Below are 230,686 nucleotides of genomic sequence, written 5' to 3' on the forward strand. Positions count from 1 at the left end.
CGCAGCAAAAGCAGGAACTTTGATTAAAAAAAGAACTTTTGTTTGGCTTCTCTAAATTTTGAGACAAATATAAAAAATAAAAAAGCTACTTCCGAATGAAAGTAGCTTTTCTATATATTGTAATTGTTAATTATTTCTTTTTCAAGAAAGTATCAACTTCTTCAGGAGCCATAATAGATTCTACGAATGTATATGCACCAGTTTTAGGAGATTTCACCATTTTGATGGCTTTTGATAATCTCTTAGAAGATGTTTGTAACGATGCTACGGTTTTCTTTGCCATGATTCAAATGTTATTTGAAGTTTTTATAAAGCTCTAATGGAAAACCATTGAGGTTTATAAAATCTCTAATTATTACTTAATTTCTTTGTGAACTGTTACACGTTTCAAGATTGGATTAAATTTCTTAATCTCTAATCTGTCTGGAGTATTTTTTTTGTTCTTTGTTGTAATGTATCTTGAAGTTCCTGCTACACCAGAAGTCTTGTGTTCAGTACATTCTAAAATTACTTGGATTCTATTACCTTTCTTTGCCATCTTGCTATATATTTATTTTGGAAAAGATTATTTGATAAATCCTTCTGACTGCGCTTTTTTCAAAACCGCAGAAATTCCATTTTTATTAATTGTTTTTATCGTAGATGCTGCTACTCTAAGAGTAATCCATCTATCTTCTTCTGGAAGATAAAAACGCTTTTTAACTAAGTTCACAGAAAATTTTCTCTTAGTTTTGTTCATAGCGTGAGAAACGTTATTTCCTACCATCGCTCTTTTACCTGTAAGGTCACAAACTCTTGACATTATACTTATGTTTTATCGTTATTCAAAATCAGGGTGCAAAGAAAAGAAAAATAAACGATTGAAACAAAAAATTAGTGTACATTTTTTAAAATTTCTTTCTGTAACATTTCTAAACTTTTAATTACAGCCCTATCTATCACTTTTTCACGTGGTTGACCAAAGTTAAATTCTTCGACTATTACATCGTCTGGTGTGGCAATTGCAATAAAAATAGTACCAATTTCCGCATTTGAGTCTCCTTTTGTCGGTCCGGCGTTCCCAGTTGTCGCGATTGCGTAATCAGTTTTCATTATGCGTTTTACGTTTGAAGCCATCGATGAAGCAACCGCAGCACTTACCACAGTATTTTCTTCTATTAAATCGGCTGAAACACCCAAAACAGTAGTCTTTACCTCGGTTGCATAGGACACAACACTGCCTCTAAAGTAGCTTGAAGCACCAGAAACTGCCGCTAAAAGTGATGCGATTTTTCCTCCAGTACAACTTTCGGCAGTCGCAACTGTCTTTCCTTTTTTTGTTAGTAATTCTCCTACTACCACTTCAAGGGTTTCATTATCATCGAAGCCTACAATAATATCATGAATGATTGCATCTAGCGATTGCACATTGGCCTCGATAGCTGCTTCAAGCATTTCTTTATCTGTACCTCGAGCAGAAAGTCGCAAACGCACTCTTCCCGGATTTGGCAAATAAGCTAGTTTTATAAAATCAGGTAAATTATTCTCCCAGTCTTCGATACGCTCAGCTACTAAACTTTCGCCCTGACCGTATGTAAGTATCGTTTTATGAATAATATACGGTCGCTCGTATTCTTTTACAACTTTTGGGATTATTACGCTTTCTACCAAATATTTCATTTCATAAGGTACTCCCGGAAGCGAAATAAAAACGGTATTTTCTTTCTTCATCCACATTCCTGGTGCCGTCCCCATCTGGTTATGAAGCACCGTACATTTAGAAGGAACTAACGCCTGATCTTTGTTCATTTGGGTAATCGGTCGCTTATAAAAACCTTCGATTAGTTCTGTGACATGCGCCAGAACTTCGGGATTAACAACCAATTCATCTTCAAAATAATCACAAAATGTTTTTTTAGTCACATCGTCTTTTGTAGGCCCTAAACCTCCTGTAACGATTACCAAATCGACTTTGTTTTGTAATTGAGAAAATGTGTCTAAAATATGCTGCTTATCATCACTTATCGAAATCATTTCGTGAATTTCGACTCCGATTTTATCTAAAGATTTAGCTATAAAACCAGAATTTGTATCTACAATTTGTCCTATTAAGATTTCGTCACCAATTGTAATTATTGTTGCTTTCATGTATCTAAAATTCAAATTACTACTAGATTATTTATCGCAAGGAATTGCGTGGGGAATAGCAATGAAAATCCTTTTTATCGCGAAGTAAACGGAAGAAAGAAAAAATCAATTTACTTGTATTATAATTAATTTACAAAGCAAATTGTATTTGGAGAAGATAGCCTAGCCTGAAAATTCAGGCTGGCAATCTATGAAGTTTTACAAATCAAAGTCTTTCTTAATTTCTTTGATTGCTTCTTTAACTTGATTTTTTATGCTTTTAAATGTTTCTTCTATGGCTTTCTTTTTACCCTCAGCCTTTGTCCAGGCTTCGACTTGAAGAATCTCCTCAAAAGCAACATTAAGCCCTAATAAATCAAGCGTTGGCTTTATTTTGTGCGCATACGCATAAGCATGCTTATGATCTTTCTTTTTTATCCCTTCTTTAATTTGTTTTAAATCCTCAGGAACTTCGGTTACAAACAAATTAAGAATTTCGTTTACAAATTCGGGATCGTTGTCTGAAAGTGCGTACACTTTTGAAAGGTTATATTTTAAAGCCATTATTTTACTTGTATTCTGAATAATTTTTTTCCTTCTAAAAACCCTTCTAAAACATCATCTGGCTTTACAGCCGCAACTCCTTCTGGAGTTCCTGTAAAAATAATATCTCCAATTTTTAGCGTGAAGTATTGAGAAACATAAGAAATAAGCTCATCAATTTTCCACAACATCATATTAGAGTTTCCTTTTTGAACGGTCTTAGAATTATTTGTTAATTCAAATGTAATATTTTCCAATGAACTAAATTGCGTCTTAGGCAAAAAATCACCTATTACAGCCGAACCATCAAAAGCTTTTGCTTTCTCCCAAGGTAATCCTTTTTGCTTTAGTTTTTCTTGTAAATCTCTAGCCGTAAAGTCGATACCTACACTTATCTCGTCGTAATATTTGTGCGCAAACTTTGGCTCTATATATTTCCCGACCTTATTAATTTTAACAATAAGCTCAATTTCGTGATGAATATCTTCAGAAAATTCGGGGATTACAAATGGATGTTGCTTTAACAAAACTGCCGAATCAGGCTTCATAAATACAACTGGCTCTGTTGGGCGTTCGTTTTGTAACTCTTCGATATGATTGGTATAATTTCTACCGATACAGATTATCTTCATTCTTTTTAAGTTGCTAAGTCACTAAGCTACTAAGTCACTAAGAAACTAAGCACAAAAAACTCAGAACCTTAGAACCTTAGTTTCTCTGAACCTTATTTAGTATTTAATTTTCTTAATTTAATTGCCGTCAATACTTTTTTGGTATATAAAGGAAAATCCGCATTTTGTATCCAGCTAAAATATCCTGGTTCTGTTTCCAGAACCTTCTCTACTTTTACTCCTTTATGTTTTCCGAAAGTAAAAACTTCTTCGTCATCTTTATCAAAAGCAATCATTCCTGCAAAATCGGCTATTTTTTTTCTGGTTGTAAATTCAGATAACGCTTTCATATCATTTTCCAATTCTGGATAACGATCTAATTGTGCTTTAAGAATCTCATATGTCGCCATTGTATCAGCTTCGGCTGAGTGCGCGTTTTCAAGGCTTTTTCCGCAATAAAACTTCAAAGCAGCACTTAATGTTCTTTCTTCCATTTTATGAAAGATAGTCTGCACATCGACTGAGCACTTATTTTTCATATCAAAATCAACTCCTGCACGAAGCAATTCTTCTGCTAACAACGGAATATCGAAACGATCGGAGTTAAACCCTGCCAAATCACTATCTTTTATCATATTGTAAACCTGTGGCGCCAGAGTTGCAAATGTAGGTTCATTTGCTACTTTTTCATCAGTAATACCGTGAACAGCCGTAGTTTGTGGAGGAATTGGAATCGTAGGATTCACCAACCAAGTTTTACTTTCTTTATTTCCGTTTGGAAAAACTTTAAATATTGAAATTTCTACTATTCGATCTTTTCCGATGTCTATTCCGGTAGTTTCTAGATCGAAAAAGCAAATTGGTTTGTTGAGTTTCAGTTCCATTTTTTAATTTTATAAGTTTACAAATATAATTTTTAAACACGAATTTCACCTGTTTTTTTCAGAAAGTTGCCGATTACTACCTGTAATGCAATAATGCTGCAAAAAGAAAACCCTTTCAACATTTAAAACGTTAAAAGGGTCAATTATTTATAAGAAAGATTTTTTCTAGAAATCTCTATCTATATCAAAAGCTTCTAAGTACTCAGCAACTCTTTTTACAAAACTTCCTCCTAAAGCTCCATCTACAACACGGTGGTCATAACTGTGCGAAAGGAACATTTTTTGACGGATTCCGATAAAATCTCCTTCTGGAGTTTCGATAACCGCTGGCACTTTACGAATCGCTCCAAGAGCTAAAATCCCTACTTGTGGCTGATTGATAATTGGCGTTCCAAAAACACTTCCAAAAGTCCCCACATTCGTTACAGTATAAGTTCCGCCTTGTGTATCATCTGGTTTTAGTTTTCCTGTTTTTGCACGATTACCTAAATCGTTTACCGCTTTTGCCATTCCTACAAGGTTTAACTGATCTGCATTTTTAATTACCGGAACAATTAAGTTTCCGTTTGGTAATGCAGCTGCCATTCCTAAATTTATATTTTTCTTTTTGATGATATAATCACCATCAACAGAAATATTCATTCCTGGGAAGTCTTTTAATGCTTTTGCAACTGCTTCCATCATAATTGGGGTAAAAGTTAATTTCTCGCCTTCTCTTTTCTCAAAAGCAGCTTTAACTTTATCTCTCCATTTTACAATATTAGTTACATCTACCTCAATAAACGATTGTACGTGTGCTGATGTTTGAACCGAAGCTACCATATATCCAGAAATAAGCTTACGCATTCTGTCCATTTCTATGATTTCATCACCTCCATTTACAGAAACTGGTGCCGCTTTTAAAACTACTGGCTCTTGTACCTTAACCACCACTGGTGCTGGTGCTGGAACTTCAACAGCTACTTTCACTTCTACTTTTGGAACTTCTACTTTGTTTGTTCTATTAACAACGTATGCCAATATATCTTCTTTGGTCACTCGACCATCTTTTCCTGAACCATTTATACTTTCTAGCTCTGCAATAGAAACATTTTCTTCTTTAGCAATATTTTTTACTAATGGTGAAAAGAATTTATCCGAAGTAGTGTAATCTGCAGGTGTTGCAACCATTTCTTTAGCAGCTTCGATTGTTTTTTCAACAAAAACAACTTCTGTAGGAACGACTGTCTCTTCAGTTACTTTATCAACTAAAAATGACGAACCTTCTTCTGTTTCAATGATGGCAATAGTTTGCCCTACTTGTACCAAATCGTCTTTGCCAAACAATTGCTCAATCAAAATTCCAGAAACTTCACTTGGCACTTCGCTATCGACTTTATCTGTAGCGATTTCCAGTACTGCTTCATCCATTTCAATTTTGTCTCCAACTTGTTTCAACCAGTTTGTGATTGTTGCTTCAGCGACACTTTCTCCCATTTTAGGAAGTTTTAATTCAAATCTTGCCATATTGTTAACCTAAAAGGTGATTTTGATTTTCAGATTGCGAAATTACTGAAATTTTTAAATATAAATTACATTAAATATAATTTTTATGTGATTTTAACGATTTTACCTCTATCATTACTTGAATCACTTCCGATTAAGAAAGTGGTGTTTTTGGGTAAAATTTTAAAAGTAATCTTCTTATGCCTTTCAGATTTTATCATATCGATACATTTCTTGAATGATATGTATTGATTATCTAAAATTACCTCTGCTCCTTTTCCTATGTAAATCAGGGACGAATTTACCATTTTTTCTTTTTTTAAATTGCAAAATGTAACTTTATTTTGCAAAATTGAACTCAATTTTTCACTTAAATTATCATTCATGGAGTATAAAAAATATTCTTTTGGAATTGTTTTTATCGTCGTTTTTCCCTGAATCATTTTAACTATAGAAAAAAATACAATTCCAGTTTTCATGAAAAGTGAAAACAAAAAAGATACTTTAAAATGTTTTTTATAAAAGAAATTCATCGCTTCCTGAAAGCGTTTCATATATTTCTCGTCCTTTATAGTGCTTTCTCCTTTATAGTGAATTACCGTAGTTTCAGCCAAATAGTAATTAGCCTTGCCTTTTTTAAGAACCATGTACGATAAATCGATATCATCGGAATACATGAAACAATCTTCATCAAAACCGCCGACTTCATTATACAAATCTCGTTTCATTACCATAAAAGCACCTACCAGTATTTCGACTTTGCCTGTTTGGTTTTCGCTTAAATGTTCCGCATAATATCTATTGAAATACTTAGACTTTGGGAAAACCTTATATAAACTAGTTATTTTAGTAAAAGCAACCCAAGGTGTCGGAATTCCGCGCTTGCTTTCGGGAAGAAAATTCCCTGCTCCATCAATAAGATTTACTCCTACTATTCCTAAATCCTGTTGTACTTTGGCGAAAGCCAATACTTTTGTAAATGTATCTTCGGCTACAACTGTATCAGGATTTAAAATGCATATATAATTTCCTTGAGCTTGTGAAACGCCTATATTATTTCCTTTAGGGAAACCTAAATTCTCGGTGTTCACGATTAATTTTACATCAGGAAAACGACTACGAATCATGTCGCAACTATCATCTGGAGAATTATTATCTATTACAATAATCTCGCTATCAACATCTTTAAGTGCCTGCTGCACACTTAAAACACATAGTTCTAAAAAATAACGTACATTATAATTGAGGATAATAACCGATAATTGCATGTAAAATAGTCTTGAAAGTTCGAAAGTTAGAAATTTTCTACTAAACCGAACCGTAATGACCAATCATTTTTACTAACTCCAAAATCCATTACAAGATTACTATTGTTACGTTTGTTCCATTTTATGCGCAATCCTGTGCCAATTGCAGGATTCCATTTGGTAAATTGATAAGTCTGAAATTTAGATACCGATGAGATATTGGTAAAAAATACTGCTCCCCAAAAACCATCGGCAGAAATATCTGTTCTATATTCGGTCTCAAAATACAATAATGCATTACTTCGGAAACGATTTCTTGTAAAACCTCGTCCTGTTTTTTGCTGTCGGTCCCAGCCAATACTCGGTAAGTCGAGATAATGTGGATCCCCACCTCCTATTGTTGACCAATAAAAAGCTCTATATGCCAAAACTTTATGTTTTACATCGCTAAACGAATGGTATTTTCGAGCATCTATATATAAGGATTGCCACCCTTTATTATCAAGACCTCCATTGGTATTGATTCGGAAATTGGCTTCTAGATATGTTCCTTGTTCTGGATTAATATTATTAATTCTGGAATCATAAAGTGCTTGTATTGCAACTCCAAATGAAACATCATCGGAATAATCTCCGCTCATGTATTTAAAATAATCGGTTTCTCCATCTATCTTAGAATCTTCGGAAATATTTTGATAACTATCAAACAGAACTCCTAATCCGAGTCCGAAATTGCCTTTAACTTTTCTTGTTACATATTCATAAAAACGCCATTGTTTATAATTCAAGATAGACATTTCGTCGTCGAGATGATGATCTCCCAAACCATATGTAGGTTGCGGATAAATCATAAACCGATAATCTCCTGTAAAGTTATACTTGTCATCCTTAGTATATATATACGACTGAATTGGGAATACATATTGGTTAGAAAAACTAAAATAAGGCGAAAAAACAACTTGTGACATTGTAGTTTTCTCATGATCGTCGCCTAGGTAAAAAGTACTCAGGAACGAAATAATTATTCTGGCATTTCCATTACCCTCTACCGGAATTGGAGATAATGAGAAAGCTATCTTCTTTTTGGCATCATGCCTTACGGTATCATTTTTAGAAAATATGCTTTTATACACATCGATAATATCTCTACTATTATGTTTGAGAGAATCTTTTTTGTGCGTGATGGAGTCATTTTGCGAATAGCAAAAACAGCTAAAAAAAAGAAAAGACAAAATACTTTTTATTTGTAAACTACTCATTTTTAATTGTTTTAAAACATACTCTCTTAACAAAAATAAAACTAAAATTTCATTTACTCTCGAATTTATCAATAAAGATTCTTACAAAAAGATGTGGGATATGAAGATGAAAAATACAAGATGTGAGATGAAAGATGGGAGATAGAAACTGTAACCTAGTACTGTTACTAAAAACTGTGACTACAACTGAATACTAAACCTTTAATTATTTATTTTAGCAAAAAATAGCTTTCTCTTTATGGAATATAAAACAATCACTAATAAAATTTTACCACTTGGTTTTATTATAATCTCATTTTTAAGCTGCAAAACAACTTCTAGACAACATACAAATGCCAATTCTGATTTGGTTGTCTCAAACACTTGGTACATTGCCGGGCCAACCAAAGAAAATCAGGAAACAATAAACAATACTCGAATAAAAGAACATCATATTCTTGTTACAGCAAGCGACTCGCCTGCTGGGGAAATCGAACTGAATGTAATGATTACTCAATCTGAATCTAACGACGGAAAACCAACCAATTTACCTAGCAATTCTAGCTTTGTTAGTATTACTTATAAATCATCACAATCTATAAAAATCCAAGCTCGCGAAGGGAATGATTCTGGAACTGGATGCATACATGGAGGAACTCATGCAATGGCTGATTTACCTGCTTCTCCCGATAAATTTTCTACAATAAAAATTCCTTGGTCGGATTTTATACTAAACGGTAAATCTGTAAACATCCATAATCTTTGCAAATTCAATTTTGTGAATTATCATCCTGTTTCTGGCGCTATATTAGAAATAACTGAAGTACAGATTCAAAACTTAAAACCATAAAACTAACTAACCTAAACATTATGAAAATCAAAATTCTAAAATTCTTATTTCTAATACTGTTCTTTTCTAATCTTATTTATAGTCAAAATAAAAAGGTTGACATTAATGGCGTTTGGACCGATATTAATTCGGGGGTAGAAAATGCAGTTGTGATTATCTCTGAACAAAACGGAAAGGTGATTTTTTCTCATTATCTGGAATGGAAAGGACAAAAATTTGTAGAAAGTGGCATCGGAAAAAGAACTGAAAACACGATAGAATATACCGTTGATGTAACTTTACCTATTGAGGGTTGGGCAACTCAAGGTACACATACTTTAACTTTATCTGAAGATGGGAATACACTCGAAGGCACTTACAAAGACAATAAAAAAAGAGAAGGTCCAATTGCTTTTAAACGTGTCAGATGATATTTCTTGTGAAAGGTGAAATGTTTTTTTTGTAAAATGCAAAAGGGAGTTAATGCGATTATTAACTCCCTTTTTATACTATTTATGTACCCATTTCTACATTGTCCCAATCATCAGCTCGGTTGTAAATCCATTCTAACGATTTGCGTCTTTCATATACTAATCCTCCATTTAGCTTTGCTTCTCGACCGTTTAGTCTTTCATCTACACAATACCAATGAAGTCGGTAGTAATAATCAAGCATGGTATAAATCTCAACTTCTGATTTTAAATTCTGCAAGCTTTCCATTTTTTCATTGCCATCTCCTTGCTCTAGATTTGGCAATAGCGAAGCCATATTATCTCCTATATACTCTTCTGCTTCTAGCCCTGGAATCATTTCTGTTACCCACATAAAAGCCCACAAAGACTCTAGATACCATCTTAAAGAATTAATTTCAAATTCGGTTAAATCATCATTTTCTTTTTCTAGTATTTCTTTTTCTGAATCTGATAGATATTTAGCTAAATCATGATTCTCTATCCATTCTTTAATAATGTAAGTCGGAGCCTCAAACGCGATGTTTATCAAAGCATTCATAACCGACATCCTCCCTTTAACCTCTTCTAGGGTTCTTAATTTTGGTGTATCTAAAATTGGTAACCAATCATTTACACGATATTCTTTTTGTTTAATAATTGTATCATTATCAATTTTAATTTGTCGGCGTTGTTCTTCAGTCATAATGTAATTTTCAAAATATAACCGAAAATATAAATAATTTCTTTCAACACAAACTGATTCAATTGAAACTTTACAAATGCAACTGAATTTTATATTTATTAAAAATTCGCATGGCAAATAACATAATCGTCGAGAATACTAAAGACCAGATAATTCCGGGTGTTCCCTCGCGGAAATAATCTGGAATTATATGTATTTTGAATGCTAAATTGAAGTAATATATTATCCCTGGAAGTATGTAAATAAGAAGCGGATTTGCAGCTGCTGGCATAAAAAAGCTGCTCCATTTGGTTTGTTTTTTAATTTCCATTAGCCAATACAAGAAATAAAAGATTACGGTACAAATCCCAGCAGAATATAATACCCAAGAAGGTGTTCCTCTTACCTTAGAAACTTCATAATAAGGTCGCAATAAATACCCCAGTACAAAAAACAGCACTCCAAAACCTATTACTTTCCAATTGATTTTTTCGGATATTTTTCCTTCAAAAAACAAAAGTGATATTATTACTCCTGCCGAAACAAGTGTAGCGTGCGTCATATGTCCAGCAATAAAGCCTATCCATTTTATTTCATGAACAAAAGAGCCTTCAATTTGATTTAAAATATTTGCCGCAAGACAAACAAAAAGAAACGCAATCATAGCTATCAATTTTCCACTAACAAACCAATAATAGACTACCGTAATTAAATACGCCCAACCTATAAGTCCTAGAATCCCCCACCATTTTGGCGTGATTCCTATTTCTCCATTTTCCTGAACATATAAAAAGTATAAGGCTACCAGAACCAACATTCCGCCATATTGCAAAATGTTTTTAGTGATTTTAGGAAATGATTTATCGTATTTATTCCAAATAGGAATTGGCATTGAATACGCCAAAAGTCCCCAAAAGGCTGCAGAAATCACCATCTTGGAGGCATCATAACCATATTCGGCATTTACCATATAAACACCAATAATAATAAGTGCCAATGCTCTTTTTAAGGTATGTGTCCAGATTGTTTTAGGTGTATCTCCTTTAATTAATCGGGCATTAAATGCAAATGGAATAGACATCCCGACAATAAATAAAAATGCAGGAAATACCAAATCGACAAATGTCATGGCATCGGCATCGGCTGGCATATGTTTCATCCATTGTGGTACATTTTTTATGCTTGCCAACTCATTGACAAAAATCATGATAAAAATGGTAATTCCACGAAAAGCATCTATGGAAATAATTCTTTTATTGAATAAATCTTCTTTTATTTTCATACAGAGATAATATTTGTTTTTTAAAGGAATATGGTATCGCCATTCTTTTTTATGAATTATGATTTCGAATCATGCCGATTTCATAATTCATTACAGTATTAACATTAACAAATATAAAATATTCAAGGAGAAATCAAAGGAGTATTTAAAAGACTGACAAACTTGTTGATTTATGTTAAATATCAGTAGAAACGGGGATTTTTGTTTGGGTCAAAAAGTTATCTTTGCCGAATTACTCTAAAAATTTTATGCATATAAATATTAAACACATATGGGTGTTTTTAGTAGTATTCATGTTATCATGCAATACCAATAAATCAACACAAAATGATATTAGAAATGAAATTAAAAAAAATAGTGGAATAATTATTTCAAAATTTAAATTAGTCAAATCTTCTTCAGAATCTGCCTTTGGAGATTATTCAGAGTCTTACACAATAAAACTGGATTCCGCAGATTTTCAAAATATTATTATCCAAATAAAGAAATCTAAATATTATGATTCTAATTTTGATTACAATTCTTCTAGCGTGATATCAATAGATAAAAACATCAATAAAAGATGGGTTAAAATGCCTTTTGGATATAAGTTTGAATACCATATCGACAAAACAGATGAGATGTTACAATATGAAGTTGATTTGTCAGATTACACAATAGATTATACTTATATAAAAGAGTAAATAAAGTTCCCAATGTACAAGAGGATATTATAAGAATATAATGAAGAAGGCGTTCAACCCAAGCAGATGAATATAATAAACGCAACGATAAGCCGAAACCAATATACCACTTTAACAGAATAATCATCAATATTGTTTTTCAAAGAACTGAACATTAGTGTAATATTATTGCGCCTCAAATACAAGAATGCTTTAAGTAGCAGAAATTTTATAAGACAACAATTAACAAAATGACATTAAAAATAAATTTTTTGAATCAATTAAAAATACTTTTAGATTTGATTTTCATAACATTCATCTATTTTCTGATGATATATTATTTCTATACATCTTTTGATATTAAACTGATTGTTTATCTACTTATTCCTTATTTTTTGATGTTTTTCCTTCCTGTATCATGGTTACACTTTAATTATTTAAATGAGACTAAAGATGTCGTTTATGAAATAAGCAAAAATGTTATATTAAAAAAAAGAGGGATAGAGATTTTAAAGTACAACAATTCAGATATCAGCGAAATAACATTTCGTCTCAATGGTTCAAAAGATACTTCTAATGGAACTTTAGCATATAGTAAGTATTATTATGCAAAAGTAAAACTACTAGATGGGTCTTTTTTTATCATTACCTCTTTGTATTCAAGTAAAATTGATACAATATTAGAAGAAAACTTCAAAGATATTAAGATAACAAAAGAAAAAGTTTTTTATCCAATTATTTAGTTGGACAACTCCAACATTCTATTTAAACACCAGATAAAACTTAAGTTTACTAATTATAATAAATATGACAAATTTTTTTGATTTCCAGGATGGTCCAAAAATAAAAATATTAATACTTTTTTTAGTGTTAATATGTAGTATATACTACTTTTTTAAAAATTATAAAACACTAGAATTTCAACCAAAATTGCTTTTATGCATTGCAATTCTAGGTTCAATTTGGCTTTTTTTTCAGGAAAAAGAAGAAAATAAAGATTATAATAATTTAAAAAATAATTTTGCTTTAACAACAGGTAAAATAGAAGAATATATAGTAGTAAATTTGAAAGGTTATAAAGGAAATCCTGGTAATTCAATAAAGTTTAAATATGTCTGCAATAATGAAACCATAGAAAATTCTTATTATGAAAGTTATATTGTTTCAATACCTGATGCTAAACCAGATTTAAACATCTCCTATTTGGTCATTTATGAAAAATCGAATCCGAAAAATAGTTATATCCTTTTAAATTATCCTATAAAAAATAGTGATGATTTTGAAAACTATAAAAACACGTTCCGAGATAAAATCCCGGAAGATGTATTTAAGAATAGTTCGGGTAAATAAGATTAATTGTCATTTTTTTAGATATAATGGAGTGAAATATCAAAATTTCAGTGTTCGTTGGAATAGGATCTACGAAAAGCTAAAAAGAGCTTATTAAGATTTAGAAAAGTAATTGATGGTAGTTTCTGTTTAATAAGTCTCATCCCAAAGTTTTTGAGTGGGAAGACATTTAGTAACTACTAATTAAAATTTTAGTTTTTTGTAACCGATAATTATCAGGATGTTTTATTCTTACTGCTCAAAAACAAAAAACTCGCTGCTTGCGAGTTTTTTGTTTTTATAATTCAGAACACCCACAATCAAAAAATATTCCCCTACTTTTGATAATCACAATTCATCCCAATGAAAAAAGCCCTTTTGCTTTTCTTTTTATGCATTACTTCAACTTATGGTCAAATCTTAGGTTGTACAGACCCGTTGTCTAAAAACTACAATCCAAAAGCAACTGAAAACGACGGAAGTTGTTTTTACAAATCTGTAAAAGTAAAACATGAGTATTCTAATAAACTAAGTGATTCTATTAAAGAAACATCGGGATTAATCGCTTTTAATTCGTTATTATGGACACACAATGACGACCATGACAAAACCGTTTATGGGCTAAATCATCAAGGAGAGCTTAAAAAGAAAATTGCACTAGAAAAAGTAATCAATAATGACTGGGAGGAAATTTCGCAAGACAGCACCCATATTTACATAGGCGATTTTGGAAATAATTATAAGGGAAACAGAACCAATTTACACATTCTGAAAATCGAAAAAGAATCGTTTCTGGCAGGAAAACCTGTCATCGATACCATTTCGTTTTCTTATTCTAACCAAACCAATTTTACCAAAGAAAGTCCAAACAAAACCAATTTTGATTGTGAGGCTTTTATCGTTACAAACGACAGTATTTATTTGTTTACCAAACAATGGAGGAGCTCTAAAACCAGTATTTATGCTTTACCAAATACACCCGGAAGTCATATTGCGCAACTAAAAGAAACTATAGACGTAAAAGGGTTAGTTACTGGTGCTACTTATTTGCCATCCAAAAAACTGGTTGTCCTTTGTGGGTATTCTAAAATCGGAAAACCATTTTTATATCTTTTATACGATTATAAAAACAATGATTTTCTATCGGGTAATAAACGAAGAATCAATATTGCATTGCCATTCCATCAAATTGAAGGTATTGCAACCGAAGATGGTTTGCATTATTATTTAACCAATGAAGCTTTAGTTAGAAAACCTGTACTCAATGTACCTCAACAAATTCATCGAGTTGATTTGAGTGCATATTTAGGTCGATAATCTCAAAAAAACTTTAAAATAAAAAATTGAACCATAAAGATATTAAGTTTCATTAAGCTAAACCTAAATTTTCTTTACTCCTTTATGGAGAAAAAACTGACATATAGAGTATATACTCAATGTTCTCACAAACTTGTCCCACATTATAGAGCCACTCGCGGAGACCCTTCGTTCCTCAGGGTGACAAGGCTGTGGAGAAACTTTGCGAACTCTTCACTATCAATTTTTCTTGCCACAGATTAAAAGGATTAAACAGATTTATAAACTTTGCGACCTTTGCGTATCCCGTCCCGACGCTTCGGGATCGGGATTGCGCCCCTTGCGGTTAATTTTTTAAATCAGCGTTCCATCAACCGTTCCCATCTTAAAACTTAATTTTCCTTAATCTCTTAATGGTAAAAAAACTCAACAGTAAAATGAAATTTTGTAAATCTTGTAAATAACTACCAAAATTATGCAACAACCATTTCCAATAAGATAGCAACCTTTGCTTTCTGATATGAAAAAAGCATTAATCCTATTCCTCTCCTTTTTCTACTTGGTATTGTCATCTGGCTTTACCCAGAATACCCATATCTGTAAAGGAATCAAACAGGAAACTTACTTTTTTGCAAACAATAAAGAAGGGCAACCTTGCACCAAATGCGACCGTAAAGACGGGAAAATACTTAAGGATTGCTGCAAACATGAGACTAAATTATTAAAAATAACAGAAAAGGCTCAAAAAGCTTCCCCTGACAATCCTCCATTAAAATACTTAGGAGTCGCCTTGCCTTTTCACTTCTTTAAAGTTGTATTTGGCTATGAACTTCCGCAGGTAAAAACTACTGGATTCTCATACGTATTTACTACGATTCCTATAAGGAATACAATACTCTACATCTATTATTGCGTTTACCGAATTTGATTTTATTCAATTGATAAACTCTGCTGTTTCCAAAGAATAGCACGGGATTTCTATTGTTTAATTTTAAATATTTAATGTATGAAAATGCAATTCTTTGCATTGGTATTCTTCGGTTTTGCTACAGGAAATCTTTTGGCGCAGACCGTAACTTTACCAAATGCTCTTGAACGTTCTGTTCAGAATTTTGAAAAAATAAAAGCCAAAGAAGCAATGGTACTTGCTTCGAGAGAAAATGTAATATACCAAAAAAGTCAGTATTTGCCTGATTTCACATTGATGGCACAACAAAGTTATGGAACTATCAATGCTCAAAACGGACCTTTATACGGTTATGGTGGTTTGGGCGTTGCATCGACTTCTATGCCTTTACAGGAGCAAAACTGGAATGCCGCTTTTGGCTCTCTTTACTTAGCAAACATCAATTGGAATCTATTTACGTTTGGCAAAATAAAAAGCCAGGTTTCCATAGCCAAAGCAGATGAAGCTGTCGCTCAGAAAGATTTAGAACAACTAAAATTCCAACATCAGGTAAAAGTTGGAGCTGCATATTTAAACCTTCTTGCTGCACAACGTGTAAAATTTGTGCAGGATAAAAATCTGGAACGCGCTCAAGTTGTTGCCACAACAACCAAGAGTCGTTCTAATAGCGGTTTGATTCCAGAAGTCGATTTTTCTTTGGCGAAAGCCGAAGTTGCCAATGCTAAATCGGCAGTAATAAAAGCCTATGATTTAGAACTCGATTACTCCAAAGCACTGGCAGTAATGATGGGAGAAGAATATAGAAAGTATGAACTAGACAGCCTTTTTACCAACAAGACTCCTACTCTACTCTTTGAATCTTCAGTTGAAACGAGCAATCATCCTATTCTGGAATGGCAAAATAGTACAGTTCAAAAAAGTAAACAACAGGAAAAATTACAATCGGCACTTGGACTTCCTACTATTTCGTCATTTGGCGTAATACAAGGGCGTGGTTCAGGGTTCGATTGGAATTATGTGCAGGACAATTCAGCTTTCTCTAAATCGTATTCAGATGGTGTTGGCATAGACCGCAGCAATTATATTGTTGGCGTTGGTATCAGTTGGAATTTGATGAATTTATACCGTCAATCTTCTAAAAAGAAAGAACAAAAATTCATTACGCAATCCTTGCAAAAAGAATATGACTATATGAATCAGGAACTTGTGGCGCAACAAAAATTGGCAGATGACAAATTAAAAAATGCATTTGAAAATTTTGAAGAAACCAAAACGCAGGTAAAAGCCGCCACAGATGCATATCAACAACATACTGCATTATACAACAACGGACTAACAACAATTGTAGACCTGACACAATCTTTCTACACGCTCAACAGAGCCGAAATAGACTATGAAATAGCACAAAACAACATCTGGCAAGCCTTATGGATTAAAGCTGCTGCCAAGGGTGACCTGACTATTTTACTAAACGCGATATACTAAAGCCTAAATTATGAATTTAATACGTTTTGCCTTGCGCAAGCCCATCTCGATTATGGTGATGGTGCTAGGGCTTTTATTCTTCGGAATTAAAGCTACCAAAGATATAAAGGTAGATATTCTGCCAGATATGAATCTTCCTGTCGTGTACATTGCCCATTCATTTAATGGATATACACCTCAACAAATGGAAGGTTATTTTACAAAGATGTATGTAAATATGATGCTGTTTACAAGCGGAATCGAAAGCATCGAAACCAAGAATACACAAGGATTAACCTTAATGAAAATAAACTTTTACGAAGGTACAGATATGGGTCAGGCTATTGCCGAAATCAATGCACTGTCCAATCGTTCTCAAGTATTCTTACCACCGGGAGCTCCGCCTCCGTTCATCATTCGATTTGATGCATCGTCGCAACCTGTTGGACAATTGGTTTTCAAGAGTAATTCGAAAACCAATAATGAATTGCAGGATATTGCCAACTTTACGGCTCGACCATTTTTGATTAAAATTCCGGGATTAACCACCGCACCACCTTTTGGCGGAAGTCCGAGAACAATCGAAATAAACATCGACCCAAATAAATTACGTACCCATCAATTAACTCCTGAGCAAATTGTAGAAGCCATAAGCCGAAATAATATTACCTCGCCATCGGGGAATATTTACATCGACGATATTAATTATTTAACACCTACAAACAATACAATTAAAGAAGTTTCCGATTTTGGAAATATTCCAATTTTTAAAGGCGCAGTCGATAATGTTTATATCCGTGATGTGGCAACTGTAAAAGATGGCGCCGATATTACAACTGGTTACGCCCTCATAAACGGAGCACGTTCGGTATATATCAATATTGCAAAATCGGGTAATGCTTCGACTTGGGATGTGGTGAAAAATTTAAAGAAAGCCATCCCGATGATTCAGAATAATTTACCGGATGATGTTACAATCTCTTATGAGTTTGACCAATCGGTATATGTTATTAATGCTGTAAAAAGTTTAATTCTCGAAGGTGTATTGGGAGCTTTACTTACCGGATTGATGGTATTGTTATTCTTGCGTGATAACAGAGCAGCTTTAATTGTAGTATTAACGATTCCTATTTCGATTATTTCGGGCGTATTATTCCTGAAATTATTCGGACAAAGTATCAATATAATGTCCTTATCAGGATTGGCTCTGGCTATAGGAATTCTGGTTGACGAAAGTACGGTTACTATCGAGAACATTCACCAACATCTTGCAATGGGCAAAACAAAAGCCAAAGCAATCCTGGATGCTTGTCGCGAAATTGCCTTCCCTAAATTATTGATTCTGCTTTGTATTCTGGCAGTATTTGCACCCGCATTTATGATGACAGGAATCCCTGGTTCTCTATTTATGCCGTTGGCACTTGCCATAGGATTTTCGATGATATTGTCATTTATCCTATCACAAACCTTTGTTCCGGTAATGGCAAACTGGTTAATGAAAACCAAAGACGAAAACCACGTACATGAAGAAGACAAATTTGATAGATTTAAAAATCGTTTTGTAACGTTCTTACAATCCATAATGGAAAAACGTAAAACTATATTAATTGCGAGTTTTGTCTTGGTAGCATTAGGAGTTTTCATAATGTACAGCAATACAGGAAAAGATGTATTGCCAACCGTTAATTCGAGTCAGTTTCAGGTACGTATAAAAGCGCCCGAAGGAACTCGTATCGAAAAAACTGAGCTGAAAATCAAGCAGGTTTTACGCGAAATGGAAGCCGTAATTGGTAAAGACCATATTGCAATTTCATCCGTATTTATTGGTCAGCATCCATCCTCATTTGCGGTAAGCCCTATTTACTTATACAATGCAGGACCACACGAAGCTTTGATGCAAATCGCATTAAAAGATTTCGACGGAAACACAAATGATTTAAAAGAAAAAATCCGTCACCACATGAAAGCTAAAATGCCCGAATTGCACTTTTCTTTTGAACCAATCGAGCTGACAGAAAAAATTCTTAGCCAAGGAACTAATACGCCTATCGAAGTTCGTTTCTCTGGTATGATGAAAAAAATGAACATCATGTATGCCAATAAATTACTGGCAAAACTAAAAGAAATCGACTATTTAAGAGACCAGCAAATTCCGCAATCGTTAAACTATCCGGCTTTCGAAATTAATATCGACAGATTAAGAGCTGCACAATTAGGAATCGACGCTCAGGATATTGCTCGTTCATTAGTACCAATTACAGCATCTTCTCGTTATACAAGCAAAAACATGTGGGTAGGCGGAATGATGGGAATTGCCTACGATGTACAAGTGCAAACGCCACAAAACATATTAAACAGCAAGGACGAATTGCTTAATGTTCCGCTAGGAAAAAACTCCGACCGACCAGTTCTTGGCGATGTAGCCACAATTACACCAACAAAAGTTTTGGGCGAAAGTTACAATTTAGGAACAATGGGCTATACTCCTGTTACGGCCAATATTCATAATGCCGATTTAGGCCGTGCACAAAAAGATGTACAAGCTGCGATTGCTTCCTTGGGAGAATTACCAAAAGGGGTAAATATCCAAATCTCTGGGATGGTTCCTGTTCTGGATGAAACCATGAGCAGCCTGGCAATGGGATTATTAATTGCCATTATGGTTATCTTTTTAATGCTAGCAGCCAACTTCCAATCGTTCAAAGTTTCGTTTGTAATCCTAACAACCGTTCCGTTTGTAATCTTAGGGTCGTTGCTATTAATGAAAATTACAGGCTCAACCTTAAACCTACAATCATATATGGGAATCATTATGTCCGTAGGAGTTTCTATTGCCAATGCCGTATTATTAATAAGTAATGCCGAAACATTGCGCATGCAAAACGGCAATGCGTTAAGCTCGGCAATTCAGGCAGCATCACTTCGTATTCGCCCTATTATCATGACTTCGCTGGCAATGATTGCAGGAATGTTACCAATGGCTATTGGTCATGGCGAAGGTGGCGACCAAGTTGCACCGCTAGGGAGAGCCGTAATTGGCGGATTAATTGCGTCCTCATTTAGTGTATTACTACTATTGCCATTAGTATTTGTATGGATACAAGGCAAAGCATCGACACAATCTCCATCATTAGATCCTGAAGACGAAAACAGTACACATTATATAACAACAAACCCTTCGATGTAATTTATAAAATATTGTTTAACACATAGAAACATAGATTTTTATGCATTAAAAGAATACAAAAAGAAACACATTTCTTTAACATAGCTATGTGTCTTTTAACTAAGTGAAACGACTTTTTTGAGAGTATAAAATCTATGTTTCTATGTGTTAAAATTAATTACACTCAACGGTTAACATTAAAAAAATAAAATACAGATGAAACTAATCTATTATATCCTTATCGGAATTGTATTTGCATCCTGCAATTCAGAAACTAAAAAGGTCGAAAAAACAGACGCGATGCCAATGATGATGATGCCGAATTTTGAAACTATATCCATCAAGAAAAGTAATCCACTGGTTCAGTTAAAACTAGCCGGAGAATTAGTTTCAGATCAGGAAACAGCTATTTATGCCAAAGTAAATAGTTATGTCAAGAAACTTCCAGTTGATATTGGCTCGGTAGTTACCAAAGGACAAGTTATTCTTGTCCTCGAAGCACCAGAAATTCAAGCACAATTAGCATCGGCAAAATCAAAATGGAAAGCACAAGAAGCAATATACATTGCGACAAAATCCAATTACGACCGAATGTTCAAAGCCAATGAAACAAAAGGGGCAATTGCCAAAGATGCTTTAGACCAGATTACGGCAAGAAAACTAGCCGACCAAGCGCAACTAGAAGCAGCTAAATCAGCTTATCAGGAAATCCAAATCATGAATGATTATCTAGTAATTCGAGCACCTTTTAGCGGAATCGTTGCCGAAAGAAACATCCATTTAGGTTCGTATGTTGGACCAATGGGGAAAGGTTCCGACAAACCCTTATTGATACTTCAGGATAACAAGAAATTGAGAGTTTCCCTATCAGTTCCCGAAGCAAATACTGCCTTTTTAAACTTAGGAGATTCTATACATTTTAAGGTAAGTTCGATTCCTCAGAAAAAATATATGGCTAAAATATCCCGAAAATCAGGAGTGCTCGATTTCAAACTCCGCTCCGAGCGTATCGAAGCCGATTTAATGAAAACATATCCAGAGCTAAAACCCTTAATGGTAGTCGAAGCAATGATTCCGTTGCAAGCAAAAGAAGCTACATTTTTTATACCAAAAACAGCCTTGGTCGAAAGTAATATCGGTATGTACGTAATCCGAATCGAAAACGGAATGACCAAAAATATCCCCGTTTCAAAAGGGCGTCCATTAATGGATAAAATCGAAGTATTTGGCGAGTTGAACGAAGGCGATAACATACTCCTAAAAGCAACCGAAGAAATTGTAGAAGGAACAAAAATTAAAAAATAAAATCATGAAAACATATAGTAAATACCTAATTATAGTCGCAATTGCAGCCGTATTAATTTCTTGCAAAGACAAAGAAGCCAAAGAACAAATCACGGCACAAACTCCGCAAGAAATACCAGTGCAACAAAATATTCCTAACATAGCAAAACACGTTCCCAACGATGAGGTATGTATGGTTAATGACAAACACATGGAGAAAAAGCAAATGGAAGTTCCCTATGATGGAAAAATGTACTACGGATGTTGCGCCATGTGCGTAGAACGTATTCCGAGCGACGAAAGCGTTCGCAAAGCAACAGACCCATTTACAGGAGAAAAAATCGATAAAGCCTCGGCATATATTGTGTCATTAAACGAAGAAGGAAATGTCGCTTATTTTGCATCCGAAGAGAATTTCCAGAAGTTTATGAAAGATAACGAACAAGCAAAAAATTAATTAAAACCCATTTATCAAAAATCCACTTTACTAACCCTAAAGTGGATTTTTTTTGCTTTATAAAGTATCATTTTAAGGAGCTATTTCCAGCTATCCACTCTATCTTTTCTTTGTTAAAGAAACAAAGAAAAGGATGCCGTTACTATCTGGGCTAATACATTTGGCATTAAAGGTTTCATACTTCTGAAATCAAAAATTGTTAATCAAAAATCTTACTCATTTTTCATTAATCACAAGCTAGCGCGAGCGTCCCGCTCGTGAACATGAAGCTAAACAACAATATTAAAATCTACAAAGCATAGATAAATACAAACCTAATTTTGATTGTGTTCACGAGCGGGACGCTCGCGCCAGCAAAAGGAATCAAAAATCGTTAACCAAAAATCATTTTTATTAATTAACTACAGGTTTATTCTTTGCTCCCATTATCAATAGCCACAAACAAGTTCCTATTTCGCCAATACTTGCCGGCAATCTTACGATAGAAGAAATTCCAAACTCAGCGTAATTAGACAATAAAGAGAAACCTAAAAAGTTTATGAGATAACTAAAGCAACCCAACATCAAAAAAATGCCTAAAATTCTAGGCAAAAATCCTGATTTATAAACCAAATAACCAAAAGGAAACAACCACAAACCCCAGAAAATCTGAACGATTAAATTCCCATAATCATATTGATTAAGATAAAACAAGACCTGATTTTGTAATTGCTCATTTGTATACACTTTCTGAAGACTTGCATCACTAACCAGCGAGAGTACAGCAAACTTATTAAGCATATTTACAAAAGATATTGGTACACTTACAACCGCTAAAACAACCATCGCTTGAGCATAAATTTTATTAACCGGTTTGAGTAATCTGTATAAAGCAAGAGGAAGAAATATAAAGAAAGTATAACATATTAAACCACTCACAATCCCAAGTTTAAAAAGAAATTGAGAATTTACAATGTTATTAAAAGTTGTCGCAGCATTATCCCAAACAATCAATTTTGACGGAATATAAGCCAAGCTAATAATCCCAGTTAAGACAACAACGAGATATAACAAACCTGCAATTCTTGCCATCTTCTTATTCGAAACTTCTATCTGATTTTCCATTATTTCTTTATTTATCTTAATTAATCTTCATCCTGCAAGGTCTTTTTTTTGACCTTATAGGTATTTAATTTAAGAAGACCTAACAGTCCCGAAGCTTCGGGATAAAAACCTGTTAGGTCTAATCTGCAAATTATATCAATCTAGGCCACTTATACGCCTGCCAAACAATTAATACCGTAATCACACTTTCTACCAGTGCCAAAAAAACATAAAAAGCCCACCACGGAGCAAGTGTAGTTGCTGCAATTAATAACATAATTCCTGTATAAATAATTCCGAAGATTATATTTAGTAATCTGGCTAGTTTAGGTTTTAATAGTATTGACAAAAAAATCATCAAAGATGGAATTACCATAAGTATCGTTGCGGCAAACAATTTTATCGGATTATCAAGCATATTATCGCCACTTACAAAACCCTGAATTTTGTTAGGAACATAAAGAGAAAAATAATCTCCATAGATATAACAAAACATAACCGAAGCCCATAAAGCCGAAAGTTTGATTCTCACATTTATCTTAAAATCTTCAAATCCGCTAGTATTAATCTCTTTTGCACTCATAATAAATACTTTATCTATTTAGTATGACGAGGCTAAGCTCATTATGTTACATTGATATTTTTATTTTTTTAAGAAAATTTTAAGTTCTTAAAATAAGACAAATACAAAAAGAGCTGCTCCAATTATTCAGAGACAGCTCATTTTATACTTACATGTTATATACAACACGCTTATTAAGCGTTCTTCCACCAATTGTAATAGTTATGGTCTTGGTCTAATTCGAAACCACATTTAGGATACAGGATATTACCAATTTCATTTGTCTTTTCGGTTTCCAATAATAAACCACAAGCATCAGTTTCATCACAAAATTGCTTACATCTATCGATTAAATCTTTAGAAAAACCTCTACCTCGAAAATCGGGTGCAACAAATAAATCACTTAACAACCATTGTCGTTGTAATGCCTTATAATGATATAAAGAGTACAATTGTGCAAAACCTACAAACTTACCATCGGCTTTGATTAAAAATGTAGTCGTTTCATTATTACTGATTCGTTCTTTAAGAAAAGCTTTCCCTATTTCGACATTCGATTCTTGTCTATAAAAAACACGGTAACTATCAAACAATTCTGCAAATTCATCCAAATGGTCTAACGTAGCAATTTCAATGTGTTTCATAATTTAAAATTTTATTAATGATTTATAAAAGAGCAAATATCATTTATTACAGGAGTATTTAATTAATCCAGTTTTTACAAATAAATAGGTCCAGATATAAATACGTAATAACCATAAAAAGGCTAATTTTGAACCAAAAGGCCATTCCTTTTTTTAATAAATAAAAGAACAGATGCTAAGAACCTGGAAGACTATTTTTAATATTTCGTTTAATTCCGACCAAACTTTGGTGGAGCAAATAAGCGAAGTAATCCGAAAAGAAATTATTAAAGGAAGACTAGAAAGAGGAACACCTTTACCAGGCAGCAGAGTTCTGGCCGAAGATATTGGAGTAAACCGAAAAACGGTTGTTTTTGCTTACGAAGCACTTATTGAAGAAGGATGGCTAGAGAGCAAACACAAATCTGGAACATATATATCCCAGAACTTGCCTTTGATAAAGAAACACCAAACCAACTCATCAAAAAAGACAAGTACTTTTGAACATATTCATTACAATCCTTTTTATCTTACAGACCATGCTCTTGAAGGAAGCCGAATTGTTTTTAATGAAGGAGGTCCAGATACACGACTTGTCCCGCTCAACGAGTTATCCAGAGCATACAAACGTATCTTTCAACGCAAAGGAAAATGGGGATTACTAGGTTATAGCAGTGAAAAAGGAGATTACAAACTCCGGGAAATGCTCTCCTTAATGCTTTCTCGTGATAGAGGACTTAATGTAAATCCTGATAACATTTGTGTAACCCGTGGAAGCCAGATGGCAATATATCTTGTTGCCAAAGTTCTTATTAAACCTGGCGATACAGTAGTTGTCGAAAATCCCGGATATTATGCCGTACAAAAGATATTCCGTGAAACAGGAGCTATCGTAAAAACAGTCGAAATAGACAAAGACGGAATCAATGTTGATGCACTTGAAGAGTTATGTCGCAAAACAAAAATCAAGGCAGTATACGTTACGCCACATCATCAATTTCCCACCACGATTACTATGAAAGCGGGACGAAGAATACAATTACTCGAACTTTCCTTAAAATATAATTTTGCCATAATCGAAGATGATTATGACCACGAATACCATTTTGGAATAGGAAATAATCTAGCATTGGCAAGTAATGAAAAATCAGATAATGTTATTTATATTAGTTCGTTAAGTAAACTCTTAGCACCAGCTATACGTGTAGGTTACGTAACAGGACCAGCAGCTTTTATGGATTCTTTGGTAAACCTCCGTGTACAAATAGACCGCCAAGGAGATACTATCTTGGAACACGCCATAGCCGAATTAATGGAAGATGGAACTATCAAAAGGCATTCTCGTAAAGTAGTGGCTATTTACAAAGAAAGACGTGACATAATGGAATCCTGCTTACATGAAAATTTTGGAGATGCAATTAGCTTTCATAAACCTGCAGGAGGATTGGCTTTTTGGATAAAATTTAATGAGCCAATAAACCTCATCCAATATATTGCACTATTGAAGCAAAAAGGAGTTCAAATTGTACCTCCTAATAGTTTTTATTTAGATAATCAACCTTCTAATTGCATCAGACTTGGTTATGGTTCTTTAAATAAAGAAGAACTTACCGAAGGATTAAAAATCATGGGGAATGTTTTTAAGGAATTAAAATAAACCAACAATTCTTTTCAAACAAATCATAATTCTTTTAAGACAAATGATTTAGTTATAATACAAACACCTTTGTATCAGTATTCACTTAAAAAATATTGATATGAACACAAAGAAAATTTTAATACTTGGTGCAACAGGAAAAACAGGTCGCAGAGTAGTCGAAAGATTAAAAAAGATAACTAACGTAAAAACTCGCTTGGGTTCACGAAATGAAAAAATTCCCTTCGATTGGGAAAATCCTGAATCATGGGCGGCAGTTATTAAAGACATCGATTCAGTTTATATTACTTTTCAACCAGATTTAGCCATTCCCTCAGCTGAAGATACAATCAGGAGATTTACCAAATTTGCAGTACAAAATGGCGTACAAAAAATGGTTTTATTATCTGGCAGAGGCGAAAAAGAAGCTCAAATTTGTGAAGAAATTGTAAAAGCGACTGCCAAACATTGGACAATTGTAAGAGCAAGTTGGTTTAATCAAAACTTTAGCGAGAGTTTCTTTCTAGAACCTATTCTTTCAGGAGTTGTAGCCTTACCCAGAGCCGAAGCACTAGAACCATTTACAGATGCAGATGACATTGCCGATGTAGTGGTCGAATCACTTTTGTATGATATTCACAACGGACAAACCTATGAGCTTACAGGTCCGCAACTACTAACATTTAAGCAGGCTGTCGCTGAAATTGCCAAAGCAACAAATAGAGACATTACTTTTGAAGCTTTGACTTTAGAACAATACAACCAAATGTTACAAGAATATCAATTACCCGAAGATTATATTTGGTTAGTAAACTATCTCTTTGAGCAAGTACTCGACGGAAGAAATTCAAGTGTCACCAATGATATTGAAAAAATCCTTGGCAGAAAACCAAAAGATTTTACTACATACGCACAGTTAACATCCAAAACTGGTGTTTGGAATACATAAGAATTTAATAAATACATCTATTTCCAGAAGAATAAACAGATGAAAACCCAATCTAAAAGATAATCCAAAGTGATACCGTCTGGACATAACTACAAGAAGTAAACACGAATTGACACGAATTAGTTTGTGGAATTAATTTCACAAACTAAATTATTCATTAAAATTTGTGCAAATTCGTGCAATTCGTGTTCAAAATTTATTTATAATATTTCCGTCCACACAATAGTCTAAAACTATCTTTTTTTTATTTAATTCAAAAAAATCATGATCTAATTACAAAAAGAGCAGCGTCTTTTTCAATCATTATTTTTATTAAATTTACGTATCTTTTATAATCAACTTACATGGAAATGAATAATTTGGAATTAGTTTCCGTTAAGGAGATACTAATTAGAAAGGTCAATGGTTTTAAAAGTTCATCAGTATCAGACATTCTTTCTGTAGAAGAACCTTTGGAAATAAGAATACTATACGGAGCAGAAAATCAAAGAATACAAAAAAACATTTCTGTGACCATGCGAACTCCTGGTAACGATCCGGAACTTGCTCTAGGTTTTCTATTCACCGAAGGAATTATTTCATCCTTCGAGGTTGTAAAAGACGTTAGCCATTTACAAACAGAATGCAAATTGCAAAAGAAAAATAGTATTCAGGTAGAATTTAAAGAAGATTTCATCCCAAATCTAATGCAATCAGATCGGAATTTTTATACAACATCTAGTTGTGGAGTTTGCGGAAAAAGCTCTATTGAATCTATAAAAACAGTTAGTTCTTTTAGCGCTATAGACAAACCAAAGCTAAATCTTTCTGTAGATGTATTATATCAATTACCTCAAAAATTAAAAACAGCCCAAAGTGATTTTGCTGCAACTGGAGGTATTCATGCATCAGGTCTTTTTTCTATTGATGGAGACCTCATCTGTTTACAAGAAGATGTAGGAAGGCATAATGCTTTAGATAAATTAATCGGTAGTGCATTAGTTGCAAACTTATTGCCATTAAACAACCATATTTTACTTCTTAGCGGAAGAGCCAGTTTTGAATTAATTCAAAAAGCAGCTATGGCAGGTATATCCATTGTTATTGCAATTGGCGCTCCATCAAGTCTTGCAGTAGAATTAGCCAAAGAATTCAATATTACGCTTCTGGGATTTCTTAAAGAAGATAGATTTAATATATACAATACTTGTGACAAGGTATCAATACAAGGTTCTCATAATAATTAAATGCAGCAGCCATGAAAGAAGATCAAGACGATAAAAATAAAAAAGTACCAGACGCTGAAAATCCGTATAGACTTTTAGACCTAAAACTAACAAAAGTAGAAGATTGGGCGGCAGGTGTTCCTGCTGTTATAGCAGCTTTTAGCGATCTTATCGAAGAAAAAACTCTCGTAAGAGGAACAAAAGCACTATTTAAGATGAATCAGGTTGGAGGTTTTGACTGTCCTAGTTGTGCATGGCCTGATCCTGACGATGAGCGATCTCCATTAGGCGAATACTGCGAAAATGGAGCTAAAGCATTAGCCGAAGAAGCTACAACCAAAAAAGTTGCAGCTGACTTTTTTAAGGAAAATTCAGTTTATGATCTTGCTAAATTAGACGATTATCAAATTGGTAAAATGGGACGATTGACTGATCCTATGTATCTACCTAAAAATGGCACACATTACCAGCCTATAAGTTGGGATAATGCCTTCCTAAAAATAGCCGAACATCTTAACGCATTAGAATCTCCAGATCAGGCAGCTTTTTATACCTCAGGGAGAACAAGTAATGAAACCTCTTTTCTTTACCAACTTTTTGCAAAAGAATACGGTACCAATAATATGCCGGATTGTTCGAATATGTGCCACGAAACATCTGGATCTGCATTAAGACCAACCATAGGAATTGGAAAAGGGACAGTTACTTTAGATGATTTTTATGATACTGATGTCATTGTAATTATCGGACAAAATCCGGGAACCAATGCGCCAAGGATGATGAGTGCCTTATCAAAAGGTAAAAAGAACGGAGCAAAAATTATTGCAATCAATCCTTTGCCAGAAGCTGGATTAATGGGATTTAGAAATCCGCAGGAAATTAGCGGAATTCTTAGCAATGGCGTCAAACTAGCTGATCTTTTTTTGCCAGTAAAAATAAATGGAGATATGGCTTTGCTAAAAGCTATTGAAATTATATTAATTGAATTTGAAAAGAAAAACCCTAGGAAAGTTTTTGATTATGATTTCATCAAAGAAAAAACGACAGGATATGATGCGTTCCTTAAACAATTTGATGATTACAATCTAGATGATCTTGCTATACTTTCTGGTGTTTCTAAAGAAGTAATTTATGAAGCTGCTGAAATTTTAGCATTCAAAAAACGAATTATTGTTTGTTGGGGAATGGGGCTTACACAACAACCCAACGGCGTAGATATGATTAGAGAAATCCTCAACATCCTGTTACTTAAAGGAAGTATTGGTAAACCCAGTGCTGGTGTTTGTCCTGTACGTGGACATAGTAATGTTCAAGGGAATAGAACCATGATGATTGATGAAAAGCCTACTGATGAACAACTAGATCGCTTACAGGCATTTTACGGATTCAATCCTCCTCGTAAACACGGATATGATGTTGTTAGAGCTATCAAAGCAATGCATGAAGAAAAAGTAAAATTACTTTTTTGTATGGGCGGTAATTTTTTATCGGCAACACCAGATACAACTTACACTGCCAATGCTATAAGAAAACTTAATTTAACAGTTTGTGTATCTACAAAACTTAATCGTACTCATCTTATTCATGGGCAAGAAGCCATCATATTACCTACCCTGTCCCGAAGTGATATTGATATGGTTAATGGTGAAATACAATTTATAACTACCGAAAACTCTATGGGTGTAGTACAATCCTCAAAAGGAATGCTTAAACCAGTATCTGATAATCTAATTAACGAAACCCAAATTGTCTGCAAAATGGCCATGGCAACATTAGGAAACAAATCGGTTATTAACTGGCAGCAATATCATGATAGTTATGATGCTGTGAGAGATGATATCGAAAAATGCATTCCGGGTTTTGAAGATTATAATGTAAGAGTTCGAGAAAAAGGAGGTTTTTATTTGCCTAATGCTGCACGTGATGGACAATTTATTACTAAAGAATTTGGAGATCGCGCACCATTTACATTAACTGCTGTACCAAAGAATGTACTTGCTTCCGATGAATATATGATGGCAACAACCCGCACGCACGACCAGTTTAACACAACAATCTACGGTCTTGACGATCGTTATCGCGGTATAAAAAACGAACGTCGGGTAATATTCATGAATCAAATTGATATTGAACAAGCTGGACTAAAAGCGGGTGATAAAGTCGATTTGTTTAACTATGATGATAATATCGAGAGAATTGCACCTTTATTTATCATTGTTTCTTATCAAATACCTCAAAAAAATACGGTTACCTATTTCCCTGAAACCAACGTTTTAGTTTCCGTTAATAATGTTGTAAAAGACAGTAATATGCCAGCATCAAAATATGTAAAAATTAAAATAAAAAAACATGACCCAAAAATTTACGAGAGAATAAATCAATTGTAATTGATGAGGTTTAATGATAAAACTTAAGAATCCGCAGAATATTGGTCTAATAAATCTAAGGTTGGTACAAAAAATAATGTTCCCGTTTCTGCTGTACTAAAATCCAATATTCTATCATAATTTCCTGGCGGATTACCGATGAACATATTTTCCAGCATTTTTCTGGTAGTGCTAAATTTACTAGCATAAGAAATAAAATATGTCCCAACTTCTCCTTTAGAAGGATTTCCAAAAGGCATATTATCTCGTACAATTTTAAGTTCATTACCCTCTTCATCTGTAATAGCAGTAAGAGCGCTATGAGAGTTTGTAGGTTTTACATCGTCTGCCATTTCAATATCATTCATTTTAGATCTGCCGATTACTTTCTCCTGATCTTCTGTTGATAAATTTTCCCAATTTTTCATGTTATGGAAATATTTCTGAACAAATAAATAACTCCCTCCTTTATAAGCAGAATCCTCATCGCCTACTACTGCAAAAAATTGCCTTTCGTCTCCTATCGGATTTTCTGTACCATCAACAAAACCAATAATAGAACGACCATCCCAATACCTGAATCCATGAACTTCTTCCTGACACTCTGCCACAGATTCTAAAACATTTGTAATAGCTATAGCCATATCAAAACAAATAGCCACATTTTGAGCCCTTAAATGAAAATGGAAATCTCCTCCAGTAGCTTTTGCTGTATGCTTATCTCCTATGATAGGCTCAAAATTAACCAATTCCTTTGGCAAAGGTGTTGGTAAACCAAGCCTTATCCATGCATCATGCCCCACACCCATTACGCAACTACTTCGTCCATTTGGAATTCTTATCGTATAAGAATTATTTAAATTACTAACCAATGAACAAAGTTTCTCAAATGCAGGCTTAATATCTGCCTGATCTTTAAAACTCCAAACCATGAAAATAGTGTTATTGTTTGGGTAATCAGTAACATTTTGCGATTGATCCATATTAATATTTATACGTTATATACTATTTAGCTTTTTTCAAACAAGTGATACAAATTAATAATTCGACTGTATCAACAAGATATAAAGTTATGAAATTAATAAACAAAAAATTCCACTAGTAATTTTATAGATGACTAAACTAAAAAGTTGACTCAACATATAATCAGATGGAAATAAAACACCAAAATCATCTAAAAACAGAAAAGATATTAAGTCAGGGAATTACTAAAATTTTAACAAAAAAGATAGTGCAAAAGCCCCTTTTTTTGTTTGCTTCAAAAAGCTATCTTTGCACCGTCGTTTTTGACTCCTATTTAAAATTAGAGACTCAATTAGAGACCTCATAATTTTAGCAAACATAAAAGCTTGACATAAAGCACTAGAACACCATGAATTACTTATCTGTAGAAAATATATCCAAGTCATTTGGCGAAAGAACCTTATTTGACAACATTTCTTTTGGAATCAATAAGGATCAAAAAATTGCTTTCATTGCCAAAAACGGCTCTGGAAAAACAACTATCATGAGTATTATCAATGGTTTAGAAGAACCAGATACAGGTCAGGTAGTTTTAAGGAAAGGAATCAGAATGGCTTTTCTTTCGCAAAACAATAATTTGCAAGAAGAGCTTACTATCGAAGAAAGCATATTTGCTTCGGATAATGAAACCCTAAAAGTTATTGAAGCTTACGAAAAAGCATTAGAAAATCCAGAGGATGAAGAAGCATATCAAAAAGCTTTTGACGGAATGGATCAACATAATGCTTGGGATTTCGAAACGCAATACAAACAAATTCTCTTTAAACTAAAACTAGAGAACTTTAAACTTAAAGTAAAAAGTCTTTCTGGAGGTCAGAAAAAACGTTTATCATTAGCCATTATTCTTATCAATCGTCCTGATTTATTAATTCTGGATGAGCCTACCAATCACTTAGATCTAGAAATGATCGAATGGTTAGAGAGTTATTTTGCCAAAGAAAACATTACCTTATTTATGGTAACGCACGACCGTTTCTTCCTAGAGCGTGTTTGTAATGAAATCATAGAACTAGACAACGGAAAATTATACCAATACAAAGGAAATTATTCTTATTACTTAGAGAAAAAAGAAGAGCGAATTGCTTCTGAAAACTCAAGTGTAGATAAAGCCCAAAACTTATTTGTAAAAGAATTAGAATGGATGCGTCGCCAGCCAAAAGCGAGAACGACAAAATCTAAATCTCGTCAGGATGACTTTTATGTAATTAAAGAAAAAGCACAAAGCCGTCGTCGCGAAAATAAAGTCGAGCTTGAAATTAATATGGAACGTATGGGAAGCAAGATCATCGAGCTTCACAAAATTTCTAAAAAATTCAAGGATCACGTTATTTTAGATAATTTCAGTTTCGATTTCCAACGTGGAGAACGTATCGGAATTATTGGTAAAAACGGAACTGGAAAATCGACTTTCCTTAATTTATTGACAGGAACACTTCCGTTAGATTCTGGAAAAGTTGTTGTTGGAGAAACAATTAAGATTGGATATTATACGCAAAGCGGAATCAACCCAAAACCAGGACAACGTGTTATCGATGTTATTAAGGAATACGGAGAATACATTCCGTTGATGAAAGGTAAGATTATTTCGGCATCACAATTATTAGAGCGTTTCCTTTTTGATGCAAAAAAACAATATGATTTTGTAGACAGATTAAGTGGTGGAGAATTAAAACGTTTGTATTTATGTACCGTTTTAATTCAGAATCCTAACTTCCTTATTCTGGATGAGCCTACAAACGATTTGGATATCGTAACATTAAACGTTCTTGAAAGTTTCCTTTTGGATTATCCTGGATGTTTATTAGTAGTTTCTCACGATAGATACTTTATGGATAAAATTGTGGATCACTTATTCATTTTTAGAGGACAAGGTGTTGTTGAGGATTTCCCAGGAAACTACTCCGATTTTAGAGCGTATGAAGATAGTGCCGATGTAGCTCAAAAAGAAGAAAACAAAGCCGATAAGAAAGATTGGAAACAAAACAATCCTACTGGAAACCTAACTTTTAATGAGCAAAAGGAATATCAAAAACTAGAAAGAGAAATTAAAGACTTAGAGATAGATAAAACTAAAATTGAGCAATTATTCTCTGACGGAAAAGTAGCTGACGCTGATATTGAGAAAAAAGCTAATGAGTTGCAAAACATCATTAATAAAATAGATCAAAAAGAAGAACGCTGGTTTGAACTTTCTGCTAAGATTGAAGGGTAATTCCCTTAACCCCGAAGGGGAATAAAGCAAGATTTTATATTATACAACCTCAATATTTTTTAGTAAAAAAAACTAAAAATGTTGAGGTTCTTTTTTTGGCTCAAAGCCAATAGAAATTAACAAGAAATAATGCTAAAAAACAAAAGTCGTTTTTAATTATTTACAATAGTAAATTCCTATTTTAGCAAAAGTAAAAACAAAATACCAATGCCTTAAACAAGGATTAACAACACTTTATAATATAAAATGGAATCAAAAAATAAGATTTTAAAATTAACCATAATTATAGGTTTTGCGTTAGCAGTGATTGTTCTTTTATTTTTTTTAATCAAAAGTGATTCGCCTAAAAAAACTATCTCAAATACAACACAACCAAATACTCCCAAAGAAATAAGTACAACTCCTGAAGAAATACCAGAAACAGAATTAAATATCTTTTTTCAAGACTTCATAAAAGCATTTAATAGCAATAAAGAAAAAGAGATAAATAAGTTCATTGATAAAAAAGATGGTCTAGTCGAATTTCTTTATGACGGACCATATCCTATAATAATTTTTACCACTAAAATGGATTACATAGAATGGTTTGAATCTAAAATCCATACAAACATTTCTTCTGAAAAATTCCCAACATATTTAGGAGACACCCAATTTGAAAAAACAGGCTTTTTTTATGAAAAATATGTAAACAAGTTCAAGCTTTCCGATTTTGACAATGGTTATGTAAACCTTTCGGATAGCGTTTTTAAGTCTCATCATGCTTTGGAAGATAAATGCAATTACAGAGCATTAGCTATGGATGTAGAGGGAAAACGAATTTATAATTTTTATTTTGCAATTACAAAAGAGAAGAAAAAGCTAGTAGGATTGTCTTATGATTACACAGATGACGTTGCCTATAGTGACCCTAAAACAGCTTTCATCCCTTTTGATTCCAAAAAAGATATCGAAAACTACATTGCAGAACATCAGAAATTCTGTGATTCCCAAAATGAGTCCTATTTGGATTTTAGTAAAAAAGAATTTACCTACTGGGACTTTAAAGATAAACCCTTCGTATTTAAAAATTATGAAATTGGAGACATAGAAATACAATCTAAAAAATTAAAAACACGAAAAATCATATTCCTTAATGCAGTTGCAAATGAAGAATATGATAATGATTTTACGATGACATTGTCTAACAAAGGTACATTCATAGTTCTGCCTATGGGAGCTAGACCATATTATGAATACATTATTTGTAAATAAGTCAAAAAAAATAAAACATCTAAATTTTGTTATCTTTACACCTTAAAAAAACACTATACATGAAACACCTTATACCTGCATTATTAGCCTTAACACTTTTTATCTCTTGTGCTAAAAACAAAAAAACAGAAAATACTGATGTTGTAGTTGACAATGTTGCCAAAAATGAGCAGCAAATCAAAGATTATGTAGCTAAAAATAAATTGGATGCACATAGAACTGAATCTGGTTTGTATTATATAATTAACGAACCTGGAACTGGAGCACAGCCAACCCCAACCTCTAATGTAACTGTAGCATATAAAGGCTCATTTATCGATGGAAAAGTATTTGACGAAAGTAGCGCTGGAATTTCTTTTGGCTTAGATCAAGTTATAAAAGGATGGACAGAAGGTATTCCTTATTTTAAAACTGGAGGCAGCGGTACACTTATTGTTCCTGCTCATTTAGGATACGGAGACAATGATTATAGTTCTATCCCAGGTGGTTCTGTACTTATTTTTGACATTAAATTAATTTCAATAAACTAAGTTACTGCTTCACTGTTTATTTATTAAACTCTGAAAAAAAATACTAAAAGCCTAGCTTTAATTAAATAACAAAACCACAACAAAGATCTAATTCTGTTGTGGTTTTATTTTATAAAACAACTATTCTAAAAACATAAAATGAAGACTGAAATACAACCTTACAATGATAAATTTAAAGAACAGATGATTCTTGTTTGGGAAAATTCCGTTCGTGCCACACATGATTTCCTAGTTCCATCTGATATTGATTATTACAAAAAAATCGTATCATCTATCGATTTTAACTCTTTCCCCGTATTTTGTCTAACAGAAGCTGATACAGTTCTTGGCTTTATTGGTATTGCAGAGAATAAAATCGAGATGTTATTTTTAGCTCCAGAACATATAGGAAAAGGTTTTGGCAAAACATTGATGAATTTTGCTATCAATGAACTTGATGTTAACAAAGTGGATGTTAACGAGCAAAATCATAATGCGATTAATTTTTATTCCAAATTTGGTTTTCTACCATACGACAGAACCGACAAAGATGATGAAGGAAAAGATTATCCTATTTTAAAAATGAAACTGGAAATCAAGAAATAACAAATTGTAATTTAGAGAGCATCATCTATTCAAACAAAAAAGCCATAACAAAATTTAATTCTGTTGTGGCTTTTTTCATTATGAAGTAAAAAACTGAGACTGTGACCGAGACTGAAAACTAATTCTACCAAGGAATAGGATTATAATCTTTTAAAAATTTTCCGCACCAGTGTTTTCCTGTATTGATTCCGTCGAATAAAGGATCCATTACACGTGCAGCACCATCTACAATATCAAGCGGTGGCTGAAAATCTTCTAGTTCTTGTTTCTTTTTGGCTAATTCGGCAGGATCTTCGTCGGTTACCCAACCTGTATCTACAGCATTCATAAAAATACCATGTTTTGCCAATGTTCCCGATGAGGTATGTGTTAACATATTCAAAGCAGCTTTTGCCATATTGGTATGTGGGTGACGGTCTTCTTTAAAAAAGCGATGAAACTTTCCTTCCATAGCCGAAACATTTATAATGTGTTTTTTACCCGTATTATCTTTCTTCATTACTTCCGAAAGGCGATTGCATAAAACAAAAGGCGCAACAGAATTCACCAATTGAACCTCGATCATCTCGGTTGTTTCTATTTGTCCTAATCTTAAACGCCAGCTATTTGTTTTTCGTAAATCTACTTGTTGTAAATCCGCATCGAGTTCCCCTTCCGGAAAAACTTCATTTGTTACAAGCGCATTATCAAAAGAATAAGGAATCTGAGATAATTTAGCCGAAGCACGTAAACCAATACCTGGTTCAGGTCCGTGCCAGGTTACAGGCATATTCTGGTTAGAAGAAGCTCCAGAAGTCAATACCTTCAATTCATCCAAACAATTAGTATGATCTAGCAATAATTCTTGTGCTTGTTTAGGCAAAGAACTTATTGCACGCTCTTCATTTTCCATTAAATGTGTATAAAATCCAGCCGGACGTCTCACTGTTTGCGCAGCATTATTGATAAGAATATCCAATCGTTCGTACTTTTGCTCAATAAAATTACAGAAAATCTCCACACTAGGAATATGTCGTAAATCTAATCCGTGAATTTTTAAGCGATGTCCCCATTCCATGAAATCTTCTTCTTTAGAAAATCGCAAGGCAGAATCTACAGGAAAACGAGTTGTTGCAATAACGGTTGCTCCGCCACGCAAAAGCATCAAAGTAATATGATACCCAATTTTTAAACGAGAGCCCGTTATAACAGCTACTTGCCCTTTTACATCTGCGGTCTGGAAACGTTTAGCATAATTAAAATCACCACAATCGGTACACATTGTATCGTAAAAGTGGTGCATCTTTGTAAACCCCGTTTTACATACATAACAATTTCTAGGCGTTTCTAATTCCAATTGTTCCTTATGAGCAAGATCATTATAAGCCAATAATTTTGGCGCAACAAATATACTTGCTTCACGAGCATGACGAATTCCGGTTTCTTTACGAGCCGTTTTATCTTTCTTTTCCTTTTTACGCTTTGCAGCTTCTTTCCCATCCTTAACTCGTCTGGAAAACTCACCTCTGTCTGGTCTGGAAAACATACCTGCTTCTTTAATCAATGCTATTCTTTGCTCTTTAGGAATATCAAATATTTGATCTGTATCAGTATTTAATTGTGCCAAAACAGCAATACATCGGTCTATTTCTTCCGAAGTTATTGTATTCTTAATTTCTATTTCTTCCTTCGTCATCATAAAAAATGCATATTACTATTAGCTCAATTTTAAAAGTGCGCAAATATAGGCTTTTTATAGTCTGAAAGTCGAAAGTTTGAAAGTCATAAAGTCTCCTCTTTTTATTTCCAACTTCTCCCCTTTCACTTCTAACTTTATGACCTTTGACTTTTAGACTTTCGACTTTTTTGTATCTTCGCACCTACTTTGCAAAACCCCTTATGTTATTTCAAATAAAATCATACCTTAAATTCCTTTGGAACTCCAAAAATGAACATGCTGTGCATTCGCCTTTTGTGTTTAATTTATTGACTAAATGTTTTTATGACAGAAAAACAAAACCCGAATATGCCATTTTGAGAGCTTATCGAAAATCCTTTTTACAAAATAAAAATACGATCGAAGTGACTGACTTTGGCGCTGGTTCCAGAGTTTTTAAAAGTAATACCAGACAAATCTCTAAGATTGCCAAAACAGCTGGAATTTCGCCTAAAAGAGCCGAATTACTATTCCGAATTACAGCCTATTTTAAACCTGACACTATTCTGGAAATAGGAACTTCTTTAGGATTAGCAACCTCTGCCCTAGCCTTAGGCGCTCCAAAAGCAAAAGTTACAACACTCGAAGGTTGCTTTGCAACAGCATTGGCAGCCAGAAACGGGTTGCAACAATTTAATTATAATAATGTAGAATCAATTGTAACCGAATTTGAAAGTTATCTGAACAATTATCAATTATCAGCTACTAATTATCAATTAGTTTATTTTGATGGCAATCATTCTAAAAAAGCAACTTTAGATTATTTTGATTTTTTACTTCCAACAATTACTAATGATACCGTTTGGATTTTCGACGACATTCATTGGTCTCCAGAAATGGAAGAAGCCTGGGGAATCATAAAAAATCATCCAAGAGTAAAAGTTACCATCGATACGTTTCAATGGGGATTCGTGTTTTTTAGACGCGAACAAGAAAAAGAACATTTTATTATCAGGGCATAAAAAAATGGCAATCATTCCTGACTGCCATTTCATTCAAAATTCAAAATTCAACCTAATTCTAATATAAAATACTCAATTAACTTACTTTTTCGCTTCAGCGGTTTCTTCAGATTTTGCTCCCATTCTATTTAATGTATACATTGGTGCAAACTTCAATTTCAACCCAGCAATTTTTCTATTATCTTCCGCCGTAAGCCCTTCTTTTTCAACAGTATTTTTACGACTATCTAGTGCTTCGTACATCATTTTAACTTCATCCCAGTCTTCTCGGGAATAACTGTCTTTATTCTTTTGGGCAGTATCTACAAATTGTTGATAAACACTAAGAATGTTTTTGGCATTTACCCAATCAAAATTCATGTCATTTCCAATTTTTCCTTCTCCAAATAAAGCATCACGCATTTTTTGTTTTGGATTTGGGGCAGTAAGGGCGGTAAGTTCTGCTTTAAAAGCCTCATATTTAGCTTTACTAGCTTCAATTCTTTCCTGAGCTTTTGCATTTTCTTTGATGTCAGCCAAAGCCAATTCTGCTTTCTCAGATTCTATTTTATACTTGTCTTCAATTGTGTTCCAATTGGTTTTAGCATTTTCTACAGTTACATTTTTTATTGAATCTACATACGCTACATAGGTATCAATAGTTTTTTCTGCTTGTGCTGCTTTTTCATCTTTACATGAAACAAATCCCATCGCAACAAATGCTATTCCGAATAATAATTGTGTATTTTTCATAATCTCAATTGTTAATGTTATCTGCCAAATGTAACACATTTTTTAAATAAAATTAAATATTTATCAAAATATTATGAATTTTATTAAATTAAAATTACAAAAACTAAACAAATATGATAATTATGTAAATTTAAAAAGTAATTATATAAAACACTTTATCAGCTTTGTAGTTTATACCAAAAAAAACAATCCTCCTACCTTGCAAACAATAAACAAGTGTAACAAAAATGTATTTTAAACTACTTATGATTAATTCAAAAGCGTTTTGTACTTTTAAAATCTAAAATTTATCCCGAAACTTCGGGACAACAATCATAAACTCCAATGGCAAATCCATTAATTAAAATCACTAATATTAAACGAAATTTTGTACTTGGAAACGAAATTGTTTATGTCTTAAAAGGAATTGATTTAGAAATAAATAAAGGGGAATATGTTGCTTTAATGGGACCGTCGGGTTCAGGAAAATCAACATTAATGAACTTATTGGGATGTTTAGACACTCCAACTTCTGGAACTTATATCCTTAACGGAAAAGATGTAAGCCAGATGAAAGATGATGAATTGGCAGAAATTAGAAATAAGGAAATTGGATTTGTTTTCCAAACTTTCAACCTTTTACCAAGAACTACTGCACTAGACAATGTTGCCTTACCTATGATTTATGCTGGTTACTCTAAATCCGAACGAGTTGTTCGTGCTACCCAAGTATTAAAACAAGTAAATCTTGCCGATAGAATGGACCATCAGCCGAATCAGCTTTCGGGAGGACAACGACAACGTGTAGCAATTGCAAGAGCATTAGTAAATAAACCATCTATTATTCTTGCCGATGAACCAACCGGAAATTTAGATAGTAAAACCTCTGTAGAAATCATGAAACTTTTTGATGATATTCATGCACAGGGAAATACTGTAATTCTGGTTACCCACGAAGAGGATATCGCTGCCTATGCACACCGCATCATTCGTTTGCGCGACGGTGTTGTTGAAAGCGACGCAACTATTAAAAAATAGTTTAACTGTTTATTTGGTTAATTGATTAATCGAATAAAAAGTAAAAACTTAGTATCTCAGAATCTTAGAAACTCAGTACCTAAAAATAATGAAAGTATATACAAAAACAGGAGACAAAGGAACTACCGCACTTTTTGGCGGAACCCGCGTTCCTAAAGACCATATCCGTATTGACAGTTACGGAACCGTTGATGAACTTAACTCTTATATAGGTCTCATACGTGATCAGGAAATGAATGCGCATTATAAGAACATTTTAATCGAAATTCAAGACCGCTTATTTACCGTTGGAGCAATTCTAGCCACTCCGGTAGAAAAAGAAGTACTAAAAAACGGAGAATTACGCCTTAAAAATCTTGGCATTGTACCTTCGGATATCGAATTACTTGAAAATGAAATCGATACCATGGAAGAATCGCTTCCGCAAATGACTCACTTTGTTTTACCAGGCGGACATCAAACCGTGTCATATTGTCACATCGCGCGTTGCGTTTGTCGTCGTGCCGAACGATTGGCAGTACATTTAAGTCATAATGAGACTGTTCCGGAAATAGCAATACAGTACTTAAACCGACTTTCTGACTACCTTTTTGTCTTGGCACGAAAGTTGTCTTCTGACTTAAAAGCGGATGAAGTGAAATGGATTCCGAGAAAGTAAACTTTCTTAAATTCCAATTTTTTAAAATCCCAAATTCCAAAGAAATAATTTAAAAATTATGCGAATTTAAATCATATACAAAGTTCCAAAATATTGGAAATTTTAGATTCCTTTTGGAATTTTTAATTTAATTTTTGGGGTTTAAAAATTCAAAATATTGCGATTTTACCTTCCCTTTTTGGGATTTGGAATTTAAATATTGGATTTTAACAAGAGACGTTCTTAAATTTTACTAAAATAAATCGTTTTTTACTTGTCTTTCTCAGTAAAAAAATTATTTTTGCACAAACTAAATTGACAAAACATGTATTGGACATTAGAATTAGCATCATATTTAAGTGATGCACCGTGGCCTGCTAACAAAGACGAACTTATAGACTACGCTATTAGAGCAGGAGCTCCATTAGAAGTAGTAGAAAACCTGCAGTCAATTGAAGACGAGGGTGAGATATATGAATCAATGGAAGAAATATGGCCGGATTATCCAACAGACGAAGATTATCTTTGGAACGAGGATGAATATTAAAAAGTAACCCCAAAGAAAAAGTCTCAAAAAAGAGGCTTTTTTTTTGTTTAAATTTACACATTTAGATAAATTATAGAAATACCAACAGATCATGAGTTTCATTAACAGTATTATTAAAGTCTTTGTAGGTGATAAATCACAAAAAGATGTCAAAGCTTTACAACCTTATTTAAACAAAATTAAAACTTTCGAAACTAGCCTTATCGCTTTGTCTCATGACGAGCTAAGAGCCAGGACCGTATTTTTTAAGCAAAAGATAAAGGACGCAAGAGCCGAAAAAGATGCTAAAATCGCTTCTCTTAAAACAGAAGTAGAAAGCATTGAAGATATCGACAAGAGAGAAGACATTTACGAAGCTATAGATACTTTAGAAAAAGAAGCTTACGAAATCTCAGAGAAAACATTATTGGAAATTCTTCCAGAAGCGTTTTCTGTAGTAAAAGAAACAGCACGTCGTTTTAAAGACAATTCTTTTATCGAGGTTACTGCAACTCCAAAAGACCGCGAATTTTCAGGTTCAAAAACTTATGTTACTATTGAAGGTGATAAAGCTACTTGGGCTAACAAATGGAATGCTGCTGGTAAAGAAATTACATGGGACATGATTCATTATGATGTTCAGTTAATTGGTGGTATGGTATTGCACGAAGGTAAAGTTGCCGAAATGCAAACAGGTGAAGGTAAAACATTAGTTGCTACACTTCCTCTTTACTTAAATGCTTTGACAGGAAACGGAGTTCACTTAGTAACGGTGAATGATTACCTTGCAAAACGTGATAGTACATGGAAAGCGCCTTTATTCGAATTTCACGGCTTAACTGTTGATTGTATCGATAACCACCAACCAAGTACAGAACAAAGAAAGAAAGCATATGATGCAGACATTACTTACGGAACAAATAACGAATTCGGATTTGACTACCTAAGAGATAATATGGCGCATTCGCCAAATGACTTGGTACAAAGAAAACACAATTATGCAATTGTCGATGAGGTCGATTCTGTATTAATTGATGATGCAAGAACACCACTTATCATTTCTGGTCCAGTTCCTCAAGGAGACCGTCATGAATTTAATGAATTGAAGCCAAAAATTGAAAACTTAGTAAGTTTACAACGTCAATTGGCAAATGGATTCTTAGCTGAAGCTAAAAAATTAATAAAAGAAGGAAACACTAAAGATGGTGGTTTCTTATTATTAAGAGCTTACAGAAGTTTACCTAGAAATAAAGCTTTAATTAAATTTTTGAGTGAAGAAGGAATTAAACAATTACTTCAGAAAACCGAAAATCAATACATGCAGGACAACAACCGTGAAATGCATAAAGTTGATGAGGCTTTATACTTCGTAATTGAAGAAAAAAACAATCAAGTTGAATTAACTGATAATGGAATCAAATTCCTTTCAGGAGATACAGATGCAGACTTTTTCGTATTACCAGATATCGGAACTGAAATCGCTGCAATTGAAAAACAAAAATTAGATAAAGACGCTGAAGCTGAAGCCAAAGAAAGATTATTTCAGGATTTTGGTGTAAAAAGCGAGCGTATCCACACTTTAACTCAACTGTTAAAAGCGTATGCACTTTTTGAAAAAGATGTAGAATACGTTATCATGGACAACAAAATTATGATTGTTGATGAGCAAACAGGTCGTATCATGGATGGTCGTCGTTATTCTGACGGATTACACCAGGCGATTGAGGCTAAAGAAAATGTAAAAATCGAAGCTGCAACTCAAACTTTTGCAACTGTTACTTTACAGAACTACTTTAGAATGTACAGCAAATTAGGCGGTATGACGGGTACTGCAGTAACAGAAGCTGGTGAGTTATGGCAAATATATAAATTAGATGTAGTTGAGATTCCTACGAATCGTCCAATGTCAAGAATAGACAAAGAAGATTACATTTATAAAACTACACGTGAAAAATTCAATGCAGTAATCGAAGATGTAACTGAATTATCTAAAGCTGGAAGACCAGTTTTAATTGGAACAACATCTGTAGAAATCTCTGAGTTATTAAGCCGTATGCTTAAAATGAGAGGTGTTACACACAATGTATTGAATGCTAAAATGCACAAGCAAGAGGCACAAATCGTAGAAGAAGCAGGAAAACCTGGAGTCGTAACCATTGCGACCAATATGGCTGGTCGTGGTACCGATATTAAATTATCTCCAGAGGTTAAAGCTGCCGGAGGTTTAGCAATCGTTGGTACAGAACGCCATGATTCTCGTCGTGTAGACAGACAGTTACGTGGTCGTGCTGGTCGTCAAGGTGACCCAGGAAGTTCTCAATTCTATGTTTCTCTAGAAGATAACTTAATGCGTTTATTTGGTTCTGAAAGAGTTGCCAAAGTAATGGATAGAATGGGATTACAAGAAGGTGAAGTTATTCAGCATTCTATGATGACTAAATCTATCGAGCGTGCTCAGAAAAAAGTAGAAGAAAACAACTTTGGTGTTCGTAAGCGTTTATTAGAATATGATGACGTTATGAACTCACAACGTGAAGTAGTTTACAAACGTCGTCGTCACGCCTTGTTTGGAGAGCGTTTAAAACTAGATATCGCAAACATGCTTTACGATACTTGCGAATTAATCGTAAGCAACAATAAAGTAACAAATGATTTCAAAACTTTTGAGTTTGATTTGATTCGTTATTTCGGAATCACTTCTCCAATTTCTGATGCAGATTTCAACAAATTGTCAGATATTGAAATCACAGGAAAAGTATACAAAGAAGCTTTGTCATTCTATACTGAAAAAACAGAACGTAGTGCTAGAGAAGCTTTCCCTATCATTAAAGGAGTTTACGAAGAGAAAAACAATCAATTTGAGCGTATCGTAGTTCCGTTTACAGATGGTATCAAAACATTAAATGTTGTTACTGATCTTAAAAAAGCATACGAAACTGAAGGTGCACAACTAATTGCTGATTTCGAGAAGAACATCACTTTATCTATCGTTGACGAAGCTTGGAAAAAACACTTACGTAAAATGGACGAATTGAAACAATCTGTTCAATTAGCCGTTCACGAGCAAAAAGATCCATTGCTTATCTATAAATTAGAAGCTTTTAATTTATTCCGTGCAATGCTGGATAACGTAAACAGAGAAGTAATTTCATTCTTATTTAAAGGTGATTTACCAGCTCAAAACGTTCCGGAAATTCATGAAGCAAGAGAAGTTCGTCAGAAAGAAAATTATAAATTAAGTAAAGACGAAATCGAAAATAGTGAAGATATCAACCGCGAAGCTGGAGAAACTCAGCAACGTCAAGTTACAGAAACTATTACTAGAGATATGCCTAAAATAAATCGTAATGATAACGTTACAGTACAACAAGTTGCAACTGGAACAGTTGAAACGATGAAATTTAAAAAAGCGGAAAGCTTAATCGCTTCTGGCGAATGGGTTATCGTTAAATAATCTAGAGTCTCAGTATATTCAGTCTCAATTAACATTTTGAGACTGAAAACTGAAACTGAAAACTCAAAAAAAATCCCCCAATTATACTAATTAATTGGGGGATTTTTTATTCAGGATTCTCTTCAAAATATCGGGCTTCGATGCGCTTGATATCTTTAATTGAGTTTTTGGCCCAAGCCAAACGTTTCTCCAGGATTTCATCATCCGATAAATGCCAATCGATATCTGTATTTCGCAATCTGTTTGTTAGATTCTGAATAATTATCGCAGCCGAAACAGAGATATTCAAGCTTTCTGTAAAACCTACCATCGGAATTTTAAGAAATCCATCTGCTTTTCGCAAAATCTCCTCAGATAAGCCATCTCTTTCTGTACCAAAAAATAAAGCACTAGGTTTTGTAACATCAAAATCTTCCAGCAAACAATCATTTTCATGAGGTGTGGTAGCAATAATTTGATATCCTTTACTTTTTAATGTATCTACACAATTGGTAATACTATCAAATGTATTAATATCAACCCATTTTTGAGCTCCCATCGCTATTTCCTTATCGATTCTTTTACCATAACGTTGCTCGATAACATTAAGCTCCTGGATTCCAAAAACTTCACAACTACGCATTACAGCACTTGTATTATGCATCTGGAAAATGTCTTCGACAACAACAGTAAAATGCTTAGTACGGTTTTCGAGAACTTTTAAAAATTTATTTTTTCGATTTTCGGTTAAGATATTTTCAAGAAAATTGAGGTAATCTATATTAATCATTTCAGTAGTATTTGTGGCAAAAATACTAAAAAAGAGTACAATTAAGACTATGAAAAACAGTTAGCTTTAAAATCTTATCTATCGAAAGATTTAAAAAATAATCTAATTTTTATGAACTAGTTCTGCTAAACTCTCATCTAATTTTTCATACAAGACATTAGCCTTGGTGAAATCGATTGCCAAAGTATCATTTACATAAGAATCACCTTTAAAATCAATATTTCCATTTTTAGAATGCCTATTTAAACGTTCACACATTAAATCAATCTCTTCAATAAAATAATCTGCATCAATAAAAGACAGGAATCTTTCCAGAATAGATTTCATTCCTTCTTTATAATTATACATGGAAACATTTTTGTCTGTTGCATAAAAATCAAGGTACGCCTGAAAATATTTCTCCAGAACAACTGCTCCATACTGATGAAAAGAAATTTCCTCAATCTCTTGAGCGCTAATTCCAAAAATAGACGATGGCAACAAATTAGGTACCATATGCATTCCCTTTAATTGTGCATGAGATTTTAATACTTCTATTGGATTTCTGTAAAGCAATACAAAAGGTAATTCTGGAAAAATTAATCGTAACTGATTAACTTCGAATATGTGCCAGGAATCTAATTTTACAATTAAATTCTTTTCTTCAGGAAAACGTTTTTGTCCTAATAAAGAAATTACCGCTTTAATAAGATCTCTTTTTTTATCAAAATCAAAAAGATTGCTTCTTAGGATTTGATCAATAATTGGTGCTTCAGAAATTACAATATTTTGTGGAGAAACGGATAAAGACTGACTCATCATTGTAGAGCCGCAGCGGGAAACATGAAACAATAATGATTTTAACTCTGTTGTAGCTAATCCTGCAGACCATTCAATAAGATTTTCGGCACTACTTACCACTTTATACCTTGTTGAATTGTTGTAATGAACTTTGCATTTTATAATGGTTTCTTCAAAAAAAGGATCTACATACCTTTTATCTCCCAGATAAATCCATTCAAAATATACATCATTATCTGTTTCAACTAATTTATAGGGAATCCAATTTAAAAGGGGATGATCTGCGTTTTCCATTTTTATAAAATCTATTATTAAGTTTCCAAAGTATTGTAACGTAAATATATACATTTTACAAAAAACAATCTACATAACAACCTGATAGAAAATGAGTAATACTTAAATAGCAGTATTAGGTATATTTTCTATTATAAAATAATAAAGCTTATCGGTAGAAACTGATACCGATTCTGAGTCCGTTTTAAGCGTCAAATCTGCTTTCAAAGGAGTTTCAAAAACATCGCTTATTCCTGTAAAATTGCTGATTTTATTACTATCATTATCTGGCAATAATGCTTTTTTATACAATCCTTTTGGATCTCGTTTAATCAGATTATCAATTGAACAATTTAGGAATACTGTTTTTACAAACTCATACTGACCAATTTCATTTCTTAAATCTTCGTAAGGGTTTATTACCGACATTAAAACGATAATTTCTGATTTAACAAAATCCTGCCCTACGCTAAACAACCGACGAACATTTTCGCATCTGTCGTCTTTAGAAAATCCTAAGTCTTTGCAAAGGCTTTTTCGATAAACATCACCGTCAATTATTTCGACTTTGTAGCCCTTTTTCAATAATAATTGTCCAACGTTTTCTGCCAATGTGGTTTTGCCTGAACCCGACAAACCTGTAAATTGTATTAATATCATTTAAAAATTTTCATTATTTAAACTTTCATCCACAAAACAGCAGTAACCTAAATCCTTATCTTGGTTATTGTTACTTGTAAAAATACTAAAAAAGACTCACTTTAATAAAATCATTTTAACAAGTATTCAAAGCTAGTTTTTAAGCTAAAATTGACTATTTTTATTTTTTTAGAAATAATCCAAAATGAAAAAGAAACTGGTAGTTTTAACTGGTGCAGGAATTAGTGCCGAAAGCGGAATAAAAACTTTTCGCGACAGCGATGGTCTTTGGGAAGGACATGATGTAATGGAAGTAGCTACACCCGAAGGCTGGTACAAAAACCCCGAATTGGTTCTTGATTTTTATAACCAAAGGCGTAAACAACTCAAAGAAGTGACTCCTAATTTAGGACACCAGATTTTAGCCGAATTAGAGAAAGATTTTGATGTACATATTATAACTCAAAATGTTGATGATTTGCACGAACGTGCCGGAAGCACAAAGGTTTTACATTTGCATGGTGAATTACTAAAAGTGCGTAGTTCTCAAAACCCAAACTACATTTTAGACTGGAATGATGATTTATTCATGACGCATCTGGACGACAAAGGAAACCAACTACGCCCGCATATTGTTTGGTTTGGCGAAGAAGTACCTGCACTAGAAGAAGCGATAGACATTGCTGAACAAGCTGATTATTTTGCCGTAATAGGAACTTCATTGCAAGTATATCCTGCAGCGGGATTAATTTCTTATACGCCTGCTAACGCTCCGCTTTTTTATATTGATCCGAAACCTATTAAAATTCCGAATCTGAGGAATAAAATTGAAGTTATTCCCGAAGTGGCTTCTAAAGGAATGGAAATATTAAAAACAAAACTAGCCGAAATAACTACAAAATAATAAACAGAAAACTATAAAATGATTGTACAGAAATGGCTTGAGTTACTGTCTTATTATAATCTATTTACGGTAACAATATTTTTTCTTATCGAAAATTTATTACTTATGCTTCTGGCTATTCTTATTGGGAAATTAATTGACAGAGAAGCCACAAAAATTAAAAAATCAGATATAAAATGGGTTATTAGCACCTTATTATGTAATACGTTAGTAACTTTAATAGGTTATAAATTATATCAATATCAAATTATTAGAATAGATTTTTCTGCTTCGTTTTTCACAATTGTAGTAGATACTCTTTTATTGATTTTCCTGATGGATTTCTTTATGTTTTGCTTTCATTTTTTGGCACACAAATTAACTTGGTTCCACCCTATCCATAAGCTACATCACACTCATATTGATACAAATGTGTACAGTTTATTTGTTCTTAACCCTATCGAAACTTTAGGTTTTGGTGCTATATGGCTTATTATAATTTCGATATTAGAGTTTAATTACATTAGTATTATAGTGTATTTAATCCTGAATTTATCTTATGGAATATTAGGTCATTTAAATAACGATATTTTTCCGAATTTCTGGAATAAGAATGTTTTCACAAAATGGATTTCGACCACACAATTCCATTCGAACCATCATAAAAACGAATCCCATAATTTTGGCTTTTATTTTACTATTTGGGACAAAATTTTTAAAACAATCATTTAAAATTGTAATGTTTAACTATAATAACTTGCAACTAACTTTCAGAAGTTTTAACAATAACTTACATTTGCATCTTTCAAAATTAACAACACAACAATGACTACTTTAAACGAATTGAATGCCATATCGCCAATTGACGGAAGATATAGAAACAAAACCCTTTCATTAGCTCCATTTTTTTCTGAAGAAGCGCTAATTAAATACCGGGTATTGATTGAAGTTGAATACTTTATTGCTTTATGCGAAGTGCCATTGCCACAGCTTGCAACCGTAAATTCAGACCTTTTTGAGAGTTTACGTAACATTTATAAAAATTTCTCTACCGAAGATGCTCTTTGGATTAAAGAAACTGAAAAAGTAACCAACCACGATGTAAAAGCGGTTGAGTATTTTATCAAAGATGCTTTCGAGAAACTAGGATTATCAGAGTATAAAGAATTCATTCACTTTGGATTGACTTCTCAAGATATTAACAATACAGCTATTCCACTTTCTACAAAAGAAGCTTTTGAGAGAGTATATATGCCATCATTAATTACACTTACATCTAAACTAAAAGATTTAAGCGTAGAATGGAAAGACATCCCGATGCTTGCACGTACTCACGGACAACCAGCCTCTCCTACTCGTTTAGGTAAAGAAATTGGTGTTTTTGTAGAACGTATCGAGGAACAAATGCGTTTGTTATTTAATATCCCGTTTGCTGCAAAATTTGGTGGAGCAACAGGAAATTACAATGCTCACCATGTTGCTTACCCACAAATTGACTGGAAAAAATTCGGTGGTAATTTTGTAGAAAACATTCTTGGATTACACCACTCTTTTCCAACTACACAAATAGAACATTACGATCATTTTGCAGCATTTTTTGATGCTTTAAAAAGAATCAACAATATAATCATTGATTTAGACAGAGATATTTGGACGTACGTTTCAATGGAATATTTCAAACAAAAAATCAAAGCTGGAGAAATTGGTTCATCAGCTATGCCACATAAAGTTAACCCAATTGATTTTGAAAATTCTGAAGGAAATTTAGGAATTGCAAATGCAATATTCGAACATCTTTCGGCTAAATTACCAATTTCGAGATTACAACGTGATTTAACAGATAGTACTGTTTTAAGAAACGTTGGAGTTCCTATAGGACACACTATTATTGCTTTTGAAGCGACATTAAAAGGATTGAATAAATTACTTTTAAACGAATCTAAGTTTCATGAAGATTTAGAGAAAAACTGGGCGGTTGTTGCTGAAGCAATCCAAACAATTTTACGTCGTGAGGCATATCCAAATCCTTACGAAGCTTTAAAAGGTTTAACAAGAACGAACGAAGCAATTGATAAAAATGCTATTCATAGTTTTATTGCAACGTTAGATGTTTCTGAAGAAATCAAGGCTGAGCTAATGAAGATTACTCCAAGCAACTTTTTAGGTATCTAAAAAGTTGGTTTTCAGATAAAAATCCCGTTATTTATAAGTACATTTACTATAAATAACGGGATTTTATTATTATAATATTATCTTAAATTTCACATTAAGGAATCGCATTACTTTCATTTTTTTTTATTTTTTTATATCTTACAACAATTCAAAAATAAATACAAAAAAGTATACGCCTATGAGTCCAAATGAGACTGTAACACATGCCGCTCAACATTTAGAACCATTAATTAGCGACTTAGGATTAATCCTAATGACAGCTGGAATAGCTGTGCTAATCTTTAAAAAATTAAAACAGCCTTTGGTTTTGGGCTACTTAATCGCAGGATTTTTAGCAGGAAATCATATTGAATTTTTTCCTTCTGTAACCGATAATAAAAGCGTAGAAGTTTGGGCCGAAATTGGTGTGATTATTTTACTTTTTAGCTTAGGTCTCGAATTTAGCTTTAAAAAATTAATGAAAGTCGGCGGAACCGCCTCCATAACTGCAATTACACAAATTATAACAATGGTCGCCGTAGGTTATCTGGTCGGCCGATGGATGGATTGGTCCCAAATGGATAGTATCTTTCTGGGTGTAATTTTATCAATTTCCTCTACCACCATTATCCTCAAAACGTTTGATGAATTGGGCGTTAAGGCGCAAAAGTTTGCCGGCATAGTAATTGGCTCTCTAATTGTACAAGATATTATTGCGATTTTAATGATGGTTTTACTATCGACTATTGCAGTAAGTCAGCAATTTTCTGGAAGTGCATTATTACTTTCGGTATTAAAATTAGTATTTTTCCTTACCGCATGGTTCGTTGGAGGAATCTTCTTTATCCCTACTTTATTAAAAAAGGCCAAGCATTTATTAACCGACGAAATGTTACTTATCATTTCACTTGCTTTATGTTTAATGATGGTAATCTTAGCTTCAAATGTTGGTTTTTCTCCTGCTTTGGGTGCCTTTATCATGGGATCTATTATTGCAGAAACTACACAAGCGGAACATATTGAACATTTAGTAAAACCAGTTAAAGATTTATTTGGTGCTATTTTCTTTGTATCGGTGGGAATGTTGATTAATCCTGAGATGCTTATCACACATGCTATTCCTGTAGCAATTTTAACTCTTGTTACCATTTTTGGTCAATCGATAAGTTCTACAATTGGAGCTTTACTCTCTGGGCAACCCTTAAAACAATCGGTGCAAACTGGGATGAGTTTATCTCAAATCGGGGAATTCTCCTTTATTATAGCTACGCTGGGAATGTCACTTAATGTAACGAGTGCTTTTTTATATCCTATAGTTGTTGCAGTATCGGCTGTAACCACCTTTACAACCCCATTTATGGTGAAATTTGCAGGGCCATTCTCTGAGTACTTAGAACAGAAATTACCTCGCAAATGGATTAAAAACATTAATCGTTACAGTCTTAATACTCAAGCCATAAAATCTGTAAGCACATGGCAAATTGTGTTACGCTCTTATATAACTCAGATTGTAATACACACTATTATTATAACTGCGGTTATATTATTATCTTCTAAATTTGTTGCTCCATTAGTAGAGGACACTAGATTTGGAAATACAATCGCTGCGCTTATTACGCTTATCGTGATTGCTCCGTTTTTATGGGCACTTTCATTAAGACGAGTTGCTGTAAAAGAGGTTGAGCTTTTATGGGAAGAAAGAAAATATCGTGGTCCGATTATGATGATGATATTAATACGCATCGGGTTAGGATTGTTTTATGTAGGATTCCTATTAAACATCTTCTTCTCTCCTTTGGTTGCTTTTGTTGCCTTAGTTATCGCCGTTGCCGCTTATCAATTTTTCCCTAAAAAACTAAACGAGCAATACCACAGAATAGAGAACCACTTCCTTAAAAACCTTAATGATCGTGAAACAACTAAAATAGATAGGAAGTATGCCAACTTAACTCCTTGGGATGGGCATATGTCTATATTTGAGATTGCCAAAGAATCTAATCTTGCAGGTAAAACACTGGAAGAATTAAAAATTAGAGAAGAAATGGGAATCAATATCGCTTTTATAAGACGTGGTGATATTACAATACAAATTCCAACCAAAAACGAACGTTTGTTTCCTGGTGATGAAATATGCGTTATTGGTACCGATGCACAGGTTAGTGAGTTTACCAATTATCTGAATAAAAACGAAATTGAAGCTCCTAAAACTACCGAAGAATCAGAGATTGTTTTAAACCAACTAGAACTTTCTGATAACGAGTTTATCAAGAAAAGCATTAGTGAATTTAGACATAAAACAAATGCCTTGGTAGTAGGAATTGAAAGAAACGGAAAACGAATCCTAAATCCTGAATCCCAATTGATTTTAGAAAAGGACGATATTATTTGGGTCGTTGGAGACAAAAAACGAATGAAGCAATTCGTAAAAAAAGTATAACACACAAAAAAAGGTATAATTTTCATTATACCTTTTTTTATTTAATAGCTAAACCTATTTATTAGGCTGAGGAGTCATTCTTAAATATGGTTTTATAGGATTATATCCTTTAGGAAACTTAGCTGCGATATCGCTATCAGGAATCGATGGAGATATTACAACATCGTCACCATCTTTCCAGTTTGCTGGGGTTGCCACACTATAATTTGCTGTTAATTGCAAACTATCAATAACACGAAGCAATTCATCAAAATTTCTTCCTGTAGATGCTGGATAAGTTAATGTTAGTTTTATTTTTTTATCATTTCCGATAACAAAAACTGAACGTACCGTAAATTTATCACTTGCATTTGGGTGTAACATATCATATAAATTTGCCACTTTTTTATCTTCGTCGGCAATAATAGGATAATTTACAGTTGTATTTTGAGTCTCGTTAATATCTTTAATCCATTCTAGATGCGAGGCTAAACCATCTACACTTAGAGCGATAACTTTAGTATTTCTTTTTACAAATTCTGGGTAATAGTTAGCCACAGTTCCTAACTCTGTTGTACAAACAGGTGTAAAATCTGAGGGGTGAGAAAATAACACTCCCCAAGAATCTCCCAACCATTCATGAAATTTTATTGGGCCTTGAGTTGTATCTGCTTCAAAATCTGGAGCTATATCTCCTAATCGTAGTGTTGCCATGAGTATTTATTTAAAATTTTATTTAAAAATAAGTAAAAAAAGTACAAGGAAAACATCGACCCTTATAAAAAAATCATAAAGTTGATAGACTTGATAGGATTACGCTTTCTTTTTGATATTTGGTAAGAAATAAGTAAGAACTCCGATTAAAGGTAAATATGAACTTATTTTAAAAACATATTCAATCGTTGTTTGATCTGCAACATATCCTAAAATTGCCGAACCTAATCCTCCCATTCCAAAAGCAAACCCAAAGAACAATCCAGATATCATCCCTACTTTACCTGGTTTTAATTCTTGCGCAAAAACTAAAATAGCCGAAAATGCAGAAGCAATTACAACTCCAATTATTACAGCCAGCACTCCTGTCCAAAACAAGTTAGCATAAGGCAACAACAAAGTAAATGGTGCTGCTCCTAGTATTGAGATCCAGATAATATATTTTCGCCCAAAACGGTCTCCTAATGGCCCTCCAATTAATGTTCCTGCTGCTACTGAAGCTAAGAAAACGAATAAATAAAATTGAGAATCCTGAATACTCATTCCGAATTTGTCTATTAAATAGAAAGTAAAATAACTAGACATACTTGCCATATAGAAAAACTTCGAAAAAATAAGGAACAGCAAGACGATAATCGAAATAGTGATTTTCTTATTAGATAAAGGAATCGTAGTCTCTTCTGCACCTATTTTTTTGGCAGCTCGCAAGCTCATATGATTTTCATACCAAACAGCAATTCTTGATAAAATGATAATACCTAATATCCCTGCAATAACAAACCAAACTACGTGTGATTGCCCATAAGGAGCAACTACCAAAGCTACTAATAATGGTCCTATCGCACTACCAGCATTTCCTCCTAATTGAAAAATAGACTGCGCCAAACCTCGTTTTCCTCCTGAACCTAAAAAAGCAACTCTCGAAGCTTCTGGATGAAATATAGACGAGCCAACACCTACTAAACCAACTGCCACCAACAACATCCAGAATGCATTGGATACAGATAACAGGCATAATCCTGAAATAGTAAATATCATACCAAATACTAATGAATATGGCATAGGTTTTTTATCTGTATAAAAACCAATAAAAGGTTGCAGTAAAGATGCTGTAAGCTGAAAAACAAATGTAATTAATCCGACCTGGGTAAAATTTAAATTGAAGTTATCCTTTAAAATAGGATATGTAGCAGGGATTACTGCTTGCATTAAATCATTAAGTAAATGAGCAAATGCTATTGAAAATAATACGGAATAAACTGTTTTTTGAACCAAAACCGAACCATCGATTGTAGCTGAATTACTAGAGGAACTCATAATAAATTTGAACTAAAAATTAATATATAAACTAAATAAAACTCATAATAAAATACCAAACAATAAGCGTGATGAACGAAATTGGGATTCCAAAACCAATCATCATACTACTTAACCGGGGTTTTAAACCGTAGGTTGAAGCCAAAATACTTCCTGTAATCATAGGTGCCATAGCCATTTCCATAATTGTGACTTTAATTACTGAGGAATTTTGCTTTAGGATAAAAACATACAATACCAAAAATAATAGTGGTGTGATAATGAGCTTAAAAACTAATCCTAAGGTTAAAAACTTCCAATGTTTACTATTCTTTTCAAAACGAAGTTGCAACCCAACAGAAAGTAATGCAAGCGGCGTAACCAAACTACCTAACTTTTGAAATCCAATCTGGAGGTTTTCATCAAAATCATAATTAAAAACGTTCATAAGACAGGCTATAACAAAGGTGATGAAAGGCGGAAAAGTCAATATCTTCTTTGCAATTGCGAGTGAATTAGGACTTCCTTTAGAATAAAATGCCGCAACAAAAACACCCAATGTCGAAATTACCACAAATGATCCTGGCTGATCTACCAAAATTGCAGTTTCCAACCCTGATTTCCCATATAAAGCCTCTATTATAGGAAAACCAAGAAATGAGGTATTACTTAATCCTGCGGTGAGAATTAAGCATCCTATTAACTTATTTGACCAACCATACTTTTTACCTAATATAGAAAAAAGAAGAAATGCAACTATAAAAGCAATCCATGCCGCACCGATTGGAAATAACAATTCGGTACTCCATTTTATTTTTGGAATAAAATACAACGCCAAAGCTGGAAGACATAAATAAACTACAAGTTTGTTTAACGTTTTGTAGATATGTACTGGGAAACCCTTGATATTTTGCAATATAAGCCCCGCACTAATAAAAACGAAAATTAAAATAAAGTTGCTCATCTTTGAAAAAAAACAAAAATAGCACTTAAAATCTTCTTAAATAGCTTAATTTTAAAGTAAATTATTTTGTCAGTTCAATATAAACCTATAAATTTGTAACATATTTTATTACAGTATGATTTCAGGTAAGTTTGCCATAACAACACATATTCTTACGTTACTCTCTAAATCCCCGAATGATTATTTATCATCGGAATACATTGCGGGTAGTATAAATTTGAATCCTGTTTTGGTACGAAAAGAAATTTCGAACCTGAAAAAAAATCATATTGTAGAAAGCAAGGAAGGCAAAAACGGAGGCACACGATTATTAAAACCTGCATCAGAAATCAGTTTACTTGATATTTTTAAAATGACTTTTGATACCGTAAATCTTGGCTATGCCAAGAATCAGCCTAATCCGGATTGTCCTGTTGGGAAAAAAATAAACGAAAATCTAGACTTATTATATGCTGATATCAACGAGAAAATAAATGCGCAATTAAGCACAATCACGTTAGAAAATTTTTCAAATCAGTTCTAATCTATTTTTTTACACTAAACTGTAACATTTTTTATTACTAATTAAATTATATATTATGAAAATCGCAATTATCGGAGCTACAGGTTTTGTAGGCTCAACTATCTTAAACGAATTAGCAAATCGCAATCATGAAATTACTGCAATAGCAAGAAATCCAAAAGATTCTACTAATGTAAATTGGGTAAAAGCGGACATTTTAAACACACCCGAATTAGCAACTATCCTAAAAGGAAACGATGTTGTAATTAGCGCTTATAATGCTGGCTGGACAAATCCAAATCTTTATGATGATTTTATAGCTGGTTCAAAATCTATTCAGGAAGCAGTAAAACAATCGGGAGTAAAACGTTTTATTACGATTGGTGGTGCTGGTAGCTTATTTGTAGCTCCAAATTTACAAGCTGTAGATACGCCAGATTTTCCAAAAGAATACCACGCAGGTGCATCGGCTGCAAGAGATTATTTAAACATCCTTAAAGAAGAAAAAGATTTGGATTGGGCATTTTTTAGTCCAGCTTTTGAAATGCATCCCGGAATTACAACAGGAAGAACTGCTAAATATCGTTTAGGATTAGACAATCCTGTTTTTGATGAAAACCAAAGAAGTATTTTATCTGTAGAAGATTTGGCAGTAGTAATTGCCGATGAAGCAGAAACTCCAAAACATCATCAGGTCCGTTTTACTGCAGCGTATTAATTTGCAACTACAAAACAAATTCACAAAAAACAGTTTCGAAAGCACTTTTCTACTTTTGAAACTGTTTTTGTTTTGATTACTTTTACCTTTTAAAAAGCAAAGAGTTTGTCAGCACATAAAAAACAAAAAAGCAGTTTAAATGAAAAGCCTGGAATTTCGCAACCTGAAATTACCAGCGGAACTTCAATTGAGCAAATTCAGCGTTTTAGACGAATTCAACCTTCTGCACAAGAATTAGTTTCTGGTATTTTATCTGGAAACATTACTGCACTAAGCAGAGCAATTACTCTTATAGAAAGCACTAATCCGAATCATTTGGCCAAAGCAAATGAAATAATTAATGCCTGTTTGCCTCATGCCAATCAATCGGTTCGAATAGGAATTACTGGTGTTCCCGGAGTTGGAAAAAGTACTTTTATTGAAGCCTTTGGCAAACAACTCACCGGATTAGGAAAAAAACTAGCCGTCTTGGCAGTTGATCCAAGTAGTTCTTTCTCTCACGGAAGTATCTTAGGTGATAAAACCCGAATGGAAGAATTGGTAAAAGACGAAAATGCCTTTATAAGACCTAGTGCATCGGGAGAAACTCTTGGTGGTGTTGCCCGCAAAACAAGGGAGGCAATTATACTTTGTGAAGCGGCTGGATTTGACACCATATTAATAGAAACCGTGGGCGTTGGACAAAGCGAAACCGCCGTTCATAGTATGGTCGATTTTTTCTTATTGCTAAAAATTGCTGGTGCCGGCGATGAACTACAAGGTATAAAAAGAGGTATTATGGAAATGGCTGATGCAATTATCATAAACAAATCCGATGGTGATAACATAAAAAAAGCAAGATTAGCCAAAACTGAATTTAATAGGGCTTTGCATTTATTTCCTCTCAAAAAATCGGGATGGCAACCTACTGTAAATACGTGTAGTGCCATAACTCATGAAGGAATTCCTGAAGTATGGCAAACTATTCTTGATTATTTTGAAATGGCAAAAGCTAGTCTTTATTTTCAAGAAAAAAGAAAAGAACAGAATCAGTTCTGGATGATGGAAACCATCAACGAACAATTAAAAACAAACTTCTACAATCACCCAGAAATCATAGCCGAACTTGATAAAAACAAAAAAGCAGTGCAAAATGATGAAATTTCACCTTTTGCAGCTGCTACTATTTTGTTGGAATTATACAAGGAAGGTACAAAGATTCAAAGCAACAAAGGGACTAAGTAGGAAAACCTATGAACCTTTGCTACTTTGTGGCTTTGAACCTATTTCTTCTTAATATCTCTTAGTTTATACTTATTCTCTTTATATAAATTCCCTGCTGTTACGACATGTGCCAAAGCATCTTTTGCAAGTTCTTCGTCTAGTTTAACAGGAACTAAAGTAGTGTCGTTTTTAATTTCAAACTGCAATGGTTTTAAATTTGGTTGCATGATTACAACCTTATTATCTACTCTAAATGCGTTGATATCGTTAAATTGCATAATCGACCTTCCTTTTACATCTGGTCCTATTTTAGTTAGATTTCTTCCTATCATCGGTGTTTCAAACTGTGAACCTATATAACTTAATAATGTAGGAGGAATATCAATCTGGCTAGCCAATTTATCATATGCTTTACCTTTAGGAACTCCTGGCCCCATGATTAAAGCTGGAATATGAAACTTGTTTATTGGTACTAAATTTTTTCCGTATGTTCTTGTGTTGTGATCTGCAATTACGATAAAGATGGTATTCTTAAAATACGCTTCTTTTTTAGCCATTTCAAAGAACTTCCCAATCGAAAAATCGGCATATTTCATTGCGTTATTAACCGTTGCAGCTTTCTTATCGTATGGTTTAATTCTTCCTTCCGGATACTCGAATGGTTCGTGATTAGAAGTAGAAAACATTAATGAGAAGAACGGTTTATCTCCTTTGGCTTTAAAGTAATTGTTTGCTTTTACAACCAAATCTTCATCCGAATATCCCCAAGTTCCTTTAAATGCATATTTATGTCCATCGGAATCAAAATCTTCCTGATCTACAATATCCTGAAATCCATTTCCGTTAAAAAAGGAAGCCATATTATCAAAATTGGCCATTCCTCCATAAATAAAACTCGTCTCGTATCCTTTTCTTTTTAAAACATCTGCCAAAGTAAAAAATCCTTGTTGTGAGTTTCCTAATTTCACTACACTTTCTGAAGGCGAAGGCAGGAATCCTGTAACAACAGCTTCGATTCCGCGTACGCTACGTGTTCCTGTACAATATAAGTTGGTAAAAAGTAATCCCTCTTTAGAAAGTTTATCAAACTCTGGAGTTAATGGTTTGCCACCTAAAATCCCAACGTACTCTGCTCCTAGACTTTCTTGTAAAAATATAACCAAATTATAAGGTCTTTTTAAAAGTGTATCTGGGTTTTGAATATGAAGAAACGGAATTTCCGGATCGGTAAAATCAGCAGGATTCACTGTCATGTATTTTTTTACACGAGCAATTGCTTCTGCTTCTTCCATTTTACCATACATCTTAGTATTTCCTTCATTCTTGATAGAATAAGCTGCAAAAGCAACTGTGTAAAATGAATTTAATCCTAAACAGTTTGTTAACTGATCTGTAGAAAAAACGGCATTACTTGCATTTATTGGTCGCTTTGAAGTAAGACTTGAACGTGCTCCAAAAAACAACAGAAAGGCTACAAATGGAAACGCAATTAATTTGATTTTATAATTGGCTGGATGTGTATGAAAATATTTCTTCCCTTTTTTGAAAGCAAAATATATTACAACTCCTAAAATTAAAAAGGTAACAATTATAGAAACCAAATAACTTTTAAGAAGCATTCCTACTACTTCTCTTGGGTATATTAAATAATCTAAAAAGATTTTGTTCGGACGTGTATCGTATTGTTTTACAAAATCTGGCGTTGCTAATTCTACAAAAAGAATCAGAAACAGGAATAGGAAACTATAAAATACCAGAAATTTGTTTGTGAATTTGATGCAGTTATTAGGCAAAAAAGTCACTAATAATGCAGGTAGAAATGACATATAGCAAAGTAATATCAAATCCATTCGCAAACCTATCGGGAATATGTACCAATAATCCTGAGTCTCAACTACTCGCTCCTTAAATAAAAAAAATAAAAATATTCGACTTAATGTAGTTATCAGTAATCCAATTGCTATAAAATTAAATATAGGTTTTAAAAAAGCGAATTTTTTCATTTAATAAGGAATTTCTAAAGTGTTGAAAAAAATATTTTAAATTAAATTGTGAGCGTTTATTCTTCGTAACGTTTTATTTCACGATCATAAAACTCATTGGCAAGAACAATTAATCCTTCCATTTCGGCATTCAATTCGCCTTCGTCAAGATCTTCAGCTTCTTCCATAAATTCAACCTCATCATCTTTTAAATTGATGATAAACCTTGGGTAATCAAGATGTATAATGAAGATATCTTCTGGGAAATCAGTATTGTCGCCGAGTAAAAATTTAGGTAATTCCATTTTTATTTTAGATTTTATGTGTCAAATTTAAGAATTTGAAACTGAATTATTGATTAATTTTTTTGTGAGGTAATGAAAACGAATATACAAAAATATAGCTGCTGCTGTTAGTCCGGCCAAAAGACCTATCCAAACACCTTCTGCTTTTAACTCTGTGTATTCGGCTAAATAGTATGAAATAGGAAATCCTATAATCCAATAAGCTACAAATGTAATATACATAGGTACTTTTACATCTTGCAATCCGCGTAAAGCACCTAAAACAACAACCTGAATTCCGTCAGAAATTTGGAAAACTGCTGCTATTAAAAGTAATTTTGATGCAATACTTATTACTTCGTTATTGTCTAAAAGTTGTCCTCCGTTTTCCATATTCAAAAAGATATGCGGTAAGAAATCGTGGAAAGCTATAAATAGAATCGCAAAAACAGTTTCGATTATAATTGCAAGTAAAAAGATGGAACGTGCAACTACAACTAGGTTTTTAAAATCATTTAATCCTCGCTGATTACTAACTCTAATCATCGAAGTAACGCTTAATCCCATGGCAAACATAAAAGTCATTGAGGCCAAACTTAAGGCAATTTGGTTTGCTGCCTGGCTGGTTTTACCAATATTACCACAAAGCCAGATTGATGCTGTAAACAACACTACTTCAAAAAGCATTTGCATCGCTGAAGGAAATCCTATGCTTATAATTTTTTTAATAGTTTCTTTTTTGATTTCTGAAAAACTAAAATTCTGAAAATGATGCTTTAATTCTTCTCTCCTAGATATCATAATATGCATGAACATTACTAAGAATATCCTTGAAATTACTGTTCCAAGTGCTGCTCCAACAATTCCCATTTTAGGAAAAATCCAGATACCATATATCAATAGATAATTTATACCAACGTGTAATACATTTGCCATAACCATAGCATACATAGAATATTTTGTAAGCGAAAGTCCATCGGCAAATTGCTTATATCCCTGATACATGATTAGGGGAATCAATGAAAAAGCTACCCAATCAAGATACGGTTTTGCAAGTGCAATTACATCGGCTGGTTGCTCTAGTAATTCCATTATTGGCTTTGCCAAAACAATTACTCCAAAAAGCATTAATCCTAAAATAGTACACAAGAATAATCCGTGATGAAATGCGTTGCGAATTTTTTTGTCATTCTTCTCAGCATCGCCTTCGGCAACTATAGGAGTAATTGCTGTCGAAAACCCGATTCCTAATGACATTGCAATAAAAATCATACTGTTTCCTAATGAAACGGCTGCCAGTTCTGTGCTTCCTAGTTTTCCAACCATAATATTATCGACAATACCTATAAGGGTATGCCCTACCATTCCTAGTATTATGGGGTATGCCAATTTTAAATTATAAGAAAATTCTTTTGTATATTGAGAAAAGTTCACTCTATATTTTTTTAAGTCTGCAAAGATAATTAGAACCTTTCAATTCTTTCCCTATTATTCAATTTATAACCCTATTTATTATTCATTTTATCAGGAACCTCAATATTATATAATAAAAGCTAATAATTATATAACATGCTCCTTGTACCCAAAATATACTTTTACATCATTAATAAACTAAAACATCTGATACTATGAAAAAGGGATTCAACTTAAAAATGCTATTAATTGCAGTTTTTGCAATTATATACACATCTGCAACGGCACAAAGCACCGAAATAAAAAACTATGACCAAGGTTTCCGTTTAGGTTTTGGTTTAAATGGTGGTATTCCAACAAATAAAGTATATAGCTGGTCGTTGGGTGGAGATGTTAGGTTACAGTATGATTTGTCTATGAAAACATCATTAACCTTAACAACAGGTTTTACTAATTTGTTTGTTAACAAACAGGATCTAAAAGACATCGGATTCATTCCTGCAAAAGCTGGTTTTAAAGCCTTTGTTTGGGAAGATCAATTTTATGTGTTAGGAGAAGTTGGTGCTGGTTTTGCAGTGACAAACGGATACAATGACACCACTTTTTTATGGGCTCCAGGAATTGGGTATGCTAATAAATATGTTGACATAAGTGTGCGATATGAAGATTACACAAAATTTAATACCAATCAGGTTGCATTGCGATTGGCATACGGGTTTAGATTGTAAACCAAAATATAAAACATTCATAAGAAGCCTTTCGAAAGAGAGGCTTTTTTAGTTATATACAATTTGACATACATCATATTTTACCATTGGTCAACAGATAATAACCATTAGTCAAACGTTTTTTTAGGATTGGAGAGGAACATGGTACTTCGTGGAAAATTTAATTTAAATCATGAAAAAATCTGTTTTTTACCTATCACTACTGTTCTTATTTCTATTGATTTCCGTTTCGGTAAGAGCACAATCTGGCATATCTGGAGAAGCCAAAATTGATTATGTTCCTTTTTCTAATTACGTTCGACCAATAGACAGTTCTAAAACTGACGCACAGAGCAATTTTAAAAGAGCTCAACTTACTCTGGAGGTTCCCATTTCTTTTAAAATGGACAAATATAATAACCCAAGATTATGGTCGATTGGAGTTCAGGGAGCTTATGCTAAAATGGAAAATAAAAATTATGACATCCCTTCTCTCCCAGAAGCATTACCAAATGGATTTCCTACAGAGATTTTAAATGCACAAATCGGAGTCAAGCACTTACGATCAATTTCTCAATCATGGTCTTTATTAGCAATGGCTTCGGTAGGTATTTATACCGATATGGAAGAAATTAATAAAGATGATGTGTTGATTCAAGGAGGTGTTCTTTTCATTAAACAATTCAATCCAAATTTAGCACTTGGTTTAGGGCCTGTCCTTACTAATAGTTTTGGTGTTCCGATGGTACTTCCTGGAATTTATTTTAATTGGGAATCACGAGGTGCTTTTCACTTTAAAGTTAATTTCCCAGAAGGACTGGAATTAGGCTACCGAATGTCTGACAATTTTGACCTAAAAGCTGTTTTGGAGTTAGGCGGAATGACAGCAGAAACCAACGTAGGCGGCAAATCGATATTATTGGGATATCAACAAATTATTGCTGGTATAAAACCTCAAATAAAACTGGGCAAGCACTGGATATTTGAACCTACTGTGGGATCAACTCTCGTTCGTTCGTTCTCGACTAATAACCGAAAAATAAAAGATATATTTAAAGAAAAAGATTTAGCCGACCCAAGATTTACAACTACTTTTTACGGAGCTCTAGCTCTTAAATGGAAGTTTTAAAATTATCGGCTTAACAAATTCTTATATACTACCTCTTTCAATAATGCTTCGCGGCGTGTTCTTGAAATAGGTAGTTCTTGTCCTTTTATAAACAAACGACCTCCAGAAACAGAATCGATGTGGGTAATGTTTACCAAAAAAGATTTATGAATCCTAAAGAAAATTTCAGCTGGAAGCGTTTCTTCTAATGAAATCATGGTTTGATGAATTACAAGAACCTTATCTTTAAAGTGAAGCTTGGCATAATTTTGCATTCCTTCTATATATAAAATATCTACCCAGGAAATCTTTTGGAATCCTTCTTCCTGGCGTACATAAAGATATGGACCTAGTTGTGATTGTTTAGGAGAACCAATCATTTGATGCCATTGTTTTGCTTTTAGAGAAGCTTGATAAAACCGCTGGAATGCTATAGGTTTTAGCAAATAATCGACCACTTGTAAACGGTATCCATCCAGAGCATGCTCCGAATAAGCTGTGGTAAAAATTACCAACGGCGGATTGTCCAAAGACTCCAAGAATTCTAATCCTGAGAGATAAGGCATATTAATATCCAAAAACAACAAGTCTACCTGTTTTTCCTGAATGTACGAAGTGGCTTCTAGTGCCGAAGCACAAGTACCTATTACTTCCAGAAAATCTATCTTAGAAATAAAATCTACAATTCCATTTCTAGCTATAGGCTCATCATCGATTACAAGGCATTTCATAGTCATATCTTATATTTTTTTAATGGTCATTTTATTTAACTCTCTAGAATTTGCACGTAGACTAAACGGTTATATTCTTTACTCAATATTTATTACAATCTATGGCAGAAAATTAACCGCAGAGAACGCAAGGGTTTTCGCAAAGTTCGCAAAGCTGGTTCAACACAAAGCTTTGCGAACTTTGCGTTTTTATAAAACCATCAGTATGTAAAAACTTTGCGCCCTTTGCGGTAAAAAATCTACTTGATGTTGAAATGAGATTTAACCTCTAAGCTCTCAAAGCTGGATTAAACACAAAGCTTTGCGCCCTTTGCGGTAAAAAATCTGCTTGATGTTTATTACTTTAAATCCAAAACAACCTCAACTGTAAAATCCGAATCGGTTTTATTTATTTTTAATTCATGTCGATTTGGGTATTGTATTGCCAGTCTTTTACGCACGTTTTCAAGTCCCAATCCCTGACTTTTAGATGGAATTTTATATTGCTCAGTATAGGAGTTTTCTATTTTAAAAACCAATTGCTTATTCACTTGTTCGCAAGATAAGTGCACATATCCTTTTTGGCTTGGCAATCTCGAAACGTGTTTAAAAGCATTTTCTATTAAAGGAACCAAAAGCAATGGTACAATTTGTAGCTGTCCGTCTTCGATATTCCAATTAGTCTTTACATCTAGCTCATCTCCCCATCGGGTTTTTTCGACCGAAACCAAATCTTTTAGATACTTGATTTCGAGATATAACGCAACATATTCTTTATTACATTCATACAATTGATATCGTAAAATATCCGAAAACTGAATCAATAAGTCTGAAGCTAATTTTACATTGCTTTGCATTAAAATATGTATATGATTAAGCACATTAAACATTAAATGCGGATTAATTTGATCCTGTAAAATCTTTATCTGTGCCTCCAAATGCACTTGCTGCAATTGCGCATGATTTTTTTCGATAACATTATGTTCCTGATAAAATCGAATACCACAAGCTGTACCATTAATTAAAATCGCTGCTGGAATGCTGCCACAAAACCTTGCCCATAAAAAATGAAGCGTAGTCATATTAACCTCATCAGGATATAATCTTGCTCTAAAAGACACATCCGAAAAAGCTGTATATATTAATGCCAAACACAAAGACAAAAGCAAAACTATAAACAAGCCTTGCATTGCAAATAAGCGCATTTTATTTTTACGCAACGCATTAGGAAGTAAAACATCACTGAGGAAATGTGCCAAAAGAATGGAACATAACAAAACCAAAACAACTTGATAAGTAGCATCCAGGAAATCATAATCTTCAATCATTTGCGCCCAAATAGTAGTACCTAGTATACACCAAAAAAAGACTATAAAAATCCAATGGTATTTATCTTTGTTTTTTATTTTCATCTAAAAAAGAATAAGTAATATGAGAAAATTAGTATTCAAAAGTAACTCGATATTTCTAAAAAGAGCAGCAAAGTACCAAAAAGATTCTTTGCTGCTGCTTCTGGGTTAACTATAAAAAGAGGTTATAAAATAAAATATCCGATACTTACATTAAAGGAACTTACTTTGGAGTCAAAGTCTTTGCTTATATTATTTAAGCCGCCTTGATAAGTAAAATCAAGCGTAAACTTCCACATCTCTACTCCTGCTCCAACCTGATATCCGATATTCGACTTATCAAATTTCTTGTATGAATCTTTCAGTTGGTTTAATGATGTAATATTATCATCGATAACATAAGAGTAAACTCCTCCTCCAAAAACTCTCACATTAAGAGCGTCAAGATTTACTACTTTATAACCAATAACCAAGGGAACCTCAATACTTTTCCATTTTACATTTCGTGACCCCATTAAAGAAGTCTTTTCAATTTTAGAAGATTTCTCACTATATAAGATTTCATTTTGAATATAAAACCTTCCTATATCAAATCTTGCCATTGCACCACCAAAATAACCTGATGCATATTTAGAACTAAAGCCATCCGAAACTGGCAATTCTGAATAATTTGCTCCACCTTTTATCCCAATATGAATCGGTAACGGAGATTGAGCATTTGCTTTGCTAGAAATTAAACCTAATAAGAAAAGAGTTGTCAACAATACTAATTTGTAAATTTTCATGATAATAGTTTTTATTAATTTGATGCAAAGGAGCATAAACTATAATCCCTATTAAAATTAGTTTGATGAACAGCATTACTCTTTTGACCAACGGACAGAAATCCTTTTTTTAGCCACAAATTAACACAAATTGTTTTTCTCTAGCTCCATCATCTATCCACCTAGCGTCTTACTTCTTGCTTCTCTCATCTTGCTTCTTGCTTCTTCCAATCTATCATCTTACTTCTTACTCACCAAATACCTCTCATCCGTTAGTGTCTTCATAAAGGCAATTAATTGTTTCTTTTCTTTTTCGGTTAAATTTAGTTTGTCTTCGGGTAACGTTTGGTTAGGAAGGTCAAATCCTAAACCTATACCACCACCATCATTATAAAAATCGACAACCTCTTCGAGTGTATTATAAACCCCATTATGCATATAAGGAGCTGTAAGTTCTATGTTTCTTATTGTAGGTGTCTTAAACGAAAACTTATGAATGGCTGCTTGCGTTAATACAAACTTCCCTAAATCACCATCAAGCGTTTTATTTTTATTTGGTACCCCCAATACTTCACTTTCTGACTTGTCAAAATTTGGAGGAACTGTTCCATTTGTAAGCGGGATAAAATGACACGTAGCGCATTTGGCTTTGCCAGCAAATAAATTAAAACCTGCTTTTTCATCTGCTGTAAATGTTGCTTTATTTTGCATATACCTGTCAAACTTAGAATCGTAATGACTCAAAGAACGAATGTAAGATCCTAAAGCATTTTTTATTTCGAATTCATTTATTTCACCTTTCGGAAATGCCTTTTTAAACTCCTTTACATAGTTTGGATTTTTCTTAATCGCCAATGTAGATTTCTCTAAAGAACCATGCATTTCGTTTTCATTTTTTATAACAGCAACTGCCTGATCTTCTAGATACCCCACTCGGGAATCAGAGAAAAACACCCGCTGAAAAGCAATATTAGCCAGTGTAGGTGTATTACGCTGAATCATCGATTTTCCGTCTAGCGAAACTGCTCGTTCCAAACCATCTGTAAATGCTTTCTCTTCATGATGACACGAAGCACAAGAACGGGTATTGTTTCCAGATAAAATTGGGTCGTTAAATAACTTTTTCCCTAGTGCGATTTTTTCTGGCGTTGTTTTATAATCTGGAAAACCCGAAAATGCTTCCGCATCAAATGCGTCCTTATCAAATATAGTTTGTGCCGTTGGTTTTAAACCTCTAGATTCAGTCATAAACGGAATCCCTAGTTCTGTTTGAGTTTTATAAAGTCCTCTGCTCAACGGATTCGCAATTTCTCTGATAAAAAAAGCACGATCAAAAGCATTGAAATTAGTATTTGCTTTTAAGTATTTCTTTCCTTTTTCAAAAATATCAAGCACTTCTTTGGCATTCGAAACCTTCTTATCCTCTATAAAAACGCGATAATATTTTTCGATAGTTTCTAAAGACACCAATGCTTCGGGAATTGAGTTGAAAACAACAGGCGAGTCAAATCCTGTAATTCCCAAAGTAATAATGCGATACACTTGCAATCGCATGGCGTCAAAAACATGTGCATCGGTTAATTCGTTTGTGCTCGAAACTTTTTCTAAACGAGTTAAATTAGCCGCAAGAACTCCCAGCTCCTGAACCAACTCTTTTTTGCTTTCTGCATTATATTTAGGAAAAACTAACTCTTCGATAACCTGAAATCCTTCGGGTGGAACTGTAATTTTATCATTTTCTTCAAACTCACTTATGGCAGGACCGTTAATCGCTTTAGAAACCGTTGGCGAATAATATTCGCTTATCATTTCAACTTTCTTATAGCTTTGGTGTGCTTCTAGAAACTGCCTCTGGATTTGTGCTTCGGTCGAATCCGATTGAACCGAATATTTAAGCTTGGCAACTTTTTGAATCAATAAAGTAATATCTGCTTTAAACAATTCATTTACTTCCTGATGTTTGTTTTTTTTCTGACAAGCAACAAATGCTATTACAAACAACAAACAATATATTTTTTTCATGATTTAATACCGATTAAAAGAGGAATATTCAGAAAAACAGAAACCACTACCTCAATATGAAGTAGTGGATAGCTGTTTTATAATTACTTAAAAAATTTATCTCGCTAAACCTTTAAGTACTAAGATTTGACTTGCTTGTTTTTCGTTAGGACGATTTGTTCCACCATCAACACCTTTGTATTTATCACCAGTCCAAGTATGTGGCTGTACACTCAACATAAAAGTATCTTCGATACCAACTTGCTCCGAAATATCGATTAAAGCACCATACTCCCAATCTCCAAATTGAGACATTCCACCTACGTTATATTTAGCAGCATCAGCTTGCGTACGACGGTGATCTAACTCCACCACAACTTTTAAATCTTTAGTTGCAATGTTGTATTGATAAATGTAAGCATCATGAGTTTCGTCTCCGTAACCATTAGCATCTTCCTGAACGTAAACAAAGTTTTTAGTTACACAAATGTTATCAGGGTTTTGAAATTTACCAGCAATTCCAGTACGGTTATCACCATCAAGAACAACCTCTAGAGTTCCTTTTAATGGATCTGCAGCATCAAGATTCAATCTATAAACTCTACCGTATTTAGTTCTGGAAGCATCAGCATTAGTTCCAGTAGTATTTTGTCCAGTTACGTTAAAATACAATTCACGATCAGCAGTACCACCACCTTTGCGGTAATCTAAATCCTCAACACGACCAAATTTAATCGCTTTCAATGTATTAACCGATGCATTAATTTGAGCACCAGTAAGTGTAGTATGATTATCGATTTTTACAAAAGAAACAGGATATGATTTACTAACCTCCATATCTTTCTCTCTTTGGTTATCATCATTTCTTTTTAGCATGTATAAAGAACCACTAGATAATTCACCCACAGTATTAGATACATACATAAAAACCTGACCTCCGTAAGTTCCAGAGTCATCATCACCAATTACAACAACTGTTTTACCTTTATAAGCAGATGAACGTAAAGGCAAAGCATTTTCGGCACTTAAACGACCAAAACCTGCCAATTCCTTAGATACTGAAGCTGAACCTGCACTTCCGTTAGGATCTAATGCATGCGTACGAGATTCCTCTCCAGATTCTCCACAAGTTAAATAAACAGGACCAAAACCATGTTCAGCTGGCGTAGCCATTGTGGCGCCACATAATCTCCAAGTTCCTCCGCTAGAGTTTAACAAATATTCTCCTTTAGTAGGCTTAAATGTTTTGTCAAGAGTAATTCTAGAAACTGCAAAATTGTCTTCGTTGTTTACTAAAAAAGTAAAAGTTCCATCGGTATTTTTTAACAAACCAGAACCATCAGCAGAACCTCCAAAAACAAATTTCGGACTATCTGGAAAAACATCATCAGAACCAAAAAGAGAATAGATTTTTAAGTTTTCAAAACCTGCCTTAGCTTTTAACAAACTTGGCGTAACCGATTGGTCTTTTAACACAACACTATTTGTTGCTACTTCCTCTTGATCTTTAGAATCGTTGTTACATGATGTAATCAGTGATCCCAGAATAATTAGGGGTAAAATAATTCTTTTCATTTTAGTTTTAAGTTGGTTTATATTTTTTTGGCAAAGTAAGTCCCCGCTCTTTAACTTAAAATGATTTAGATATTATCAAAAAAACAATAGTTCTACTAAAACACCGCAATAAACTTAAAATTAATTAACATTAAATTAGTAATACAAAACATTCATAAACTTACAGTAACATCAAACCAAAAAAAAGAGCCTTATTTCTAAGACTCGTTTTCTAATTGTTGTTTATAAATTCTGCTATTTTCCTTCATACCCTCAGAGCGATTATGTTCCTTTTGTTTTTTATCTTAATTTAAGCATTAAATCAACTCAAAAATCCATAAAATCTTAAGATTTTCATTTAGAAAAAGTAGTTCTTTTGATGGAGTCTTTTTTAATTTCATTTAGATAAGCATCTATTATCTTTTTCTGCGAATCTACATACTCAGTTTTGTAAACAAGATTAATACTGTCCATTTCTCTTTCTTGTTTAAAAAACTTTGAAGAAATAGCTCTCGTAGTGTAATTCCACATAAGATTCATGTCATAAAAGCATTTATTTCGGACATATATGATTCCGTTTTCTTCAATATAATCCACACGAGAACGGTCCAAAACCCATCTTATGTGCTTATAGTAATTTGGAGAAACTTCATTTGGTTAAGTAAATTTGTAAAGATTATTGTCAAAAAATATTAATTGGCGGATATAGTTTTCTTCTGCCAAAATTACAAGACGAAGTTTTACATATCTATTATCCAAATAATGAGTTGCAGCGATTAAGAATAGCATGATACCTAATATTATAAAATATTTCTTTTCATTTTTCATAATGCGAATCTTCATACTGCTTTCTATAAATTCGATAAAGACTATCTTCTTTTCTTTTAATCTTAAGCCAATCGGCGTCGTTCGTTTTAAGTGTATGATTCCAAATCATTTCTAAATCATTCATGTATTTATACTTAATATAAATCACTCCATTTTTCACAATATAGTCCTGGTGTTCTCGTTCTAAAACAAATTTTATATTCTTATAAAAATTCGGTGGAGTTTCATTTCGCTCTGCAATCCTATAAAAATCATTTTGAAAAATTATTATAGGATGTGGTTCATCTTTTGAAAGTACAGGACGAAGTTCGACATATCTATTATTCCAATAATAATAAGTCCCAAATAAAACAATCAGAACAGCTAATGTTACGTATATCTTCTTTTTCATTTTTTTCTATTTCAATTTAATACTTAAACCTCCTAAAAATCCTGATTGAAAGGTTCTATTAAAACTTTGTTGCCATTGGCTTCTCATATCAAATGGTTTTGCGCCACAATATTTCTCTACCAATAAAGCTTCTGAATCTCCAACGTTTCCAAAACCATAAATGAAAGCATTCGCTCCTTTATGCCAATCGTATCTATCCCACCAAGAATGGACTATCGTACCCGATAACACAAAATTATCTTTCATCTTTGTAATCTTAAAATTACATTCAGAAATTATTGTACTAGTCCCGCATGTATAATACAACTCACCAAAAATCCCTCCCGTGAACATATAATGTAATTTATTATTATAATCTATAAAATCTCCTACCTTAATTAGTGTTTTATCGAAATTTTCATTTTTAAGTCTATCCTCAAAACGTTCAATATTTTCTTCTTCCGCAGCAATAACCTCTCTCTGTTTTCTAAGCCAATTAAAATTGATGTTTTTTGTAAATCCTGAACCGTCTAACCACCATTGCAAACAATCGGCTGCCATATTAAAATTTCTTGCTCTAGATTTTTCAATCATTTTAATATAATTTGCTTTAAGCATCAAGGCTTTCTCTCTTTCGTTCAGTTGCAAATATATGTTTCTTGCCTTTAAACTCCCTGCTTCGCCCCAAAAAGGATCTCCAAAGAGGTTCGTATATTCATAAGGTTTTAAATCGCTTTTTATTCCAAATCCAAAAGTGCTTGTATCCATGATGCTTAATTATTGTAGCTTTTTCACTATTTTAATCAAACATAAGAAAAATTACACAAAACAAGAACTAATAAGAATCTGTTTTCGGTTTTTACAGCAAACCAAATCAGTCAACTTTAACCATCAAACCAAAAAAAAGAGCCTTATTTCTAAGACTCGTTTTCTAATTGTTGTTTATACATTTTAATGTTATCCTTAATACTATCAGGCAGTTCTGGTTCCTTAATGTCAGCATGTTTTTGCATCACTTCCCAAATAATTCTGGCTACAATATAACGTGCCATTTCTTTATCATCTGCAGGAACAACATACCACGGAGCATCTTTGGTCGAAGTTTTATTTATTGCTTCTTCATAATATTGCTGATATTCATCCCAATGACTACGTTCCTTTAAATCCGATACCGAGAATTTCCAATTGTGTTTTTCTTCCTCCAATCTGCGCAATAACCTTTGGCGTTGTTCCTCTTTACTTAAGTGCAAATAAAACTTCAGAACAATAGTTCCGTTTTGGGTAATATGCTTCTCAAAATTATTAATTTGTTCAATTCTGTCCTTCCAGAAATCTTCCGGAATATCCTCTACCTTCTCAATTCCGGGCAAATTCTCATTTAATAAAAATTCAGGATGTACGCGTGTTACCAAAATATTCTCGTAATGCGTACGGTTAAAAATCGCATACTTCCCTTTTTCAGGCAAAGCAAGATAATGTCTCCATAAATAGTCATGCTCCAACTCAGCCGAAGTAGGCGTTTTAAAACTATGAACCACAACACCACGCGGATTAAATTCCTTAAAAACCTCACGAATCAAACTATCCTTCCCCGAAGTATCCATTCCTTGTAAACAAATCAAAACGCCGTACCTATTATGTGCATACATCACATCTTGTAGTTTACTCAATTTGGCCTGAACCTTATCCAGCTTCACTTCCTTCTCTTTCTCATCGGCATCTATATCCAACAAAGTCGGGATTTTTGATAATTTTATTTTATCAACAACTTTAAAATTTTTCGGGTCAATTGATTTCATAATTCCTCGTTTTAATTAAAGTAAATATACTATTTTTGGTCAGCTTTTTCCCGCTTTGCATTACAATACTTTTCAGTAAATTGCTTTTTTCTAAAAAGTAACAGGAGCTTCCGCTGGTCGCTCTGTTCCTTCAAGAAAAAACAACAATTTCCTCTCAAAGTATTTTCATTATAATCGGGGCTAAAACAACTACGTTTAAAACAACAATCATGGAAAAATTCACACTCGAAATCCTATTCCAAATCATCGGGATCGGTTCAGCATCAGGACTTATATATCAAGACAATTCATTATATATCATTGGCGATAATAGTGGTTATTTATACGAATACAACATCGATAATTCCGATTTAAAAAAACATGAGATAATTGCAAATCCAACCGAAAATATTGCAAAAAATATAAAACCCGATTTTGAGTCCATCACACATCATAACGATACCTTATATATTTTTGGTTCAGGCTCAACCGACCAAAGAAATAAAATGGTCGAATTTGATGTAAAATCAAAAACCAAAATCACTACAAACAACTTAACCGATTTTTATGCCGTAATGCAAAACTTCTCAGGAATAAAACCCGAAAATTTTAATCTGGAAGGCTCTATTTTTGATGGAGAAAACTGGTACTTATTCAATCGTGGAAACGGAAAAACCAATAAAAACTCCATATTTACCATACACGCCAAAAGTCTGGGAGATGAATTCAGTCTTATATCTGTAGATTATAAACTACCTAAAATAAAAGGAGTTCGCAGCAGTTTTACCGATGCCATACTTGTAGATAATAAAATTTACTTTTTGGCTACAGCCGAAGATACAGAATCAACTTATGCCGATGGAGAGATATTAGGTAGTTTTATTGGTAGAATCGATTTAAAAACCATGAAAATCGACTACACCAAAAAAATTAGTGCAACCAATAAATTTGAAGGACTTACACTTTATAAAAAATCTAACAATCAAATTGAGTTTTTACTTTGCGAAGACAATGATACTGAGCTTTTAGAAACTAAAATTTACAAATTAACCCTAAACAATTAAAATGAACCCTCTTTTAAATCAAAATCTTTTTCTAGTAAAAGAACACGTCGGAATGTTCAAAGCTGCTAATAACTATGACATTTACAATCCCGAAAACAATGAACTAATAATGAATTGCCGAGAAAAAAATCTAGGCTTTTTCACCAAAGTATTACGTTTTACCGATTTTAAAAGAGCAACTCCTTTCGACATCGAAATTGCAACTCCAACTGGAGAAAAAATAATCAATGTAAAACGCGGTGTAGCAATTTTTCGTTCTACTGTAGAAATTTTTGACGAAAAAGAACGCCTAATCGGAACATTCAAGCAAAAATTACTTTCTATTGGAGGAAAATTTGAAATTTTAGACAAAAACGAAAGACCTGTTTGTACACTACAAGGAAAATGGACAGGTTGGGATTTTAAATTTACCAAAGACACAAAAATGCTTGGGCAAGTAAATAAAAAATGGGCTGGAATTGGGAAAGAATTCTTCACTAGTGCCGATAATTATGTACTACAAATAGAAGATTCAGTAGCACAAGACGATAGCGTAAGACAACTTATTCTTGCTGCAGTAATGTGTATCGATATGGTATTAAAAGAATAAAAATCAAAGCCAAATATAGTAAGTCACGAATCTCCATTAAAAAGAAATTCGTGACTTTTTTTTATTATTTGTTATTTTGATATCCTTCCCTATTCTTCTGTTCAGTCAAAATCTTTTCCAGAAAAGGCGTTGTTTGTTTTTCTATCTCTTCTTTCGAAATCTCCAAAGCCAGCGGATCTTTAACTAATTGTAACCAAGGTTTCTTTCCGTCAAAATCATAAGACCCAAAAACAATTACAGGAGTTCCCTTAACCTTTACATTCTCTTCATCAGCCAATACCCATTGATCAGCCCAATCATAAAGATAACGAGCATCTTTTTCCTGAAGTCTCAAGCAAGAATGTGATGCCGGATATCCTGGCAAAGCATATTGATGAAAACCAACACCTTTTTTGTTTTCTATATTAAAATTCCAGCGCAACTCCCACTCATCGTTAAAAGTACTAGTCGTTTTTTCGGCTTTCCAATTGGTATAAAAAAGTCCCGTTGGAGTTGGATCTTTTTTTCTTCCCATATTAGTTTGTCCAGTATAAACTAATTGTCCTTTCTCATAAGCAGCAAATGTTTGCGATGGATACGAAAAGAATATTATCTTATCAATATCTCTCAAATAAGGAACAGTCAGTGGAAACGGAAGATAATTCTCGATTTTTTCATTTAAATCTGATGGAACAATAATAGAATCCATTTTAGCAAAATTTGCTTTGTCAGTACGATTAATAGCTGCAAGATTACCTAATTGTGCATCACTTGCTGTATTAGCCTTCAACCAATCTTTTCTATTCTCGATATGATAAGAAATTGCTGTTGGCTTTTTTCGTATTTCTATTTCTTTAATCTCTGGACTCTCCTTTTTTTTACATGAGAAGGACAGAATTGCTATAGTTAAAATAAGAAGTATCTTTTTCATAATAAATGTGTTTACTACAAATTTGACTTATTAAATAGAGAAAAGCATTACATAATTTTCCCCATATGTTTCTTTATTTAAAGATACCAATAAAAGAAAAAACGAAAACGTAATAGTATTTTAAAAAACAAAAATGCAGTTAATTTTATATTAAGAATCCCTATTAAAAGCCACTTCCAAAGTTGAAAATAAGTATTTTTGTATGACAAACGATTCAAACAAATTGTACTTTATCGTACATTAAAATAACTAATATGAGTAATCTAAAAAATAAAAATGCCCTAATTACAGGTGCAGGAAAAGGAATAGGAAAAGCTGTTGCTATTGCATTAGCAAAAGAAGGAGTAAATGTGATTTTATTGGCTAGAACTCAAGCTGATATTGATCTGGTTGCTACCGAAATAAATGCTCTTGGAGTAAAATCATTAGCAATAACAGCAGATGTATCCGACATTAACTCTGTAAATAAAGCGGTAGAAAAAGCAATAGCCGAGTTTAAAAACATCGATATTTTAATTAATAATGCAGGAATTGCTGCTTTTGGTAATTTCTTAGAATTAGAGCCAGCAGCTTGGGAAAGAATCATCCAGGTAAACTTAATGGGTACCTATTATGTTACTCGTGCCGTTTTACCAAATATGATTGAAAACCAAACAGGAGACATCATCAATATCTCGTCGACTGCAGGATTAAACGGAAATGCATTAACAAGTGCTTATAGCGCGTCTAAATTTGCAGTTCTTGGACTAACAGATTCTTTAATGCAAGAAATGAGAAAACATAATATCCGAGTTACTGCTTTAACCCCAAGTACTGTAGCTACCGATATGGCAAAAGACTTAAAGCTAACAGATGGTAATCCTGAAAAAGTAATGCAATCTGAAGATATCGCAGAACTAATCATTGCTCAACTTAAATTAAACCGTAGAGTTTTTATAAAAAACAGCAGTATTTGGTCTACAAATCCTTAATCAGACCTAACTATTATATACAATAAAACCCCTTGCAAAAGGGGTTTTGTTATTTTATAAAATTTCTATTTTCGTTTATATAAATTTCGACTCTGCTCAATTAGACAAATAAGTTACAATTCATACTTCTAGAATCTCGTAAGTCTTGTCTCTTGCTTCTCCTCAGTCTTTTCTCTCTTTTAAGCTTCTGCTAATTTATTTACAAACTCTAATCGTACACTACCATCTTCATCAATCGTAGTCAGATTTATTTCATGTAACGTATTTACTAATTCAGGATTCCAAGGCGTTTTTACTTTTACGTAATTCTCGGTAAATCCATGAATGTATCCTTCTTTGTTTTCACTTTCAAAAAGCACTGTTTTATTAGCTCCTAATTGACTTTCGTAAAAAGCACGACGCTTTTTAACCGATAATCCGCGTAACATTTTACTACGTTTTGAGCGCACATTTGCAGGAACAACTCCAGCCATATTTACAGCTTCGGTATTATCACGTTCAGAATAAGTAAAAACGTGTAAATAAGATATATCCATTTCGTTTAAGAAATGATAAGTTTCAAGGAAATGTTCATCAGTCTCTCCAGGAAACCCTACAATTACATCTACACCAATACAAGCATGCGGCATAACTTCACGAATTTTGTTCACTCGTTCCGTATATACTTCACGAAGGTAACGACGCTTCATTAACTTCAGGATATCATTACTTCCCGATTGCAACGGAATATGAAAATGAGGAACAAAAGTTCTGCTTTTAGATACAAATTCAATTGTTTCATTCTTAAGTAAGTTTGGTTCAATCGAAGAGATTCTCAAACGCTCAATTCCTTCTACTTTATCCAAAGCCTGAACTAAATCCAGAAAAGTATGTTCGTGTTTTTTATTTCCGAATTCTCCTTTTCCATAATCACCAATATTAACTCCAGTCAGAACAATTTCTTTGATGTTTTGAGATGATATTTCTTTGGCATTTTGCAATACGTTTTCCAAAGCATCACTACGAGAAATTCCTCTTGCAAGTGGGATTGTGCAATAAGTACATTTGTAATCGCAACCATCTTGTACTTTTAAGAAAGCACGGGTTCTATCACCAATTGAGTAACTTCCTACATAAAAATCAGCTTCAGATATTTCGCAAGAATGAACTTCGCCCATATCGTTTTTGCTCAAATCATTGATATAATCTGTGATTTTAAACTTCTCGGTTGCTCCCAGAACCAAATCAACACCATCTACCGATGCTAATTCTTCTGGTTTAAGCTGCGCATAACAACCTACAGCAGCAACAAACGCTTTATCATTAAGTTTCATCGCCTTTTTTACAACCTGCTTAAACTGCTTATCGGCATTATCAGTAACCGAACAGGTGTTGATTACATATATATCAGCAACATCTTCAAAATCGACACGATCGAAACCTTCATCTTGAAAATTTCTAGCAATTGTAGATGTTTCTGAAAAATTCAGTTTACATCCAAGCGTATAAAAAGCAACTTTTTTTCTATTTTCCATGGCAATAAACTACGTTTTAAGTAGTATTTATTATAATTTATCTCTTTTCAAAAGAGTTTGCAAATTTACGTACAATATTCTTCAAAACGAAATCAATAATCAGCTATATATCAATATTTTGCCATGTACCAACATTTACTTCCTTCAAAAAATACTTAAAAACCAATACCGATTTTACTTTTAACCAAAAACAGAACCTAATTTTAAAAAAAATAGAATAAAAGTGTCATTTTGACTCAATGAAACCTCAATTAAGAAAAAAAACTGCAAAATGAAGTTCCAAAAAGAACATAAAAAGTTTTTAAACTACAGACAAATCTTATTTTTACCCATCTTAAATACTTTTTTTAGCATTATTATCTATAAATAAAATTCTCTCAATTAAATGGATATTAACAAGATGCGGGCATTTTTAAAAAATGAATTAAAAAACTAAAGTTTTCCTATTATACGCTTTGTTCGCGTAAATATTCGCCTTAAATTCACACCACGAAAAATGTGGTAAAAACAATACTATTTAACAACAATTGGCGTTAACTATTTTTCATAAAGTTGTTGCAATTCTTTATTGAACACAAAAACATAAATGGGCAAGCCGAAAACCATATAGAGTAGGTATTTAAATTAATTTAAAAAATAAAATGAAAGCATTTTTCCCCACAATCTTATTAATGCTATTAACTATTTTTGGAGCACAGGCACAAACTGCTAGTACAACTACAAATCCGTTTCCTACTATTGCTACACTTACTTCTTGGGCGAGTTATAATTCTCAATCAAAATTTGATATCGAAATCCGTAGTATCGGATTTAAATTTGAAGTAAAATCTGTTGAAGAAGGTTCTACTGCTTTTACCTACATCAGAAAAGTAACTGTAAACGACATTTCTTATACAGACAGAATCGTTTATAGAATTGCAAATGGTAATACAGCAAGTATCATATCATTAGTAACTGCTTCGACTGATTTAGTGTCGTTATACACACCACAATTGTCTACATACAAAAGCAACAACTGTAAAACCGAAATGTCTAAAGATAAAAATACAACTTGTACTTGTTACGAGAATGCTAATTACTCTATTGATGTTTGCGACGAACGTGTAAAACTTACAATGGGAGATGGAAATAAATATTTTATTTCTGTAGCAAAAAAATAAGTTCTATAAAAAATATCGTTAGCACATAACGAACTCAATCACCCAAATCTTTACATACCAAAATTCGGTAACAACTTTACCTACATTTTGTTACTGCGTTAAAAACAATAGTTTGTAAAAATTTGGGTGTATTTTAAACTAAAGATTAGGATTTTTTAGTTCATACCAAACTTCCTCATCGCCATCAAGCATAAAGGAATTTGTATACTGCAGTCCAAGCTTTTCAAGAATACTTCTCGAACCACTATTTCCTGCATCTGCGTAAGCATAAATTGCGTCAACTTTCATTTCATTAAAAGCATAATCTATAAAAGCTTTTCCAGCTTCGGTAGCATATCCTTTACCCCAATATTCTTCAATAAAACGATATCCTATTTCGTAGAAATTCTGGTGATTATTGATCATATCAGTAATAAACTTTATTCCAGACCAACCAATAAAAGTGTTGGTTTCCTTAAGAACTACTGCCCAACGCCCTGTCCCATTATCCTTATATTGTTGCAAAACATTTTTAATATAAGCACGACTTTCGTCAATATGGGTAACGGGTTTATTACCTACATATCTATGCACATTTGGGTTAGAATCTAGCTCAAACATCCCCTCATCATCTGTAGTGAGGAATTCTCTTAGTAATAATCGTTCTGTTTCAATTGAAGTTTTCATTAATTTAAGATATATCGTTGCACCACCTCGGCAACACCGTGATTATTATTTGATGCCACAATAACATCTGCTCTATCTCGTAATTCAGGCGTAACATTATCCACCCAAACTCCTAAACCTGCATATTCTATCATCGACAAATCATTACCTGCATTTCCTACAGCAATGATTTCGCTTTGATGAATATCTAATTTTGCTGCCAAAAGCTTTAAACTTGCTGCTTTATCGATTCCGTTTTGAGCTACTTCCAGGAAAAAAGGTTTAGACATTGCTATACTTAAGTGAGGCATTGCCGCTTTTAAATCAGCCTCAAGTCCTTTTAAATAACTTGGTTCTTCGAGCAAAATACATTTTACAGCAGAGGTATTAACAGCTTCCTTAAAACTTGCTACTTTATGGTGTTTTAAACCAGTAATAGTCTTTTCTATTTCAATAAATTCAGAATCAGTTTCACTGATAATCTCATTATTTAAATAGGTAATAATATGTGTTTTGTTCTTTAAACTGTAATCGTACAATTCGTGAATTTGTTCTTTTGACAAAGTTTGTTCAAAAAGAATTTCATCATCTTTTACATTACTAATAACAGCTCCGTTAAACGAAATCATATAGGAATTATTTAAATCTAATTCCAGTTCTTTTGCAAAAGAAGTCATCGCCGAAGTTGGTCTGCCAGAAGCCAAAACTACATAAACTCCCATCGCCTGAGCTTTAAGAAGCATTTCTTTATTTATATCCGAAATTTTATGGTCATCGGTCAACAAGGTATCATCCATGTCTAAAACCAGCATTTTATATTGCATTTTTTTTTAGTTTTCAGTACTAGATTCAGTCTTCAGTTTTCAGTTACAGTTTTCAGTACTTACTGAAACTGAAAACTGTGACTTTAAGTTCACTGTGATTACTGAGACTGTAAACTGAGCCTAATTACTTAAATTAAAGACTCATTCTAAAGTCTTCGATGATAGGATTTGCTTTTGCAAAGTCTGTCTCTTGAATAAATACCTCAACAGCCAAATCTGTATTACCAAAACCACCTAAACGAGCCGATTGGATATTGTTTTTAATTACTGTATCTACTTGCGCCTCTTCTAATTTTTGTTGTAAAGCTTGCGCTAAAATCTCACTTCCCGAAAACACTTTCATTAGTCCCATATCCTATTTATTTTAATACTATTGTTTTTAATTGATTTTGAAAATCTTCATTTTCATTTATTCCAGTATGATTCTGTCCTTTTAAAACATAAAGATACCCATTCGATTTTAATAATTTACTTAATCTAACCGAATTAGAAAAAGGAATTAATTGATCTTGATCTCCATGAAAAATATAAATTGGCACCTTTATCTTTTTAAAATAATCATGCGTTTCAAAATTAAATTTTTTCATGAAATCAGGAAAAAAAGGAACTTTACTACCTGTTAATTCTGTAAAACTATAATATGGAGCCTGAAGAATTAATGCTTTAGGCTTATTATTTGATGCCAAAATCGTCGCAAGACCACTTCCTATTGAATAGCCAGCGATGATGATTTTGTTTTCACTATATCTCTCACATAGTTTTTTATAAACTACCGAAATATCTTTGTTTAATTGATCTTCATCATCAATCTTTCCTCCGCTTTTTCCAAAACTTCTATAATCTAAGATAAAGATATCATATCCCAAACTCGTATAAACATTTGCTATACTTCCCCACGTATCCAGAGTACCTGCGTTTCCGTGAAGATAAAAAATCAATCCTTTTGGACTTTCAGTTTTAAATAACAAACCATTCAAATTTACACCGTCAAAAGAACGAATATTGAGTTCTTCAAAATTTTGTTGGTATTCAAATTTAAAATTATCAGGGAGTTTGGAATTTTGAAAAACCATACCTGCCTGATTAAAATAGATATATGAAACAACAGACAAATAAACAATAAACAGCGATCCTAAAACTATTACAATCAAAAATCTAAGTGTTTTAAAAATTTCCATTTATTATTATACATCATCTTATTTTTAATCTAGTCTATTCTTCAATATCCTCTTCTTCGTCCTCATCCTCATCGTCCTCATCGATTTCGAATAAATAAGGCTCAAGTAACATTTTATCTGCCAAAATATCAATACTTTCTGTCAGTTGTTCTGCAAAAATAATACGCTGTGTTTTAGTAATACTATTAGAAATACGCATGATTTTAGTTTCATGACGTAATTTCAAAATTGGGTTTGCATCATCCAGGATAAACATCTTCAAACGGTTTACATTATATCCCGCAGTAGTAAACATATCGCTTAGTTTATTTGGTGTTCCGATTAAAACATCAACTCCTGTTGAGATATAGTTTTTATCATAATCCATGTCGCCTTTGTCATGCACACCATAAACCTCAAGGTCACTATACTTACCGTATTTCTCAAAAAGCTCTTCCATTTCCAACACCTTTGCTTTATCTTCTACGATAATCAAAGCACGAGGAGATTCTTCATTTTTACCTGTCAATTGCTGAATAACATTTAGAACAATTGTTGTAGATTTTCCACTTCCTTTTGGAGCAACAATAATACAATCAGCACCACTTTTTAGCGTAGAAAAAGTTTCTTGTTGTAATGTATTAGCTTCGGTTAAACCGTTTGCGATTAACGCCTCCTGTAACTTTTCGTTTATTTTTTTTAGTTTCATCTTCAAAGATTGAAAGATTGAAAAATTAAAAAATTAAAAGATTAAAACTGAGGTCAAATCTTTAAATCATTAAATTTTAAAATCATTAAATTAATTTTATTTACTTGCGAACATCTTTACATCTGTTTCCGAAATTTCGCTTCCCCCTAATATAATAAGGCGTTCTACAACATTTCGTAACTCCCTGATGTTTCCTGTCCAATCATATTCTTGCAAAAGTTTTATCGCTTGAGGCGAAAATATCTTCACCGTATTTCCTTGTTCTGAAGCTATTTTTTCGGCAAAATGCGAAATCAAAGCCGGAATATCTTCTCTCCTGTCATTTAATGGCGGAACTTTAATCAAGATCACTGCCAGACGGTGGTATAAATCTTCACGGAAACGACCTTCGGCAATTTCTGTTTTTAAATCTTTATTGGTCGCGGCAACTACCCTAACATCTACTTTGATATCCTTCTCTGCACCTACTCTTGTAATCATGCTTTCTTGTAAAGCACGTAACACTTTGGCTTGAGCCGAAAGACTCATATCTCCAATTTCATCTAGAAATATGGTTCCTTTATCTGCCGCTTCAAATTTTCCTGCTCTATCTTTAACTGCCGATGTAAAAGCTCCTTTTACGTGACCAAACAATTCACTTTCGATTAGCTCACTCGGAATTGCAGCACAGTTTACTTCGATTAAAGGAAAATTAGAACGTGCGCTTTTTTCATGTAATTGGTGTGCTACCAGTTCTTTTCCTGTTCCGTTAGGTCCAGTAATCAAAACTCTGGCTTCAGTTTCGGCTACCTTTTCAATCATAATTTTAATATGACTTATAGCTTCACTGTCACCAATCATTTCGTAATTCTTACTTACTTTTTTCTTTAAAATCTTATTTTCTACAACAAGTTTTTTTCTGTCCAAAGCATTACGAACTGTATTTAACAAACGGTTTAAATCTGGTGGTTTAGATATATAATCAAAAGCACCAAGACGCATTGTATGAATCGCTGTTTCCATATCGCCATGACCAGATATCATAACCATCGGAATCTCCGGTTTGATTTTCTTTACTTCTTCTAATACCTCAACACCATCCATCTTTGGCATTTTGATATCACACAAAACCAAATCATAGTCGTTATTTTTTATCTTTTCAAGTCCCGAAACACCATCTTCTGCTTCCTCAACCTGATAGCTATCATTTTCTTCTGATAATATCTTGGTAAGTACTCTACGAATAGCCGCTTCGTCTTCTATAATTAGTATTTTACTCATTTCTTTTGAGGTTCTAAGTTGCAAAGGCCCAAAGGTACAAAGTTTAAAATCTTTGTCGCTTTATAACCCTACAGCTTTATTATTATTTTAATATTAACCGCAAAGGTTAAAAAAGAACAAAGGCACAAAGTCTAAAAACCTTTGTCCCTTTGTTGCTCTGTATCTTTTTTTGAGGTTCTAAGTTGCAAAGGTTCAAAGGTACAAAGTTTAAAATCTTTGTCGCTTCTTACCTTTGAACCTTTGTTATTATATTTTTTTTATGCCTTTTTTGTAATTCTTATAGATAGTTTAACTTCAAACGTTCAAAAACCTTTGCACCTCTGAACCTTTGCAACTAATACTTCAGCCATTTATATAATTCCTTCCATGTTGGTTTCTTACCGTACATTAATATACCTACACGATATATTTTGGCAGCAAACCAAACTACTGCAAAAAATGAAGCAAACAATAAAGTTACGGAAATAAGTATTTGCCACCAAGGCACTCCAAACGGAAGACGCATTAACATTACAATTGGTGAAGTAAGCGGAATCATAGAAAACACTACTGCAACTGTCCCGTGTGGATCATTTACAACAGTAAAGAAACCTATGTAAACACTCAAAATCAATGGCATAATAATAGGCAAAAGAAATTGTTGTGAATCAGTTTGATTATCAACCGCTGCTCCAATAGCTGCATAAAATGAGCTATATAAGAAATATCCACCTATAAAATAAATCACAAACCCAATCAGAATACTTGCAATTGGCAAACTCCATAATTCATTAATATACATTTGAGCTGTTCCTACAAATTGCTTTTGTGCTGTATCCATTAACTCTGGCGGAATCTTAGCAGTTGGCCCAACATTTACACCAAAAAATGCTGATGCTGCAAACATTAGAGCAAATCCTATTACTGCCCAAATTAAGAACTGTAACAATCCTGCCAATGAAGTTCCGATTATCTTACCCATCATCAACTGAAAAGGTTTTACCGATGAGATAATAATTTCGATGATTCTATTCGTTTTTTCCTCGATTACACTTCGCATAACCATATTACCATAAATAACAATAAACATCATTATTAAGTAACCAAAAGAGCCTCCAATTGCGATTTTTATCTCGTTAAGTCCTTTCAAACTCTCTTCTCCCGTTGCTTTTGCAAGATGGATATTTACTTTTGCCTGAGCATTTTTTATCGCTAATGTATCTAAATTTGCTTCTTGAAAATTAATTCTCGTAATCTCGTCGGCAATTGTATTTTGTGTGTTTTCAATAAAAGAAATACTCGGACTATTATTAGATATAAATTCAATTTTACCTTCTAGATCCTTTATTTTATCCGTTTTAGGAATCAAAAGCAATCCATCTAAACTTTCTTTAGCAATACTATCTTTTAGTGATTGCAAAGGCATTTTGGATAAATCAAGATACCTAAACTCGACATTTTTCGCATTTTGCTTGGTAAACTCCGAAGCAAACAAACCTGTTTCATCATAAATTGCAATACGTTTTGTATCGGCTTTCATAGAACTTAAATATCCGATAAAAGCAGCTATTGCAACAAACAATAACGGACTTAAAAAAGTCATTACGATGAAAGACTTATTACGGACTTTAGAAATAAATTCTCTTTTTATAATTAATGATATAATACTCATTTATATAGATTACTAGATTATTAGACTGCTTAGACTTGCTTAGATTTTAGACTTTCTTAGACTTCTTAGATTACATTTTTGACTCTTAAATTCAGTCTAAAATCTAAGTAGTCTAATGATCTAAAGATCTAAGAAGTTACTGTTTGAATAAAAATATCGTTTACACTTGGAATTTTCTCAACAAAATGAGTCACCTGTCCGCGTTGTGTTAATACATTCAACAAATCATTTGGAGTTGCATTTCCTATCTGAATTTCCAGTTTTAATTCGTCACCCAATGATTTAAAATGTGCTGGTAAAACGGTAAACTTTTGCGAAATATCATACATCAATCCTTCGATATTGTTTGTTAATATCCCAACTTCAAAACTATTTGTTTTAAACTGTCTTTTTACATCAATCAGCTTACCTTCTATCAGTTTATTCGATTTATGAATCAAAGCAATATGATCACAAAGTTCTTCAACACTTTCCATACGATGTGTCGAAAAAATAATAGTCGAACCTTGCTCTTTTAATGCCAAAATTTCATCTTTTATGACATTGGCATTAACTGGATCAAAACCAGAAAATGGCTCATCAAAAATCAACAATTTTGGTTTATGCAATACACAAACCACAAACTGAATTTTCTGTGCCATTCCTTTAGATAATTCCTGAACTTTCTTGTTCCACCAACCTTGAATTTCTAATCTGTCAAACCAATAATCTAATTGTTTCTTAGCTTCAGCTTTAGATAATCCTTTCATCTGAGCTAGATACAAACATTGCTCTCCTACTTTCATAGAACTATACAATCCCCTTTCTTCAGGAAGATATCCGATATGTTGTACGTGTTTAGGCTGTAATTTCTCACCATCAAGAATCACTTCTCCACTATCTGGATAAGTAATTTGATTTATAATTCGTATAAGTGATGTTTTTCCCGCTCCATTAGGACCTAATAATCCGTAAATACTACCTTTTGGGACATTTAATGAAACTTCGTTAAGCGCAACATAATCACCGTATTGTTTTACGACATTATGTACTTCGAGTAAGTTGCTCATGCTTTTTTTTTGGATTTACTACGTCTACTTGACTACTTAACCTTTTTGGTTTAGCGTGTGTAAAAGTAAATAATTAGTAGCGAAAACTTCATATTGTTACAAAAAAAACCCATCCTAAAATAAATTTAAGATGGGTTTGTAAATTAATTGTAACGTTTTATAAAAGATTAAGATGTGTTTATGAAAACATATCTTTTACTTTTTCAAAAAATGATTTATCCGTTTTCTCAGGACTTGGAATAAAATGGTCGTCTGTTAAAGCATTTTCAAAAAATTGTTTTTGATCTTTGCTCAATGTTTTTGGTGTCCAAACATTCACATGAACCAATAAATCTCCATTTCCGTATCCATTGATACTTGGAATTCCTTTTCCTTTTAATCTTAAGATTTTTCCAGATTGAATTCCTTCTTCTAATTTAATTCTCACTTTTCCGTTAATTGCTTCAATATCTTTAGAGATACCTAAAACAGCTTCTGGAAAGCTTATGTATAAATCGTAATGTAAATTTTCGCCTTCACGTTTCAAGAATTCATGCTCAAGTTCTTCAATTGCAACAATTAAATCACCTGGAACACTGTTTCCTGGAGCATCGTTTCCTTTACCAGAAACTTTAAGCTGCATTCCATCAACAACTCCTGCAGGAATTTTGATTGATACAGTTTCATCTTCCTGAACCATACCTTGCGAATCTGCATTGCTAGGTTTTTTATCTAAAATCTGACCAGAACCTCCACAAGTTGGACAAGTCGAAGCTGATTGCATTCTACCTAAAATAGTATTAGTCACACGCATTACCTGCCCTTGACCGTTACATGTAGAACATGTTTTATAAGTAACCCCTTTGGCTTGAACCTTACGTTTTACTTTTACTTTTTTCTCAACACCATTTGCAACCTCTTCTAAAGTTAATTTAACTTTAATTCTAAGATTACTTCCTTTAGTACGACGAGGACCTCCGCCTCCACCGCCTCCGAAACCACCAAATCCGCCTCCGAAGATGTCGCCAAACTGACTGAATATGTCATCCATATTCATGCCACCATGACCACCACCTCCAAAACCACCTGAACCATCAAAGGCTTGGTGACCGTATTGATCGTATTTGGCTTTTTTATTAGGGTCGCTTAAAACTTCATACGCTTCTGCAGCCAATTTGAAGTTCTCTTCTGCCTGTTTGTCGTCTGGATTTTTATCCGGATGATATTTCAACGCACATTTACGGTACGCTTTTTTGATCTCGGCAGCATCCGCATTTTTTGAAATGCCTAATATTTCGTAAAAATCTTTTTTCATAATTGTTTAAATTCCAAAAAACAAAACCCAATAAATAACTCAATTCTGAAGACTCAAAACTATTTATTTGGGATTTGGGAGTTATAATTTGACATTTTAGTTTCCTACAACAACTTTAGGGAAACGAATAATTTTGTCTCCTAATTTGTATCCTTTTTCTATAACATCAACGATTTTACCTTTCAATTTATCAGAAGGTGCTGGAATTTGAGTAATAGCTTCAGCATAATCAGCATTAAATGCATCTCCTGCTCTCACTTCAATTTGCTCTAAACCTTTAGCAACCAATGTTCCTTTAAGTTTTTCGTGAATTAACTCAACTCCTTTAGTCAATGTTTCATTTTCAGATTTGTTGATCTCAACCATTGCTCTGTCAAAATCATCTAATACTGGAAGCATTGCCAATAATACCTCTTGATTAGCCGTTTTAAACAAATCTATTCTTTCTTTTGAAGTTCTTTTTTTGTAATTTTCAAACTCAGCAAACAAACGTAAAAATTTATCTTTTTCTTTTGCTAAGTCTTGAGCTAGTTGTTCTTCTACACTTAATTCCTCAATAATAATCTGTTCGCCATTGGCATTATTCTCTAACGTTACGTCATCTATTTCTTGATCGATTTCTGTATTTTCCGTAGTCATATTACTTTTATTTTTAAAAATATTCTTAAACTTCATTTTTTATTCTTTTCTATGGATTGCAAAAGTACTGCCAAACCTTATAAAATGTCAAATTGTCATCTTTTGACAAATTCCTACTCTATCAAGTCTTTAGGCAATGTATCTAAAACTATCATATTCTCAAAAAAATTAGTATAATTTTAAGATAATTGCGATTTAGAATAAATACATTTGAAGTAATTACAATTAATTATTACCTATCAAAAATTGAATTTAAGGTTAGCTTCGGCTTTATAATAAATTATTAATTCAACTTTACCTTATATTAAAAAAAGCTTCGCCTGATAGACGAAGCTTTTTTTTATGCTTTTTACCTTTAACTCCAAGAAAGCTTCTGAAAAATATTTTATAACTTATTTGTTATTTAATATATTTTTATTGCACGGGCGGAGGGATTCGAACCCCCATCAACGGTTTTGGAGACCGCTATTCTACCCTTGAACTACGCCCGTAACACAAGGCCGCAAATTAAAGGCTTTTTTTTCTTTCTCACCAATTATTTTACGCAAATTTAAAAAGATTTAAGCCGATCAGCGCTAATAATTCACTAGCACAATCACTACCAAAGCTTTATGAAATTTACATTCTTCTTTCAAAACAAAAATTCTGCGAAACAACCGCAAAAATCACTAAAATTTTTCAAAAGTATGGTTTTATAAAACACAAAGTTCGCTAAGCTTGTATTCATCTGGCTTTGTGAACTTTGTGTTTTCTATGCGTGAGTAAAATTAAATCTTAGCGCACTTTGCGGTTAAACCCTTATACTAATAAAGCAGCTTTCAAACCTTCTAAATCAACCGAAACTTGTTCGCCCGTTAGTAAGTTTTTAAGCGAGTACATATTCGACTCTATTTCTTGTTCACCAGCAATAACAGCAAAAGGAATCATACGTTTATCAGCATGCTGAAACTGCTTTCCTACCTTTACATTATCTGGATACAACTCTACTTTTATATTTTCTTTTCTTAATTCCTGAATCGCTTTAAGTGCATAAAAAGCCTCTTTATCACCGTAGTTTATAAACAAAGCTTTAGAGGTTGCCGTAACCGTATCAGGAAATAATTGCAATTCCTCAAGCACTAAATAAATACGATCTAACCCGAAAGAGATTCCAACACCACTCATGTTTTTCAATCCAAAAACACCAGTTAAATCATCGTATCTTCCGCCACCGCCAATAGAACCCATGGCAACAGTTTTAGGTGGAGCTATTTCAAAAATCGCTCCTGTATAATAGTTCAGTCCACGAGCAAGCGTAACATCCAAATCTAAAATTGCTGTAGACAATCCTAAGTTAGACACATTGTCACAAATAAAACGCAACTCCTCTACCCCTTTCATTCCTTCTTCAGAAGAAGCTAATAAAACTGAAAGCTGATTAATTTTATCTGAGATCGTTCCTGTAAAACTAAATAATGGCTGCACTTTTACAAGCGCTTCTTCCGAAATTCCTTTCTCCATCATTTCTTTCTTCACACCATCTTCGCCTATTTTATCAAGCTTATCCAACGCAACCGTAAAATCAATTAATTTATCCGAAGCACCAATAACCTCAGCAATTCCAGATAATATTTTTCGGTTGTTTATTTTTATAGTTACACCACTTAAACCTAAAGAGGTAAAAACAGTATCATATAATTGTACCAACTCTACTTCTTGCCATAATGATTTAGAACCAACCACATCGGCATCACATTGAAAAAACTCTCTAAAACGTCCTTTTTGAGGATTATCTGCCCTCCAAACTGGCTGAATCTGATACCTTTTAAAAGGAAATTCAATCTCGTTTTGGTGCTGTACCACATATCTTGCAAACGGAACAGTTAAATCATATCGCAACGCTTTTTCAGAGATTTTCTTAGTAAAAGAATTTAATTCAATTCTTTCTTCAGTTGATAATTTATCAGCTGCCAAATCTTGCAATTGCGCAATAGTTCCTGGTAATTCTATTTTATTTTTTTTGTCAAAGAAAAAATTCCCAGAATTCAATATTTTAAAAATCAAGCGATCACCTTCTTCACCATATTTTCCCATTAAGGTTTCCGAATTCTCAAACGAAGGCGTTTCGATTGGTTGAAAACCGAACTTCTCGAAATTATTTTTTATAATCTGAATAATATATTGACGTTTTGCCACCTCTGTTGGTGAAAAATCTCTGGTCCCTTTAGGAATACTAGCTTTTGATGCCATTTCTCTTTGATATTTTAGATTGCTGATTTTAGTCTTTAGATTTACTTTCGAAATCTTAAATTCTAATCGAGTGCAAATATCTCACTTTTTAAAATAAATAATGACTCTTCTAAAACAAACTTGTAACAAAAATTGTATTTTCGTGACAAACTAGTATGATGCTAAAATTATTCAAAGAAAATATCCGGATTGCATTTGGTTCCATTCGAACACAATTATTACGTACCATCCTTACCGTTTTAATTATTGCAATAGGCATCACTGCTTTAGTTGGGATTTTAACTGTAGTTTCGGCATTAGAGAACACTATTTCTACCGATTTTGCTTCTATGGGAGCAAATACCTTTAATATAAACCAATACGAAAACGAAGTTCGAAACCGTGGCGGTAACGAAAGAGAAATCATAAATCCTATTATTTCTTATCCCGAAGCCGTTGCATTCAAAAATAAATATAGATATCCATTTACCGAAACATCGCTTTCATTTACAGCAACCTCTACAGCCGAAGTAAAATATCTTGGCACCAAAACCGATCCTGAAATTAAAGTACTTGGAGTCGACGAACATTTTATTGGTAATTCTGGTCTTGAAACCAGCATTGGCAGAACATTTAATCAGTTTGATATCGAGAATAATACTTACGTATGTGTACTAGGTTCCGATTTTATGAAAGGATTATTAAAAGATGTAAACCCAATCGATAAAATCATTTCTATTCGTGGCGCACGATTTAAAGTTATTGGCGTACTAAAAGAAAAAGGATCCACATTTGGAAACAGTCAGGATTTACGAGTATTAATCCCTATACAGGTAGCACGCTCCTTATTTACAGCTCCGAATATAAATTACACGATAAGCGTAATGGTTTCCAAAAAAGAATTACTGGATCAAGCCATCGATAACGCAACAAGCACTATGCGTCGAGTTCGAAAATTAAGTCCTATACGCGATAATAATTTTGGCGTAGTACGAAGCGATGATCTTATCAATCGCATCCTCAGCATCACACAATACCTTGGCTGGGCAGCATGGATTATAAGCGTCATTACTATCTTAGGCTCCTCTATAGCCTTAATGAATATCATGATAGTATCGGTAACAGAGCGTACCCGCGAAATCGGTGTTCGTAAAGCTCTCGGAGCAAAAAAAACAACTATTGCTGTACAATTCTTTATCGAAACCTTACTTATAGGACAATTAGGAGGTTTAATCGGAATTATTCTTGGAATCTTAGTTGGCTTAGCCTTTGCAACAGCAATGAAATTTGTATTCGTAATTCCATGGATGGCAATTTTCGCTGCTTTCGGCACCAGTTTTGTAGTTGCCATTGTGTCAGGATTATACCCTGCAATAAAAGCATCTCAACTCGACCCTATCGAAGCTTTACGCTATGAATAGTATTCAGTCGCAGTTTTCAGCTTCAGTATAACATCTACATTTTACATATTTCATTTTACCAAAAGAAAGTTTGCAGGAGCACAACTTAATCGTTACATAACACGAACTGTCCCGCTTTACGTTCCAATCTTATATCTTGAGAAAAATCAAGATAAAAGGATTTCCACTGCAATCGGGGCTATTTTACAACTTACGTTTTCAAGTCATGTCCTCATCTCCTACAAGTTTTTGAAAACCTTGCAGGAAACCCTCATTTCACTTTTTACAAAATACATCTTACCCTAAAAAAAACTTATTTCACACAAAAAATCATCCTGTCATTATCGTAAATATCCTTTCGTAATTCGATGTTTTTAAAACCTAAATCCTCAAGCAATTCAACGGTTTCTTTCCCTAAATACTGATTGATTTCAAAATAAAGACTTCCGTTTTTTTTCAGATTCTTTTGCGCTAGTTCAGCTATTTTTCTATAAAAAATAAGTGCATCATTATCAGCAACAAAAAGTGCCAAATGCGGTTCATAATCTAATACATTCTTCTTAATTTCCTCTTTTTCAAGATTCCTTACATAAGGCGGATTCGAAACAATGACATCAAACTCCTGCATTAAATCTTCTGTTTCCAGAATATTCTGAAGCAAAAAAGTAACCGAAACCCCATTGGTCTCAGCATTTCTTTTGGCAGTAGCTAAAGCATTCTCCGAGACATCAATTGCAAAAACCTGAGCATGAGAAATATTTTTTGCCAACGAAATAGCAATACAACCACTTCCTGTACCTATATCCAGAATTCTTAAGTTTTTGGATTTCCCAACCTTTAAATCCTCTTTAATAATCCACTCAACCAATTCTTCCGTTTCTGGTCGCGGAATCAGAACGTTTGAGTTTACCTCAAAATCTAATCCGTAAAAATTCGTTTTTCCTAACAAATATTGTATCGGGATTTCCTTTTTTAATTCAGTCACCAGAATACTCCAATCAGCAATTTCTTCGTCCGAAAAAAACAAATCTGGGTTTAAAGCCAAATCTATTTGTTTGAGATTTCGTTTCTCTTCCAGAATTAAATAGAAGAAACTCTCCACTTCCAGAACATCATAAATTCCCGAAAGCTCTTGAATAAATTGCGTTCTGTATTGTTTTATTTTCATTTTATACTTGTTGTTAAAAGCAGGTTTAATTAGCAATCAAATCCTACTGCAATTTCAGAAACCCTCTTCATCGCCTCACCACTTTTAGCTTTACTCGAAAGAAACAGAATCACCCGCTCCTCTTCATAATGTCTATTTGCGCTAAAAACAAAATCTAATTTCCCATCGTTATCAATATCTCCTGCAAAAATCAACTTAACAAAAGTATCATTAAACGATTCTTCCGATAAAAGCAATTTTTCAGTAGTATTTCCTGTAGACAGATAAAGCTTATAATTTTCGACCTTCTTAAAAACTTCCTCTGTATTATCATCTGTAGAAACCATTTCCGAAGAAAGAACTTTACCTTCCCCACGCAAAGTATAATTAACATTATTAAAGGCAAAAGTTAGTTTTTCGTCTGGCCAAATTTTATCTTCTTCAATCTTTAAAGACTTTATTTTTCCCAATTTCAAATCAGGCAAATCCATAAAAATGATTGATTTATTTTTAGCAAGAACAGACACTAAGGAATCTCCCGAACATTCATCAAATCCTTTTTCTATTTTAAAATCTGCTTTTCCTAAATAATATTCCCCATTCTGCTCATACAAATCAATCCACTTTTTAGTTAAAGCAACAGCAGGATTTTCTTCTCCATAACTTCTATAACTTCGCGCAAGCAAAATATCAAAGTCATTTTTAAACTCCTCCTCCGAAACTACTTCTTTTTCCTGAACAGAATCTTTTACAATAGTTTTTTTACTAACTCCAATAATTTTTTCTGTTTTCGTTTCTTTAGCATCTTTACACGAAAACAGAATTGAAACCAAAACAATTCCAACAATAATTTTTTTCATAAACTTATAACTTTTTCAACATCCAAACTGGGCATGAAGTATGACCCGTGCATCCCATTGGCGCATCAAGATATTCAAAACCTGATTTTTTATATAATTTTTGAGCAGCATGCATAAAAGGCATCGTTTCGATATAACAATTCTCAAAACCAAAATCCTTAGCACTCTCCAAACATTTTTCCATCATTTTACTTCCTATTCCCAAACCACGAGTTGCTGGTAAAAAGTACATTTTTTGCAATTCACAAATTGTTGGCGCTTCGTTCTCCAGCGGGGCAATTCCGGCACAACCCACAATTTTATCATTATTTTCGACCACATAATAAACTGCTTTAGGCTTATTATATTCTTCAAACATAAAATCCAAATACGGATCTTCGTATGCAGTTCCTACTTTCGGGATATTCAACTCATCAAAAACGGCTCTTATCAATTGTGCCACAGCCTGATTGTCTTCTTTAGTTATTTTTCTGATAATCCAATTTTCCATTTCTTCTTATTCTGTCTTATACAATGTACAAAAGTAAATATACTTTATTGTTATTTTAGATAGATTCAAAACTAAATCATAAACTCAAAAATAACTACTTTTGCATTGTGAATATACATGAAAAATACATAAAACGCTGCATACAACTTGCCAAAAATGGCTTAGGAACTACATACCCAAACCCAATGGTTGGTAGCGTAATCGTTTATAATGATACTATTATAGGAGAAGGCTGGCATAAAAAAGCAGGCGAACCTCATGCCGAAGTAAATGCTGTAAACTCAGTAAAAGATAAATCATTGCTCAAAAAATCAACTATTTATGTAAGCTTAGAACCATGTAGTCATTTTGGAAAAACACCACCTTGTTGCGACTTAATTATTGCAAACGAAATTCCGAATGTAGTTGTTGGGACTGTAGATCCAAACGAAAAAGTTGCCGGCAAAGGAATTAAAAAACTCCTTGAAGCAGGAACGAAAGTTACCATTGGAGTCCTCGAAGATGAATGCAATGAACTAAACAAACGCTTTTTTACATTTCATCAACAAAAAAGACCTTATATAATCTTAAAATGGGCAGAATCTAAAGATGGATTTCTCGCTCCAGAAAAAGATAACGATACAATTATAAAAAGAGAACCAATCTGGATTACCAATGCCTATTCACGACAATTGGTACATAAATGGCGAAGCGAAGAACAAGCTATTCTGGTAGGAACACAAACTGTTATTGACGACAATCCTAAATTAAATACTCGTGATTGGGCTGGTAACAATCCTGTGCGCGTTGTTCTGGATCAAAACAATCGCATTCCTCAAGACAGTCATATTTTTAGCAATGATGTTAAAACTATTGTATTTACAAAATCCAAAATTGCCATTGAAAAAGAAAACCTTATCTTTGAAGTAATTGATTTTAAAGAAAATATAATCCCGCAAATACTTGCAGTTTTATACCAACATCAAATTCAATCAATTATTATCGAAGGCGGATTACAAACTTTACAATCCTTTATCGATACTAACCTATGGGATGAAGGACGTTTTTTTATTGGAAACACCTACTTTACAAAAGGTACTAAAGCCCCTATAATTGCTGGCATAAAAAATAAAAAAACCTACATTGGTAAAGACGAATTAATACAAGTTAGAAACCATGATTGATACTATTATTTTTGATTTTGGAGATATATTCATCAACTTAGACAAACAAGCTACAGTTGATGGACTAAAAAAACTTGGACTGACTGAATGGAATAATAATCTAGATCAATTAAATATTAAATTCGAAACTGGTAACATTACTCCCGAAGAATTTATATCAGGGTTTCAAAAAGAGATTCCTAATGCATCTGCAAAAGAAATCCTGAATGCCTGGAATGCTGTTCTGCTAGATTTTCCATTATACCGATTAGAGTTTCTTCAGATGCTTTCTGAGAAATACAGATTGTTCTTATTAAGCAACACCGACTCTATTCATATTAAAACATTCGAACATAAAACAGGGGTATCATTTTATAGTGATTTCTACCAATGCTTTGAAAAAGTTTACTTTTCATTCGAAATAGGAATGAGAAAACCGAATCACGAAGCTTATACCTATATAATAAACAAACACGAGTTATCCCCAAAACGAACTTTGTTTGTAGACGACAAAATCGAAAATACCAATGCTGCTGCCGAACTTGGTCTTCAGGTATGGAACTTACAAGTAGGAAAAGAAGATGTCGTAGATTTATTTGATAAAAAAATAATTTAGAAAACAATCTTGGAAATTAAAGATACCTATCAAACGATAGCATTCCCATCGGAAGAAGTACTGTATAAAGAAAAAAGTAGCAAATTTTTTGGCTATGCTTATCCTATTACATCCGAAGAAGAAGTAAAACCTATAATCGAAGCCCTAAAAAAGCAACACCCAAGTGCTGTACATTATTGCTATGCTTATCAATTAGGCATCGAACCTACCGTAAGCTACAGAGCCAACGATGATGGAGAACCGAGCAATACAGCAGGAATGCCTATTTACGGGCAAATACAATCTTTTAGCGTGACAAACGTTCTTATTGTTGTTGTACGTATATATGGAGGAATTAAATTAGGCGTAGGAGGATTAATAGCCGCTTACAGAACAACTGCACAAATGGCATTAGAAGTTTGCGAAATTGTCGAAAAAACCATTGATGTACAGTTTTTAATCTCTTTTGATTACAAAAACATGAATAAAGTAATGCGAGTTATCAAAGAAAAAAGATTGGAGATTGTCTCACAAGAAATGGAAATCGACGAAGATTCTGGACTCCCAATTGGCAAAATAACGATCCAAATTCGCAAAAAAAATGCCGAAATGATATTCGACATTTTTGATTCAATGTTTGAAATAGGAATAAAATTATGCTAAAATCATTTTCATTTATGGTAAATTTTAGCAATTATTCAATCTTTTTAAGAAGCTCCAAAATATAGCTTGGAGGAGCTGTTGGACGACCCGTTTTTAAGGACACAAAAACCAAAATAAAGACAGCAGTTGTTAATAACTCATTTGACTCGTTATAAATCTCGCAATCAAATTCTATCTTGACAGAAGACTGACTTTTAAATGTTGTATGCACCGTTAACAACTCATCATATCGTGCCGATTTTTTATAATTAATATTCATTGAAACAATTGGCAAAGCGATCCCGCTTTCTTCCATGCTTTTATACGAAACCCCTTTGTTTCTAAGCCATTCCACTCGTCCAATTTCAAAATAAGGAATATAATTTCCATGATAAACGACTCCCATTTGATCCGTTTCTGAGTAACGAACACGCACTTGAGTTTGATGATTTTTCATTATTTATTTATTAAAAAAAATTATTTTTTAAACCTCGCCTTACAACAATATTTTAGATAATTACCACCCGAAATATTTTTTTTTAACGAAATTTGTTCACATATTTGTTATCTTGAAAAATGACAATTATTCAACCTCGTTTTTATAAGAGTAATATTATCAATACACATAATTTATTTGAATCTATGACTAAAACTGCACAATCGGTATGGGAAAACTGTTTGTCTTTTATAAAAGACAACATTCAAGATCAAGCGTACAAAACTTGGTTTGAGCCAATCAAATCAGTTGAGCTAACCGACAACGCATTATACATTCAAGTTCCAAGTAAATTTTTCTACGAATGGTTAGAAGAGCACTATGTAAAATTACTAAAAGTTGCTCTTACCAAGGAACTCGGAAAAAATGCAAAGTTACTCTATAAAATCAAAATGGAAAACACTTATGGCAACAAACAACCGTTTACGGAACAATTGCCAAGTGCCAATAGAGGACCTATGAAACCTCAAGATGTTGACGCTCCGTTTAAAAACTTAAATCCTGAATTAAAAAACCCATTTGTAATTCCAGGAATACGTAATTTAAAAATCGAGTCTCAATTAAACCCGAACTATAGTTTTGACAATTTCCTTGAAGGAGACTCAAATCGTTTAGCTCGTTCTGCAGGTATGGCTGTTGCCAATAAACCTGGAGGAACATCATTTAATCCGTTATTGATTTTTGGTGGAGTTGGTTTAGGAAAAACACACTTAGCTCACGCAATTGGAGTTGAAGTAAAAGACAAATACCCAGAAAAAACGGTTTTATATATTTCTGCCGAAATTTTCACACAACAATATATCGACTCGGTAAAAAAGAATAATCGTAATGATTTCATTCACTTTTACCAGTTAATCGATGTTTTAATTATTGATGACGTTCAGTTCCTATCTGGAAAATCAGGTACGCAAGACGTTTTCTTCCATATTTTTAATTATTTACATCAAAACGGAAAACAGGTAATTTTGACTTCTGACAAAGCTCCTGTTGACATGCAAGACATTGAACAACGTTTATTATCACGTTTTAAATGGGGATTATCTGCCGAGTTACATCAGCCAGATTACGAAACAAGAATTTCTATCTTAAAAAATATTTTATATCGTGACGGAGTTGAAATTCCAGAAGATATTATCGAATATGTAGCACGCAACATTAAATCGAATGTACGTGAACTAGAAGGAGCAATTATTTCGTTGATTGCACAATCTTCTTTCAACAAAAAAGAAGTAACGATTGAATTGGCTAAAAGCGTAGTCGAAAAATTCGTTAAAAATGTAAAAAGAGAAATTTCTATCGATTACATCCAAAAAATTGTATCCGATTATTTCCAACTGGATATCGAAACACTTCAATCTAAAACTAGAAAGAGGCACGTTGTTCAGGCAAGACAATTGGCGATGTTTTTTGCAAAGAAATTCACTAAAGCATCTTTAGCAAATATTGGCTCACAAATTGGTGATCGTGATCACGCAACCGTATTACACGCTTGTAAAACAGTTGACAATTTAGTCTCTACAGACAAACAATTCAAGAAATTTGTCGAAGACATCAACAAAAAATTAACGCTATAAACGCGAACCATGCCCGTAAAAATTTTAATGGTCTGCTTGGGTAACATTTGCAGATCACCATTAGCCGAAGGCATTTTAGCTTCAAAATTACCTAAAGACACTTTTTTAGTTGATTCGGCAGGAACGGGCGGTTGGTATGTTGGTCGAAACCCTGACCAACGCTCAATCGCAGTAGCACAAAAAAACGGCTTAAACATTTCAAATCAAAAAGGAAGACAATTCAAAACTTCCGATTTTGATACCTTCGATTATATCTACGTCATGGACAATTCCAACTATAATGACGTTATTGCATTGACAAAAAACCAACAGCAAAAAGATAAAGTACAACTTATTCTAAACGAATTATTTCCCGCAGAAAATGTTGATGTTCCCGATCCCTATTACGGCTTACCAAACGGCTTTAACTCAGTTTATCAAATGCTGGACGAAGCTGCCGAAGTGATCGCTAAAAAACTAATAGCCAAACATCAATAACCGAAATCTGTCTTAATAAATTAAAAAATCAAACACATGAAATCAACTTCTTTATTAGGAAAACTTTATTTGATTCCGACAACCTTAGGCGAAAGTGACCCAATGGATGTTTTACCACAAACAATAAAGAGAAGCATTGATTTTATAGACCATTATATAGTCGAAAACGAGAAAACAGCAAGAAAATCTATCAAAGCCGTTTCTCCCGAAAAAAAACAATCTGAACTTATTCTTTTCACACTAAATAAGCGTACTGAAAATAGCGAGCATTTAGAATTCATAAAACCTTTATTAGAAGGGAAAAATGTGGGTTTAATGAGCGAAGCAGGTTGTCCTGGTGTTGCTGATCCTGGCGCTGCAATTGTAAAATTAGCACACGAAAAAGGAATTCAGGTAGTACCACTTGTTGGACCTTCTTCTATTTTACTAGCCATGATGGCTTCTGGAATGAACGGTCAAAGTTTTACTTTTAATGGGTATTTACCAATAGACAAAGACGAAAAAAAATCGGCATTGAAACATTTTGAGAAATTATCTCAGGATAAAAATCAATCTCAAATTTTTATCGAAACTCCGTACAGAAATAATAAACTAGTCGAAGATATTTTACAAATCTTAAATCCCGCAACACATCTTTGTATTGCTACAGATATTACTTTACCAACTGAGTTTATAAAAACAATGCGCATTTCTGATTGGAAAAAAATTAAAGTAGATTTACACAATCGACCTACCATTTTCATTATCCATAAAATGTAATCAAACCTTAAAACCATCATCTATGAAGAAGTTTCTATTACTGATTTTGATTTGCTTTGTGCAAAATACATTTTCTCAAACAATAAAAGAAGGTGATAAACTTACCGTAGACGCATCACTTACTATAAGTATCGATGATACAATTCCCCCACAAGGAACTATTCCTAACGATGATTATCTAATTTATAACACCGCTGGCATAGAAGTAAAACCTGAATTTCCCGGAGGCTTAATTGGTTTTGACAGTTTTATAAAACAAAATTACAAAAACCCAACAGATAATCTGAAGGGCAAAATATACGTGACGTTTATAATAGAAAAAGATGGTTCATTGAGTGATATCAAAATTTTAAGAGATATTGGTTATGGAACCGGTGCTGAAGCTATTCGCGTTTTAAAAACATCTCCTAAATGGACTCCAGGAATACAAAACAACAAGCAAGTTAGAGTTCTTTATTCTCTTCCTATAATTGTTAACTAATAAGCTATAGATTCTCTTTTTAGAAAATTATTCGTTTCAGAAAAAGAATTTAAAATTATCATAAAAAAACTATCTTTATAAAAGTAATTATAGATTTTTATGAGCAAACTCCCCCACATTGGCACGAGTATTTTTACGGTTATGTCTAAAATGGCAAACGAATACAATGCCATTAACCTATCGCAAGGATTCCCTAACTTTCCTGTTGACGAACGTTTAACTAGTATTGTAGCACGACTTGCAACCGAGAATGTACACCAATACACTCCAATGGCAGGTTATCCGCCGTTATTAACCAAAATCGCAAAACTAGTTCTGGACTCCTATAAACGAGTAGTTGTACCAGAAACCGAAATTCTTGTAACTGCCGGAGCAACTCAAGGTATTTTTACCACCATACAAGCGTTAATTAAAGCAAACGACGAAGTAATTATTCTCGACCCAAGTTATGATTGCTACGAAGCACCAGTTTTATTATGCAATGCACATTCAGTTCGAGTTCCCTTAAACGATGATTACACGCCAAATTGGGAAATCATAGAAAAAGCTTGTTCTGCCAAAACAAGAATGATAATCATTAACAATCCGCATAACCCAACAGGGAAAATTTTAGCGGAAGCAGATTTTGTGCGATTAGAGAAGATTCTTGATAAATACCCAGACCTATTAGTATTATCTGACGAAGTTTATGAATACATCACTTTTGAAGAAAAACATATCTCAGCACATACCCGCGAGCAACTTTTAGACCGTTGCATTATGATTTCATCTTTCGGGAAATCATTTCATATTACAGGATGGAAAATTGGCTACGTCGTAGCCCCAGAACATTTAATGATAGAAATCAAGAAAGTACATCAGTTTTTGGTTTTTAGTGTAAACAGTATTTCTCAAGTTGCAATAAGCGAATATCTAGATATTGTTGACGTTACCAAACTTGGCAAATTCTATCAGGAAAAAAGAGATTACTTTAAAAAATTACTAGAAAAAAGTCGATTCGAATTAAAACCATGTGAAGGAACTTATTTTCAGGTTGCATCCTATAAATCAATCTCCGACGAAGATGATGTGACTTTCTGCAAAAGACTAATAACCGAATACGGAGTTGCTGCAATACCTATTTCGACTTTCTATGCCAACGGAAAAGATTTAAAACTAATCCGTTTTTGTTTTGCAAAAGATAATGCTACACTCGAGGCAGCTGCCGAAAGATTATGCAGCATTTAGCATAAACTAAAATTAACACATTTATTATGCATGCATACTATTTAATTCTTATATTTACCTTTTAAATTTAAAAAAACATGAGTTATACAGATAAAATGTTAAGAGACGATGCTTTAAAAGGCAAAGTAATAGTGGTAACCGGCGGAGGAAGCGGACTAGGAAAAGCCATGACTAAATACTTTTTAGAGTTAGGTGCTAAAGTTGCAATAACGTCGAGAGATTTAGAAAAACTAAAAAACACAGCTACAGAACTTGAGGGCCTAACAGGAGGAACATGTTTACCACTGCAATGTGATGTTCGTCATTACGAAGAAGTAGAAAACATGCTACAAGAAGTTTTAAAAGCTTTTGGTAAAGTAGATGTATTACTAAACAATGCAGCTGGGAATTTTATTTCGCCAACCGAAAGATTATCGGCTAATGCTTTTGACACTGTTATCGATATTGTATTAAAAGGTTCTAAAAACTGTACACTTGCTTTCGGAAAGCACTGGATTGATACCAAACAAACATCGGCTACGGTATTAAATATTGTAACTACTTATGCTTGGACAGGATCTGCTTATGTTGTACCAAGTGCTACTGCAAAAGCTGGAGTTCTAGCGATGACAAGAAGTCTTGCTGTAGAATGGGCAAAATACGGAATCCGTACTAATGCTATCGCTCCAGGTCCATTCCCTACAAAAGGTGCTTGGGACAGATTACTTCCGGGAGATCTTGCAGAGAAATTTGACATGGCTAAAAAAGTACCATTAAAACGTGTAGGTGATCACCAGGAATTAGCCAATTTAGCTGCTTATTTAGTTTCTGATTTCTCAGCCTATGTTAATGGTGAAGTAATTGTTATCGATGGTGGCGAATGGTTAAAAGGAGCTGGACAATTTAATTTATTAGAAGCAATTCCAGAAGAACTTTGGGATCAGCTTGAAATGATGATAAAAGCAAAGAAAAACAAATAATAAGTGCTTACTAAAGTCAGATATTCAAAAAAATCACTGATTGCACCAAAGACCTCGATTACTAAGTAATCGAGGTCTTTTCTTTTATATAGGTTCCACCTTATATACAAATACATTTTTTTATCAATATTTTGCAAACTAGTTTAACGTACTGATTAGAGTAAATTTGCGAAATCAGCATTAAACCTTTCCTCTAGTAAGGATTAATTATTGAATTAAAAACCGAATCAATAAAAAAATTAAAACAAGATAAAAGCTACAAGGAATTTTAGGAATTTTATCTAATGACAAATCCGTATTAATTGTTATTTTTGCGGCTTCAAATTATAACAATATTTTTATGCTCATCATTGGAATTGCAGGCGGAACAGGAAGCGGGAAAACAACCGTAGTACATCAAATCATGAATGAATTACCCCATGCCGAAGTGGGCGTGATTTCTCAGGATTCATACTACAGAGAAAATAAAAATCTATCTTTTGATGAAAGAGCCTTAATAAATTTTGACCATCCACGTGCGATTGATTTTGATTTATTAGTTACCCACTTAAAAGAACTTAAAGAAGGAAAAACTATCGATCAACCTGTTTATTCTTTTATCACACATAACAGAACCGACGATACAATTAGTACACATCCTAGAAAAGTAATGATTGTAGAAGGGATTTTAATCCTGACAAATCCAGAACTAAGAGATCTTTTTGACATTAAAGTATACGTTCACGCTGATTCTGATGAAAGACTTATCAGACGTTTAAAGCGTGATATCGCCGAACGTGGTCGTGACTTAGACGAGGTTTTAACACGGTACCAAAACACTTTAAAACCTATGCATGAGCAGTTTATCGAACCAACAAAGGCTTTTGCTGATATTATCATACCAAACGACAAATACAATACCGTAGCAATAGATGTAGTTCGTGCAGTAATTAATCAACGTATTCTATAATTTTATTGTAAATTTATTGCATTAAAAATTAGGAGCTATTCCCGCTTTCGCCTTTATCTTTGTTCGTTCCTCTCAAAGGATATCGGCTTTATCGGGGCTAAAAAATAAAAAATGACAAATCCATATAAAGATAAATCCTGGTTTAAATTCCTGAGCAACAAATATGTTTGGGTATTGTTATTTTTTATAATCTGGATGGTTTTTCTGGATAATTACTCCTATTTTGACCATCGCTTTCTAGATAACCAAATAAATGAGTTAAAAGACAACAAAACCTATTATCAAGAAGAGATAAAAAAAGACCAGGAACAAATAAAAGAACTTAAAAACCCAGAGCAAATTGAGAAATATGCACGGGAAAAGTATTTTATGAAAAAAGATAGTGAAGATATTTACATCATCGAGTTTGAAGGTGACACTATCGAAAAAAAATAAATTCAGAATTATAAAAAGATAAAAATGGCTACTCCCCTTTTCGATAATTTTAGTCCAGTATCATCCAAACAATGGAAACAAAAAATTCATTTTGAATTGGATGGTGCCGATTATAACGAAACCCTGATTTGGAATTCGCCAGAAGACATTCAGGTAAAACCATTTTATCATAGTGATGAAAACATCAAGCCCGTTGAAGTAACAACCAAAGCAACTGATTTTAAAATATGTCAGAACATTTTTGTTCATGACGTTTCAAAATCAGTTGAAAGGGCTTTAGATTCCCTAAAAAGAGGTGCTGAAAGTTTGTATTTTACAATCGAAAATGACACCGTTGCCGTTGATAAATTATTCGAAAAATTACCTTTAGAAAACAGAAATGTTTACTTTAATTTGAATTTTATTTCAATCGATTTCGTAAAAAAACTAAACGCAATTTCAATACCGAAAAAAGCGAATTTTTACTATAATATTGATCCCCTTGGGCAATTGGCAAAAGAAGGCAATTGGTTTTCCTTTACAACCAAAGAAAAAAACAATTTCGAAACGCTTGAAATCCTTTCAAAGGAAATTCCAAATGCATCCTTAATAAGTATTAATGCAAGTTTATATCAAAATGCTGGTGCTAATATGGTACAGCAAATTGCATATACAGTAGCACATGCAAACGAATATTTTAATCGAATTCCCTCAATAAACGGAACCATCGTATTACAAGTATCAGTAGGAACCAATTACTTTTTTGAAATTGCTAAACTTCGTGCCTTACGATTGCTTTTTAATTTAATAGCAACCGAATACAATCCAAACCTAAAATGTCATATACTTGCTTCGCCCACAAAGCGAAATAAAACCTTGTACGATTACAATGTAAACATGTTACGTACCACAACCGAATGTATGTCGGCAATAATTGGTGGTGCAGATGCCATTGCTAATTTACCATACGATGCTTTATACCATAAAGACAATGAATTTGGAGATCGAATTGCACGCAATCAATTATTGATTCTTAAAAACGAAAGTTATTTTGACAAAGTCAATAATCCAGCTGACGGAAGTTATTATATCGAAAGTCTGACCAACCAACTTGCCGAGAAATCATTGACCTTGTTTAAAGATATCGAAGCCAATGGAGGTTTCTTAAAATTATTAAACGAAGGAATTATCAAAAGAAAAATTCAGGAAAGCGCCGATAAGGAACAAGAATTATTTGATACAAAGAAAGAAGTTTTACTCGGAACAAATAAGTACCCGAACAAAGACGACAAAATGAAGCATGATTTAGAACTCTTTCCTTTTGTAAAAATAAAACCAAGAAAGACATTAATTACACCAATAATAGAAAAACGGTTGGCCGAAAAACTGGAGCAAGAACGATTAGAACTTGAATAAAACTGATTTAAAATAGCTATATTTGAATCTAACACAACTAATTATGGAAGCAATTCGACAAATAATATCGGTTAAAAATCATTCTATAACAGTTATTTTACCCGATGATTTTATAGCAGATGAAGTAGAAGTAATTATTTTACCTGTACAAAATGACAATTATAAAATCCCCCAATGGCAAATTGATCAAGTTAGAGAAAGAACAGAAAATTATTTAAAAAATCCAACGAATGTTACTGACATAGATGATTTTTTAAAAGAAATTGAAGATGATCTATAAAATAGTAATTATCGAAGAAGCAAAAAAGGATTATAAAGAATCTTTGCTTTGGTATAAAAACATACATCCAAAATTAGCTATTAGATTTAATGATTCCTTTAAAAAAAGTATAGCAATTATTAAAAGAGACCCATTACTATTCCAAATTAGATATGACAATATCAGAATATTATTTTTAAAAACTTTTCCATATGCCATACATTATTCAATTTACGAAAATTGTATCGTTATAAAATCCATTTTTCACACATCCAGAGATAGTGAATTAAACTTCTTTTAAATACCTTTTTTACAATTGAGAAAAGACCTTAAACATATTAAATTAAAAATTGAAAGCGAACAGGTAGATATTGTTAATCCTCAAGATAAACAACTAACAACTGATTACTTTGAAACTGCCGAAGGAATTGACCTAAAAGCAACCTATACAAAACAAGATATTGAGAATATAGAGCATCTTGATTTTGGAGCTGGATTTGCCCCAAATTTAAGAGGTCCTTATGCAACTATGCATGTAAGACGCCCTTGGACAATCAGGCAATATGCAGGATTTTCGACTGCAGAAGAAAGCAATGCATTTTACAGACGTAATCTTGCTGCAGGTCAAAAGGGTTTATCAATTGCATTTGATTTACCTACGCATCGCGGATACGACTCTGATCACGAGCGTGTTGTTGGTGATGTCGGGAAAGCTGGAGTTGCTATTGACACTGTCGAAGACATGAAGGTTTTATTTGATCAAATTCCGCTTGAAGAGATGTCGGTTTCTATGACAATGAATGGTGCGGTTTTACCAATTATGGCTTTTTATATCGTTGCTGCCGAAGAACAAGGTGTTCCTCCTGTAAAACTTTCCGGAACTATACAAAATGATATCCTGAAAGAGTTCATGGTGCGTAACACTTATATTTATCCGCCAACTCCTTCGATGAAGATTATTGCTGATATTTTTGAATTTACAAGCAAAAAAATGCCGAAATTCAATTCTATCTCCATTTCTGGATATCATATGCAAGAAGCAGGTGCCACTGCCGATATAGAATTGGCTTATACTCTAGCCGATGGATTAGAATATATACGAACAGGATTGGCAACAGGAATGCCTATAGATGAGTTTGCTCCACGATTGTCTTTTTTCTGGGCAATAGGAATGAATCACTTTATGGAAATTGCCAAAATGCGTGCAGGAAGAATGATTTGGGCAAAACTGGTTCAACAATTTAATCCTAAAAGCGATAAATCTCTGGCTTTGAGAACGCATTGTCAGACAAGTGGCTGGAGTTTAACCGAGCAAGATCCATTTAATAATGTGGCTCGTACTTGTATTGAGGCTACAGCAGCTGCTTTTGGCGGAACACAATCGTTACATACAAATGCTCTGGATGAAGCCATTGCATTGCCAACAGATTTTTCGGCAAGAATTGCTCGTAATACTCAAATCTTCTTGCAGGAAGAAACCAAAATAACCAAAACCGTTGACCCTTGGGCTGGTAGTTATTATGTAGAGAGCTTAACAAATGAAATTGTTGCCAATGCTTGGAAACTTATTGAAGAAGTTGAAGAACTAGGCGGAATGACTAAAGCTATTGAAGCTGGAATTCCTAAATTACGAATAGAAGAAGCTGCGGCAAGAAAACAAGCCCGAATAGACAGCGGACAAGATATTATTGTGGGTGTTAATAAATACCGACTAGAAAAAGAAGATCCTTTACAGATTCTCGATGTTGATAACCAAATGGTGCGTAAACAACAAGTTGCTCAACTAGAACATATAAAAGCAACCAGAGATTCTGAAAAAGTAAAAGCAATACTCGAAAAATTAATTCATTGTGCTAAAACCGGCGACGGTAATTTACTGGAAATAGCTATTGATGCAGCTAGAAATCGTGCTACTCTAGGCGAAATAAGCGATGCTTTAGAAACTGTTTTCGGAAGATACAAAGCACAAATTAAATCCTTTAGTGGCGTGTACAGTGCAGCGATAAAAGACGACAAGAGCTTTGAGAAAGCAAAACAATTGGCCGATACCTTTGCCAAACAAGAAGGTCGTCGTCCAAGAATTATGATTGCCAAAATGGGGCAAGACGGTCATGACAGAGGCGCAAAAGTAGTTGCCACTGGTTATGCCGATGTAGGTTTTGATGTAGATATAGGTCCACTTTTCCAGACTCCGGCAGAAGCTGCCAAACAAGCTGTAGAAAATGACGTTCATATTCTAGGTGTTTCCTCACTTGCTGCGGGACATAAAACACTTGTACCTCAAGTTATCGAAGAACTAAAAAAACATGGTCGTGAAGATATCATGGTTATTGTGGGTGGTGTAATACCAGCACAAGATTATCAGTATTTATTTGATGCTGGTGCTGTAGCCGTTTTTGGACCTGGAACAAAAATTAGTGAAGCCGCAATTACAATTCTGGAAATCCTAATTGACTAAAAAGTAAAAAACCTGCAATCTCTTGCAGGTTTTTTTATATTCTTAATTCGTAATGAATTATATCGAGTGAACTGTGGCATCATTATCTGCTTCGATTGAAGAGACATTGTAACCTCCAAAAGCCTTCATGTAACTTCTAATAGACGTTCCATAAGCATCTCTGAAATATTTTTGTCCATTATTCTTAAAAAAGTTTTTAACAGACCCAGCACCTCCTAAATGAGCTGCTGCTAATATTCCTGATTCGGTAATATAAATTCCGCTGATAAGCTTTCCTTCATACTTCTCGATTTCCTTCCTTAAAATCCATTTATTTTTAGACAACAAAGCAATAAATGCTTTTTCTTGTAACGCAGGGTTTCTTAGGAACGCTTCATCATTTCGTACTCCAATTGCTCTTAAAGCCTGGGTTCCGAATTGATATTTTCCCATGTAACCAAGTGTATTTACTTTTCTGTATTTGCCTTGAGATTCTCTTAAAGCGATTGCTTCTTTGAAACCGATTAGGTGGTTTCCGGTGAAAGGGATACTGTCTGCGACAGGATAATCTTTCTTTTCTTTAGATGGGAATAAGTAGTCTGTTCCATCTGTTTTTTCTGTAAGAAACCAAGGAGTGGTGTCTAAATTAAAGGACTTAAAACCTGAGCTTAAAAACCCAATAATAACGGTTAATGTTGTGTAAAAATACCATTTCTTTATCATAGATTGTTTTTCTTTTGAACGCTGTCCCATTCAAAAATTTCTGCCCACAAAGATACAACAAAATTTACAAAGCTATAAATCAACCAGTTAAACTTTTCAAAAAACCCAAAATACGCCCCGTAACCGCCTAGTTAGGAGTGCGTTCCAAAAATCAATTTTATCTCTCAATAACGTGGAATCCCAATGAAAACGTTTTCAAAAAAACTGCTTTTTCGTCAATTTTTGTAAGAAAAACGTCGAGACGGGATAAGACTACCAATCTATTTTAAAATTCTAAATCGTCAAATTAGGGTCGTTTTTTTTGATATTTTCAATAAAAACAATTCTCTCTTTTGTCGAAAAATAAATTCAATTATTTGAACAATTTCAACTATCAATAATTAAACAAATCATACTTCTCAAAAATCTATTTATAAAATCAATATTTATAAAAAAAAAGATGCCGAAGTCAATAATTAACTTCGGCATCTTTTTATAGATTATATTTTACTTTCGGGACTATCTTACCACTCCTTGACTATTAATCCAGTCTGAGTATTTTTTTGCATTTACATTATGCTGTGCTAATGTCGATGCAAACTCATGATATCCAAAACGATCTATACTTGCACAGAAATAGATGTAATCATTTTTCTCAGGCTTTAAAACCGCTTCTAATGCTGTAATATCTGGCATTGCAATTGGTCCTGGAGGAAGTCCCGTATTCATATAGGTATTATATGGAGACGACATTGTTAAGTCTTTATAGAAAACTCTTTTTATTACTTGCTCAAAGTCATTTGATTTCTTTTTGATTGCGTAAATAACCGTTGGATCAGCTTGTAATGGCATTTCCAGACGCAATCTGTTTAAATAAACTCCTGCAATTCTAGGTCGCTCATCTTTTTTTACAGATTCTTTATGTACGATTGAAGCCAAAATTGTAGCTTCTACTGGAGTTAATCCTTGTGCAGCAGCTTGATCTATTCTCTCTTTAGTCCAGAAATTATGATATTCTTTAATCATTTTATCACGAAACTTAAGAGCCGAAGTATTCCAATACACTTCATACGTATTCGGGATAAACATTGCAAACACATTATCTTCGTTAAAACCATTTTCTTTCATGAAAATAGAATCTTTAAATACTTTTAGCAATGATGTGCTATCAGCTTCTATTTGAGAAGCAACACGTCCTGCAAAATCCTCTAGACGTTCTTGATTGTTAAAAGCTAATTTTACCGGAACATTAGATCGCATTGCTCTAACCAAATCCATATTATTCATATCCTTGGTTAATAAAAAGCGTCCTGGTTTTACATTATCAGGATAACCTCTTTTACTAGCAACCATCTCAAAGTTCTTTAAATCTTTTACAAAGGGTTCTAATATCTTTTTTACATCTTCATAATTAGATCCCGTAGGTACATAAACGTAAACTTCTTTCTCAGAAAATTTAGTATTAGCACTAAAAATTTGGCTTATCAAAATAAACCCATAAACCATCAAAACCGAAATTACTATTACGGCACTTATTGTTATAATTTTCTTTATATTCATATGTGGTTGCATTACTTGCTAGTATTTTTTTTTAATTATAACAATTTAAAAACTAAACTTTTAAAACTCCTTATTAATTAATTGAAAAAGGGCTTCGTCCTGATAAACTCCATTAACTAAAAGCCAATCTTTTTTTGTTCCAATTTTTTCAAAGCCAAATTTAGTAAAAAGTGCATTACTTGCTTCGTTTTTAACACCAATATTTGCATATAATTGATGTAAATTAAGATGATAAAAAGAATATTTAATTAATAATGTTAAAGCTTCAGAACCAATATTTTGATTCCTTCTTTCATTATCCTGAATTACAATCCCAATACCTGCCCTATTATTTTTAGGGTCAAAATCGAATAAATCAACTAGGCCAATGGCAGGAAAATCCTGATCTTGACAAATAGCAAGTCGTAATTGTTTGGCTTCATAAATGTCCTGATGGGCATTTTCCAGATATTGTTTTATTAAGAATCGGCTGTAAGGTGTTTGAGTATTGCTTACTTCCCAAATACTAAGGTCATTTTCGACTGCATAAATAAACTCCAGATCATTGGGTTCTAATGCTCGTATATATATAGTATCGCCTTTTAATGTGATCATTTTTAATTTTAGAATTTAGCCCCGATCCCAAAACGTCGGGATAGGATAGATTTCAGACCGAAAACATTAAATCTCGATTGTTCCTTTAAATACAAATTCTGCTGGTCCTTTTAAGAACACATTTGTAAAGTGCTCCCCTACTTTATCAAAAGAAACAACTAGTTTACCTCCTTCAACATTTAAGTTGATATCTGTTTCATTAGTTTCTCCTATTGCATTCATAGCTATTGCAACCGCTGTAGCGCCTGTTCCGCAAGCAAGAGTTTCATCTTCTACACCTCTTTCATAAGTGCGTAGTGAAAATGTTTTATCATCTACTTTTTTTACAAAGTTGATATTACTCCCTGGTTTTCCATACAATTCTCCGTAACGTATAGCTGCTCCGTTTTCTTTTACATTATAATGTTCTAAATCATCTACTATTTGTACATGATGTGGAGATCCTGTATTTAAGAACGTATAATTATCATATTTATTTATAGCATCAACATCTATCATTTGCAAAGAAACAATAGAGTCTGGCGCGATTGTAGCATGATGCAAACCATCTGTAGCTATAAAGGTTGTTTCATTTTCTATTACATCTAGTTTTTTAGCAAATGCCACCAAACATCTACCACCGTTTCCACACATCGAACTTTGGTTTCCGTCGGCATTATAGTAAACCATTCTAAAATCGGTTTCAGAATCATTTTCTAACAAAATCAGTCCATCAGCACCAATTCCGAATCGTCTGTCGCACAAACGTTCAATTAATTTTGTATCTTTCTTTGGAAAAAAATCAGAACGATTATCAATCATTACAAAATCATTTCCTGTACCCTGATATTTATAAAATTCTACTTGCATTGTTATTGAATTGAGAAATACAAAAGTACAAACTATTAATGAAATGTTAATCATTGTTAAAGAGCGTTAAACCACTTTACTTCAGTTTTTTTTTGATATAATTTTATACATAGATAACTTAAACACTAATCAAAACTATGAAACGATTTTCAACCTTATTTTTAGTATCCTTATTAAGCGGTGCTACTACGCTTGGTGCATACAAGTTATTATTTGATAATAACGGTTCTCTTTTTGGCGAAAAGAAATCGATAGTAACTCTTGCTCCAAATTCATACTCTAAAACAGTAGGATTAGGTCCCGAAACTGTTGATTTTACAGCTGCAGCAGATAAAACCATTCATACAGTAGTGCACGTAAAAAATGTATCTCGCAGAACTGTTACTAACCCAATGTTAGAATATTTTTACGGTTATGGAGGTCAGCAAACACAAGAACAAGTTGGTACTGGTTCTGGTGTAATTATTTCTGCTGATGGATATATCGTAACTAATAATCACGTGATAAAAAACGCCACTGAAATTGAAATTACTTTAAATAATAAAAAATCTTATACGGCAAAACTCATTGGAACAGATTCTAAAATGGATATTGCTTTATTAAAAATCGATGCCGACGAAAAATTACCTTATACTCCTTTTGCAGATTCTGATGCTGTAAAAGTGGGTGAATGGGTTCTGGCAGTTGGAAATCCGTATAATCTAACTTCTACAGTAACTGCGGGGATTGTTTCGGCGAAAGCCAGAAACTTAGATACAAACGGAATTCAATCGTTTATCCAGACAGATGCTGCGGTAAACCCTGGTAATAGTGGTGGTGCATTGGTAAACACCAGAGGGGATTTAATTGGTATTAATACTATGATATCCTCTACAACCGGTTCTTATGTTGGATACTCATTTGCAGTTCCGTCTAATATTGCCAGAAAAATAATAGAAGATATTATGGAGTTTGGTAATGTACAAAGAGCTATTTTAGGTGTAGAAGGCGGAGAACTTAACAATGCCGCTTCTAAAGAGCTGGGTATCTCTCAAACTCAAGGTTTTTACATCAATAAAGTAACTCAAAAATCAGGTGCTGAAAAATCAGGTCTTCAAAAAGGTGATATCATTGTAAAATTGGATAATCGAGATATAGCTACTTATGCTGATTTTTCTGGATATATTAATACAAAAAGACCTAATGATGTAGTTCAGGTAACTTATATACGTGACGGAAAAAATAAAGTAGTTCCTGTTACTTTAAGTAAAAATGAATTTTTTAGTACTGAATATAAAGGAATCGAATTAGAAAATATCGATGCAACCGATAAAAAGAGATTCGGTATAAACTATGGTGTAAAAATTAAAGCTCTTACAAACGAAAATCTTAAACAGTATAATAATGAATTACAAGGCAACATTATTTTAAGTATTGACAATATAAAAGCAACAGACATTGAAACGGTTTCGAAACTTTTAAATCAAAAAGACGAAAACCAAAGTATACGAATTGAAATGATTAATAGAAACGGAGAAGTTATTCGAGTTATCATCTAAATCATTTTATTTCCCAAATTCAAAGCCATCCTGCAAAATCAGGATGGCTTTTTTATTTCCTTCTGATATAGAATTTATTTTTTTGTTTTAGGAGAAGCCAATTTTCATTTTATTGGAAGAAAATTTATTTTCACCCGTTTCCAAAATAAATCATAAAATAGTTTACGAAATCGATTGAAATGGGTACTTTTGCGCCAAATTTAAAAAAACAAGCAGTTTTATTTTTACAAATTTTCAACTATGAGCAAAAAATCTTTGTACCAAAAAGAAGTATCATTTCAAGTCGACAGACGAAAAGCCGGAGTAGAATTGATTAAAATCATAAGCGATTTATGGTATGATAAATCTATCGAAATGGTTTTATTCAAAAATCAATTACTAGATAAGAATGTAAGCGACATTATTAATTTACATCAATACGCTGGAGAATTTGTAGGTAAACCAATTACTATTTTTGACTCTGTTGAAATTGCGAGAGTTGTTTTATCTTTAAAATTACCTCCTTCCAAAATTGATATTGGAAAACTAACTTATGAATATCGTTTGGAGGATGAAAAATATCCAGATGCTCGCCATTTTGTAATCGAAAAACTAAAAGAAGCTAAATCATCTGAAGAAATTCAACCTAAAGATGTTGTTCTTTATGGCTTTGGCCGAATTGGTCGCTTATTGGCCAGAGAATTAATGTCTAAAACAGGAAAAGGAAATCAGTTGAGATTAAGAGCAATTGTTATTCGTGATAAAAGCGAACTAGCAAATCTTGAAAAAAGAGCATCTTTATTAAGATATGACTCTATTCATGGAGATTTTCAAGGTTCTGTGGTTGCTGACCCAAAGAATAATGCTCTTTTGATAAATGGAACTACGGTACATATTATTTCGGCAAATTCTCCCGAAGAAATAGATTATACGCTATATGGCATTAATGATGCTCTAGTTATAGATAACACTGGTGCTTTTACAACTCAGGAAGCATTAAGCAGGCACTTAGCTTCTAAAGGGGTTAGCAAAGTTTTACTTACTGCACCTGGAAAAGGAGTTCCTAATATTGTACACGGAGTAAATCATAACGAATACAATCCCGATGAAAATGATATTTTCTCGGCAGCTTCTTGTACTACAAATGCTATAACGCCTGTTTTAAAAGCAATTGAAGATACACTAGGTGTTGTAAAAGGACACTTAGAAACTATACATGCATATACTAATGATCAGAATCTGGTTGATAATATGCACAAAAAATACCGTCGTGGCAGAGCTGCTGCATTAAATATGGTAATTACTGAAACTGGTGCAGGAAGTGCTGTTGCAAAAGCATTACCATCGCTTGAAGGGAAATTAACATCAAATGCAATACGTGTTCCTGTTCCTAACGGTTCTCTTGTTGTATTAAATCTTGATGTTAAAAAAGCAACTTCGATTGCTGGAATTAACAAAATAATGAAAAAATATGCCCTTGAAGGCGAATTAGTAGAACAGATAAAATATTCTTTGAATACAGAATTGGTTTCTTCTGACATAATCGGTACTTCGGCACCATCAATTTATGATAGTAATGCTACAATAGTTTCCAAAGACGGAAAAAGCATTGTATTATATATCTGGTACGATAATGAATATGGCTATAGTCACCAGGTTATTCGATTAGCAAAATATATTGCGAAAGTAAGACGTTTTACTTACTACTAGCATATACACCAACCAAACCAACTTTTTCTCAAAACCATCAAGTTCTCTTGGTGGTTTTTACTTTTAAATCAACCAGTTGAGTTTTTTTTTACCATATAAGTGATTTAAGTTCATTTAAGCTTTATACAGATAGTCACACTTATATTTACTTAAATCACTTACATGGTGAACTTTTTATTACACTAATAATTTTATGTAATTGAACTTATAACTCGATCAATTTCAATTCACAACAGTTGTACTTCACATTATATTATTGGTAAAACTGTCGTACTCTTTACTTCGGACATTACAAAGACAGTATTGATTAAAGAAACTTCGGGCAAAATTGATAATTTTTTTTGATGAAAATGATGATACGTTTCCATATCTGGAATGATAATTTTAAGCATGTAATCAAAATTTCCTGATACATAATTACATTCTACAACTTCGGGTAAATTCAAAATAGATTGATTAAACCCTTCCGACGTATCATATGTCTGTTTTGTGAGCGTTACCTGGCAATAAACCGTAAGATTATTCCCTAATTTTTTCTTGTTCAAAATAGACACATATTTCTCAATAACTCCCTCTCTCTCAAGTCGTTTGACTCTATCATGAACAGGCGTAAGAGACAAATTTATTTTGTTTGCAATGTCTTTTAAGGTATAATGCGCATCTTCTTGTAAAAGGCGTAGGATTTTTTTGTCAGTTTCGTCTAAAATCATGGTAAAAAGTGGTTTAAAAATTATTACAAATCAGTCATTTTTTCTTTTTATAGACGATAAAAGCTTATTAAAAAGAATATTTTTTGGTAAAAATATTAAATAAAAACAATATTTTCTTTATTATACTCATAATATCGATAATATATTCTCTATATGTAGCTTTGTAAAACAAAATTAACAAAAACAAAAAAAATATAAAAAATGATAATAGGTGTTCCAAAAGAAATCAAGAATAACGAAAACCGTGTAGCTGTTACACCAGCTGGAGTTTCGGAAATGAAAAAACACGGACATGTTGTTTACGTTCAAGCAACTGCCGGTTTAGGAAGTGGATTTAGCGATGAGGAGTATACTAATGCTGGTGCTCAGGTATTAGCAACTATTGAAGAGGTATATGCTATAGCTGAAATGATTATTAAAGTTAAAGAACCTATTGCATCTGAATATGATTTAATCAAAAAAGATCAATTATTATTTACATACTTTCACTTTGCTTCATCAGAGCCGTTAACACACGCAATGATCGAAAAAGGAGCTGTATGTTTAGCTTACGAAACTGTTGAAAAAGCTGACCGTAGTTTACCATTATTAGTTCCAATGTCAGAAGTTGCTGGACGTATGTCTATTCAACAAGGAGCTAAATATCTTGAGAAACCATTAAAAGGAAGAGGAATTCTTTTAGGTGGTGTTCCAGGTGTTCCTCCTGCTAAAGTATTAGTACTTGGTGGTGGAATCGTTGGTACTCAAGCTGCAAAAATGGCTGCTGGTTTAGGAGCTCAAGTTACTATTATGGATGTAAGCTTAGCACGTCTTCGTCATTTAGATGATATTATGCCTGCAAACGTAAACACTCAAATGTCAAACCACTATAACATTACAAAAGCAATCGCTGATGCAGATTTAGTAGTTGGAGCAGTATTAATTCCGGGAGCAAAAGCACCTCACTTAGTTACTCGTGATATGCTTAAACTAATGCGTCCAGGAACTGTTGTTGTAGACGTTGCTGTTGATCAAGGTGGATGTATCGAAACATGTACACCAACAACTCACGAAAACCCAACTTTCATTATCGATGATATTGTACACTACTGTGTGGCTAATATGCCTGGAGCTGTACCTTACACATCTACACTTGCTTTAACAAACGCTACTTTACCTTACGCTTTACAATTAGCAAACAAAGGATGGGAAAAAGCTTGTGCTGAAAACGAAGAATTGAAAAAAGGATTGAATATTGCTAATGGAAAAATCCTTTACAAAGGAGTTGCAGAAGCTTGGAATCTTCCTTTCAACGAAGAATTAGTGTTAGCAAAATAATTGCTAGCATTATATAAGTGCTTACTACACTAGAAAAACCCGTCTTTAGGACGGGTTTTCTGTTTTTATATATTCATTATTCTTGCCACTGATTAACAGCTTTCTTAATCTTCTATTCTATCTAACTCTTTGCGAAAGGAACGCGGATGATACAGATTTACAAAAGTAAAAAACGCGGATAAAAACGGATTTTTTAAAATAATAGATAAAAAATCCGTTTAATCCGCGTTCCTCTATAGACAATCTAAGTTAGCAACTATTCTCTTTTAGCCACTAATTAATGGCTTTCTTTAAATTATGCCGCTTATTCTTTCGGTTTAGTCAAATAGTAAACAGGAATTCCTGTTAGCATAATTAAAACGCCCCAACCACAAGTAGAAAATTTAGTAAGCAATAAACAAATACAAATTGCCGATGCTACTACAATATATAGGAATGGCAGAAATGGATATCCGAAAGCTTTATAAGGTCTCTCGGCATCTGGCATTTTCTTACGCAGAATAAAAATACCATAAATAGTCAAAATGTAAAAAATCAGAACAATGATAATAACAAAGTCTAATAAATCCCCATATTTCCCTGTCAAACATAAAGCCGAAGCCCAAACACATTGTGCCCATAATGCCCAAGCCGGAACACTAGACTCATTTAATATCGCTGCTTTCTTAAAAAACAAACCATCTTTTGCCATTGTATAATATACCCTTGCTCCAGCCATTATTAGCCCATTATTACAAGCAAAAGTCGAAATCATAATCATAATTGCAATGATTAACGTTCCGATATTACCAAAAATATATTGTGATGCTACTACCGCTACCCTATCAGATTTTGCTGTAGCAATTTCATCAAAGGGTACTACTGCCAAGTACATCAGGTTTGTTAAAACATAAATAATCGTAACTATAAAAGTTCCCAAGAATAGACTAAACCCTACATTACGTTTCGGATTTTTAATTTCGCCCGCAATAAAAGTTACTCCATTCCAAGCATCACTAGAAAATAAAGAACCAACCATAGCTGCCGAAATACCTGTAAGCAATGCTGTACCTCCTATTGGAAACCAAGATTTAGTATCTGCATCAAAAGCACGCGTAGACCAACCATCTACCCAATTAGCATCCCAAATAGAAGCTTTTGCTCCAAGTGTTAACCCGAAAACGATTAATCCTAAAAGTGATAAAATTTTGATAATAGTTAAAACCGTTTGTAGAATTTTACTGTTTTTAACCCCACGGCTATTTATATACGTTAATAAAATAATCGTAACAATAGAAACCAATTGAGCTGCATTTAAGTCGAAAGAACCTATCTCAAAAAGAATATTTTCATCACTTAAAGGTTCATAGAGATAAGCCGCAAATTTGGCAAAAGCGACACCTACAGCAGCAATTGTACCCGTTTGGATTACTGCAAAAAAGCTCCATCCATACAAAAACGCTATCAACTTATTGTAAGCTTCTTTTAAGTAAACATACTGCCCACCAGCTTTTGGAAACATGGCACTTAATTCTCCATAACTTACTGCTGCAATAACTGTAATTAATCCTGAGATTAGCCATATTAAGATTAGCCAACCCGCAGAACCTACTTGTCGGGCAATATCGGCACTTACAATAAATATTCCTGAACCAATCATAGACCCTACCACAAGCATGGTTCCGTCTAGCAATCCGAGTTCTCTTTTAAAATCTTCTGGTTTGTTTTCTTGCATTTTTTTTGGTTTTTGGTTGGTTAAAGATATACTTTTTTTATAAATTTTGGTTTTTAGATGGCTGATTTTAGATTATATAGCAGTTGTCATTTTTACTTTCAGTCGTGTTATCAAACGAAACGGAGTCACAACTCTTCTCACTATGTCATAAGACCTAAAAACCTAATTATAAGTTAACTAAGACTTAACCATCAATCCTTTTAAAAAAACCAATTTTGATTCATCATATAAAAAAAACAGAAAATTATGTAATCAGCTTATAAATGATTTTGCTAACTTTACTTAAAGCAGCAAACATAATAACCTCATTTAGTTATTATTACAACAAGACTCATAATAAGTTTTAACAATTTGCTTTTAATTCTTTCTGTTTTTTTGAGTTGCCATTTATTCTTTTTTAACTGAAGTAAGCTTAATAAATAATATTTACACTATGAAAATCTTAAAAAACATAAACGTAGTAAGACGAAAGTTAATGCATAGCTTAACTAAAAACATTGGCCACTCTACAAATGCGAATAAAAAACATTTAACCATTAAACCTGAGATTAAAAGAGTTTTAATTTCACGTCCAAATGCCCGATTAGGGAACTTATTATTAATTACACCTTTATTAGAAGAAGTCATTACTACATTTCCGGGATGCAAAATAGACTTATTTGTAAAAGGCAATCTAGCGCCTATATTATTCGAAAACTACGACAATGTCGATAAGATAATTGAGCTACCTAAAAAGCCTTTTAAGAACTTACTTCAATATATTAAGGTATGGATATCGCTTAGAAAACAACAATATGATATTGCAATTAATGTTGATAAAAATTCTTCATCTGGAAGACTTTCGGTTAAATTTTCAAATTCAAAATTCAAATTCTTCGGAGATTCTACAGTCGAAGATATTCAATCAAAATATCTTGATTATGAACATATTGCAAAATATCCTGTATACAATTTCAGAAGTTATTTAAGCGAACTAGGCTTTAACCCAAATAACAAGTCAATCGCTGCATTAAATCTTAAATTGAGTAATTCTGAAATCATTGAAGGAAAAAAAATACTAGACAAATTAGTCAATAACGATAAAAAAACGATTTGCATTTATACTTATGCAACTGGCGACAAATGTTATTCTGAATCATGGTGGGGGAAGTTTTATAAAAGGCTAAAAACTCAATATCCTAATCATAATATTATTGAAATTTTACCTATTGAAAATGTCTCGCAAATTGGCTTTAAAGCCACACATTTTTACAGTAAAGACATACGTGAAATTGGCGCATTAATCGCAAATACTGAAGCTTTTATTGGTGCTGATTCTGGAATCATGCATTTAGCAAGCTCTGTACAAACTCCTACAGTTGGTTTATTCTCGATTACTGAGCAAAAAAAATATGAGCCATATTATAATCATAGCATAGCTATAGATACTAATAAAACTTCTATTCTTAAATCTACAAAAATCATAGCATACATGATTAGTCATAACTTATCACTTCGAGTTACAACTACTTCAACAATTATAGCATTATACTAAACAAAGTGATGATTTTTAGTAACTTTATTAAATTTTAGTCGTCTATTATTAATGAACGCTTAAAATATAATAACCAAAAATCATCAACCATCATGGAAAAAAAATCAAATAGCTCTTTATTAAAAGTGCTCATTTTTAGTCTTGCTTTTCAATTAATTTTAGTTAATGTATGTATTGGCCAAACTTCCAAGGCCGATAAAATTAATGAATTGCTAAGCTTATATTCTAAATACAACCAGTTTAACGGAACTGCTCTTGTAACTGAAAACGGAAAGGTTATCTATAAAAAAGGTTTTGGATTAGCCAATATGGAATGGAAAATCCCTAATGAACCCAACACAAAGTTTAGATTAGGCTCTATTACCAAACAATTCACAGCATTATTAATTCTTCAATTGGTGGAGCAAGGAAAGCTTAAATTAGATGTTCCAATTTCTACCTATCTTCCTGATTATTCCAAAACCAATGGTGATAAAATTACCATTCATCAATTACTCACTCATACATCTGGAATACCTAATTATACTTCATTCCCTAATTTTTTCTCTGATATTAGTCGTAATCCCTATACACCAGAAGCTTTTGTAAAAACATTTGCCGATTTACCTCTTCAATTCAAGCCTGGAGAAAAATTTGCCTATAGCAACTCTGGCTATTTTCTATTGGGTTATATCATAGAGAAAATTACAGGAAAAACGTATGAGCAGTGTTTACAAGAAAAGATTTTTACCCCACTTAACATGAATAATTCTGGCTATGACCATCACGATGTGATTTTAGCTAATAGAGCCACTGGATACGAAAGAAAAGAGAAAGGCAGTTCTGACTATGTAAATTCAAGTTACATTGATATGTCTCTTCCTTATGCTGCAGGATCTCTATATTCTACCGTAGAGGATTTATACTTATGGGATCAGGCTCTTTATACTGAAAAATTATTATCGGCTAAATACAAAGAATTATTATTTAACAAATACATAAATACAAGGTTCTCTGCAACATCCTATTATGGATACGGGTGGTTTATTGAAGAAGCCAACATTGACAAAACAGATAAGAAAGTACAAATTATTGAACATGGTGGTGGAATAAATGGTTTCAACACTCTAATCTCCCGTATTCCATCATCCAACGATTTAATTGTATTACTAAACAATACCGGAGGAACTGGTCTTAATCAAATATCTGAAGCGATACGAGCAATTTTATACGATATGCCATATGATGTTGCCAAAAGGTCTACCGCTTATACTCTATTTGGTATTATTAAATCTCAAGGATTAGAAACTGGATTGAAGAAATTTGAAGAGTTCAAAAAATCTGATGAATACGCTATTAAGGAAAGTGAAATAAACGATGTTGGTTATCAATTACTACAATCAGGAAAAACAAAAGAATCCATAGCCGTTTTTAAAATAAATGTTGATACCTTTCCTAAATCAGGAAATGCATATGATAGTTTAGGCGAGGCTTATTTAAAAGATGGAGATAAAAAACTTGCCATTGTAAACTATAAAAAATCATTACAGTTTGACACAAAAAATGAAAATGCAAAGAAAGTATTAGACGAAATCTCTAAATAACAACTTTGATAAACTCAATCAAAACTGCCGCAATTTGACAAAATTGCGGTTTTGGTTTTATAAAATTAAAAGCTATGATAACTTCAAAACCTAAAACTATTGATGAATATATTGCTGGTTTTCCTGAAACTATTCAGGCAGTATTAGAACAAGTGCGCCAAACAATTAAAAAGGCTGCTCCAAATGCCGAAGAGAAAATAAGTTACGCTATCCCTACTTTTACGCTTAATGGTAACTTAGTGCATTTTGCAGCTTTCAAAAACCATATTGGCTTTTATGCGTTGCCTTCGGGAAACGAAGCTTTTCAAGAAGAACTTTCTGCTTATAAATCAGGAAAGGGCTCTATTCAGTTTCCATTAGACAAACCTATGCCTTTGGATTTAATAACGAAGATTGTAAATTTTCGAGTAAAAGAAAATTTAGAAAAAATAAAGAAGTAAAAATTATTTAACTGAGTAAGTCTAAAAGCTTAAACTTATATTACGTTTTTAGAATTAAAGAAATTTATTCTAAAACACGATTAACTTGAGTGAAGTTTCTTCCGTAGTATGCTTCTTTTGTTGAAGAAACAATTACACCACCATGTACAGATGAGTGAACAAATTTAATTTCCCCATCTAATACCTCAACCACCATTCCTACATGGTTTATCTGACGTCTTCCGTTGGTTTTAAAGAAAATCAAATCTCCTTTTTGCGCATCTTCCGAAGCAATTTTAACTCCAATACGAGATTGCTCAATAGAACTTCTAGGTAACTTAATATCAAAACTTCCAAATGTAGTTACCATTAATCCTGAACAATCAAAACCTGCTCTCGAAGTTCCTCCTGAACGATACCGAACTCCTATGTTCTCTGTAGCGTTTAATACCAATTGATTTAACAAATCTGAGTCATGGGTAAACTTTACATTATTTGTCGTTGCAGTATCTTTAATTGCTGTTGTCGCTACTGCTGTTGCAGTATCTGCTCCCTCTTGTACTCCTTCTTTCTTTACATATGTTTTTGAAGGATTTATTTTAAGAACATAACCTACTGGTAATTTTCCTTTTATAAATGGATTTTGCCTTTCTAGTTCTTTAACTGTAAGTCCGTATTCTTTAGCAATTGCATATTTAGTTTCTTTAGGCAAAACTTCACGAACAATTTCGGTTTCTACAGGTTTTTCGATTATCTCTAGCTCAGGTGTAGTAACAATCGTAGTAGCAGCTATTGCAGTTTCTTTTATAATTGGTTTAGCGTTACCCGGAATTATAATTTGTTGTCCTATTTTAAGCCCTTCACTTTCTAATTTTGGATTGGCTTTTTTTAATTCCTCGACTGTAAGTTGGTATTGTTTTGAAATTCCGTACAATGTTTCTTTTGCTAGAATTTCATGAGTAGTAGTTTCCTGATTACTCGTTGTAGTATTCGAATTGTCTGAATTGCTTTTATTACTTGCAATTACTTCTTTTTCTTTTGTCTTCGCTTTTGTTGCTTTATCTTTATTGGCAACATTTTTCTCTGAACTTGGAATTAGTAAAATTGAATTTAGTTTTAATAATTTACCCGCATTAGGATTTAAATCAAGAATCTCCTTTACTTTTACATGATATTTTTTGGCTATAACACTAACATTCTCCCCTTTAGAAATTTTATGCTTAATATATTTTTCCTGTGAAAAAACATTAAAACTAAAAAAAAATAACGCTAATATCAGTCCAAAACTTTTCATTCTTATTCAAATTACATTCGCAGATTACATTTAATTCATTTAAAAAAAATCAAAAAACAACAATCCAATTACTTAAAAAGCTAATTTAACTTATTAAACTAAAAATTGCTATTTTTTAACAACTCTTTATATTCAAATTAACAAATTCCGCATAAAAAATAATCATTCTATATTAATTCAATTATTTTTCTTGAAAAAATAATACTACTTTTAAACAAAGAATAACTGACAAAAATAATATCCTTGAAAAAACTAATTCTGATTTTTGTATTTTTTCCTACATTATTGATTGCTCAAAATATAAAAGGTAATGTAATTTCCCAGAAAGACAATCTTCCGGTTGAAAACACCAATGTATTTGCATTGTCTAGTAAAGTTGGAACTATAACTGATGAAAATGGTGAATTTTATTTAAAAGTTTTTCCTGAATTTAAAGAGGATGAGACATTACAATTTTCTCACATTGGTTACATCACTAAAAATGTTTCCTTAAGCTATCTGGCAAAAAATAACTACAAAGTTTTTCTTGAAGAAGAGGCACAAAATTTATCAGGTGTTACAATTGTTGCCAATACTAAACTGAAAACAAAACTTGCTTTTACAGAAATAACTAATTTAAAACATCCTGTTTTTTCATTTGGATCTTTTTTAAAAGACGATAAAATTTATATTAGTGGCGGTGACGCTTATCCCGAAATCGATCATATGGCCAAAGTGCGGGCAAAAATAGCCGATCCTACCTTTCAGGATTTTTTTAATGAAGGAATAACAACAACAAAACGACATTATAAAAAGTATCTTTCTATTTACAATATCAAAACCAACTCTTGGGAATTTCCAGATTTAAAACTACAGGTTAGAGCGTATCATAACATTCATTTCTATAACAATTTGATTTATATTTTGGGCGGAAAAAAAATGTTCGTAAATAAAATAAGTAGTTGGGAATATTTACAAGATCAAATTGAAGTTTTAGATTTTGAAAAACTCACCATTAAAGTCGACAAAACAAATCCACATCAGGCTGCTGACTTTGCTTCTTTTACTTATAAAGATAATATTATTGTAATGGGAGGTTCTATAAAAGCAACTGAAAGTGGTGTGAAAGATTTTTCAAACAAAGTACATTTGTATAATATTACTTCCGGATATTGGTATGAACTTACGAGTATGCCAACGGCAGAAGAAACTACCGGAATACTGATAGACGATAAAATTTATCTTATTGGCGGAAACAACGGAAAACCAATATCTAAAATAGAAACCTTTGATTTAGTAACAGAAAAATGGCTAACTGAAGGTGAACTATTTTCGGGATTAGAAAGACCTGCTATTACTTACAATGACGATATTATTTATTTTTTTGAGGATGAAAAAATGTACACTTACAATTTTAAATTAAAAGTATTAAAAGAATACGAAATCAACCTCCCTCTGAAGTATTCAGCTATGTATTATAACAATAATAAATTATACATTTTGGGCGGACGTATTGACAATAGTTATTCTAAAATCCCTTCTGCAAAAATTTTTAGCATAGATTTAGATGAATTTAAATTAACAAATCCGAATAAGATTAAAAACTTATCTCAAGAAACAACTCTAGCAAAAATACAGGGTTAGTTTTAATATCAGAGTTATTATCTGCGAAATTATAATACTTAACAGGTAAAAATCTTTATACTAAATTTCTTTTTTAAATAGATTTCCTAGCCCAGATAAAAGCGGCATCCTTTTCTTTTTTCCTTTAAAAAAGAAAAGATATAGCGGATAGCTGGAAATAGCTTCAAATAAAAAAACTCCCAAGTTGCCTTGAGAGTTTTTAATATGATTTAAAACTTTAATTATGCTTTTCCAGCAGCAATTAAGTTTAATGCTGAACCGGCTACAAACCAGCCAATTTGCCCTGCATTATAAGTATGATTTGCTAAGATTATGTCTTTAGTTCCATCTGCGTGAACGAATTCTAGCGTTAATGGTTTTCCTGGAGCAAATTCTACTAAATCAAGGAAATTGATTGTATCATCTTCTTGGATTTTATCATAATCTGCTTCGTTAGCAAATGTTAATCCTAAAAGCCCTTGTTTTTTAAGGTTTGTTTCGTGGATACGAGCAAAAGATTTCACCAATACCGCTTTAACTCCTAAGAAACGTGGCTCCATTGCTGCGTGCTCACGAGAAGATCCTTCGCCATAGTTATGATCACCCACAACAATAGATGGAACTCCAGCTGCTTTGTACGCACGTGCAACTGCAGGAACTGCATCATACGTTCCTGTTAATTGATTTTTAACTGAATTTGTTTTTTGGTTATATGCATTTACTGCACCAATCAACATATTATTAGAAATATTATCTAAATGTCCACGGAAACGTAACCATGGTCCTGCCATAGAGATGTGATCTGTAGTACATTTTCCGAATGCTTTGATTAATAATTTTGCACCTGTAATGTTCTTACCATCCCAAGCATCAAACGGAGCTAATAATTGTAAACGCTCTGATGTTGGGCTTACAGCTACCTGAACTCCTGAACCGTCTTCTGCCGGAACTTGGAATCCTGGATCTTTAACATCAAATCCTTTTGGAGGCAATTCATCTCCTGTAGGTTCATCTAGCATTACCTCTTCTCCATCTTCATTGATTAAAGTATCTGTTAATGGATTGAAACTTAAATCTCCTGCGATAGCCATAGCTGTTACTAATTCTGGCGAACCTACGAAAGCTAGTGTATTTGGGTTACCATCGGCACGTTTAGAAAAGTTACGGTTAAAAGAGTGAACGATTGTATTTCTTTCTTCTTTCTCTGCTCCTTCTCTATCCCACATACCAATACATGGCCCGCAAGCGTTAGCAAAAACTGTTGCTCCAATTTTATGGAATGTATCGATAAAACCATCACGCTCGATTGTATAACGAACTACCTCTGAACCTGGAGTAATTGTAAACTGTGATTTTGTTTTTAATTTTTTGGCAGAAACTTGTCTTGCCAAAGATGCTGCACGCGCAATATCTTCGTAAGATGAGTTGGTACATGAACCAATTAAACCAACCTGAATTTGTAATGGCCAGTTATTTTTGATTGCTGCTTCTTTCATTTTAGAAATTGGAGTAGCTAAATCTGGCGTAAAAGGTCCGTTTAAGTGTGGCTCTAATTCCGTTAAGTTAATTTCGATAACCTGGTCAAAATATTGTTCTGGGTTAGCGTAAACTTCTGGATCTCCAGTTAAGTAAGGAGCTATTTTATCTGCAGCATCGGCAACATCGGCTCTATTTGTAGAACGCAGGTAACGACTCATAGAATCATCATATCCAAAAGTTGAAGTTGTCGCTCCAATCTCTGCACCCATATTACAAATAGTACCTTTACCTGTACATGACATAGAAGTTGCACCTTCTCCAAAATATTCTACAATTGCTCCTGTTCCACCTTTTACAGTAAGAATACCAGCAACTTTAAGGATAACATCTTTAGGAGCTGTCCATCCTGATAATTTACCAGTTAATTTTACTCCAATTAATTTAGGAAATTTTAATTCCCATGCCATTCCTGACATAACATCTACAGCATCGGCTCCACCAACACCAATAGCTACCATTCCTAAACCTCCTGCATTTACGGTATGTGAATCTGTACCAATCATCATTCCTCCTGGGAAAGCATAATTTTCTAGTACTACCTGGTGAATAATACCTGCTCCTGGCTTCCAGAAACCAATTCCGTATTTATTAGAAACTGACGACAAAAAGTCGAAAACTTCATTACTTTGAGTTTTTGCTCTAGCCAAATCGGTTACAGCATCTACTTTAGCTTGAATTAAGTGATCGCAATGAACTGTTGTAGGCACAGCCACTTTAGCCTTACCTGCGTGCATAAATTGCAATAATGCCATTTGTGCAGTTGCATCCTGACATGCTACACGATCGGGTGCAAAATCAACATAATCGACTCCTCTGCCAAACGCCTTAGTTGGATTTCCATCCCAAAGGTGATTGTACAAAATTTTCTCCGTTAAAGTAAGTGGACGACCAACAATCTCGCGTGCTTTATCAACACGACCTGGCATGTTCTCATACACTTTTTTAATCATTTCAATATCAAAAGCCATAAGTATAATTGTTTTTGTTTGTTTTTGTTTTTTGAACATCACAAGTTACAAAAAATAGAAGAGCCAGAAAAGAAAAAGCCTGAGTTTATCAACTCAGGCTTTTTATATATAATGATTATAACTAATCGTACGATTACATTACTAACAGTTTATGAGAAGGTGCAAACCTAGTTAGGCTAATACCATCTACTGCTGCTATATATTCATCTAATGTAGGTGTTCTACCAAGAATTGTAGATAAGACTACAACTGGCGTAGAAGAAAGTAATGACTCTCCTTTTTTACCTTCTGTATCTTCTACAACTCTTCCTTGGAAAAGACGCGTAGAAGTAGCCATTACAGTATCTCCTTTTGCTGCTTTTTCCTGGTTACCCATACAAAGGTTACATCCTGGACGCTCTAAATACAACATGTTCTCGTATTCTGTACGTGCAGCACCTTTAGGAGCGCTATCGTTAAATTCGAAACCAGAGTATTTTTGTAAAACTTCCCAATCTCCTTCAGCCTTAAGTTCATCTACGATATTATAAGTAGGTGGCGCTACTACTAGCGGAGCCTTAAACTCAACCTTACCGTATTGTTGTTCTATATTTTTAAGCATTTGAGCTAGAATCTTCATATCTCCTTTGTGAACCATACAAGAACCGATAAATCCTAAATCTACTTTTTTATCTCCTCCGTAAAAAGATAATGGTCGGATTGTATCGTGAGTATATCTCTTAGAAACATCCGCGTTATTTACGTCTGGATCCGCAATCATTGGCTCGATAATCTGATCAAGATCTACAACAACTTCTGCATAATACTTAGCATTTGCATCTGGAGTTAAAGCAGGTTTCTCTGCTGATTTAATCTCTGCAATTCTCTTATCTGCTTTGTTAATCAATCCCTGAAGAACTTGTTTTTCATTATCCATTCCTTTGTCGATCATGATCTGGATTCTGCTTTTTGCAATCTCCAATGATTCGATTAAGGTATCATCTTCAGAAATACAGATAGAAGCTTTTGCTTTCATCTCTGCAGTCCAGTCTGTAAATGTAAATGCCTGGTCAGCAGTAAGAGTCCCAAGATGAACCTCGATAATTCTCCCTTGGAAAACATTTTCACCACCAAATTTCTTAAGCATTTGAGCTTGTGTTGAATGAACTACATCACGGAAGTCCATATAGTCTTTCATCTCACCTTTAAATGTTACCTTAACAGATTCAGGAATTGGCATTGAAGCCTCACCTGTAGCAAGTGCAAGAGCAACTGTTCCTGAGTCAGCACCAAATGCTACACCTTTAGACATTCTTGTATGAGAGTCACCACCAATAATGATAGCCCACTCATCTATTGTAATATCATTAAGAACTTTATGAATTACATCTGTCATTGCATGATAAACTCCTTTCGGGTCACGAGCTGTGATTAAACCGAAATCGTTCATGAATTTCATCAATTTTGGAATATTTGCCTGAGCTTTTTTATCCCATACTGAAGCTGTGTGACAACCAGATTGGTATGCACCATCAACGATTGGCGAAATTACTGTAGCAGCCATAGACTCTAATTCCTGAGCAGTCATAAGACCTGTCGTATCTTGAGAACCTACGATATTAACTTCTACACGAACATCTGAACCAGCATGTAGTACTTTACCTGGAGCTATACCAACAGCGTTTTTGTTGAAAATTTTCTCTACCGCTGTAAGTCCTTGTCCTTCAAGAGAAATCTCTTTTGATGGAGCAAATACAAGAGGAGCTTCAATTTCTAGAATTTTCGCTGCCAATGTCTGAAGCTTTTTACCAAATACAATTGCATATGATCCTCCAGCTTTGATAAATTCCATTTTTTGAGGAGTAAAAGCCTTAGAAATATCAATTAGCTCTTTGTCTCCATTATATAATTTTTTCGTCTTTGTGTTTATTGTAAGTACAGTTCCTGTAGCAACAGAGTATGCTTCTTCCAGAATTGGCTCATTATTCTCATTACGAATAATATTACCATCTGCATCAAGCTTTTTAACCCAGTTTTTAAGATCTAAACCAATACCACCAGTAACATCAACTGTTGTTAGGAAAATTGGAGAAATACCATTTGTTCCTCCTACAATTGGAGCGATATTAACGAATGGAATATATGGACTTGCTTGTTTTCCTGTCCAAAGTGCCACGTTGTTTACACCTGACATTCTTGATGAACCAACTCCCATTGTACCTTTCTCTGCAATCAACATCACACTTTTGTCTGGATGTTGTGCTTGTAACGCCTTAATTTCTTCTTGTGCTTTAGGCGTAATCATACATTGACCATGAAGTTCACGGTCTGAACGTGAGTGAGCCTGATTACCTGGAGATAACAAATCTGTAGAAATATCACCCTCACCAGCAATAAAAGTAACTACTTTAATTTCTTCAACTACTTCTGGTAATTTTGTAAAAAACTCTGCCTGCGCATAGCTTTTAATAATATCTATAGCAATTGGGTTACCTTTTTTAAACGCTTCTTTTAAACGATCTGTGTCTGCCTCATAAAGGTAAACTTGTGTCTTAAGTACATTTCCTGCTTCTTTTGCAATAGCAGCATCATCACCCAAAGCTAAATCTAACAATACCTCAATAGAAGGTCCACCCTTCATATGTGATAATAACTCAAATGCAAAAGCTGGTGTTATTTCTTTTACAACAGATTCTCCAAGAATAATCTCTTTTAAAAACTTAGCTTTTACACCCGCAGCACTTGTAGTTCCTGGTATAGTGTTATAAATAAAGTGTTTAATCGATTCTTCTCGATACTCGTTATCCAGATCTTTAATCTGTGCAATAATCACGCTTAACAACTCAGCACCATCAATTGGCTTCGGATGAAGTCCTTGGTCTTTTCGTTCTGCAATCTCTTTAATGTAATCGTTATAAATATTCATAATTGAAGTCTTTTCTAGGTATCTTATTTTTTTTGTACGCAAATTTAAAAATTAAAGCCGAGAATTAAAAAAAATATAACAGAAGTCGCCTTTTCAAAAGTTATTATTAAAAAATAACGATTTACATTGCGTAAAATTAGCAAAATTGCATTTTAACGTCAAAATATTAAATTATTAATAATATAAAATCCTTTCTTTGACAAAGTCGAAATTCTTTGTTATAAAGAAAAAGGTTCTTTGCTATGTTTTAAGCAAAGAACCTTTCTAAATAAGCTTTTTTATATCGTTATAGTAGCTTCTGAATTATAATTTCTTCTGTAATTCCTTCGGCATCGGCTTTATAATTTTTAATGATTCGATGTCTTAAAATACCAGTTGCTACAGCTTTTACATCTTCAATATCTGGCGAAAATTTACCATTGAATGCTGCATGAGCTTTAGCAGCTAAAATTAAATTTTGTGAAGCTCTTGGCCCAGCTCCCCAATCTAAATAATTTTTAACAAAATCATTCGTCAGGCTATTATCTGGTCGTGTTTTACTAACTAAAGTTACCGCATACTCTATTACATTATCAGCAACAGGAATTCGGCGAATTAAATGCTGAAAATCTATAATTTCCTGAGCCGTAAACAAAGGGTTGATTGTACTTGTATTGTCAGAAGTTGTACGTTTAACAACTTGTACTTCTTCTTCAAAACTTGGATACTCTAATTTTATAGCAAACATAAAACGATCCAATTGTGCTTCTGGCAAAGGATAAGTTCCTTCTTGCTCAATAGGGTTTTGTGTAGCTAACACGAAGTAAGGCAAGTCTAATTTATGGTTTTCACCAGCAATCGTCACCGAACGTTCCTGCATTGCCTCTAGCAAAGCTGCTTGTGTTTTTGGTGGCGTTCTATTAATCTCATCTGCCAAAATGATATTAGAAAAAACTGGTCCTTTTATAAACTTAAACCGTCTGTTTTCATCTAAGATTTCGCTTCCCAAAATATCAGATGGCATTAAATCCGGAGTAAATTGAATTCTCTTAAAATCAAGCCCTAAAGCCTGTGAAAGTGTATTTATCAATAATGTTTTTGCCAATCCTGGCACACCTATTAAAAGAGCGTGTCCGCCAGAAAAAATGCAAATCAAAATTTGATCTACAACTGCATCCTGACCTACAATAATTTTTGCGATTTCGGCTTTTAATTCATTACGTTTTTGAACTAAGTTATGAATTGCGATTACATCAGACATCTGTGAATGTATTTAAAATTAAAAAGAGTTAGTTCTATGAATTCATAAAACTAACTCTTTTTATTTATTTTATAAAAATTATTTTTTCAACCAATTATTTGTAAAAGTACAATCTCTGTACTCTCCAAGAATCTTGATATAAGTTTCTTTTATTTTTTCATCAAACCATTTTGCAATAGCTTTAATTTGTTTTTCTTTTAAAGCTAAATCTTTAATCTTGATATAATCTTTAGCGTAATCAGCAGTATGCGATTCAATTCTTTTAGTTACAGTAATTAGTTTGTAACTTTTTTTCCCTTGTGGATCTGTATCTAAAACTGGTTGCGAAACTTCGTTATCTTTTAAATTAGAAACCTGAGCATATAACGTAGGATCCATTTTTGTTAATTCAAAACGTGTGTCTTGTGTATTTGGATTAATCAAGGCTCCACCGTTTGCACGTGTCTCTTTTTCATCAGAATCTGCTCTGGCTGCTTCTGCAAAAGTTACTTTCTTATCTATTATTTTCTCTCTAATTCCAGTAATTCTTTCTTTTGCTTCTTTCAAAGCATCTTCAGAAACTACAGGAGCAATCAAGATATGACGCAACTCAACTTCTTGCCCTTTAATTTTATCTACTTTTATGATATGAAATCCAAAGGTAGTTTCAAAAGGAGCTGAAATCTCTCCTTCCTGAAGACTAAAAGCGATATCCTTAAATTCTTTTACAAAAGGTGTTTTTCTCGTCATCTTATAATATCCTCCATTCGAACTCGAACCTGGATCCTGAGAGTATAAAACTGCCTTAGTTGCAAAACTAGCACCGTCTTCTACATCTTTTTTAATACCATTTAAACGGTCGATTACCTTTTTCTTTTCTACATCCGAAATTTTAGGATTCACCACAATTTGTGCTACTTCCATCTCTGCTCCAAATGTTGGCAATTCACTTTCTGGTATTTTTTTGAAGAAATTACGAACTTCCTCAGGAGTAATTTCTACTCCATCGATGATCTTCTTTTGCATCTCAGATGCTAACTTTTGCTCTTTTAAGATATCAGCAAAATAAGTTTTGAATTCTTCAACTGAATTCTTTTTGTAATACTGAACAACTTTGTTTATATCTCCAATTTGCTGAACCATATAATTTAATCGTTCATCCATCATGCCTTTTACTTCAGCATCACTTACAATGATACTATCCTGAATAGCCTGATGTGCATATAATTTATCTTCTAGAAGTTTTCCTAGCATCTGACATCTTGAAACATCTTTTATAGATCCTCCTTGACTACTAATTTCTAAGTATCCTTTATCGATATCTGAATCTAAAATAATGTAATCACCTACAGTAGCGATAATACCATCAATTTTTTGTTTCTGATTACTTTTAACTACAACTGGCTTTGCAATAACCGTATCCTTAATAATTTCTTGCGCTCTGGTTAGCGAATTGAAAAGAAGCAAAAAACTTATTGTAAATATAAATTGACAATTGATAGTTTTTATTCGTAATTTTTTTAATAGCATTAGTTAAAAATTTAATTTGATGTAAAGAAGCTTTATTATTTAGCATTAATGGCTTACAAATATAGTAAACCGTATATTTCAATATATATTTTAAATGTTCAGAAAATAAAAATCTTTACAAATCTAACAAACATTGCTTAATTATCTTATAACGAACAAAAATAACAATTCAATCACATAATACAAGTTTACTTATTACTATTAACAAAAAATTATATGCAACTAAAAAAAATCTCTTATTCAAGAATTAATCACATCTTATTTTTGAAACTATTTAGAAAACCCAACTAACCTATATTTGATTAAATCCCATTCTAAAAAACTAAAAAAACACAAGCACAAGCAGTTCATTTCTAACTAAATAAACAAAAGTTTTCAACACTACAACGTTTTCGCTTATTAAATAAAATCTCAAAGTAATTAGCTACATAAGTTTTACATACATTCGATATGTGATTATTAAAATTTAGCATTTAAAAACAGTAATTAAACAATTAATTGGCTAATTATTTAATTAATCACAATTTGATTACCCAAATCCTTAATTAACCTAAAAATCATTTAATTATGAAAAAACAAATTGTAAAACTTTATTTAATTACTGCTTTAACAGCATTTTTTTACTCCTGTAGCTCTAATGAAAATACAGAATCTGAAATTGCAGCAGCAAATTCTCAGTTCAAAGTAATAAATGTGACAAAGCATGATGGGCGTCCATTTAGCACAGGAACTCCTACTACAGGAAAATATGTTGCCAATCCTGGCGGAGGCGTAATGATGCAAGCATTTTATTGGGATGTTCCTGCTGGCGGTAACTGGTGGAATACATTAAATACCAAAATTACCGATTGGTCTAATGCCGGAATTGGCTCTATTTGGTTACCTCCTGCATCAAAAGCGCAAAATGGTGCTTTTTCTATGGGTTATGATCCTACAGATTATTTTGATTTTGGAGATTATAATCAAAATGGCTCTACAGAAACCAGATTTGGATCAAAAACAGAACTTGTGAGCTTAATCAGCAAAGTACATGCTGAAAATATGCAAGTATATGCCGATATTGTAATTAATCATAATAGTGGCGGGCAATCAGAAGCGAATCCGTTTACAGGAACTAATACCTGGACCAACTTTAGCGGTGTTGCTTCAGGAAAATTCACTCGTAATTATAATGATTTTTATAAAAACAGTTACGGTAATAATGACGAAGGTGCTTTTGGCGGTTTCCCTGATTTATGCCACGCAAATCCTCATGTACAGGATTGGTTATGGCTAAGAGCTGATGGAGTTGGTAAGTATTATAAAAACACCATGAAATTTGATGGATGGAGATTTGATTACGTAAAAGGATTTGGTGCTTGGGTTGTAAATTCCTGGAATGCTAATGTAGGCGGCTTTTCGGTTGGGGAATTATGGGATTCAAACGTGAACGTATTAAATGATTGGGCAAATAATGCCAATAGCTCTGTATTCGATTTTGCGTGTTATTATAAAATGAATGATGCTTTTGACGGAAATAATCTTGCGTTATTAAACGACGACATGATGTGGAAAAGAAACCCATACAAAGCCGTTACATTTGTGTCTAATCATGATACTGATGAAATTTCTAATAAATTACTAGCCTATTCTTATATTTTGACTCACGAAGGATATCCAACTATTTTTTATAGAGATTATGAAGAATGGCTTGATAAAAACAAATTAAATAACCTTATCTGGATTCACAACAATAAAGCGACTGGAACAACTTCTATTTTATATGCAGACAATGATGAATATATTGCCCGCAGAAACGGATATAACGGAAACCCTGGATTAGTGGTATACATCAATAATTCGTCATCATGGCAAGAAAGATGGATTCAAACAAACTGGGCAAACACTCAGATAAATGACTTTACAGGAAGTTCTAGTTGGCTTCCTACAACTCAAGCTGATCAATGGGTAAAAATTCAATGTCCTCCAAAAGGATACACTGTTTGGTCGATTAATAATTAATTATTACCTAAAAAACATATTTAATTTTGAGGCTGATTTAAATAATCAGCCTCTTTTTTATTCAAACAATCAAATAATAGCATCAAATTTTATAAACTAAACGGACTTAAATAAGAAGCTAATATTTTTATTAAGCCGTAATTAATAGTACTTTTGCAAACTATTGATATTAAATATGAGCTTTTTAAAAGAAATACAACGTAGAAGAACATTTGGAATTATTTCGCATCCCGATGCTGGAAAAACAACATTAACCGAAAAACTATTGTTATTTGGGGGTGCTATCCAAGAAGCAGGTGCTGTAAAAAACAATAAAATAAAAAAAGGAGCTACGAGTGATTTCATGGAAATCGAGCGTCAGAGAGGAATTTCGGTTTCTACATCTGTATTAGCCTTTAATTATAAAGATAAAAAAATCAACATCCTTGATACACCTGGACACAAGGATTTTGCAGAAGATACTTTTAGAACTTTAACCGCTGTAGATAGTGTAATCGTTGTAATAGACGTTGCAAAAGGGGTTGAGGAACAAACCGAAAAATTAGTTGCAGTATGTAGAATGCGTAAAATTCCGATAATTGTTTTTATAAACAAATTAGATCGTGAAGGTAAAGATGCATTTGATTTGATGGATGAAGTTGAACAAAAATTAGGCTTAACTGTAACTCCATTAAGTTTCCCTATTGGTATGGGATATGATTTTCAGGGAATCTATAACTTATGGGAGCAAAATATCAACTTATTCAGTGGAGATAGCCGTAAAAACATTGAAGAAACTATAGCTTTCTCTGATGTTCAAAACCCTGAACTAGAAAAAATTATTGGTCAAAAACCTGCTGATAAACTACGTGAAGAATTAGAATTAATTGATGAAGTTTATCCTAAATTTGATCGTCAGGATTATTTAGACGGAAAATTACAACCAGTATTTTTTGGTTCCGCTTTAAATAACTTTGGAGTACGTGAATTGCTAGATTGTTTTGTTACTATCGCTCCTTCTCCAAGACCAAAAGATTCTGAAACTCGTTTAGTTGATCCAACTGAAGAAAAAATGACTGGTTTTGTATTTAAAATACATGCCAATATGGATCCTAAACACAGAGACCGTTTAGCATTTATAAAAATTGTTTCGGGTACTTTCGAAAGAAACAAACCGTATTACCATGTTCGCCAGAAAAAGAACTTAAAATTTTCTAGTCCGAATGCATTCTTTGCAGAGAAGAAAGAAATTGTAGACATTTCGTACCCTGGTGATATTGTTGGTTTACATGATACAGGAAATTTTAAAATTGGTGATACCTTAACTGAGGGTGAAATAATGAGTTTCAAAGGAATTCCAAGTTTCTCTCCAGAACATTTTAGATACATTAATAATGCCGACCCAATGAAAGCTAAGCAATTAGATAAAGGTGTTGACCAATTAATGGATGAAGGTGTTGCACAGTTATTTACTCTTGAAATGAACAACCGTAAAGTAATCGGAACTGTTGGAGCACTACAATATGAAGTAATCCAATACCGTTTGGAACATGAATATGGTGCAAAATGTACGTATGAAAACTTCCCTGTTCACAAAGCTTGTTGGGTAAAACCTGATGATGCTAAAAATGATGAATTCAAAGAGTTCAAACGTATCAAGCAAAAATTCTTAGCAAAAGACAAATACGGTCAATTAGTATTTTTAGCAGATTCTGACTTTACAATACAAATGACTCAAAATAAATATCCAAGTGTAAAATTATTTTTCACTTCTGAATTTGAATAATTATCTGATTCAACGTTATATAAAAAAAGCGCTACTTTTAAAAGTAGCGCTTTTTTTGAATCTGAATTAATAAAATAACCTCGAGTATTCAATTTTAGGAACTTGCAAGTTAAAAAAATGTGCGCTCAAGGCGAAATTTAATCGATAAAGCGAATTAAAATCGGATAAAGTACTTATTAGAATAAATTCAAGAAACCTTTTTTGATTAAAACATAAATTTCAAATTCTCTTATATAAAAAAAGCTCCATTTCTGGAGCTTTTTTATTTAAATTATGCTTGTCCTGCTGGACCGAAGTTAAGCGGTATTGGTGCTTGTTCAGTTTCTTTGATTTCGCCATGAGCGGCTTCAAAGCGATGAATATTTTCACCAATTGCTCTTAACAATCGTTTAGCATGTTGTGGTGTCAAGACAATTCTTGACTTTACCTTGGCTTTAGGAATACCTGGCATAATGCTTACAAAATCTAAAACAAATTCTGAAGAAGAATGATTGATAATTGCTAAATTAGAATAAATTCCTTCAGCGATTTTTTCATCTAACTCAATATTAATTTGCTCTTGTTGTTGATTCGGATTACTCATAGTTTCCTAAATTAATAAATATATTCTTCTTTATTAGCCATCATTTCATTGTAATCATCTTTAGAACCTACAATTGTATGATCGTATTCTCTCATACCTGTTCCTGCAGGAATTCTATGTCCAACAATTACATTTTCTTTCAATCCTTCTAAGTAATCTACCTTACCTGCTACTGCAGCTTCGTTAAGTACTTTAGTTGTTTCTTGGAAAGAAGCAGCAGAAATAAATGATTTAGTTTGTAGCGAAGCTCTTGTAATACCTTGTAAAACTGGCGTTGCAGTTGCAGTAATTACATCTCTAGCTACAACTAGATTTTTATCTGTACGTTTTAATAATGAATTTTCATCACGTAAATCACGAGGAGAAATAATCTGACCCGCTTTTAATACGCTAGAATCTCCAGCATCTTCAACAACTTTCATTCCGTATAATTTATCGTTTTGAACGATGAAATCTTTAGTATGAATTAGTTGATCTTCTAAGAATAAAGTATCACCTGGATCTTGTACTCTTACTTTACGCATCATCTGACGAATAACAACCTCGAAGTGTTTGTCATTGATTTTTACCCCTTGTAAACGGTATACCTCTTGAATTTCATTTACCAAGTACTGTTGAACAGCAGCTGGACCTTGAATTCTTAAAATATCGTCTGGAGTAATAGCACCGTCTGACAATGGTACACCTGCTCTAACGAAGTCATTCTCCTGAACTAGAATTTGGCTTGATAATTTAACCAAGTATTTTCTAATGTCACCAAATTTAGATTCGATAACAATCTCACGGTTACCTCTTTTGATTTTTCCAAAAGAAACAACTCCATCAATTTCAGAAACTACAGCTGGGTTTGAAGGATTACGAGCCTCTAACAACTCTGTAATTCTTGGTAAACCTCCGGTAATATCTCCTGATTTAGAAGAACGACGTGGAATTTTTACCAATACTTTACCAGCTTTAATTTTCTCACCATTTTCAACCATCAAGTGGGCTCCAACAGGTAAGTTATAAGAACGAATCAATTCACCTTCTTTACCGTAAACCAATAAAGTTGGGATTAATTTTTTAGCTCTAGATTCAGAAATTACTTTTTCCTGGAATCCTGTTTGCTCATCAATTTCAACCATGAACGATTGTCCTTGCTCTAAATCTTCGTAAGCAATTTTACCAGTAAACTCAGAAACGATAACTCCATTATATGGATCCCATTTACAAATTACATCACCTTTAACAACCGATTGACCATCTTTAACAAAGATACTTGAACCGTAAGGAATGTTGTTTGTACTTAATAAGATACCTGTTCTTTCATCAATTAATTTTAATTCGGTAGAACGAGAAACTACAATATCAACTGAGTTACCTTCGTTATCCTCACCTTTAACAGTTTTTAAATCTTCGATTTCTAGTTTACCGTTAAATCTTGTAACGATGCTAGACTCCTCAGAAATACCACCCGCAACCCCTCCAACGTGGAAAGTACGTAATGTTAACTGTGTTCCTGGCTCTCCAATAGATTGAGCTGCAATTACTCCAACTGCTTCTCCTCTTTGAGTCATTTTACCAGTAGCTAAGTTTCTACCGTAACATTTAGCACAAATACCTTTAAGCGCTTCACAAGTTAATGGAGAACGAACTTCAACTTTCTCTACTGGAGAAGCTTCAATCGCTTTCATTATAGCTTCTGTGATTTGCTCACCAGATCTAACTAAATAGTCACTAGTTAAAGGATTAATTACATCTTGTAATGCAACACGTCCTAAAATTCTTTCTCCTAATGATTCTACGATCTCCTCGTTCTTTTTCAATGCAGAAACTTCAACACCTCTAAGAGTACCACAATCCTCAATGTTAACAATAACATCTTGAGAAACGTCATGTAATCTTCTAGTTAAGTAACCAGCATCGGCAGTTTTAAGAGCCGTATCCGCAAGACCTTTACGAGCACCGTGAGTAGAAATAAAGTACTCAAGGATAGAAAGACCTTCCTTAAAGTTAGAAAGAATCGGGTTTTCAATAATCTCACCACCACCAGCAGTAGATTTTTTAGGCTTAGCCATCAAACCACGCATACCAGTTAACTGACGAATCTGTTCCTTAGAACCCCTCGCCCCAGAGTCAAGCATCATATATACCGAGTTGAAACCTTGTTGGTCTTCTCTAATATTCTTCATTGCTAACTCAGTTAATTGAGCATTTGCAGAAGTCCATACGTCAATAACTTGGTTGTAACGTTCGTTATTAGTAATAAGACCCATGTTATAATTCACAGAAATACCTTCAACTTGCTCTCTGGCATCTGCAATTAATTTTGTTTTTTGTTCTGGAATTCTAATATCACCAAGAGAGAATGATAAACCTCCTCTAAATGCGAATTTATACCCCATATCTTTCATATTGTCCAAGAAGGCAGCCGTCATAGGTACATTGGTAGCGCTTAAAACGTGTCCAATAATATCTCTAAGGTTTTTCTTAGTCAATACATCATTTATGTATCCTGCAGCTTCTGGTACCACTTCATTAAACAATACACGACCAGCGGTAGTTTTAATAATCTGATACACTAATTCTCCAGCTTCATTAAAATCTTTTGCTCTAATTCTCACTGAAGCATTCAATTCTAATCTTCCTTCATTTAATGCAATATTTACTTCTTCTGCAGAGTAAAAAGTTAAGCCTTCACCTAAAATTTTATGATCTGGAGTAGAAAGACGCTCTTTGGTCATATAGTATAGACCCAAGACCATATCCTGAGAAGGTACAGTAATTGGCGCACCGTTAGCAGGGTTCAAGATATTGTGAGAAGCCAACATTAACAATTGAGCTTCCAAAATAGCCTCTGGTCCTAATGGTAAGTGTACCGCCATTTGATCCCCATCAAAATCGGCATTAAATGCCGTACAAACTAACGGGTGCAATTGGATTGCTTTTCCTTCAATTAATTTTGGTTGGAATGCCTGGATACCTAATCTATGTAACGTAGGAGCACGATTCAGTAAAATTGGGTGACCTTTAATTACATTTTCAAGGATATCCCAAACTACAGGCTCTTTTTTGTCTATAATTTTCTTAGCAGATTTTACTGTTTTAACAATACCTCTTTCTATCAATTTACGGATAACAAAAGGCTTGTAAAGCTCAGATGCCATATCTTTAGGGATACCACATTCGAACAATTTTAATTCCGGTCCAACAACAATTACCGAACGAGCAGAATAATCTACACGTTTTCCTAAAAGGTTTTGACGGAAACGTCCTTGTTTACCTTTTAATGAATCTGATAATGATTTTAATGGTCTGTTTGATTCTGTTTTAACTGCAGAAGCTTTACGAGTGTTATCAAATAATGAATCTACAGATTCTTGTAACATACGTTTTTCGTTTCTTAAGATAACTTCTGGAGCTTTAATCTCCATTAATCTTTTCAAACGGTTGTTACGTATAATTACACGACGGTATAAATCATTTAAATCTGAAGTTGCAAAACGACCTCCATCAAGTGGCACAAGCGGACGTAATTCTGGTGGAATAACTGGAACCACTTTCATAATCATCCATTCTGGACGGTTTTCGCGGTTTAAGTTAGACTCACGGAAAGACTCAACTACTTGTAATCTTTTTAATGCTTCTGTTTTACGTTGTTTAGATGTTTCATTGTTAGCACTGTGTCTTAGTTGGTAAGATAACTCATCTAAGTCGATACGTGCTAATAAATCCATAATACACTCTGCTCCCATTTTGGCAACAAATTTATTAGGATCAAAATCATCTAAATATTGATTGTCCTGAGGAAGAGAATCTAAAATATTTAAATATTCTTCTTCAGTTAAAAAGTCTAATCTTTGTAAAGATTCTCCATCTGCATTTTTAGCAATACCTGCTTGAATTACTACGTATCTTTCGTAGTAAATAATCATATCTAATTTCTTAGAAGGAAGTCCAAGGATATAACCAATTTTATTAGGAAGAGAACGGAAGTACCAGATATGAGCAATAGGCACAACAAGGTTGATATGTCCTACTCTATCACGACGTACTTTTTTCTCAGTAACTTCAACACCACAACGGTCACATATAATACCTTTGTAACGAATTCTTTTGTATTTACCACAAGCACATTCAAAATCCTTAACAGGTCCGAAGATTCTTTCGCAAAAAAGTCCGTCACGTTCTGGTTTGTGAGTTCTGTAGTTTATTGTTTCTGGCTTTAAAACCTCTCCTCTTGATTCTTTCAAGATAGATTCTGGTGAAGCCAATCCAATAGAGATTTTATTAAATCTTTTAACTGGATTTTTATCTTTATTATTATTTCTATTATTCATCATAGTTTTTACTATTGATTTATTTGCTATTAAAAATTGATTTTAGATTATAATCTACATCTTTTAAAAGTTACCTTATAAAAGAGTTAAATCATTACGCTGCTACCTCGGGTTACTTCTCTAAACTTCAAACTCATTTTTTGAAGCGCTAGTTATAAAATGCCTTGCATTATTATAAAAAATCGGAACGGGTTACGGGTATAAATCTTAAAAACTTTAATTCTGGTAAACAGTTTCAGTCCCAGTTTTCAGCGTTGAACTGAATACTGAGACTGTGACTGATAACTTATATTTATTCTTCTAGACGAATATCAAGTCCTAGACCTTTCAATTCGTGCATCAATACATTGAATGATTCTGGTAAACCTGGTTCTGGCATAGACTCTCCCTTAACGATTGCTTCGTAAGTTTTAGCTCTACCAATAACGTCATCCGATTTAACAGTTAAGATTTCACGTAGTGTACTTGATGCTCCATAAGCCTCAAGTGCCCAAACCTCCATCTCTCCAAAACGCTGACCTCCAAATTGAGCTTTACCTCCAAGTGGTTGTTGAGTAATCAACGAGTATGGTCCGATAGAACGTGCGTGCATCTTATCATCTACCATGTGTCCTAATTTCAACATGTAAATTACACCTACAGTTGCTCTTTGGTGGAAACGTTCTCCAGTTCCTCCATCATATAAATATGTATGACCGAATCTTGGTATTCCTGCTTCGTCAGTCAATTCATTGATTTGATCTAAAGTAGCACCATCAAAAATTGGAGTAGCAAATTTTCTACCTAAATTTTGTCCAGCCCAACCTAAAACCGTTTCATAAATCTGACCAATGTTCATACGAGATGGTACCCCAAGTGGATTCAATACGATATCTACAGGTGTTCCGTCTTCAAGGAAAGGCATATCTTCATGACGAACGATTCTTGCAACAATACCTTTGTTACCGTGACGTCCTGCCATTTTATCCCCTACTTTCAACTTACGTTTTTTAGCAATATAAATTTTTGCTAATTTCAAGATTCCAGCTGGTAATTCATCTCCAACAGTAATAGTGAATTTCTCTCTTCTTAAAGATCCTTGTAAGTCATTCAGCTTAATTTTATAGTTATGAATTAAATCATTAACCATTTTATTAGTAGCATCATCAGCAACCCATTGACCTTTACTTAAGTGAGCAAAATCTTCAACAGCATAAAGCATTTTTTGAGTATATTTTTTACCTTTTGGTAAAACTTCTTCACCCAAATCATTCATTACACCTTGAGATGTTTTACCGTTAACGATCAAGAATAATTTTTCAACCAATCTGTCTTTTAATTCAACAAATTTAGTTTCAAATTCCATTTCTAAAGCGCCTAAAGCATCTTTATCTTGTGTACGTTTACGTTTATCTTTTACGGCTCTTGCAAATAATTTTTTGTCAAGAACTACACCATGTAAAGAAGGAGAAGCTTTTAATGAAGCATCTTTAACATCACCTGCTTTATCACCGAAGATTGCACGAAGCAATTTCTCTTCAGGAGTAGGATCTGATTCTCCTTTTGGAGTAATTTTTCCGATAAGAATGTCGCCAGGCTTAACCTCTGCTCCAATTCTAATCATACCGTTTTCATCTAAATCTTTAGTAGCTTCTTCAGAAACGTTAGGAATATCATTAGTTAACTCTTCGTTACCTAATTTTGTATCTCTAACTTCTAATGAATAATCATCTACGTGAATTGACGTAAAGATATCATCACGAACTACTTTTTCAGAAATTACAATCGCATCCTCAAAGTTATATCCTTTCCATGGCATGAACGCAACTTTTAGGTTACGACCTAAAGCTAATTCTCCATTTTGTGTAGCATATCCTTCTGACAATACTTGACCAAGTGCAACTCTATCACCTTTCTTAACGATTGGTTTCAAGTTAATACTTGTTCCTTGATTGGTTTTTCTAAATTTAATTAGATTATATGTTTTTTCATCAGACTCAAAACTAACCATTCTTTCTTCTTCAGAACGATCGTATTTAATAGTAATGATGTTTGCATCAACATATTCTACTGTTCCATCACCTTCAGCATTAATCAATACTCTAGAATCAGACGCAACTTGACGCTCTAAACCTGTTCCTACAATAGGAGCTTCAGGGCGAATTAAAGGTACTGCCTGACGCATCATGTTTGATCCCATCAAGGCTCTATTCGCATCATCATGCTCTAAGAAAGGAATCAAAGATGCAGAAATAGAAGCAATTTGATTTGGAGCAACGTCTGTATAATCTACCTGAGTTGGTTCGATTACTGGGAAATCACCTTCCTGACGCGCAATTACGTTATCAGCAATAATTTTTCCTGTTGCATCCATTTCGATGTTTGCTTGTGCAATCATCATTCCTTCTTCTTCTTCAGCACTTAAATATACTGGAGTAGTTTCAAGATCTACAACACCGTTAGTTACTTTACGGTAAGGTGTTTCGATGAATCCCATTCCGTTAACTTTAGCATAAACACCAAGAGATGAAATCAAACCAATGTTTGGTCCCTCTGGAGTTTCAATTGGACATAAACGTCCGTAATGCGTATAGTGAACGTCACGTACCTCGAAACCAGCTCTTTCTCTAGAAAGTCCACCAGGTCCAAGTGCAGATAATCTTCTCTTGTGCGTAATCTCAGCTAGTGGATTCGTTTGATCCATAAATTGAGATAACTGGTTAGTACCAAAGAAAGAGTTAATAACTGATGATAATGTTTTAGCATTAATCAAATCAATTGGTGTAAACACCTCGTTATCTCTAACGTTCATTCTCTCACGAATAGTTCTAGCCATACGCGCTAAACCAACACCGAATTGTTGAGACAATTGTTCTCCAACTGTTCTAACACGACGGTTTGATAAGTGATCAATATCATCAATCTCTGCTTTAGAGTTGATTAACTCGATCAAATATTTTACAATGGTAATGATATCTTCTTTGGTAAGCACTTGCTTTTCCATTGGGATATCTAAACCAAGTTTTTTGTTCATTCTATAACGACCAACTTCACCTAAGTTATAACGTTGATCAGAGAAGAACAATTTATCTATAATACCACGAGCAGTTTCCTCATCAGGCGGTTCTGCGTTACGCAACTGACGGTAAATGTGCTCAACAGCTTCTTTTTCAGAGTTTGTTGGATCTTTTTGTAATGTATTGTGGATAATAGCATAATCTGCTTGATTATTATCCTCTTTATGTAACAAAATAGATTTAACGTTAGAATCGATGATTTCTTCAACATTATCTTTGTCGATAATAGTATCTCTATCAAGGATGATTTCGTTACGTTCGATAGAAACTACCTCACCAGTATCTTCATCTACGAAATCCTCGTGCCAAGTGTTTAATACACGTGCAGCAAGTCTTCTTCCAATATATTTTTTAATTCCTGTTTTAGAAACTTTAATTTCTTCAGCAAGGTCGAAAATTTCAAGGATATCCTTATCTCTTTCGAATCCAATTGCACGGAATAAAGTTGTAACAGGTAATTTTTTCTTTCTATCGATATAAGCGTACATTACACTATTGATATCTGTAGAAAATTCTATCCAAGAACCTTTAAAAGGAATTACTCTGGCAGAATAAAGTTTTGTTCCATTTGCGTGGAATGATTGACCAAAGAAAACCCCTGGAGAACGGTGTAATTGAGATACTACTACACGCTCAGCACCATTGATAACAAAAGTACCGCTTGGAGTCATATAAGGTATTGTTCCAAGATAAACATCTTGTACAATAGTTTCAAAATCTTCGTGTTCTGGATCAGTACAATATAGTTTTAACCTAGCTTTTAAGGGCACACTATAAGTAAGACCTCTCTCTATACATTCTTGAATTGTATAACGTGGTGGATCAACAAAATAATCTAGGAACTCCAATACAAAGTTATTTCTTGTATCTGTGATTGGAAAGTTTTCCATGAAGGTGTTGTACAACCCTTCGTTGCCTCTTTCGTCAGATTTAGTTTCTAATTGAAAAAAATCTTTAAAAGATTTAACCTGAACATCTAGGAAATCTGGATATACAGGAATATTTTTTGTAGAGGCAAAATTCAATCTTTCAGTCTGATTTGTTATCATCAATGGACAAAATTTTGATTAAAAAAAAGTAATTTTTTGTGTAAAAACACACTGTTTAATCTATACTTTCTTATTATAATCAATACATCTTTAAAAATAAACTGACACAATTCTGTTTAATTTTTTTTCTTCGTATTGATCAAAAACTTTTTCGTATTTTAAACTATTTGATAATAAAACTTGTTATATTTTATTATACGAAAAATGGTTTAGGCCATTGAGATAACTCAAGACCTAAACCTAGTTCTTAAAACTGAGTTGAATTATTTAAGCTCAACTACAGCTCCAGCTTCTTCTAATGATTTTTTAAGACCTTCAGCCTCTTCTTTAGAAACACCTTCTTTAACGTTACTTGGAGCACTATCAACTACATCTTTAGCTTCTTTAAGACCTAAACCTGTAAGTTCTTTTACCAATTTAACTACAGCTAATTTAGAAGCACCAGCTTCTTTTAATACAACTGTAAATTCAGTTTGTGCTTCTTCAGCAGCTACATCACCACCAGCAGCAACTACAACAGCTGCAGCAGCAGGCTCAATACCATACTCGTCTTTTAATATTGTTGCTAATTCGTTAACTTCTTTAACTGTTAGGTTAACTAATTGTTCTGCGAATTGTTTCAAATCTGCCATTTTTTCTATCGTTTAAAATGATTTGTAAAATATAATTATTTATTGTGCGCTATTTAAGCAGCAAGGAAATAAGCTCCCTCGCATTTATAGTTATTATGCTTCTGCCTCTTCGCTGTTTGCGAATTGGTTTTGTAAAGCAGAGATAACTCTTTGAGCTGGAGATTGAAGTAATCCAATAAGTTCTCCAAGAAGTTCTTCTTTAGATTTGATAGTTGCTAACGCATCTAATTGATCATCTCCAATGTAAACTTCTGAATTAATATAAGCTCCTTTTAAAACTGGTTTATCAGATTTCTTACGGAAATCTTTGATAATTTTTCCAGGTGCATTTGCAACATCTGAAATAAATATAGCGCTATTTCCTGTCAATACTGAAGGTAAATCACCATAGTCATTCGCAGAAGCTTCCATTGCTTTTGCAAGCAAAGTATTTTTAACAACCTCTAATTTAATACCTGCTTTAAAACAAGCTCTTCTCAAGTTTGAAGTTGTTTCTGCGTTTAATCCAGAAATATCAGATACATAAATAATATTTGTACCAGCTAACTGTGCAGTTAAATCTTCAATCGCGATTGATTTTTCTTCTCTAGTCATACTAAAAATTATTAACTACCAATTATACTGCTTTAGGGTCCAATGCAATTGCAGGACTCATAGTGCTTGTAAGGTGAATACCTTTAATGTAGGTACCTTTAGCAGCAGTTGGTTTAAGTTTGATTAATGTTTGAATAATTTCGTGTGCGTTGTCATAAATTTGTTCAGCTCCAAAAGAAACTTTACCAATTCCTGCGTGCACGATACCAGTTTTATCAACTTTAAAGTCAATTTTACCAGCTTTAACCTCTTGAACAGCTTTTGCAACATCCATAGTTACAGTACCTGTTTTAGGGTTTGGCATTAAACCTCTAGGTCCTAAAATACGACCTAATGGACCTAATTTACCCATTACAGCTGGCATAGTGATGATAACATCAACATCTGTCCAACCATCTTTTATTTTTTGTAAATAATCATCAAGACCTACATAGTCTGCTCCTGCTGCTAAAGCTTCTGCTTCTTTGTCTGGAGTAACTAATGCTAATACTTTTACATCTTTACCAGTTCCGTGAGGTAATGTTACTACACCTCTAACCATTTGATTCGCTTTTCTTGGATCTACACCCAAACGCACTGCGATATCAACAGACTCATCAAATTTTGCAGAAGCTATAACTTTAATTAATGCAGCTGCATCTTTCAAAGAGTATAGTTTGTTCTTTTCAATTTTTGAAGCAGCCTCTTTTTGCTTTTTTGTCAATTTTGCCATGTCTTTCTCTTAATTAAAAAGGAGAATCTCCTGATACAGTTATACCCATAGATCTAGCTGTTCCAGCGACCATACTCATTGCAGACTCCATAGTGAATGCATTTAAGTCTGGCATCTTGTCTTCAGCAATAGCTCTAATTTGTTCCCAAGTAACACTAGCTACTTTTTTACGATTAGGCTCTCCTGAACCAGATTTTAGCTTTGCAGCTTCCATTAACTGAACTGCTGCTGGAGGAGTTTTTACAACAAAATCAAATGATTTGTCTTTATACACAGTAATTTGTACTGGGCATATTTTGCCAGGTTTATCTTGTGTTCTAGCATTAAATTGCTTACAGAACTCCATGATATTAACCCCAGCAGCTCCTAAAGCAGGTCCAACCGGTGGCGACGGATTCGCAGCACCTCCCTTAACTTGTAGTTTAACTACCTTACTAATTTCTTTAGCCATTTTTTAAAAAATTTAACACTGCAATTATTGGAAGCAATTGTAGTGGTTATTATAGATGTAACAAAAATTATACTTTTTCTACTTGCATAAAACTTAACTCTAATGGAGTTTTTCTTCCGAAAATCTTAACCATTACTTCTAGTTTACGCTTTTCTTCATTGATTTTTTCAACTGTTCCATTGAAACCGTTGAAAGGTCCATCAATTACCTTAATTGTTTCTCCTAGGTTAAAAGGAATTGAACGCGTATCTGTATTAACAGCCAGCTCATCTACCTTACCTAGCATTCTATTTACCTCTGATAATCTAAGCGGAACAGGCTCACCACCTTTAATTTCGCCTAAAAAACCAATTACACTAGTTATTGATTTAATAATATGAGGTATTTCACCAACTAAATTGGCTTCGATCATAACATATCCAGGAAAATATACTTTATCCTTAGCTATTTTTTTTCCCTCTTTTACAGTTACAACTTTTTCAGTAGGAACTAAAACCTGAGAGACATAATCACCCATACCTAATCTGGCAATTTCAGTTTCGATGTAAGCTTTGACTTTATTCTCTTGTCCGCTTACTGCTCGAACGACATACCACTTTTTCACATTATTATCTGCCATTACAAAAAAATTACGCTTTTATCCAGTTAAAAAATCCAGCCAATGCTTTTGCAAAAAATTCATCTACTCCCCAAGTTGCCAAAGCGAATAAAACTGAAAATACAGCTACTACAATTGTCAATCGTTGTACTTCTGCCCAAGCTGGCCAAGTCACATTTGACTTCAATTCCTCGAATGCTTCTGATATGTAATTAACAACTTTTGTCATGATATATTTATTATTGCACGGGCGGAGGGATTCGAACCCCCATCAACGGTTTTGGAGACCGCTATTCTACCCTTGAACTACGCCCGTTTATTAAAAAAAACCAGTAGCAGCGAAGCCGCTACTGGTTTTATATTTGTTTTATAGAATTACTCTACAATCTCAGTTACCTGACCTGCACCTACAGTTCTACCACCTTCACGGATAGCAAAACGTAAACCTACGTTTAATGCGATTGGGCTTAACAAAGTAACATCAATAGTTAAGTTGTCTCCTGGCATAACCATCTCTACACCCGTTGGCAACATAATAACTCCAGTTACATCTGTTGTACGAACATAAAATTGTGGACGGTAGTTATTGTGGAATGGTGTGTGACGACCACCTTCTTCTTTTTTCAAGATATAAACCTCAGCTTTAAATTTAGCGTGTGGTTTAACTGAACCTGGCTTACAAATAACCATTCCTCTTTTGATGTCTTCTTTTTGAATACCTCTTAAAAGAATACCTACGTTATCTCCAGCTTCACCTCTATCAAGGATTTTACGGAACATCTCAACTCCTGTAATAGTAGAAGTTAATTTTTCAGCTCCCATACCAATGATTTCAACAGGATCTCCTGTATTAGCAACTCCAGTTTCGATACGCCCTGTAGCAACAGTTCCACGACCTGTAATAGAGAATACATCTTCAACTGGCATCAAGAAAGGTTTTGCAACGTCTCTGATTGGCTCTTCGATCCAAGCATCAACAGCTTCCATCAATTCAAGAATTTTAGGAACCCAAGCAGGATCATTATTCAATCCTCCTAAAGCAGAACCTTGAACAACAGGACCATTATCTCCATCATACTCGTAGAAAGATAATAAATCTCTAATTTCCATTTCAACTAGCTCTAACAACTCAGCATCATCAACCATATCCACTTTGTTCATAAAAACAACGATTCTTGGAATACCAACCTGACGACCTAATAAGATATGCTCACGAGTTTGTGGCATTGGACCATCTGTAGCAGCAACAACAAGAATAGCACCATCCATTTGAGCAGCTCCAGTAACCATGTTCTTTACGTAATCCGCGTGACCAGGACAGTCAACGTGAGCGTAGTGACGGTTAGCAGTTTCGTACTCAACGTGTGATGTATTAATTGTAATACCTCTTTCTTTCTCCTCTGGAGCGTTGTCGATTTGATCAAACGATTTTGCTTGACAGTAACCTGCATCAGACAATACTTTAGTGATTGCTGCAGTTAATGTAGTTTTTCCGTGATCCACGTGTCCAATTGTACCTATGTTTAAGTGCGGTTTGGAACGATTAAAATTCTCCTTTGCCATTTTACTTAATTTTTAATCTTAGTTATATATTAATTTTCAATTTCCTACTTACTTGAGCCAATGTCGGGAATTGAACCCGAGACCTCTTCCTTACCAAGGAAGCACTCTACCCCTGAGCTACACCGGCAGAGTTTCAATTTTTAATTTTAGACTCTTGATTTTAGATTAAAAACAAAAACTGAATCAAATTCATTTTCTCTTTCAGAAATCTAAATTCTGAGATCATTAATCTGAAATCAAAATTGTGGGGAGAGCAGGATTCGAACCTGCGAAGTTCACACAGCAGATTTACAGTCTGCCCTCGTTGGCCGCTTGAGTATCTCCCCATTTTTTTATCAATATTTGCATGACCTATTTCAAATCGCATTTGAAACATTTTGAGCCGGCGGAGGGACTCGAACCCACGACCTGCTGATTACAAATCAGCTGCTCTAGCCAACTGAGCTACGCTGGCAATTTCAATAAAAAAGTCCGCTATTTCTAACGGACTGCAAATGTAGCTATTTTATCTTTGTATCAAAACTTTTTTTGAAAAAAATTTACATTAAATATGTGTTCTTACCTTTTCTTTCCTTTTTACTAACAATCGTTCAAGTGATTCCGCCGAAAGCTCAACAGCCTCTTCAAAAGTTTTACACTGTTTTTTTACCAAAAAATCATCACCAGGAACATTGATTTTTATCTCAGCAATTTTATTCTCTTTATCACTGGTTTTTTCAACTTTTAAAAAAACATCTGCCGACACTACCCTGTCGTAATACTTTTCTAACTTATCCATTCTCTCTTGAACGAAATCTACTAATTTTCTGTCAACAGTAAAGTTAACCGCATGAACATCTACCTTCATAATAATTATTTTAGAATTAAACATTTCAGAATTCTTATTTATTCCTAGGATGTGCATCGGTATATACTTTTTTAAGAGCAGTTAAACTGCTATGAGTATACACTTGTGTAGATGCCAAACTTGAATGTCCTAACAATTCCTTGACTGAATTTAAATCGGCCCCGTTATTTAATAAGTGAGTCGCAAATGTATGGCGGAGAACATGAGGACTTTTTTTCACTTTTTCGGAGACTTTACTAAAGTATGAATTTATTAATCGATACACAAAGGTTTCATTTAATTTTAACCCTTTTTTAGTAATAAAAAAATAATCTTTATCAATAATATTTTCAACACTTTCGCGCTCTTTTACATACAACAAAAACTGTTCGGTAATTACAGGCAAAACAGGAATAACACGCTCTTTATTACGCTTACCCAACACTTTAATAGTACAAGCCGACGAATCGACATTATTTACCTGCAACCCGATTAATTCTGCCCTACGTATACCTGTAGTATAAAACAAATCGACTATCAATTTATTCCTCACTTCTTCAAAACCTACAGAATTCCCCATTTGACTCATCAAATCAATCAATTCTTTTTCAGAAAAAGGAATCTGTATTGTTTTAGGAGTTTTCAACGCTTTATGTTTCAGCATTGGATTAACTTCTATTTGTTTGATTTTTAAAAGAAATTTATAAAACGCTTTTAAAGAAGCCATTTTGCGATTAACAGAAACATTAGACACATTACTATCTACAAGCGAAACAATCCAAGACCTAATCTGACTATAATTTACCTGATCAATATTTTCCTGTTCAAAATGAAGCTTATTAAACGACTCAAAAGAAACGATATCGTTCATATAAGCATTCAGGGTATGCGGAGAGTATTTTTTCTCCAACTGAAGATATTCCTGAAATGCTTGTTTATTTGTTTTCATAAAATAAAAAAAACCGTTAGCATCAAAGTTATAAAATTTTGATGACTAACGGCATTTATTTGAATACAGATTTTATCTAACTCTCCAAGTTGTCTTTCATGTTTTGAATGTAAGCAGCTTTTTGAATTTTGATTCTATTTTTTACAGATGGCTTAATAAAAGCAGTACGTGCTCTTAACTGACGAACAGTTCCTGTTTTATCAAATTTTCTTTTATAGCGCTTTAATGCTCTATCGATATTTTCTCCGTCTTTAATTGGTATAATTAACATAATATTGACACCCCCTTTCGTTAAGTATGCAAAAGTAAACATTATTTCCAATTACGAGTTATAAATTACGAATTATTTTTTTACAATATGTTTATTGAGAGAAGCGAGATGTAAAATCTAAAACGTGAAACATATTAAGACGTGAGTAACAACATCAATACAATTCTTTAATTTAATCTTTTCACATTTTACGAATCCCTTTTCACATATCTCTTTTCACATATCTCTTTTCACGTATCTCTTTTTACGTATCTCTTTTTACGTATCTCTTTTTACGTATCTCTTTTTACGTATCTTAATCGCAATGGAGAGTTGCGTGAGGGATTGCAGCGGAAATCCTTTTTTGTTCTTTCTTTTAGAACAAAAAAGATTATAGCGGAAAGCCCGACCTCAAAAAAAGAAGCCACTCAACGTAAAGTGAATGGCTTCTTTTTTTGTGGGCACGCCCATATTATATAATTAGTCTTTTAGAATATTTCTTGAAATAACTAATTTCTGAATTTCGGTAGTTCCTTCTCCGATAGTACACAACTTTGAATCTCTGTAGAATTTCTCTACTGGAAAATCTTTTGTATATCCGTAACCTCCATGAATTTGAACCGCTTCATTAGCCACTTTCACACATACCTCTGAAGCATACATTTTAGCCATTGCTCCCATTGTGGTTACTGGTCTATGTTGTTGCTTTAAAAATGCTGCTTTGTGCAATAACAATTCTGAAGCTTCGATTTCGGTTACCATATCTGCCAACTTAAACGAAATTCCCTGAAAACTACTAATCGGTTGCCCAAACTGGTATCTTTCTTTTGAATATTTTAAAGCTGCTTCATATGCCCCTTTTGCAATTCCTAGGGATAATGCTCCAATTGAGATTCGTCCTCCGTCAAGGATTTTCATAGATTGTATAAATCCTTCTCCAACATTTCCTAAACGGTTTGCGTCTGGAATTCGGCAATTATCAAAAACCAATTCTGCCGTTTCGCTGGCACGCATTCCTAATTTATTTTCTTTTTTTCCTGATGTAAATCCTGGCATTCCTTTCTCGAATACAAAAGCTGTCATTCCGCGAGAATCTCCTTTTTCGCCTGTACGTACAATTACTACTGCAATATCTCCTGATTTACCATGGGTAATGAAGTTCTTCGCTCCATTTACTACCCAATGATCTCCATCTTTTACCGCAGTTGTATTCATTCCTCCAGCATCTGAACCTGTATTATGCTCAGTTAACCCCCAAGCACCAATATGTTCTGCTGTGGCTAATTTAGGAAGCCATTTTTTCTTTTGTTCTTCGTTACCAAATGTCAAGATATGATTTGTACATAATGAATTATGAGCAGCAACCGATAATCCTATAGATGGATCAACTTTTGAAATTTCTTCAATAATGGTTATATATTCATGATAACCTAATCCTGACCCTCCATATTCTTCTGGAACCAGAACTCCCATAAAACCCATTGCTCCTAATTCTTTGAATAGGGAGATTGGAAATGTTTGCGCTTCATCCCACTCCATTATATATGGACGGATGTTTTTTTCAGCAAATTCTTTTATGGACTGAGCAATCATAGACTGCGTTTCGTTATAATCAAAATTCATTAGTATATTTTTAGAACTCCAAATATAAACCAATTATTTTTGCTTTTTCAACAGGAAAGCCCTTAATTTTTATCAAATCCTCAATATTCTTTATATTTCCGTTCATACTTCGATAGGTGACGATTTGTTTTGCCAGCGCATATCGGAAATAAGGAAAGAGCGCCAGCTCTTTTAAAGACGCATCATTTATGGCTATTTTCTTGAAATTAGTGAGTTCTGAAATTTTAAAATGACTATTTAAATTTGAAATAACTTCTGGCGAAAGTCCCCAAATATCATCAAGTTGTTCCATAGAGACAAAATAACCATAACTTTCTTTCTGTTTTAAAATTCGCAAAGAAAGAACTTCTCCTATCCCTGAGACTTTAATCAAATCTTCTTGAGTAGCACTATTAATATCTACCTGAATAATTTTTTCCTTTTTAGGGAATATCTTCTGATTGGGGTAATTTTTATATTCTTTTGTTTCTTTCTTATTGTTTACCCAATCTGGAAATTTAAAATACGGAGTCATTACATTTAATAATGAATCTGAAATTTTTGTTACATCCTGAAACTCCTTGGGAGAATTAACATATTTATTCTCTTTACGAAAAGCTAATAATCTATCTATTTCCTCTACTGACATGCCTAGTTTATATCCTTTGTAATCTGTAATAAAATTAGGATTGAATAAATAAACTTTTTCTTCTCTATTATTATCTGCAGTTTTAATCGAATCTATTTCGCTTTGTAAAGACATCCATTTTTCTTTTTCGGGAAAAAACTGTGATGGGGAGCTAAAATCTGCAAAAAAGTAAACTAACTGCAAAATGATGATGATTGCAAATAGAAAAAAAATACCGATTCGTTGTTCTCGACTAAACTTAAAGTAAGGAGCAATTTTTCTAGAATTCATTTTTGATTAAAGCTTAATTTAACTTGGGGCTGTAAGTTATATCAAAAAACTTTATTTTCGTAGGAAAATATTTAAAATTTTATCGCCAAATACAAAACAATTTAAATATCTTGCAAAGCAAAATATCCGATTAACAAACAATTTCGCAGAGTTTTAATTATTTTATAACTTAAAATGCACTAATTGTTTTTATTTTTTATAAAAAAGAATACATTTGGAGCTTAATAACAATTAACCAAAATAATATATGTCAATTTGGAAAACTAAACCACTTTCGGTATTGCTTAATGAAGCTTCCGAATCTGAAAAAGGCTTAAAAAGAACCTTATCTTCAGGGTCATTAGTGGCGCTAGGAGTAGGTGCAATTATTGGAGCCGGATTATTTTCATTAACTGGAATTGCTGCAGCTGAACACGCTGGACCAGCAGTTACATTATCCTTCATTCTAGCTGCTATAGGATGTGCTTTTGCAGGTCTTTGTTACGCAGAATTTGCTTCAATGATACCTGTTGCAGGTAGTGCTTACACTTACTCTTATGCAACTATGGGTGAATTTATGGCATGGATTATAGGTTGGGATTTAGTTTTAGAATATGCATTAGGAGCCGCAACGGTCGGTGTAAGTTGGTCGCGTTATTTACTCGAATTACTTAATAAATATAATATTCATCTTCCGCATAATTTAATTTGTTCTCCCTGGGAAACATTAAAACTAAGTGACGGAACTATTATTGAAGGAGGAATAATTAACCTTCCTGCTATTATTATCGTTTCATTACTTTCTTTATTATTAATAAGAGGTACTAAAGAATCGGCATCTATAAACAATTTCTTAGTTATTTTAAAAGTAGCGGTTGTAATTGTTTTCATCGTATTAGGATGGAGCTTTATTGACAATGCTAACTATACTCCATATATCCCTAAAAACACTGGTGTTTTTGGTGAATTTGGCTGGTCTGGTATTGCTGCTGGAGCTGGAACTGTATTTTTTGCTTTTATTGGTTTTGACGCTGTATCTACTGCTGCTCAAGAAGCTAAAAATCCTCAAAAAGGAATGCCAATTGGTATTTTAGGTTCTTTGGTAATCTGTACTGTACTATATGTTTTATTTGCTCACGTAATGACTGGTCTTGTGCCTTATTATGAGTTTGCTGGTGATGCTAAACCTGCTGCAACTGCATTTGCAAAAACTGGATATACTTTTTTACAAACTGGTTTAATCATTGCGATTTTAGCTGGATATACTTCGGTAATATTGGTTATGTTAATGGGACAAAGCCGTGTGTTTTATACTATGAGCAAAGACGGATTGTTACCTAAATTCTTTAGTGAAATTCACTCTAAATTCCGTACTCCTTGGAAAACTAATCTTTTCTTCTTAGTATTTGTAAGTTTATTTGCTGGATTTGTTCCTGTAAGTGACTTGGGTCATATGGTAAGTATTGGTACTTTATTGGCCTTTGTATTAGTATGTATTGGCGTTATGGTAATGCGTAAAAAATTACCGGATGCTCCTAGATCTTTCAGAACTCCATTAGTTCCTTTTGTACCAATTGCCGGAATTGTAATTTGTTTGGCATTGATGTATTCTTTACCAAATGAAAGCTGGATAAGACTTGTTATCTGGATGGCACTAGGTGTTGTTATTTACTTTACTTACGGTAAGAAAAACAGTAAATTAAACAATCCTGATAAATAATATATCTCTCAATACAAAAAAAGGGATTATAAAGTAAGTTACTTTATAATCCCTTTTTTTATGGAATAAAATGAATTTACAAATCAAAAACAGAAGTTCTTTTAGCACGAACTAAATCTTTTAATCTAATCCAGAATGCTAGTGTTAAATATACTCCAAACCACAATCCAGCAGTAACAAAGGATATGTATATAAAAAACAAACGAACACTTGTAACTCGCATTCCTAATTTATCGGCTAGCCTAGAAGAAACATGAAAGCCGTATTTTTCAAAAAAGAATTTAAGCTTAATAATTGCTGACATATATTTGATAATTGATTGACAAAAGTACAAAATAAAACAATTACCTAATTTTACAATTATCTCATTCTCTAACTTTCTAATTACCCTTTAGCAATTCCATCCCTACAACACAATCAAGACATCTGCTTTTATTACAGTATTCATTTTTTAGTTGTAATAATGATTGAGTTTCAAAAGCATTTTGAGCATTAATTTTAAACAATTTAAACTTATCTATAACAGTGTTTTTTTCTGGTTTAATTTCGTTTAAAAGTGCAATTAAGTCTTCTGAAACGGCCTCTCCTTGTTTTTTAGCATAAGCAAATTGCATCGGAATAATCGTATTTACGATAAGTAAATCGACAAATGTTTGTGCCGTTTTCTTCGTCTTTACAGGGCTTATTTTATCAAACTGATAGTGGTTTTGCCAATATGGTGCAACGGAAACTAAAAGTAAATCATAAATTTCTTTAACCGATTTTAAAGTAATAATCTTAGAAAATAAATTCTGATGTTTATGATATAAATTAGCTAATTGCGAAAGGCGAATTGTTGGAAAATTATCTGGTCTGAGTTTAAAAAACTGCACAGGCTCTATGTAATTTTTCTCTAGTTGGTATTTATGTAACAGATAAAAATATCTGAATTTTAAATCTTTAAAATAATTATCCTCTTTTTCAATATCTAATAAGCCTGCATTTCCAAAAAGCAAGGCTTCTAAATTTTCAACTTCAAAGCTTTCTTTTCTAATTATTGTAAAGGGAATAGATAGGGCTATCTCTAAAAAGGAATTTCCGTTGATATTTAAGCCAAAGTTTTTAGCTAAAAAGCAAAACATTACTGCTTCCCAATCATTATTTGTTAATTCCAGCAAATCATAAATAGGCTGTGATTTACGCTCTAATCTTTCAAAAAACAAACGTTCTTGCCAATTTATGAATGAAAAACTATCAATATCTTTAATTTCTTTTTCGCAAAAAATCCAAGATTTAGGCGCAATTAAGGTTTTATAGTTTTTAATAATTTCTTCTGAAACGTAGTTTTTTAAAATCAAGACAGGGATTTCTAGATTGTTTCTATTAAAAATTTCACTATCATGCTCCCAAACTACATGAAGAATTACATTTTCGTACGCTTTATCTTTTTCATGATGATGCAAATACCAATCAGAAGATTTTAGGTGTATTTCAATATTTCCTGCCCATTTTTGATTTCCTATTATAACTTGGGCATTAAAAAAATCAGGACCAGCCAATTCCAGATACTGTCCTACATTAATAATGGTAAGTTCTTCATTATTATACGTTCTTAGATTTAAAGTATCAAACTTTTTATACTTCCATAGGTAATGCAAAAAATCTTCTTTCATTTTTTTAGCCATTTAAAGATTGACTAATGTAATTCAAAAAAAGCTAAAAATGAAAGAAAATTACTTCAATAAATATAATTTAGCACATGCCCTAGCATCTGATAATGCTTCGTGATGGTTGAGCTGAATTTTCATTTCGCGACAGCAATCGCTTAATTTGGCAGGTTTTAGCCCTTTGGCTTTATATATCTTAACTGTGCATTCCCAGCGTGAAGCGATATTTAAATCTTCATAGCTTAATCCGCACAATTCCATAGACTTTGCTAAAACATTGCGATCAAAGCTTTCATTATGGGCAACCACGATTCTATTTTCTAAACGTTTCTTGATTTCCGGATATACTTGAGCAAATGATTTTGCATTTACTGTATCTCTTGGATAAATACCATGTACTCTAATTGTAAATGGTGAATATTCGTTATTAGGTGGCTTGATTAAAGTAACAAACTCGTCTACTATAACTCCATTCTCTACAGTAACTATACCTACTGAACAAGGATGATATCCTGTAGCTGTTTCAAAATCTATGGCGGTAAAAGTCATTATACTAAATTTATAAGCTAAAAATGCCACAAACTCAACGAGCTTTCTCGCTAGATTTGTGGCATTTTAATTTGTTTTGAATTATGTCCTATTTTATAGAACCTATAATATCGTATTTTGTTATAATATGATGGTTTCCGTTTTCTAAATCTACTAAAACTGCATCATTTTCTTTTGTAAACAATTTCGAAACTTCTTCTATCGGAGTCCCTAGTTTTACAATAGGGAATGGTTTCCCCATCACTTCTTTAATCGGTTTTTCGGCTACATTTTTATCGGCTACATAACTTCTAAATAAGTCTGTCTCATCTACCGAACCTACAAATCCAGTAATATCTACTACAGGAATTTGCGAAATTTTATATTTACGCATTCTTTCAATAGCGTGCGAAACCAATTCTTCGGTACGTACAACTATTAATTGCTTGTCTAAATGATCTTTTATAACATCTTCAGCTTTTGTAACATTCTCTTCTAGAAAACCACGCTCACGCATCCAATCATCATTAAACATTTTACCTACATAACGGCTTCCTGAGTCATGAAAAAGCACTACAACGACATCGTCTTTTGTAAAATGTTCTTTTAGCTGCAACAATCCTTTTATACAAGCTCCTGCTGAATTCCCTACAAAAATTCCTTCTTCGAGTGCAATTTTTCTTGTATAAACTGCTGCATCTTTATCCGTTACTTTTGTAAATCCATCTATCAATGAAAAGTCAACATTTTTAGGCAAAATATCTTCTCCAATTCCTTCGGTGATGTATGAATAAATTTCGTTTTCATCAAAAATACCTGTTTCATGGTATTTTTTAAAAACTGAACCATATGTATCTATTCCCCAAATTTTGATATTTGGGTTCTTTTCTTTTAAGTATTTTGCTACTCCAGAAATTGTTCCTCCTGTTCCTACTCCAACTACAAAATGAGTTATTTTTCCATCTGTTTGTTCCCAAATTTCTGGTCCTGTTTGCTCATAATGTGCCAATGCATTTGATGGGTTATCATATTGATTTACATACCATGAATTTGGGGTTTCTTCTGCTAATCTTTTTGAAACAGAATAATAAGAACGTGGATCTGTTGGCTCCACATCTGTTGGACAAACTACTACTTTTGCGCCTACTGCACGCAAGATGTCCATTTTTTCTTTTGATTGCTTATCCGAGATTACACAAATAAGTTTGTATCCTTTTATAATTGCAACCAAAGCCAGTCCCATTCCTGTATTTCCTGAGGTTCCTTCGATAATAGTTCCTCCAGGCTTTAAGCGCCCATCTGCTTCGGCATCTTCAACCATTTTTACAGCCATTCTATCCTTAACAGAATTTCCTGGGTTAAAAGTTTCTACTTTTGCTAAAACCAATGCATCAATTCCTGCTACGGTTTTATTTAGTTTGACTAACGGTGTGTTGCCAATTGTTTCTAAAATATTTTTTGAGTAATTCATTATATTAAATTTGGAAATTATACGGTCTTATTCCCATTGTTATTAATTAATTTTATTGGAAGAAATTCCAAACTAAACCAAATCGGATAACAAAATCACGATATGGATTATTAGGTGCGGAATAGTAATTACTACTCGAAAACGATGAATTAAAATGCTCTGCTTTTAAAAAGATTCGAGTTTGTCTAATTCTGGCGTTTATAAAAAAGTCAAAGTTCGGATAATTTCCGATTTCTTTCTTATTTTGAACAAAAAATTCACCAATTACAGGATTATAATCATTACCATAATAGCTGGTAAAATAATTAAACACAATTCCTGTTTGTAAGTAAAGTGCTTTCTTAAAGAAATAATTTGTGTAGTACAATGTATTTCTTGTAACAATTTCTGGCACATTCAAAATAGCATCTGTTTGATCTACTTTTTGGTATAAAACGGTATTATCTAATGCAAATCGGCCAAATTTAAATTCTTTACTTGCCTTTACCTCTAGATAATTAATTGTATTACTATATTGTGCTGGTCTTATAATTTGTGTTTTTAAAGCAGCTTCGGCAGCTGTTGATTGATCCTCAAAATACAAATGGTCATTCAAAACTGAATATTGAAATGACATATTAACCCATGGTGTAATAGCGCTAGCACTTAATGAATTAATTTTTTCGTTTTTAAAATTTTTCGACCAGTTATACTCTACATAACTACTTTGGTATAAATTATAGTTATTATTAGGTAGTTTGTTTATGTTTTGATACTCAAATAAAAATTTAATCTTATCGCTAAAATCATATTTAAGCTTTGCTTCTAAATCCGAAAGCGACTGACTTGTTATTGATCTTGAATATAAAAATCTTCCGTTCCATTTATTTTTTTGATATTCATATTGTCCTCCAAAACTATTAATATCCTGACTTAATGAACTAGGGATAATTGTTCCATCATCAAAAAGCAAAACTCTTCCATAATACGAATTACTTCTAAAATCATCTACAAAAAAATGAAATTTCCCTAATAATACATTTTCATAAGCAACTCCTACCTTATTATACATTTTATTATAATGAGATTGATCATTGATATTACTTGTTACATACGAATTTCCAAATCGAAGTACATTTTCATTACCTACTCTTGATAAAACTGTTGGCTGATAGTATTCGAAAAATTTATTTTCATAATTAAACTGGTGCGTTACATACAAATTATTATTTCCTTCTGTTTCATTTATTCTGTATGCGTGATCAAAAAACAGTCGCTTACCTTTTAAAAACGATTTTGCATCTGTTAAATACACTTCCAGCCTTTGTCGGTTTTTAAAATCTGGATCACCACTTTCAAAATCCTCAGGCGTTGTTATCCCTCCATTTTCTTCATTCGAAACATCTTGGTAGGTATAATGCGCATTAATATGATACTGTCCTTTTTTTGTGCTATAACTTGTTGTAAATTTAAAATTCCCTGTACTCGACAGTTGATTGATATAATTACCCTCAGACCTTAATCCCTTATATTCTGCGGACACATTAAATCGTTCTGATAGATTCAAGGTTATAAAAGAATCTAATGTCTGCCCTTTATTAATCGTAGATTTAAAATACAATTCGGTTAATGGTGTTGCAACCGAGTAGTACTTAACATCATTAGCTTCTAGAAAGTTAAAATGTTTGGCTTTGAATCCCATTTCTGGATAAGGAGTAAAGCTTGTTAAGCTATATTGTAATGTATTGTATGTTTGCCCGATATTAGAAAATGGCAAAAGTCCAAAATTATCCTTTCGTAAATAATTATGATTGTATTCATTTTGAATTGTAAGCGATGTATCTACGTAAGTTGTATCACGTTCCAGCGTTATATACCGGTATTGATCTATTCTTGCAACTTTCTTTTTGGCTTTTATAGTATCATTAAGACCACGATGTTCTCCATTCATGTCTAATGGTTTTACCTGAGAAAACAATAGTGTGGGTAGTACTAAAAGATAAATTAAAAAGAGAATTCTCATTTGAAAGGGTTATATATAGATATTATTTTTGACTATTTTAGTGTGGCAAAGGTAAATTATAAAAACGTATAAATAAAAAAACACAATAGATTAATATAAAAACGCAATGAATCCTATTTTATGCAAGAACCCCGATTACAAAAATGCAATCGGGGCTCTAAAAACTCAAAATATTTATTGTTTATTCTACTAAATCTATCCTTGATTTATTATAATCAAGACTAGAATTTATCCCAGAATATTTTAGTATTCATTAAATCACCACCAATATCACTGGCAGCTTTAGTATAATTTGTACCATTTACTGATTGCTCAACTCCTGGATATGTATATCTTACTGGAACAGTCAATATATTTTTATTTATAGCAGTAGTAGGTGATTTTAATTTTGGAAAATCTAACCTTCTGTATGAAGTCCATGCTTCAAAACCTCTGTTATAAAGAGCAAACCAAGCTTGCATCCCAATTTTCTCTTGCCAAGTTGCTCCACTTAATGGATTTGTATAACTTACTTTAGGTTGACTTAAATAAGTTGTAATACTAGCTGCTGGTACTCCCCACTCAGTCATTGAAGCCGTTATTCCTGCATCATAGTGAATTTTGGCTTGAGCCGAACCACCTGGAATTAAGTTTTTCTCAGCTGCTTCTGCTAATAAGAATTGTAATTCAGAATAATCAAATATAGTACCTGGATATGCTGGATTATTTAATGTAGCAGTTATGTGCGAATACGTTGCAAAAACGTTAGCCTCACCATAAGTACCTCCTACAAACGTTCTTCCCGGAGGAATAACCGGAACTGGTTTTGTAGCATTAACAAAATATTTCGTCATCCTTGGATCTCCACCAGGAACTACAGCATCCATTGCTTCTACAAAAGTTTCAGCTGGAATAAAATCATCTCTTTTACTTACAACTAAATCTGCATATAAAGGGTTTTGGTTACCTGACGTAGACAAATACACTAATTTAGTATTATCCTTATTTTCAGTCATTACACCTGAAACAAGAGCTGCCTGAATTTGAGTAGTAGCATAAGCTGGTTCTACATCTGAAATATTCACTGCTAATTTTACAATTAATGAATTTGCAAATTTCACCCATTTTCCATTACTAGCTGCATCTCCTGCATAAATAATATCGGCACTACCAAAATTAGGAGTTGCAGCATTCTTTTTCAATACTAGTACATCTGCAGTCAATCTTGCTACAAGGTCTTTGTAAATTGTTTTTGCATCATCATAAGCTGGTAAAGGATACGTTACGATATCTCCAACTTGAGAGTAAGGAACATTACCAAAAGTATCTACCAAAATACTATATGTATAAGCTTCTAAAATATCAATAAGTGCTAATTTATTTTGTTTAATAATAGCAGCTTCTTCTGTTTCAGTAACCTGCCCTTTAATCATCCCTTTAGCATCATAAAAATCCGCTAATACATCTCTGTACAAAACACGAAAATGATTATCTGGAATTTTTCTAGCCGAAAGATCATATTGACTTTCGTTAGGGTAAGTAGTTTCAGCCCATTGTTGAGCAAATAATCTAAAAACGTTTAAATTCACACTCGTACTTGACATTTGATCTACTAATCCCTTTTGAGCATTAGTAAACATATATTCTGGTTTAGTGGCAGTTGGTCTTTTAGGATCAACGTTCATATCTGTAATATCAGTACTACATGAGATAGTGATACTAACAAAAGATATTAATAGAAGTATTTTTTTCATGATTTAGAATTTTAATGTTAGGTTACAACCAATATTTCTTGTTGTAGGTAGTGAACCTCCTGAGTAACCTGAAGATAAGTTACCTGAACTAAGACCACTTTCTGGATCTGCATCTGGAAGATTTTTATGAATTATCCATAAGTTAGAACCTATTAAAGAAAGTCTTAAATCAGTTAAATTCAATTTAGAAACCAATGTTGATGGGAAACTATATGTAAGAGTTACTTCTCTTAATTTAATATAACTAGCATCATATACAAAAGCTTTCTGTGGATTTTTAGTATATCCATAAATACCACCTGCAACTTCTGGAGCTGGTGTTCTAGTTGTATTAGGAGTACCATCTACATTTACTCCTGGAAGTATAACTCCACCTCCATTAGCTAATGTATTTCTTACTGGATTTCCTAACTCATTAAATCCTGCAGTTGATTCATATAAACCAGAGTTTTGCCCGTAGTATTGATCTAGAGAGAAAATATCTCCTCCTTTTTGCATGTCAATTAAGAAACCTAATGAAACTTGTTTGTAAGTAAATTTATTACGAATTCCACCAATCCAGTCTGGAGTAACATTTCCGATAACATTAGTAACTGACTCTGTCATTAAATAAGTTCCTCCTTTAGTAACTTTTTGTCCATCGGCAGCATATACATAATCTTTACCAATGATATCACCATAAGCGTTACCTGGTTTTGCAATTATACTAACTCCACCTTGAAAAGTTCCTAATGTTAATGTCTCAATTCCTGGAGCTAAATCTTTAACTGTATTCTCATTTTTAGACCAGTTTACAAAAACATCCCATTGAAAATCTTTCAATTTAACAGGAGTTAAATTAAACTGTACCTCAATACCTTTATTCTCAACAGATCCCGCATTTGCATATCTTGAAGAATATCCTGTTGAAGTAGAATAATCTACAGGGAAGATTTGATCAGAACTTAAACTTTTATAAACACTCACCTCAAATCCAGCTCTTCTATCAAAGAATTGCATCTCTAAACCAATCTCTTCCGATTTGGTTTTTACAGTATGTAAATCTGGATTAGCACTTATATTTGGTCTAGAATATAATGGGTTTGAACCGAAATTGTTCGTTTTACTAAAAATATTCTGTAAAGAATACAAATCGATATTTCCTTGAGGGTTTTCAGCATAACTAGCTCTTAATTTACCAAAATTTACCCATGGTACATTAAGATGTTTAGTAAACACATAACTAGCAGAAGTAGAGAATGTATTTACTGAGTTACTTCCTTTTGGTAATGTAGAGAATACATCATTACGTACCGTTCCATCTAAGAATAAAAAGTCTTTATAACCTAAAGAAACAGAAGCATAAGCACTATTAACTCCTGAATTGTCTTCTGCTTCTACTGGATATGGAGAAGGATTTACTGAGTTTGATAAGGCATAAATTCCCGGAATAATAAGACCTCCATCTGTAGAAGCAAGTGTAGAAGTACGTCTTGTTCTTAAAGAGTTAAGTCCTGCTAAACCATTTAATGAAATGTCTTCTGTAAGTTTTTTATTAAAATTTAAAGTAAGTTGGTAATTTTGCTCAGAAAACATACCTGCATATTTTTGATATCCTGAACCTACAGCTAATCTGTTTATTCCAAATGTAGCATTTAGAGAACCAACTGCTTTTCTTTCTTCACGTAATTCAGAATAGCTATCTGTACTCACTTTTCCTGTTGCTGATAACCAATCGGCTATTTTATAATCTAATTGAACATATCCTAAGAAGCGATTTCTCTCATCAGATTGGTAATTTTTATATCTTGTAAAATAAGGATTATCTGCATACTTAGCACTAGTATTACCATTAGCAGGATCAGCCATATTCCAAGATATATTTTGTCCTCCTGAATTTTCATAAACTTCCTTTTGAGCTTTTATATCAGCATTGGTAGCCCACCACTGACGGAATGATCCCATAATGTTATCTCCTCCATATCCGGTTGTATTTCTACCAACTGTAGTTTGTGCCATATAATTAGCAAATACATTAGCAGATAATCTATCTGTGAACTTATGATTAATTTTAATACTTACATTGTTTTTCTTCAATTCACTATTTGGTAAAATCCCATTTTCTTTATAGTTATTGTAGTTTAAAACATAATTAGTTTTCTCCGTACCATCCTCTATAGAGATAGAATTATTGAATGTTGTAGCTGATTGAAAAAATGTAATTGGTCCATTATCAGCAGCTTTCCATGTTGTTTTCTTTCCATAATTTGGAGAGTATATAGAATAAGCATCCCACTGATAAACAGAAAGATTTGGGTCAAAAGCAACACCGTAAGAAGCATCATCAGTTGTAGTAGCAACTTGATTTCCATTACTATCTATAGTAAAGAATGCTCCTGTTGGTCCCACTGGAATTCCTTTAGGGTTACCATCTTTATCATAAGTAGGTCCATAGCCTTGTCCGTATTTGTTTTGGTAAACAGGGAAAGTTTTTTTATCAACTGTACCTACAGTGAATTCACTTGAAATGGTAACTCCCATTCCTTTTTTTGCTTTTCCTTTTTTGGTCGTAATCATGATTACCCCATTTCCAGCTTGCCATCCGTATAATGCAGCAGCTGCAGCACCTTTCAGGATATTTAAAGTCTCAATATCATCTGGGTTAATATCCATCGCTGCATTTCCGTAATCATATGTATTACGAGCACCTTCTGTTTGTTTACCTACACTTGAGTTAGTGTTAGCATTATTAATTGGCATACCATCAATAACGATAAGCATTTGGTTATCTCCTGTAAGGTTTTTAACCCCTCTGGATACTACGTTTGTAGAACCTCCAAAGTTGGTATTTTTTCTGATGTTTACACCAGCTGCCTTACCAGAAAGCTCATTAAGAAAGTTTCCACTTGCAGCACCTGAATTTAAATCAGCACCTTTGATCTCTTGTGAAGCATAACCTAAAGATTTTTTCTCTCTTTTAATCCCTAATGCAGTTACTACAACGCCCTCAAGTTCGACTGATGAACTTGCTAACTTAGCATTTACTGTAGCTGAACTAGCTGTAACTTCTTGAGATTTCATCCCAATATAACTAAATACCAAGACTTGGCTTGGAGTTGCTTTGATAGAATATTTTCCATCAAAATCAGTTTGAGTTCCCGATTGTGTTCCTTTAACTAATACACTTACACCTGGCAAAGGCATTCCTGCATTATCGGAAACAATTCCAGAAACAGTTCTTTCTTGCGCAATGGTGAGTTGCGTCATAAGTACTACCAGTAGCACTAAGAATCCGTTAAACTTTAGTTTCATTTTTTAAATTTTGAATTAGTATGCCGCAAACATCATAATAATTTCTTAAAATAACAAGTAAAACCAAGCTCTTGAAAACTTTTTTTTTAATATTTCTTTAACACTACCACGTGTCAACTCAGTAAATTAGTAGATAAATAGCATTATCCCTAATTTTATCTTTAAAATACTAAGCTTTATTTAATATTTATTTTAACAAATAATTAACAAATAAAGTAAGTTAATTCCTAGTCGTGAATTAAATATTTTAACACGTAAGTAGTTTTTAACCTACAATAAAATAACAAAATTAAAACATTATAAACTGAAAATGTTTTTAATATAACTGCTTTTAAAATTACATCTCAACTTTATCCTGAATCTGATTACTAAATTTATGGATCAATTTTCTAAGTCATGATGTCTTCCTTAAAATATATTCTAAATATTACTATTTGAATTTGTACCAATTTTTATCCAAAAAAAAACTGCCCAAAATATTTTGGACAGTTTTTAATAATTTAATTAAAACGTACTTAAAGTTCGTTTTGTTTTACCAATGGATTTGCATTAATTTCAGCTCTTGGAATTAACCATTGCCATCTTTTATCTTCCAGTATTTATATTCTTTTCAATAAATGGATTTGTATCAATTTCTGCCTGAGGTATTTTAAGCATAAATCTTAAATCATTAGGCTGTAAATCGTATGGCTTGCCAGTTATGTTATTAATACCTTTTAAACGTTGATTACCATCTCTAGGAATTCCATTTCCTAAACGTTTTGCATCAAACCATTCAACTCCGTTCTCCATAAATAATTCTTTACGTCTTTCAAGTAAAATTTCATCAACAAGAGCTTGACCTGAATTAGAACTTTGTACAGCGTTTACATCTCTATTTTTTTGCAAAGTAAATAATATAGATTTTGCTGCAGCTTCTTTTCCTTGCCTAGCCTTTGCTTCTGCATCAACTAAAATCATTTCAGCATATCTAATGATTGGTGAATGTGAAGTAAATGAAAAAGAAAACTTGTTCGATACATAATATCTATAATCAGAAATCGGATATGTAGTTGATTTTAGACTAAATAACTTATTAGCTCCTACTCCACCCCTGACATCTGTAGCTGAAAATAAATCAACAAATGTAGAATTTACAAAAATAGAATAATAAGCTCCAGTCTTATGATCAGAGAATACATGAGGGGCTAAATAGTAATACATAGTTTGATCACTTGCTTGAGGAGATCCCCATAACCATTCTTTATTACTATTATCTTTAAAACCTGAACCATAACTAGCTGCATCTAAAACTGTAGCAGGGTCACCTCCATACGCTTCTATAGAAGCTGCTTCAGTCAAATCCCATTTCCCCATTACTTGATAAACTTCTGCTAATATAGCATTTGCAACCTGCTTGTTTACATAAGATTTCCCTAAACGTGTATCAGGCAATATGGCTATAGCCTCTGTCAAATCTGCAACCATGAAATCATAAACTTCTTTAACTGTAGACATTCCTTTAGCTATTACAAAAGGTTCTTTATAAATGGGAGGTGCAGGGAAGTTTTGATCCTCATTATAAGATTTTGAAAAATCCAAAACCAAATGATGGTAAAAAAAAGCACGTAATGCATATCCTTGTCCTAACAATTCTTTTTTATCCTGGTCTCCTAATTGAGTACTTTCCTCAACCCCTTTAATAAAATTATTAATTTGATTAATCATAAAAAAAGGATAGTTCCAAGCAAAAATAACTCTACGATAAGTAGGCTCCCTGTTATTGTTCTCGTAATCACTTCCGTACCAATTAGTTGTAGATATCGCATCATTACCTTTAACAGTCCTTGCAAAATATAATGCACATACCCCACCTGCATCTGTAGAAGAATTACCCGCAGCATTCTCAAACTGACCTCTGAAACGCCTCATTATTCCCGAAATAACCCCATCAGCACTTCCTCTACTATCAAAAGCTGTTGCAACAGGAACTCCTGTTGTAGGTTCTACCTCGTCCAAAAACTCCTGACTACAACTACCTAAGAAAATCATACTTACAACGGCAATTGTTATATTTCTAACTATATTTTTCATATACTAAATTTGTTATTAAAAATCAATTGAAAACCCTAAAGAAGCTAATCTCTGATTGTATGATCTACTATCCGTAGTACCAGCAAAACTTTGCTCAGGATCAATTCCTTTATGAGATTGAAAAGTTAACAGATTATCTCCCTGCAGGTAAACTCTAATGTTATTTATTCCTATAGAATTCATTACGTCTTTTGGAAAATTATAGCCAATATTCAATGCTTTCAAACGGATATAATTATTTTTGAACAAAAATCTTGTAGATTGAGACGCGAAATCCTGAGTTCCTTGGTATAATAATGGAACATCAGTAATATCTCCTGGCTGCTGCCAACGATTTTCTAAATCTACAGATCCTGGGCGACCTGGTTCTTTCAACCCTGTCATTAATGATGCGTATGATGAGTCATAAACATAAGATCCATAACTAAAGTTGAATAAAATGTTCATATCAAAATCCTTATATTTAAAATAATTTTTAAATCCTCCCACCACATCTGGTAGCGACGATTTCCCTACATAATTACGAGAAGCTTGCGAATAAGTAAAAGTAGTATTCCTGTTACCATCAGCATCTACACCATCTACATACCATTTAGCTCTACCTGTAACAGAATCAACACCAGCCCATTCTTGTATCCAGAAATCATAGATAGATCTACCTACTTCCCAACGTTTAGTATCCTTAATGATATACTCTTGAGTTAATGATGAAATTTCATTTCTATCGAAAGAAAAATTCAAATCAGTATTCCAAGTAAAATTACGAGTTCTAAAATTCACTGAACTTAAGTAAACCTCTAAACCGTAATTTTTTAAAGAACCTGCATTTGTTAAATAACTAGTATTACCTGTTGAGCCAGCAATAGGGATGGCATAAATTAAATCAATAGATTTTTTTTGATACAAATCTGCACCCATTTTAAATCTGTCTTTAAAAAAACCTAACTCAATACCCAGATTAGATGAAGCAGTTTTCTCCCAAGTCAAATTTCTATCAGCTAGTGCTCCTAATGAAACACCAATATTCCCCATTTCACTCCAACCTACTTCGTATAATTGTTGATAAGGAAAATATGATTCAGTGTCATCTGCATTCAATGTTCTATTATTCCCTAATTCTCCATAAGAACCTTTAATTTTTAAAGTGCTTATAATTTCATTATCCACTAAGAATTTTTCATCTTTAATACTCCAAGCTCCTCCTATTGAAAAGAAATTACCCCAACGTACATCTCTACCAAAACGAGACGAACCATCTGTACGATATGATCCTTCAATAAAATATTTACTAGCATAGTTATATGAAACACGCCCCAAATAACTACTTAAACGCTCTTCAGTAACACTTCCTTCAACTCCTGCTGGCTTAGTTGCTCCATCATTAACAACTACTCCTGGTAAAAATCCTTCTCCTCTAGCAAACAATTTATCTATTTTAAACTTATAGGCTTCCTGGATAGCATCGATGCCAAAAGTATGATTCCCAAATTCCTTTTTATAATTTAAAACATTCGTAATATTAATAGAATTTGTAATATCTCTATCTTGAGATACCCTACCCCCAACTGAGGCAGCATTGCCATATTCTGAAGATCTATAATTATAGCTATCTAATAAATATTTTTGATATGCAACTGTTGTTTTAAAAGATAAATCCTTTGTAATTTTATACCCTACATACCCATTAATTGTAATATCATCTCTATTATTTCTAACAACATAATTATACAAAGCTCCTAAAGCATTTTCATTACCCATCATTGGACGCGTAGCATTTAACGAACCCGCAGAAGCTCCGTAATCATAAAGTTTACCACCTAAAACATCAAACATTTCATTTCCCTGAGCATCATGCCTATATAATGGGTAGATTGAAGAAACATTATAAATCCATTGTATTGGACTTTGGAAAGAGTTCCCTGATTGTGTTGGATAATTTTGAGTTGATGTTGTATAACCAACATTTAAGCCAGCCGTTAATGATTCTGTAATTTTGGTATCTACATTAATCCTAATTGAAGTTCTCTTAAAATTTGAATTTACTAAAGCTCCATCTTGATTTAAATTGTTAGCAGAAAATGCATAAGAAGTACTTTGCCCACCTCCATTAATCGCTATAGAGTTTTCTTTTCTTATAGCTGAATTATTAATTAAGGCATCTTCCCAATTTGTATTCCAATACTTATCTGTTGTAACTAATTTACCATTTACATCTACAGGTACAGCAGTTTTATAAGGATTATATCCCAAAGCAGACACTAAAGAATTAGATGCATTTTGCCCTGCTACTGCAGCGGTTTGTCCGCTAGCGTATTGATTTACATTACGTCTTGCTTCCCAACTCATCTCCATAAGACGATCAGTTGACAATAATTTATGAAGCTTAACAGCATTACCACCTACCCCAACTATAGAATTTATATGTACAGTAGTAGGTGTGTTAAACTTTCCTCTCTTTGTCGTAATAATAACTACGCCATTTGCTCCTCTAGAACCATATAAAGCAGTAGATGAGGCGTCTTTTAACACACTCATACTTTCTATCTGATCAGCACTAATTGAATTAATATCTCCTGAATAAGGTGCACCATCTAAAATTATCAAAGGTTCTGAAGAAGAGCTGATAGAACCAATACCACGAATACGTATTTTTGGGCTTTCTCCTGGTTGCCCTCCAGAAGAAATAATATTTACTCCCGCAACGCTTCCTTGAATTGCAGATAAAACATTCGTAGCTTGCTGCTTTTCAAGAACATCTTTACCAACTGTTGCAACTGAGCCTACAATAGATTTCGCTTTTTGTTTACCATACGCCACAACAACCACTTCATCCAATTCTTTTCCACCTTCTTGCATCTTTGTATTAATCACCGAAGAAGTTCCAACTGCAACACTCTTATCCTGTAATCCCATATAAGAAAACTCTAGCACATCTCCTGTTTTTGCCTTGATAGAATATTTACCATCAAAATCCGTCTGTACTCCATTTTTTGTTCCTTTAACGATAACATTCACACCTGGTATAGGGCCTGTTGCATCTGAAACAATTCCAGAAATATTCCTTTCCTGTGAAAAAGAAAACTGCATGGTTAATGCTGTTAATAATGTTAAAATCCATTTAAATTTCACCCTCATTTTAAATTGTTTTTGGTTAATAATTCGTCAAAAATGATAAATTTTTCTTACAATAACAATTTTAACAATTTGTTAATTATTATTTTTCTTACTTAAAAACGTTAACAAAAAAGAAAAAATTTACAAAAATAACAGTGATTTAGATTTTTTGACAATTATTGTGATAAATAACAAACCTTTAATAAGCCATATTAACAATAAAAAAAATGTTAAATTTTAACATTTACAGATAAAAATGCTAGAAGATTAATTTGTCCTCATGTTATAAGTTTCGGTACTTTCATTAATCTATTTCCCAGAAAAAATTTAATCTTTGTAATTCTAAAAAAAGAACATGCTACAACTCAATTTTTCAGGATATGATTTAGAAACCGGAACCGACGAAGCTGGTCGTGGCTGCCTTGCCGGACCAGTAACCGCAGCAGCCGTAATTTTGCCCCTAACTTTTGAGAATAAAACACTAAACGACAGTAAGCAATTATCCGAAAAAACTAGAGAAAAATTAAAACCTATAATTGAAGAACAAGCCATTTCGTTTGCTATTACTCATTTACATCCCGATGAAATTGATGAAATAAATATCCTAAATGCTTCAATGAAAGGAATGCAGGAATGCATCCTAAAACTTAATCAAATTCCAGAATTCATTATTGTTGATGGAAATAGAATGCTAAATGCAAAACTAGGTTTGAAAAATACCGTTGGGAAGCAATTTTCTGAAAAGGAAATTGAGTTATTAAAATCGATTCCAAATCAAAGCATTATAAAAGGCGATGCCAAATTTATGAGCATTGCTGCTGCATCTGTACTTGCCAAAACCTATAGAGACGAGTATATGGATAAAATTCATGAAGAGTTCCCGATGTACAATTGGAAACAAAACAAAGGATATCCTACCAAGGAACATCGCGAAGCAATTAAGAAATATGGACCTACTAAGTATCATAGAATGTCTTTTAGGTTATTGCCAGATCAATTGGAGCTACTGTTTGAAGATTAGTCTTTGTATAGAATTACAGCTTTAATTTATATTTTAGTTTTCTAAATACTACAATAATTCAAATCCCGTTTATCGAATCTAGCTAAGTGTAACATTTATAAAAACCTCTTTGATTATTCTAGACAAAAACCAACAAAAAAACAGTAATTATGACAAAGCGAGCAAATAAATATAAACTAACCCTAGAACAAGTTTCTTTGACGAATGAAGAAACGATTTTAGCTGAACCTTTATCATTGGAATTTGAAAATCACGATGAAGTTTTTACAATTATCGAGAAAATTAAAGAAAAGAAACTATTTGAAGATGAGAATCAATCTACAGAATTTGCCATTGGTTTAAAAATGTTCAGTGAAGTAATGCTTAAAAACAGAAAGCATCCTCTTTTTGAAGATTTTTTTCCTGCATTTGGAGAATTCATGAAAAAACTAAAAAGTCAATAACAAACTATAAACCTAGATTATAACCTCAAATAAATCCTTAAAACTAAAATGCTTAAACAGAAATACGCTGCTTCAAAAAAGAAGAAAAACAAGCCATTTGAAATTAGGAAGGAATTTTACAGACGATTTCTTTATATTGGACTCTGTATAATTCCTATTTTTTTATTTGGAGACGAAAAGGGAACTTTTAGATTAGTTCCTCTGCCATTTTTTTTAGTTGGAATGTACAACTTACTCTTAATAGTAAGTTTTTCACAACTAATAATTGATGATTTTTTCCCACCCAAAATAGCATTCGAAAAAACGGCTAAACCCTTTGATAAGTTTATATATTATTTTTCTTCAGCCTTGTTTTTTGCAAGTTTAGTATTTCTGCTTTTTGAAATAAGAAAAATTGACAACACTATAAACGGTACTCAACTATTTTGGAGAGCAGGTTTCGCAGGAATTGCTTTAGCCATATTGCTTACAATAATTTTAAAGATTACAAATCCTTCTGTATATTTTGAAAGCAAAAGAAGGTACACAGTCCACTTTGGGTTATTTGTCGGGATGTTTTTACTTACAGCTGCTTCAACTAGTTTTATAAATCATTTCTATGCGACTACCGATAAATCATGTAAAAACTATACAATTATAAGAAAAGGAACCAGCGGATCGCGTAACAAAGAACACTTCATTCATATTATCACTGAAAATAATACGGAAGAACGCTTTTCGATAAAAAAAGCACTTCATGAAGAACTAATCGAAGGTGGCAAAATTGAATTATGCATGGTAAAAGGGAAACTTGGATATGATTATGTAACAGGATTTAATAAAATTAAAAACTAAAACAATTCATAATTTTCTATAACAAAGCTAACTTTAAAAAATGTTAGCTTTTTTTATGCAAAGGATTTAAAGTGAACTTTTCAACAAAGTAAAATTGGACTTTTAAACAAAGTGACACAATTTATTTTGATGCAATTTTGTACCATCAATTCAGATACTTATGGAAAATTTAATTAAAAAGTGTTGCAACCACATATAGCTTACTTGAATTTGATTCCATAAAACAAATCAAAAATAAAATAAATCGAATGAAACGATTTCTAAAAATCACAAAAAGAATTATGATTATAGTAATAAGCATTTTGGCTCTTTTAACCCTGGTTACTTTTTTATATATGATGCATCCAAAATTTGGTAAAGCACCAGAAGGTAATCGTTTGGAATTAATAAAAAAATCTAGCAATTATAGCGATGGAAAATTTCAAAACACGCATGACACACCTAATCTAACAAACGGCTACAGTTTTGGAGGTATTCTTTATGATCAATTATTTGGAAATCATCCAAGACGCGAACCTGTTGATTCTATCCCATCTATAAAAACCGATTTACATAATCTTTCTCCAGATGCCGATGTATTGGTTTGGTTTGGGCATTCATCTTATTTTATGCAAATAGATGGAAAACGTTTTCTGGTTGATCCTGTATTTAGCGGAAATGCTTCGCCATTACCAGGAACTGTAACTGCATTTAAAGGATCAAATGGTTACACCGTGGCAGATTTACCTACAATTGATTATTTGTTTATTAGCCACGATCATTACGACCATCTTGATTATGAAACTATAGTTGCTTTAAAATCTAAAGTAAAAAAGGTTATTTGTGGTCTTGGAGTTGGAGGACATTTTGAACGTTGGGGATATCCTACAGATAAAATAATCGAAAAAGATTGGAATGAAACAATTGTCTTAGAAGATGGTTTTAAAGTACATACAACTCCTGCAAGACATTTTTCGGGAAGAGGTTTTTCTAAAAATAATACCTTATGGCTGTCTTATGTTTTGCAAACGCCAAGTATTAAAATATACATTGGTGGCGATAGCGGCTACGATACACATTTTGCCAAAATTGGTGAACAATTCGGCTCAATAGATTTTGCAATTCTGGAAAACGGACAATATAATCTGGCTTGGGAAGCCATACATATGCTTCCTGAACAAGTACTTAAAGCAGCTCAAGATTTAAAAGCAAAAAGACTTTTCCCTGTGCATTCTTCAAAGTTTAAACTAGCAATGCATTCTTGGGATGAACCATTGAGTAAATTATCGACACTTAGCAAAACTGCTCATTTACCACTAGTAACACCTATGATTGGTGAAGTTGTAAATTTAAATGATAGTACACAAGTTTTTAAAGAATGGTGGAAAGGTGTAAATTAGCACTAACTTAAGATGAATCAAGATGAAAATTACCGAAATAAAATCGTGTCATATTGGCCCTGAAATTTCACCTGAACAATTTGTTCCAGAGCATATCTTTTTATATCTGGCAGCGGGAGAAATTGAAGGTTATGACGGACATGAAATGCATACTATTAAATCGGGAGATTATTGTATTGTAAGGAAAAATCATCTGGCTAAATACAAAAAACAGAAAGACAACGGACAATTTGAAAAAGTAGTAATCATTTTTGATGAAGCATTTTTGACAGAATTTAAAAAAAATCACGCTATTGCGAATGTAAAATCAAACTCTAAAAATGCATTTATCATTCTTAAAAAAGATGTTCTGATTCCTAATTTCATACGTTCATTAATGCCTTATTACAACGAAGGTGGAGTTATAGACGAAACGTTCTCTAAAGTAAAAAGGGAAGAACTTTTATTGATATTATTACAGACTAATCCCGAAATTTCGAGTATTTTATTTGACCAAAGTATTCCCGAAAAACTAGATCTAGAAGCGTTTGTATATCGAAATTATAAGTTTAATGTAAGTCTGGAAAGATTGGCTTTTTTAACTGGCAGAAGTTTGTCTTCTTTTAAAAGGGATTTTAAAAAGATTTTTAATGACACTCCTAATCGCTGGTTGATGCAGAAAAGATTGCAGGAAGCCCATTTTCAAATTCAAAGAGAAAGAAAAAAACCATCTGATATTTATCTTGATTTAGGCTTCGAAAACATTTCTCATTTTTCATTTGCTTTCAAAAAACAATTTGGATACAACCCAACAAGTCTTATAAAAGAACATACATAATTCTTGAGTCTTCAGAGTAAAATTATTCAAACGCGTTCCATTCTTAGACAATGTCTATTTTGGAACGCATTACGAAAATCATATTATTTTAAACAAATTCGGCTTCGAATAATTCTGTCAGATGCTTTAGGATTTTAGCTTTTACTTCGGCTTCATCTACTTTTTCTACACCAAGTTCTACCTGAAGTGAAGTAACGGCTTTACCGCGTATTCCACACGGAATTATATTATCAAAATAACCTAAGTCGGCATTTACATTTAAGGCAAATCCATGCATCGTTACCCAGCGTGAAGCACGTACACCAAGTGCACAAATCTTGCGGGCAAACGGCGTTCCTACTCCTAACCAAACACCCGTTTCTCCTTCGCTTCGACCACATTCTAATCCGTATTCTTTTAGCGTAAGAATAATAGATTCTTCGAGGAGACGCAAGTATTTATGAATATCGGTAAAGAAATTTTCTAAATCCAGAATAGGATATCCTACAATTTGTCCTGGGCCGTGATACGTAATATCACCACCACGATTTATTTTATAAAAAGTAGCTCCTTTGGCTTCTAGCTGTTTTTCGGATAAAAGTAAGTTGCTCAAATCGCCACTTTTACCCAAAGTATATACATGCGGATGCTCTACAAAAATGAAATAATTAGGAGTTGGCAAATCAAGTTCTTCTCTCCTATTTTTAATTTTTAAGTCAACAACATCCTTAAATAATTGTTCTTGATATTCCCAAGTCGATTTATAATCTTTTTGACCTAAATCTTGTAGTTGGATTTTTTTGTTCATTGTATTATTTTTCAAACTCTACCTCAAGTCCCAGTTTAGTTGGATTTTCCATATAATCTGTAAAGGGATATTGGATAGTTATTGTTTTTCTGTCTTCACTAAACAAAGCATTTGCATTAGATACTTTTTTTACTTTTTTAGGGAAACGATATTTTATAACATAGTTCGAAGATGCAAAAATCATTTTATACATTCCTAATGAATCCTCTACTGGTTTATTAGTTTCTTTTGGGTTCAAAATGACTTTACGATTAAACTTTTTCCCGTCATAGCTAAAACTTACGGTACTATTGTTACTGAAATCTCCGCTAAAAGGCATTTTATTATCTGAAGCTTTATTTTTCTCAATATTCTGAAGCGCACTCATAGTTTTCATCATATCCTGTAATTCATTTACATTTTTGAAATCAGTTTTTAAATCTAACATAAACTGTTTCTGTTCTGTATTCATTTTCATATGAACGACGAAATTCTCTAGTTTTTTAAGCTCTTTTTGCTCTTCGGGAGAAAGTTTTGCTATACTGTCTTTCTTGTTCTTAAACATTTCTTTAAATGAAAAAGTAGAATCTATACTTTTTGTTGCATCACCAACTTCATTTCCTAGTTGCTGTCCTGCCATTGCCATAAGTGCAGAACCATCCATATCTAGCGAAAATTTACCCGACCCATTATCTGCAATATCAATGTTTTCGGTAAAAGTACAACTTGTTAACGTCGCTAATAAAAGGGAAAGACTGAGGAATTTTATTAATTTCATGAGTAGATTATATTTTTTCTCAAAGATACGAAGTCTATTTAAAAAAATAACGGCAAAGATTCTAAGATATAAAGACCTTATTACTTCTAGATTTTACTCTAAAACTACTTCCAGATTTGTACTTTCAGGATTCTCTAAACAATCGGAAAGCTGGAATGTAAGTGTTACTGTTTTTTTGTCTGAACTAAGAATTGCCGCTGAATTAGAAACCGACTTTATTTTACGAGGAAAATTGTACTTAAGTGCATAGGTTTGGGTAAAACTTAAGATATTGAATTTAGATTTGAAATTATTTATTTGCCTTTTATTCTTCTTAATTTCAGCCTCATTAATAACCTTAACAATACGTTTAAATGTTGTTCCGTCAAAGCTATATTTTAAATCAAAAAAATGACTTTCTGCCGTAAGTGCATAATTGTTTTCAAGATCATTTGCATAATCTTCAGTATTGTATAAATTAGGAACAGCATCTATTTTGGTAAAAGGAAATGTAATAGAAGTTTTAAATTCCTTATCGAAAGAACTCTTCTTTACATGCACTTTTGCATTTGCATATTTTTGGAACAACTGCTGTTCTCGTTGGGTATATTTTAAAAATATTTCGTTATATTTTGTAATATAATCTCGAAAAACATAGGTTGTATCTTGAAATTTATCTTCTTTAGAATACTTTTCTCCCATCAAAAGCATATAGCTATGTTCATCTCTAAGTTGCATTGCTTCGATAGTTCCGCTCCCATCTTCGTTTAGATTTATTGTTTCGGTAACTTGACAACTTGTAAAAAGTATTGCGAGCAAAAAAGAGAAGAAATAATTTTTCATTTAAAAAGCTTAGAATTTAAAATGCTAATGTAAACAAGTTTTGTAAGAAAAAACTATTTCGCGAAGTTTCGCAAAGCTTCACAAAGAAAAAATACAGAGAGTCGCAAAGTTTTATTTCACGCAGATTTGAGAGATTTTAGCTGATTTTATCACACAAACATTATCCTCTTGAGCGGAGTCGAAGGATTGCGCGTTATAAAACCAATTACTCGTAAAAATAATCTGTGTTTTACACACAACCGAAATCTTTGCGCCTCTGTACCTTTGTATCTCTGAACCTTTGAACCTTTGCACCTTTACTCCCAAGAGAATTGAAATACAATAAATTGCTGCTACAAAAAATCTAAAATCTGCATTCTAAAATCTACATTCTTTTCTTTATCTTTGCATTCTTATAAAAAAAGCGCAAAATGGCATTATCAGAACAAGAAATTATCCGAAGAGAAAAACTTCAAAACTTACGCAACTTAGGAATCAATCCTTATCCAGCTAATCTTTTTCCTGTAAATCATACTTCTAAGCAAATTAAGGAGTCTTTTGAAGAAGGTAAGAAGGTTATCGTTGCAGGACGTTTGATGAGTGTTCGTGACCAAGGAAAAGCTTGTTTTGCTGAATTGCAGGATAGCGAAGGACGTTTACAATTATACGTTAATCGTGATGTTTTGTGCGAAGGTGATGATAAAACTTTATACAACACGGTATTTAAAAAATTAACCGATTTAGGTGATTTCATTGGTATCGAAGGAGAATTGTTTACTACAAAAGTTGGTGCACAATGTGTACGTGTAGATGGATTTACTTTCTTGAGTAAAACATTGCGTCCGCTACCTTTACCGAAAGTTGATGAAGACGGAAATGTACACGATGCATTTAATGATGCTGAGTTACGTTACAGAATGCGTTATGTAGATTTAACAGTGAATCAACACGTTAAAGAAACGTTTATTAAACGTACAAAGTTATATACTGCAATGCGTGGTTATTTTAACGATGCAGGTTATCTTGAGGTTGAAACTCCGGTTTTACAATCAATTCCTGGTGGTGCTTCGGCAAGACCTTTTATCACGCATCATAATTCGCTTGACATTCCGCTATATATGCGTATTGCAAACGAATTGTATTTAAAAAGATTAATTGTTGGTGGTTTTGAAGGTGTTTATGAGTTCTCTAAAAACTTTAGAAATGAAGGGATGGACAGAACGCATAATCCTGAATTCACCGCAATGGAAATATATGTAGCCTACAAAGACTACAACTGGATGATGGAATTTGCTGAAGGTTTGCTTGAGCATTGTGCAATTGCTGTAAACGGAACTAGCGAAGTTACTTTTGGTGAGCATAAAATAAACTTTAAAGCACCTTACGCTCGCGTTACAATGACCGATTCTATCAAACATTTTACTGGTTTTGATATTTCTGGAAAAACAGAAGAAGAGTTATTTGAAGCTGCAAGAGGAATGGGAATTGAAGTGGATAATACAATGGGGAAAGGAAAACTAATTGATGAGATTTTTGGAGCTAAGTGCGAAGGAAATTACATTCAGCCAACTTTCATCACTGATTATCCTAAAGAAATGTCGCCTCTTTGTAAAGAGCACCGCGATAATCCTGAACTTACAGAGCGTTTTGAGTTAATGGTTTGTGGTAAAGAAATAGCAAATGCTTATTCTGAATTAAATGACCCAATTGACCAACGTGAGCGTTTTGAAGATCAAATGCGTTTGGCTGCAAAAGGTGATGATGAGGCTAATGGTATCATCGACGAAGATTTCTTAAGAGCGCTTGAATACGGTATGCCTCCAACATCTGGAATGGGTATTGGTATGGATCGTTTGATTATGTACTTAACAAATAATGCATCTATCCAAGAAGTATTATTGTTCCCACAAATGCGTCCTGAGAAAAAATTAGCTCAGATTGAACTTTCTGATGAAGAAAAATTCATCGTAGATTTATTGAAAGGAAATGAAAATAAAATGGATCTTCAGCAATTAAAAATTACTGCTAATTTAAGCGGTAAAAAATGGGATGCTTCTATGAAAAACTTATCTAAACACGGTTTAACTAAAGTTGCTGTTGAAGGTGAGTTTAAAACTGTAGAATTGGTAGGGTAGTTTTTTACTCGTTACAATATTCAAACCCGACAGGTTTTAAAACCTGTCGGGTTTTTTATTCAAATTTAATGACTCAAAAATATTCATGTCAAAAATTAAAGATTATTTTATTTATACTATTTTCATCTTATTTACTATAATTAGTTCCTATCAATTAATCGATTCATTTATACATCCAGATATCGAATTAAATGATTCGCTTTTATTTAAAGACAGATTAAAACAACTTAACGGAATAGTACTTTTCGGCGGACTTGGATTGATCTATTTTCTTATTAAGGAGAATAAATTTAACCCGAATAAAAATTCTATTAAAACATTTATCATCATGTTTTTTGGCTGTTTAATTTTTGTTATTAGTAGTTTATTCTTGATTTTATATCCTGAAGAATTTAGGAGAGGCAATAAATTTGTCAAAATAATTATTGGCTATTCTGGAATCCTGTTTTTTGGAACTGGCTTAATTATGTCAGTATATAAATTAATTAAAGAGATTTTTAAACCTAATAAATACTAATGATATAATTCAGAAAATCATCTAATGAATAAACCTGAAAGCACTAATTCTATTAATCTATCCTCGGATAATTGAGTTAGAAAAAGTAAAGAAGATATAAAATATGGCAGGCTTATTTCGCAAGAAGATTTAAATAAGATGGACTTAGAATGACTATCAAAACAAGAAAAATTAAACTAATTCTAATTGCATTTTTAAAAATATTAAGATAAAAAAAGAGCTTCAATTGAAGCTCTTTTTTTATCTATTGCTCTAAGAATATTTTCTCTTTAAAAAGAAATTTTCTCTAGTTTTTTATTATCTATATCAAGGATTGCTTGAGATTGATCAGGAACAGCCCCTTTCCATTTTTCCTGAACTGATGGATTAGAAGGATATTTACCATTTTTCATTTTTACACTATAAAGAATTCCTTTACTACTCACTATAAGATCCTGAAATTTTTCGGAAGCAGTTGTTCCAACAAAAATAGGAAAATCGGTTACTGTAAATTTATTCAATAAGCTTCCGTCATTGTTCAAGATAAAACCAGAACATCCGCCTGTACCACAAAAATAAGGATTAGAGAAACCTACAAAGTACTCGTCTTTTTTATCATTATTTAAATCGAAAGCATCATAGTAAAAAAATCGGTCTTCTTTTGTCATTGCTGGCAAATCCTTGTTTAACAAAACTGTGGTTAATTGCTTACGAATCATATCGACTACTTTAGAATCTATTGGAGCTGTTTTATTATTTCCTGCCGCTGAGTCATTATCGGTTTCCGTTGTTACTGATAAGTCAATGGCTGTTGAGTCCACTCCTTTTCCTGTATCTGTAGCCGTTTCTTTTTTCTGGCAAGAATATAAACTAAGCATTGCTAAGCCTATTAAAAATGTCTTTTTCATGATTTTATTATTTTTTTTTATTACCGTTAAATTTACAAAAAATTAAATAAATACATTTGTTTTAGAGGGTTTCTTAAAGTCATTCATTGACAATAAACGTACTTTAAACCAATAAAGCCGATTTATTTTCTAGATCTTTTCTTATCAGCAATTCTTTGATATTATTATACGTTACAAGCGCAATTTGAGTTAATGCTTCGCTCGTAAAAAAAGCCTGATGTGCAGTTACCAATACATTCGGAAAACTCATTAATCGCTGGATTGCATCATCTTTTATAATATCTTCTGAAAGGTCTCTAAAAAACAATTTTTCCTCCTGCTCATATACATCAATTCCTAAATATCCTACTTTACCATCTTTTAGCGCTTCTATAACACTAGCTGTTTCTATAAGTCCGCCACGGCTAGTATTAATTATCATAACACTGTTTTTCATTTGCCTAAGCGAATCTTTATTTATGATATGCTTTGTTTTTTCGTTTAATGGGCAGTGCAAAGAGATAATATCACTTTCTTTAAAAACTGTCTCTAAATCGGTAAATACAACTCCCTCTTTTTCCATTTCGGGATTACTTACAATATCATAAGCAAGAATTCGGCAACCAAAGCCTTTTCCTATTTTAGAGAAAGCTTTCCCTATATTCCCTGTTCCTATTATACCAATTGTTTTACCATGCAAGTCAAATCCTAATAACCCATTTAGCGAGAAATTTTGTTCACGAACTCTATTATACGCTTTATGTGTTTTACGATTAAGTGTAAGAATCATTGCCATAGCGTGTTCGGCAACAGCTTCAGGTGAATAAGCAGGAACGCGACAAACATGAATTCCGTGTTTCTTTGCTGCTTCCAGATTTACATTATTAAAACCAGCACAACGTAAAGCAATAATCTTCACACCCTTTTCTGCCAATTGTTTTATCACCGTTTCATCGACAATATCATTTACAAAAACACAAATAATATTCGAACCCTGAATTAAACTTACTGTATGTTTATTAAGCTGTGTTTCAAAAAATTCTAAGTCAAAACCAAACTCGCAATTATGTTTATTAAAGAAAGTCTTATCATAAGGCTGAGCCGAGAAAAACGTTATTTTATTCATGCCTGCTACTCTATCTAAATCCATATATGCTTTCTTTAAAATTATAATTGTTTATTCATTAAAATTAAACAAATAATCGCAAAGTAAATTTCCAGTCAAAAAAAAAAGAGCTTCAATTGAAGCTCGTTTGATACAAAAATTATAAATCAATCTTAAACACGAATTTCACGAATTGTCACTAATCCGTTTGTGAAATTAATTTCACAAACTAAGCTACTCATTAAGATTTGTGCAAATTCGTGAAATTCGTGTTTGTTATTTTATTTTCTTAATTACAATATGTTTCGATTTTAGTTTTTTATCAGTTGCATATTTTAGTAATTGTTTACCAGCTTCTACATTACGATCAGATGATAAAACATCTGCACCATTGGTAATAAGTTTGTAATACAACTCATCTCCTTTGGCAGCAGCACTTTTATCAAGATTTCCCATAGTTCCTAAAATACAAGAAATTTTTCGGCTGTGTAAATACTCATATACTTCTGGTTTTGGTTCAGAAGTACCTACAAATGCAATCATTTTATTGGCTTTTACACCTAATTTCTCCATACGTTCCACATCTTCTTTTCCTCTTGCCGAAACCGAAATCATTAAGTCTGGCGCTAGTTTAGCAGCCTCTGCAGCTTGCGTTGCACTATAAGTAATAATTACCGAATAAGACTCCGCTTTATTTCTTCTTACAGCATCGATAATCATTTGCATCGGAACGCCTTTCTTGATATCCAAATTATAAATTACTTTACCCTTACCCCATTGTAGGATTTGATCTAAAGTTTCGATTTTATATGGAGTTACTTTTCCTTCAGTATCTTTTAAGAAAAGCTCTTGTAACTCTTTATACGTATATCCTTCGATAACCCCCGTTCCAGTTGTTGTTCTGTCTAGTGTATTATCATGCATCATTACTAAAACTGAATCCTTACTCAAAGCAATATCAGTTTCTACAATCGTAGGATTATATTTTATTGCATTGGCAAATGTTGGTGTACAGTTTTCTGGAAACCCAACAGTTGGACCACCTCGATGTGCACTTACCAACGGAATTGTTTTCTTAGAATAATTTAAAAACTTCTGTAATTCTTTAGAAGTTTTAAATTTTAATAAATATTCATTTTCCTGGGCAAAACCAAAACTAAAAATGAAAGAAACTAAAACTGCAAACCACAAACTTTTATTCTGAAACATATTATATTTATTAAAATTGGATTGCAAAATTAAGCAATTCCTACTATGCAAAGCCCTATAAAAAGTGAAATTATTTTAACCATATAAGTAATTTAAGTAAATATAAGCGCGACTTAATCAGCCTAAAATTTAAATGGACTTACATGACTTATATGGTTACCTTTTTTTATTACAATCTTAAATCTATGCAACCTCAATTATTTTATTCCCTAAATTTTAAATGGTCAGAACTAAACAGCAATCCAATACCGCTATAAGGATCTTTTTTTAAATCATAAAAATTAGTCACTCCCTCTAAATCTTTATATAAACTAGCAATTATTGTACTAGACTGGAAACCATCTATTGTATGGTTTATAATAGTATCGGCAAGACAAGCCAGTTCTTTTGTCGAGTTGGTTACACCTATATTATTACCCGTTTCCCAGTCCCAAATTATCCAATCCCAATTGTGTTTTTTATAAATGCAATCCATCCATAAATATGACAGATTTTTAATTTTCATCTTTCCTAATTCCTTTCCTTTCCAGTATTCAACACTTTCTATTATAGCTTGTATAGCGGAATCTGTTCCGTCATAAATAAAACTAGAATTCGAAATCTGAATAATCTTTATAGCATCTTTTATCTTAGTATCAATTGTTTTTAATTCCTTTTCATTTGGCTTTCTTAAAAAAGCAAACTCAATATCTTGTCGTTCAAAAATAGTTCCTCCCGATTTTTCGAGCATTTCTGCTGGAATACATTTCGTGTTAGAATATTCATCAAGAAATTCATCTTTCGGGTTAAAAGAGAAATTCTCATCTTCATAAAAACCCGCACAATATCGCTGCTCAATTTCTTTTAGCAGTTTATAACTCTCATAGTTAATATCCTCTTTTGCTTCATCCTCATTTGCAAACTTGCAAAAATAATCTGGCTGAAGAAACCAATACAAACACAATGCAGTTCCTTTATCACAATGTTTTTGTTTAATAATCCAGTCAAAAGGCTCAATTCCGTCATCATAATTCCAATGTTGCACAAACTGATGCAACTCGGCAGCAGTTAATTTCTTATAAGACATCTCGCCATTTACAGCTTTAAGAACCCGATTTTTACTTTTCTTATTAAACTCCATTTTTTCTCTTAGTAATAACTATTTTAATTATTTCAATCTCTTTACAAATTTAAAAACCTATCCTTATAAAAGTAGCAAGACAACACATAAAAAAACTCCTATAACAACAAGTCTTTAAACTCATTGTTATAGAAGTCTTTAAATTATTAAAAGTTTTTTATTTACTATCGCCCTTCTTAACCGATAAGACAGAAACATCATATCCTAGATTACGTAACACTTCTAATCCATCAAGAGATTCCAACTTATTTTTACCAGTCCATCCTTTTTGCAAACCAAATAAAATACATTCTCTAACATATTTAGGTCTATTCAGGTTCACAACTTCTTTTTCGTCAGTTAATGACTTAACAAGTGGAAAACCAAAATTTAAAGGAAGCCCAATTATTGGGTCATCCCATGTCAGGAAATCAACTAATAATGGTGTTAGCTTATAATCCTTTAAAAATATTTTTATTGTCAATGTTCCTACCTGCGCAGACAAATCGACCTTACCAGTCATTATATAGAGATAAACATTATCCTCGACAGTTATTTTTCTTAATTTGATGTGTCTAAATTAAACCTTAGTAAAACTAAACATCTATTACTTTAAATCTATTAAAATTTCATTAAACACATAGAAACATAGATTCTATGTGTAAAAAAGAATACAAAAAAGAAATACATTTCTTTCACATAGCTAGCTCTGTGCTTTTTAGATAAGTGAAACGCCTTTATTTAAGAATACAAATTCTATGTTTCTATCTGTTAAAAAAAACTTCTATATCAATAAGCTATTAGCTCACTAATATAAAAGCTTTTCTATATTATTCTAAAACCTGTTACAAACTATAATTCAGGTTTACGCTCCAGCGGTAATTAGCCTCCATTGCGCCATTAGATAAATTCTGGTTTATAGGAAGCATTCCGTTTACACCAACAGAAAATTTATCTTTCCCAACCTCAATACCAAATTTCCCAAACAGGATATCTCCAGCCGTATTTGGCAAATCCAAGCCATGTTGTTTGTTTGTAGCATAAACTTCGCCAGCAAAACCTAGTTGAGGAACTAATTGTACCGATGGTAAATCGAATAAATAAAAGAATGTTCCCGAATAATTAAACTGATTCCCGTATTGGTATTTTTGTTCATTTTCGGTTTTTATAACATAATTAAGCATTGTGTTTAAACCCAAATTCTTTCTCTTAATTACATATTCCGAAACCAGTAAATAATCCCAACTTCCCGTTCCTAGTTGGAAACTCTTGTTTACACTCCCCACATTATTAGCTTCATTAAACTTTCCTGTTGGCATTTTTACACCACCACCAAGTTCTATTTTATGCGTAAAAACTGTGCTGTCTTTTTGCGTTTCAAACACCGTATAAAGTGCCATTACCGAAATATCTCCCAATCCCGAAATACTCTCGGTTCCAGTCGTTAATTCGCGATTATGAAAATGATACGGAACCAATGCCGAAATCTGGATTCTCTTAGCAACAGGAATACGTGCCCAAGCCTGAACCGTATTAAAGTTCTCATCAATCCAGGGAGAATTAGCAAAAATACCATCACGACTCGTATAACTCTGATTGAAATAACGTATTCCAACAAAATTTGTGTTTAACATCGAGCTAAACCCCATACTTCCACCACTTGCCGAACAACCACAAGCATCACAATCAAAGTCTTCCATCATTGCCAAACGCTGAAATGTAAAGCTCGAAATACTATCTTTTACCGTTGCAGCAAAAGTTAGATTACAAACTAGAACTAAACTTAAAACTATTATTTTTTTCATTGTATTTTATTTTTTTAGGAGCTCCCGATAGCTTCGGGACCCGCTTTCCGTTGCAAGCTTTTCTTAAAATCCCATTTTTCTATACGTTTACAAAGTTTCCGCTGGTCACTTTGTAAACCCAAGAAAAAATAAGGTCTTTTCTCAAAAAGGCTTTACACTACAATCGGGGCTAAAACTCCTATTTTCATTATATTATTTATTCCTAACCTAAAACTCCGAAAGCTTCCTATCGGTCAAGAATTGATTATCTGTTAATGTTTTCAGGAAAGCGATAATTTGTTTTTTATCCATTTCCGAAAGTTCGATTCCTAATTTTCCATTTTGTCTCAGGATTGGGTCTAATGTTGCCGAAGCTTCAATTCCGCTGGCATAATGATTAAGAACCGCTTCTAACGTTCCAAAACGTCCGTCGTGCATATAAGGAGCCGAAACCTCAACATTTCGCAAACTTTGTACTTTAAACTTATAATAATCGCTTGCTAACTCAGTCACTTTGTAACGTCCCACATCATTTACTTTAGGATTTACCGCAAGACCATTGTTACGGAATGAATCGTCCGTCATTAAATCGGTAGCGTGGCACGAAGCACATTTAGAATTAAACAAAGCATATCCTGCTAATTCATCGGCAGTAAGAGTTCCTCCAGATTCATTACGACGGTATTTATCAAAACGAGAATTAGATGATGTTGCCATTACCATAAATTGCGAAAGTGCTTTTAGCATATTCTCCGTAGTAATAGCTCCATCGGTAAAAGCTTGCCCAAACAAGGTTCGATACGTTTTATCGCCTCGCATCATTTCGAGAATAGCATTTAAATCGCCATTCATTTCGATATCGCTCGTTAACGGAATTATGGGCTGTAAGTCCAGATGATTGGTTACGCCATCGTACATAAAAGTTCTCTGATAAGCCAAGTTCTGGATTGGTGGTGCATTTCGGGTTCCTAAAGCATCGCCAACACCATGACTTACAGTATGACCGTGGTGTGTAAAAGCGTTTTCCTGAATATGACAAAATCCACAGGAAACGATTCCATCAGAGGCCAAACGCCCATCATAGAATAGTTTTTTGCCCAGTTCAAATCCTTTTTCTGTTGGCGGATTTGTGGTAATATCATAAACCAAAGCTGGAAAATTTGATGGCACCTTAAAGTCTAAAGGCACATTTATATATTCATCATCCTGATCACTACAACTATATAATAACGGAATCATAACCCAAAGAAAATATTTTATTCTCATGGTTTCTAAATTTAAAAAGAAGCACAAAAGCTCGATTCTAGCCCCGATTGCCGCGATATCCTTTTTTATTTTTCTTTAAAATAAAAAAGATAAAGCAAAAAGCGGGACAAGAGTTCCTAATGAAAAACAACTTTTGTGCTCCTAGAAATGAAATTAATCGTTGTGTACGTGATCTACTCTAAACATTGTTGCTACATTGGCAGTAATTAAAGGCAAAGCAGCTCCCCCCATAATCATAGCGCCTGTTCCGCCCATGTTGTAATCTGAAAGTTTGATTTTATTAGGTCCGTCAAGAATTTTAGACAAATCGGCTATAATATGTACATCTGGCGAAATGTTAGTTCTTACCAAGGCTTTGGTTGGGAAATCCAGTGTTACTTCGGTATAGTTATAATCGGTTCCTGTTTGTCCTGTATGGATCATAAAAGGAAGTGCAGTTGTAACGGTTTCTGAAGTGAAATTACCTTCGAAAGCAAGGAATTTATATCCTGCAGTCCAGTTCCATAACATTTTGGCAGCTTGAGCTTGTGCCAGGAAATCTCCTTGTCCTGATGCTCCCAATTGCCATTGTTCTTTATCTACTCCTATTCCAAATTTTACTTTTATGTAATCTCCCGCAGGAACATCTGATAAGACAAATTTGTAACCAGCCGCGCTTGCTTCGTCAGCAATAAAATAGCTTTTTGCTTTTGGGTATGTGAATGTTGTTCCGTCAGTTTTTGTTAAAACAATATTACTTACGATGTATTTTACCGTTGTAATTTTTAAAACTTCCTTATTTGTAGTTGTGTTTGGCTGAGTTTCAAGAATTAAATCGTTTGATCCAAAAGAGTTGTCAAATTTTAATCCGATTTTTCCAGTTCCAGAAACTGATTCATTATTATCATCACTTGAACATGCTGAAATAGTAGCTGTTATAGCCAAAATAGCTATTACTTTATATAATATTTTTTTCATTTTTGAGTTGTATATCTTTAATAAGTCTTTAAAATAGTATGTGCATAGGCTTACTTCAAATGATAATAATCAAATGAAATAGCAGGACACAAAAGTGTTTTAATTAAAATTTAAGAAATACGTGCTGGTGGATGAAAAAACAAATCCGCATTAAGATGCGAATACAAATTAGCGTAAGCCGCATTAATTTGTGATTTAGTATTATTTGGATAAAATTGTAGGGTAAACAATTTAGTTGATTCAAACATTAAATCGACTTTATCCAGAAGAGTATTTTTTTTATCAGATGAAGATGGCTTTTCGGCATCGGCTGCTTTTGCTAATTCTTTCATCAAGTGACACTTTCCGTTACACTGCATAACAGGTTGTGCCTTGTTCTCGCAAAGTACGGTCGAAATGTAATCATAATTGACAATATATTCTATAACCGGGAATACAGGTTTTAGAAAAATAGCTAGAATCAATATGAAGACCATTTTTTTCACCATGCGAATTTAAGAAACAAATTTTATTTTATCATCTGTTAAATAAATTATAATTAAAAAAAATCAATTAAACCTATTGATTTCATCAATGTCTAACGACTATAACCTTTAAAACAAACAAATCATGAAAAAATTATTTATCACTGCTTTATTGTTCGTTGGAATGGTAAGCTTTGCTCAAGATGCTACAACAACGACTCCTAAGCAACAAAAAGAAAGATTGACTCCTGAACAACGAAATGAAAAACATTTAAAGAAACTGACTACCGAATTAAATCTAGATGCCAACCAACAAGCTCAAGTTGGAAAATTACTTGCCGAGAAAAGTGCCAAATCACAAAAATACATGGAAACTCGAAAAGCTAGAAAAGACAGCAATGCAAAACCAACTGCCGAAGAAAAAGCTGCTCTTAAAAAAGAAATGATGGATGAGAAAACAGCAACAGAAACTCAAATGAAATCTATCTTAAATGCCGACCAATACAAAAAATGGACTGCAATGAGAGAAGAAAATAAAGAGAAGATGAAAGAAAAAATGAAAGACAGAGCAAACAAACAATAATCCAGAATTCACAAAAAAAAACTTCCAGCGTAAACTGGAAGTTTTTTTGTTTTTACCATTAAGAGATTAAGAAAATTAAGCTTTAGTATATTCAGGATTTAAAAACCTTACAGGATTGCAACCTTTGAATTCCCTTAATGAAACTTAATTTCTTAATGGTGAAAAAAATATTTAAAAAGTTTTAGAAACTTTATCAATCGCCTGAATTGTAAAGTCTAAATCTTCGTATGTTAATGCATCTGTAATAAACCATGTTTCGTATGCCGAAGGTGCAATGTAAACTCCTTCATTTAACAATCCGTGGAAGAATTTCTTAAATGTTTCGTTATCCCCATTGGCAGCACTTTTAAAATCAGTAACTGGCGCAGCATCAAAATGTACCGAAATCATCGATCCTACTCTATTTATTGTAAAAACTACATTATTAGCTTTAAGAACTCTGTCAATTCCAGCTTCTAGATAAGCTGTTTTCTCGTCTAAACGAGTAAAAATAGCACGATCATTATCTAACGCTTGCAACATTGCTAATCCTGCTGCCATTGCCAGCGGATTACCCGATAATGTTCCTGCTTGATAAACTGGTCCTATTGGCGCCAGATAATTCATAATTTCCTCACGAGCAGCAAATGCTCCTACTGGCAAACCACCACCTATTACTTTACCAAATGTTACGATATCGGCCTTAATATTAAATAATTCCTGAACACCTCCACGAGCAAGTCTAAAACCGGTCATAACCTCATCAAAGATTAATAATATTCCGTTTTCTGTACATAATTCACGTAAACCTTCTAAGAAGCCTTTATTTGGCGGAATACAACCCATATTTCCTGCAACAGGTTCTATGATAATGGCAGCGATTTCGTTTTTGTTAGCGTTAATTAATGTCGCTACATTTTCTAAATCATTGTATTTTGCCAGCAAAGTGTCTTTAGCCGTTCCCTCTGTAACTCCTGGACTATTTGGACTTCCGAAAGTAACAGCCCCACTTCCAGCCTGAATCAGGAATGAATCTGAATGTCCGTGGTAACAACCTGCAAATTTTATAATTTTATCTCTCTTTGTAAATCCTCTTGCCAAACGTATTGCGCTCATACAAGCCTCTGTTCCAGAATTTACAAAACGAATTTTATCAATATTTGGAACCATCGAAACTGCCAAAGCTGCAATTTGTGTTTCCAACTCTGTTGGCATCCCAAAAGATGTTCCTAATTTAGCTTTCTCAATTACTGCATCAACAACTGGAGCATATGCATGACCTAAAACCATTGGTCCCCATGAATTGATGTAATCTATCAATTTGTTTCCGTCTTCATCATATAAATAAGCTCCTTTGGCGCTTTTTACAAAAATTGGAGTTCCTCCTACTGCTTTAAATGCTCTTACAGGCGAATTTACACCACCCGGAATTACTTTTTCTGCTTCAGCAAAAAGCTGACTGCTTCTTTGATATATCATTATTAACTTTAGATTTTAGAGTTCTGATTTTAGATTTACACAATAAATTTAAATCTAAAAATCAATTATAAGCTCATTAAAAATATTTTTATGTATCTGGTTTCTTTAGAATTAAATCTTACTTCACAATTAACTTCTGTCCGATAGAAAGGGTGTTATCTACAAGATTATTTTTTTGCTTTAAATCATCAACAAGTACGTTGAATTTTTTAGAAATAGAATATAATGTATCTCCTTTCTGCACTTCGTACAAGGAAAGATTACCCGAATTATTATTATTTTGTGTATTAGGTTTTGTAGCAATAACGGTTGTAGTTTTCTCTACTACTACATAGTCTTTGCCCATAGCTATATTATCGTATTGGTGTAATTCGTAACGCTCAATATAACTAATTAATTTTTCTGGATATCTAGGATCAGTTGCGTAACCTGCTGCTCTTAATCCTTTTGCCCATGCTTTATAATCTCCTTTTTCGTAAGTAAATAAGGTCGCATATCGGCTTTTTCCTGTCAGGAATAAAGCATGATCGCGAAACGATTCTGATGGATCTTTGTATTTTCTAAAACATTCCTGAGCCGAATCATCATCATGACGAACACTTTCTCCAACCCAGTCTTTATGGCATTTTATACCAAAATGGTTATTAGATGAAAGGGCTAAATCTCCTTTTCCTGCACCCGATTCTAAAATCCCTTGTGCCAGAATAATACTTGCAGGAATTCCGTAATTTTTCATATTACCCATCGCAATATCTTTGTATTGAGCAATGTAATCACTTATAGAAGTATTGGTAACAACTGTTTTTGAAGTCGACTCGATAACTTCAGTCGTAGTATTAGATGTAGTTTTTTTAGTATCTGTCTTGGTATAAACCGGTTTTTTCTTAGTTTGGATCGCTACTCTTTGTTTTTGTTGGGTAGTAGCAGCCTTTTTGGTTGTTGCAATAGCAGGTTTGCTTGCGTTACAACCTATTAGTGTTATCGTTATTAATAGTACGAGTGTTTTTTTAAACATTGCTTTTAATTATTGGTAAATTTTTATTCATCAGCTTCATATTCATTCCTTGTATTCCTTGTAATCCGCCAGTATGAATCAGCAGGATTTTTGAGTTTTCGGGGAAATAATTTTTCCTAATTAAATCTATAACGCCAAAAACCATCTTTCCTGTATAAATTGGATCCAAAGGGATTTGATTTTCATCAAAAAACTGATTAATAAAGGCAATAAGCTCTAAATTTACTTTACCATAACCGCCAAAATGGTAGTCTGTAATCAATTCCCAATTTTGATTCTTTGCAAAAATACGAATTTCATCTTTTAAAAAATCCCCTTTTAACGCTGGAAACCCTAAAACTTTTTGATTTGGTAACGCACTATTGCTAATTCCCGAAATTGTTCCTCCCGTTCCTACTGCACAACATACATAATTAAACTCTTCATCTTCGGGCGTTAAAATCTCCTCACAACCCCGAACTGCCAGCTCATTTGTTCCCCCTTCGGGCACTAGGTAAAAATCTCCAAATTTTGCTTTTAGATTATCTAAAAAGCTTATTTCGCTTTTAAGACGATAATCTTCTCGCGAAACAAACTCAAATTGCATTCCGTTTTCCTGAGCAAATTTTAAAGTTGGATTCCCTTCAATTTTATCGATAAGTTCATCTCCACGGATAATCCCGATGGTTTTAAATCCGCTTTCTTTTCCTGCATAAGCCACAGCAGCAATATGATTAGAAAATGCTCCGCCAAATGTGAGCAACGTTTCTTGGTTTTCGGCTTTCGCCTGAAGTAAATTATATTTGAGTTTTCGGTACTTATTTCCAGAAATAAAAGGATGAATCAAATCTTCTCTTTTAATTGTAAGTGAAATATTGTTCGGGAAAACGGTATGGATTTTTTGATTCAAAATCTAATTTTATTTTTGATTTAAATACTGCACAAACCGAAAAAAAGGTCTGCTCTTTAAATAGTTCATATTAGCCTCATTTTTATAAGCTTCTCTCTCAAAACTTATATTCTGATATGCCAAACTTGCATTTTTATATTGAAATAAACGCACCACATATTCTATTAAATACCAAATAAAAAATGGCAATATCAATAACTCTAATTGTTGGCGTAAATGTATTTTTTCATGATTAACAAAAACCTGATTGTTTTTGTCCGAAGGGTATTTTACCAATACAAACGGAAATACAGCCATTCCTCGATATCCTTTCGGAATTAAATATTTAGCAATAATCAAAAACATTCGCTGTAAAATTTATAAATTTGTAGTAGTAAATTACTTCTATACAAAGAAAATCATAATCAATTGAATTTACTTAAAATTAAACATAAAAATAGCATTTTGCCAAATTCAGAATTATGAATGAACAAAATAAGGAAAATAAATTAATTGAGGGCGAAGATTTTTATTATACCCCCGAAGGATATAAATGTTTTACAGAAAAACATCATTTAAAAAGAGGGTATTGTTGCAAAAGTGGTTGTCGCCATTGCCCTTATGGATATGATAAAAAAACAGGAGAAATTAGGAAATAGATTATTAGACTTCTTAGACTTTTGGTTTTTTGGATTATTCGACTGCTCCAAAACCTGAAAACCCTAAGAAATCTTAAATTCCTTTGAAACAAATTATATAATCTTTAAATTTCCAAATCTTTAAAATACGATAATTAGAAAATGTATCAATTTGAAGATTAAAAAATTCTACTTCAATGGATTTTTCAATCTTTAAATACTTAAATCTTTAAATACGAAATATGGATATCTGCTCTCAAAAATATAGGATTACTATCCACAAATCCTATCATAGGTCGGATATTCGGTATCCCTAGTTGTTAATTAGAAAATGTGCCAATTTGAAAATGAGATAATTATTTCAAATCGAATTTGCATTGATAGGTATTTCGCTCCTATGGAGCTTTTACCAACTGATCGTATTGTTTTCTATAAATATTACGCCTTTACAAGGCTGAAAAAATAAATTCGTTGGAATTATATTATTTTTATAGAAATAGAATTTATCGATTAGTATTTGGACCCCAGCGGGTCAACAATAATCTAAAAAACAAAAAATTAACCTGTTGTTAATCTAGCTAAAACACCTTAGCAACTTAGAATCTTAGCAACTAAGCAACTTTGAAAAAATGACTTTCCAAGAACAAATACAACAAGGAATTCCATCTATATTACCTCCAAAAGCAGTATACGATTTAGCTATAAATCATGCACCAAAGCGTAAAGCAATCCTTTCGGCAGAAGAAAAAAAACTTGCCTTAAAAAATGCATTACGTTATTTTGAACCGCAACATCATGCGGAATTAATAACTGAATTCTCTGAAGAATTAGAAAAATACGGACGTATTTATATGTACCGCTTTCGTCCTGATTACAGAATGTACGCCAGACCAATTAGCGAATATCCTGGAAAATCAGAACAAGCAAAAGCTATTATGTTAATGATTCAGAACAATCTGGATTATGCTGTGGCACAACATCCGCATGAATTAATTACTTATGGTGGTAATGGTGCTGTTTTCCAGAATTGGGCGCAATACTTGCTTACTATGCAATATTTGTCGGAAATGACAAATGAGCAAACACTAACTATGTATTCTGGACACCCAATGGGATTATTCCCTTCACATGCCGAAGCTCCACGTGTAGTTGTTACTAACGGAATGGTTATACCAAATTATTCTAAACCGGATGATTGGGAGAAAATGAATGCACTTGGGGTTTCTCAATACGGACAAATGACTGCGGGAAGTTATATGTACATTGGGCCACAAGGAATCGTACACGGAACTACAATTACAGTTTTAAATGGTTTCAGAAAAATTAAACTAAATCCTGAAGGAAACTTATTCGTAACTTCTGGATTAGGCGGAATGAGTGGCGCACAACCTAAAGCAGGAAATATTGCTGGTTGTATTACCGTTTGTGCCGAAGTAAACCCTAAGATTACTAAAATTCGTCATGAACAAGGTTGGGTTAATGAAATTGTAGAAGACCTTGACGAGTTGGTAAAAAGAGTTTCTTTGGCGAAAGCCAATAAAGAAGTAGTTTCTATTGCTTATTTAGGAAACGTAGTAGATGTTTGGGAGAAATTTGACCAGGAAAATATTAAGATTGACTTGGGATCTGATCAAACTTCACTACATAATCCTTGGGCTGGTGGGTATTATCCTGTTGGAATTACCTTTGAAGCTGCCAATGAAATGATGGCTAATAACCCTGAGTTATTCAAAGAAAAAGTACAAGAAACACTTCGTCGCCATGCCGACGCTATAAATAAGCATACTGCCAAAGGAACTTATTTCTTTGATTATGGAAATGCTTTTTTACTAGAAGCTTCTCGTTCAGGAGCTCAGGTAATGGCCGAAAACAATATCGATTTTAAATATCCTAGTTACGTTCAGGATATCATGGGACCAATGTGCTTTGATTACGGATTTGGTCCTTTTAGATGGGTTTGTACTTCTGGAAAACCCGAAGATTTACAAAAAACAGATGCTATAGCTTCTCAGGTTTTAGAAGAAATGGCAAAAACTGCACCCGATGAAATTCAGCAACAAATGCAGGATAATATTAAATGGATAAAAGGTGCTCAGGAAAATAAACTAGTTGTAGGATCACAAGCACGTATTTTATATGCTGATGCCGAAGGTCGTATAAAAATTGCTGAAGCTTTTAACCAGGCTATTGCCAAAGGCGAAATCGGACTAGTCGTTTTAGGTCGTGATCATCATGATGTTTCGGGAACAGATTCTCCTTACAGAGAAACATCTAACATTTATGACGGATCAAAATATACAGCCGATATGGCAATACAAAATGTCATTGGCGACAGCTTCAGAGGAGCAACTTGGGTTTCTATACATAATGGTGGTGGCGTAGGCTGGGGAGAGGTTATAAATGGTGGTTTTGGTATGGTTCTTGATGGGTCTAAAGAGGCATCAAAACGCTTAGCATCAATGCTTTTCTGGGATGTTAACAATGGTATTTCAAGAAGAAGCTGGGCTCGTAATGACGAAGCAATTTTTGCAATAAAAAGAGCCATGGACACGCAACCTTTATTAAAAGTGACCATCCCTAATATAGTAGACGAAAAGTTATTCTAAATTAAAGTCGATATTAAACTTTTAAATTATTTAAACATGAAAAAATTATTTATTTTACCGATTCTATTCCTTTTTATTCTAAGCTCTTGTAGTTCTGTTTCAGTCTATTCAGATTATGATAAAAATGTGGATTTTACTAATTATAAAACATATGCCTATTTTAAAGCCGGTATTGATAAAGTAGAGATTTCTGATTTAGATAAAAGAAGAATTTTACGTGCTATCGATGAGCAAATGGCAGCAAAAGGTTTTACTAAAAGTGATAATCCAGATTTATTAATAAACATTTTTACAAAAGCCAGAGAAGAAGTGAATGTAAACCAGTTTAGCGCTGGATGGGGTTACGGATGGGGTTATGGATGGAATCCTTACTTAATGATGGGAAATCAAACTTCTGTAACAACATCTACCCAAGGAACTTTATACATTGATTTTATCGATGCTAAGAAAAAAGAAATGATCTGGCAAGGTGAAGGTGTAGGTTATTTAACTCAACAAGGTGGAGAGCAAAAAGATAAAATAGTAACCAATTTTGTGACTAAAATATTAGCACAATATCCACCTACAATTGCAAAAAAATAATCTTTTTTGTTGTTCTTATTAAATAATTAATACATTTGTTTTTTCAAATAATAAACAATGAAAAACTTAAATAACATTATTATCGCTATTAACATTATTGTAATTATGCAATAATGGCGAGGTGTTATATAAATAAGTAAACAAAATACAATTTATTAGAACCTCCCAAATCGGGAGGTTTTTTATTTTAAAAAACAACCAAAAAAACACCATGAATTTATTTAATGAAGTAATTACAGCCAAAGAACAACTAAGCAAAGTAGTTGCCGCTACCCCACTAACTCAAAACCTTAATCTTTCGGACGAGTTTAAATCGACTATTTTATTAAAAAGAGAAGATTTACAAATTGTACGTTCGTATAAAATTAGAGGTGCTTATAATAAAATTTCATCATTAAATGACACCGAAAAAGCAAAAGGTGTTGTTTGTGCAAGCGCAGGAAATCATGCTCAAGGCGTAGCTTACTCTTGTAATTTACTACAAATAAAAGGCAAGATTTATATGCCGAAAACGACCCCGAAACAAAAAGTAAAGCAAGTACAATTATTCGGAAAATCTTTTGTTGAAATTGTTCTTATTGGCGATACTTTTGATGATGCTTATGCCTCTGCAACTGAAGATGCTGAAAAAAGCAATAGAATCTTTATCCATCCATTTGATGATTTAAAAGTTATTGCTGGACAAGGCACTGTAGGATTAGAAATTCTGGAATCATACAAAGAACCTATTGATTATGTATTTGTTCCCATCGGTGGCGGCGGACTTGCATCGGGACTTTCTGAAGTCTTTAAACATTTAAGCCCTGAAACCAAAATTATTGGGGTAGAGCCAAAAGGTGCTCCATCGATGAAGACATCTATTATTGATGGCAAAAACACACCATTAAAAACCATTGATAAATTTGTAGATGGTGCAGCAGTAAAGCAAGTTGGCGATATGACTTTTGGTATTTGTCGCAAAAACTTAGATGATATTATTCTTGTTCCCGAAGGCAAAGTTTGTACAACGATTTTACGCTTATACAATGAAGAAGCTATGGTTGTAGAACCAGCCGGAGCATTAACAATTGCAGCATTAGATTTTTATAAAGATAAAATAAAAGACAAAACAGTAGTTTGCGTGGTAAGCGGAAGCAATAACGATATAGAGCGCACTGCCGAAATAAAAGAACGTTCGCTACTTTACGAAGGATTAATGCATTATTTCATGATTCAGTTCCCTCAACGTCCTGGTGCGCTTAAGGAATTTGTAAATGATATTTTAGGTCCTAATGATGACATCACTTATTTTCAGTTTGCTAAGAAAAACAGCCGAGAAGTTGGTTCAGTGGTAGTTGGCTTGGAACTTAAAAACAAAAAAGACATCGTAAATATTAAAACCAATATGGTTGCCAAGGGATTCGAGTTTCAATATCTCAATGAAAATCAAGATTTATATACGCAGTTAATTGGATAAAAAATAAAGAACAAGTTAAAAATCTAGTAATCCTTTTCAATACCATTATACTTTCATTTTATGATTTATAAATAATCTATTATTTAAGAACCATTTTAGATTCATTTAACTAAATATATAAGATAAATCCTCTGTTTTGTGCTATTTTTGCATTTAATTTTTTTTCACATAAAGCCATGGTTATTTTAGACATTACAACAATCGAAGACATAAAACTATTAGTGAATACTTTTTATGCTAAAGTTCAAAAAGACGAACTCATTGGTTCAATTTTTAATGAAAAGATTCAAGGAAGATGGCCAGAGCATTTAGAGAAGATGTATAGATTCTGGCAAACAATTTTGCTAGAAGAACATACTTATTCCGGAAGTCCGTTTCCTCCACACAAACATTTACCAGTTGACCAATCTCATTTTAACCGATGGATGGAAATTTTTACAAAAACTGTAGATGGCCTTTTTATAGGAATTGTCGCTGAAGAAGCAAAGGTTAGAGCAGCTAATATGGCTTATATGTTCAATTATAAAATTGAATATTTTAGGAATGCTGAAAAAACATCTAAATAAAAAGCTAAAAATAGCTTGATAAATTCGTAATTTCGCAGAAGAACTACAACGATTTCGAAATGAACCCAACTATTGAAACAAATCCGTTATTGGACAGATTGCCTAAACACTTAAAGCAATTTATTAAACCTCAAGATTACAGCGATTATACGCCAATTAATCAAGCGGTTTGGAGATATGTAATGCGTAAGAATGTTGACTATTTATCTAAAGTTGCTCACCATTCATATCTAGATGGATTAAAGAAAACTGGAATCGAAATCAATAACATTCCGAGCATGTACGGAATGAACCGAATCTTAACCGAAATTGGTTGGGCTGCTGTAGCAGTTGATGGTTTTATTCCGCCAAATGCTTTTATGGAATTCCAGGCTTATAACGTCTTGGTTATTGCTTCGGATATTCGTCAGCTAGAACATATTGAATATACTCCTGCACCCGATATTATTCACGAAGGTGCTGGCCACGCTCCTATTATTGCTAATCCTGAATACGCTGAATACTTACGTCGTTTTGGCGAAATTGGTTGCAAAGCCATTTCTTCGCACAAAGATTACCAAATGTATGAAGCGATTAGATTGCTTTCGATTTTAAAAGAAGCCGAAGGTACTCCGCAAGCCGATATCGATCAAGCCGAAAAAGCAGTTGAAGATTTGCAAAACAATATGGGCGAATTGTCTGAAATGGCACAAATAAGAAACTTACACTGGTGGACAGTTGAATATGGTTTAATTGGTACAGTCGAAAACCCTAAGATTTACGGCGCTGGTTTATTATCATCAATTGGAGAAAGCGCTTGGTGTATGACCGATAACGTAACTAAAATCCCTTACGATATCTCGGCAGCAAACCAGAGTTTTGATATTACAAAATTGCAACCTCAACTATATGTTACGCCTACTTTTGCCCATTTAAATCTTGTTCTTGAAGAATTTGCTAATAAAATGGCTTTGCGTACGGGAGGAATTTCCAGCATTCAAAAATTAATAAACTCGAATGCTTTAGGAACAATAGAACTAAGTACAGGTTTACAAATTTCTGGAGTTTTTACTAATGTTATTGAAGCAGAAGGGAAACCCGTTTACGTACAAACAACAGGAAAAACAGCATTATCTTACCGTGAAAAAGAATTAGTTGGACACGGAATTTTAACGCATCCTGAAGGTTTTGGTAGTCCTATCGGAAAACTAAAAGGCTTTAATCTGGCTATTGAAGATATGAGTCCGATGGATTTAAATGCTTATAAAATAGTCGAGAATGAAACTATAAAACTAGAATTTGAAGGCGGAATTATTGTAGAAGGAGACATCATTACTGGCTCTAGAAACTTACACGGTGAGATTATTTTAATCAGTTTTAAAAATTGTACCGTAACTCACGGAGATACTATTTTATTTAAACCTGAGTGGGGTAATTATGACATGGCAATTGGCAAAAAAGTAGTTTCTGCTTTTTCTGGACCTGCCGATGTAAATAGTTTTGATTTAGTCGATTCTATTCCAAAAACAAAAACCATCAAAGCCAAGCATTCTAAAGAGCGTGATGAACTAGAAGAATTATACCAACAAGTTAGAACTATAAGAGAAACTAATTCTCATGAAACTTTACTAACTTCTATCTTCGAAAAAATCAAAGCAAATCATCCTAATGATTGGTTACTATCTGTAGAAATAGCTGAGCTTTTAAAAAATAGTAATCAGCCTCAATTATTACAGGAAGTATTAGCAAATCTTGAAAATTTAAAAACAAGAAGACCTGAAGTTGCACATTTAATTTCAGGAGGTTTAGATCTGATTTTTGATAAAGAGAAGTGTTAGAAACATTTTCATCCATAAACTTGTCTTTCCGAGGAACGAGGAATCTCCGCTAGAAACTAACACAAAGTGTCTTACGTTTGTGGAGCTACTCGTGGAGATTCCTCGTTCCTCGGAAAGACAAGTTTGAGAGAAAGACAAAATTGCAAGAAAACTTTGTGCCTTTGCAACTTTGCAACTTTGAACCTTAGCACAAACCTACAACTTCAAATCATTACTAAGATCAGTTTCGTTTTGGATTGTTTTGCCGTCGTATTGTAGTTTCCAACCCATTGTATTTGTCAGGATTAAAATTTTAGACAACTCACTGATTAATCGGTTTTGTGCATTTGCTTTAAGCGAAGACTTCTCAATTTTCTTAGCTAAACTCGCTTTTACAGATTTATTTATTTTATTATAATCATCTCCTGTAAACTCGTTTAACTGACTTTGCTCTACATTATAATACTGAATATCTGGATTGATTGTAATTTCTTCTTTTGGAATCGATACAATCTTTATTACTTTGTTTTTTTCGTCGATTTCATATTTCATCTTATGCAAATCGTAGGCAACAGTAACGTTTGCATTTACAATAATCAATGCTTTCTTCTCGAAAGATATCATATCTAATAAATACTTGTTTGAGTTTTTATAGGTTACTACTTCAGAGAAATGCCCTTCGGTAACTACCAGTTTACCAACGTTTACAATTTGTTGTTGTATTAAATTGGTATTATAATCCAAACTTGTCGAATCATCTTTTTTGAATTCACAATACTTGAATGCAAGGACAATTCCGACTATGATTACGATTCCGACTAAAATTCTTCTCAACATAATTATGTTTTAATGATGGCTATTATGAAGCCAATTTAGTGATTTTTTCAGAAAGCATCACTATGCTTTATTGATGTTATCGATAACCTCTTTAAGAATTTTTATACTTTTCATTTTATCCTGATGGTCAAAAATTGGGCTTGTAATCATCAATTCATCTATGCCTGAATAGTCTATAAAATGCTTTAGATCTTTTTCTAATTTCTCTTTGCTTCCCTTAAAGGTACAAGCTGTCATTTGATCTACATGAAATTTTTCTTCTTCGCTCATCAATCCATCTAATGACTCAAGTGGTGGTTGCATTGGTTTTCTATTATTACGAACCAATCCTAAGAACATTTGATATAATGTAGTCGAGAGAATTTCGGCTTCTTCATTTGTATCTGCTCCAATTGCATTTACACAAGCCATTGTTTTAGGACTACTCAAATATTTTGAAGGAATAAAGTTTTTGCGATAAAACTCAAATGCCTGCAACATCATCTTTGGCGCAAAATGTCCTGCAAATGCATACGGTAATCCTTTTGCAGCAGCAAGAGCAGCACTATCCATACTAGATCCTAATATCCAAACTGGTACATTTGCCCCTTCTGCAGGAAATGCTCGTACTTTTGCGGAAGCATTATCTGGTGAAAAATAATCATGAATTGCTTGTACATTTTTTGGAAATTTCTGTGATTGCTCATAAAAATCCTCTCGGATTGCTTGTGCTGTTAACGAGTCTGTTCCTGGTGCTCTGCCTAGCCCTAAATCTATTCGGTTTGGGTAAAGTGTTTCTAGCGTTCCAAATTGTTCTGCGATAATAAGTGGCGAATGATTAGGAAGCATTATTCCGCCCGAACCTACACGAATGTTTTTAGTCTGGCTTGCTATGTAACCAATTAAGACTACGGTTGCAGTACTTGCTACATGTGCCATATTATGATGTTCGGCCAACCAGAATCGGTTATAATCTAAACTATCAGCTAGTTGTGCAAGTTCTTTGGTTTTCTGAAAAGTTTCTGCTGCATTACTACCTTCAGTAATAAATGCTAATTCTAATAAGGATATAGGTATATTATTGTTCATGTTTAATTAATCTTTTTACAAAATTAGACATTAATAACCTTTTAATTGTTAATTGAATTGTAAAATTCTAACACTGTTAAATAAATATAACGTCGATAGAAAAAAATCTCTTATTTTGAATAGTTACATAATAGTTTGAAGTCACAAAATTTCTTAGGATAACTTGATGAATCCAAAAGTTATTTTTTGTAACTTTAGATAACAAATCATAAACCTCTTAATTATGAAAACTAGCAGAAAAATTAAATATATCACCAAAAGATATATTTACAGAATTATCAGAGATATAAGCGGTAATAAGGATAAATCTAAAAAATTGCTTTTATCTAATTTATTAAAAACAAACGTCCAATTACTTAAAGGTATAGATGTTAATAGTACGGTGCTTTTTTAACTCTTTATGTTAACAAAACTACATTTTTAATTACTAAATTGATGTTGGGATATCCTTAAAAAGGATACCCAATCGCGATGTTGAGTATTAAATTGTCCTTTCTCCAAGAACCACTTCCAAAGTTAATATCATCTATTACCCAGCGTTGTCCTTCGGGCAAATAGGGTATTCTTAACGGAAATGCAATATCGGTTCTTAATATCAAGAATGATAAGTCAAAGCGTAATCCTGCTCCAGCACCAATTGCAAGTTCTTTCATAAAGTTCTTACTGATTTTTGCTCCGGGTTTATTTGGATCATTATTAACCAACCAAACATTTCCAGCATCTAGAAAAACGGCTCCTCTTACTATACTAAAAAGTTTTGCTCTATATTCTGTACTAAACTCTAGTTTTAAATCTCCTGATTGATCTGGCAAAAATGTACTTGTTGTGTCTGGACTTTTAAAACTACCTGGTCCTATTGAGCGTGCTCTAAAGGCACGAATACTATTAGTTCCTCCTACTACAAATTGCTTGATCGATGGCAAAGAAGAGGAATTACCATAAGGCAAACCAGCTCCTACAATAATCCTACTTGCTAATTGGCTCTCTTTTCCTAGTTTTAAGTAATGTCTAAAATCGGCTCTTACTTTAACATATTGACTAAAAGGAACATCAAATATTTTTATAGTATCGTTTTTCTTGACATTAGCTCCTGTTACCAAGCCTGTAATATTACCTGCAAGATCAATTTCTCCATTAAAATAGAATGTATTCTTTTTTCTTTTTCGCATAGTATTGGTATAAGTATACGAATACGTAGGTCCAAAGATTAATTGTTTTTCGAGTACTTTAGATAATGATTCATCTTCTGCAACTTGCTGTAAATAATAAGGCGTTACATGATTTGGACTCACATAATTAACTTCTATAATATCCAGTTGGTGTTCTTTACGAATATTTTCTTTCCATAAGTAACCAAATGATCCTCTAAAAGAATTTAAGGCATAAAGATTTATTCTGTTTTGATATTCATATCCCAAAGTCGCTTTTGTTTTAGGAACAAACTCGCTAGAGCCTTGAAAGTTGAAAGGCGTAATTAATCTTGGCCAGGTTAAACTGGCTTCTCCTCCTACTTTGTAGATATTATTTCCTTTATTTTGTCCTGAAATCTGAAAATCGGCCCCTCCAAATATGGATACGGTAAACAATTCGGCTCCTCTTAGTAAATTTCTATTATTCCAGTTTACATTAATTTCTGAACCTGTATAACTAGCCGAATTGGTTTTTCCTAAAACCTCAACTCGAATGAATTTCTTAGGCAATAAGGTTAAATAGTAATATGCATCGAGAGCATTTTTTATACTATCAGATTCTTTAAATTCATTTTTAACAAAATTAAATGTTCCTAAGTTTACAAATCGATTCAGGGAAAGATTATGATCTGATCGATTATAAAAATCTCCTTTTTTAAAATACAAAGCTCTGTCAAATACTCTTGGTCTAAATGTATTTGTAGAATCTATAATCGTGAAATCTTTGTATTTTAAGATGTCTTCTTTTTTATAAGCTACACTATCTTTTAAAATCGAAAAATTAGGATACACTACTATATCATTAATTTTATAAGCAATTTTGGCTTTGGCAGGTGTTTCGCCTTTTATTTTTAATTTTATATTTACCTCATAATCTCCTTTGGTACTATCTACTTGTGCCAAGATATAATCTGGATTAAAATAATAATATCCCTTTTCTTTTAATCGGGAATCAATACGTTCTCTCTCAGATTTTATAACGTCTAAATCATATGGCTTACCAACTTTTAATAATGATCTACGACTAGTTTTTCCTATTTCTTTGGCTATAGCCGAAGAATCATCAGGAAACGTAACACTTTTAATTTTATACTGTCGTTTAGGAAAAACGGTATATTCTGCTGTTGCTCTTTTATCTTTTGCTGTAGAATCGGCACTAACCCTCACTTTAAAGAAACCTTTATTCTCAATAAAATTTCGCAACACTGCCGAGTTATAATCTAAATCGACTTTGCTGTAAAGTACAGGTGCTTCTCCAACTTTATTTCTTAACCAATATCTTGTTCCTTTCTTTTTCTTAGGTTCCCCAGCCACATTGTATATCCATAATTTAGGACGCAATCCCAGAAATTGTTTGTTAGGTAAAGGACGTAGTAAACCTTCTAGCTCAGTCTGTAGTTCTTTTTTTTCTTTCTTTGTAAGAATGGTGTCTTCTACTTTTACCGAAGCTCCTGTATATAACAATTCCCCTTTTGGCAAATACTTGGTATTACTACATCCTAAAGCAAAAAACAAAGAAAGTAGTATAAAATATTTTATATATTTAATTTTCATATTACTATGTTTTTTGCTCTTGTTCATTATCTAATTCTTCTTTCTTTTTCTCTTCTTTCTCTTTTTGCTTGTCTTTTTCTTTGCGTATTTTTTCTTTTTTAATCAGTTCTTTTTCTTTCTCACTACGATGAAATAATTCTCTAAACTTATTATAATTCATCGTAATAATAAATGCAACTCCAGTTTCTACAACCTGCCCCTCTACAGCAACCTGATATTGGTTTTTACGATATGCTCTAACCATATATCGTCCGTCTTTGGTAAGTTGGTAATCTATAGCAACATCTCCAGCAATATTAGTATCCTGCTCATTGTTATCTTGTCCTTCTAGTCCAAAACTGCTTCCTATGGTTACTTTTAATCTATCATTTAATAGTTTTTTAGAAACTCCTACATTCAAATCTGTTTTGTTTTGCTTGGTTCCCGAAGTATAATCATCTGTAGATTCCAAATCAAATTCCAATTGAACTCCACTTATTAAATCTCCTGCCAGATTATTTAATTGATCCGAAAGTATTTTACTCACACTTTGTCTCGCCATAGATTCTGCACTTGTACCACCACTTTCGCTTGCAAAAGGATTTTCGCCAACAAATCGATTCAAGAGTAAAAGTGCAAAAACCTGTTTATTTAATTCGGATGGTTCTTGACGTAATTGTTGCAATCTTGCCTGAGACTTTGTTACAATATCCGATGAAACATCGTAATTACCATCTGGAAGAACAATATCAAACGAGATTTCAGGTTTCATCAATTCTCCGTTCATCTTTAATAAAGTTTGAAACGGAATTTTTTGTTTGTATGTGTTTTTTTCTGCTGCTGGGATAGTTCCTAACTGGTTTCCTAATAAGTCTATCGGCGCAGTATTTACTTTATATATAGCTGTTAAATTTAAATTTGCCATTGTAGGCTCTCCAGTCCATAAAATATAACTTCCTTTCTGAATATCAAATTTTCGTCTTATCATATTAAAACTCATCTCATATGCACCTTCACTAAACTCATATTTTCCTGTTAGTGTAGTTTTTCCAGATGGATCAATCCCGCCAATAAGATCTGCTTCTCCAAGCAATCTCAGGTAATCTCCGTTACCTTTATCTATTACCAATGTAAGTTCTGCTTTTTTATCTATAGAGATAGCAACGCTCACATCCATGCCAATCAGTTTCGATTGATTGAGTTTACTTTCCATTGCAGCAGTTTGTTTCAGTAGTAAATTATCCTCATTTACAAACTCTACAATTCCTTCTCTATCGGCAATCGAAGGGTCAGATTGAGGCATAACAACTGTGAATTTTGTATCCTCATTAATTTTTATATTTCCTCCAACAACTGGATTATCTAATGTTCCTTTTATGTTTAGATTTGCATCTAATGATAAATCCCCATAAAACAAATCATTATCAGCTTCTGTAGAATGAATGGCTCTAAACTGATCTGCTTTTATGGTTAAAGCAAAATCATAATTTCTAAAATCTTTGGAGTTGATATTTCCATTTACAAATAATTCATTCTTGTTTTCATCATAAACAGAGAAATTATCAAAGACAATCGCTTCGTTTTCAAACCTTATTTTCTCATTGACTATTTTATAAATAGAATTAAACTTCGTCACTTTAAAAGCAGCGTCATTAAAATCCAATTCTCCATTTACTTTAGGTAAATCGGCATTACCAGTAATTTTAAATTTTCCTGATAAATAACCAGAACCATCGGTAACATTACCCATGCTAAAACCTTGAATACTCTTAATATTTAAATGATTGATGGCTATATCAAAATCAAAAGTACTATCATCGATTTTATAATTACCTGTTAGGTTTACGTCATTTCCATTCTCTGTTAATGTAACATTTGCTCCTAATAAATTATCGGTTTTATTATCTACTTTTATACCAATATTACCAACTGATTCACCTTTAAAAGCAAAATCAACTATTTTTAGATCGGAAGTAAAAGTTGGTTTTGTCATCACATTTTCGACCAAAACTGAACCATCAATCAATCCTTGCATTAATAATTCATCTTTTTTAACCATATTTAAAATGGTCTCAATTTTAAAATTGACAAAATCGACTTGTAAAGGCGCGTTCTTTCCGCCGTTTTGTGATTGAATTTTTAGTTCATTACCCGAATTGCTCAAAAAGAACTTATTAATGTAAAGTCTCTTATCTCCAAATTCAATAGAATTTTCCTGATCTAAATTCCATTTATCATAATTCAATACAAAATTATCTGAATCAAATTTTATAGTGTTTTTAGCATTTTCATGAATCAATTCTCCTTTAATAAAATACTGTTCTTTATCTTCTTTGTCTTTTATTTGTAATGCATACCCTAAGATGTTATTCTCGATTTTTCCTGATAAACTAACAAAAGGAATTTTAAATTCTCCGCTTTCTACCGGAGCTACCGAAACCTGATATTCTAGCGCATTCTCTTTTGCTTCTATATTTATCTTACCATCAGAAATTGTATTTGTATCATAAATAATTTTAGGGATAGTTCCTTTAACCTCTAGAGAATCTACTACGTTATTATATTTTCCTGTGATTTTAATAGGTTCTAAACCTTTAAGCTTTGGAACTAATTGAAAAAGTAATGGATCACTATCTACAGATAAATTAAATGTTAATCGCTGCTCATCTGAATCTCCTTTGGTTTTAGGAACTTGCAAATCCATGTATTTTGATAGCGATTTTTTTAATGCTGCCGATAATGTTGTGAGTTTATATTTTCCATCAACTTCTGCTTTTAGGAACTGAGATATAACCTTGATATTATTTTTTTCTTTATCGGCATAAGCCAAAATTTTAATAGAATCTAATACAATTGGTTGTGCCTCTTTTAAAACCTGAATATTCGACAAGAAAACCTTTCCGTTTAAAAAATCAGGATTACTATTGGCAATATCTGCATCAACATTTCCTCTAATTTTCATCGGGCCTGCATGAAGATTTAGTTTCTCTAAATCGGCAATATCAAGGTTTAATTTTAATTTTACTGCGGGATATTTATCATCAAATCTTCCGTTGGCAACTAAGCCAAAATTTAAATTTGGGTCTTTAATTCCTGAATTTATTGCAAAGGCTCCTTTGGCAATCTCTCCCTTTAAAGTTAAATCTCGGTAGGTATATTTATTAAATACTGCTTTTTGTACAATTCCGTCCAAATGCGCTTGTGCCGTTTTAGGATCTAGTCCCTTTCCTTTTACTTTTGCTTTAAGCGTAATTTTTCCTATTGAATCGTTTTTTATTAGTTTACCTAAATCAAATTCTGAAAAAGAAATCGTAGCATCATATTTCTCAGATTTTTTAATTCGTTGATCAAACAAAGCATCTACTTTGGCATTTCCGAAACTACTATTTAGCGCCAAATTAGTTTTAAAATTATTGACTGAACCTTTAAATTTTCCTTTTAAATTAAATTGAGAAGGTAACTGTATACTTTTTGGGATTGTTCCTGCTGGCACAAACGAAATCACATCTTTAGATGTACTCACAAAGTTTTTTATATCCAAATCATAATATGCCTTTTTTGCATCTGGCATTCCTGTAATTTTTCCTGAAATAGAAACTTTTGTCGTTCCTATTCCGCTCATTTCAAACTGCGGAATTGCTAAATCCTTTACTTTCCCACTTACTCGTGCATTTATAGATAAAACAGCATTGGGATTGCTCTTAAACGGATTGCTATTTTGTAAATCTGGAACAAAAAGCAATATGTCTTTAAATCCAACTTTTGCCTGACTTAAATTGGCGTCTAAACTTAGATTATCAATATTTTTAGTTACCGCCGCGATTGATGGATAGGCAACTTTAATATTCTTTTGCAATAAAGTTTGTGGTGTTTTTAAATACAGATTATCCAAATATGCATTTTTAGGCCCATAGAAAAAATCTGTTTTAAACGTTTGGATTTTAAGTCCGCTTTTTTCATTTACTGTAAATGATTTTACGCTCCCCGAAATGGTATCATTTGCATAATACAACTTTTCGGCTTTTAAATTAAAATTATCCAAATCAAGATGCCCATAATCAATCCCTTTCTTAGTAGGTTTTGATTGCATGTCATCATATTTAAAAGCGATATTTTGTATATCGGCTGACTTCAGTTTTAACTTCCAGCCTGCTTGAGGAATTGCTGTAGAATCTAAATCGGGCGTTTTAAGTTGTTTGTCTTTTATGCCTAATTGTAGATTTCCTTTTAGATCTTTTAGTTCGAAAGTATCAAAATCCAACAACTGATTATTTAAATCTAATCTATTAACCAGTAACTGTAATTTCCCCAGAGTTATTCCTGAAGCGAGTTTAGAATCTTTATTGTCATAAGAAATATCGATTTTAGACAAGTTGATTTTATTTAGTTTTAAATTAAAATCTGGTCTTTTCGAAATTGTATCTACGGTTTTTACTGATGTTTCGGCTATCTTCTCTACTAAATCCTGGTTTAGAACTAATTTTAATCCGTTTAAATCTATATTCGGAATATCAAAATCCATTTTATCCAAATCGAATTTTTTAAATTCTGTTTGAAAATTAGCTAGTTTAACACGAACATCATTTTTGGACAAATCATCTTTAAAATTAAAATTGATTTTATCCAAATTGATTTTAACTACCGATATTTTAAAAGGTTTACTATTGGGATCTGCAAGTTCTGGTTCTTTGGAAGCAAATGCTGCAATTATATAATCGAAATTAAAAACTCCGTCTTTGTTTCTGGAAATATTTGCAGTTGTATTTTCAAGTGAAATAGAATTTATTTCTACTTCGCTACTTATGAGTTTAAACAAATCAATGTCTATCTCTAATCGTTTTCCGCTAAGTAAAGTATCTTTCTTTTGATCTTCAAAATAAAAACCTTCTAATACGATTTCTTTAGGAAAATTAATGGCAATTCTATCTAAAGCTACTTTGGTTCTTATTTTTTTTTGCAAATAAGTAATTGCCTTATCCTTGGCGTAGTTTTGTACTGCCGGAACCTGAATTAAAATTGTAATTAATAACAATAATGTTACTAATGTAATGACGCACCAAAGTAGCACTCGAAGTATTTTTTTTAGAAAAGAAATTCGTTTCTTATTCATATAAAGAAAATAAGGCTAATAACTGGTTTAGATTATCGATATATGGTTACTAAATTTAACTAACCATATCCAATTTACAAAATTGTAAAAAATATACCTCAATACTTTACATAATTATCCAAACTTATTTTAAAATTAAGGACTATTGTAAGTATATTTCTACTTTAACTTCAAAACAAAGAACGGATTTAAAACTTAATATGAGGCCATTTCTGTTCTATCTTTTTTATTTTATCACTTAGTTTTGATAAGAAAGCACGATGCTGTTCAGAATCAGGATTGAAGCTTCGATGAGAAAGTCCTTTTTGTATTTCGGATACTTCTTTCATGATAAGAATCCCTTCTTTAGCAATATAGTTTTCACTGAATCGTTCCCAAATATAATCGATGGCAACTTGGTTAGGATGCAACATATCTTCAGCATAAAAACGATAATCTCTAAGTTCATCCATCATGATTTCGTACGAAGGAAAATATTCAGTTTGCAGTTTACAGTATTCAGTATTCAGAGTATTGTGCAGAGAAGAAATCAAGTTGGATTTACTCCATTGATTCTCTACAAAACCATCTTTTATATGACGGACTGGTGAAACGGTAAAGATGATTTTTGCTTCTGGATTTAACGAAGTGATTAAATCTATTGTTTTCTGAATACTATCTTTTATTATATCTAGAGATAAAAGCTCTTTTATAAATTGCTTTTGTGGCACTTTATGGCAATTAGCCACAATCTCATTACTTTCTATATTTCTATAAATCCAAGAAGTTCCGTAGGTAATAATGATGTGTGTAGATTCAGTTAATTGTTGGTACAATTTTTTAATAATCACATTCAGATTATTAATTAAATCTTCTTTATTTGTGTTGCTTAAATCTGAATGTACATCAAACGAATGCCAACGTTCGTTATGAAAAAACACATCGCTCTCGGTAAATGTCTTTTGTGAAACTGCAAAGTTTATCAATTTTTCAATCGCCAACGGATGAAACAAAATTCCAAACGGATTACAACTATTATCGAATTTAAAATAATCCAATTTCTCTGCCATATTTACTGCAAAACAAGAACCAAAGGACAATACTCTAGAATTATAATCGATAGGATTGTTACTTTGCGAAATAGGAATTTGGGTTCTGAATTGCATAATCGTTGTTTCGTGTAAATTTCGTCTATTTTTTATAAATACGAAAGCACGATGCAATGACATTCCGCTTTTTTAATAGGTGTATGATAATCTGTATCCTAACTTTCCATCATTATAAAATGCTTTTGTTAGTACATACCCTTCGGAATCGTAAGTGTAAGTAGCTGTATTTGTAGATTTATAAGGCGTTATTGAATTTCGAAAAGAAGTTATATGCATCGCCAAATCCTGTGAAGATGTGGTATGTGTAGTTTCAATAATATTATTAATAGAATAGTCGACATCTAACAACAAACCAATTCCTATAACATTTTTAAGTGGGCTGTTATTAGTATCATACTTAAAAGCTACAATGTCGGCACTGCCATAATCTTTACTCTCTTTATCTACCTGTTTTATAATATTGCCATTCTCTAATGTAAATGTTCCGGTAGCAATTTCTGTTGTAGTATTCAATTTATCATTATAAAGATGTACGCTATAGCTTACTGTTTTATCCTTATTATAAGTATACTTTTTTAAGAACTTCTGATTATTAAATATATGAACAGCTTCTTTTAGCTTATTATTTTCATATTCATACAAAGTACAATAAACCAATAGCTTCTTATTAGAAAAATCTTCTTTTTTCGTAATTAAATCTCCAGTATAGGTAAAAACTGTTTTTGATCCATTATCATCCAGAATACTTTCGATTTTGTTACCATTATACCTATAAGTGGATTCATAATTATCTGAAGGAAAATCAATGTATTTATAATATTTGGCTTTAGGCAATTTTATATTCCCATCTCCTTGTTCAGCATTGTTTTTAGAACACGAAGTCAGTATTAACAAAGAAGCAACTAAAAAATAGTGTAATTTTTTTTCCATAATGTCGACATGATAATAAGCAACAAAAAGAAAGATTTTAACTGTAATTAGGTCACAAAAAAAGGTTTAAAAATATCATTTTAAGGTACAACTTATTGATGAGGTTTTATTTTCATTAAAGATCCCCAATACTATTTGTAGTAAGATGCAACAGATAAAAACAATTAAGATCTCATCAATAAAATTTATGCTCTGAAAATCATCATTTTTTATCCAGACTAAAAATTAAAGATTACTAACAACTCTTGTAATACCTAATTTAATAATTGGTACATTAAAATTAATCAGCAATCCTAACTTCATTTTTGTTATTCTGAGGTAAGTTAAAACTTGTTTAGGATGAACATTTGAAATTTGTTCAATCGATTTTATTTCTAAAATTACCTTATTTTCAACTATTAAATCAGCTCTAAATCCTATATCTAATTTTACTTCATCCCAAATAACGGGTAACGGCTTCTGTCTTTCTACTTTTAATCCTCTTTTGGTTAATTCAAAATACAAAATAGCCTCATAAACAGACTCTAATAGACCTGGCCCTAACTTTACATGTATCCTATAACAAGTATCAACTACAATACTCGAAATTTCATTTTCTGTCATTTTTATTTTTTTACTAAATTAAAGTAAAAACTTACATTTTAAGCATGTCAAACAAAAATCTCGCAAAGTCGCAGAGTCACAAAGCAATCTTTAAACTTTGATCTACTGATGAAAATTATAATAAGTCTTTGATTTAGCTAATTGCTTTTCAAAAATGATAAAAAGACAACAAAAAAGGCAATTTTAAACTTTGCGACTCTGCGACTTTGCGAGATACATTTAAAAACTTAATACAATAATCAGAATTACTAAGCCAATCTATTCACTACTTTTGCATCTTCTATAAATTAAAATTCTCAGATGAAATTACTATATTCTTATATAATTAAACATAAAATGCTGTTGTTTCTAGCCTTGATTATGGCGTCTATAAACATCTGTTTCAGTTTATCCGATTCTGTTATTACTGGTAAATTAATGCAAGATTGCGGTGTTGGATTAGCTAAATACAAAGGAAACGAAATCGGTTTTATTAAATCTGTAGCCTTTTGGCTAGGTCTTTCGCTTGGTGCGGCGATGATTTCCAGAATTACCAAAAACTTTCAGGATTATTTCACCAATGTAGTCATCCAGCGTACCGGCGCTCAAATGTATACTGATGGTATTAAAAAATCACTCGACTTACCTTTTGCAGAATTTGAAGACCAACGTAGTGGGGAAACATTAAGTAAATTAACCAAAGTACGTTCTGATTCCGAAAAATTAATCACGTTATCTATTTCTTTAATTTTTCAAACTGTTATCGGGTTTATATTTGTAATTGTTTATGTTGCTAGAATTGATTACCGTATCTCGTTAATCTTTTTAGTTACTGCTCCAATTATAGCTTTAGTAAGTTCTTATCTAGGTAAGAAGATAAAAATTGTTTCTCGTAAAATTGTAAATCAAACCAATGCATTAGCTGGTTCTACTACCGAAAGTTTAAGAAATATCGAACTTGTAAAAAGTCTTGGATTAACATATCAAGAAGAAAAACGCTTGAACTTAAATACGTTTAAAATCTTGCAACTGGAATTGCAAAAAATCCGTTTTATAAGAAGTTTAAGTTTTATTCAAGGTACTACAGTTCACTTTTTAAGAACCTGTGTAGTGTTTACACTATATTATTTCTTGTTTGGACAAAAAATCATTGTGGGTGATTTACTTACTATGGTATTTTTTACTTTTTTCATTTTTGGCCCTTTACAAGAATTGGGTAATTTTATAATTGCACTTAATGAAACAAAGGTTTCAATGGAAAACTTTAAAACATTATTAAGCGCTCCAAAAGAATTTCGCCCGAAGAATCCAAAACACGTTGGCGCTATTCGCTCTTTACTTTTTTCGAATGTAAGTTTCCAACATAAAACGGCTAAATATAAAGCTGTAGAGAATATTAACTTTGATATTAAGCAAGGACAAACCGTAGCTTTTGTGGGGCCATCTGGTTCAGGAAAGACAACTTTAGTTAAATTATTGGTTGGTTTATACACTCCTGCCGAGGGTAAAGTTTTTTATAATGACATCGATTCTACCGAAATTGATTTATTAGATTTAAGAAAGCAATTAGGTTTTGTAACCCAAGATGCTCAATTATTCTCAGGAACAATCCGTGAGAATTTACTATTTGTAAGACCATCTGCTACTGATGAGGATTTATACGATGCTTTAAAAAGAGCCAGTTGCGAGACACTATTACATCGTGCCGAAGATGGTTTAAACACCACAATTGGTGAAGGCGGAATTAAAGTTTCAGGTGGTGAGAAACAACGTTTATCTATTGCTCGCGCCATCTTGAGAAATCCGAATTTATTGATTTTTGATGAAGCAACTTCTGCATTGGACTCTATTACCGAGGAAGAAATTAATACTACAATTAGAAATATATCCGACAAGAACAGAATTACGGTTTTAATCGCACACCGATTATCGACAGTAATGCACGCTGATAAAATATTTGTCTTGGAACAAGGAAAAATTATCGAACAAGGAAAACACGATGATTTAGTACTCGAAAGAGGATTATACTATGCTATGTGGCGCCAGCAAATTGGTGAACGAAAATAATACACTTACGAAATAAGTCTTTTAAATTCTGAATTGTATCTATTTTAGTTTTAAACAAATTCTGCATATTTCTTATCAAACAAAAAAGCCAGATTCAATATCGAATCTGGCTTTGTATTTATAATCAACTCTACTAACTTCATTAATAAGTATAAAAAATATCATCTATAGCTTCATCCGATTTTTTCTCTACAGGATATCCATTTTCATCATATTTGTATGTTAATGTCTCTACATACTTCATTGTTTTTTCTTTATCTGACACATAGGTAATTTTCTCAATAACATTATTAATTCCAAAATCATTGATTCCAAAATCTCCATACGCCATATCATGTCCATTATATATTCCTCCCATATCAAACATTATCAAATCAAGTCCTAAAATATTTTTTAAAGGATTATTTTGAGTATCATATTTATATTCATAGGTATATTTATAATAGCTATTATCTTCGAGATATTTCGCTGTCCTTTTAACAAGATTGCCATTTTTAAAGCTTAAGATTTGTTCTCCATCTTCTGGTATTGTTGGATTATCATGACGGTACGTTCTGTAAGAAATTGTTCCATCTGCATTATGGGTGTACACATTTTTTACATAAAAATCATTTACGAGATTACTATTTGGTAATAAAAGTGCAGTTTCTTTTAATTTGCCTTTTTCATATACATATGAAACCCTACTAATTAAACTATTATCTACATAACCTTCTGTTTTTGTTATCAAACTTCCAGTATAAGTAAAAACTGTTTTCATGGTATGATTATAAACAGAACATTCGGCACTTACAATTTTATTCCCATTATAAGTAAATGTATTTGTTTGATTATTATAGCCCGTAATAACGCCAGTACCTGTACTATAGTCATAAGAAGCCATTTTATAGGTTAACGTTTTAGGTAATATTGTTCTGACTGGTACAGTAGGATTACTGTCGATGTCGTTAGAACAAGAACTTAATACCAGTAAAGAACTTACCAGAAAATAAAATAATTTCGTTTTCATAATATTGGTTTTTTAAATGATTAACCACAAAAAGAAACCTTTTTACCAAACTAATCTTCTGTTATACGTCTTATAAATACCATTTTAAGATATATAAACAACAAATCATTTTACTCCATAAAAAAGCCCAATATCTATTAAAAAAGATATTGGGCTTTTAATTTTTATAAATCAACTAATAAAAGTACTCCGTAGTAGTTCCTGCATCTTCAAAATTATCAAAAGATTTCGCTGGATAACCATCTGCATTATACGTTATTTTTGAAGTTTTAGTAACCCCATCCCCAACCTTTTGAGAAATAATATTATGTACATTCCCTGAAGCTTCTCCATCTGCAAAAGAGGTTTTATCCAAACCTAGAATGTTTCTATGCGGGTTATATTTGGTATCATATGTATAAACAAAACTAGGCGAATAATTTGAATCAATTTTACTAACCTCTCCTCCTATAATAGTTATGACTGAAGTCCCTTGAAAAACAGTTTGGCTTTTATCATCTCCTGAATATGCTTTAACTGTAATAGTATTATCTGCATTATAAGTATAGACTTCTTTATAACCTTCTTTTAATTCAGGATCAACTCTTAAAAAAATACTTAATTTTTTATTAGCATCATATGTATATGTATTTTCCTGAAGTATAGTTTCATCAGCAAGTTTAATTATCATTTTTGTAATTAAATCCTGATTATAAATCCAATATACTCCACCTTCTTCATTTGAATCAATAGCACTAATGATTTTATTTCCGTCATATTTATAGTTCAATATGTCGACAGTACCATCTTCGTGAGTTTGAATCATTTTTCTCAACAAAACTTGATCTTCCTTTTTTGGTTCAGTTTTGATATCCTTTATTGGCTCAATATCTCTTCCGTCAGTATCACCAGAACAAGAACTTAATATAAATAAAGAGGCAATCAAGAAATAAAATATTTTTGTTTTCATAATATATTTTCATTTAGAATAATTAACTGCAAAAAGAATCATTTTCATCAACCGAAACCCTTGCGACATGCTTTATAAGTAACACTTTAAGACAAATTAACTTGAATGTTTTTCTCATCTAAATACTACTTATTGGATAACAAATTTTTTTATGGAGCAAAATATTTAAAGCGTAAAGTTTTTTGCTTATTCTAAAATTATTATTAATAAAAGTATTCCATCATTTTGCGCCCATTATCAGATGTAATCAAGTAGTTATCACTATTATAAATATTCGAATAAATAAGTGTGTCCTCATTATCTTTTCCGTACCTTAGTATTTCTTTTGTTTTATTATTATTTAAACCTACTTCCCTACCAAAAGCATCTGAATTGAATATTAAACTAGCTCCAACAATGTTTTTAAAAGGAGTATTTTTAGTATCATATTCCATTAAACTAATATTATAAGGACTAGTAAACATTTCAGCTTTGACTATGTTCTTATTAGAATCTAAAGTTAGGGCACTAAGCGTCATTAGTTTCTGTTTTTGTGTTAAAGGATCAATGTCAATATAAGTTGCTGAAATTTTGCCTTCCACATCATAAGAGAAGATACCTTGCATGGTATTTATTCTATTTTCCGAATAAACCTTTAAAGAAGATCTTAATTTATTACCCTCATATGCAAAAGTTGTTGTGTTTGAATATGCTTTACCATTATGGATTTCTGTTTGAACTGTTTTTGTTATTAAATCCCCAGTATATGTAAACACAGTTGTTGCTCCATCATCATAGGTTATTTTGTCTATTTTATTTCCTTCATAGGTATAAATTGCGGTTCTAACAATCCCATTTCCATTTGTTTCGATAGATTTCTTTAACAGATTCTGGCTTTTTGGTGTAATAACAACGTCATCTTCCTTAGTTTCATCATTAGAGCAAGAGGTTAGCACTAATAAAGCACTAAATAAGTAAAGTAATTTTTTTTTCATTTTTTTAACAGGTTATAGATTAACAATTAGCGTGTAAATATAAAAGACTCAGCTCTTAAAAACCTAATAAAATTCATTTTTTTGTAATAAAAAACCCAAATAAAACAATATAAATTGCTATTTGGGTCTTTATTTTAATTCATTATTCTTAAATTTTTAGATACTTAGTATCTAAGAACCTTAGTAACTTAAAACCTTACTTCACATAATCAATAGCTTTCGCTAAAGCTTCTGGAATTCCATCTGCATTTTTTCCTCCAGCAGTTGCGAAGAAAGGTTGCCCTCCTCCTCCACCTTGGATATATTTCCCTAACTCACGAACTACTTGTCCTGCGTTTAGTTTTTTATCAGCTACTAATTCTTTAGAGATATAACACGTTAACATAGGTTTTCCTTCTTCGGCTGTAGCCAATACTACAAATAAATTTGTGTAAAAATTACCTAGTTCATAAACCAAATCTTTAGCTCCTTCTGGAGATAAATCGACTTGTTTTGCTAAGAATTGCACACCATTTATTTCTTGTAATTCCTTAGCCAAATCTCCTTTCATGTTTTTGGCTTTATCTTTTAATAAAACTTCTAACTGTTTTTTAAGTTTAGCATTTTCATCTTGCAATGAAACAACAGCTTTTATAGGATCTTGTGCATTTTTTAAAACTGCATTAATCTCTTTTAGTTTCTCTGCTTGATTTGCAAAATATTCTTTTACAGCTCCCGAAGTTATTGCTTCGATACGACGAATTCCTGATGCAACTGCACCTTCGCTCACTATCTTGAAATACCAAATATCAGCTGTATTGTTTACGTGAATTCCTCCACATAATTCCATACTATCTCCAAATTTAATGGCACGTACATGATCTCCATATTTTTCACCAAACAAAGCCATTGCTCCTTCCTGAACTGCTTGCTCAAATGGCACACTTCTTCTTTCTATTAAAGGCAACTGTTCTTGAATTCTTGCATTTACAAAATCCTCAACTTGTTGCAATTCTTCATCGGTTACTTTTGAGAAATGAGAAAAGTCAAATCTTAAATGTTTCGGACTTACCAATGATCCTTTTTGCTCTACGTGCGTTCCTAAAATAGAACGTAATGCCTGATGCATTAAGTGCGTAGCAGAGTGGTTTGAAGCAGAGCTTTTTCTTGTGCTTACATCTACAAAAGCTTTAAAAGTCTCCGTTAGATTATTCGGAAGTTCTTTGGCAAAATGTATAATTACATTACTCTCTTTCTTTGTATCGATTATGTAAATTACATCTCCGTTACTAGCCTCAAAATATCCTTTATCCCCTACTTGTCCTCCACCTTCTGGATAAAAAGGTGTCATATTAAATACGATTTGATAGATTTCTCCATCTTTAGCACTTTCGACTTTACGGTAACGAGTAATTTTTACCATTGCTTCGGTACGGTCGTATCCTATGAATTCTTCATCTTCATCATCAATCAAAATTTGCCAATCTCCCGCTTTTACTTTCGAAGCTGCACGAGAACGCTCTTTTTGTTTTTGTAATTCTGATTCGAAACCTGCTTCGTCTAATTTTAATCCTTTTTCTGAAAGTATCAAAGCTGTTAAATCGATTGGGAAACCATACGTATCATATAATTCGAATGCTTTTTTACCCGAAACAACTTTATCAGTGTTATTTGCAATAATATTATCTAGTAATACCAATCCCTGATCCAGTGTACGTAAGAATGAATTTTCTTCTTCACGAATTACATTTGCACAAAGTTCTTTTTGCAATTTAATTTCTGGAAACGGAACTCCCATTTGTGTGCTTAGTGTATCTACCAGCTTATAAATAAAAGGCTCTTTGGTATCTAAAAATGTAAATCCATAACGAATAGCACGACGCAATATTCTACGTATTACATATCCTGCTCCTGTGTTAGATGGCAATTGTCCATCGGCAATTGCAAATGCAACAGCACGAACGTGATCTACTACTACACGGATAGCAATATTAGTTTTGTTTTGTTCTTCACTTATATTTTTAACTTCATCAGAAGTATATTTAAAACCTGTAATTTGTTCTACTTTTTCAATAAGCGGTGTAAAAACATCAGTATCATAATTAGATGTTTTTCCTTGTAATGCCATACATAAACGCTCAAATCCCATTCCGGTATCAACGTGCTGTGCAGGAAGTTTCTCAAGAGATCCATCGGCTTTACGGTTGAATTCCATAAATACATTATTCCAGATTTCTACCACTTGTGGATGGTCATTATTTACTTCTTCTCTTCCAGGCTTCAATGCTTTTTCTTCCTCTGTACGTAAATCAACATGAATTTCCGAACATGGCCCACAAGGTCCCTGATCACCCATTTCCCAAAAATTATCCTTTTTATTTCCAAGAATAATTCGGTCTTCAGCAACAAGAGTTTTCCAGATATCCCAAGCTTCCTGATCAAAAGGAACATTATCTTCTTTGCTTCCTTCAAAAACAGAAACATACAGATTTTCCTTTGGAATTTTATAAACTTCAGTCAATAATTCCCATGCCCAGTTAATTGCTTCTTTTTTGAAATAATCTCCAAAAGACCAGTTTCCAAGCATTTCAAACATCGTATGGTGATACGTATCAAAACCTACATCTTCTAAATCATTGTGTTTTCCTGAAACACGAAGACATTTTTGCGTGTCGGCTATTCTAGGACTTTTTGGCATTCCATTCCCTAAAAAATATTCTTTAAACTGGGCCATTCCCGAGTTATTGAACATAAGGGTTGGGTCGTCTTTAAGAACAATTGGAGCAGATGGAACAATTAAATGCCCTTTGCTCTGAAAAAAGTCTAAAAATTGCTTGCGTACGTCTTGTGATTTCATTTTTGTTAGTTTAATCGATAATTTGTTGAATCGTTGAATTGTTCTTAGTTCATTATCGAATAACCGATTAAACAATTAACCAAATCAACTTTTTGCCCCGGATAGTAGTGAAAAGCTTCGAAGTTTATAAATCTATTTTTTGTTGAGATAGCTGAGCGACCAGAGGAAGCTCCTGCTGACTCATTATAAAAAAAGTTTTATAAACGAGAACTTGAAACAAATAGCCGGATTGGGCACATTATTATTTTTTTATTATTGAAAAAAGGGCGGAACAACTGAAACATTTATTAAATTTGTTCCACTAACATTTTTACAGTGTGCAAAAATAGGGTATTTTAAAATATGGCGAAAGTAAAATATTATTACGATTCGGAAAATTTGGCCTACCGAAAAATAAAAACTAAAAAAAGAACTAAATTTGGCTTTATTGTCTTGTTTTTAGTTGCTTCGACGTTGTTTGGTTTTTTAGGTTTTGTTATTTTATTGAACACTCCTTACTTTGAAACTCCAAAAGACCGCTTACAAACTCGTGAAATTGAGAATTTGAAGTTGAATTATTCGATTTTAAATAAAAAAATGGATCAGATTGATGCTGTTGTTGAGAGTCTTGAGGAACGTGACAATAATTTATACCGAGTTTATTTTAACAAAAAAGAAATTCCAGATTCAATACGAAAAGCAGGGTTTTCGAGAATAGAAAGATATAAAGCTTTAGAAGGCTACAATAATTCGCAATTGGTAATTAAAACCACCAAAAGAATCGATGTACTTTCTAAACAATTGGCTATACAATCAAGATCATTAGACGAAATTTTGAAACTGGCTAGTGCCAAAGAAGATTTATTATCGGCAATTCCTGCCATTCAGCCAGTACAGAACGAAAATTTAAAACGTATGGTTTCTGGTTTTGGTTATAGAACAGATCCATTTACCAAAGTACGTAAGATGCATGAGGGTATGGATTTTACGGCCAAAACAGGAACTCCTGTTTATGCCACTGGTGATGGTGTTATAGATAGAGCCGACAGTAATGCCTCTGGTTTTGGAAATCATGTCGTAATTAGGCACGGTTTTGGTTATGAAACTTTGTATGCCCATTTAAGCAAATACAACTGCCGACCTGGTCAAAAAGTAAAACGTGGTGACGTTATAGGTTATGTAGGTAGCACCGGAAGATCAGAAGGACCTCACTGCCATTACGAAGTTCATAAAGATGGAAAAGTAGTAAACCCTCTTAATTTTTATTACGGAAATATTTCGGCGGTGGAATATGTTGCCATTTCGCAATTAGCAAACCAAGAAAATCAATCATTAGATTAAAATGCATATAGAATTACAACCTGATAAACGATATTATAGTATTGGCGAAATCGCCAAAGCATTTCATGTGAATGCTTCTTTGATACGCTTTTGGGATGGAGAATTTGATATTCTTAAACCAAAAAAAAACGCTAAGGGTAATAGAATGTTTACACCTGAGGATGTGAAAAATTTACAATTAATTTTCCATTTAGTTAAAGAACGCGGTTTTACGCTGGAAGGTGCCAAAATTCACCTGAAGGAAGGCCAAAAGAAAACATTAGATAAATTCGAAATAATACGTAAATTAGAGACGATAAAAACACAATTGACTGAAATTAAAAACGAATTGTAAAAACAAATCAATAAACTTAAATTAAAGCAAATATGAAAAAATGGTTAATCCCTGTAGGAATTATTGTTGCACTAATCGCTATTATAGCTTTTTGGTCAATTGGAATTAAAAATACTGGTTTAAAATATAACCAGGCAGTAAACAAAGAATGGGGAAATGTAAACACAGCTTACCAACGTCGTAACGACCTTATCGGAAACTTAGTGAATACGGTAAAAGGTGCTGCTGATTTTGAAAAATCTACATTGACTGCTGTTATCGAGGCTCGTGCAAAAGCAACTGCGGTAACAATAGACCCAAGTAATGTTACTCCAGAACAATTGGCTCAATTTAACCAAGCACAAAGCGGTGTATCTTCATCTTTATCTAGATTATTAGTTTCGGTTGAACAATACCCAACTCTAAAAGCAAATGAAAATTTCTTAAAGTTACAAGACGAATTAGCTAGTACAGAAAATCAAATTCTTACTGCAAGAACTCGTTTTAATGAAGCTGTTCAGGAATACAATGGTTACATATTATCAATTCCTAACAAATGGTTCTTAGATTATAAAGAAAAACCATATTTTGAAGCTGTTGCTGGAGCTGATAAACCTGTAGAAGTAAAATTCTAAAAAATTGATAAACGATTTTTGATTGTAGAAATACTAAATTTAAAAATCATTATTATTCATCTAAAAACTAATTTCAATGTCAAAAGTAGAAGATTTTTTAACCAAGGAAGAAGAAGAAGCAATTGTTGAAGCTATTCGTGTGGCCGAAAAAAATACTTCTGGCGAGATTAGAGTTCATATAGAAAAATCAACTTCTAAAGCCCATTTTGATAGGGCTTTGGAAGTTTTTCATGAATTAAAAATGGACGAAACACACCTTCAAAACGGTGTTTTAGTTTATGTTGCCGTAGACGATCATAAGTTTGTTATTTGCGGAGACAAAGGAATAAATGACGTTGTGCATCCTGATTTTTGGGATTCTACCAAAGAAGCAATGGCAGCACAATTCAAACAAAACAATTTTAAACAAGGACTTATTGACGGTATCTTGGTAGCGGGTGAACAATTAAAAAAATATTTTCCATGGTCTGCTGACAATACTAACGAATTATCAAACGAAATATCTAAAGGATAATGATTACACCCAAACTAAATACCTCGATTTTCCTAAAATTAATCGTTTGTCTGTTCTTTACCCAAATAGGTTTTGCTCAATTTACAATTCCTGAAAAACCAAAATTTCAGACTTCTGTTTACGATTATGCAAATGTTTTAAGCCCTACAGAAAAAGCACAGTTAGAAGAAAAACTAATTCGTTACTCAGATTCTACTACTACTCAAATTGTTGTAATTACCATTGAAAGCCTTAAAGGTGAAGATATTGGAATATTAACTCCAAAATGGGGGCAAGAATGGGGAATTGGCGGAACTGCAAAAAATGATAACGGAGTTCTTATTTTATTGGCTAAAGCCGAAAGAAAAATATGGATATCACCTGGTTATGGTCTTGAAGACAAATTAACTGCTGGTATTGGTGGTGAAATTACCCGAAATATTATTATCCCTGAATTTAAAGCAGGAAGTTACTACAAAGGTCTTGACAAAGGCGCCGATGCTCTTTTTGACGTTTTTAAAGGAAAATATAAAGGAAGCCGTAAACAAGACGAAGGACAAAATTTCCCTTTCATCATGTTCATTATTATTGTAGGTGTTATCATATTTCTTATGTCAAGAAATAAAGGTGGTGGCGGAAACTCCGGAAATAGTGGCGGTGGAGGGCCTAGCCTACTCGACGTAATCATTTTAAGCAATCTTGGCCGAAGTGGCGGTGGTGGTTTTGGCGGTTTTGGTGGTGGATCATCTGGCGGAGGCGGGGGTTTTGGTGGAGGCTTTGGCGGAGGAGGATTCTCTGGTGGAGGTTCTGGCGGAAGCTGGTAGTTTTCGTTTTTCAGTCCCAATTACCTATCACAGTTTAAAAACTTATAATATATTTGCAAATCATAATTTATAATAATGTTATCACATAAAGCCAAATATGCTCTTAAAGCATTACTTTATTTAGCGGAGCAAGACGAAAATCACATTTCTAAAACTATAGAAATTGCTGAAGGCGCCAATATTCCTAAAAAGTTTTTAGAACAAATTTTACTTGATCTAAAAAGAGGGCATTTTGTGAGTAGTAAACAAGGAAAATACGGTGGTTATTATCTTATAAAATCCAAAAACGATATTACATTAGCCGAAATTCATCGTCTTTTTGATGGAGCAATTGCGCTTTTGCCGTGTGCTTCATTAAATTTTTACGAACCTTGTTCTGATTGTAAAACGGAGTCAGAATGCCACTTAAGACACGGCTTAATGCTTATTAGAGACAAAACTTTACAAGCGATGCAGGGGATTACAATAGCCTCATTAGTAGAAAAATAAAAAAATATATTCTAAAGTCTAGCAATTATGTAGAATTTATATATATTTGCCAAAAATAAACACACACTAATTAAAACCAACCTTATGAAACCACTTAAAAGAATCCTTGTCAAAAAGACAAGTCGGCTGCAGAGTAGCATTTCAAAATTAATTGCAAAAAACAATACCAGTTCTATTTTATGTATGTGTATGTGCTAGTAAAAAAAATTTAATTTAAATTCTACTAATTACATATACTTAATATAAAATGAAACAATCTATAAAAAATACACTTACAATACTATTCTTTTTAACCTTCTCTATATCATTTGCACAAAACATTGAAGGCGTTGTTACAAATAGCGAAAATATTCCCTTAGAAGCCGCTAATGTTATCATAAAAGGAACAACCTCTAATACAACTACAGATCAAAGCGGAAAATTTAGCATTGACTCCAAAGGAAAACTCCCACTAACACTCTTAGTTCAATATATTGGCTACAAAACTGCAGAGATAGAAATTACAGCTTTACCAATAACCACTCCATTACAAGTTACTCTTAACGAAGAAAATGCTCTAATAGAAGTGGTTGTTTCTTCGAGACGAAGAATAGAAAAAGTTCAAGATGTGCCTATCGCCATATCAGTTATAACTGGTAAACAAGCAGAACAAACAGGAGCATTTAATGTAAACCGTATAAAAGAACTTGTTCCATCAGTACAACTATATTCATCAAACCCAAGAAATACAGGAATCAACATTCGTAGTTTAGGTTCTCCTTTTGGTCTTACTAATGACGGAATCGATCCTGGTGTTGGTTTTTATGTAGATGGTGTATATTATGCCCGTCCTGCAGCAACAACATTAGATTTTATCGATGTAGAACAAATTGAAGTGCTACGTGGACCACAAGGATCTTTGTTTGGTAAAAACACAACTTCGGGTGCATTTAATATCACTACTCGTAAACCAAGTTTTACTTCGGGCGCTGACTTTGAAGTGAGCTACGGAAATTTTGCTTTCTTACAAGCCAAAGCTTCGGTTACTGGTGCTTTAGGAAAAAAAGTAGCAGGTCGTTTATCTTTTTCTGGTACACAACGTGATGGTCTAGTTGATAACATCGTTACCGGAAGAGCTACAAATACACTAAACAATCAAGGAATTAGAGGACAACTACTTTATACTCCATCAGAAAATACAAACATTATATTAGCAGCAGATATTACAACGCAACGCCCTGATGGATATGCTCAAGTTGTAGCTGGTGTTGCTCCTACTCAAAGAGCAGGTTATCGCCAGTTTGATGCCATTATTAAAGATTTAAACTATCAATTACCAAGTTTAAATGCATTTGACCGCAAAATAGATCAAGATACTCCATGGCGTTCTGGACAAGATTTAGGAGGTATATCGCTTAATGTTGATACAAAAATTGGAGGCGGTACTCTTACCTCGACCACTGCATGGAGATTCTGGAATTGGGATCCATCAAATGATAGAGATTTTACAGGATTACAAGTATTAGCAAAATCGCAAAACCCTACAAGACAAACACAAATAACACAAGAAGTTCGTTATGCGGGACAACTTTCATCTAAAATAAGTGGTGTTGTTGGTGTGTTTTTTATCGACCAAACATCTAAAACAAACGGTACCGAAGAATCTGGTAATGCACAATGGAGATTTTCACAAAGCACCACTAGCCCATTATGGAAAACTCCAGGTCTTTTTGAAGGATACGGAATAAAAACCGATGCAAGAATCAGATCATCTAGTGCTGCCGTATTTGGACAATTAGACTGGGCAGTAACCGAACGTTTACATATATTACCTGGTTTACGTTATAACTTTGATAAAAAAGAAGCCGATTACACTCGTACTACATACGGAGGTTTACAAACCACTGATCCAGCATTACTTGCTTTGAAAAAATCTGTTTATAGTGATCAAGCTTTTACATCAGATACTGACAACACAGACTTTTCTGGAAATATAACAGTTACTTACAAAGCTTCAGATAAAATTAATGCTTACGCTACTTATGCAAAAAGTTACAAACCAGTTGGGGTAAACGTAGCTGGTCTTCCAACAGATGCCAAAGGACAGCCATTACTTGATCTTGCGGTAATTAAACCAGAGAAAGTAAATCATTACGAAATAGGAATAAAAACATCTCCTTTTAAAAACTCCATATTCAACTTAGCATTCTTTAATACAGATATTAAAGATTTCCAAACAAATGTACAAGCAGCTGAATTGGGCGTTAACCGTGGATATCTTGCCAATGCAGATAAAGTACGTGTAAGAGGTGTAGAACTAGATGCTAGCTTTGTATTTAGTCAACATTTTACTGTAAATGCAGCTGCAACTTATACAGATGGTAAGTATGTAAAATTTACAAACGCACCACTTCCATTAGAAGAAACAGGAGCTCCAGTAGCATTTAAAGATGTTTCGGGAACTGATTTACCAGGTGCATCAAAATGGGCTGGATCTTTAGGAGGCGAGCTTTCTGATAAAGCAAAATTCTTCGGAAATGCTGGTAAAGTTTTCGTAGCGATAGATTCTTATGCTCGTTCTGAGTTCTCATCAAGCCCTTCTGCTTCAAAATATTTAGTAGTTCAAGGCTATGCTATTTTTAATGCTCGTTTTGGTTTCCGTGCAGCCGAAGGTTTATCTGTTCACTTCTGGGGACGTAACCTTTTAAACAAGGATTACTATGAACAATTATTGCCTGCAGGAGGAAACACAGGACAATATGCAGGAGTACTAGGCGACCAAAGAACTTACGGAGTTACTTTAAAGTATTCTTTATAGATTTTTATCAAACATAAATCAAACAACTATTAACTGGGATAAGTTTTAAATAACTTGTTCCAGTTTTTTATTTAGAGTTCTATTGAAACGCGAAGATTGTCTCAAAAAAGGAACGCGGATGACGCAGATTTACTAAAGTAAAGACGCGGATAAAAACGGATTTTCTATTTATACTTACTCTCTTTTTCTATCATAAATAATACAGATAAAGAGATTAAAAAACTTTGCGAACTTTGCGTAAATCTTTGCAAACTTTGCGGTTAATTTTTCTTGCCACAGATTAAAAGAATTAAAAGAATTTCTCCAAAATTATAAATTTAAAAAATCAGTTTTTATCTGCGTTTTCGCCTAGCGAATCCGTATAATCCGCGTACCATTTATTTACAAATCACAAAATCAAACCAAAAGCCGATTTAATTATCAATATCAATTGTATATATTCGCAGCCTGAATAACAGCTGAATGAAATCTTGCAGATTACTTTTTTTTCTCGTACTAACAAGTCAATTATTGGCAGGGCAAACCAAAAAAAATATCGACCAGCAAACTCTTACCTGGATAAGATATTACAATATATTGCCGTTAAGCCAAAAGTGGTCCTTACATTCTGAAATTGATAATCGCAGTTTTCTCAATCCTATTCA

Annotated in this window: 202 protein-coding genes and 5 tRNA genes (1 of these 207 only partly in view); 86 read left to right on the plus strand and 121 right to left on the minus strand. The window is 33.0% G+C overall.

Annotated features, from left to right (window positions below; all coding sequences use genetic code 11):
• Positions 1-130: 130 nt before the first annotated feature.
• From OA93_RS24405 to OA93_RS01000, 10 genes are all read right to left on the minus strand, one after another.
• Positions 131-283, minus strand: a complete 153-nt coding sequence (locus OA93_RS24405; protein ID WP_007805819.1) for a DUF4295 domain-containing protein — start codon at positions 281-283, stop codon at positions 131-133.
• A gap of 72 nt (positions 284-355) precedes the next feature.
• A complete protein-coding gene (gene rpmG / locus OA93_RS00960) occupies positions 356-538 on the minus strand; it encodes a 50S ribosomal protein L33 (protein WP_017495179.1) in 183 nt (60 codons plus the stop codon).
• 27 nt (positions 539-565) lie between these two features.
• Positions 566-802, minus strand: coding sequence for a 50S ribosomal protein L28 (gene rpmB / locus OA93_RS00965; RefSeq protein WP_007805815.1), 237 nt, complete (start codon positions 800-802; stop codon positions 566-568).
• A gap of 71 nt (positions 803-873) precedes the next feature.
• A complete protein-coding gene (locus OA93_RS00970) occupies positions 874-2,127 on the minus strand; it encodes a CinA family nicotinamide mononucleotide deamidase-related protein (protein WP_039111210.1) in 1,254 nt (417 codons plus the stop codon).
• Positions 2,128-2,325: 198 nt separating this feature from the next.
• Positions 2,326-2,670: an Hpt domain-containing protein gene (locus OA93_RS00975; protein WP_035625977.1), complete on the minus strand. Its 345-nt coding sequence runs from the start codon at positions 2,668-2,670 to the stop codon at positions 2,326-2,328.
• Positions 2,670-3,281 (minus strand): fumarylacetoacetate hydrolase family protein, encoded by a 612-nt coding sequence (locus OA93_RS00980; protein WP_039111211.1) that lies wholly within the window; start codon positions 3,279-3,281, stop codon positions 2,670-2,672. Before OA93_RS00980 ends, OA93_RS00975 begins: the two co-directional genes overlap by 1 nt.
• A gap of 92 nt (positions 3,282-3,373) precedes the next feature.
• On the minus strand, positions 3,374-4,144 hold the full coding sequence (locus OA93_RS00985) for a 3'-5' exonuclease (RefSeq protein WP_039111212.1): 771 nt from the start codon (positions 4,142-4,144) through the stop codon (positions 3,374-3,376).
• A 165-nt stretch (positions 4,145-4,309) separates the two neighbouring features.
• Positions 4,310-5,650 carry a dihydrolipoamide acetyltransferase family protein gene (locus tag OA93_RS00990; RefSeq protein WP_039111213.1) on the minus strand — a complete coding sequence of 447 codons (1,341 nt, stop codon included), beginning with the start codon at positions 5,648-5,650 and terminating at the stop codon, positions 4,310-4,312.
• Between the two features lie 83 nt (positions 5,651-5,733).
• Entirely contained in the window at positions 5,734-6,897 is a 1,164-nt protein-coding gene (locus OA93_RS00995) for a glycosyltransferase family 2 protein (RefSeq protein ID WP_039111214.1), read from the minus strand.
• 26 nt (positions 6,898-6,923) lie between these two features.
• Complete coding sequence (locus OA93_RS01000; RefSeq protein WP_082001756.1) at positions 6,924-8,135, minus strand: hypothetical protein; 1,212 nt, start codon at positions 8,133-8,135, stop codon at positions 6,924-6,926.
• A 238-nt stretch (positions 8,136-8,373) separates the two neighbouring features.
• On the opposite strand from OA93_RS01000, the gene OA93_RS01005 reads away from it, so the two are divergent.
• Together OA93_RS01005 and OA93_RS01010 are read left to right on the plus strand one after the other, a co-directional pair.
• Positions 8,374-8,964, plus strand: coding sequence for a hypothetical protein (locus OA93_RS01005; protein WP_039111215.1), 591 nt, complete (start codon positions 8,374-8,376; stop codon positions 8,962-8,964).
• 20 nt (positions 8,965-8,984) lie between these two features.
• Positions 8,985-9,374 (plus strand): hypothetical protein, encoded by a 390-nt coding sequence (locus OA93_RS01010; RefSeq protein WP_039111216.1) that lies wholly within the window; start codon positions 8,985-8,987, stop codon positions 9,372-9,374.
• Positions 9,375-9,456: 82 nt separating this feature from the next.
• On the opposite strand, the gene OA93_RS01015 is transcribed toward OA93_RS01010, so the two are convergent.
• A complete protein-coding gene (locus tag OA93_RS01015) occupies positions 9,457-10,098 on the minus strand; it encodes a DUF4272 domain-containing protein (RefSeq protein ID WP_039111217.1) in 642 nt (213 codons plus the stop codon).
• 70 nt (positions 10,099-10,168) lie between these two features.
• Positions 10,169-11,359 carry a DUF5009 domain-containing protein gene (locus OA93_RS01020; protein ID WP_039111218.1) on the minus strand — a complete coding sequence of 397 codons (1,191 nt, stop codon included), beginning with the start codon at positions 11,357-11,359 and terminating at the stop codon, positions 10,169-10,171.
• Positions 11,360-11,652: 293 nt separating this feature from the next.
• Here OA93_RS01020 and OA93_RS01025 point away from each other — a divergent pair, with 293 nt between their 5' ends.
• The 9 genes from OA93_RS01025 (at position 11,653) to OA93_RS01060 (ending at position 21,924) form a co-directional block, all read left to right on the plus strand.
• Positions 11,653-12,042, plus strand: coding sequence for a hypothetical protein (locus tag OA93_RS01025; protein WP_039111219.1), 390 nt, complete (start codon positions 11,653-11,655; stop codon positions 12,040-12,042).
• 230 nt (positions 12,043-12,272) lie between these two features.
• Positions 12,273-12,764 carry a hypothetical protein gene (locus OA93_RS01030; RefSeq protein ID WP_039111220.1) on the plus strand — a complete coding sequence of 164 codons (492 nt, stop codon included), beginning with the start codon at positions 12,273-12,275 and terminating at the stop codon, positions 12,762-12,764.
• 64 nt (positions 12,765-12,828) lie between these two features.
• Positions 12,829-13,371, plus strand: coding sequence for a hypothetical protein (locus OA93_RS01035; RefSeq protein WP_039111221.1), 543 nt, complete (start codon positions 12,829-12,831; stop codon positions 13,369-13,371).
• A 342-nt stretch (positions 13,372-13,713) separates the two neighbouring features.
• Positions 13,714-14,667 carry a hypothetical protein gene (locus OA93_RS01040; protein ID WP_039111222.1) on the plus strand — a complete coding sequence of 318 codons (954 nt, stop codon included), beginning with the start codon at positions 13,714-13,716 and terminating at the stop codon, positions 14,665-14,667.
• 499 nt (positions 14,668-15,166) lie between these two features.
• Positions 15,167-15,574 (plus strand): hypothetical protein, encoded by a 408-nt coding sequence (locus OA93_RS24910; protein ID WP_131474439.1) that lies wholly within the window; start codon positions 15,167-15,169, stop codon positions 15,572-15,574.
• A gap of 78 nt (positions 15,575-15,652) precedes the next feature.
• On the plus strand, positions 15,653-17,038 hold the full coding sequence (locus OA93_RS01045) for a TolC family protein (RefSeq protein ID WP_052259331.1): 1,386 nt from the start codon (positions 15,653-15,655) through the stop codon (positions 17,036-17,038).
• A 10-nt stretch (positions 17,039-17,048) separates the two neighbouring features.
• Positions 17,049-20,204: an efflux RND transporter permease subunit gene (locus OA93_RS01050; RefSeq protein WP_039111223.1), complete on the plus strand. Its 3,156-nt coding sequence runs from the start codon at positions 17,049-17,051 to the stop codon at positions 20,202-20,204.
• A gap of 195 nt (positions 20,205-20,399) precedes the next feature.
• The gene (locus tag OA93_RS01055; RefSeq protein WP_039111224.1) at positions 20,400-21,488 is read left to right on the plus strand and encodes an efflux RND transporter periplasmic adaptor subunit; all 1,089 of its coding nucleotides are present in this window, start codon (positions 20,400-20,402) and stop codon (positions 21,486-21,488) included.
• A 4-nt stretch (positions 21,489-21,492) separates the two neighbouring features.
• Positions 21,493-21,924 (plus strand): hypothetical protein, encoded by a 432-nt coding sequence (locus OA93_RS01060; RefSeq protein WP_039111225.1) that lies wholly within the window; start codon positions 21,493-21,495, stop codon positions 21,922-21,924.
• A gap of 393 nt (positions 21,925-22,317) precedes the next feature.
• On the opposite strand, the gene OA93_RS01065 is transcribed toward OA93_RS01060, so the two are convergent.
• The 3 genes from OA93_RS01065 to OA93_RS01075 all read right to left on the minus strand — a co-directional run bounded on the left by OA93_RS01065 (position 22,318) and on the right by OA93_RS01075 (position 24,213).
• Positions 22,318-23,028: a DUF4386 domain-containing protein gene (locus OA93_RS01065; RefSeq protein ID WP_052259332.1), complete on the minus strand. Its 711-nt coding sequence runs from the start codon at positions 23,026-23,028 to the stop codon at positions 22,318-22,320.
• 130 nt (positions 23,029-23,158) lie between these two features.
• The gene (locus tag OA93_RS01070; protein ID WP_039111226.1) at positions 23,159-23,590 is read right to left on the minus strand and encodes a DUF6326 family protein; all 432 of its coding nucleotides are present in this window, start codon (positions 23,588-23,590) and stop codon (positions 23,159-23,161) included.
• A 173-nt stretch (positions 23,591-23,763) separates the two neighbouring features.
• Entirely contained in the window at positions 23,764-24,213 is a 450-nt protein-coding gene (locus tag OA93_RS01075) for a GNAT family N-acetyltransferase (protein ID WP_039111227.1), read from the minus strand.
• Positions 24,214-24,385: 172 nt separating this feature from the next.
• Between OA93_RS01075 and OA93_RS01080 the strand changes: the two genes are divergently transcribed.
• The 4 genes from OA93_RS01080 (at position 24,386) to OA93_RS01095 (ending at position 30,369) form a co-directional block, all read left to right on the plus strand.
• Positions 24,386-25,849: a PLP-dependent aminotransferase family protein gene (locus OA93_RS01080; RefSeq protein WP_039111228.1), complete on the plus strand. Its 1,464-nt coding sequence runs from the start codon at positions 24,386-24,388 to the stop codon at positions 25,847-25,849.
• Between the two features lie 100 nt (positions 25,850-25,949).
• The gene (locus OA93_RS01085; RefSeq protein WP_039111229.1) at positions 25,950-26,777 is read left to right on the plus strand and encodes an NAD(P)H-binding protein; all 828 of its coding nucleotides are present in this window, start codon (positions 25,950-25,952) and stop codon (positions 26,775-26,777) included.
• A gap of 344 nt (positions 26,778-27,121) precedes the next feature.
• Positions 27,122-28,003 (plus strand): formate dehydrogenase accessory sulfurtransferase FdhD, encoded by an 882-nt coding sequence (gene fdhD / locus OA93_RS01090; RefSeq protein WP_039111231.1) that lies wholly within the window; start codon positions 27,122-27,124, stop codon positions 28,001-28,003.
• 11 nt (positions 28,004-28,014) lie between these two features.
• Complete coding sequence (locus OA93_RS01095; protein ID WP_039111232.1) at positions 28,015-30,369, plus strand: FdhF/YdeP family oxidoreductase; 2,355 nt, start codon at positions 28,015-28,017, stop codon at positions 30,367-30,369.
• A 23-nt stretch (positions 30,370-30,392) separates the two neighbouring features.
• Here OA93_RS01095 and OA93_RS01100 read toward each other — a convergent pair whose 3' ends face one another.
• Complete coding sequence (locus tag OA93_RS01100; RefSeq protein ID WP_039111234.1) at positions 30,393-31,331, minus strand: Dyp-type peroxidase; 939 nt, start codon at positions 31,329-31,331, stop codon at positions 30,393-30,395.
• Positions 31,332-31,720: 389 nt separating this feature from the next.
• Between OA93_RS01100 and OA93_RS01105 the strand changes: the two genes are divergently transcribed.
• From OA93_RS01105 to OA93_RS01120, 4 genes are all read left to right on the plus strand, one after another.
• Complete coding sequence (locus tag OA93_RS01105; protein ID WP_039111235.1) at positions 31,721-33,583, plus strand: ABC-F family ATP-binding cassette domain-containing protein; 1,863 nt, start codon at positions 31,721-31,723, stop codon at positions 33,581-33,583.
• Positions 33,584-33,829: 246 nt separating this feature from the next.
• Positions 33,830-34,834: a hypothetical protein gene (locus tag OA93_RS01110; protein ID WP_039111236.1), complete on the plus strand. Its 1,005-nt coding sequence runs from the start codon at positions 33,830-33,832 to the stop codon at positions 34,832-34,834.
• A 59-nt stretch (positions 34,835-34,893) separates the two neighbouring features.
• Complete coding sequence (locus tag OA93_RS01115; RefSeq protein WP_039111237.1) at positions 34,894-35,364, plus strand: FKBP-type peptidyl-prolyl cis-trans isomerase; 471 nt, start codon at positions 34,894-34,896, stop codon at positions 35,362-35,364.
• A gap of 138 nt (positions 35,365-35,502) precedes the next feature.
• On the plus strand, positions 35,503-35,949 hold the full coding sequence (locus tag OA93_RS01120; RefSeq protein ID WP_052249974.1) for a GNAT family N-acetyltransferase: 447 nt from the start codon (positions 35,503-35,505) through the stop codon (positions 35,947-35,949).
• 124 nt (positions 35,950-36,073) lie between these two features.
• Here OA93_RS01120 and OA93_RS01125 read toward each other — a convergent pair whose 3' ends face one another.
• Positions 36,074-37,624 carry an SDR family oxidoreductase gene (locus OA93_RS01125; RefSeq protein ID WP_039111238.1) on the minus strand — a complete coding sequence of 517 codons (1,551 nt, stop codon included), beginning with the start codon at positions 37,622-37,624 and terminating at the stop codon, positions 36,074-36,076.
• A gap of 203 nt (positions 37,625-37,827) precedes the next feature.
• On the opposite strand from OA93_RS01125, the gene OA93_RS01135 reads away from it, so the two are divergent.
• Complete coding sequence (locus tag OA93_RS01135; protein ID WP_039111240.1) at positions 37,828-38,607, plus strand: class I SAM-dependent methyltransferase; 780 nt, start codon at positions 37,828-37,830, stop codon at positions 38,605-38,607.
• An 81-nt stretch (positions 38,608-38,688) separates the two neighbouring features.
• Here OA93_RS01135 and OA93_RS01140 read toward each other — a convergent pair whose 3' ends face one another.
• Positions 38,689-39,339: a DUF6565 domain-containing protein gene (locus tag OA93_RS01140; RefSeq protein WP_039111574.1), complete on the minus strand. Its 651-nt coding sequence runs from the start codon at positions 39,337-39,339 to the stop codon at positions 38,689-38,691.
• Positions 39,340-39,663: 324 nt separating this feature from the next.
• Here OA93_RS01140 and OA93_RS01145 point away from each other — a divergent pair, with 324 nt between their 5' ends.
• From OA93_RS01145 to secA, 4 genes are all read left to right on the plus strand, one after another.
• On the plus strand, positions 39,664-40,356 hold the full coding sequence (locus tag OA93_RS01145; RefSeq protein WP_039111242.1) for an ABC transporter ATP-binding protein: 693 nt from the start codon (positions 39,664-39,666) through the stop codon (positions 40,354-40,356).
• Positions 40,357-40,444: 88 nt separating this feature from the next.
• Entirely contained in the window at positions 40,445-41,014 is a 570-nt protein-coding gene (locus OA93_RS01150; protein ID WP_039111244.1) for a cob(I)yrinic acid a,c-diamide adenosyltransferase, read from the plus strand.
• 304 nt (positions 41,015-41,318) lie between these two features.
• The gene (locus tag OA93_RS01155; protein WP_007138072.1) at positions 41,319-41,540 is read left to right on the plus strand and encodes a DUF2795 domain-containing protein; all 222 of its coding nucleotides are present in this window, start codon (positions 41,319-41,321) and stop codon (positions 41,538-41,540) included.
• Between the two features lie 91 nt (positions 41,541-41,631).
• A complete protein-coding gene (gene secA, locus OA93_RS01160) occupies positions 41,632-44,973 on the plus strand; it encodes a preprotein translocase subunit SecA (protein ID WP_039111245.1) in 3,342 nt (1,113 codons plus the stop codon).
• A 106-nt stretch (positions 44,974-45,079) separates the two neighbouring features.
• Here secA and OA93_RS01165 read toward each other — a convergent pair whose 3' ends face one another.
• The 3 genes from OA93_RS01165 to cysC form a co-directional block, all read right to left on the minus strand.
• Positions 45,080-45,742, minus strand: coding sequence for an RNA methyltransferase (locus OA93_RS01165; RefSeq protein ID WP_039111246.1), 663 nt, complete (start codon positions 45,740-45,742; stop codon positions 45,080-45,082).
• A gap of 102 nt (positions 45,743-45,844) precedes the next feature.
• Positions 45,845-46,816 carry a sulfotransferase family protein gene (locus OA93_RS01170; RefSeq protein ID WP_039111575.1) on the minus strand — a complete coding sequence of 324 codons (972 nt, stop codon included), beginning with the start codon at positions 46,814-46,816 and terminating at the stop codon, positions 45,845-45,847.
• 102 nt (positions 46,817-46,918) lie between these two features.
• Positions 46,919-47,455 (minus strand): adenylyl-sulfate kinase, encoded by a 537-nt coding sequence (cysC, locus tag OA93_RS01175; RefSeq protein WP_039111248.1) that lies wholly within the window; start codon positions 47,453-47,455, stop codon positions 46,919-46,921.
• Positions 47,456-47,639: 184 nt separating this feature from the next.
• On the opposite strand from cysC, the gene OA93_RS01180 reads away from it, so the two are divergent.
• From OA93_RS01180 to OA93_RS01195, 4 genes are all read left to right on the plus strand, one after another.
• Positions 47,640-48,338, plus strand: coding sequence for an NAD-dependent deacylase (locus OA93_RS01180; protein WP_039111249.1), 699 nt, complete (start codon positions 47,640-47,642; stop codon positions 48,336-48,338).
• 18 nt (positions 48,339-48,356) lie between these two features.
• A complete protein-coding gene (locus OA93_RS01185; RefSeq protein ID WP_039111250.1) occupies positions 48,357-49,049 on the plus strand; it encodes a sterol desaturase family protein in 693 nt (230 codons plus the stop codon).
• Positions 49,050-49,142: 93 nt separating this feature from the next.
• A complete protein-coding gene (gene purB, locus OA93_RS01190; protein WP_039111252.1) occupies positions 49,143-50,489 on the plus strand; it encodes an adenylosuccinate lyase in 1,347 nt (448 codons plus the stop codon).
• 178 nt (positions 50,490-50,667) lie between these two features.
• Positions 50,668-52,905, plus strand: coding sequence for a cation:proton antiporter (locus OA93_RS01195; RefSeq protein WP_039111254.1), 2,238 nt, complete (start codon positions 50,668-50,670; stop codon positions 52,903-52,905).
• A gap of 54 nt (positions 52,906-52,959) precedes the next feature.
• Here OA93_RS01195 and OA93_RS01200 read toward each other — a convergent pair whose 3' ends face one another.
• The 3 genes from OA93_RS01200 to OA93_RS01210 all read right to left on the minus strand — a co-directional run bounded on the left by OA93_RS01200 (position 52,960) and on the right by OA93_RS01210 (position 55,858).
• On the minus strand, positions 52,960-53,598 hold the full coding sequence (locus tag OA93_RS01200) for a peroxiredoxin (protein ID WP_039111255.1): 639 nt from the start codon (positions 53,596-53,598) through the stop codon (positions 52,960-52,962).
• Positions 53,599-53,697: 99 nt separating this feature from the next.
• Complete coding sequence (locus OA93_RS01205) at positions 53,698-54,915, minus strand: MFS transporter (RefSeq protein WP_039111256.1); 1,218 nt, start codon at positions 54,913-54,915, stop codon at positions 53,698-53,700.
• Positions 54,916-54,946: 31 nt separating this feature from the next.
• Entirely contained in the window at positions 54,947-55,858 is a 912-nt protein-coding gene (locus OA93_RS01210) for an AEC family transporter (RefSeq protein WP_039111257.1), read from the minus strand.
• Between the two features lie 115 nt (positions 55,859-55,973).
• Here OA93_RS01210 and OA93_RS01215 point away from each other — a divergent pair, with 115 nt between their 5' ends.
• The 3 genes from OA93_RS01215 to meaB all read left to right on the plus strand — a co-directional run bounded on the left by OA93_RS01215 (position 55,974) and on the right by meaB (position 58,302).
• A complete protein-coding gene (locus tag OA93_RS01215) occupies positions 55,974-56,381 on the plus strand; it encodes an Rrf2 family transcriptional regulator (protein WP_039111258.1) in 408 nt (135 codons plus the stop codon).
• Between the two features lie 55 nt (positions 56,382-56,436).
• Positions 56,437-57,078, plus strand: a complete 642-nt coding sequence (locus OA93_RS01220; RefSeq protein WP_039111259.1) for an NAD(P)H-binding protein — start codon at positions 56,437-56,439, stop codon at positions 57,076-57,078.
• Positions 57,079-57,183: 105 nt separating this feature from the next.
• Positions 57,184-58,302 carry a methylmalonyl Co-A mutase-associated GTPase MeaB gene (meaB, locus tag OA93_RS01225; RefSeq protein ID WP_052259333.1) on the plus strand — a complete coding sequence of 373 codons (1,119 nt, stop codon included), beginning with the start codon at positions 57,184-57,186 and terminating at the stop codon, positions 58,300-58,302.
• Positions 58,303-58,340: 38 nt separating this feature from the next.
• Here meaB and OA93_RS01230 read toward each other — a convergent pair whose 3' ends face one another.
• The 3 genes from OA93_RS01230 to OA93_RS01240 are packed head-to-tail and all read right to left on the minus strand — an operon-like array spanning position 58,341 to position 61,981.
• Positions 58,341-60,284, minus strand: coding sequence for an LTA synthase family protein (locus tag OA93_RS01230; RefSeq protein WP_039111260.1), 1,944 nt, complete (start codon positions 60,282-60,284; stop codon positions 58,341-58,343).
• Positions 60,285-60,340: 56 nt separating this feature from the next.
• A complete protein-coding gene (locus tag OA93_RS01235) occupies positions 60,341-60,568 on the minus strand; it encodes a hypothetical protein (RefSeq protein WP_039111261.1) in 228 nt (75 codons plus the stop codon).
• A 27-nt stretch (positions 60,569-60,595) separates the two neighbouring features.
• Positions 60,596-61,981 (minus strand): MATE family efflux transporter, encoded by a 1,386-nt coding sequence (locus OA93_RS01240; protein WP_039111263.1) that lies wholly within the window; start codon positions 61,979-61,981, stop codon positions 60,596-60,598.
• A 194-nt stretch (positions 61,982-62,175) separates the two neighbouring features.
• Between OA93_RS01240 and OA93_RS01245 the strand changes: the two genes are divergently transcribed.
• Entirely contained in the window at positions 62,176-62,688 is a 513-nt protein-coding gene (locus OA93_RS01245; protein ID WP_039111264.1) for a hypothetical protein, read from the plus strand.
• A gap of 172 nt (positions 62,689-62,860) precedes the next feature.
• Positions 62,861-63,796: a DUF6268 family outer membrane beta-barrel protein gene (locus OA93_RS01250; RefSeq protein WP_039111266.1), complete on the plus strand. Its 936-nt coding sequence runs from the start codon at positions 62,861-62,863 to the stop codon at positions 63,794-63,796.
• 2 nt (positions 63,797-63,798) lie between these two features.
• Here OA93_RS01250 and OA93_RS01255 read toward each other — a convergent pair whose 3' ends face one another.
• From OA93_RS01255 to OA93_RS01290, 10 genes are all read right to left on the minus strand, one after another.
• Positions 63,799-64,512: a LytTR family DNA-binding domain-containing protein gene (locus tag OA93_RS01255; RefSeq protein ID WP_039111268.1), complete on the minus strand. Its 714-nt coding sequence runs from the start codon at positions 64,510-64,512 to the stop codon at positions 63,799-63,801.
• A gap of 332 nt (positions 64,513-64,844) precedes the next feature.
• Positions 64,845-65,897: a histidine kinase gene (locus OA93_RS01260; protein ID WP_039111270.1), complete on the minus strand. Its 1,053-nt coding sequence runs from the start codon at positions 65,895-65,897 to the stop codon at positions 64,845-64,847.
• Between the two features lie 122 nt (positions 65,898-66,019).
• Positions 66,020-66,619: a porin family protein gene (locus OA93_RS01265; RefSeq protein WP_039111272.1), complete on the minus strand. Its 600-nt coding sequence runs from the start codon at positions 66,617-66,619 to the stop codon at positions 66,020-66,022.
• A gap of 219 nt (positions 66,620-66,838) precedes the next feature.
• Positions 66,839-68,620, minus strand: a complete 1,782-nt coding sequence (locus OA93_RS01270) for a cytochrome c peroxidase (RefSeq protein ID WP_039111273.1) — start codon at positions 68,618-68,620, stop codon at positions 66,839-66,841.
• 96 nt (positions 68,621-68,716) lie between these two features.
• Positions 68,717-70,174: a hypothetical protein gene (locus OA93_RS01275; RefSeq protein WP_117615791.1), complete on the minus strand. Its 1,458-nt coding sequence runs from the start codon at positions 70,172-70,174 to the stop codon at positions 68,717-68,719.
• A 333-nt stretch (positions 70,175-70,507) separates the two neighbouring features.
• Positions 70,508-70,750 carry a hypothetical protein gene (locus OA93_RS24915; protein ID WP_131474440.1) on the minus strand — a complete coding sequence of 81 codons (243 nt, stop codon included), beginning with the start codon at positions 70,748-70,750 and terminating at the stop codon, positions 70,508-70,510.
• Positions 70,751-70,810: 60 nt separating this feature from the next.
• Positions 70,811-70,996 carry a hypothetical protein gene (locus OA93_RS24920; protein ID WP_131474441.1) on the minus strand — a complete coding sequence of 62 codons (186 nt, stop codon included), beginning with the start codon at positions 70,994-70,996 and terminating at the stop codon, positions 70,811-70,813.
• Positions 70,971-71,372 (minus strand): hypothetical protein, encoded by a 402-nt coding sequence (locus OA93_RS01280; protein WP_039111275.1) that lies wholly within the window; start codon positions 71,370-71,372, stop codon positions 70,971-70,973. The genes OA93_RS24920 and OA93_RS01280 overlap by 26 nt, the downstream gene beginning before the upstream one ends.
• A 6-nt stretch (positions 71,373-71,378) precedes the next feature.
• On the minus strand, positions 71,379-72,119 hold the full coding sequence (locus OA93_RS01285) for a hypothetical protein (protein ID WP_039111276.1): 741 nt from the start codon (positions 72,117-72,119) through the stop codon (positions 71,379-71,381).
• 149 nt (positions 72,120-72,268) lie between these two features.
• A complete protein-coding gene (locus OA93_RS01290; RefSeq protein ID WP_039111278.1) occupies positions 72,269-73,150 on the minus strand; it encodes a phosphate--nucleotide phosphotransferase in 882 nt (293 codons plus the stop codon).
• Positions 73,151-73,359: 209 nt separating this feature from the next.
• Here OA93_RS01290 and OA93_RS01295 point away from each other — a divergent pair, with 209 nt between their 5' ends.
• Together OA93_RS01295 and OA93_RS01300 are read left to right on the plus strand one after the other, a co-directional pair.
• Complete coding sequence (locus OA93_RS01295) at positions 73,360-74,193, plus strand: hypothetical protein (protein ID WP_039111279.1); 834 nt, start codon at positions 73,360-73,362, stop codon at positions 74,191-74,193.
• A gap of 1 nt (position 74,194) precedes the next feature.
• Positions 74,195-74,782 (plus strand): phospholipid scramblase-related protein, encoded by a 588-nt coding sequence (locus OA93_RS01300; RefSeq protein WP_039111280.1) that lies wholly within the window; start codon positions 74,195-74,197, stop codon positions 74,780-74,782.
• 64 nt (positions 74,783-74,846) lie between these two features.
• Here OA93_RS01300 and OA93_RS01305 read toward each other — a convergent pair whose 3' ends face one another.
• Complete coding sequence (locus OA93_RS01305; protein WP_039111282.1) at positions 74,847-75,692, minus strand: L,D-transpeptidase; 846 nt, start codon at positions 75,690-75,692, stop codon at positions 74,847-74,849.
• Positions 75,693-75,946: 254 nt separating this feature from the next.
• Between OA93_RS01305 and OA93_RS01310 the strand changes: the two genes are divergently transcribed.
• Positions 75,947-76,663 (plus strand): 3-ketoacyl-ACP reductase, encoded by a 717-nt coding sequence (locus tag OA93_RS01310; RefSeq protein WP_039111283.1) that lies wholly within the window; start codon positions 75,947-75,949, stop codon positions 76,661-76,663.
• 179 nt (positions 76,664-76,842) lie between these two features.
• On the opposite strand, the gene mtaB is transcribed toward OA93_RS01310, so the two are convergent.
• Positions 76,843-78,177, minus strand: coding sequence for a tRNA (N(6)-L-threonylcarbamoyladenosine(37)-C(2))-methylthiotransferase MtaB (mtaB, locus tag OA93_RS01315; RefSeq protein WP_039111284.1), 1,335 nt, complete (start codon positions 78,175-78,177; stop codon positions 76,843-76,845).
• Between the two features lie 641 nt (positions 78,178-78,818).
• Here mtaB and OA93_RS01320 point away from each other — a divergent pair.
• On the plus strand, positions 78,819-79,337 hold the full coding sequence (locus OA93_RS01320) for a hypothetical protein (protein ID WP_039111285.1): 519 nt from the start codon (positions 78,819-78,821) through the stop codon (positions 79,335-79,337).
• A gap of 138 nt (positions 79,338-79,475) precedes the next feature.
• Here OA93_RS01320 and OA93_RS01325 read toward each other — a convergent pair whose 3' ends face one another.
• From OA93_RS01325 to hisS, 12 genes are all read right to left on the minus strand, one after another.
• A complete protein-coding gene (locus tag OA93_RS01325) occupies positions 79,476-80,003 on the minus strand; it encodes a GNAT family N-acetyltransferase (protein ID WP_039111286.1) in 528 nt (175 codons plus the stop codon).
• Complete coding sequence (locus tag OA93_RS01330; protein WP_039111288.1) at positions 80,003-80,806, minus strand: Cof-type HAD-IIB family hydrolase; 804 nt, start codon at positions 80,804-80,806, stop codon at positions 80,003-80,005. Before OA93_RS01330 ends, OA93_RS01325 begins: the two co-directional genes overlap by 1 nt.
• A gap of 133 nt (positions 80,807-80,939) precedes the next feature.
• A complete protein-coding gene (locus tag OA93_RS01335) occupies positions 80,940-81,158 on the minus strand; it encodes a DUF2007 domain-containing protein (RefSeq protein ID WP_035622589.1) in 219 nt (72 codons plus the stop codon).
• A gap of 7 nt (positions 81,159-81,165) precedes the next feature.
• Positions 81,166-81,957, minus strand: a complete 792-nt coding sequence (locus OA93_RS01340; protein ID WP_039111578.1) for an alpha/beta fold hydrolase — start codon at positions 81,955-81,957, stop codon at positions 81,166-81,168.
• A gap of 61 nt (positions 81,958-82,018) precedes the next feature.
• The gene (locus OA93_RS01345) at positions 82,019-82,672 is read right to left on the minus strand and encodes a DEAD/DEAH box helicase (RefSeq protein ID WP_039111290.1); all 654 of its coding nucleotides are present in this window, start codon (positions 82,670-82,672) and stop codon (positions 82,019-82,021) included.
• A gap of 96 nt (positions 82,673-82,768) precedes the next feature.
• The gene (locus tag OA93_RS01350; protein WP_039111292.1) at positions 82,769-83,932 is read right to left on the minus strand and encodes a sigma-54 dependent transcriptional regulator; all 1,164 of its coding nucleotides are present in this window, start codon (positions 83,930-83,932) and stop codon (positions 82,769-82,771) included.
• 334 nt (positions 83,933-84,266) lie between these two features.
• Positions 84,267-85,583 carry an ABC transporter permease gene (locus tag OA93_RS01355; RefSeq protein ID WP_039111293.1) on the minus strand — a complete coding sequence of 439 codons (1,317 nt, stop codon included), beginning with the start codon at positions 85,581-85,583 and terminating at the stop codon, positions 84,267-84,269.
• Between the two features lie 128 nt (positions 85,584-85,711).
• Positions 85,712-86,632: an ATP-binding cassette domain-containing protein gene (locus tag OA93_RS01360; RefSeq protein WP_039111294.1), complete on the minus strand. Its 921-nt coding sequence runs from the start codon at positions 86,630-86,632 to the stop codon at positions 85,712-85,714.
• A gap of 178 nt (positions 86,633-86,810) precedes the next feature.
• Positions 86,811-87,926, minus strand: a complete 1,116-nt coding sequence (gene dnaJ, locus OA93_RS01365) for a molecular chaperone DnaJ (protein ID WP_039111295.1) — start codon at positions 87,924-87,926, stop codon at positions 86,811-86,813.
• 96 nt (positions 87,927-88,022) lie between these two features.
• A complete protein-coding gene (locus tag OA93_RS01370; RefSeq protein WP_039111297.1) occupies positions 88,023-88,601 on the minus strand; it encodes a nucleotide exchange factor GrpE in 579 nt (192 codons plus the stop codon).
• Positions 88,602-88,985: 384 nt separating this feature from the next.
• Positions 88,986-89,056, minus strand: a tRNA-Trp gene (locus OA93_RS01375).
• A 307-nt stretch (positions 89,057-89,363) separates the two neighbouring features.
• Entirely contained in the window at positions 89,364-90,794 is a 1,431-nt protein-coding gene (gene hisS / locus OA93_RS01380; protein ID WP_039111298.1) for a histidine--tRNA ligase, read from the minus strand.
• 155 nt (positions 90,795-90,949) lie between these two features.
• Between hisS and OA93_RS01385 the strand changes: the two genes are divergently transcribed.
• A complete protein-coding gene (locus tag OA93_RS01385; RefSeq protein WP_039111300.1) occupies positions 90,950-92,194 on the plus strand; it encodes an ABC transporter permease in 1,245 nt (414 codons plus the stop codon).
• 292 nt (positions 92,195-92,486) lie between these two features.
• Here OA93_RS01385 and prmC read toward each other — a convergent pair whose 3' ends face one another.
• From prmC to OA93_RS01400, 3 genes are read right to left on the minus strand one after another with little or no spacing between them, the layout of a single operon-like run.
• The gene (gene prmC / locus OA93_RS01390; protein ID WP_039111302.1) at positions 92,487-93,341 is read right to left on the minus strand and encodes a peptide chain release factor N(5)-glutamine methyltransferase; all 855 of its coding nucleotides are present in this window, start codon (positions 93,339-93,341) and stop codon (positions 92,487-92,489) included.
• Positions 93,342-93,370: 29 nt separating this feature from the next.
• Positions 93,371-94,180 (minus strand): hypothetical protein, encoded by an 810-nt coding sequence (locus OA93_RS23990; protein ID WP_052259336.1) that lies wholly within the window; start codon positions 94,178-94,180, stop codon positions 93,371-93,373.
• Between the two features lie 4 nt (positions 94,181-94,184).
• Complete coding sequence (locus tag OA93_RS01400) at positions 94,185-94,670, minus strand: GNAT family N-acetyltransferase (RefSeq protein WP_039111304.1); 486 nt, start codon at positions 94,668-94,670, stop codon at positions 94,185-94,187.
• A 107-nt stretch (positions 94,671-94,777) separates the two neighbouring features.
• Here OA93_RS01400 and ribD point away from each other — a divergent pair, with 107 nt between their 5' ends.
• The 3 genes from ribD to OA93_RS01415 are packed head-to-tail and all read left to right on the plus strand — an operon-like array spanning position 94,778 to position 97,070.
• Positions 94,778-95,833: a bifunctional diaminohydroxyphosphoribosylaminopyrimidine deaminase/5-amino-6-(5-phosphoribosylamino)uracil reductase RibD gene (gene ribD, locus OA93_RS01405; protein ID WP_039111306.1), complete on the plus strand. Its 1,056-nt coding sequence runs from the start codon at positions 94,778-94,780 to the stop codon at positions 95,831-95,833.
• Entirely contained in the window at positions 95,826-96,428 is a 603-nt protein-coding gene (locus OA93_RS01410; RefSeq protein ID WP_039111308.1) for an HAD family phosphatase, read from the plus strand. The genes ribD and OA93_RS01410 overlap by 8 nt, the downstream gene beginning before the upstream one ends.
• A gap of 9 nt (positions 96,429-96,437) precedes the next feature.
• Entirely contained in the window at positions 96,438-97,070 is a 633-nt protein-coding gene (locus OA93_RS01415) for a YigZ family protein (RefSeq protein ID WP_039111310.1), read from the plus strand.
• Between the two features lie 31 nt (positions 97,071-97,101).
• Here the strand turns inward: OA93_RS01415 and OA93_RS01420 are convergent, their stop codons facing one another.
• Positions 97,102-97,506 (minus strand): thioesterase family protein, encoded by a 405-nt coding sequence (locus tag OA93_RS01420; RefSeq protein WP_039111317.1) that lies wholly within the window; start codon positions 97,504-97,506, stop codon positions 97,102-97,104.
• Between the two features lie 185 nt (positions 97,507-97,691).
• On the opposite strand from OA93_RS01420, the gene dnaA reads away from it, so the two are divergent.
• From dnaA to scpA, 12 genes are all read left to right on the plus strand, one after another.
• A complete protein-coding gene (gene dnaA / locus OA93_RS01425; protein WP_039111581.1) occupies positions 97,692-99,119 on the plus strand; it encodes a chromosomal replication initiator protein DnaA in 1,428 nt (475 codons plus the stop codon).
• Between the two features lie 9 nt (positions 99,120-99,128).
• Positions 99,129-99,596 (plus strand): low molecular weight protein-tyrosine-phosphatase, encoded by a 468-nt coding sequence (locus tag OA93_RS01430; RefSeq protein ID WP_039111319.1) that lies wholly within the window; start codon positions 99,129-99,131, stop codon positions 99,594-99,596.
• 36 nt (positions 99,597-99,632) lie between these two features.
• Positions 99,633-100,355: an SAM-dependent methyltransferase gene (locus OA93_RS01435; RefSeq protein WP_039111320.1), complete on the plus strand. Its 723-nt coding sequence runs from the start codon at positions 99,633-99,635 to the stop codon at positions 100,353-100,355.
• Positions 100,356-100,377: 22 nt separating this feature from the next.
• Positions 100,378-100,836 carry an energy transducer TonB gene (locus tag OA93_RS01440; RefSeq protein WP_082001747.1) on the plus strand — a complete coding sequence of 153 codons (459 nt, stop codon included), beginning with the start codon at positions 100,378-100,380 and terminating at the stop codon, positions 100,834-100,836.
• A gap of 99 nt (positions 100,837-100,935) precedes the next feature.
• Positions 100,936-102,063 carry a methionine aminotransferase gene (locus tag OA93_RS01445; protein ID WP_039111325.1) on the plus strand — a complete coding sequence of 376 codons (1,128 nt, stop codon included), beginning with the start codon at positions 100,936-100,938 and terminating at the stop codon, positions 102,061-102,063.
• Between the two features lie 77 nt (positions 102,064-102,140).
• The gene (locus OA93_RS01450) at positions 102,141-103,022 is read left to right on the plus strand and encodes an SDR family oxidoreductase (protein WP_039111326.1); all 882 of its coding nucleotides are present in this window, start codon (positions 102,141-102,143) and stop codon (positions 103,020-103,022) included.
• A 340-nt stretch (positions 103,023-103,362) separates the two neighbouring features.
• A complete protein-coding gene (gene udk, locus OA93_RS01455; protein WP_039111328.1) occupies positions 103,363-103,971 on the plus strand; it encodes a uridine kinase in 609 nt (202 codons plus the stop codon).
• A gap of 111 nt (positions 103,972-104,082) precedes the next feature.
• Positions 104,083-104,406, plus strand: coding sequence for a septum formation initiator family protein (locus OA93_RS01460; protein ID WP_039111330.1), 324 nt, complete (start codon positions 104,083-104,085; stop codon positions 104,404-104,406).
• Positions 104,407-104,430: 24 nt separating this feature from the next.
• The gene (locus OA93_RS01465) at positions 104,431-105,801 is read left to right on the plus strand and encodes a methylmalonyl-CoA mutase subunit beta (RefSeq protein ID WP_039111333.1); all 1,371 of its coding nucleotides are present in this window, start codon (positions 104,431-104,433) and stop codon (positions 105,799-105,801) included.
• Between the two features lie 43 nt (positions 105,802-105,844).
• Positions 105,845-106,081, plus strand: a complete 237-nt coding sequence (locus OA93_RS01470) for a hypothetical protein (RefSeq protein ID WP_039111335.1) — start codon at positions 105,845-105,847, stop codon at positions 106,079-106,081.
• Positions 106,071-106,361, plus strand: a complete 291-nt coding sequence (locus OA93_RS01475; protein ID WP_039111337.1) for a hypothetical protein — start codon at positions 106,071-106,073, stop codon at positions 106,359-106,361. The genes OA93_RS01470 and OA93_RS01475 overlap by 11 nt, the downstream gene beginning before the upstream one ends.
• A 15-nt stretch (positions 106,362-106,376) precedes the next feature.
• Positions 106,377-108,518, plus strand: a complete 2,142-nt coding sequence (gene scpA / locus OA93_RS01480) for a methylmalonyl-CoA mutase (RefSeq protein WP_039111338.1) — start codon at positions 106,377-106,379, stop codon at positions 108,516-108,518.
• Positions 108,519-108,575: 57 nt separating this feature from the next.
• Here the strand turns inward: scpA and OA93_RS01485 are convergent, their stop codons facing one another.
• From OA93_RS01485 to dapF, 4 genes are all read right to left on the minus strand, one after another.
• Positions 108,576-109,220, minus strand: a complete 645-nt coding sequence (locus tag OA93_RS01485; RefSeq protein WP_082001757.1) for a peptidoglycan-binding protein LysM — start codon at positions 109,218-109,220, stop codon at positions 108,576-108,578.
• Between the two features lie 498 nt (positions 109,221-109,718).
• Positions 109,719-110,759 carry an endolytic transglycosylase MltG gene (mltG, locus tag OA93_RS01490; protein ID WP_039111583.1) on the minus strand — a complete coding sequence of 347 codons (1,041 nt, stop codon included), beginning with the start codon at positions 110,757-110,759 and terminating at the stop codon, positions 109,719-109,721.
• A gap of 60 nt (positions 110,760-110,819) precedes the next feature.
• A complete protein-coding gene (locus OA93_RS01495; RefSeq protein WP_039111342.1) occupies positions 110,820-111,353 on the minus strand; it encodes a GNAT family protein in 534 nt (177 codons plus the stop codon).
• 66 nt (positions 111,354-111,419) lie between these two features.
• Positions 111,420-112,202, minus strand: coding sequence for a diaminopimelate epimerase (dapF, locus tag OA93_RS01500; protein WP_039111344.1), 783 nt, complete (start codon positions 112,200-112,202; stop codon positions 111,420-111,422).
• Positions 112,203-112,339: 137 nt separating this feature from the next.
• Here dapF and OA93_RS01505 point away from each other — a divergent pair, with 137 nt between their 5' ends.
• Both OA93_RS01505 and OA93_RS01510 read left to right on the plus strand, forming a co-directional pair.
• Positions 112,340-113,740: a trypsin-like peptidase domain-containing protein gene (locus OA93_RS01505; RefSeq protein WP_039111346.1), complete on the plus strand. Its 1,401-nt coding sequence runs from the start codon at positions 112,340-112,342 to the stop codon at positions 113,738-113,740.
• Between the two features lie 240 nt (positions 113,741-113,980).
• Positions 113,981-115,429: a glyceraldehyde-3-phosphate dehydrogenase gene (locus OA93_RS01510; RefSeq protein WP_039111352.1), complete on the plus strand. Its 1,449-nt coding sequence runs from the start codon at positions 113,981-113,983 to the stop codon at positions 115,427-115,429.
• A gap of 248 nt (positions 115,430-115,677) precedes the next feature.
• Here OA93_RS01510 and OA93_RS01515 read toward each other — a convergent pair whose 3' ends face one another.
• Positions 115,678-116,139, minus strand: coding sequence for an Lrp/AsnC family transcriptional regulator (locus OA93_RS01515; protein WP_039111354.1), 462 nt, complete (start codon positions 116,137-116,139; stop codon positions 115,678-115,680).
• Between the two features lie 201 nt (positions 116,140-116,340).
• On the opposite strand from OA93_RS01515, the gene ald reads away from it, so the two are divergent.
• Positions 116,341-117,456, plus strand: a complete 1,116-nt coding sequence (gene ald, locus OA93_RS01520; protein WP_039111355.1) for an alanine dehydrogenase — start codon at positions 116,341-116,343, stop codon at positions 117,454-117,456.
• Between the two features lie 304 nt (positions 117,457-117,760).
• On the opposite strand, the gene OA93_RS01525 is transcribed toward ald, so the two are convergent.
• The gene (locus tag OA93_RS01525) at positions 117,761-119,170 is read right to left on the minus strand and encodes an amino acid permease (protein WP_039111357.1); all 1,410 of its coding nucleotides are present in this window, start codon (positions 119,168-119,170) and stop codon (positions 117,761-117,763) included.
• A 433-nt stretch (positions 119,171-119,603) separates the two neighbouring features.
• Between OA93_RS01525 and OA93_RS01530 the strand changes: the two genes are divergently transcribed.
• From OA93_RS01530 to OA93_RS01540, 3 genes are all read left to right on the plus strand, one after another.
• A complete protein-coding gene (locus OA93_RS01530) occupies positions 119,604-120,704 on the plus strand; it encodes a glycosyltransferase family 9 protein (protein ID WP_052259337.1) in 1,101 nt (366 codons plus the stop codon).
• A 92-nt stretch (positions 120,705-120,796) separates the two neighbouring features.
• Entirely contained in the window at positions 120,797-122,287 is a 1,491-nt protein-coding gene (locus tag OA93_RS01535) for a serine hydrolase (RefSeq protein WP_039111358.1), read from the plus strand.
• A gap of 74 nt (positions 122,288-122,361) precedes the next feature.
• Entirely contained in the window at positions 122,362-122,727 is a 366-nt protein-coding gene (locus tag OA93_RS01540; protein WP_039111359.1) for a DUF1801 domain-containing protein, read from the plus strand.
• Between the two features lie 64 nt (positions 122,728-122,791).
• On the opposite strand, the gene OA93_RS01545 is transcribed toward OA93_RS01540, so the two are convergent.
• Positions 122,792-124,000 (minus strand): peptidoglycan endopeptidase, encoded by a 1,209-nt coding sequence (locus OA93_RS01545; RefSeq protein WP_039111360.1) that lies wholly within the window; start codon positions 123,998-124,000, stop codon positions 122,792-122,794.
• 243 nt (positions 124,001-124,243) lie between these two features.
• Between OA93_RS01545 and OA93_RS01550 the strand changes: the two genes are divergently transcribed.
• Complete coding sequence (locus OA93_RS01550; protein ID WP_039111362.1) at positions 124,244-125,623, plus strand: carboxypeptidase-like regulatory domain-containing protein; 1,380 nt, start codon at positions 124,244-124,246, stop codon at positions 125,621-125,623.
• A 221-nt stretch (positions 125,624-125,844) separates the two neighbouring features.
• Here OA93_RS01550 and OA93_RS01555 read toward each other — a convergent pair whose 3' ends face one another.
• The 4 genes from OA93_RS01555 to OA93_RS01570 form a co-directional block, all read right to left on the minus strand.
• Entirely contained in the window at positions 125,845-128,109 is a 2,265-nt protein-coding gene (locus OA93_RS01555) for an aconitate hydratase (protein ID WP_039111585.1), read from the minus strand.
• A gap of 133 nt (positions 128,110-128,242) precedes the next feature.
• Positions 128,243-131,014 (minus strand): bifunctional aconitate hydratase 2/2-methylisocitrate dehydratase, encoded by a 2,772-nt coding sequence (locus tag OA93_RS01560; protein WP_039111586.1) that lies wholly within the window; start codon positions 131,012-131,014, stop codon positions 128,243-128,245.
• Between the two features lie 286 nt (positions 131,015-131,300).
• On the minus strand, positions 131,301-132,254 hold the full coding sequence (locus tag OA93_RS01565) for a MoxR family ATPase (RefSeq protein ID WP_039111363.1): 954 nt from the start codon (positions 132,252-132,254) through the stop codon (positions 131,301-131,303).
• Positions 132,255-132,332: 78 nt separating this feature from the next.
• Positions 132,333-133,763 (minus strand): peptidylprolyl isomerase, encoded by a 1,431-nt coding sequence (locus OA93_RS01570; protein ID WP_039111364.1) that lies wholly within the window; start codon positions 133,761-133,763, stop codon positions 132,333-132,335.
• Positions 133,764-134,330: 567 nt separating this feature from the next.
• On the opposite strand from OA93_RS01570, the gene OA93_RS01575 reads away from it, so the two are divergent.
• Both OA93_RS01575 and OA93_RS01580 read left to right on the plus strand, forming a co-directional pair.
• Positions 134,331-135,764, plus strand: a complete 1,434-nt coding sequence (locus tag OA93_RS01575) for an alpha-amylase (protein WP_039111366.1) — start codon at positions 134,331-134,333, stop codon at positions 135,762-135,764.
• Between the two features lie 175 nt (positions 135,765-135,939).
• On the plus strand, positions 135,940-137,529 hold the full coding sequence (locus OA93_RS01580) for a peptide chain release factor 3 (RefSeq protein ID WP_039111367.1): 1,590 nt from the start codon (positions 135,940-135,942) through the stop codon (positions 137,527-137,529).
• 271 nt (positions 137,530-137,800) lie between these two features.
• On the opposite strand, the gene OA93_RS01585 is transcribed toward OA93_RS01580, so the two are convergent.
• The 19 genes from OA93_RS01585 to OA93_RS01675 form a co-directional block, all read right to left on the minus strand.
• Complete coding sequence (locus OA93_RS01585; protein ID WP_039111368.1) at positions 137,801-138,112, minus strand: DUF3467 domain-containing protein; 312 nt, start codon at positions 138,110-138,112, stop codon at positions 137,801-137,803.
• A gap of 11 nt (positions 138,113-138,123) precedes the next feature.
• The gene (gene rpoC / locus OA93_RS01590; RefSeq protein ID WP_039111369.1) at positions 138,124-142,434 is read right to left on the minus strand and encodes a DNA-directed RNA polymerase subunit beta'; all 4,311 of its coding nucleotides are present in this window, start codon (positions 142,432-142,434) and stop codon (positions 138,124-138,126) included.
• A gap of 289 nt (positions 142,435-142,723) precedes the next feature.
• The gene (gene rpoB / locus OA93_RS01595) at positions 142,724-146,536 is read right to left on the minus strand and encodes a DNA-directed RNA polymerase subunit beta (protein WP_039111370.1); all 3,813 of its coding nucleotides are present in this window, start codon (positions 146,534-146,536) and stop codon (positions 142,724-142,726) included.
• A 263-nt stretch (positions 146,537-146,799) separates the two neighbouring features.
• Positions 146,800-147,168, minus strand: coding sequence for a 50S ribosomal protein L7/L12 (gene rplL / locus OA93_RS01600; protein WP_039111372.1), 369 nt, complete (start codon positions 147,166-147,168; stop codon positions 146,800-146,802).
• Between the two features lie 93 nt (positions 147,169-147,261).
• Positions 147,262-147,762 carry a 50S ribosomal protein L10 gene (gene rplJ, locus OA93_RS01605; protein WP_039111374.1) on the minus strand — a complete coding sequence of 167 codons (501 nt, stop codon included), beginning with the start codon at positions 147,760-147,762 and terminating at the stop codon, positions 147,262-147,264.
• Positions 147,763-147,784: 22 nt separating this feature from the next.
• The gene (rplA, locus tag OA93_RS01610) at positions 147,785-148,474 is read right to left on the minus strand and encodes a 50S ribosomal protein L1 (protein ID WP_039111376.1); all 690 of its coding nucleotides are present in this window, start codon (positions 148,472-148,474) and stop codon (positions 147,785-147,787) included.
• A 13-nt stretch (positions 148,475-148,487) separates the two neighbouring features.
• Positions 148,488-148,925 carry a 50S ribosomal protein L11 gene (gene rplK / locus OA93_RS01615; protein WP_035619182.1) on the minus strand — a complete coding sequence of 146 codons (438 nt, stop codon included), beginning with the start codon at positions 148,923-148,925 and terminating at the stop codon, positions 148,488-148,490.
• Positions 148,926-148,992: 67 nt separating this feature from the next.
• Positions 148,993-149,544, minus strand: coding sequence for a transcription termination/antitermination protein NusG (gene nusG, locus OA93_RS01620; RefSeq protein WP_039111377.1), 552 nt, complete (start codon positions 149,542-149,544; stop codon positions 148,993-148,995).
• 10 nt (positions 149,545-149,554) lie between these two features.
• Complete coding sequence (gene secE, locus OA93_RS01625) at positions 149,555-149,752, minus strand: preprotein translocase subunit SecE (RefSeq protein WP_035619188.1); 198 nt, start codon at positions 149,750-149,752, stop codon at positions 149,555-149,557.
• A 16-nt stretch (positions 149,753-149,768) separates the two neighbouring features.
• Positions 149,769-149,839, minus strand: a tRNA-Trp gene (locus OA93_RS01630).
• A 59-nt stretch (positions 149,840-149,898) separates the two neighbouring features.
• Positions 149,899-151,086 (minus strand): elongation factor Tu, encoded by a 1,188-nt coding sequence (tuf, locus tag OA93_RS01635; protein ID WP_039111379.1) that lies wholly within the window; start codon positions 151,084-151,086, stop codon positions 149,899-149,901.
• Positions 151,087-151,141: 55 nt separating this feature from the next.
• Positions 151,142-151,213 (minus strand) — tRNA-Thr (locus tag OA93_RS01640).
• Positions 151,214-151,331: 118 nt separating this feature from the next.
• Positions 151,332-151,412 (minus strand) — tRNA-Tyr (locus tag OA93_RS01645).
• 54 nt (positions 151,413-151,466) lie between these two features.
• Positions 151,467-151,540: transfer RNA gene (locus OA93_RS01650), tRNA-Thr, on the minus strand.
• Positions 151,541-151,630: 90 nt separating this feature from the next.
• A complete protein-coding gene (raiA, locus tag OA93_RS01655) occupies positions 151,631-151,933 on the minus strand; it encodes a ribosome-associated translation inhibitor RaiA (RefSeq protein ID WP_035619362.1) in 303 nt (100 codons plus the stop codon).
• 34 nt (positions 151,934-151,967) lie between these two features.
• Positions 151,968-152,861 carry a tyrosine-type recombinase/integrase gene (locus OA93_RS01660; protein WP_039111381.1) on the minus strand — a complete coding sequence of 298 codons (894 nt, stop codon included), beginning with the start codon at positions 152,859-152,861 and terminating at the stop codon, positions 151,968-151,970.
• A 76-nt stretch (positions 152,862-152,937) separates the two neighbouring features.
• Entirely contained in the window at positions 152,938-153,132 is a 195-nt protein-coding gene (rpsU, locus tag OA93_RS01665; protein ID WP_039111382.1) for a 30S ribosomal protein S21, read from the minus strand.
• A 459-nt stretch (positions 153,133-153,591) separates the two neighbouring features.
• Positions 153,592-154,734, minus strand: a complete 1,143-nt coding sequence (locus OA93_RS01670; protein WP_039111384.1) for an acyl-CoA dehydrogenase family protein — start codon at positions 154,732-154,734, stop codon at positions 153,592-153,594.
• Between the two features lie 10 nt (positions 154,735-154,744).
• Entirely contained in the window at positions 154,745-155,632 is an 888-nt protein-coding gene (locus OA93_RS01675; RefSeq protein WP_039111385.1) for a helix-hairpin-helix domain-containing protein, read from the minus strand.
• A gap of 247 nt (positions 155,633-155,879) precedes the next feature.
• Here OA93_RS01675 and OA93_RS01680 point away from each other — a divergent pair, with 247 nt between their 5' ends.
• On the plus strand, positions 155,880-157,331 hold the full coding sequence (locus tag OA93_RS01680; RefSeq protein WP_039111388.1) for an amino acid permease: 1,452 nt from the start codon (positions 155,880-155,882) through the stop codon (positions 157,329-157,331).
• A 76-nt stretch (positions 157,332-157,407) separates the two neighbouring features.
• On the opposite strand, the gene OA93_RS01685 is transcribed toward OA93_RS01680, so the two are convergent.
• The 9 genes from OA93_RS01685 to OA93_RS01725 all read right to left on the minus strand — a co-directional run bounded on the left by OA93_RS01685 (position 157,408) and on the right by OA93_RS01725 (position 173,210).
• Complete coding sequence (locus OA93_RS01685) at positions 157,408-157,635, minus strand: hypothetical protein (RefSeq protein ID WP_035619202.1); 228 nt, start codon at positions 157,633-157,635, stop codon at positions 157,408-157,410.
• 76 nt (positions 157,636-157,711) lie between these two features.
• Entirely contained in the window at positions 157,712-158,983 is a 1,272-nt protein-coding gene (locus OA93_RS01690; RefSeq protein WP_039111587.1) for a DUF2851 family protein, read from the minus strand.
• 60 nt (positions 158,984-159,043) lie between these two features.
• Positions 159,044-159,526: a 3'-5' exonuclease gene (locus OA93_RS01695; RefSeq protein WP_039111389.1), complete on the minus strand. Its 483-nt coding sequence runs from the start codon at positions 159,524-159,526 to the stop codon at positions 159,044-159,046.
• A gap of 88 nt (positions 159,527-159,614) precedes the next feature.
• The gene (locus tag OA93_RS01700) at positions 159,615-160,976 is read right to left on the minus strand and encodes a pyridoxal-phosphate dependent enzyme (protein ID WP_039111390.1); all 1,362 of its coding nucleotides are present in this window, start codon (positions 160,974-160,976) and stop codon (positions 159,615-159,617) included.
• 52 nt (positions 160,977-161,028) lie between these two features.
• Positions 161,029-162,978 (minus strand): putative porin, encoded by a 1,950-nt coding sequence (locus tag OA93_RS01705; protein ID WP_039111392.1) that lies wholly within the window; start codon positions 162,976-162,978, stop codon positions 161,029-161,031.
• Positions 162,979-163,199: 221 nt separating this feature from the next.
• On the minus strand, positions 163,200-164,711 hold the full coding sequence (locus tag OA93_RS01710; RefSeq protein ID WP_039111393.1) for a SusD/RagB family nutrient-binding outer membrane lipoprotein: 1,512 nt from the start codon (positions 164,709-164,711) through the stop codon (positions 163,200-163,202).
• 3 nt (positions 164,712-164,714) lie between these two features.
• Positions 164,715-168,002 carry a SusC/RagA family TonB-linked outer membrane protein gene (locus OA93_RS01715; protein ID WP_039111394.1) on the minus strand — a complete coding sequence of 1,096 codons (3,288 nt, stop codon included), beginning with the start codon at positions 168,000-168,002 and terminating at the stop codon, positions 164,715-164,717.
• Between the two features lie 585 nt (positions 168,003-168,587).
• Positions 168,588-170,075, minus strand: coding sequence for a RagB/SusD family nutrient uptake outer membrane protein (locus OA93_RS01720; RefSeq protein ID WP_039111395.1), 1,488 nt, complete (start codon positions 170,073-170,075; stop codon positions 168,588-168,590).
• A gap of 15 nt (positions 170,076-170,090) precedes the next feature.
• Entirely contained in the window at positions 170,091-173,210 is a 3,120-nt protein-coding gene (locus tag OA93_RS01725) for a SusC/RagA family TonB-linked outer membrane protein (protein WP_039111396.1), read from the minus strand.
• Between the two features lie 334 nt (positions 173,211-173,544).
• Between OA93_RS01725 and OA93_RS01730 the strand changes: the two genes are divergently transcribed.
• The 5 genes from OA93_RS01730 to OA93_RS01750 all read left to right on the plus strand — a co-directional run bounded on the left by OA93_RS01730 (position 173,545) and on the right by OA93_RS01750 (position 177,683).
• The gene (locus tag OA93_RS01730) at positions 173,545-174,210 is read left to right on the plus strand and encodes a ribonuclease HII (protein WP_039111397.1); all 666 of its coding nucleotides are present in this window, start codon (positions 173,545-173,547) and stop codon (positions 174,208-174,210) included.
• Positions 174,211-174,359: 149 nt separating this feature from the next.
• Positions 174,360-174,653, plus strand: a complete 294-nt coding sequence (locus tag OA93_RS01735; RefSeq protein ID WP_039111398.1) for a DUF3861 domain-containing protein — start codon at positions 174,360-174,362, stop codon at positions 174,651-174,653.
• Between the two features lie 48 nt (positions 174,654-174,701).
• On the plus strand, positions 174,702-175,487 hold the full coding sequence (locus OA93_RS01740; RefSeq protein WP_039111399.1) for a hypothetical protein: 786 nt from the start codon (positions 174,702-174,704) through the stop codon (positions 175,485-175,487).
• Between the two features lie 248 nt (positions 175,488-175,735).
• Positions 175,736-176,866, plus strand: coding sequence for an MBL fold metallo-hydrolase (locus OA93_RS01745; protein ID WP_039111400.1), 1,131 nt, complete (start codon positions 175,736-175,738; stop codon positions 176,864-176,866).
• A gap of 22 nt (positions 176,867-176,888) precedes the next feature.
• Positions 176,889-177,683, plus strand: coding sequence for an AraC family transcriptional regulator (locus OA93_RS01750; RefSeq protein ID WP_039111401.1), 795 nt, complete (start codon positions 176,889-176,891; stop codon positions 177,681-177,683).
• Between the two features lie 88 nt (positions 177,684-177,771).
• Here OA93_RS01750 and lipB read toward each other — a convergent pair whose 3' ends face one another.
• From lipB to OA93_RS01765, 3 genes are all read right to left on the minus strand, one after another.
• A complete protein-coding gene (lipB, locus tag OA93_RS01755) occupies positions 177,772-178,470 on the minus strand; it encodes a lipoyl(octanoyl) transferase LipB (RefSeq protein WP_039111402.1) in 699 nt (232 codons plus the stop codon).
• Between the two features lie 4 nt (positions 178,471-178,474).
• Positions 178,475-179,227: a hypothetical protein gene (locus tag OA93_RS01760; RefSeq protein WP_039111403.1), complete on the minus strand. Its 753-nt coding sequence runs from the start codon at positions 179,225-179,227 to the stop codon at positions 178,475-178,477.
• A gap of 93 nt (positions 179,228-179,320) precedes the next feature.
• Positions 179,321-180,049 carry a hypothetical protein gene (locus OA93_RS01765; RefSeq protein ID WP_039111404.1) on the minus strand — a complete coding sequence of 243 codons (729 nt, stop codon included), beginning with the start codon at positions 180,047-180,049 and terminating at the stop codon, positions 179,321-179,323.
• A 410-nt stretch (positions 180,050-180,459) separates the two neighbouring features.
• Between OA93_RS01765 and lysS the strand changes: the two genes are divergently transcribed.
• Together lysS and OA93_RS01775 are read left to right on the plus strand one after the other, a co-directional pair.
• A complete protein-coding gene (gene lysS / locus OA93_RS01770) occupies positions 180,460-182,163 on the plus strand; it encodes a lysine--tRNA ligase (protein ID WP_039111405.1) in 1,704 nt (567 codons plus the stop codon).
• An 85-nt stretch (positions 182,164-182,248) separates the two neighbouring features.
• Positions 182,249-182,680, plus strand: a complete 432-nt coding sequence (locus tag OA93_RS01775) for a hypothetical protein (RefSeq protein WP_039111406.1) — start codon at positions 182,249-182,251, stop codon at positions 182,678-182,680.
• Positions 182,681-182,949: 269 nt separating this feature from the next.
• On the opposite strand, the gene OA93_RS01780 is transcribed toward OA93_RS01775, so the two are convergent.
• The 9 genes from OA93_RS01780 to OA93_RS01820 form a co-directional block, all read right to left on the minus strand.
• Positions 182,950-183,567: a hypothetical protein gene (locus OA93_RS01780; protein WP_039111408.1), complete on the minus strand. Its 618-nt coding sequence runs from the start codon at positions 183,565-183,567 to the stop codon at positions 182,950-182,952.
• Positions 183,568-183,670: 103 nt separating this feature from the next.
• Positions 183,671-184,696, minus strand: a complete 1,026-nt coding sequence (locus OA93_RS01785) for a 2-hydroxyacid dehydrogenase (RefSeq protein WP_240474643.1) — start codon at positions 184,694-184,696, stop codon at positions 183,671-183,673.
• 231 nt (positions 184,697-184,927) lie between these two features.
• Positions 184,928-185,860: a glycerophosphodiester phosphodiesterase family protein gene (locus tag OA93_RS01790; protein ID WP_039111409.1), complete on the minus strand. Its 933-nt coding sequence runs from the start codon at positions 185,858-185,860 to the stop codon at positions 184,928-184,930.
• 202 nt (positions 185,861-186,062) lie between these two features.
• Positions 186,063-186,980, minus strand: a complete 918-nt coding sequence (locus OA93_RS01795; RefSeq protein ID WP_039111410.1) for a DUF4274 domain-containing protein — start codon at positions 186,978-186,980, stop codon at positions 186,063-186,065.
• 157 nt (positions 186,981-187,137) lie between these two features.
• Entirely contained in the window at positions 187,138-187,482 is a 345-nt protein-coding gene (locus OA93_RS01800; RefSeq protein ID WP_052259338.1) for a hypothetical protein, read from the minus strand.
• A gap of 322 nt (positions 187,483-187,804) precedes the next feature.
• The gene (locus tag OA93_RS01805; RefSeq protein WP_039111412.1) at positions 187,805-188,764 is read right to left on the minus strand and encodes a hypothetical protein; all 960 of its coding nucleotides are present in this window, start codon (positions 188,762-188,764) and stop codon (positions 187,805-187,807) included.
• 207 nt (positions 188,765-188,971) lie between these two features.
• Complete coding sequence (locus OA93_RS01810; protein ID WP_039111414.1) at positions 188,972-190,009, minus strand: cytochrome c peroxidase; 1,038 nt, start codon at positions 190,007-190,009, stop codon at positions 188,972-188,974.
• A gap of 153 nt (positions 190,010-190,162) precedes the next feature.
• Positions 190,163-190,966, minus strand: a complete 804-nt coding sequence (locus OA93_RS01815) for an MbnP family protein (protein ID WP_039111415.1) — start codon at positions 190,964-190,966, stop codon at positions 190,163-190,165.
• A 110-nt stretch (positions 190,967-191,076) separates the two neighbouring features.
• Positions 191,077-191,442 carry a hypothetical protein gene (locus OA93_RS01820; protein WP_039111590.1) on the minus strand — a complete coding sequence of 122 codons (366 nt, stop codon included), beginning with the start codon at positions 191,440-191,442 and terminating at the stop codon, positions 191,077-191,079.
• A 133-nt stretch (positions 191,443-191,575) separates the two neighbouring features.
• Here OA93_RS01820 and OA93_RS01825 point away from each other — a divergent pair, with 133 nt between their 5' ends.
• Positions 191,576-192,013 (plus strand): hypothetical protein, encoded by a 438-nt coding sequence (locus OA93_RS01825; protein ID WP_039111416.1) that lies wholly within the window; start codon positions 191,576-191,578, stop codon positions 192,011-192,013.
• A 171-nt stretch (positions 192,014-192,184) separates the two neighbouring features.
• Here the strand turns inward: OA93_RS01825 and hemL are convergent, their stop codons facing one another.
• From hemL to OA93_RS01845, 4 genes are all read right to left on the minus strand, one after another.
• A complete protein-coding gene (gene hemL, locus OA93_RS01830; protein ID WP_039111417.1) occupies positions 192,185-193,471 on the minus strand; it encodes a glutamate-1-semialdehyde 2,1-aminomutase in 1,287 nt (428 codons plus the stop codon).
• Positions 193,472-193,589: 118 nt separating this feature from the next.
• Positions 193,590-194,486 (minus strand): glucosaminidase domain-containing protein, encoded by an 897-nt coding sequence (locus OA93_RS01835; RefSeq protein ID WP_039111418.1) that lies wholly within the window; start codon positions 194,484-194,486, stop codon positions 193,590-193,592.
• Positions 194,479-195,375 (minus strand): pyridoxal-phosphate dependent enzyme, encoded by an 897-nt coding sequence (locus tag OA93_RS01840; protein WP_039111419.1) that lies wholly within the window; start codon positions 195,373-195,375, stop codon positions 194,479-194,481. Before OA93_RS01840 ends, OA93_RS01835 begins: the two co-directional genes overlap by 8 nt.
• A 9-nt stretch (positions 195,376-195,384) precedes the next feature.
• A complete protein-coding gene (locus tag OA93_RS01845) occupies positions 195,385-195,720 on the minus strand; it encodes a hypothetical protein (protein ID WP_039111420.1) in 336 nt (111 codons plus the stop codon).
• Positions 195,721-195,836: 116 nt separating this feature from the next.
• Here OA93_RS01845 and OA93_RS24975 point away from each other — a divergent pair, with 116 nt between their 5' ends.
• The 6 genes from OA93_RS24975 to OA93_RS01870 all read left to right on the plus strand — a co-directional run bounded on the left by OA93_RS24975 (position 195,837) and on the right by OA93_RS01870 (position 203,019).
• Positions 195,837-196,013: a DUF5522 domain-containing protein gene (locus OA93_RS24975; RefSeq protein WP_165571403.1), complete on the plus strand. Its 177-nt coding sequence runs from the start codon at positions 195,837-195,839 to the stop codon at positions 196,011-196,013.
• 608 nt (positions 196,014-196,621) lie between these two features.
• Positions 196,622-198,598: a urocanate hydratase gene (locus OA93_RS01850; RefSeq protein WP_039111421.1), complete on the plus strand. Its 1,977-nt coding sequence runs from the start codon at positions 196,622-196,624 to the stop codon at positions 198,596-198,598.
• Between the two features lie 36 nt (positions 198,599-198,634).
• Complete coding sequence (locus OA93_RS01855) at positions 198,635-199,180, plus strand: DUF4136 domain-containing protein (RefSeq protein WP_039111423.1); 546 nt, start codon at positions 198,635-198,637, stop codon at positions 199,178-199,180.
• Positions 199,181-199,391: 211 nt separating this feature from the next.
• On the plus strand, positions 199,392-200,636 hold the full coding sequence (gene ilvA, locus OA93_RS01860) for a threonine ammonia-lyase IlvA (protein ID WP_039111424.1): 1,245 nt from the start codon (positions 199,392-199,394) through the stop codon (positions 200,634-200,636).
• A gap of 176 nt (positions 200,637-200,812) precedes the next feature.
• Positions 200,813-201,202, plus strand: a complete 390-nt coding sequence (locus OA93_RS01865; protein WP_039111426.1) for a group III truncated hemoglobin — start codon at positions 200,813-200,815, stop codon at positions 201,200-201,202.
• A gap of 59 nt (positions 201,203-201,261) precedes the next feature.
• Positions 201,262-203,019 carry an aromatic amino acid hydroxylase gene (locus OA93_RS01870; RefSeq protein ID WP_039111428.1) on the plus strand — a complete coding sequence of 586 codons (1,758 nt, stop codon included), beginning with the start codon at positions 201,262-201,264 and terminating at the stop codon, positions 203,017-203,019.
• Positions 203,020-203,214: 195 nt separating this feature from the next.
• Here the strand turns inward: OA93_RS01870 and OA93_RS01875 are convergent, their stop codons facing one another.
• The 7 genes from OA93_RS01875 to OA93_RS01905 form a co-directional block, all read right to left on the minus strand.
• Entirely contained in the window at positions 203,215-203,835 is a 621-nt protein-coding gene (locus tag OA93_RS01875) for a DUF4230 domain-containing protein (protein WP_039111430.1), read from the minus strand.
• A 60-nt stretch (positions 203,836-203,895) separates the two neighbouring features.
• On the minus strand, positions 203,896-204,903 hold the full coding sequence (locus tag OA93_RS01880) for an LLM class flavin-dependent oxidoreductase (RefSeq protein WP_039111431.1): 1,008 nt from the start codon (positions 204,901-204,903) through the stop codon (positions 203,896-203,898).
• A gap of 449 nt (positions 204,904-205,352) precedes the next feature.
• Entirely contained in the window at positions 205,353-207,647 is a 2,295-nt protein-coding gene (locus OA93_RS01885; protein ID WP_039111591.1) for a BamA/TamA family outer membrane protein, read from the minus strand.
• A 4-nt stretch (positions 207,648-207,651) separates the two neighbouring features.
• On the minus strand, positions 207,652-212,736 hold the full coding sequence (locus OA93_RS01890; RefSeq protein ID WP_039111432.1) for a translocation/assembly module TamB: 5,085 nt from the start codon (positions 212,734-212,736) through the stop codon (positions 207,652-207,654).
• 188 nt (positions 212,737-212,924) lie between these two features.
• Complete coding sequence (locus OA93_RS01895) at positions 212,925-213,881, minus strand: GSCFA domain-containing protein (RefSeq protein ID WP_039111434.1); 957 nt, start codon at positions 213,879-213,881, stop codon at positions 212,925-212,927.
• 72 nt (positions 213,882-213,953) lie between these two features.
• Positions 213,954-214,754: a hypothetical protein gene (locus OA93_RS01900; protein ID WP_039111436.1), complete on the minus strand. Its 801-nt coding sequence runs from the start codon at positions 214,752-214,754 to the stop codon at positions 213,954-213,956.
• A gap of 225 nt (positions 214,755-214,979) precedes the next feature.
• A complete protein-coding gene (locus OA93_RS01905; RefSeq protein ID WP_039111437.1) occupies positions 214,980-215,357 on the minus strand; it encodes a GxxExxY protein in 378 nt (125 codons plus the stop codon).
• 300 nt (positions 215,358-215,657) lie between these two features.
• Between OA93_RS01905 and OA93_RS01910 the strand changes: the two genes are divergently transcribed.
• Positions 215,658-217,403 carry an ABC transporter ATP-binding protein gene (locus OA93_RS01910; RefSeq protein WP_039111438.1) on the plus strand — a complete coding sequence of 582 codons (1,746 nt, stop codon included), beginning with the start codon at positions 215,658-215,660 and terminating at the stop codon, positions 217,401-217,403.
• A gap of 142 nt (positions 217,404-217,545) precedes the next feature.
• On the opposite strand, the gene OA93_RS01915 is transcribed toward OA93_RS01910, so the two are convergent.
• From OA93_RS01915 to alaS, 4 genes are all read right to left on the minus strand, one after another.
• Positions 217,546-218,412: a hypothetical protein gene (locus OA93_RS01915; protein ID WP_039111439.1), complete on the minus strand. Its 867-nt coding sequence runs from the start codon at positions 218,410-218,412 to the stop codon at positions 217,546-217,548.
• A 175-nt stretch (positions 218,413-218,587) separates the two neighbouring features.
• Positions 218,588-219,361: a hypothetical protein gene (locus OA93_RS01920; protein ID WP_039111440.1), complete on the minus strand. Its 774-nt coding sequence runs from the start codon at positions 219,359-219,361 to the stop codon at positions 218,588-218,590.
• A gap of 203 nt (positions 219,362-219,564) precedes the next feature.
• Positions 219,565-220,335 (minus strand): hypothetical protein, encoded by a 771-nt coding sequence (locus OA93_RS01925; protein WP_039111441.1) that lies wholly within the window; start codon positions 220,333-220,335, stop codon positions 219,565-219,567.
• Positions 220,336-220,531: 196 nt separating this feature from the next.
• Positions 220,532-223,171 carry an alanine--tRNA ligase gene (alaS, locus tag OA93_RS01930; RefSeq protein ID WP_039111442.1) on the minus strand — a complete coding sequence of 880 codons (2,640 nt, stop codon included), beginning with the start codon at positions 223,169-223,171 and terminating at the stop codon, positions 220,532-220,534.
• A 342-nt stretch (positions 223,172-223,513) separates the two neighbouring features.
• On the opposite strand from alaS, the gene OA93_RS01935 reads away from it, so the two are divergent.
• The 8 genes from OA93_RS01935 to OA93_RS01970 all read left to right on the plus strand — a co-directional run.
• Positions 223,514-224,491: a M23 family metallopeptidase gene (locus OA93_RS01935; protein ID WP_039111443.1), complete on the plus strand. Its 978-nt coding sequence runs from the start codon at positions 223,514-223,516 to the stop codon at positions 224,489-224,491.
• Between the two features lies 1 nt (position 224,492).
• Positions 224,493-224,825 carry a MerR family transcriptional regulator gene (locus OA93_RS01940; protein WP_035619327.1) on the plus strand — a complete coding sequence of 111 codons (333 nt, stop codon included), beginning with the start codon at positions 224,493-224,495 and terminating at the stop codon, positions 224,823-224,825.
• A gap of 32 nt (positions 224,826-224,857) precedes the next feature.
• On the plus strand, positions 224,858-225,439 hold the full coding sequence (locus tag OA93_RS01945) for a LemA family protein (protein WP_039111444.1): 582 nt from the start codon (positions 224,858-224,860) through the stop codon (positions 225,437-225,439).
• Between the two features lie 76 nt (positions 225,440-225,515).
• Positions 225,516-225,953 carry a TPM domain-containing protein gene (locus OA93_RS01950; protein WP_039111445.1) on the plus strand — a complete coding sequence of 146 codons (438 nt, stop codon included), beginning with the start codon at positions 225,516-225,518 and terminating at the stop codon, positions 225,951-225,953.
• Positions 225,953-226,756 carry a TPM domain-containing protein gene (locus OA93_RS01955; RefSeq protein ID WP_039111446.1) on the plus strand — a complete coding sequence of 268 codons (804 nt, stop codon included), beginning with the start codon at positions 225,953-225,955 and terminating at the stop codon, positions 226,754-226,756. The genes OA93_RS01950 and OA93_RS01955 overlap by 1 nt, the downstream gene beginning before the upstream one ends.
• Positions 226,757-226,831: 75 nt before the next feature.
• On the plus strand, positions 226,832-227,245 hold the full coding sequence (locus OA93_RS01960; protein ID WP_035619335.1) for an Rrf2 family transcriptional regulator: 414 nt from the start codon (positions 226,832-226,834) through the stop codon (positions 227,243-227,245).
• Between the two features lie 247 nt (positions 227,246-227,492).
• On the plus strand, positions 227,493-230,042 hold the full coding sequence (locus OA93_RS01965; RefSeq protein ID WP_039111447.1) for a TonB-dependent receptor: 2,550 nt from the start codon (positions 227,493-227,495) through the stop codon (positions 230,040-230,042).
• Positions 230,043-230,504: 462 nt separating this feature from the next.
• Positions 230,505-230,686, plus strand: the 5' end (the start) of a protein-coding gene (locus OA93_RS01970; protein ID WP_039111448.1) for a DUF2490 domain-containing protein. The gene runs 556 nt beyond the window's last position; only the first 182 of its 738 coding nucleotides appear in the window; its start codon is at positions 230,505-230,507; its stop codon lies off the right edge, out of view.

The organism is Flavobacterium sp. KMS (genome assembly GCF_000813005.1).
GTDB lineage: Bacteria > Bacteroidota > Bacteroidia > Flavobacteriales > Flavobacteriaceae > Flavobacterium.

Coding starts and splice junctions, on each gene's coding strand:
- OA93_RS24405 (WP_007805819.1), bottom strand. CDS start 283: ATGGCAAAGAAAACCGTAGCATCGTTACAAACATCTTCTAAGAGATTA.
- rpmG (WP_017495179.1), bottom strand. CDS start 538: ATGGCAAAGAAAGGTAATAGAATCCAAGTAATTTTAGAATGTACTGAA.
- rpmB (WP_007805815.1), bottom strand. CDS start 802: ATGTCAAGAGTTTGTGACCTTACAGGTAAAAGAGCGATGGTAGGAAAT.
- OA93_RS00970 (WP_039111210.1), bottom strand. CDS start 2,127: ATGAAAGCAACAATAATTACAATTGGTGACGAAATCTTAATAGGACAA.
- OA93_RS00975 (WP_035625977.1), bottom strand. CDS start 2,670: ATGGCTTTAAAATATAACCTTTCAAAAGTGTACGCACTTTCAGACAAC.
- OA93_RS00980 (WP_039111211.1), bottom strand. CDS start 3,281: ATGAAGATAATCTGTATCGGTAGAAATTATACCAATCATATCGAAGAG.
- OA93_RS00985 (WP_039111212.1), bottom strand. CDS start 4,144: ATGGAACTGAAACTCAACAAACCAATTTGCTTTTTCGATCTAGAAACT.
- OA93_RS00990 (WP_039111213.1), bottom strand. CDS start 5,650: ATGGCAAGATTTGAATTAAAACTTCCTAAAATGGGAGAAAGTGTCGCT.
- OA93_RS00995 (WP_039111214.1), bottom strand. CDS start 6,897: ATGCAATTATCGGTTATTATCCTCAATTATAATGTACGTTATTTTTTA.
- OA93_RS01000 (WP_082001756.1), bottom strand. CDS start 8,135: ATGAGTAGTTTACAAATAAAAAGTATTTTGTCTTTTCTTTTTTTTAGC.
- OA93_RS01005 (WP_039111215.1), top strand. CDS start 8,374: ATGGAATATAAAACAATCACTAATAAAATTTTACCACTTGGTTTTATT.
- OA93_RS01010 (WP_039111216.1), top strand. CDS start 8,985: ATGAAAATCAAAATTCTAAAATTCTTATTTCTAATACTGTTCTTTTCT.
- OA93_RS01015 (WP_039111217.1), bottom strand. CDS start 10,098: ATGACTGAAGAACAACGCCGACAAATTAAAATTGATAATGATACAATT.
- OA93_RS01020 (WP_039111218.1), bottom strand. CDS start 11,359: ATGAAAATAAAAGAAGATTTATTCAATAAAAGAATTATTTCCATAGAT.
- OA93_RS01025 (WP_039111219.1), top strand. CDS start 11,653: ATGTTATCATGCAATACCAATAAATCAACACAAAATGATATTAGAAAT.
- OA93_RS01030 (WP_039111220.1), top strand. CDS start 12,273: ATGACATTAAAAATAAATTTTTTGAATCAATTAAAAATACTTTTAGAT.
- OA93_RS01035 (WP_039111221.1), top strand. CDS start 12,829: ATGACAAATTTTTTTGATTTCCAGGATGGTCCAAAAATAAAAATATTA.
- OA93_RS01040 (WP_039111222.1), top strand. CDS start 13,714: ATGAAAAAAGCCCTTTTGCTTTTCTTTTTATGCATTACTTCAACTTAT.
- OA93_RS24910 (WP_131474439.1), top strand. CDS start 15,167: ATGAAAAAAGCATTAATCCTATTCCTCTCCTTTTTCTACTTGGTATTG.
- OA93_RS01045 (WP_052259331.1), top strand. CDS start 15,653: ATGAAAATGCAATTCTTTGCATTGGTATTCTTCGGTTTTGCTACAGGA.
- OA93_RS01050 (WP_039111223.1), top strand. CDS start 17,049: ATGAATTTAATACGTTTTGCCTTGCGCAAGCCCATCTCGATTATGGTG.
- OA93_RS01055 (WP_039111224.1), top strand. CDS start 20,400: ATGAAACTAATCTATTATATCCTTATCGGAATTGTATTTGCATCCTGC.
- OA93_RS01060 (WP_039111225.1), top strand. CDS start 21,493: ATGAAAACATATAGTAAATACCTAATTATAGTCGCAATTGCAGCCGTA.
- OA93_RS01065 (WP_052259332.1), bottom strand. CDS start 23,028: ATGGAAAATCAGATAGAAGTTTCGAATAAGAAGATGGCAAGAATTGCA.
- OA93_RS01070 (WP_039111226.1), bottom strand. CDS start 23,590: ATGAGTGCAAAAGAGATTAATACTAGCGGATTTGAAGATTTTAAGATA.
- OA93_RS01075 (WP_039111227.1), bottom strand. CDS start 24,213: ATGAAACACATTGAAATTGCTACGTTAGACCATTTGGATGAATTTGCA.
- OA93_RS01080 (WP_039111228.1), top strand. CDS start 24,386: ATGCTAAGAACCTGGAAGACTATTTTTAATATTTCGTTTAATTCCGAC.
- OA93_RS01085 (WP_039111229.1), top strand. CDS start 25,950: ATGAACACAAAGAAAATTTTAATACTTGGTGCAACAGGAAAAACAGGT.
- fdhD (WP_039111231.1), top strand. CDS start 27,122: ATGGAAATGAATAATTTGGAATTAGTTTCCGTTAAGGAGATACTAATT.
- OA93_RS01095 (WP_039111232.1), top strand. CDS start 28,015: ATGAAAGAAGATCAAGACGATAAAAATAAAAAAGTACCAGACGCTGAA.
- OA93_RS01100 (WP_039111234.1), bottom strand. CDS start 31,331: ATGGATCAATCGCAAAATGTTACTGATTACCCAAACAATAACACTATT.
- OA93_RS01105 (WP_039111235.1), top strand. CDS start 31,721: ATGAATTACTTATCTGTAGAAAATATATCCAAGTCATTTGGCGAAAGA.
- OA93_RS01110 (WP_039111236.1), top strand. CDS start 33,830: ATGGAATCAAAAAATAAGATTTTAAAATTAACCATAATTATAGGTTTT.
- OA93_RS01115 (WP_039111237.1), top strand. CDS start 34,894: ATGAAACACCTTATACCTGCATTATTAGCCTTAACACTTTTTATCTCT.
- OA93_RS01120 (WP_052249974.1), top strand. CDS start 35,503: ATGAAGACTGAAATACAACCTTACAATGATAAATTTAAAGAACAGATG.
- OA93_RS01125 (WP_039111238.1), bottom strand. CDS start 37,624: ATGACGAAGGAAGAAATAGAAATTAAGAATACAATAACTTCGGAAGAA.
- OA93_RS01135 (WP_039111240.1), top strand. CDS start 37,828: ATGTTATTTCAAATAAAATCATACCTTAAATTCCTTTGGAACTCCAAA.
- OA93_RS01140 (WP_039111574.1), bottom strand. CDS start 39,339: ATGAAAAATACACAATTATTATTCGGAATAGCATTTGTTGCGATGGGA.
- OA93_RS01145 (WP_039111242.1), top strand. CDS start 39,664: ATGGCAAATCCATTAATTAAAATCACTAATATTAAACGAAATTTTGTA.
- OA93_RS01150 (WP_039111244.1), top strand. CDS start 40,445: ATGAAAGTATATACAAAAACAGGAGACAAAGGAACTACCGCACTTTTT.
- OA93_RS01155 (WP_007138072.1), top strand. CDS start 41,319: ATGTATTGGACATTAGAATTAGCATCATATTTAAGTGATGCACCGTGG.
- secA (WP_039111245.1), top strand. CDS start 41,632: ATGAGTTTCATTAACAGTATTATTAAAGTCTTTGTAGGTGATAAATCA.
- OA93_RS01165 (WP_039111246.1), bottom strand. CDS start 45,742: ATGATTAATATAGATTACCTCAATTTTCTTGAAAATATCTTAACCGAA.
- OA93_RS01170 (WP_039111575.1), bottom strand. CDS start 46,816: ATGGAAAACGCAGATCATCCCCTTTTAAATTGGATTCCCTATAAATTA.
- cysC (WP_039111248.1), bottom strand. CDS start 47,455: ATGATATTAATACAATTTACAGGTTTGTCGGGTTCAGGCAAAACCACA.
- OA93_RS01180 (WP_039111249.1), top strand. CDS start 47,640: ATGAAAAAGAAACTGGTAGTTTTAACTGGTGCAGGAATTAGTGCCGAA.
- OA93_RS01185 (WP_039111250.1), top strand. CDS start 48,357: ATGATTGTACAGAAATGGCTTGAGTTACTGTCTTATTATAATCTATTT.
- purB (WP_039111252.1), top strand. CDS start 49,143: ATGACTACTTTAAACGAATTGAATGCCATATCGCCAATTGACGGAAGA.
- OA93_RS01195 (WP_039111254.1), top strand. CDS start 50,668: ATGAGTCCAAATGAGACTGTAACACATGCCGCTCAACATTTAGAACCA.
- OA93_RS01200 (WP_039111255.1), bottom strand. CDS start 53,598: ATGGCAACACTACGATTAGGAGATATAGCTCCAGATTTTGAAGCAGAT.
- OA93_RS01205 (WP_039111256.1), bottom strand. CDS start 54,915: ATGAGTTCCTCTAGTAATTCAGCTACAATCGATGGTTCGGTTTTGGTT.
- OA93_RS01210 (WP_039111257.1), bottom strand. CDS start 55,858: ATGAGCAACTTTATTTTAATTTTCGTTTTTATTAGTGCGGGGCTTATA.
- OA93_RS01215 (WP_039111258.1), top strand. CDS start 55,974: ATGATTTCAGGTAAGTTTGCCATAACAACACATATTCTTACGTTACTC.
- OA93_RS01220 (WP_039111259.1), top strand. CDS start 56,437: ATGAAAATCGCAATTATCGGAGCTACAGGTTTTGTAGGCTCAACTATC.
- OA93_RS01230 (WP_039111260.1), bottom strand. CDS start 60,284: ATGAAAAAATTCGCTTTTTTAAAACCTATATTTAATTTTATAGCAATT.
- OA93_RS01235 (WP_039111261.1), bottom strand. CDS start 60,568: ATGGAATTACCTAAATTTTTACTCGGCGACAATACTGATTTCCCAGAA.
- OA93_RS01245 (WP_039111264.1), top strand. CDS start 62,176: ATGAAAAAGGGATTCAACTTAAAAATGCTATTAATTGCAGTTTTTGCA.
- OA93_RS01250 (WP_039111266.1), top strand. CDS start 62,861: ATGAAAAAATCTGTTTTTTACCTATCACTACTGTTCTTATTTCTATTG.
- OA93_RS01255 (WP_039111268.1), bottom strand. CDS start 64,512: ATGACTATGAAATGCCTTGTAATCGATGATGAGCCTATAGCTAGAAAT.
- OA93_RS01260 (WP_039111270.1), bottom strand. CDS start 65,897: ATGAAAATAAAAAACAAAGATAAATACCATTGGATTTTTATAGTCTTT.
- OA93_RS01265 (WP_039111272.1), bottom strand. CDS start 66,619: ATGAAAATTTACAAATTAGTATTGTTGACAACTCTTTTCTTATTAGGT.
- OA93_RS01270 (WP_039111273.1), bottom strand. CDS start 68,620: ATGAAAAAAATATATTGTTTGTTGTTTGTAATAGCATTTGTTGCTTGT.
- OA93_RS01275 (WP_117615791.1), bottom strand. CDS start 70,174: ATGAAAAGAATTATTTTACCCCTAATTATTCTGGGATCACTGATTACA.
- OA93_RS24920 (WP_131474441.1), bottom strand. CDS start 70,996: ATGAAGATTCGCATTATGAAAAATGAAAAGAAATATTTTATAATATTA.
- OA93_RS01280 (WP_039111275.1), bottom strand. CDS start 71,372: ATGAAAAAGAAGATATACGTAACATTAGCTGTTCTGATTGTTTTATTT.
- OA93_RS01285 (WP_039111276.1), bottom strand. CDS start 72,119: ATGGATACAAGCACTTTTGGATTTGGAATAAAAAGCGATTTAAAACCT.
- OA93_RS01290 (WP_039111278.1), bottom strand. CDS start 73,150: ATGAAATCAATTGACCCGAAAAATTTTAAAGTTGTTGATAAAATAAAA.
- OA93_RS01295 (WP_039111279.1), top strand. CDS start 73,360: ATGGAAAAATTCACACTCGAAATCCTATTCCAAATCATCGGGATCGGT.
- OA93_RS01300 (WP_039111280.1), top strand. CDS start 74,195: ATGAACCCTCTTTTAAATCAAAATCTTTTTCTAGTAAAAGAACACGTC.
- OA93_RS01305 (WP_039111282.1), bottom strand. CDS start 75,692: ATGAAAAAGATACTTCTTATTTTAACTATAGCAATTCTGTCCTTCTCA.
- OA93_RS01310 (WP_039111283.1), top strand. CDS start 75,947: ATGAGTAATCTAAAAAATAAAAATGCCCTAATTACAGGTGCAGGAAAA.
- mtaB (WP_039111284.1), bottom strand. CDS start 78,177: ATGGAAAATAGAAAAAAAGTTGCTTTTTATACGCTTGGATGTAAACTG.
- OA93_RS01320 (WP_039111285.1), top strand. CDS start 78,819: ATGAAAGCATTTTTCCCCACAATCTTATTAATGCTATTAACTATTTTT.
- OA93_RS01325 (WP_039111286.1), bottom strand. CDS start 80,003: ATGAAAACTTCAATTGAAACAGAACGATTATTACTAAGAGAATTCCTC.
- OA93_RS01330 (WP_039111288.1), bottom strand. CDS start 80,806: ATGCAATATAAAATGCTGGTTTTAGACATGGATGATACCTTGTTGACC.
- OA93_RS01335 (WP_035622589.1), bottom strand. CDS start 81,158: ATGGGACTAATGAAAGTGTTTTCGGGAAGTGAGATTTTAGCGCAAGCT.
- OA93_RS01345 (WP_039111290.1), bottom strand. CDS start 82,672: ATGAAACTAAAAAAAATAAACGAAAAGTTACAGGAGGCGTTAATCGCA.
- OA93_RS01350 (WP_039111292.1), bottom strand. CDS start 83,932: ATGAGTAAAATACTAATTATAGAAGACGAAGCGGCTATTCGTAGAGTA.
- OA93_RS01355 (WP_039111293.1), bottom strand. CDS start 85,583: ATGAGTATTATATCATTAATTATAAAAAGAGAATTTATTTCTAAAGTC.
- OA93_RS01360 (WP_039111294.1), bottom strand. CDS start 86,632: ATGAGCAACTTACTCGAAGTACATAATGTCGTAAAACAATACGGTGAT.
- dnaJ (WP_039111295.1), bottom strand. CDS start 87,926: ATGAAAAAAGATTTTTACGAAATATTAGGCATTTCAAAAAATGCGGAT.
- OA93_RS01370 (WP_039111297.1), bottom strand. CDS start 88,601: ATGAAGTTTAAGAATATTTTTAAAAATAAAAGTAATATGACTACGGAA.
- hisS (WP_039111298.1), bottom strand. CDS start 90,794: ATGGCATCAAAAGCTAGTATTCCTAAAGGGACCAGAGATTTTTCACCA.
- OA93_RS01385 (WP_039111300.1), top strand. CDS start 90,950: ATGATGCTAAAATTATTCAAAGAAAATATCCGGATTGCATTTGGTTCC.
- prmC (WP_039111302.1), bottom strand. CDS start 93,341: ATGAAAATAAAACAATACAGAACGCAATTTATTCAAGAGCTTTCGGGA.
- OA93_RS23990 (WP_052259336.1), bottom strand. CDS start 94,180: ATGAAAAAAATTATTGTTGGAATTGTTTTGGTTTCAATTCTGTTTTCG.
- OA93_RS01400 (WP_039111304.1), bottom strand. CDS start 94,670: ATGGAAAATTGGATTATCAGAAAAATAACTAAAGAAGACAATCAGGCT.
- OA93_RS01410 (WP_039111308.1), top strand. CDS start 95,826: ATGATTGATACTATTATTTTTGATTTTGGAGATATATTCATCAACTTA.
- OA93_RS01420 (WP_039111317.1), bottom strand. CDS start 97,506: ATGAAAAATCATCAAACTCAAGTGCGTGTTCGTTACTCAGAAACGGAT.
- dnaA (WP_039111581.1), top strand. CDS start 97,692: ATGACTAAAACTGCACAATCGGTATGGGAAAACTGTTTGTCTTTTATA.
- OA93_RS01430 (WP_039111319.1), top strand. CDS start 99,129: ATGCCCGTAAAAATTTTAATGGTCTGCTTGGGTAACATTTGCAGATCA.
- OA93_RS01435 (WP_039111320.1), top strand. CDS start 99,633: ATGAAATCAACTTCTTTATTAGGAAAACTTTATTTGATTCCGACAACC.
- OA93_RS01440 (WP_082001747.1), top strand. CDS start 100,378: ATGAAGAAGTTTCTATTACTGATTTTGATTTGCTTTGTGCAAAATACA.
- OA93_RS01445 (WP_039111325.1), top strand. CDS start 100,936: ATGAGCAAACTCCCCCACATTGGCACGAGTATTTTTACGGTTATGTCT.
- OA93_RS01450 (WP_039111326.1), top strand. CDS start 102,141: ATGAGTTATACAGATAAAATGTTAAGAGACGATGCTTTAAAAGGCAAA.
- udk (WP_039111328.1), top strand. CDS start 103,363: ATGCTCATCATTGGAATTGCAGGCGGAACAGGAAGCGGGAAAACAACC.
- OA93_RS01460 (WP_039111330.1), top strand. CDS start 104,083: ATGACAAATCCATATAAAGATAAATCCTGGTTTAAATTCCTGAGCAAC.
- OA93_RS01465 (WP_039111333.1), top strand. CDS start 104,431: ATGGCTACTCCCCTTTTCGATAATTTTAGTCCAGTATCATCCAAACAA.
- OA93_RS01470 (WP_039111335.1), top strand. CDS start 105,845: ATGGAAGCAATTCGACAAATAATATCGGTTAAAAATCATTCTATAACA.
- OA93_RS01475 (WP_039111337.1), top strand. CDS start 106,071: ATGATCTATAAAATAGTAATTATCGAAGAAGCAAAAAAGGATTATAAA.
- OA93_RS01485 (WP_082001757.1), bottom strand. CDS start 109,220: ATGATAAAGAAATGGTATTTTTACACAACATTAACCGTTATTATTGGG.
- mltG (WP_039111583.1), bottom strand. CDS start 110,759: ATGAATATAAAGAAAATTATAACAATAAGTGCCGTAATAGTAATTTCG.
- OA93_RS01495 (WP_039111342.1), bottom strand. CDS start 111,353: ATGATCACATTAAAAGGCGATACTATATATATACGAGCATTAGAACCC.
- dapF (WP_039111344.1), bottom strand. CDS start 112,202: ATGCAAGTAGAATTTTATAAATATCAGGGTACAGGAAATGATTTTGTA.
- OA93_RS01505 (WP_039111346.1), top strand. CDS start 112,340: ATGAAACGATTTTCAACCTTATTTTTAGTATCCTTATTAAGCGGTGCT.
- OA93_RS01510 (WP_039111352.1), top strand. CDS start 113,981: ATGAGCAAAAAATCTTTGTACCAAAAAGAAGTATCATTTCAAGTCGAC.
- OA93_RS01515 (WP_039111354.1), bottom strand. CDS start 116,139: ATGATTTTAGACGAAACTGACAAAAAAATCCTACGCCTTTTACAAGAA.
- ald (WP_039111355.1), top strand. CDS start 116,341: ATGATAATAGGTGTTCCAAAAGAAATCAAGAATAACGAAAACCGTGTA.
- OA93_RS01525 (WP_039111357.1), bottom strand. CDS start 119,170: ATGCAAGAAAACAAACCAGAAGATTTTAAAAGAGAACTCGGATTGCTA.
- OA93_RS01530 (WP_052259337.1), top strand. CDS start 119,604: ATGAAAATCTTAAAAAACATAAACGTAGTAAGACGAAAGTTAATGCAT.
- OA93_RS01535 (WP_039111358.1), top strand. CDS start 120,797: ATGGAAAAAAAATCAAATAGCTCTTTATTAAAAGTGCTCATTTTTAGT.
- OA93_RS01540 (WP_039111359.1), top strand. CDS start 122,362: ATGATAACTTCAAAACCTAAAACTATTGATGAATATATTGCTGGTTTT.
- OA93_RS01545 (WP_039111360.1), bottom strand. CDS start 124,000: ATGAAAAGTTTTGGACTGATATTAGCGTTATTTTTTTTTAGTTTTAAT.
- OA93_RS01555 (WP_039111585.1), bottom strand. CDS start 128,109: ATGGCTTTTGATATTGAAATGATTAAAAAAGTGTATGAGAACATGCCA.
- OA93_RS01560 (WP_039111586.1), bottom strand. CDS start 131,014: ATGAATATTTATAACGATTACATTAAAGAGATTGCAGAACGAAAAGAC.
- OA93_RS01565 (WP_039111363.1), bottom strand. CDS start 132,254: ATGTCTGATGTAATCGCAATTCATAACTTAGTTCAAAAACGTAATGAA.
- OA93_RS01570 (WP_039111364.1), bottom strand. CDS start 133,763: ATGCTATTAAAAAAATTACGAATAAAAACTATCAATTGTCAATTTATA.
- OA93_RS01575 (WP_039111366.1), top strand. CDS start 134,331: ATGAAAAAACAAATTGTAAAACTTTATTTAATTACTGCTTTAACAGCA.
- OA93_RS01580 (WP_039111367.1), top strand. CDS start 135,940: ATGAGCTTTTTAAAAGAAATACAACGTAGAAGAACATTTGGAATTATT.
- OA93_RS01585 (WP_039111368.1), bottom strand. CDS start 138,112: ATGAGTAATCCGAATCAACAACAAGAGCAAATTAATATTGAGTTAGAT.
- rpoC (WP_039111369.1), bottom strand. CDS start 142,434: ATGATGAATAATAGAAATAATAATAAAGATAAAAATCCAGTTAAAAGA.
- rpoB (WP_039111370.1), bottom strand. CDS start 146,536: ATGATAACAAATCAGACTGAAAGATTGAATTTTGCCTCTACAAAAAAT.
- rplL (WP_039111372.1), bottom strand. CDS start 147,168: ATGGCAGATTTGAAACAATTCGCAGAACAATTAGTTAACCTAACAGTT.
- rplJ (WP_039111374.1), bottom strand. CDS start 147,762: ATGACTAGAGAAGAAAAATCAATCGCGATTGAAGATTTAACTGCACAG.
- rplA (WP_039111376.1), bottom strand. CDS start 148,474: ATGGCAAAATTGACAAAAAAGCAAAAAGAGGCTGCTTCAAAAATTGAA.
- rplK (WP_035619182.1), bottom strand. CDS start 148,925: ATGGCTAAAGAAATTAGTAAGGTAGTTAAACTACAAGTTAAGGGAGGT.
- nusG (WP_039111377.1), bottom strand. CDS start 149,544: ATGGCAGATAATAATGTGAAAAAGTGGTATGTCGTTCGAGCAGTAAGC.
- secE (WP_035619188.1), bottom strand. CDS start 149,752: ATGACAAAAGTTGTTAATTACATATCAGAAGCATTCGAGGAATTGAAG.
- tuf (WP_039111379.1), bottom strand. CDS start 151,086: ATGGCAAAGGAGAATTTTAATCGTTCCAAACCGCACTTAAACATAGGT.
- raiA (WP_035619362.1), bottom strand. CDS start 151,933: ATGAAGGTAGATGTTCATGCGGTTAACTTTACTGTTGACAGAAAATTA.
- OA93_RS01660 (WP_039111381.1), bottom strand. CDS start 152,861: ATGAAAACAAATAAACAAGCATTTCAGGAATATCTTCAGTTGGAGAAA.
- rpsU (WP_039111382.1), bottom strand. CDS start 153,132: ATGTTAATTATACCAATTAAAGACGGAGAAAATATCGATAGAGCATTA.
- OA93_RS01670 (WP_039111384.1), bottom strand. CDS start 154,734: ATGAATTTTGATTATAACGAAACGCAGTCTATGATTGCTCAGTCCATA.
- OA93_RS01675 (WP_039111385.1), bottom strand. CDS start 155,632: ATGAATTCTAGAAAAATTGCTCCTTACTTTAAGTTTAGTCGAGAACAA.
- OA93_RS01680 (WP_039111388.1), top strand. CDS start 155,880: ATGTCAATTTGGAAAACTAAACCACTTTCGGTATTGCTTAATGAAGCT.
- OA93_RS01685 (WP_035619202.1), bottom strand. CDS start 157,635: ATGTCAGCAATTATTAAGCTTAAATTCTTTTTTGAAAAATACGGCTTT.
- OA93_RS01690 (WP_039111587.1), bottom strand. CDS start 158,983: ATGAAAGAAGATTTTTTGCATTACCTATGGAAGTATAAAAAGTTTGAT.
- OA93_RS01695 (WP_039111389.1), bottom strand. CDS start 159,526: ATGACTTTTACCGCCATAGATTTTGAAACAGCTACAGGATATCATCCT.
- OA93_RS01700 (WP_039111390.1), bottom strand. CDS start 160,976: ATGAATTACTCAAAAAATATTTTAGAAACAATTGGCAACACACCGTTA.
- OA93_RS01705 (WP_039111392.1), bottom strand. CDS start 162,978: ATGAGAATTCTCTTTTTAATTTATCTTTTAGTACTACCCACACTATTG.
- OA93_RS01710 (WP_039111393.1), bottom strand. CDS start 164,711: ATGAAAAAAATACTTCTATTAATATCTTTTGTTAGTATCACTATCTCA.
- OA93_RS01715 (WP_039111394.1), bottom strand. CDS start 168,002: ATGAAACTAAAGTTTAACGGATTCTTAGTGCTACTGGTAGTACTTATG.
- OA93_RS01720 (WP_039111395.1), bottom strand. CDS start 170,075: ATGAAAAATATAGTTAGAAATATAACAATTGCCGTTGTAAGTATGATT.
- OA93_RS01725 (WP_039111396.1), bottom strand. CDS start 173,210: ATGAGGGTGAAATTTAAATGGATTTTAACATTATTAACAGCATTAACC.
- OA93_RS01730 (WP_039111397.1), top strand. CDS start 173,545: ATGCTACAACTCAATTTTTCAGGATATGATTTAGAAACCGGAACCGAC.
- OA93_RS01735 (WP_039111398.1), top strand. CDS start 174,360: ATGACAAAGCGAGCAAATAAATATAAACTAACCCTAGAACAAGTTTCT.
- OA93_RS01740 (WP_039111399.1), top strand. CDS start 174,702: ATGCTTAAACAGAAATACGCTGCTTCAAAAAAGAAGAAAAACAAGCCA.
- OA93_RS01745 (WP_039111400.1), top strand. CDS start 175,736: ATGAAACGATTTCTAAAAATCACAAAAAGAATTATGATTATAGTAATA.
- OA93_RS01750 (WP_039111401.1), top strand. CDS start 176,889: ATGAAAATTACCGAAATAAAATCGTGTCATATTGGCCCTGAAATTTCA.
- lipB (WP_039111402.1), bottom strand. CDS start 178,470: ATGAACAAAAAAATCCAACTACAAGATTTAGGTCAAAAAGATTATAAA.
- OA93_RS01760 (WP_039111403.1), bottom strand. CDS start 179,227: ATGAAATTAATAAAATTCCTCAGTCTTTCCCTTTTATTAGCGACGTTA.
- OA93_RS01765 (WP_039111404.1), bottom strand. CDS start 180,049: ATGAAAAATTATTTCTTCTCTTTTTTGCTCGCAATACTTTTTACAAGT.
- lysS (WP_039111405.1), top strand. CDS start 180,460: ATGGCATTATCAGAACAAGAAATTATCCGAAGAGAAAAACTTCAAAAC.
- OA93_RS01775 (WP_039111406.1), top strand. CDS start 182,249: ATGTCAAAAATTAAAGATTATTTTATTTATACTATTTTCATCTTATTT.
- OA93_RS01780 (WP_039111408.1), bottom strand. CDS start 183,567: ATGAAAAAGACATTTTTAATAGGCTTAGCAATGCTTAGTTTATATTCT.
- OA93_RS01785 (WP_240474643.1), bottom strand. CDS start 184,696: ATGGATTTAGATAGAGTAGCAGGCATGAATAAAATAACGTTTTTCTCG.
- OA93_RS01790 (WP_039111409.1), bottom strand. CDS start 185,860: ATGTTTCAGAATAAAAGTTTGTGGTTTGCAGTTTTAGTTTCTTTCATT.
- OA93_RS01795 (WP_039111410.1), bottom strand. CDS start 186,980: ATGGAGTTTAATAAGAAAAGTAAAAATCGGGTTCTTAAAGCTGTAAAT.
- OA93_RS01800 (WP_052259338.1), bottom strand. CDS start 187,482: ATGACTGGTAAGGTCGATTTGTCTGCGCAGGTAGGAACATTGACAATA.
- OA93_RS01805 (WP_039111412.1), bottom strand. CDS start 188,764: ATGAAAAAAATAATAGTTTTAAGTTTAGTTCTAGTTTGTAATCTAACT.
- OA93_RS01810 (WP_039111414.1), bottom strand. CDS start 190,009: ATGAGAATAAAATATTTTCTTTGGGTTATGATTCCGTTATTATATAGT.
- OA93_RS01815 (WP_039111415.1), bottom strand. CDS start 190,966: ATGAAAAAAATATTATATAAAGTAATAGCTATTTTGGCTATAACAGCT.
- OA93_RS01820 (WP_039111590.1), bottom strand. CDS start 191,442: ATGGTCTTCATATTGATTCTAGCTATTTTTCTAAAACCTGTATTCCCG.
- OA93_RS01825 (WP_039111416.1), top strand. CDS start 191,576: ATGAAAAAATTATTTATCACTGCTTTATTGTTCGTTGGAATGGTAAGC.
- hemL (WP_039111417.1), bottom strand. CDS start 193,471: ATGATATATCAAAGAAGCAGTCAGCTTTTTGCTGAAGCAGAAAAAGTA.
- OA93_RS01835 (WP_039111418.1), bottom strand. CDS start 194,486: ATGTTTAAAAAAACACTCGTACTATTAATAACGATAACACTAATAGGT.
- OA93_RS01845 (WP_039111420.1), bottom strand. CDS start 195,720: ATGTTTTTGATTATTGCTAAATATTTAATTCCGAAAGGATATCGAGGA.
- OA93_RS24975 (WP_165571403.1), top strand. CDS start 195,837: ATGAATGAACAAAATAAGGAAAATAAATTAATTGAGGGCGAAGATTTT.
- OA93_RS01850 (WP_039111421.1), top strand. CDS start 196,622: ATGACTTTCCAAGAACAAATACAACAAGGAATTCCATCTATATTACCT.
- OA93_RS01855 (WP_039111423.1), top strand. CDS start 198,635: ATGAAAAAATTATTTATTTTACCGATTCTATTCCTTTTTATTCTAAGC.
- ilvA (WP_039111424.1), top strand. CDS start 199,392: ATGAATTTATTTAATGAAGTAATTACAGCCAAAGAACAACTAAGCAAA.
- OA93_RS01865 (WP_039111426.1), top strand. CDS start 200,813: ATGGTTATTTTAGACATTACAACAATCGAAGACATAAAACTATTAGTG.
- OA93_RS01870 (WP_039111428.1), top strand. CDS start 201,262: ATGAACCCAACTATTGAAACAAATCCGTTATTGGACAGATTGCCTAAA.
- OA93_RS01875 (WP_039111430.1), bottom strand. CDS start 203,835: ATGTTGAGAAGAATTTTAGTCGGAATCGTAATCATAGTCGGAATTGTC.
- OA93_RS01880 (WP_039111431.1), bottom strand. CDS start 204,903: ATGAACAATAATATACCTATATCCTTATTAGAATTAGCATTTATTACT.
- OA93_RS01885 (WP_039111591.1), bottom strand. CDS start 207,647: ATGAAAATTAAATATATAAAATATTTTATACTACTTTCTTTGTTTTTT.
- OA93_RS01890 (WP_039111432.1), bottom strand. CDS start 212,736: ATGAATAAGAAACGAATTTCTTTTCTAAAAAAAATACTTCGAGTGCTA.
- OA93_RS01895 (WP_039111434.1), bottom strand. CDS start 213,881: ATGCAATTCAGAACCCAAATTCCTATTTCGCAAAGTAACAATCCTATC.
- OA93_RS01900 (WP_039111436.1), bottom strand. CDS start 214,754: ATGGAAAAAAAATTACACTATTTTTTAGTTGCTTCTTTGTTAATACTG.
- OA93_RS01905 (WP_039111437.1), bottom strand. CDS start 215,357: ATGACAGAAAATGAAATTTCGAGTATTGTAGTTGATACTTGTTATAGG.
- OA93_RS01910 (WP_039111438.1), top strand. CDS start 215,658: ATGAAATTACTATATTCTTATATAATTAAACATAAAATGCTGTTGTTT.
- OA93_RS01915 (WP_039111439.1), bottom strand. CDS start 218,412: ATGAAAACGAAATTATTTTATTTTCTGGTAAGTTCTTTACTGGTATTA.
- OA93_RS01920 (WP_039111440.1), bottom strand. CDS start 219,361: ATGAAAACAAAAATATTTTATTTCTTGATTGCCTCTTTATTTATATTA.
- OA93_RS01925 (WP_039111441.1), bottom strand. CDS start 220,335: ATGAAAAAAAAATTACTTTACTTATTTAGTGCTTTATTAGTGCTAACC.
- alaS (WP_039111442.1), bottom strand. CDS start 223,171: ATGAAATCACAAGACGTACGCAAGCAATTTTTAGACTTTTTTCAGAGC.
- OA93_RS01935 (WP_039111443.1), top strand. CDS start 223,514: ATGGCGAAAGTAAAATATTATTACGATTCGGAAAATTTGGCCTACCGA.
- OA93_RS01940 (WP_035619327.1), top strand. CDS start 224,493: ATGCATATAGAATTACAACCTGATAAACGATATTATAGTATTGGCGAA.
- OA93_RS01945 (WP_039111444.1), top strand. CDS start 224,858: ATGAAAAAATGGTTAATCCCTGTAGGAATTATTGTTGCACTAATCGCT.
- OA93_RS01950 (WP_039111445.1), top strand. CDS start 225,516: ATGTCAAAAGTAGAAGATTTTTTAACCAAGGAAGAAGAAGAAGCAATT.
- OA93_RS01955 (WP_039111446.1), top strand. CDS start 225,953: ATGATTACACCCAAACTAAATACCTCGATTTTCCTAAAATTAATCGTT.
- OA93_RS01960 (WP_035619335.1), top strand. CDS start 226,832: ATGTTATCACATAAAGCCAAATATGCTCTTAAAGCATTACTTTATTTA.
- OA93_RS01965 (WP_039111447.1), top strand. CDS start 227,493: ATGAAACAATCTATAAAAAATACACTTACAATACTATTCTTTTTAACC.